The organism is Nonlabens sp. Hel1_33_55, assembly GCF_900101765.1.
In the GTDB taxonomy this organism is placed as follows: Bacteria; Bacteroidota; Bacteroidia; order Flavobacteriales; family Flavobacteriaceae; genus Nonlabens.
Map to the genome: position 1 here is coordinate 1 of NZ_LT627735.1, position 230686 is coordinate 230686.

General features: G+C 40.3%; 200 protein-coding genes, 1 tRNA gene and 2 other RNA genes (1 of these 203 cut by a window edge). 103 read left to right on the plus strand and 100 right to left on the minus strand.

Annotated elements, in window-relative coordinates:
- The first annotated feature begins 113 nt into the window (after positions 1-113).
- The 6 genes from BLO34_RS00005 to BLO34_RS00030 all read left to right on the plus strand — a co-directional run bounded on the left by BLO34_RS00005 (position 114) and on the right by BLO34_RS00030 (position 22138).
- On the plus strand, positions 114-428 hold the full coding sequence (locus BLO34_RS00005; protein WP_090751446.1) for a hypothetical protein: 315 nt from the start codon (positions 114-116) through the stop codon (positions 426-428).
- On the plus strand, positions 403-852 hold the full coding sequence (locus BLO34_RS00010) for a hypothetical protein (RefSeq protein ID WP_090751448.1): 450 nt from the start codon (positions 403-405) through the stop codon (positions 850-852). The genes BLO34_RS00005 and BLO34_RS00010 overlap by 26 nt, the downstream gene beginning before the upstream one ends.
- 200 nt (positions 853-1052) lie before the next feature.
- Complete coding sequence (locus BLO34_RS00015) at positions 1053-1301, plus strand: hypothetical protein (RefSeq protein ID WP_157686560.1); 249 nt, start codon at positions 1053-1055, stop codon at positions 1299-1301.
- A gap of 108 nt (positions 1302-1409) precedes the next feature.
- Positions 1410-19145 (plus strand): gliding motility-associated C-terminal domain-containing protein, encoded by a 17736-nt coding sequence (locus tag BLO34_RS00020; protein WP_090751452.1) that lies wholly within the window; start codon positions 1410-1412, stop codon positions 19143-19145.
- 50 nt (positions 19146-19195) lie between these two features.
- Positions 19196-20128, plus strand: coding sequence for a type IX secretion system membrane protein PorP/SprF (locus BLO34_RS00025; protein WP_090751454.1), 933 nt, complete (start codon positions 19196-19198; stop codon positions 20126-20128).
- Between the two features lie 18 nt (positions 20129-20146).
- Positions 20147-22138: an OmpA family protein gene (locus BLO34_RS00030; protein WP_090751456.1), complete on the plus strand. Its 1992-nt coding sequence runs from the start codon at positions 20147-20149 to the stop codon at positions 22136-22138.
- A 71-nt stretch (positions 22139-22209) separates the two neighbouring features.
- Here the strand turns inward: BLO34_RS00030 and BLO34_RS00035 are convergent, their stop codons facing one another.
- The gene (locus BLO34_RS00035; protein WP_090751458.1) at positions 22210-23811 is read right to left on the minus strand and encodes a peptide chain release factor 3; all 1602 of its coding nucleotides are present in this window, start codon (positions 23809-23811) and stop codon (positions 22210-22212) included.
- Positions 23812-23947: 136 nt separating this feature from the next.
- Between BLO34_RS00035 and idi the strand changes: the two genes are divergently transcribed.
- From idi to BLO34_RS00055, 4 genes are read left to right on the plus strand one after another with little or no spacing between them, the layout of a single operon-like run.
- Positions 23948-24460, plus strand: coding sequence for an isopentenyl-diphosphate Delta-isomerase (gene idi / locus BLO34_RS00040; RefSeq protein WP_090751459.1), 513 nt, complete (start codon positions 23948-23950; stop codon positions 24458-24460).
- The gene (locus BLO34_RS00045; RefSeq protein WP_090751461.1) at positions 24457-24867 is read left to right on the plus strand and encodes a 6-pyruvoyl trahydropterin synthase family protein; all 411 of its coding nucleotides are present in this window, start codon (positions 24457-24459) and stop codon (positions 24865-24867) included. The genes idi and BLO34_RS00045 overlap by 4 nt, the downstream gene beginning before the upstream one ends.
- Positions 24867-25838 carry a type I phosphomannose isomerase catalytic subunit gene (locus BLO34_RS00050; protein WP_090751463.1) on the plus strand — a complete coding sequence of 324 codons (972 nt, stop codon included), beginning with the start codon at positions 24867-24869 and terminating at the stop codon, positions 25836-25838. Before BLO34_RS00045 ends, BLO34_RS00050 begins: the two co-directional genes overlap by 1 nt.
- 39 nt (positions 25839-25877) lie before the next feature.
- Positions 25878-26144, plus strand: coding sequence for a hypothetical protein (locus BLO34_RS00055; RefSeq protein WP_090751465.1), 267 nt, complete (start codon positions 25878-25880; stop codon positions 26142-26144).
- Here BLO34_RS00055 and BLO34_RS00060 read toward each other — a convergent pair.
- From BLO34_RS00060 to BLO34_RS00080, 5 genes are all read right to left on the minus strand, one after another.
- Positions 26141-26851, minus strand: a complete 711-nt coding sequence (locus tag BLO34_RS00060) for a DUF4369 domain-containing protein (protein WP_090751467.1) — start codon at positions 26849-26851, stop codon at positions 26141-26143. The genes BLO34_RS00055 and BLO34_RS00060 overlap by 4 nt on opposite strands.
- Before the next feature lie 43 nt (positions 26852-26894).
- On the minus strand, positions 26895-28211 hold the full coding sequence (locus BLO34_RS00065; RefSeq protein ID WP_090751468.1) for a DUF819 domain-containing protein: 1317 nt from the start codon (positions 28209-28211) through the stop codon (positions 26895-26897).
- A gap of 120 nt (positions 28212-28331) precedes the next feature.
- Positions 28332-29279 (minus strand): alpha/beta hydrolase, encoded by a 948-nt coding sequence (locus BLO34_RS00070; protein WP_090751470.1) that lies wholly within the window; start codon positions 29277-29279, stop codon positions 28332-28334.
- Positions 29280-29434: 155 nt separating this feature from the next.
- The gene (locus tag BLO34_RS00075) at positions 29435-29731 is read right to left on the minus strand and encodes a TIGR03643 family protein (protein WP_090751472.1); all 297 of its coding nucleotides are present in this window, start codon (positions 29729-29731) and stop codon (positions 29435-29437) included.
- 43 nt (positions 29732-29774) lie between these two features.
- The gene (locus BLO34_RS00080; RefSeq protein WP_231959523.1) at positions 29775-30452 is read right to left on the minus strand and encodes an alpha-ketoglutarate-dependent dioxygenase AlkB family protein; all 678 of its coding nucleotides are present in this window, start codon (positions 30450-30452) and stop codon (positions 29775-29777) included.
- Positions 30453-30461: 9 nt separating this feature from the next.
- On the opposite strand from BLO34_RS00080, the gene BLO34_RS00085 reads away from it, so the two are divergent.
- Complete coding sequence (locus tag BLO34_RS00085) at positions 30462-31469, plus strand: 3-oxoacyl-ACP synthase III family protein (RefSeq protein ID WP_090751476.1); 1008 nt, start codon at positions 30462-30464, stop codon at positions 31467-31469.
- 58 nt (positions 31470-31527) lie between these two features.
- Here BLO34_RS00085 and BLO34_RS14805 read toward each other — a convergent pair whose 3' ends face one another.
- The gene (locus tag BLO34_RS14805; protein WP_410503932.1) at positions 31528-31728 is read right to left on the minus strand and encodes a transposase; all 201 of its coding nucleotides are present in this window, start codon (positions 31726-31728) and stop codon (positions 31528-31530) included.
- Positions 31729-32243: 515 nt separating this feature from the next.
- On the opposite strand from BLO34_RS14805, the gene BLO34_RS00100 reads away from it, so the two are divergent.
- Positions 32244-32606 (plus strand): CoA-binding protein, encoded by a 363-nt coding sequence (locus BLO34_RS00100; RefSeq protein WP_090751482.1) that lies wholly within the window; start codon positions 32244-32246, stop codon positions 32604-32606.
- A gap of 186 nt (positions 32607-32792) precedes the next feature.
- Here the strand turns inward: BLO34_RS00100 and BLO34_RS00105 are convergent, their stop codons facing one another.
- On the minus strand, positions 32793-34250 hold the full coding sequence (locus BLO34_RS00105; RefSeq protein WP_090751484.1) for a sodium:solute symporter: 1458 nt from the start codon (positions 34248-34250) through the stop codon (positions 32793-32795).
- Between the two features lie 94 nt (positions 34251-34344).
- On the opposite strand from BLO34_RS00105, the gene recR reads away from it, so the two are divergent.
- The 4 genes from recR (at position 34345) to BLO34_RS00125 (ending at position 37985) form a co-directional block, all read left to right on the plus strand.
- Complete coding sequence (gene recR / locus BLO34_RS00110; protein WP_090751486.1) at positions 34345-34962, plus strand: recombination mediator RecR; 618 nt, start codon at positions 34345-34347, stop codon at positions 34960-34962.
- Between the two features lie 3 nt (positions 34963-34965).
- Positions 34966-36102, plus strand: a complete 1137-nt coding sequence (locus BLO34_RS00115; protein ID WP_090751488.1) for a glycosyltransferase family 2 protein — start codon at positions 34966-34968, stop codon at positions 36100-36102.
- 130 nt (positions 36103-36232) lie between these two features.
- Complete coding sequence (locus BLO34_RS00120) at positions 36233-37603, plus strand: dihydrolipoamide acetyltransferase family protein (protein WP_090751490.1); 1371 nt, start codon at positions 36233-36235, stop codon at positions 37601-37603.
- Between the two features lie 97 nt (positions 37604-37700).
- Complete coding sequence (locus BLO34_RS00125) at positions 37701-37985, plus strand: hypothetical protein (RefSeq protein WP_090751492.1); 285 nt, start codon at positions 37701-37703, stop codon at positions 37983-37985.
- Between the two features lie 23 nt (positions 37986-38008).
- On the opposite strand, the gene BLO34_RS00130 is transcribed toward BLO34_RS00125, so the two are convergent.
- Positions 38009-39148, minus strand: coding sequence for a glycosyltransferase (locus tag BLO34_RS00130; protein ID WP_090751494.1), 1140 nt, complete (start codon positions 39146-39148; stop codon positions 38009-38011).
- Between the two features lie 30 nt (positions 39149-39178).
- On the opposite strand from BLO34_RS00130, the gene BLO34_RS00135 reads away from it, so the two are divergent.
- The gene (locus BLO34_RS00135) at positions 39179-39994 is read left to right on the plus strand and encodes a glycosyltransferase family 2 protein (RefSeq protein ID WP_157686567.1); all 816 of its coding nucleotides are present in this window, start codon (positions 39179-39181) and stop codon (positions 39992-39994) included.
- 43 nt (positions 39995-40037) lie between these two features.
- The gene (locus BLO34_RS00140; protein WP_090751497.1) at positions 40038-40433 is read left to right on the plus strand and encodes a sugar 3,4-ketoisomerase; all 396 of its coding nucleotides are present in this window, start codon (positions 40038-40040) and stop codon (positions 40431-40433) included.
- Here BLO34_RS00140 and BLO34_RS00145 read toward each other — a convergent pair.
- Genes BLO34_RS00145 through BLO34_RS00160 form a run of 4 tightly spaced genes read right to left on the minus strand, consistent with a single transcriptional unit; the run spans position 40416 to position 43706 of the window.
- On the minus strand, positions 40416-41354 hold the full coding sequence (locus BLO34_RS00145) for a glycosyltransferase family 2 protein (protein WP_157686569.1): 939 nt from the start codon (positions 41352-41354) through the stop codon (positions 40416-40418). The two genes, BLO34_RS00140 and BLO34_RS00145, sit on opposite strands and share 18 nt — an antisense overlap.
- Positions 41351-42226 carry a glycosyltransferase family 2 protein gene (locus BLO34_RS00150; protein ID WP_090751502.1) on the minus strand — a complete coding sequence of 292 codons (876 nt, stop codon included), beginning with the start codon at positions 42224-42226 and terminating at the stop codon, positions 41351-41353. The genes BLO34_RS00145 and BLO34_RS00150 overlap by 4 nt, the downstream gene beginning before the upstream one ends.
- Positions 42227-42262: 36 nt before the next feature.
- Positions 42263-43048, minus strand: coding sequence for a class I SAM-dependent methyltransferase (locus BLO34_RS14630; protein ID WP_172823937.1), 786 nt, complete (start codon positions 43046-43048; stop codon positions 42263-42265).
- Positions 43023-43706 (minus strand): cell division ATP-binding protein FtsE, encoded by a 684-nt coding sequence (locus BLO34_RS00160; RefSeq protein ID WP_090751506.1) that lies wholly within the window; start codon positions 43704-43706, stop codon positions 43023-43025. Before BLO34_RS00160 ends, BLO34_RS14630 begins: the two co-directional genes overlap by 26 nt.
- Positions 43707-43831: 125 nt before the next feature.
- Here BLO34_RS00160 and BLO34_RS00165 point away from each other — a divergent pair, with 125 nt between their 5' ends.
- The 3 genes from BLO34_RS00165 to BLO34_RS00175 all read left to right on the plus strand — a co-directional run bounded on the left by BLO34_RS00165 (position 43832) and on the right by BLO34_RS00175 (position 50385).
- Positions 43832-46867 (plus strand): tetratricopeptide repeat protein, encoded by a 3036-nt coding sequence (locus BLO34_RS00165; RefSeq protein ID WP_090751508.1) that lies wholly within the window; start codon positions 43832-43834, stop codon positions 46865-46867.
- Between the two features lies 1 nt (position 46868).
- Positions 46869-48605 (plus strand): hypothetical protein, encoded by a 1737-nt coding sequence (locus BLO34_RS00170; RefSeq protein ID WP_090751509.1) that lies wholly within the window; start codon positions 46869-46871, stop codon positions 48603-48605.
- Between the two features lie 145 nt (positions 48606-48750).
- A complete protein-coding gene (locus BLO34_RS00175; protein WP_090751511.1) occupies positions 48751-50385 on the plus strand; it encodes an amidohydrolase in 1635 nt (544 codons plus the stop codon).
- A 101-nt stretch (positions 50386-50486) separates the two neighbouring features.
- On the opposite strand, the gene BLO34_RS00180 is transcribed toward BLO34_RS00175, so the two are convergent.
- The 9 genes from BLO34_RS00180 to BLO34_RS00220 all read right to left on the minus strand — a co-directional run bounded on the left by BLO34_RS00180 (position 50487) and on the right by BLO34_RS00220 (position 57683).
- A complete protein-coding gene (locus BLO34_RS00180; RefSeq protein WP_090751513.1) occupies positions 50487-50924 on the minus strand; it encodes a YkvA family protein in 438 nt (145 codons plus the stop codon).
- The gene (locus BLO34_RS00185; protein ID WP_090751515.1) at positions 50921-51337 is read right to left on the minus strand and encodes a VOC family protein; all 417 of its coding nucleotides are present in this window, start codon (positions 51335-51337) and stop codon (positions 50921-50923) included. Before BLO34_RS00185 ends, BLO34_RS00180 begins: the two co-directional genes overlap by 4 nt.
- Positions 51338-51400: 63 nt before the next feature.
- Positions 51401-51943, minus strand: a complete 543-nt coding sequence (locus BLO34_RS00190; RefSeq protein WP_090751516.1) for a ClpP family protease — start codon at positions 51941-51943, stop codon at positions 51401-51403.
- A gap of 58 nt (positions 51944-52001) precedes the next feature.
- Positions 52002-53024 (minus strand): AI-2E family transporter, encoded by a 1023-nt coding sequence (locus tag BLO34_RS00195; protein WP_090751518.1) that lies wholly within the window; start codon positions 53022-53024, stop codon positions 52002-52004.
- A gap of 2 nt (positions 53025-53026) precedes the next feature.
- Positions 53027-53266, minus strand: a complete 240-nt coding sequence (locus BLO34_RS00200) for a Rho termination factor N-terminal domain-containing protein (RefSeq protein ID WP_090751520.1) — start codon at positions 53264-53266, stop codon at positions 53027-53029.
- A 41-nt stretch (positions 53267-53307) separates the two neighbouring features.
- Positions 53308-54132 (minus strand): alpha/beta fold hydrolase, encoded by an 825-nt coding sequence (locus tag BLO34_RS00205; RefSeq protein WP_231959524.1) that lies wholly within the window; start codon positions 54130-54132, stop codon positions 53308-53310.
- 16 nt (positions 54133-54148) lie between these two features.
- Positions 54149-54694, minus strand: a complete 546-nt coding sequence (locus tag BLO34_RS00210) for a hypothetical protein (RefSeq protein ID WP_090751522.1) — start codon at positions 54692-54694, stop codon at positions 54149-54151.
- 152 nt (positions 54695-54846) lie between these two features.
- Positions 54847-56091: an alpha/beta hydrolase-fold protein gene (locus BLO34_RS00215; protein ID WP_172823938.1), complete on the minus strand. Its 1245-nt coding sequence runs from the start codon at positions 56089-56091 to the stop codon at positions 54847-54849.
- A 71-nt stretch (positions 56092-56162) separates the two neighbouring features.
- Positions 56163-57683: a helicase HerA-like domain-containing protein gene (locus BLO34_RS00220; RefSeq protein WP_090751526.1), complete on the minus strand. Its 1521-nt coding sequence runs from the start codon at positions 57681-57683 to the stop codon at positions 56163-56165.
- 154 nt (positions 57684-57837) lie between these two features.
- On the opposite strand from BLO34_RS00220, the gene BLO34_RS00225 reads away from it, so the two are divergent.
- Positions 57838-58467, plus strand: coding sequence for a 7-carboxy-7-deazaguanine synthase QueE (locus tag BLO34_RS00225; RefSeq protein WP_090751528.1), 630 nt, complete (start codon positions 57838-57840; stop codon positions 58465-58467).
- Here the strand turns inward: BLO34_RS00225 and BLO34_RS00230 are convergent.
- A complete protein-coding gene (locus BLO34_RS00230) occupies positions 58464-59006 on the minus strand; it encodes a DUF2911 domain-containing protein (protein WP_090751530.1) in 543 nt (180 codons plus the stop codon). The genes BLO34_RS00225 and BLO34_RS00230 overlap by 4 nt on opposite strands.
- A gap of 164 nt (positions 59007-59170) precedes the next feature.
- On the opposite strand from BLO34_RS00230, the gene gyrB reads away from it, so the two are divergent.
- From gyrB to secDF, 4 genes are all read left to right on the plus strand, one after another.
- Positions 59171-61108, plus strand: coding sequence for a DNA topoisomerase (ATP-hydrolyzing) subunit B (gene gyrB, locus BLO34_RS00235; RefSeq protein ID WP_090751532.1), 1938 nt, complete (start codon positions 59171-59173; stop codon positions 61106-61108).
- A gap of 87 nt (positions 61109-61195) precedes the next feature.
- Positions 61196-62278 carry a DUF6588 family protein gene (locus tag BLO34_RS00240; protein WP_090751534.1) on the plus strand — a complete coding sequence of 361 codons (1083 nt, stop codon included), beginning with the start codon at positions 61196-61198 and terminating at the stop codon, positions 62276-62278.
- A gap of 150 nt (positions 62279-62428) precedes the next feature.
- Entirely contained in the window at positions 62429-63349 is a 921-nt protein-coding gene (gene mdh / locus BLO34_RS00245; RefSeq protein ID WP_090751536.1) for a malate dehydrogenase, read from the plus strand.
- 259 nt (positions 63350-63608) lie between these two features.
- Entirely contained in the window at positions 63609-66680 is a 3072-nt protein-coding gene (gene secDF, locus BLO34_RS00250; protein ID WP_090751538.1) for a protein translocase subunit SecDF, read from the plus strand.
- A 388-nt stretch (positions 66681-67068) separates the two neighbouring features.
- Here secDF and lgt read toward each other — a convergent pair whose 3' ends face one another.
- The 4 genes from lgt to folE form a co-directional block, all read right to left on the minus strand.
- Positions 67069-68004 carry a prolipoprotein diacylglyceryl transferase gene (gene lgt / locus BLO34_RS00255; RefSeq protein WP_090751540.1) on the minus strand — a complete coding sequence of 312 codons (936 nt, stop codon included), beginning with the start codon at positions 68002-68004 and terminating at the stop codon, positions 67069-67071.
- 67 nt (positions 68005-68071) lie between these two features.
- The gene (gene yidD / locus BLO34_RS00260; RefSeq protein ID WP_090751542.1) at positions 68072-68296 is read right to left on the minus strand and encodes a membrane protein insertion efficiency factor YidD; all 225 of its coding nucleotides are present in this window, start codon (positions 68294-68296) and stop codon (positions 68072-68074) included.
- Positions 68297-69784 carry a cysteine--tRNA ligase gene (gene cysS / locus BLO34_RS00265; protein WP_090751543.1) on the minus strand — a complete coding sequence of 496 codons (1488 nt, stop codon included), beginning with the start codon at positions 69782-69784 and terminating at the stop codon, positions 68297-68299.
- A 77-nt stretch (positions 69785-69861) separates the two neighbouring features.
- Positions 69862-70533 (minus strand): GTP cyclohydrolase I FolE, encoded by a 672-nt coding sequence (folE, locus tag BLO34_RS00270; protein ID WP_090756331.1) that lies wholly within the window; start codon positions 70531-70533, stop codon positions 69862-69864.
- Positions 70534-70700: 167 nt separating this feature from the next.
- Here folE and BLO34_RS00275 point away from each other — a divergent pair, with 167 nt between their 5' ends.
- Positions 70701-74732 carry a T9SS type B sorting domain-containing protein gene (locus BLO34_RS00275; RefSeq protein WP_090751545.1) on the plus strand — a complete coding sequence of 1344 codons (4032 nt, stop codon included), beginning with the start codon at positions 70701-70703 and terminating at the stop codon, positions 74730-74732.
- A gap of 83 nt (positions 74733-74815) precedes the next feature.
- On the opposite strand, the gene BLO34_RS00280 is transcribed toward BLO34_RS00275, so the two are convergent.
- A complete protein-coding gene (locus BLO34_RS00280) occupies positions 74816-76339 on the minus strand; it encodes an OmpP1/FadL family transporter (protein ID WP_090751547.1) in 1524 nt (507 codons plus the stop codon).
- A gap of 14 nt (positions 76340-76353) precedes the next feature.
- Complete coding sequence (locus BLO34_RS00285; protein WP_090751549.1) at positions 76354-77415, minus strand: hypothetical protein; 1062 nt, start codon at positions 77413-77415, stop codon at positions 76354-76356.
- A gap of 107 nt (positions 77416-77522) precedes the next feature.
- Here BLO34_RS00285 and proS point away from each other — a divergent pair, with 107 nt between their 5' ends.
- The 3 genes from proS (at position 77523) to rpsT (ending at position 79446) form a co-directional block, all read left to right on the plus strand.
- On the plus strand, positions 77523-79001 hold the full coding sequence (proS, locus tag BLO34_RS00290; RefSeq protein ID WP_090751551.1) for a proline--tRNA ligase: 1479 nt from the start codon (positions 77523-77525) through the stop codon (positions 78999-79001).
- Positions 79002-79079: 78 nt separating this feature from the next.
- Positions 79080-79151, plus strand: a tRNA-Glu gene (locus tag BLO34_RS00295).
- Positions 79152-79194: 43 nt separating this feature from the next.
- Entirely contained in the window at positions 79195-79446 is a 252-nt protein-coding gene (gene rpsT / locus BLO34_RS00300) for a 30S ribosomal protein S20 (RefSeq protein WP_055413545.1), read from the plus strand.
- Between the two features lie 121 nt (positions 79447-79567).
- Here rpsT and BLO34_RS00305 read toward each other — a convergent pair whose 3' ends face one another.
- Positions 79568-80155: a hypothetical protein gene (locus BLO34_RS00305; RefSeq protein ID WP_090751553.1), complete on the minus strand. Its 588-nt coding sequence runs from the start codon at positions 80153-80155 to the stop codon at positions 79568-79570.
- 251 nt (positions 80156-80406) lie between these two features.
- On the minus strand, positions 80407-82197 hold the full coding sequence (gene rho, locus BLO34_RS00310; RefSeq protein ID WP_090751555.1) for a transcription termination factor Rho: 1791 nt from the start codon (positions 82195-82197) through the stop codon (positions 80407-80409).
- 209 nt (positions 82198-82406) lie between these two features.
- Here rho and BLO34_RS00315 point away from each other — a divergent pair, with 209 nt between their 5' ends.
- The 3 genes from BLO34_RS00315 to BLO34_RS00325 all read left to right on the plus strand — a co-directional run bounded on the left by BLO34_RS00315 (position 82407) and on the right by BLO34_RS00325 (position 86679).
- Positions 82407-82817, plus strand: a complete 411-nt coding sequence (locus BLO34_RS00315) for a DUF4293 domain-containing protein (protein ID WP_090751557.1) — start codon at positions 82407-82409, stop codon at positions 82815-82817.
- 171 nt (positions 82818-82988) lie between these two features.
- Positions 82989-83741, plus strand: coding sequence for a LytR/AlgR family response regulator transcription factor (locus BLO34_RS00320; RefSeq protein WP_090751559.1), 753 nt, complete (start codon positions 82989-82991; stop codon positions 83739-83741).
- Positions 83728-86679, plus strand: coding sequence for a histidine kinase (locus tag BLO34_RS00325; protein WP_090751561.1), 2952 nt, complete (start codon positions 83728-83730; stop codon positions 86677-86679). Before BLO34_RS00320 ends, BLO34_RS00325 begins: the two co-directional genes overlap by 14 nt.
- 178 nt (positions 86680-86857) lie before the next feature.
- On the opposite strand, the gene BLO34_RS00330 is transcribed toward BLO34_RS00325, so the two are convergent.
- Positions 86858-87346 (minus strand): metallophosphoesterase family protein, encoded by a 489-nt coding sequence (locus BLO34_RS00330; protein WP_090751562.1) that lies wholly within the window; start codon positions 87344-87346, stop codon positions 86858-86860.
- Between the two features lie 361 nt (positions 87347-87707).
- Between BLO34_RS00330 and truA the strand changes: the two genes are divergently transcribed.
- The 3 genes from truA to BLO34_RS00345 are packed head-to-tail and all read left to right on the plus strand — an operon-like array spanning position 87708 to position 90725.
- On the plus strand, positions 87708-88466 hold the full coding sequence (truA, locus tag BLO34_RS00335; RefSeq protein WP_090751564.1) for a tRNA pseudouridine(38-40) synthase TruA: 759 nt from the start codon (positions 87708-87710) through the stop codon (positions 88464-88466).
- Positions 88459-88914: a hypothetical protein gene (locus tag BLO34_RS00340; RefSeq protein ID WP_090751566.1), complete on the plus strand. Its 456-nt coding sequence runs from the start codon at positions 88459-88461 to the stop codon at positions 88912-88914. The genes truA and BLO34_RS00340 overlap by 8 nt, the downstream gene beginning before the upstream one ends.
- A gap of 2 nt (positions 88915-88916) precedes the next feature.
- A complete protein-coding gene (locus tag BLO34_RS00345) occupies positions 88917-90725 on the plus strand; it encodes an ABC transporter ATP-binding protein (protein ID WP_090751568.1) in 1809 nt (602 codons plus the stop codon).
- Here BLO34_RS00345 and BLO34_RS00350 read toward each other — a convergent pair.
- The 3 genes from BLO34_RS00350 to folP are packed head-to-tail and all read right to left on the minus strand — an operon-like array spanning position 90722 to position 93188.
- Positions 90722-91534 carry a DUF3667 domain-containing protein gene (locus tag BLO34_RS00350; protein ID WP_231959525.1) on the minus strand — a complete coding sequence of 271 codons (813 nt, stop codon included), beginning with the start codon at positions 91532-91534 and terminating at the stop codon, positions 90722-90724. The two genes, BLO34_RS00345 and BLO34_RS00350, sit on opposite strands and share 4 nt — an antisense overlap.
- Positions 91535-91563: 29 nt before the next feature.
- Positions 91564-92340 (minus strand): diadenylate cyclase CdaA, encoded by a 777-nt coding sequence (gene cdaA, locus BLO34_RS00355; RefSeq protein WP_090751572.1) that lies wholly within the window; start codon positions 92338-92340, stop codon positions 91564-91566.
- A 17-nt stretch (positions 92341-92357) separates the two neighbouring features.
- The gene (gene folP, locus BLO34_RS00360) at positions 92358-93188 is read right to left on the minus strand and encodes a dihydropteroate synthase (protein ID WP_090751574.1); all 831 of its coding nucleotides are present in this window, start codon (positions 93186-93188) and stop codon (positions 92358-92360) included.
- A gap of 55 nt (positions 93189-93243) precedes the next feature.
- Between folP and BLO34_RS00365 the strand changes: the two genes are divergently transcribed.
- Positions 93244-93777, plus strand: a complete 534-nt coding sequence (locus tag BLO34_RS00365; protein ID WP_090751576.1) for a DUF1599 domain-containing protein — start codon at positions 93244-93246, stop codon at positions 93775-93777.
- Positions 93778-93942: 165 nt separating this feature from the next.
- On the opposite strand, the gene BLO34_RS00370 is transcribed toward BLO34_RS00365, so the two are convergent.
- Positions 93943-94497 (minus strand): thioredoxin family protein, encoded by a 555-nt coding sequence (locus BLO34_RS00370; protein WP_090751577.1) that lies wholly within the window; start codon positions 94495-94497, stop codon positions 93943-93945.
- Positions 94498-94626: 129 nt separating this feature from the next.
- Here BLO34_RS00370 and BLO34_RS00375 point away from each other — a divergent pair, with 129 nt between their 5' ends.
- Both BLO34_RS00375 and BLO34_RS00380 read left to right on the plus strand, forming a co-directional pair.
- Positions 94627-94947 carry a phosphoribosylpyrophosphate synthetase gene (locus BLO34_RS00375; protein WP_090751579.1) on the plus strand — a complete coding sequence of 107 codons (321 nt, stop codon included), beginning with the start codon at positions 94627-94629 and terminating at the stop codon, positions 94945-94947.
- Positions 94931-95272: a tRNA-binding protein gene (locus BLO34_RS00380; protein ID WP_090751581.1), complete on the plus strand. Its 342-nt coding sequence runs from the start codon at positions 94931-94933 to the stop codon at positions 95270-95272. Before BLO34_RS00375 ends, BLO34_RS00380 begins: the two co-directional genes overlap by 17 nt.
- A 2-nt stretch (positions 95273-95274) precedes the next feature.
- On the opposite strand, the gene BLO34_RS14510 is transcribed toward BLO34_RS00380, so the two are convergent.
- Positions 95275-95442 (minus strand): Lacal_2735 family protein, encoded by a 168-nt coding sequence (locus BLO34_RS14510; protein WP_157686573.1) that lies wholly within the window; start codon positions 95440-95442, stop codon positions 95275-95277.
- A gap of 21 nt (positions 95443-95463) precedes the next feature.
- Positions 95464-96306 carry a 23S rRNA (adenine(1618)-N(6))-methyltransferase RlmF gene (rlmF, locus tag BLO34_RS00385; RefSeq protein WP_090751583.1) on the minus strand — a complete coding sequence of 281 codons (843 nt, stop codon included), beginning with the start codon at positions 96304-96306 and terminating at the stop codon, positions 95464-95466.
- 273 nt (positions 96307-96579) lie between these two features.
- Here rlmF and BLO34_RS00390 point away from each other — a divergent pair, with 273 nt between their 5' ends.
- From BLO34_RS00390 to BLO34_RS00400, 3 genes are all read left to right on the plus strand, one after another.
- Complete coding sequence (locus BLO34_RS00390; RefSeq protein WP_090751585.1) at positions 96580-97929, plus strand: DEAD/DEAH box helicase; 1350 nt, start codon at positions 96580-96582, stop codon at positions 97927-97929.
- A 110-nt stretch (positions 97930-98039) separates the two neighbouring features.
- Positions 98040-98564 carry an OmpH family outer membrane protein gene (locus BLO34_RS00395; protein WP_157686575.1) on the plus strand — a complete coding sequence of 175 codons (525 nt, stop codon included), beginning with the start codon at positions 98040-98042 and terminating at the stop codon, positions 98562-98564.
- 94 nt (positions 98565-98658) lie between these two features.
- Positions 98659-99954 carry an APC family permease gene (locus BLO34_RS00400; RefSeq protein WP_090751589.1) on the plus strand — a complete coding sequence of 432 codons (1296 nt, stop codon included), beginning with the start codon at positions 98659-98661 and terminating at the stop codon, positions 99952-99954.
- Positions 99955-100025: 71 nt separating this feature from the next.
- On the opposite strand, the gene BLO34_RS00405 is transcribed toward BLO34_RS00400, so the two are convergent.
- The 6 genes from BLO34_RS00405 to BLO34_RS00430 all read right to left on the minus strand — a co-directional run bounded on the left by BLO34_RS00405 (position 100026) and on the right by BLO34_RS00430 (position 104777).
- Positions 100026-100754: a heavy metal translocating P-type ATPase gene (locus tag BLO34_RS00405; protein WP_090751591.1), complete on the minus strand. Its 729-nt coding sequence runs from the start codon at positions 100752-100754 to the stop codon at positions 100026-100028.
- A gap of 10 nt (positions 100755-100764) precedes the next feature.
- Positions 100765-101991 carry a permease gene (locus BLO34_RS00410; protein ID WP_090751593.1) on the minus strand — a complete coding sequence of 409 codons (1227 nt, stop codon included), beginning with the start codon at positions 101989-101991 and terminating at the stop codon, positions 100765-100767.
- A 2-nt stretch (positions 101992-101993) separates the two neighbouring features.
- Positions 101994-102878 carry an NHL repeat-containing protein gene (locus BLO34_RS00415; RefSeq protein WP_090751596.1) on the minus strand — a complete coding sequence of 295 codons (885 nt, stop codon included), beginning with the start codon at positions 102876-102878 and terminating at the stop codon, positions 101994-101996.
- Positions 102878-103510: a heavy-metal-associated domain-containing protein gene (locus BLO34_RS00420; RefSeq protein ID WP_090751597.1), complete on the minus strand. Its 633-nt coding sequence runs from the start codon at positions 103508-103510 to the stop codon at positions 102878-102880. Before BLO34_RS00420 ends, BLO34_RS00415 begins: the two co-directional genes overlap by 1 nt.
- Before the next feature lie 19 nt (positions 103511-103529).
- Positions 103530-104294: a hypothetical protein gene (locus BLO34_RS00425; RefSeq protein WP_090751599.1), complete on the minus strand. Its 765-nt coding sequence runs from the start codon at positions 104292-104294 to the stop codon at positions 103530-103532.
- Positions 104295-104363: 69 nt separating this feature from the next.
- Positions 104364-104777 carry an HYC_CC_PP family protein gene (locus tag BLO34_RS00430; RefSeq protein WP_090751601.1) on the minus strand — a complete coding sequence of 138 codons (414 nt, stop codon included), beginning with the start codon at positions 104775-104777 and terminating at the stop codon, positions 104364-104366.
- A 114-nt stretch (positions 104778-104891) separates the two neighbouring features.
- Here BLO34_RS00430 and BLO34_RS00435 point away from each other — a divergent pair, with 114 nt between their 5' ends.
- Positions 104892-106628, plus strand: coding sequence for a mechanosensitive ion channel family protein (locus BLO34_RS00435; protein ID WP_090751603.1), 1737 nt, complete (start codon positions 104892-104894; stop codon positions 106626-106628).
- Here the strand turns inward: BLO34_RS00435 and BLO34_RS00440 are convergent.
- Together BLO34_RS00440 and BLO34_RS00445 are read right to left on the minus strand one after the other, a co-directional pair.
- A complete protein-coding gene (locus tag BLO34_RS00440) occupies positions 106619-107035 on the minus strand; it encodes a response regulator (protein WP_090751605.1) in 417 nt (138 codons plus the stop codon). The two genes, BLO34_RS00435 and BLO34_RS00440, sit on opposite strands and share 10 nt — an antisense overlap.
- 3 nt (positions 107036-107038) lie before the next feature.
- Positions 107039-108340 (minus strand): sensor histidine kinase, encoded by a 1302-nt coding sequence (locus BLO34_RS00445; RefSeq protein WP_090751607.1) that lies wholly within the window; start codon positions 108338-108340, stop codon positions 107039-107041.
- A gap of 538 nt (positions 108341-108878) precedes the next feature.
- Between BLO34_RS00445 and BLO34_RS00450 the strand changes: the two genes are divergently transcribed.
- Entirely contained in the window at positions 108879-110261 is a 1383-nt protein-coding gene (locus tag BLO34_RS00450; RefSeq protein ID WP_090751609.1) for a CHRD domain-containing protein, read from the plus strand.
- Between the two features lie 277 nt (positions 110262-110538).
- On the opposite strand, the gene ssrA is transcribed toward BLO34_RS00450, so the two are convergent.
- Positions 110539-110936: a transfer-messenger RNA gene (gene ssrA, locus BLO34_RS00455) on the minus strand.
- 235 nt (positions 110937-111171) lie between these two features.
- Here ssrA and BLO34_RS00460 point away from each other — a divergent pair.
- Positions 111172-112404 (plus strand): NAD(P)-dependent oxidoreductase, encoded by a 1233-nt coding sequence (locus BLO34_RS00460; RefSeq protein ID WP_090751611.1) that lies wholly within the window; start codon positions 111172-111174, stop codon positions 112402-112404.
- A gap of 174 nt (positions 112405-112578) precedes the next feature.
- On the opposite strand, the gene BLO34_RS00465 is transcribed toward BLO34_RS00460, so the two are convergent.
- From BLO34_RS00465 to BLO34_RS00505, 8 genes are all read right to left on the minus strand, one after another.
- Positions 112579-112959 carry a DUF2809 domain-containing protein gene (locus BLO34_RS00465; RefSeq protein WP_090751613.1) on the minus strand — a complete coding sequence of 127 codons (381 nt, stop codon included), beginning with the start codon at positions 112957-112959 and terminating at the stop codon, positions 112579-112581.
- On the minus strand, positions 112956-113630 hold the full coding sequence (locus BLO34_RS14810) for a DUF1361 domain-containing protein (protein ID WP_090751615.1): 675 nt from the start codon (positions 113628-113630) through the stop codon (positions 112956-112958). The genes BLO34_RS00465 and BLO34_RS14810 overlap by 4 nt, the downstream gene beginning before the upstream one ends.
- 285 nt (positions 113631-113915) lie before the next feature.
- Positions 113916-115301 (minus strand): DUF4153 domain-containing protein, encoded by a 1386-nt coding sequence (locus BLO34_RS00480; RefSeq protein ID WP_090751618.1) that lies wholly within the window; start codon positions 115299-115301, stop codon positions 113916-113918.
- Between the two features lie 118 nt (positions 115302-115419).
- Complete coding sequence (locus BLO34_RS00485; RefSeq protein WP_090751620.1) at positions 115420-115707, minus strand: winged helix-turn-helix domain-containing protein; 288 nt, start codon at positions 115705-115707, stop codon at positions 115420-115422.
- A gap of 10 nt (positions 115708-115717) precedes the next feature.
- Positions 115718-116362, minus strand: coding sequence for a hypothetical protein (locus tag BLO34_RS00490; protein WP_090751622.1), 645 nt, complete (start codon positions 116360-116362; stop codon positions 115718-115720).
- Between the two features lie 236 nt (positions 116363-116598).
- Complete coding sequence (locus BLO34_RS00495) at positions 116599-117075, minus strand: GIN domain-containing protein (protein ID WP_157686577.1); 477 nt, start codon at positions 117073-117075, stop codon at positions 116599-116601.
- Between the two features lie 118 nt (positions 117076-117193).
- Complete coding sequence (locus tag BLO34_RS00500; RefSeq protein ID WP_090751626.1) at positions 117194-120469, minus strand: S41 family peptidase; 3276 nt, start codon at positions 120467-120469, stop codon at positions 117194-117196.
- A 219-nt stretch (positions 120470-120688) separates the two neighbouring features.
- Positions 120689-121381 carry a T9SS type A sorting domain-containing protein gene (locus BLO34_RS00505; RefSeq protein ID WP_157686579.1) on the minus strand — a complete coding sequence of 231 codons (693 nt, stop codon included), beginning with the start codon at positions 121379-121381 and terminating at the stop codon, positions 120689-120691.
- A gap of 609 nt (positions 121382-121990) precedes the next feature.
- Here BLO34_RS00505 and BLO34_RS00510 point away from each other — a divergent pair.
- On the plus strand, positions 121991-124048 hold the full coding sequence (locus BLO34_RS00510) for a response regulator (protein WP_157686581.1): 2058 nt from the start codon (positions 121991-121993) through the stop codon (positions 124046-124048).
- A 355-nt stretch (positions 124049-124403) separates the two neighbouring features.
- On the opposite strand, the gene BLO34_RS00515 is transcribed toward BLO34_RS00510, so the two are convergent.
- The 7 genes from BLO34_RS00515 to BLO34_RS00545 all read right to left on the minus strand — a co-directional run bounded on the left by BLO34_RS00515 (position 124404) and on the right by BLO34_RS00545 (position 129718).
- Complete coding sequence (locus BLO34_RS00515) at positions 124404-125066, minus strand: hypothetical protein (RefSeq protein WP_090751631.1); 663 nt, start codon at positions 125064-125066, stop codon at positions 124404-124406.
- 213 nt (positions 125067-125279) lie between these two features.
- Complete coding sequence (gene kdsA, locus BLO34_RS00520) at positions 125280-126101, minus strand: 3-deoxy-8-phosphooctulonate synthase (protein ID WP_090751633.1); 822 nt, start codon at positions 126099-126101, stop codon at positions 125280-125282.
- A gap of 38 nt (positions 126102-126139) precedes the next feature.
- Positions 126140-126457, minus strand: coding sequence for a rhodanese-like domain-containing protein (locus BLO34_RS00525; protein WP_090751635.1), 318 nt, complete (start codon positions 126455-126457; stop codon positions 126140-126142).
- Entirely contained in the window at positions 126454-127854 is a 1401-nt protein-coding gene (locus BLO34_RS00530; RefSeq protein WP_090751637.1) for an MBL fold metallo-hydrolase, read from the minus strand. The genes BLO34_RS00525 and BLO34_RS00530 overlap by 4 nt, the downstream gene beginning before the upstream one ends.
- 69 nt (positions 127855-127923) lie before the next feature.
- Positions 127924-128652 (minus strand): thioredoxin family protein, encoded by a 729-nt coding sequence (locus BLO34_RS00535; protein WP_090751639.1) that lies wholly within the window; start codon positions 128650-128652, stop codon positions 127924-127926.
- Positions 128649-129122, minus strand: a complete 474-nt coding sequence (locus BLO34_RS00540) for a TlpA disulfide reductase family protein (protein WP_090751641.1) — start codon at positions 129120-129122, stop codon at positions 128649-128651. The genes BLO34_RS00535 and BLO34_RS00540 overlap by 4 nt, the downstream gene beginning before the upstream one ends.
- A gap of 104 nt (positions 129123-129226) precedes the next feature.
- Entirely contained in the window at positions 129227-129718 is a 492-nt protein-coding gene (locus BLO34_RS00545) for a YkgJ family cysteine cluster protein (protein ID WP_090751642.1), read from the minus strand.
- Between the two features lie 98 nt (positions 129719-129816).
- Here BLO34_RS00545 and BLO34_RS00550 point away from each other — a divergent pair, with 98 nt between their 5' ends.
- On the plus strand, positions 129817-130587 hold the full coding sequence (locus BLO34_RS00550) for a hypothetical protein (protein WP_090751644.1): 771 nt from the start codon (positions 129817-129819) through the stop codon (positions 130585-130587).
- Between the two features lie 54 nt (positions 130588-130641).
- On the opposite strand, the gene BLO34_RS00555 is transcribed toward BLO34_RS00550, so the two are convergent.
- The 3 genes from BLO34_RS00555 to ffh form a co-directional block, all read right to left on the minus strand.
- The gene (locus BLO34_RS00555) at positions 130642-131532 is read right to left on the minus strand and encodes a bifunctional 5,10-methylenetetrahydrofolate dehydrogenase/5,10-methenyltetrahydrofolate cyclohydrolase (protein ID WP_090751646.1); all 891 of its coding nucleotides are present in this window, start codon (positions 131530-131532) and stop codon (positions 130642-130644) included.
- A gap of 77 nt (positions 131533-131609) precedes the next feature.
- Entirely contained in the window at positions 131610-131999 is a 390-nt protein-coding gene (locus tag BLO34_RS00560; protein ID WP_090751648.1) for a four helix bundle protein, read from the minus strand.
- Between the two features lie 113 nt (positions 132000-132112).
- On the minus strand, positions 132113-133441 hold the full coding sequence (ffh, locus tag BLO34_RS00565) for a signal recognition particle protein (RefSeq protein WP_090751650.1): 1329 nt from the start codon (positions 133439-133441) through the stop codon (positions 132113-132115).
- A 251-nt stretch (positions 133442-133692) separates the two neighbouring features.
- Here ffh and BLO34_RS00570 point away from each other — a divergent pair, with 251 nt between their 5' ends.
- A complete protein-coding gene (locus BLO34_RS00570) occupies positions 133693-134433 on the plus strand; it encodes a bacteriorhodopsin-like (protein ID WP_090751652.1) in 741 nt (246 codons plus the stop codon).
- A gap of 147 nt (positions 134434-134580) precedes the next feature.
- Entirely contained in the window at positions 134581-134958 is a 378-nt protein-coding gene (locus tag BLO34_RS00575) for a PH domain-containing protein (protein ID WP_090751654.1), read from the plus strand.
- 200 nt (positions 134959-135158) lie between these two features.
- Here the strand turns inward: BLO34_RS00575 and BLO34_RS00580 are convergent, their stop codons facing one another.
- The 4 genes from BLO34_RS00580 to BLO34_RS00595 all read right to left on the minus strand — a co-directional run bounded on the left by BLO34_RS00580 (position 135159) and on the right by BLO34_RS00595 (position 138283).
- Positions 135159-135590 carry a peptidylprolyl isomerase gene (locus tag BLO34_RS00580; RefSeq protein ID WP_090751656.1) on the minus strand — a complete coding sequence of 144 codons (432 nt, stop codon included), beginning with the start codon at positions 135588-135590 and terminating at the stop codon, positions 135159-135161.
- Between the two features lie 106 nt (positions 135591-135696).
- Positions 135697-136455: a hypothetical protein gene (locus BLO34_RS00585; protein ID WP_090751658.1), complete on the minus strand. Its 759-nt coding sequence runs from the start codon at positions 136453-136455 to the stop codon at positions 135697-135699.
- 149 nt (positions 136456-136604) lie between these two features.
- The gene (locus tag BLO34_RS00590; RefSeq protein WP_090751660.1) at positions 136605-137423 is read right to left on the minus strand and encodes an alpha/beta hydrolase; all 819 of its coding nucleotides are present in this window, start codon (positions 137421-137423) and stop codon (positions 136605-136607) included.
- Entirely contained in the window at positions 137423-138283 is an 861-nt protein-coding gene (locus BLO34_RS00595) for an alpha/beta hydrolase (protein ID WP_090751662.1), read from the minus strand. The genes BLO34_RS00590 and BLO34_RS00595 overlap by 1 nt, the downstream gene beginning before the upstream one ends.
- Positions 138284-138539: 256 nt before the next feature.
- Here BLO34_RS00595 and typA point away from each other — a divergent pair, with 256 nt between their 5' ends.
- A complete protein-coding gene (gene typA / locus BLO34_RS00600) occupies positions 138540-140345 on the plus strand; it encodes a translational GTPase TypA (RefSeq protein WP_090751664.1) in 1806 nt (601 codons plus the stop codon).
- 146 nt (positions 140346-140491) lie between these two features.
- Here the strand turns inward: typA and BLO34_RS00605 are convergent, their stop codons facing one another.
- The 3 genes from BLO34_RS00605 to BLO34_RS00615 all read right to left on the minus strand — a co-directional run bounded on the left by BLO34_RS00605 (position 140492) and on the right by BLO34_RS00615 (position 145308).
- Positions 140492-143032, minus strand: a complete 2541-nt coding sequence (locus tag BLO34_RS00605; RefSeq protein ID WP_090751666.1) for a M14 family zinc carboxypeptidase — start codon at positions 143030-143032, stop codon at positions 140492-140494.
- Between the two features lie 70 nt (positions 143033-143102).
- Positions 143103-143489, minus strand: coding sequence for a PUR family DNA/RNA-binding protein (locus BLO34_RS00610; RefSeq protein WP_090751668.1), 387 nt, complete (start codon positions 143487-143489; stop codon positions 143103-143105).
- Between the two features lie 70 nt (positions 143490-143559).
- Positions 143560-145308, minus strand: a complete 1749-nt coding sequence (locus tag BLO34_RS00615; protein ID WP_090751670.1) for an ABC transporter ATP-binding protein — start codon at positions 145306-145308, stop codon at positions 143560-143562.
- A 109-nt stretch (positions 145309-145417) separates the two neighbouring features.
- On the opposite strand from BLO34_RS00615, the gene BLO34_RS00620 reads away from it, so the two are divergent.
- The 4 genes from BLO34_RS00620 to yajC all read left to right on the plus strand — a co-directional run bounded on the left by BLO34_RS00620 (position 145418) and on the right by yajC (position 148430).
- Positions 145418-146533, plus strand: coding sequence for a Glu/Leu/Phe/Val family dehydrogenase (locus tag BLO34_RS00620; protein ID WP_231959526.1), 1116 nt, complete (start codon positions 145418-145420; stop codon positions 146531-146533).
- Between the two features lie 122 nt (positions 146534-146655).
- Positions 146656-147594: a transcription antitermination protein NusB gene (locus BLO34_RS00625; protein ID WP_090751671.1), complete on the plus strand. Its 939-nt coding sequence runs from the start codon at positions 146656-146658 to the stop codon at positions 147592-147594.
- A gap of 69 nt (positions 147595-147663) precedes the next feature.
- Positions 147664-148128, plus strand: a complete 465-nt coding sequence (locus tag BLO34_RS00630) for a DUF1573 domain-containing protein (protein WP_090751673.1) — start codon at positions 147664-147666, stop codon at positions 148126-148128.
- Positions 148129-148136: 8 nt separating this feature from the next.
- Positions 148137-148430 (plus strand): preprotein translocase subunit YajC, encoded by a 294-nt coding sequence (yajC, locus tag BLO34_RS00635; protein WP_090751675.1) that lies wholly within the window; start codon positions 148137-148139, stop codon positions 148428-148430.
- Positions 148431-148487: 57 nt separating this feature from the next.
- Here yajC and BLO34_RS00640 read toward each other — a convergent pair whose 3' ends face one another.
- Positions 148488-148979, minus strand: a complete 492-nt coding sequence (locus tag BLO34_RS00640; protein ID WP_090751677.1) for an SRPBCC family protein — start codon at positions 148977-148979, stop codon at positions 148488-148490.
- A gap of 112 nt (positions 148980-149091) precedes the next feature.
- Here BLO34_RS00640 and BLO34_RS00645 point away from each other — a divergent pair, with 112 nt between their 5' ends.
- The 5 genes from BLO34_RS00645 (at position 149092) to BLO34_RS00665 (ending at position 155530) form a co-directional block, all read left to right on the plus strand.
- The gene (locus BLO34_RS00645) at positions 149092-151026 is read left to right on the plus strand and encodes an alpha-1,4-glucan--maltose-1-phosphate maltosyltransferase (protein ID WP_090751679.1); all 1935 of its coding nucleotides are present in this window, start codon (positions 149092-149094) and stop codon (positions 151024-151026) included.
- A 104-nt stretch (positions 151027-151130) separates the two neighbouring features.
- Entirely contained in the window at positions 151131-152753 is a 1623-nt protein-coding gene (locus BLO34_RS00650) for a maltokinase N-terminal cap-like domain-containing protein (protein ID WP_090751681.1), read from the plus strand.
- A complete protein-coding gene (gene glgB, locus BLO34_RS00655; protein WP_090751683.1) occupies positions 152750-154648 on the plus strand; it encodes a 1,4-alpha-glucan branching protein GlgB in 1899 nt (632 codons plus the stop codon). Before BLO34_RS00650 ends, glgB begins: the two co-directional genes overlap by 4 nt.
- Positions 154649-154784: 136 nt before the next feature.
- The gene (locus BLO34_RS00660; protein WP_090751685.1) at positions 154785-155078 is read left to right on the plus strand and encodes a putative quinol monooxygenase; all 294 of its coding nucleotides are present in this window, start codon (positions 154785-154787) and stop codon (positions 155076-155078) included.
- Between the two features lie 53 nt (positions 155079-155131).
- Positions 155132-155530 (plus strand): GlcG/HbpS family heme-binding protein, encoded by a 399-nt coding sequence (locus tag BLO34_RS00665; RefSeq protein WP_090751687.1) that lies wholly within the window; start codon positions 155132-155134, stop codon positions 155528-155530.
- 105 nt (positions 155531-155635) lie between these two features.
- On the opposite strand, the gene BLO34_RS00670 is transcribed toward BLO34_RS00665, so the two are convergent.
- On the minus strand, positions 155636-156424 hold the full coding sequence (locus BLO34_RS00670; protein WP_090751689.1) for a DUF4382 domain-containing protein: 789 nt from the start codon (positions 156422-156424) through the stop codon (positions 155636-155638).
- A gap of 245 nt (positions 156425-156669) precedes the next feature.
- Here BLO34_RS00670 and BLO34_RS00675 point away from each other — a divergent pair, with 245 nt between their 5' ends.
- The 3 genes from BLO34_RS00675 to BLO34_RS00685 all read left to right on the plus strand — a co-directional run bounded on the left by BLO34_RS00675 (position 156670) and on the right by BLO34_RS00685 (position 161527).
- Positions 156670-157260: a DUF4136 domain-containing protein gene (locus BLO34_RS00675; RefSeq protein ID WP_090751691.1), complete on the plus strand. Its 591-nt coding sequence runs from the start codon at positions 156670-156672 to the stop codon at positions 157258-157260.
- Positions 157261-157614: 354 nt separating this feature from the next.
- A complete protein-coding gene (locus tag BLO34_RS00680; RefSeq protein ID WP_090751693.1) occupies positions 157615-160017 on the plus strand; it encodes a glycoside hydrolase family 31 protein in 2403 nt (800 codons plus the stop codon).
- 427 nt (positions 160018-160444) lie between these two features.
- Positions 160445-161527, plus strand: coding sequence for a mechanosensitive ion channel family protein (locus BLO34_RS00685; RefSeq protein ID WP_090751695.1), 1083 nt, complete (start codon positions 160445-160447; stop codon positions 161525-161527).
- Positions 161528-161591: 64 nt separating this feature from the next.
- Here BLO34_RS00685 and BLO34_RS00690 read toward each other — a convergent pair whose 3' ends face one another.
- From BLO34_RS00690 to BLO34_RS00710, 5 genes are all read right to left on the minus strand, one after another.
- Positions 161592-162806 carry an amidohydrolase family protein gene (locus tag BLO34_RS00690; protein WP_090751697.1) on the minus strand — a complete coding sequence of 405 codons (1215 nt, stop codon included), beginning with the start codon at positions 162804-162806 and terminating at the stop codon, positions 161592-161594.
- A 109-nt stretch (positions 162807-162915) separates the two neighbouring features.
- Positions 162916-164151 (minus strand): peptidase T, encoded by a 1236-nt coding sequence (gene pepT, locus BLO34_RS00695; RefSeq protein ID WP_090751699.1) that lies wholly within the window; start codon positions 164149-164151, stop codon positions 162916-162918.
- A gap of 154 nt (positions 164152-164305) precedes the next feature.
- Positions 164306-164725: a hypothetical protein gene (locus BLO34_RS00700; RefSeq protein ID WP_157686583.1), complete on the minus strand. Its 420-nt coding sequence runs from the start codon at positions 164723-164725 to the stop codon at positions 164306-164308.
- A gap of 19 nt (positions 164726-164744) precedes the next feature.
- Positions 164745-166178 carry a CCA tRNA nucleotidyltransferase gene (locus tag BLO34_RS00705; protein WP_090751702.1) on the minus strand — a complete coding sequence of 478 codons (1434 nt, stop codon included), beginning with the start codon at positions 166176-166178 and terminating at the stop codon, positions 164745-164747.
- 4 nt (positions 166179-166182) lie between these two features.
- Positions 166183-166830, minus strand: a complete 648-nt coding sequence (locus tag BLO34_RS00710; protein ID WP_090751704.1) for an L-threonylcarbamoyladenylate synthase — start codon at positions 166828-166830, stop codon at positions 166183-166185.
- 112 nt (positions 166831-166942) lie between these two features.
- On the opposite strand from BLO34_RS00710, the gene BLO34_RS00715 reads away from it, so the two are divergent.
- Positions 166943-167719, plus strand: coding sequence for a lipopolysaccharide kinase InaA family protein (locus BLO34_RS00715; RefSeq protein WP_231959527.1), 777 nt, complete (start codon positions 166943-166945; stop codon positions 167717-167719).
- 1 nt (position 167720) lies between these two features.
- Positions 167721-168560 (plus strand): glycosyl transferase, encoded by an 840-nt coding sequence (locus BLO34_RS00720; protein ID WP_231959528.1) that lies wholly within the window; start codon positions 167721-167723, stop codon positions 168558-168560.
- On the opposite strand, the gene BLO34_RS00725 is transcribed toward BLO34_RS00720, so the two are convergent.
- Positions 168540-169304, minus strand: a complete 765-nt coding sequence (locus BLO34_RS00725) for a glycosyltransferase family 2 protein (protein WP_090751708.1) — start codon at positions 169302-169304, stop codon at positions 168540-168542. The genes BLO34_RS00720 and BLO34_RS00725 overlap by 21 nt on opposite strands.
- A gap of 88 nt (positions 169305-169392) precedes the next feature.
- On the opposite strand from BLO34_RS00725, the gene BLO34_RS00730 reads away from it, so the two are divergent.
- Positions 169393-170247, plus strand: a complete 855-nt coding sequence (locus BLO34_RS00730) for a glycosyltransferase (protein WP_090751710.1) — start codon at positions 169393-169395, stop codon at positions 170245-170247.
- 84 nt (positions 170248-170331) lie between these two features.
- Here BLO34_RS00730 and BLO34_RS00735 read toward each other — a convergent pair whose 3' ends face one another.
- From BLO34_RS00735 to BLO34_RS00745, 3 genes are all read right to left on the minus strand, one after another.
- Positions 170332-171267, minus strand: coding sequence for a Stealth CR1 domain-containing protein (locus BLO34_RS00735; protein ID WP_090751712.1), 936 nt, complete (start codon positions 171265-171267; stop codon positions 170332-170334).
- 49 nt (positions 171268-171316) lie between these two features.
- Positions 171317-172222: an ATP-grasp fold amidoligase family protein gene (locus tag BLO34_RS00740; protein ID WP_231959529.1), complete on the minus strand. Its 906-nt coding sequence runs from the start codon at positions 172220-172222 to the stop codon at positions 171317-171319.
- Between the two features lie 63 nt (positions 172223-172285).
- The gene (locus BLO34_RS00745) at positions 172286-173101 is read right to left on the minus strand and encodes a 2,3,4,5-tetrahydropyridine-2,6-dicarboxylate N-succinyltransferase (RefSeq protein WP_090751715.1); all 816 of its coding nucleotides are present in this window, start codon (positions 173099-173101) and stop codon (positions 172286-172288) included.
- Between the two features lie 91 nt (positions 173102-173192).
- On the opposite strand from BLO34_RS00745, the gene ruvX reads away from it, so the two are divergent.
- Genes ruvX through BLO34_RS00760 form a run of 3 tightly spaced genes read left to right on the plus strand, consistent with a single transcriptional unit; the run spans position 173193 to position 174666 of the window.
- Positions 173193-173606: a Holliday junction resolvase RuvX gene (ruvX, locus tag BLO34_RS00750; protein ID WP_090751717.1), complete on the plus strand. Its 414-nt coding sequence runs from the start codon at positions 173193-173195 to the stop codon at positions 173604-173606.
- A gap of 18 nt (positions 173607-173624) precedes the next feature.
- Entirely contained in the window at positions 173625-174215 is a 591-nt protein-coding gene (gene def / locus BLO34_RS00755) for a peptide deformylase (RefSeq protein ID WP_090751719.1), read from the plus strand.
- A gap of 43 nt (positions 174216-174258) precedes the next feature.
- Positions 174259-174666, plus strand: a complete 408-nt coding sequence (locus BLO34_RS00760; RefSeq protein WP_090751721.1) for a DUF5606 domain-containing protein — start codon at positions 174259-174261, stop codon at positions 174664-174666.
- A gap of 388 nt (positions 174667-175054) precedes the next feature.
- Here BLO34_RS00760 and BLO34_RS00765 read toward each other — a convergent pair whose 3' ends face one another.
- The 4 genes from BLO34_RS00765 to rlmD are packed head-to-tail and all read right to left on the minus strand — an operon-like array spanning position 175055 to position 179144.
- Positions 175055-175768 (minus strand): DUF6048 family protein, encoded by a 714-nt coding sequence (locus BLO34_RS00765; protein WP_090751723.1) that lies wholly within the window; start codon positions 175766-175768, stop codon positions 175055-175057.
- Entirely contained in the window at positions 175749-176261 is a 513-nt protein-coding gene (locus tag BLO34_RS00770; protein WP_090751725.1) for a DUF6452 family protein, read from the minus strand. The genes BLO34_RS00765 and BLO34_RS00770 overlap by 20 nt, the downstream gene beginning before the upstream one ends.
- Positions 176254-177717 carry a TlpA family protein disulfide reductase gene (locus BLO34_RS00775; protein WP_157686585.1) on the minus strand — a complete coding sequence of 488 codons (1464 nt, stop codon included), beginning with the start codon at positions 177715-177717 and terminating at the stop codon, positions 176254-176256. The genes BLO34_RS00770 and BLO34_RS00775 overlap by 8 nt, the downstream gene beginning before the upstream one ends.
- A 2-nt stretch (positions 177718-177719) precedes the next feature.
- Positions 177720-179144 carry a 23S rRNA (uracil(1939)-C(5))-methyltransferase RlmD gene (gene rlmD / locus BLO34_RS00780; protein ID WP_090751728.1) on the minus strand — a complete coding sequence of 475 codons (1425 nt, stop codon included), beginning with the start codon at positions 179142-179144 and terminating at the stop codon, positions 177720-177722.
- A 146-nt stretch (positions 179145-179290) separates the two neighbouring features.
- Between rlmD and rocD the strand changes: the two genes are divergently transcribed.
- The gene (gene rocD / locus BLO34_RS00785) at positions 179291-180562 is read left to right on the plus strand and encodes an ornithine--oxo-acid transaminase (protein WP_090751730.1); all 1272 of its coding nucleotides are present in this window, start codon (positions 179291-179293) and stop codon (positions 180560-180562) included.
- A gap of 90 nt (positions 180563-180652) precedes the next feature.
- On the opposite strand, the gene BLO34_RS00790 is transcribed toward rocD, so the two are convergent.
- The 3 genes from BLO34_RS00790 to BLO34_RS00800 are packed head-to-tail and all read right to left on the minus strand — an operon-like array spanning position 180653 to position 183372.
- Positions 180653-181015, minus strand: a complete 363-nt coding sequence (locus BLO34_RS00790) for a CCC motif membrane protein (protein WP_090751732.1) — start codon at positions 181013-181015, stop codon at positions 180653-180655.
- A gap of 13 nt (positions 181016-181028) precedes the next feature.
- Positions 181029-181322, minus strand: coding sequence for a DUF2752 domain-containing protein (locus BLO34_RS00795; protein WP_090751734.1), 294 nt, complete (start codon positions 181320-181322; stop codon positions 181029-181031).
- Positions 181323-181329: 7 nt separating this feature from the next.
- Complete coding sequence (locus BLO34_RS00800) at positions 181330-183372, minus strand: T9SS type A sorting domain-containing protein (RefSeq protein WP_090751736.1); 2043 nt, start codon at positions 183370-183372, stop codon at positions 181330-181332.
- A gap of 296 nt (positions 183373-183668) precedes the next feature.
- Here BLO34_RS00800 and BLO34_RS00810 point away from each other — a divergent pair, with 296 nt between their 5' ends.
- Positions 183669-184205 (plus strand): Smr/MutS family protein, encoded by a 537-nt coding sequence (locus tag BLO34_RS00810; RefSeq protein WP_090751740.1) that lies wholly within the window; start codon positions 183669-183671, stop codon positions 184203-184205.
- Positions 184206-184208: 3 nt separating this feature from the next.
- Here the strand turns inward: BLO34_RS00810 and BLO34_RS00815 are convergent, their stop codons facing one another.
- Entirely contained in the window at positions 184209-185186 is a 978-nt protein-coding gene (locus tag BLO34_RS00815) for a hypothetical protein (RefSeq protein WP_090751741.1), read from the minus strand.
- A 71-nt stretch (positions 185187-185257) separates the two neighbouring features.
- On the opposite strand from BLO34_RS00815, the gene BLO34_RS00820 reads away from it, so the two are divergent.
- Positions 185258-186415, plus strand: coding sequence for a cysteine desulfurase family protein (locus tag BLO34_RS00820; RefSeq protein ID WP_090751743.1), 1158 nt, complete (start codon positions 185258-185260; stop codon positions 186413-186415).
- On the opposite strand, the gene BLO34_RS00825 is transcribed toward BLO34_RS00820, so the two are convergent.
- The gene (locus BLO34_RS00825; RefSeq protein ID WP_090751744.1) at positions 186412-188886 is read right to left on the minus strand and encodes a carboxypeptidase-like regulatory domain-containing protein; all 2475 of its coding nucleotides are present in this window, start codon (positions 188884-188886) and stop codon (positions 186412-186414) included. The two genes, BLO34_RS00820 and BLO34_RS00825, sit on opposite strands and share 4 nt — an antisense overlap.
- A 9-nt stretch (positions 188887-188895) precedes the next feature.
- Positions 188896-190608, minus strand: a complete 1713-nt coding sequence (locus BLO34_RS00830) for a M23 family metallopeptidase (RefSeq protein ID WP_090751746.1) — start codon at positions 190606-190608, stop codon at positions 188896-188898.
- 115 nt (positions 190609-190723) lie between these two features.
- Between BLO34_RS00830 and BLO34_RS00835 the strand changes: the two genes are divergently transcribed.
- The 4 genes from BLO34_RS00835 (at position 190724) to rny (ending at position 193086) form a co-directional block, all read left to right on the plus strand.
- Complete coding sequence (locus BLO34_RS00835; RefSeq protein ID WP_090751748.1) at positions 190724-191011, plus strand: hypothetical protein; 288 nt, start codon at positions 190724-190726, stop codon at positions 191009-191011.
- A 1-nt stretch (position 191012) separates the two neighbouring features.
- Positions 191013-191303, plus strand: coding sequence for a cell division protein ZapA (locus BLO34_RS00840; protein ID WP_090751750.1), 291 nt, complete (start codon positions 191013-191015; stop codon positions 191301-191303).
- A gap of 51 nt (positions 191304-191354) precedes the next feature.
- A non-coding RNA gene (ssrS, locus tag BLO34_RS00845) (6S RNA) lies at positions 191355-191464 on the plus strand.
- A 44-nt stretch (positions 191465-191508) separates the two neighbouring features.
- Positions 191509-193086, plus strand: coding sequence for a ribonuclease Y (rny, locus tag BLO34_RS00850; protein WP_090751752.1), 1578 nt, complete (start codon positions 191509-191511; stop codon positions 193084-193086).
- Between the two features lie 229 nt (positions 193087-193315).
- On the opposite strand, the gene BLO34_RS00855 is transcribed toward rny, so the two are convergent.
- A complete protein-coding gene (locus BLO34_RS00855; RefSeq protein WP_090751753.1) occupies positions 193316-194266 on the minus strand; it encodes an aldo/keto reductase in 951 nt (316 codons plus the stop codon).
- A 70-nt stretch (positions 194267-194336) separates the two neighbouring features.
- On the minus strand, positions 194337-195239 hold the full coding sequence (xerD, locus tag BLO34_RS00860) for a site-specific tyrosine recombinase XerD (protein WP_090751755.1): 903 nt from the start codon (positions 195237-195239) through the stop codon (positions 194337-194339).
- Between the two features lie 199 nt (positions 195240-195438).
- Between xerD and BLO34_RS00865 the strand changes: the two genes are divergently transcribed.
- The 3 genes from BLO34_RS00865 to aroQ all read left to right on the plus strand — a co-directional run bounded on the left by BLO34_RS00865 (position 195439) and on the right by aroQ (position 197277).
- Positions 195439-196032, plus strand: a complete 594-nt coding sequence (locus BLO34_RS00865) for a porin family protein (protein ID WP_157686587.1) — start codon at positions 195439-195441, stop codon at positions 196030-196032.
- Between the two features lie 114 nt (positions 196033-196146).
- The gene (locus BLO34_RS00870) at positions 196147-196752 is read left to right on the plus strand and encodes a porin family protein (protein ID WP_090751759.1); all 606 of its coding nucleotides are present in this window, start codon (positions 196147-196149) and stop codon (positions 196750-196752) included.
- Positions 196753-196845: 93 nt separating this feature from the next.
- On the plus strand, positions 196846-197277 hold the full coding sequence (aroQ, locus tag BLO34_RS00875; protein WP_090751761.1) for a type II 3-dehydroquinate dehydratase: 432 nt from the start codon (positions 196846-196848) through the stop codon (positions 197275-197277).
- Positions 197278-197350: 73 nt separating this feature from the next.
- On the opposite strand, the gene BLO34_RS00880 is transcribed toward aroQ, so the two are convergent.
- Positions 197351-197704, minus strand: a complete 354-nt coding sequence (locus BLO34_RS00880; RefSeq protein WP_090751763.1) for an NINE protein — start codon at positions 197702-197704, stop codon at positions 197351-197353.
- Positions 197705-197749: 45 nt separating this feature from the next.
- Between BLO34_RS00880 and BLO34_RS00885 the strand changes: the two genes are divergently transcribed.
- The gene (locus BLO34_RS00885; RefSeq protein ID WP_090751765.1) at positions 197750-198631 is read left to right on the plus strand and encodes a hypothetical protein; all 882 of its coding nucleotides are present in this window, start codon (positions 197750-197752) and stop codon (positions 198629-198631) included.
- A gap of 233 nt (positions 198632-198864) precedes the next feature.
- Here the strand turns inward: BLO34_RS00885 and lpdA are convergent, their stop codons facing one another.
- Positions 198865-200256 (minus strand): dihydrolipoyl dehydrogenase, encoded by a 1392-nt coding sequence (gene lpdA, locus BLO34_RS00890; protein WP_090751767.1) that lies wholly within the window; start codon positions 200254-200256, stop codon positions 198865-198867.
- Between the two features lie 75 nt (positions 200257-200331).
- On the opposite strand from lpdA, the gene BLO34_RS00895 reads away from it, so the two are divergent.
- Positions 200332-201414: a quinone-dependent dihydroorotate dehydrogenase gene (locus BLO34_RS00895; protein WP_090751769.1), complete on the plus strand. Its 1083-nt coding sequence runs from the start codon at positions 200332-200334 to the stop codon at positions 201412-201414.
- A 213-nt stretch (positions 201415-201627) separates the two neighbouring features.
- Positions 201628-202245 carry a LysE family translocator gene (locus tag BLO34_RS00900; protein ID WP_090751771.1) on the plus strand — a complete coding sequence of 206 codons (618 nt, stop codon included), beginning with the start codon at positions 201628-201630 and terminating at the stop codon, positions 202243-202245.
- Here BLO34_RS00900 and BLO34_RS00905 read toward each other — a convergent pair.
- Together BLO34_RS00905 and BLO34_RS00910 are read right to left on the minus strand one after the other, a co-directional pair.
- Positions 202242-205211, minus strand: a complete 2970-nt coding sequence (locus tag BLO34_RS00905) for a T9SS type A sorting domain-containing protein (RefSeq protein WP_090751773.1) — start codon at positions 205209-205211, stop codon at positions 202242-202244. The two genes, BLO34_RS00900 and BLO34_RS00905, sit on opposite strands and share 4 nt — an antisense overlap.
- Positions 205212-205348: 137 nt before the next feature.
- A complete protein-coding gene (locus BLO34_RS00910; RefSeq protein WP_090751775.1) occupies positions 205349-207136 on the minus strand; it encodes a glycoside hydrolase family 15 protein in 1788 nt (595 codons plus the stop codon).
- A gap of 97 nt (positions 207137-207233) precedes the next feature.
- Between BLO34_RS00910 and BLO34_RS00915 the strand changes: the two genes are divergently transcribed.
- The 16 genes from BLO34_RS00915 (at position 207234) to BLO34_RS00990 (ending at position 221626) form a co-directional block, all read left to right on the plus strand.
- A complete protein-coding gene (locus BLO34_RS00915) occupies positions 207234-209441 on the plus strand; it encodes a bifunctional alpha,alpha-trehalose-phosphate synthase (UDP-forming)/trehalose-phosphatase (protein ID WP_090751776.1) in 2208 nt (735 codons plus the stop codon).
- Between the two features lie 75 nt (positions 209442-209516).
- On the plus strand, positions 209517-210341 hold the full coding sequence (locus tag BLO34_RS00920; protein ID WP_157686589.1) for a M23 family metallopeptidase: 825 nt from the start codon (positions 209517-209519) through the stop codon (positions 210339-210341).
- A gap of 22 nt (positions 210342-210363) precedes the next feature.
- Positions 210364-211227, plus strand: a complete 864-nt coding sequence (locus BLO34_RS00925; RefSeq protein ID WP_090751780.1) for a hydroxymethylglutaryl-CoA lyase — start codon at positions 210364-210366, stop codon at positions 211225-211227.
- A 375-nt stretch (positions 211228-211602) separates the two neighbouring features.
- Positions 211603-212679: a 1,2-phenylacetyl-CoA epoxidase subunit PaaE gene (gene paaE, locus BLO34_RS00930; protein ID WP_090751782.1), complete on the plus strand. Its 1077-nt coding sequence runs from the start codon at positions 211603-211605 to the stop codon at positions 212677-212679.
- 201 nt (positions 212680-212880) lie between these two features.
- On the plus strand, positions 212881-213843 hold the full coding sequence (paaA, locus tag BLO34_RS00935) for a 1,2-phenylacetyl-CoA epoxidase subunit PaaA (protein WP_090751783.1): 963 nt from the start codon (positions 212881-212883) through the stop codon (positions 213841-213843).
- A 58-nt stretch (positions 213844-213901) separates the two neighbouring features.
- Entirely contained in the window at positions 213902-214192 is a 291-nt protein-coding gene (gene paaB, locus BLO34_RS00940) for a 1,2-phenylacetyl-CoA epoxidase subunit PaaB (protein WP_090751785.1), read from the plus strand.
- 42 nt (positions 214193-214234) lie between these two features.
- On the plus strand, positions 214235-214582 hold the full coding sequence (locus BLO34_RS00945) for a four helix bundle protein (RefSeq protein WP_090751787.1): 348 nt from the start codon (positions 214235-214237) through the stop codon (positions 214580-214582).
- Between the two features lie 51 nt (positions 214583-214633).
- Positions 214634-215437 carry a 1,2-phenylacetyl-CoA epoxidase subunit PaaC gene (gene paaC / locus BLO34_RS00950; RefSeq protein WP_090751789.1) on the plus strand — a complete coding sequence of 268 codons (804 nt, stop codon included), beginning with the start codon at positions 214634-214636 and terminating at the stop codon, positions 215435-215437.
- A 60-nt stretch (positions 215438-215497) separates the two neighbouring features.
- Positions 215498-215995, plus strand: a complete 498-nt coding sequence (gene paaD / locus BLO34_RS00955; RefSeq protein ID WP_090751790.1) for a 1,2-phenylacetyl-CoA epoxidase subunit PaaD — start codon at positions 215498-215500, stop codon at positions 215993-215995.
- An 87-nt stretch (positions 215996-216082) separates the two neighbouring features.
- Entirely contained in the window at positions 216083-216862 is a 780-nt protein-coding gene (locus BLO34_RS00960) for an enoyl-CoA hydratase-related protein (RefSeq protein ID WP_090751792.1), read from the plus strand.
- Between the two features lie 36 nt (positions 216863-216898).
- Positions 216899-217909, plus strand: a complete 1011-nt coding sequence (locus BLO34_RS00965) for a metal-dependent hydrolase (RefSeq protein WP_090751794.1) — start codon at positions 216899-216901, stop codon at positions 217907-217909.
- Positions 217910-217960: 51 nt separating this feature from the next.
- Positions 217961-218314 (plus strand): four helix bundle protein, encoded by a 354-nt coding sequence (locus BLO34_RS00970; RefSeq protein ID WP_090751796.1) that lies wholly within the window; start codon positions 217961-217963, stop codon positions 218312-218314.
- A 1-nt stretch (position 218315) separates the two neighbouring features.
- Positions 218316-219530, plus strand: coding sequence for a 3-hydroxyacyl-CoA dehydrogenase NAD-binding domain-containing protein (locus BLO34_RS00975; protein ID WP_090751798.1), 1215 nt, complete (start codon positions 218316-218318; stop codon positions 219528-219530).
- Complete coding sequence (locus tag BLO34_RS00980) at positions 219527-219934, plus strand: PaaI family thioesterase (protein ID WP_172823939.1); 408 nt, start codon at positions 219527-219529, stop codon at positions 219932-219934. The genes BLO34_RS00975 and BLO34_RS00980 overlap by 4 nt, the downstream gene beginning before the upstream one ends.
- A 65-nt stretch (positions 219935-219999) precedes the next feature.
- On the plus strand, positions 220000-220380 hold the full coding sequence (locus BLO34_RS00985; protein WP_090751800.1) for a four helix bundle protein: 381 nt from the start codon (positions 220000-220002) through the stop codon (positions 220378-220380).
- A 31-nt stretch (positions 220381-220411) separates the two neighbouring features.
- The gene (locus tag BLO34_RS00990; RefSeq protein WP_090751801.1) at positions 220412-221626 is read left to right on the plus strand and encodes an acetyl-CoA C-acyltransferase; all 1215 of its coding nucleotides are present in this window, start codon (positions 220412-220414) and stop codon (positions 221624-221626) included.
- Positions 221627-221698: 72 nt separating this feature from the next.
- Here the strand turns inward: BLO34_RS00990 and BLO34_RS00995 are convergent, their stop codons facing one another.
- Positions 221699-222604, minus strand: a complete 906-nt coding sequence (locus BLO34_RS00995) for a T9SS type A sorting domain-containing protein (protein WP_090751803.1) — start codon at positions 222602-222604, stop codon at positions 221699-221701.
- A gap of 269 nt (positions 222605-222873) precedes the next feature.
- On the opposite strand from BLO34_RS00995, the gene paaZ reads away from it, so the two are divergent.
- The 6 genes from paaZ to BLO34_RS01025 form a co-directional block, all read left to right on the plus strand.
- Positions 222874-225417 carry a phenylacetic acid degradation bifunctional protein PaaZ gene (paaZ, locus tag BLO34_RS01000; protein ID WP_090751805.1) on the plus strand — a complete coding sequence of 848 codons (2544 nt, stop codon included), beginning with the start codon at positions 222874-222876 and terminating at the stop codon, positions 225415-225417.
- Between the two features lie 199 nt (positions 225418-225616).
- The gene (locus BLO34_RS01005; RefSeq protein ID WP_231959530.1) at positions 225617-225940 is read left to right on the plus strand and encodes a GIY-YIG nuclease family protein; all 324 of its coding nucleotides are present in this window, start codon (positions 225617-225619) and stop codon (positions 225938-225940) included.
- Positions 225941-226056: 116 nt separating this feature from the next.
- Positions 226057-226809 carry an enoyl-CoA hydratase/isomerase family protein gene (locus BLO34_RS01010; RefSeq protein WP_090756337.1) on the plus strand — a complete coding sequence of 251 codons (753 nt, stop codon included), beginning with the start codon at positions 226057-226059 and terminating at the stop codon, positions 226807-226809.
- A gap of 49 nt (positions 226810-226858) precedes the next feature.
- The gene (locus BLO34_RS01015) at positions 226859-227458 is read left to right on the plus strand and encodes a transferase hexapeptide repeat family protein (protein WP_090751809.1); all 600 of its coding nucleotides are present in this window, start codon (positions 226859-226861) and stop codon (positions 227456-227458) included.
- Between the two features lie 250 nt (positions 227459-227708).
- Positions 227709-229070: a dihydrolipoamide acetyltransferase family protein gene (locus BLO34_RS01020; protein WP_090751810.1), complete on the plus strand. Its 1362-nt coding sequence runs from the start codon at positions 227709-227711 to the stop codon at positions 229068-229070.
- Positions 229071-229165: 95 nt separating this feature from the next.
- Positions 229166-230686 carry the 5' portion of a thiamine pyrophosphate-dependent enzyme gene (locus tag BLO34_RS01025; protein WP_090756338.1) on the plus strand. It continues 504 nt past the right edge of the window, so the window shows 1521 of its 2025 coding nt (coding positions 1-1521); its start codon is at positions 229166-229168; its stop codon lies off the right edge, out of view.

Genomic DNA, 230686 nt, shown 5'->3' on the forward strand with positions numbered 1-230686 from the left:
ACTGGACGACAACTATGAGAACACACCGGGATCCGGTGAGGGCATCAGCCCGGAGAACACGGACGGCGCGGACCAGCCAGACTACCTGGACCTAGACAGCGACAACGACGGGCGTGGCAGATGCGACGGAAGGCTTCGATACCAACAGTGACGGTATCGCGGACACGGTACCTGCGAACAGCGACCTGGATGGTGATGGAATCGATGACAACTTCGATACGGACCCGAACACGGCCTACACGGACCCAAGCGGTAACGTAGTGGACACGGATCCCGCCACGGACCTGAACAACACGGATACCACCGACGAGCCGGACTATAGGGATACGGACGATGACAACGATGGCGTACTTACTGATGATGAAGTAATAGATAATAATAACCCAGAAGATTTGGATCTTGATGGATACCGACTATTTGGATGTTGATGATCTGGATGGTGATGGAATTCCAGACTCCGTTGACCTTGATGACGACAACGACGGAATCATAGATACCGTTGAGGATGCCAATAATGATGGAGACAACAACCCGTTTACAGATCCTACAGATACAGATAATGATGGCATTCCAGATTTCCAAGACCAAGACTCAGATAACGATAGCATACCTGATAATGTCGAAAGCCAACCTAGTGTAGGCTACACCACTCCTAGCGGACTAGACGACAACAACGATGGTTTGGATGATGCTTATGCACCTAATGGGATTACTCCCGTAAATACTGATGGAGTAGACGTGCCTGACTACTTGGACGGTGATAGTGATAACGATGGTATTTCAGATATATTGAAGCTTCTGACTTCAACAATGATGGTCTACCAGATGTCGCTTTCGCGAATGTTGATATAGACAACGATGGTTTAGACGACAATTTTGATGGTGATACTACTGGCTATGGAGACCCCAATGGTACTCCAACTACAGGTGATCCGTCCAACGAACTGAACAACACAGATACCACCGATGAGCCGGACTATAGAGATACGGACGATGACAACGATGGCGTACTTACTGATGATGAAGTAATAGATAATAATAATCCAGAAGATTTGGATCTTGATGGGATACCCGACTATTTGGATGTTGATGATCTGGATGGTGATGGGATTCCAGACTCCGTGGACCTTGATGACGACAACGACGGAATCATAGATACGGTTGAGGATGCCAATAATGATGGAGACAACAATCCATTTACAGATCTACAGATACAGATAATGATGGTATTCCAGATTTCCAGGACCAAGACTCAGATAACGATAGCATACCTGATAATGTCGAAAGCCAACCTAGTGTAGGCTACACCACTCCTAGCGGACTAGACGACAACAACGATGGTTTGGATGATGCTTATGCACCTAATGGGATTACTCCATAAATACTGATGGAGTAGACGTGCTGACTACTTGGACGGTGATAGTGATAACGATGGTATTTCAGATATAATTGAAGCTTCTGACTTCAACAATGATGGTCTGCCAGATGTCGCTTTCGCGAATGTCGATAGCGACCAGGATGGACTGGACGACAACTTTGATGGGGATACAACTGGTTATGGCGACCCCAACGGCACACCCACAACAACAGATCCAGCAAACGAGCTCAACAACACAGATACCACCGATGAGCCGGACTATAGAGATACAGACGATGATAACGACACCGTACTTACTGATGACGAAGTAATAGACAACAACAACCCAGAAGATTCTGATCTTGATGGCATACCTAACTATTTGGATAATGATGATAATGATGGTGATGGTGTCCCAGATACGGTAGATGAAGATGATGATAATGATGGTGTTTCTGATGTAATCGAAACAAATGGAGACGACCCTTTCGCGGACAGCGATAACAATGGAATCCCTGATTTTCAAGATGTCAATGCAGCAAATGACTCCAATAACGACGGTATTGTTGATCGATTTGATGCTGATAAAGATGGAGTGATCAATCAATTCGATATTGATGCAGATGGAGATGGTTTGACAGATGTTTTTGAATCAGGAAATAATGCTTTAGATACCAATGCTGATGGTGTGATCGATGATCAGGATACTGGATTCGCAGACGTTGATGGCAATGGTCAATCTGATAATACAGAGGGATCAGTACCTACTGATTCAGATGGTGATACAGCTGCTGATTATTTAGATATTGATTCTGACAATGATGGAATATTGGACAATATCGAAATTCAAGATTTCAACAACCCAAATCCAAGAACAAGAAACGATACCGATGGTGACGGTCTTGATGATGCATATGATTCTGACAATGGAGGAACTCCGATTTTAGTTCCTCAAAATTCGGATACTGATCCTTTCCCTAATTATTTGGATCTAGATTCTGATGATGATGGGATTATCGACAATATAGAATGGCAAACCACTGCTGACTACTTATTACCTACTTCAGATACTGATGGTAATGGTTTAGCAGATAATTATGAGACTTTTTCTGGCAGCGGGATACCAACAAACAGTCCTAATAATGCAGATAGCACAGATCTACCAGACTACCTTGATATAGACTCTGACAATGATGGTCTAACTGACAATGATGAAGTTTACAATTTACCTCCAGCAAATTTTGATGCTGACAACGATGGTTTAGATGATGCGTATGATAGTGATGATGTGAATGGATTAAGCGGTCCTCAAGCAGCATCTAATATGAATATGAACGGTCCAGCTTTGAGCGGAGTTCAGGATTTTCCTAACGTTCAAAATCCTCTAACAGCCGAAGTAGATTTTCGTGATAGTACGGACCCTAATAATCCTGTTGATACAGACTTAGATGGAATTAACGATAACGTTGATATTGATGACGATAATGACGGCATCTTGGATTCTGTTGAATCTTTAGGATTTGTTCCTACTAATAATGCTGCAGATGATTGTGGAAGACCTTCTTCTTCATTTACTTCACCAGTGTATGCGGGTGGTGCTGCTAATGGTACCGTAGGAGCACTTTATAGATTTGATAATGTTGCCACTTATCCTGAAATAGGAGTGGTAGATGCCATTATTGAAATTACTGACATCGTCGGTGGAGCAACCCTTATTACTATTGATAATGATGGCACTGGAGATATAAACGCTTGGCAGCCTGAATTTAATGTTCCTGGTCCTACAGGCAGTTCATCTCAAATGGCCTTCGAGGTAAGGTTCGTATTAGATGGAACTAATACCCAATTTAATGTTGGTAGATTTGGTGGTACGATTTACGACATCGATGGGGCAAATGCGCGCGAGTCAGTCATTTTAAGTCAGCCAGGACTGTACGCAGTCGATAACGAGACGCTACTTACAGTTAATTCAGACGCTTCTTCTGGAGAGGTAACATTTACAGGTCCAGACGACACTTATGTTGGTGTCGACCTTTCTCCTAGACTGGCGACATACTTTAATTATTACGATGCTTCTGAGTTTTCCATTAGATTCTCTGCACAGCTTTTGAGTGCAACTGCAAATACTAATTTGGGCTCAGTTTTATTTGATGTTTGTTCAATTAATGGATTATTTGAGGGTAATACAACTTCTAACAATCCAACTCAAACGGGTCCAGATGGTGTAAGTGAACCATCCGGCCCAGGAACTTTTGCAGTTTACACAGTAAACGATGGAATTGATACTGATGGAGATAACATACCTGATGAATTGGATATCGATTCAGATAATGACGGTATTCCAGACAATCTTGAATCTCAGCCTACTATTGGTTACGTTGCACCAGGAATTGCAGACTCTGACTCAGATGGGTTATTAGACGCTTATGAAGGAGTTAATAACGATGGTACTATGCCAATTGATACTGATGGTGACGGCATATCAGACTATCTGGATCTCGATACTGACGATGATGGTTTCAACGACGATTTGGAATCAGGAAACCCTTTAGCTACTAACAATAATGATTCAGATGGTGATGGCTTGTTGGACGAATATGATTCGATCGATAATACGGGTATCGCATATGCCTCTAATGATAGATATAGTGCTGGTAGCGCAGATTTGAGTAATCAAGATAACCCGGCAACACCTGAAGTTGATTATCGTGAAGCAAGAGACCAAGACCTAGACGGCATCACGGACAGTGTGGATGTTGACGATGATAACGACGGTATATTGGATACGGTGGAGAACGGCGGTGTGGATCCTTTTGGAGACGCAGACGGTGATGGCATCCCTAATTCCAGAGACGTTAATGGAGTCAACGATGCCAATGGCGACGGTGTCGTGGACAGCTTCGATACCGATGGTGACGGGATTATCAATCAGTTTGACCAGGACAGCGACAATGACGGCATTCCTGACAATGTCGAGGGACAGCCTACCGTTGGATACATTACTCCAAGTGGGATAGACAACAACAATGATGGTCTCGACGATGCCTATCCGGTAGGCGGTATCATCCCAGAGAATACCGATGGTACGGATGATCCCGACTATCTGGATACCGACTCCGACAATGACGGCATCCCAGATGTCACGGAAGCGTCAGACTTCAACAATGACGGCGTTGCAGATACCGCTTTCGCGAATGTGGATAGCGACCAGGACGGACTGGACGACAACTTCGATGGCGATACGACCGGCTACGGCGATCCCAACGGTACCCCAACAACAACAGATCCGGCCAACGAGCTCAACAATACCGATGGTACCGATGAGCCGGACTATAGAGATACGGATGACGACAACGATGGCGTAGGTACAGACGTTGAAGTAGTGGACAACAACAACCCGGCAGATCTTGACGGCGACGGCACACCGGACTACCTAGACGTAGACGATGTGGATGGCGATGGCGTACCGGACAGTGCGGACCTAGATGATGACAACGACGGTATCTTGGACAGCGTAGAGGATGCGAACCTTGACGGTGACGACAACCCGTTCACGGACCCTACGGACAGTGACGGTGACGGTATCCCGAACTTTTTGGACCAGGACGCTGATGGTGATGGTATCCCAGACAACGTAGAGGGACAGACCACTGCGGGCTACACGCCACCGAGTGGTGTTGACGCAGACGGCAACGGACTGGACGACAACTATGAGAACACACCGGGATCCGGTGAGGGCATCAGCCCGGAGAACACGGACGGCGCGGACCAGCCAGACTACCTGGATCTGGACAGCGACAACGACGGCGTGGCAGATGCGACGGAAGGCTTCGATACCAACAGTGACGGTATCGCGGACACGGTACCTGCGAACAGCGACCTGGATGGTGATGGAATCGATGACAACTTCGATACGGACCCGAATGGCGCTTACACAGACCCTAGCGGTAACGTAGTGGACACGGATCCCGCCACGGACCTGAACAACACGGATGCCACCGATGAGCCGGACTATAGAGATACGGACGATGACAACGATGGCGTGCCTACCCTTACAGAGGATGTGGACGCAGACGGTGACCCTACCAATGATGACACGGACGGCGACGGTACACCAGACTACCTGGACACGGACGATGACGGTGACGGCGTGGATACGGCTCTGGAGGACTACGATGGGGACAACGATCCGACCAACCAGGACACGGACGCAGATGGTACACCAGACTACCTGGACAGCGATGATGACGGTGATGGCGTGGATACCCAGTATGAGAACCCGAACCCGGATGGCGATGGTAACCCCAATACAGGCGCTACCCAAGACACCGATACCGATACCGTTCCGGACTACCTGGACAGTGATGATGACGGCGATGGGATCAATACGGTCTTCGAGAACCCGAACCCAGACGGAGACGGCAACCCTAACACGGGAGCTACCCAAGACACGGATGGAACAGAAGGACCGGACTACCTGGACACGGACGATGATGGTGATGGACTGGATACGATGGATGAGAACCCAGACCCTAATGGAGACAACGATCCTGCAGATGCATTGGACAGCGACCTTGACGGCACACCGGACTACCTGGACGTGGACGATGTGGATGGTGATGGCGTACCAGACAGTGCAGACCTGGACGATGACAACGATGGTATACTGGACAGCGTAGAGGACGCGAACCTTGACGGAGACGACAACCCGTTCACGGACCCGACGGACACTGACGGCGATGGCATCCCGAACTTTTTGGACCAGGACGCTGATGGTGATGGTATCCCAGACAACGTAGAGGGACAGACCACTGCGGGCTACACGCCACCGAGTGGTGTTGACGCAGACGGCAACGGACTGGACGACAACTATGAGAACACACCGGGATCCGGTGAGGGCATCAGCCCGGAGAACACGGACGGCGCGGACCAGCCAGACTACCTGGATCTGGACAGCGACAACGACGGCGTGGCAGATGCGACGGAAGGCTTCGATACCAACAGTGACGGTATCGCGGACACGGTACCTGCGAACAGCGACCTGGATGGTGATGGAATCGATGACAACTTCGATACGGACCCGAATGGCGCTTACACAGACCCTAGCGGTAACGTAGTGGACACGGATCCCGCCACGGACCTGAACAACACGGATACCACCGATGAGCCGGACTATAGAGATACGGACGATGACAACGATGGCGTTCCTACCCTTACAGAGGATGTGGACGCAGACGGTGATCCGACCAACGACGACACGGACGGTGACGGTACACCAGACTACCTGGATAGTGACGATGACGGTGACGGCGTGGACACGGCCCTAGAGAATTACGATGGGGACAACGATCCCACCAACCAGGACACGGACGGCGACGGTACACCAGACTACCTAGACACTGATGATGACGGTGATGGCGTGGATACCCAGTACGAGAACCCGAACCCGGATGGTGACGGCAACCCTAACACGGGCGCTACCCAAGACACCGATACCGATACCGTTCCGGACTACCTGGACAGTGATGATGACGGTGATGGGATCAATACGGTCTTCGAGAACCCGAACCCAGATGGAGACGGCGACCCTAACACGGGCGCTACCCAAGACACGGATGGAACAGAAGGACCCGACTACCTGGACACGGACGATGATGGTGATGGACTGGATACGATGGATGAGAACGCGGACCCTAATGGAGACAACGATCCTGCAGATGCATTGGACAGCGACCTTGACGGCACACCGGACTACCTGGACGTGGACGATGTGGATGGTGATGGCGTACCAGACAGTGCAGACCTGGACGATGACAACGACGGTATCTTGGACAGCGTAGAGGACGCGAACCTTGACGGAGACGACAACCCGTTCACGGACCCGACGGACACTGACGGCGATGGCATCCCGAACTTTTTGGACCAGGACGCTGATGGTGATGGTATCCCAGACAACGTAGAGGGACAGACCACTGCGGGCTACACGCCACCGAGTGGTGTTGACGCAGACGGCAACGGACTGGACGACAACTATGAGAACACACCGGGATCCGGTGAGGGCATCAGCCCGGAGAACACGGACGGCGCGGACCAGCCAGACTACCTGGATCTGGACAGCGACAACGACGGCGTGGCAGATGCGACGGAAGGCTTCGATACCAACAGTGACGGTATCGCGGACACGGTACCTGCGAACAGCGACCTGGATGGTGATGGAATCGATGACAACTTCGATACGGACCCGAATGGCGCTTACACAGACCCTAGCGGTAACGTAGTGGACACGGATCCCGCCACGGACCTGAACAACACGGATACCACCGATGAGCCGGACTATAGAGATACGGACGATGACAACGATGGCGTTCCTACCCTTACAGAGGATGTGGACGCAGACGGTGATCCGACCAACGACGACACGGACGGTGACGGTACACCAGACTACCTGGATAGTGACGATGACGGTGACGGCGTGGACACGGCCCTAGAGAATTACGATGGGGACAACGATCCCACCAACCAGGACACGGACGGCGACGGTACACCAGACTACCTAGACACTGATGATGACGGTGATGGCGTGGATACCCAGTACGAGAACCCGAACCCGGATGGTGACGGCAACCCTAACACGGGCGCTACCCAAGACACCGATACCGATACCGTTCCGGACTACCTGGACAGTGATGATGACGGTGATGGGATCAATACGGTCTTCGAGAACCCGAACCCAGATGGAGACGGCGACCCTAACACGGGCGCTACCCAAGACACGGATGGAACAGAAGGACCCGACTACCTGGACACGGACGATGATGGTGATGGACTGGATACGATGGATGAGAACGCGGACCCTAATGGAGACAACGATCCTGCAGATGCATTGGACAGCGACCTTGACGGCACACCGGACTACCTGGACGTGGACGATGTGGATGGTGATGGCGTACCGGACTCGGCAGACCTTGACGATGACAACGATGGTATACTGGACAGCGTAGAGGACGCGAACCTTGACGGAGACGACAACCCGTTCACGGACCCGACGGACACTGACGGCGATGGCATCCCGAACTTTTTGGACCAGGACGCTGATGGTGATGGTATCCCAGACAACGTAGAGGGACAGACCACTGCGGGCTACACGCCACCGAGTGGTGTTGACGCAGACGGCAACGGACTGGACGACAACTATGAGAACACACCGGGATCCGGTGAGGGCATCAGCCCGGAGAACACGGACGGCGCGGACCAGCCAGACTACCTGGATCTGGACAGCGACAACGACGGCGTGGCAGATGCGACGGAAGGCTTCGATACCAACAGTGACGGTATCGCGGACACGGTACCTGCGAACAGCGACCTGGATGGTGATGGAATCGATGACAACTTCGATACGGACCCGAATGGCGCTTACACAGACCCTAGCGGTAACGTAGTGGACACGGATCCCGCCACGGACCTGAACAACACGGATACCACCGATGAGCCGGACTATAGAGATACGGACGATGACAACGATGGCGTTCCTACCCTTACAGAGGATGTGGACGCAGACGGTGATCCGACCAACGACGACACGGACGGTGACGGTACACCAGACTACCTGGATAGTGACGATGACGGTGACGGCGTGGACACGGCCCTAGAGAATTACGATGGGGACAACGATCCGACCAACCAGGACACGGACGCAGATGGTACACCAGACTACCTGGACACCGATGATGACGGTGATGGCGTGGATACCCAGTATGAGAACCCGAACCCGGATGGTGACGGCAACCCTAACACGGGCGCTACCCAAGACACCGATACCGATACCGTTCCGGACTACCTGGACAGTGATGATGACGGTGATGGGATCAATACGGTCTTCGAGAACCCGAACCCAGATGGAGACGGCGACCCTAACACGGGCGCTACCCAAGACACGGATGGAACAGAAGGACCGGACTACCTGGACACGGACGATGATGGTGATGGACTGGATACGATGGATGAGAACGCGGACCCTAATGGAGACAACGATCCTGCAGATGCATTGGACAGCGACCTTGACGGCACACCGGACTACCTGGACGTGGACGATGTGGATGGTGATGGCGTACCGGACTCGGCAGACCTTGACGATGACAACGACGGTATACTGGACAGCGTGGAGGACGCGAACCTTGATGGAGACGACAACCCGTTCACGGACCCGACGGACACTGACGGCGATGGCATCCCGAACTTTTTGGACCAGGACGCTGATGGTGATGGTATCCCAGACAACGTAGAGGGACAGACCACTGCGGGCTACACGCCACCGAGTGGTGTTGACGCAGACGGCAACGGACTGGACGACAACTATGAGAACACACCGGGATCCGGTGAGGGCATCAGCCCGGAGAACACGGACGGCGCGGACCAGCCAGACTACCTGGATCTGGACAGCGACAACGACGGCGTGGCAGATGCGACGGAAGGCTTCGATACCAACAGTGACGGTATCGCGGACACGGTACCTGCGAACAGCGACCTGGATGGTGACGGAATCGATGACAACTTCGATACGGACCCGAACACGGCCTACACGGACCCAAGCGGTAACGTAGTGGACACGGATCCCGCCACGGACCTGAACAACACGGATGCCACCGATGAGCCGGACTATAGAGATACGGACGATGACAACGATGGCGTGCCTACCCTTACAGAGGATGTGGACGCAGACGGTGACCCTACCAATGATGACACGGACGGCGACGGTACACCAGACTACCTGGACACGGACGATGACGGTGACGGCGTGGATACGGCTCTGGAGGACTACGATGGGGACAACGATCCGACCAACCAGGACACGGACGCAGATGGTACACCAGACTACCTGGACAGCGATGATGACGGTGATGGCGTGGATACCCAGTATGAGAACCCGAACCCGGATGGCGATGGTAACCCCAATACAGGCGCTACCCAAGACACCGATACCGATACCGTTCCGGACTACCTGGACAGTGATGATGACGGCGATGGGATCAATACGGTCTTCGAGAACCCGAACCCAGACGGAGACGGCAACCCTAACACGGGAGCTACCCAAGACACGGATGGAACAGAAGGACCGGACTACCTGGACACGGACGATGATGGTGATGGACTGGATACGATGGATGAGAACGCGGACCCTAATGGAGACAACGATCCTGCAGATGCATTGGACAGCGACCTTGACGGCACACCGGACTACCTGGACGTGGACGATGTGGATGGTGATGGCGTACCGGACTCGGCAGACCTTGACGATGACAACGACGGTATACTGGACAGCGTGGAGGACGCGAACCTTGATGGAGACGACAACCCGTTCACGGACCCGACGGACACTGACGGCGATGGCATCCCGAACTTTTTGGACCAGGACGCCGATGGTGATGGTATCCCAGACAACGTAGAGGGACAGACCACTGCGGGCTACACGCCACCGAGTGGTGTTGACGCAGACGGCAACGGACTGGACGACAACTATGAGAACACACCGGGATCCGGTGAGGGCATCAGCCCGGAGAACACGGACGGCGCGGACCAGCCAGACTACCTGGACCTAGACAGTGACAACGACGGCGTGGCAGATGCGACGGAAGGCTTCGATGTGAACAATGACGGTATCGCGGACACGGTACCTGCGAACAGCGACCTGGATGGTGACGGAATCGATGACAACTTCGATACGGACCCGAACACGGCCTACACGGACCCAAGCGGTAACGTAGTGGACACGGATCCTGCCACGGACCTGAACAACACGGATACCACCGATGAGCCGGACTATAGAGATACGGACGATGACAACGATGGCGTTCCTACCCTTACAGAGGACGTGGACGCAGACGGTGACCCGACCAACGACGACACGGACGGTGACGGTACACCAGACTACCTGGATAGTGACGATGACGGTGACGGCGTGGACACGGCCCTAGAGAATTACGATGGGGACAACGATCCGACCAACCAGGACACGGACGCAGATGGTACACCAGACTACCTAGACGAAGACGATGATGATGATGGTTTCCTTACAATTAATGAAGGAGCAGACCCTAATGGTGATGGAAATCCAAATGATGCGATCGATACTGATTCTAATGGTATCCCGGATTATCTAGATCCAGATATACTGGATACGGATGGAGATGGTGTCATTAACAGTATTGACATTGACGACGATAATGATGGAATTCTAGACACTGTTGAAGGAACCAATGATAGTGATCTTGATGGGATCATTGACTCATTAGATCAGGATGCAGATGGAGATGGAGTTCCAGATAATGTAGAGGGACAACCTACGGTAGGTTACATATTACCATCTGGAATTGATAGTGATAATAATGGTCTTGATGATGCTTATGAAGTAAGCCCAGGATCTGGAGAAGGAGTAACTGTAGAGGATACAGACCTTGACGCTGTTCCTGATTACCTTGATCTTGATAGTGATGATGATGGTATTGTAGATGGAACAGAGGCATTTGATTTTGATAGTAATGGACTTCCAGATATTCTTCCTTCTAATAATGATGTAGATCAAGATGGTATTGATGACTCTTATGATGGAGATACTAACGGCTATGCTGACCCTAATGGTGCTCAAGTAGATACTGATCCTCTTGCCGATCTAACAAATACAGATGGTGCTGATGATTTAGATTATAGAGATACTGATGATGATAATGATGGAATTTTATCCCAAGATGAATCTAATGATCCTAATAATGATGGATTAGCAGACGATGCTAATGATTCTGATGGTGACGATACCCCAGATTATTTGGATCCTGATAATGCAGATAATGATGGTGACGGTATACCTAACAACATTGATATTGATGATGACAATGATGGTATCATTGATACTGTTGAAGGTAATGGAGATTTTGATGGTGACGGTATTATCGATTCATTAGATCAAGATTCTGATGGTGATGGGATTCCTGATAATGTGGAGGCCCAAACGACAGCAGGATATGTATTCCCAATTGGAGTTGATTCTGATGACAACGGTCTGGATGATGTTTACGAAAGCTCTCCTGGAGCAGGGGAAGGAATAACACCAGAAAATACTGATGGTGACGGTAATCCAGATTATTTGGATATCGATTCAGACAACGATAATGTTGATGATTTCATAGAAGCCTTTGATTTTAACAACGATGGTTTTCCTGATATCGCTTTCGCGGAAGCGGACATAGATCAAGATGGTTTGGATGACGCATTTGATGGTAATACTACTGGATATTCTGACCGTAACGGTGGTGTTGTAGAGAATGATCCAGCGACTGATCTCAATAATACAGATGGTACAGATGAATTGGATTATCGTGATACTGATGATGACAATGATGGTTTACTCACTTTTAATGAGAATCCTGATGTTGATGGAGATGCTAATACCATTGATCCAAATGATGCAGATGGAGATACGATTCCAGACTACCTAGATTTTGATGATAATGATCAAGATGGAATAGGTGATGGTAACGACATTGACGACGACAATGACGGTATTCTTGATACTGTTGAAGGAACAGCAGATTTTGACAACGACGGTATTATAGACTCTCTCGATCAAGACTCTGATGGAGATGGCATTCCAGACAATGTTGAGGCTCAATCTACATCAGGTTACTTAACTCCTAGTGGAAATGATACAGACGGCAATGGTCTTGATGATAGCTATGAATCGACCCCTGGAAATGGTGAAGGAATCACACCAAACAATGAGGATGGTGATGGCAATCCAGATTATCTAGATGTCGACTCAGACAATGATGGTGTATTTGACGCGATCGAGGGTTACGATTATAATAATGACGGTATAAGTGATATCGCTTTCGCGAATGTTGACTCAGATCAAGATGGTTTGGATGATGCATTTGATGGCGATACAACTGGATACGGTGATCCTAATGGACTACAGGTTGTAAATGACCCAGCGTCAGATCTTAATGATACAGATGGCGATGCAGTCAGCGGCAACCCATTGAATAACTTGGATTTTAGAGATGTCGACGACGATAATGATGGTATACCTACCCTAGATGAAGATCTAAACGGTAATAACGATTATACAGATGACGATTCTGATAACGACGGTATTCCTAATTATCTGGATCTTCCTGATAATGATCAAGATGGCATTCCAGACGTTACAGATTTAGACGATGATAATGATGGTATTGTAGATACTATAGAAGGCAATTTGGACACCGATGGTGATGGCATACCGGACAGTCTTGATATCGACAGTGATGGCGATGGTATCCCTGACAACGTGGAAGCACAGCCTACGGATGAATATGTAGCTCCAAGTGGTGTTGATGCAGACAACAATGGTCTGGATGACGTATATCAGCCAGCTCTTGGAGGTAGAACTGGTATTACACCAATAGACACTGACAACGACGGAACACCGGATGCATCAGACCTAGATTCTGACGATGATGGTATATCGGACAACGAGGAAGCCTATGACACACCACCAAGTGGCGTGGACAGCGATGGCAACGGACTGGACGATCAGTACGAGACTCCAAACCCGGCAGACCCTTATTCAGATGTAAACGGAGACCTGGACAATGGAGCATCGGACACGAACAATGACGATGACCCAACGACAGGTGAAGTGGACTACCGTGAGAACCCAACCGATACGGATGGCGATGGTGTAGCTGACAACGTGGACCTTGATGATGACAACGATGGTATCCTTGATACCGATGAGCCAATGGGCGACACTGATGGTGATGGTATCCCGGACAGTCTGGACATCGACAGTGATGGTGATGGTATCCCAGATAATGTAGAAGCACAGCCTACGGATGACTATGTAGCTCCAAGTGGCGTTGATGCTGATGGTAATGGAGTGGATGATGCCTATGATGCGGCACCACTAGGGCCAGGAGTAGACACGGACAATGACGGAACACCGGATGCATCAGACCTAGATTCTGACGACGATGGTCTATCGGACAACGAGGAAGCGTATGACACACCACCAAGTGGCGTGGATAGCGACGGCAATGGATTGGATGATCAGTACGAGACTCCGAACCCGTCAGATCCTTATGCAGATGTAAACGGAGACCTTGACAATGGAGCATCTGACACGAACAATGACGATGACCCAACGACAGGTGAAGTGGACTACCGTGAGAACCCAACCGATACGGATGGCGATGGCGTAGCTGACAACGTGGACCTTGATGATGACAACGATGGTATACTAGATACGGACGAGCCAATGGGCGACAACGATGGTGACGGCATACCGGACAGTCTGGACATCGACAGTGACGGTGATGGAATCCCGGATAATGTGGAGGCACAGCCTACGGATGACTATGTAGCTCCAAGCGGCGTTGATGCCGATGGCAATGGAGTGGATGATGCCTATGATGCGGCACCACTAGGACCAGGAGTAGACACGGACAATGATGGAACACCGGACGCATCAGACCTTGACTCTGACGATGATGGTATATCGGACAACGTGGAAGCCTATGATACACCACCAAGTGGCGTGGATAGCGATGGCAACGGACTGGATGATCAGTATGAGACTCCGAACCCGGCTGATCCTTATGCGGACGTAAACGGAGACCTTGACAATGGAGCATCTGACACGAACAATGACGATGACCCAACGACAGGTGAAGTGGACTACCGTGAGAACCCAATTGATACGGATGGCGATGGCGTTGCTGACAACGTGGACCTTGATGATGACAACGATGGTATCCTTGATGCTGATGAACCAATGGGCGACACCGATGGTGACGGCATACCAGACAGTCTTGACATTGACAGTGACGGCGACGGAATTCCGGACAACGTAGAAGCACAGCCTACGGATGACTATGTAGCTCCAAGTGGCGTGGACGCTGATGGCAATGGAGTGGATGATGCCTATGATACGTCACCACTAGGGCCAGGAGTAGACACCGACAATGACGGTACACCGGACGCATCAGACCTAGACTCTGACGACGATGGTATATCGGACAACGAGGAAGCGTATGACACACCACCAAGTGGCGTGGATAGTGATGGCAACGGACTGGATGATCAGTATGAGACTCCTAACCCTGCTGATCCCTATGCGGATGTAAACGGAGACTTGGACAACGGAGCATCGGACACGAACAATGACGATGACCCAACAACAGGTGAAGTGGACTACCGTGAGAACCCAATTGATACGGATGGCGATGGCGTTGCTGACAACGTGGACCTTGATGATGACAACGACGGTATACTTGATATCGATGAGCCAATGGGAGACACCGATGGTGACGGTATCCCAGACAGTCTGGACATCGACAGTGACGGTGACGGAATACCGGACAACGTGGAGGCACAGCCTACGGATGACTATGTAGCTCCAAGTGGCGTTGATGCCGATGGTAATGGAGTGGATGATGCCTATGACGCAGCACCATTAGGGCCAGGAGAAGACACCGACAACGACGGTACACCAGACGCATCAGACCTAGACTCTGACGACGATGGTATATCTGACAACGTGGAAGCCTATGATACACCACCAAGTGGCGTGGACAGCGATGGCAACGGACTGGACGATCAGTACGAGACTCCAAACCCGGCAGACCCTTATTCAGATGTAAACGGAGACCTGGACAATGGAGCATCGGACACGAACAATGACGATGACCCAACGACAGGTGAAGTGGACTACCGTGAGAACCCAATTGATACGGATGGCGATGGCGTTGTTGACAACGTGGACCTTGATGATGACAACGATGGTATCCTTGATATCGATGAGCCAATGGGCGACACCGATGGTGATGGCATCCCGGACAGTCTGGACATCGACAGTGACGGTGATGGAATCCCAGATAATGTGGAGGCACAGCCAACGAATGACTATGTAGCTCCAAGTGGCGTTGATGCCGATGGTAATGGAGTGGATGATGCCTATGATGCGGCACCACTAGGGCCAGGAGTAGACACGGACAATGACGGTACACCAGACGCATCAGACCTAGACTCTGACGATGATGGTATATCTGACAACGAGGAAGCGTATGACACACCACCAAGTGGCGTGGACAGCGATGGCAACGGACTGGACGATCAGTACGAGACTCCGAACCCGGCAGACCCTTATTCAGATGTAAACGGAGACCTGGACAATGGAGCATCGGACACGAACAATGACGATGACCCAACGACAGGTGAAGTGGACTACCGTGAGAACCCAACCGATACGGATGGCGATGGTGTAGCTGACAACGTGGACCTTGATGATGACAACGATGGTATCCTTGATACCGATGAGCCAATGGGCGACACTGATGGTGATGGTATCCCGGACAGTCTGGACATCGACAGTGATGGTGATGGTATCCCAGATAATGTAGAAGCACAGCCTACGGATGACTATGTAGCCCCAAGTGGCGTTGATGCCGATGGCAATGGAGTGGATGATGCCTATGATGCGGCACCACTAGGGCCAGGAGTAGACACGGACAATGACGGTACACCGGACGCATCAGACCTAGACTCTGACGACGATGGTATATCGGACAACGAGGAAGCCTATGACACACCACCAAGTGGCGTGGACAGTGATGGCAACGGACTGGACGATCAGTATGAGACTCCTAACCCGGCAGACCCTTATGCGGATGTAAACGGAGATCTGGACAACGGAGCATCGGACACGAACAATAACGATGACCCAACGACAGGAGAAGTGGACTACCGTGAGAACCCAATTGATACGGATGGCGATGGCGTTGCTGACAACGTGGACCTTGATGATGACAACGATGGTATCCTTGATGCTGATGAACCAATGGGCGACACCGATGGTGACGGTATCCCAGACAGTCTAGACATCGACAGTGATGGTGACGGAATCCCAGATAATGTGGAGGCACAGCCTACGGACGACTATGTAGCTCCAAGTGGCGTTGATGCCGATGGCAATGGAGTGGATGATGCCTATGATGCAGCACCACTAGGGCCAGGAGTAGACACGGACAATGACGGTACACCAGACGCATCAGACCTAGACTCTGACGATGATGGTATATCTGACAACGAGGAAGCGTATGACACACCACCAAGTGGCGTGGACAGCGACGGCAATGGACTGGACGATCAGTACGAGACTCCTAACCCGGCAGATCCCTATGCGGATGTAAACGGAGACCTGGACAATGGAGCATCGGACACGAACAATGACGATGACCCAACGACAGGTGAAGTGGACTACCGTGAGAACCCAACCGATACGGATGGCGATGGCGTAGCTGACAACGTGGACCTTGATGATGACAACGATGGTATCCTTGATACCGACGAGCCAATGGGCGACACCGATGGTGACGGCATACCGGACAGTCTGGACATCGACAGTGATGGTGATGGCATCCCGGATAATGTGGAGGCACAGCCTACGGATGACTATGTAGCTCCAAGTGGCGTTGATGCCGATGGCAATGGAGTGGATGATGCCTATGATGCGGTACCACTAGGGCCAGGAGTAGACACGGACAATGACGGTACACCAGACGCATCAGACCTAGACTCTGACGACGATGGTATATCGGACAACGATGAAGCCTATGACACGCCACCAAGTGGCGTGGACATTGATGGCAACGGACTGGATGATCAGTACGAGACTCCTAACCCGGCAGATCCTTATGCGGATGTAAACGGAGACTTGAACAATGGAGCATCGGACACGAACAATGACGATGACCCAACGACAGGTGAAGTGGACTACCGTGAGGTAGAAGTTTTATTAGATACTGACGGTGATGGTATTCCAGATGAAGTTGATTTAGATGACGATAACGATGGTATTCTTGACTCACTAGAAGGTGATGGAGATTCTGATGGCGATGGAGTCATTGATTCTTTAGACCAAGACAGTGATAACGATGGTATTCCAGATAATGTTGAAGGACAAACTATGGATGACTACATACTACCTTCAGGGATTGATAGTGATGGTAACGGACTTGACGATGCTTATGAGGATAGCCCAGGTAGTGGTGAAGGAATCGATCCTATTGACTTTGATGATGATGGATTGCCAGATTATCTAGATGAAGATTCTGACGATGATGGGGTACCTGATTCTATTGAAGGCTTTGACTTTGATCGTGATGGCGTTGCAGATATTGTTCCTTCTGGAGATGATGTTGATGGCGATGGGTTAGATGATGCGTTTGATGGAGATACCAGCGGTTATGGTGATCCTAATGGTATTGTTGTGATTGATTCTCCAGCAGATGATCTCAATAATACAGATGGTGATGACCAACCTGATTATCGAGATATTGATGATGACGGTGACGGCTTACTTACAAATATCGAAGATGGCAACGGCAATGGAAACTTTGCTGATGATGACAGCGATGGAGATGGTACACCAGATTACCTTGACTCAGACCTTAGAGATATTGAGATATTCAATGTTCTGACACCTAATGATGATGGTGACAATGATTTCTTGCTAATAAGAGGTATAGAAAACTTTGAGAACAACGTTCAGATTTTCAATCGTTGGGGTGTCGAGGTGTTTAACGTAGATAACTATGACAACCAGGCAAACGTATTCAGAGGTATCTCTGAAGGTAGAGCTAACGTTGCTCAAGGTGAATTGCTCCCAGTTGGAACATATTATTATGTGATCAACTATGTGAACGATAACAACCAGACGGTCAACCTTGCAGGTTATTTATACATAAATCGATAGATGAATTGGGCGTGCTTGCGTGCACGCCCATTTATTTTAAAAATTACAAGATGAAGAAATTGTTAATAGGTTTGATTGTTTTCGCTTTCGCGAAAGCGGTAACAGCACAACAAGATCCACAGTATAGTCAATATATGTATAACCCATTAGTGGTTAACCCTGCTTATGCGGGTAGTCGTGGTGTGACAAGTATTGTAGGCTTGCACCGTAGTCAATGGGTTGGTCTGGATGGAGCGCCTAGAACGCAAACATTATCTATTCATTCTCCTATTCAAAACAGTCGTATTGGATTAGGTCTGAGCGTTGTAAATGATGCTTTGGGACCTACTGACGAGACTTATTTTGCAGCTGACTTTAGTTATACCATCCCGGTAAGTTATGATGGTAATTTGAGTTTGGGATTAAAAGGTGGTGCTCATGTTCTCAATGTTGACTTTCAACAATTAAATGCTTTGGACCCAGATATTTTGTTACAAAACAACATTGATAACAAGGTATCGCCCACGGTTGGAGTAGGAGCATATTACCATACGGATAAGTTTTATGTAGGATTAAGTACACCAAATTTGCTTAAAACCGAACATTTTGACCCTTCTAACAATAATAATAGCTCAACAGCCATAGCATCCGAACGAATTCACTATTTTGCGACCGCTGGATACGTCTTTGATCTTAATGATAATATTAAGTTCAAACCTACTACACTTGTCAAAGCTGTAGCTGGTTCACCCCTACAAGTTGACGTCACGGCAAATTTTTTAATCAATGAGAAATTAACTTTGGGAGCTGCCTATAGATGGAGTGCTGCTGTTACAGGACTTGTTGGATTTCAAGTAAGTGATCAAATGATGATAGGCTTTGCCTATGATAGGGAAACGACTGAATTGGGAAATTCAACTTATAACGATGGTAGTTACGAACTCTTTCTTAGATTTGAACTGTTCAATAGTTATGACAAGTTGATCACACCACGATTCTTCTAATAATAGTATGTAGAAACTATGATGAAAAAATTATTTATTGTTTTAATAGCGTTAATGGCGACCAATGGTGTGGCTCAAGAACGTAAAGTTAATAAAGCAGGAAAGGAATATACCAATCTCGCTTTTATTGATGCTCAAGAACTGTACTTGAGAATTGTGAAGAACGGCTATTCTAGTCCTGAAATATTGGCTAAGTTGGGTGACACTTATTACTTTAATGACGACTTGCAAGAAAGTTACAATTGGTATAGTCAACTATTTGAAAAATACAGTGATAACATCAAGCCAGAATATTATTTTAGATATGCACAATCGCTAAAATCGGTAAGAAGATATGATGAAGCAGATGTGTTGATGGCAAAATTCAATACGTTTAAAGGTTATGATAGTCGTGCAGATAATTATTCCAAACAACCTGATTACCTTCAAATCATTGATTTCCAGTCTGGTCGTTTTGAGGTAGAAAACGCAAGAGAGATCAATTCATTTACAGCAGATTTTGGACCATCTTTTTATGATGATCAAAACCAAGTTGTATTTGCCACTGCGAGAGATACAGGTTCTTTTATTAAGAGAGTTCATGAATGGAACGAACAGGCATTTTTGCAATTGTACACATCAGATGCAGATAGTGACGGTAAATTAGATAACGCTCGCAATTTAAGTTCTGCACTCAACACAAAATGGCATGAAAGCACACCAGGTTTTACAACTGATGGTGAGACCGTTTATTTTACCAGAAACAACTCTGAGAAAGGAAGATTGAGACAAGATGTTGATGGATTGACTAAACTTAAGATTTTCAAATCCACTCGTAAAGGAAACAGTTGGACCAATGCAGTTGAAGTAAGTTTCAATAGCGATGAATACAGTACGGCACATCCAGCATTGACTCCAGATGGTAAAAAGTTATTCTTTGTAAGTGACATGCCAGGCAGTATAGGTTATGATCCAGAAGAAGAATTTACTAGATCAGATATATGGGTTGCAGATGTTGCTTTAGATGGTACACTTAGTGAACCTCGCAATGTGGAGAGCATCAATACTAATGGACGTGAATCATTTCCTTTTGTTAGTAAAAATAACGTACTCTATTTTGCAAGTACAGGTCATCAAGGACTTGGTGGCTTGGATGTCTTTGCGAGCACCATCAATGCAGATGGAAGTATGAGTGAGGTGATTAATATAGGTAAGCCCGTTAATACTCCTTACGATGATTTTAGTTTTATCGTTGATGATGATACTAATCTTGGATACTTTAGCTCCAATCGTCCAGGTGGTAAAGGTGATGATGATATCTATAGATTCAAGCAGATGGAGCAGCTGCGCAATATGTGTGAGATTCTACTCACTGGAACAGTAACTGATGCTCAAACTGATGAGCCATTAGAAGGTGCTCTAGTTAGCATTATGGATTCCAATAATAATCAAATTGACCAAATCACAACCCGTGCGAACGGTAAGTATGTTTTCAAGCTTGAATGTGATAAGCAATATTTTGTAAGAGCTGCTAAGGAAGATTATACTCCAGATGAAGAATTGTTCACTACACCAGCTACAAGTGACTTTATTGATATTCCATTAGAGCTTTCGAATTCTAAGATTCCAGTATTGGAATGTGATGACTTGGCAAAAATTCTTGATATCGAGCAGATCTATTTTGATTTTGATAAATCAAATATTAGAAGCGACGCGGCTGCAGAGCTGGCTAAAATTCAGGCATTCTTAGAATTGTATCCTCAAACAAAAATTGAGATTCGATCCCACACAGATAGCCGTGCAAACGATGCCTATAATGATGCATTATCAGAGCGCAGAGCTCAAAGCACTAGAAGCTGGCTTATCGATAAAGGTATCGATGCCAACCGCATCACTGCCAAAGGTTATGGAGAGCGTCAGCTAGTGAACAGATGTTCTAACGGCGTGAGCTGTACACCAGCAGAACACCAACTTAACCGTAGATCTGAATTTATCGTTTCAGGACTAGAGAATTATACGGACTGTGAATAAAAACTAATGGTTGTGATAAATACAAAAAGGCTTCCCACGGGAAGCCTTTTTTAGTTTCGCTACTTTTTTAATTACTGTGCAATGCTATCAAATTCTGACACGAAATGAAATTTGATGCTAGGATATTTTTGTTGGGTCATTTGCAATGAGAATGCAGAATCTGCAAAGAAGACTAATTGACCTCTTTTGTCATGAGCAAGGAATTTGGCTTTAACCCGTTTGAAGTCTTTAAATTCATCAGAGTTTTGGTCGGCCGTATCTACCCAACAAGCCTTATGTACATTTAGATTTTCATAAGAACAGGTAGCTCCATACTCGTGTTCCAATCGGTATTGAATCACCTCAAACTGAAGAGCACCTACCGTACCTATAACTTTACGACCATTTAGTTCTAAGGTGAATAATTGAGCAACACCTTCATCCATGAGCTGATCAACACCTTTTGCAAGTTGCTTTGATTTCATGGGATCAGCATTGTTGATGTATCTAAAATGCTCCGGAGAAAAAGAAGGAATTCCTTTATAGTGCAGATCTTCGCCAGCGGTAAGTGTATCACCTATTTTAAAGTTCCCAGTATCATGGAGACCTACTATATCTCCTGGGAATGACTCATCAACGATTTCTTTCTTTTCTGCAAAGAATGCATTAGGGCTTGAGAATTTCAGATTTTTATCGAGTCTCACGTGTTTGTAAGCTGTGTTACGCTCAAAGACACCACTAACTACTTTGACAAATGCCAACCGATCTCTATGTCTAGGATCCATGTTTGCATGGATTTTAAATACAAAGCCGCTGAATTCTTTTTCGTCTGGCTCTACTAAACGTTCTTCTGCTTTTTTTGGTCTAGGTGCTGGCGCTATATCAATAAATCCATCCAATAACTCTTTTACCCCAAAGTTGTGAAGTGCGCTCCCAAAAAAGATGGGTTGCAATTTACCATCAAGATATTCCTGACGATTGTACTCAGGATAAATTCCTGTCACTAATTCAATTTCTTCTCTTAATGTTTCTGCTGCTTTGGAACCTACTAATTCGTCTAGCTTTGGGTCGGCAAGGTCATTTATTGAGATTAGATTTTTACGTTGTTTAACGGAATCTCCTGTGAAGAGATTCACATTTTTCTTAGCAATGTTGTAGATCCCTTTCAAATCATATCCCATTCCTATGGGGAAACTTAAAGGAGTAACTCTCAAGTGCAATTTTTGCTCAATTTCATCCATCAGGTCAAAGGCATCCTTTCCCTCGCGATCCATCTTATTGATAAAAACGATGATAGGAATGTTGCGCATGCGACACACTTCAACAAGCTTTTCAGTTTGCTCTTCAACACCTTTTGCAACGTCAATCACAACGATAACACTATCTACAGCGGTCAAGGTTCTAAAAGTATCTTCTGCAAAGTCTTTGTGACCTGGAGTGTCAAGAATATTTATTTTCTTGTTGTCATATTCAAAGGCAAGAACAGACGTGGCTACAGATATCCCGCGCTGTCTTTCAATTTCCATGAAATCACTAGCTGCACCTTTCTTGATTTTATTCGACTTGACAGCACCAGCCTCCTGAATAGCACCACCATACAATAGTAGTTTTTCGGTAAGCGTGGTCTTACCTGCATCTGGGTGCGAGATGATACCAAAGGTTCTTCTGCGGGCTATTTGATCTTTAAATTTCATAGATGTTTTAATCGAGTGCAAAAATACGTTTAATGCATGATCTTGTAAAGAGCAATCAAAATTTCGACAACATGGATGTAAGGCGATACGCATTGGTAGTTGATCCTTTCGTATTTTTGAGACTGAAAGCAACACATTGGAAGAAAAAGTAATACTAGTCAACGAGAAGGACGAGCAAATAGGTACCATGGAAAAGATTGAGGCTCATGAAAAGGCCTTGCTTCATAGGGCTTTTTCCGTTTTTGTACTCAATGACCAGAATGAAATCATGCTCCAGCAGCGAGCACTTGAAAAATACCACTCACCAGGATTATGGACCAACACCTGTTGTAGCCATCAACGTGAGGGCGAGTCAAACATTGCAGCTGGCAAACGACGCTTGATGGAGGAAATGGGATTCACCACAGATCTTAAAGAGCTTTTCAAGTTTATCTATATCGCACCTTTTGATAATGGTTTGACAGAACATGAGCTGGATCATGTCATGGTAGGAACATTCAATGAAGAACCTAACTTAAACCCTCATGAAGTGGCAGATTGGAAATGGATGACCGCTAGCGACGTGCGTGCAGATATTGACAAACAACCAGAAATTTATACAGAGTGGTTCAAGATCATCTTTGATCAATACTACAATCATATCTCATGAGAATCACCGCCTACAGGAAAGCGCATTTCAATGCAGCACATAGATTATATCGTCAAGATTGGGATGACCAAAAGAATCTAGAGGTGTTCGGTAAATGCAGTAATCCTCACTATCACGGGCATAATTATGATCTTGAAGTAGGCGTTACTGGAACGGTAGATCCTGAAACTGGTTTTTTGATTGATCTCAAAATCTTAAAAGAAATCATTAAAGAACATGTTGAGGATGCACTAGATCACAAAAACCTTAATGAAGAAGTTGAAGAATTCAAAAACCTAAATCCTACGGCTGAGAATATCGCATTTGTCATCTATAATAAAATTAAAAAACAACTGGATTCTAAATACGACCTAGAAATCAAGTTGTATGAAACGCCGCGCAATTTTGTCGTATACACAGGAGATTGATGAAATGGTATCCAATCATTTTCAAACCCATCTATAAAGAGAAAATCTGGGGTGGCTCAAAGTTGAACGATCTAAAATCGCTGGATTCGCCTATATCAAAATTGGGTGAGAGTTGGGAAATTAGCGATGTAGGCGATACCATATCTGTCGTGAGTAATGGAGAGTTAGCAGGTATTTCATTAAATGAATTGCTGGAAAAACATAGCCTTGAGGTACTGGGTAAGCGCGTTAAGGATCGATTTGGGAAGCGCTTTCCTCTTCTTATCAAATACATTGATACGGCGCGCGATCTATCCGTTCAGTTGCATCCAGATGATGAGACAGCACAGAAAAAGCACGGTAGCTTCGGTAAGACAGAGATGTGGTATGTGATGGACGCACAAGAAGATGCACGATTGACTCTGGGATTTGAGGAGGCTTCCAGTAAGTCCGCTTTCGCGAAAGCGATATCATCCAACAACGTCCCTGCATTATTAAATTATGAGAACGTAAAACCAGGTGAGTCCTTTCTTATCCAACCAGGATTTATTCATGCCATAGGTGCAGGCGTCACGCTTGCAGAAATTCAACAAAGCAGCGATATCACCTACCGAATCTATGATTATGAACGCACTGATGACGACGGTAACCAGCGCGAATTACACATAGAGGACTCTATCGCCATGGCAGATTATAGCAAGGCAGAAAGTTATCGTTTGAACTATGACCATGATACATTAGGAGTTCAAGAACTTGCTAAAACTTCTTATTTTGAAACCTTTGTTCTTCAATTCACTGGAAGATTTAATTTAGAATTAAAATCAGGCTCAAGCTTCACAATACTAATGAATGTAGGTGAAGCGTGTGAACTTATTCATGATGGTCAAAGCTATGGATTTGGATATGCACAGACTTATTTGATACCCGCAGCTTTAAAAGATCTTCAGGCAAACTGCTTAGGACAAGGCAAGTTATTGACCGTATCAATATAGACGTAGAATTACGTATTTTTGCATCAAATTTGAAAACCCATGGCAAGTATTAGAGACCTCAAACAGGACATCAATTATGTTCTAGGAGATATCATTGAAGCAGCGCTTATTTCACAGGCGGTAAATCCTGAGAAAAATGAAGCAGAAGCTGAAAAAATCGTAGATGATAGCATCGAGACTTTTGATGAATTGATCGCAAGAGTTAACGATAAAAAAGTAGATAACAGAGCTGCTCACTTAAAACAAGTGCGCGCAGATCTAGAAACTGAAGGCAAGAAGTTAATTGAAAGAGTTAATAAACTCTAATTAAGCTTTGCTTTCTTAATCATTTCAGACAGGTTTTTTCCATAAAGACTTGTCTGAATTTTTTTTGGCATCATATTGTAGATGCTGTCAACCAGTTTAGGGTTGGCATCAAATCCTTCTTGTAGTAGTATAAACGGTGCCACTTCATTATCCTTATGGACACTGGCATAATTCAAGGCATAAAGAATGCGCTTTCTCAAATACTTATCATAGTCTGCATTAAGAGACTCAATTTCAATTGCAGATGGATTTTCTTCTGTGCTCAATTCCATACTGCGTTTCATCAAATCAGTGTAAACAGCATCCAGTTTAGAAGTATTTTCCTTGAAAGTGGCCAGTAGCAATTGGTTTTTTGATCCTAACACTTCAGCATCTTCTTCAAAACTTTGGAGATTTGAATTGATCGTCATAATTGTATCCTCTGCAAAAAATCCTATGCGATCATCATATTTAGATCCGTCCTTTACATCGAGGTAGAGATATAAAAACTCTGGTTCAGTTAGATCATATGTGAGTTTGAAATCACTCGAGCCATCAAGTGCAACACTATCCAATGTTATCAAGGTGGAATCCTGAACTTTCTGCAACAAGACGCTACCAACCTTCAAACCTTTTATGGTGCCTTGTACAGCAAATCGGTTTTGGGTTTCTTGCTCACAAGAGCTAAGAATTAATAGGGATAGGAAAAGAATTAGGGTTGCTCTCATGCTATTGATTTTGGGCTGCAAATATGCAGCAAACTTTTAGAATTTATGCAGGTGCTGCGATCTGCATTAAAATGGTACATAATATTGCACCTACAGTTCCCACAACGTAGCCAAAAACAGCTAACAAAACACCAACCGTGGTGAGTGATGGATGAAATTCTGCCGCTACAACTGGTGCGCTAGCAGCACCACCAACATTTGCCTGACTACCTACCGCCATAAAGAAATAAGGAGATTTGGTCAATTTTGCTATTAGAATAAGTAATCCAGCATGAATAGAAATCCAGATCAAGCCCACTAGAATCAACCACGGATTTTCCAGTATCTGCCTCAAGTCCATTTTTACACCTATAGTTGCCACCAAAATGTAAATAAATATGCTCCCAATTCTGGAGGCACCAGTTCCTTCATATTTTTTGACTGGAGTATAGGATAGTAGAATTCCTATAATCGTAGCGATAGAGATAAGCCAGAAAAACTGACTCGTCAAAAAGCTCAAATAAATATTCTCCCGAATGGACTCAATACTTTCCATCCATCCCGATAAGTAATCGCCACTAAAATGAGCAATACTTACTGCTCCAAGTCCTAGTCCAAGCATCACCATAATATCAGTAAGAGTGGCCTCGCGTTTCACGCTCAAGGTGTAATCAGTAATCTTTTTCTTGAGTTTTTCTATTGACCCAACATCTGCGCCGGTCCATTTATCAAATCTAGCGGAATATCCTATCCCAAGCAGAAGCACAGCCATCCAAATATTAGCCACAACAATATCTACCAGCACCATGCCGCCGTATAAATCGTCGTTGAATTGGTAAACTTCCAGCATGGCAGCCTGATTAGCGCCACCACCTATCCAGCTACCAGCAATGGTACTCAGTCCACGCCATACCGCATCTGGTCCTGCACCGCCAACAGTTTCTGGACTAAATGTGGATACGATCAATATAGCTATAGGACCACCTATGACAATACCAACGGTTCCAGTAAGGAACATAATCAGGGCTTTGGGACCTAAATTAAAAACTGCTTTGAGGTCAATGCTTAAGGTCATTAACACTAGTGCTGCTGGTAACAGATAACGCGACGCCATAAAATATAGGGAAGAGCTATTTTCTACGATCTGGCCATCTTCCACTGTTTTCCATTCTGAGCCTATCAATCCAAAAGAACTCATAATTGACGGAATTAAATAACACATTAATAGAGCTGGAACGAACTTATAAAACTTCTGCCAGAAGCCTTTAGTTCTTGATGAAGTGTAGAATACAAAACCTAGAGCTGCCATCAATAGCCCAAAAACGATGGTGTCTTGAGTTATCAGTGGCGAGGTATCGATAAGAGTTTCTTGTATGGTCATATGGTTGCTTAAATTGGAAAAATACAATTTTAGCAAACTATAACCAGTTCAAATGAAAACTGCAAATGGTTACTAATTGGGATTAATGCAGAAGTTGGGAAAGCCTATAGATGTTGAACTCTATTGCTTGACAAAATTAATTAGAGTACTAACGAACTCTGGATGTAATGGGAAGCTAGGATCTGTATAGCTTTTTGCAGCTTCAATATCATCGTCACCTACTTTCTTAAAGATGTGATCCATACCTTCAATAATGAATAACTGTGACGCTGGCAATGCTTCATGAAGTATTTTGGCTTGACTTGGATCGACCTGTCGATCTCTATTTCCATTTATAATCAAGACTGGGATATTCAAATCGCTAATCAAAACTTTAGGATTATATACCATCCATGATTTCATGAAAGGCTGAATTCCAGGACCAACGATAGATGTTAGATATGGATTCACCTTGGTTACTACACTATCTTGGGTTTTCATTTGTGCAAACACCGCTGCAGCTTCTTTATCAAGACCAGGAGCTTGAGCTGCTATTTGTTGCACTATAATTTCATCAATGGGATCTGCAGGGCCAGCGATTGAAACAAAGCCATCTACATTTTCATCAATCGCAAGCATGGCGACTAGTGATCCTTGACTGTGGCCTGCAAGAATAATCTTAGAAAATCTTTGATCGTCTGTAAAGTTTGCGACTACCGTTTGAGCATCAGTAACAAAATCATCAAAGCTGATGTCGTCAGTAGGCTTTCTCTCCTTAACTAAAGTAAAACTGCGCTTATCATATCGATAAGAAGCAATATTATTTTCTAACAAAACGTTGGCCAGTTGCTTGTGTGAATCGTTGCGAGTCATCATACTATTTCCGTTGCGATCGTTAGGTCCGCTACCGGTAAACAGCAACACCAATGGTACAGGCTCTGTAGTTTCAGGGATCAAAAGTGTTCCCTTTATAAATTCATTGAGGTCTAAGGTTGTAGGATTGACCTCAGCATCTCTTTTTTCCATTTTAAAAGCATCTTGAGCCATCACAAAACATGGAACTAAAAATAGGAGAAGGAATTTTTTCATGGTCAAAGCTTTTTAGTGCGATTTCTTTCAATCACTGAGATAAATAGTATGACAATGGCTGTGCCATTTATTCTATAAACGAAATAGAACTATAATAAAGATAAGGATTTACCAGATGTGCAAACTCTCTAAAAATTAGTGAAGGAAAGCAATTCCTATCTCTTAGAGATCTTATTGTGCGTGATGTTCTTTTGGCGACTAGATTTGAAGGTGTCCATTTCTGGATCTCTTAGAGCGCGGTGTTTGGTAGCACGGCCTTGAACACGTTCTCTCCACATTCTAAAACTACTGGCTTTCATTTGATCACGCATGATGGTGATCACTTCCTGTTCACTGACTCCAAACTGGAACTCAATCGCGCCAAACGGTGTGCGGTCTTCCCATGCCATCTCTATAATGCGATCTATGGAGCGTTCGTCTAAATCTTCTATAAGTTCTTTTGCTTTCGCCATAATTCAGTAGTCGTGGTGGTTGCCGTAGGATTACATCACAAATTTAAGTATTGCGACCTATAACTTTTCTAAAGGTCAGGTTAATCCGAGGCTGGATTTCCCGTTTTGTTTTTGCTATTTGATGTTTGTAGGTATGTTGGGTCTCGCCTGCCATGAGCAATAGACTCCCATGTTTTAAGGGAAATTTGTAGCGCCATTCTTTATTCTCGTTGTGGCGCAAATGAAAAAAGCGTTCCTGTCCCAAACTAATTGATGCAATCACTGGATTACGGCCCAATTCTGCCTCATTATCTGCATGCCAGCCGTTGGAATCTGCACCGGTTCTGTAGAGGTTGACCAGGCAAATATTGAACTCGTGACCTGTTGCGGCTTCAATATCTTTCTTGATGGATGTTAAGACGGGCGACCATTCCAGCGCTTTGAAGGTGATCCCGCTATAGCTGTATTCCATTTGATTGTCGCCATAGAGTTGCGTCAATCGCGGTTCATCATAGGTTTTCCCGAATACCGTGATCTTGTTTTGTCGCCATGGCGTTTGTTCTCGCAATGCGGTTTGAAGTTGTTCCGCTTTCGCGAAAGCGTAAAAGTCACCATCATAGTGCACCTGGGCATCTGGAATATTAAGGTTAGTAAGAGAATTGAAATTATTATGCATGCATACTAAAACAAAGTGCTTTTCTAGGGCAATGATGGGTCGCGGCGTATCTTGCCAGACACTCAAAAATACAATATGTATACTTCAAGAATTGCCGGAATGGGAAAGTATGTTCCCGATAATGTTGTGACAAACGACGATCTCGCTGATATGATGGATACCAACGATGCGTGGATCCAGGAGCGCACCGGTATCAAAGAACGTCGCCACATTCAAAAAGGTGATGATAACAGTACGGCAAGTATGGGCGTGAAGGCCGCCAAAGTCGCGCTGGAACGTGCAGGAATTTCTAAGGATGATGTGGAACTTATTGTTTTTGCGACCTTGTCACCAGACTATTATTTTCCAGGCTGTGGAGTACAAGTACAGGAAATGCTGGATATAAAAACCTGCCCGGCGCTGGACGTGCGTAACCAGTGTAGTGGTTTCATCTATGGACTCTCTGTGGCAGATCAGTTTATAAAAACTGGAATGTATAAGAACGTATTGGTTATAGGGTCTGAGAACCACAGTGGTGGACTGGACTTTACGACCCGTGGTAGGAGCGTGAGTGTGATCTTCGGCGATGGTGCCGGTGCAGCCATCTTGACCAGATCAGATAAGGAAGGACATGGAATTCTCTCAACGCATCTGCATAGTGAAGGTAAACACGCGCTGGAGCTTTCCTTAAAAGGCCCGTCAACAGAATATTGGGTACCGCAAATTATAGAGGAAGATCCACAGGAAGATATTCCTTATTATCCTTACATGAATGGTCAGTTTGTATTCAAAAATGCTGTGGTTCGTTTTAGCGAGGTGATTATGGAAGGATTGAAAACCAATAATCTACAAGTGAGCGATATTGATATGCTGATACCACACCAAGCTAACCTGCGTATCTCTCAGTTCATACAGAAGAAATTCCAGCTAGGTGACGATCAGGTGTACAACAATATCCAGAAATATGGGAACACAACAGCAGCCTCAATTCCTATCGCTTTGACTGAAGCCTGGGAAGAAGGAAAAATCAAGGAAGGTGATACGGTAGTATTAGCAGCTTTCGGTAGTGGGTTTACTTGGGGTAGTGCGGTGATAAAGTGGTAGCTTCAATTCATATTCGTACTACAAAAGGGTAGCCTTGAAGGCTACCCTTTTGTAGTAACTAACTTTCGTTTTCCCACGAGGGTTCAAGAGATCCATTGCTGTGATGTTCCTTTTGTTTCTTGATATAATTGATGATTATATTGAGGTCTTTGGGGCTAACTGTAAACAAACCGTACCCACGTTGCCACCTAAAAGGTTCCAAAGGTTCCATAGTAGCGTTGAGCCAGCGAGAACTCACACCTTTAATTCCATTTACAATTCATGCTAAGGTAGTTGTAGTGTTTGATTTTAAAAGAATATGAATATGATTTTGAGTACCGTTGATAGCAATAGGAATTATGCTTAGATCCTCACATTTTTTCCAGATACAGCCATAAAGCTTAGAATGAATCGGTTCAGGAATAGAATTCTCTCTGCTTTGTTCCAAAAATGAGGTGGTAATACAACTGTGTGTTATTACGAGACATGGTTCGAAGATAATGCATATCCATAAGGGCGATCCTTTAGGTTGCCCTTATGAGAATACGGCAAATTCCGCACCTTATGATAATTAAACATGTGCATCAAAAACAAAATCCCGAGCCTGCAAGCTCGGGATTTCTAGTAACCAAATAATAACACTAACCATTAATTACGAGTTATTTGGCTATTGAATTTAGCGGCGTCAATCAAACGCTTGCCTGCTGTTATCAAATAAATCAATAAAGGTTTATCACTTCCTTCATTATATAGACGAACGAATTTTCGTATTGTTACAGTAAGAGTTTTAAAATTATGTCAAAGAAAACATTAGTGTTGGGAGCATCCCTGAAAGCAGAAAGGTATTCAAACATTGTGATCCATAGATTGCGAAAGTATAACGTTGAAACAGTAGCCATAGGATTGCGGCCAGGAACTATCGATGATGTCGCAATTGATACAGATCTGGTACCTTATGAAGATGTAGATACTGTTACGCTATATCTAAATCCACAACGCCAAGAGCCTTACTATGAATACATTTTGAGTTTGAATCCCAACCGAGTTATTTTCAACCCAGGAACTGAAAACCCGACTTTTTATAAAAAGTTGCAAAATGATGGAGTCGAAGTTGAGGTAGCTTGTACGTTGGTGATGCTTGGAACGAAGCAGTATTAACGATTGTATGTAAGGGTTAAGGTTTTGAAAATTAGCTTTTCCAAGTTCCAAGTTCCAAGTTCCAAGTTCGAAGTTCCAAAAATTGCCAATTATTGTTTTGCTGCGCAAAACATAACTGCTGATTGCCAATTTTTGAAATTTTCCTCATTCCTCATTCCTCATTCCTCATTCCTCATTCCTCATTCCTCATTCCTCATTCCTGAAAAACAAACTCACCAGCCACAACCCTAAAAAGGTTACTGCACCGTTGAGTAGAAGAATAAAGAATCCAAATTCGAATCCGCCATAGGTTGATGACAGGTGGCTTATTGCATAGGTGATGAATGGTGATGCGACCGCGATAAATGGGATGGCTTTGTGATTGACTTTAAGCTTGGTCAAAATCCCAAACCCAAACAGTCCCAACAATGGGCCATAGGTGTAGCCCGCAAAAACAAAGAGTTTGTTGATGACGCTGGCATCCTTGATCACGTATTCAAAACTGACGATTACCAGAATCAAGATTACTGAAAACCCTATGTGAAATAATTTGCGCAACCATTCTTGTCTCTTTTCGGTAAATCGGGTTTCTATTTTTACGATGTCTACAGAAAAGGATGTCGTTAAGGAGGTAAGTGCACTATCTGCACTAGAATAGGCTGCTGCGATCAATCCCAGCAAGAATACTAGCCCAATTCCAATTCCCAAGCCGCCGTTAATAGCGATCGCAGGGAACAAATCGTCCTTTGAGGCTGTTATGGATTCCGCTTTCGCGAAAGCGGTAAGAAGTACACCTAATGCCAAAAACACAAAATTCACGATAGTCAAAACGATCGTAAACCAGAAGATGTTCTTCTGCGCATCCTTCAAACTGCGACAAGTCAGGTTTTTTTGCATCATATCCTGATCCAGACCCGTCATCACAATCGCGATAAACGCACCTGCCAGAAATTGTTTGACAAAGTATTTGTCACTTTTCCAGTCATCCCAGAAGAATACTTGAGACAAATCGCTATCGGCGACAAAATTTACGATGCTACCAATACCGTTGAGTTCAAGACTATCTGAAATAAAGTAAATCGCGACGCCCACGGCGACGAGCATGAATAAAGTCTGCAGTGTATCTGTCCATACGATGGTTTTGATACCAGATCTGAATGTGTACAGCCATATCAACAGAACAGTAAAGGTCACAGTTTGCCAGAAGTCGATGCCCATTTCATCAAAAACAAATGTCTGCAACACTCCAGCGACCAAGTATAATCTAAAACTGGCACCAACAATGCGGGACAATAAGAAAAAGCTACTACCCGTATATTGTGCTGCACTACCATATCGATCACCTAAATAACTGTAGATCGAGGTCAGATTCATGCGGTAATATAGTGGCATCAACACCAGACCTATGACCGCATAACCAACGATGTAACCCAGGACCACCTGAAAATAATTCATCGCGCCAGCCTCCACAGCACCAGGAACTGAAATAAAGGTCACACCACTTAATGATGCTCCTATCATTCCAAAAGCAACGATGTACCATGGCGAGCTGCGATTGCCTCTAAAGAAGGTGGCGCTGTCACCCTTGCGGCCTACTATAAATGAGATTCCAACTAGAACCGCAAAATACAGGGCGATGGTAATTAAGATTTGGGTAGAACTCAAGGTTTGGGTTTTGGCGCTAAATTAATATTATTCTATCGTCTATTGGTAACCGCTGGTCATGAGAAACATTAGTGAGTGTGTATATTTGTGAGACATGAATTTTTCCTCAAAAATCTTAGAAGAAGCTGTTAATCAGGTTTCGCAATTACCTGGAATTGGTAAACGCACGGCGTTACGACTGGTTTTGCATCTTATGCGCCAGCCAGAACAGAATACAGATTTGCTGACAGATGCATTATTGAAAATGCGTCATGATCTCCAATTCTGTAAAAAATGCCATAATGTTAGTGATACAGAACTTTGTGAGATATGTGCAAGCCACAGTCGTGATGAATCCATCGTTTGCGTCGTTGAGGACATTCGGGATGTGATGGCGATAGAAAATACCAGCCAGTACCGCGGTTTATATCATGTTTTAGGTGGTAAAATAAGCCCGATGGATGGAGTAGGACCGCAAGATTTGAAAGTCGCGTCACTGGTAAGGCGAGTCAAAGAAGATGGAGTTAAAGAAATAATTTTTGCGTTGAGTCCAACTATAGAAGGTGATACCACTAACTTTTATATTTTCAAACAATTGGATGGGCTTGAGATCAATACTTCCACTATTGCTCGTGGTATATCTGTTGGTGATGAATTGGAGTTTGCAGATGAGGTTACATTAGGTCGCAGTATTCTTCATCGTGTTCCCTACGAGAATTCTATGAAGAATTAAAAAATGAAACTCTCTGTCATCATTTTAAATTACAATGCACGAGTCTTTCTGGAATTGTGTGTTGAAAGTGTGCTGCGCGCAACGCAACATTTGGATGCAGAGGTGATTGTAGCAGACAACGATTCTACAGATGATAGCATTGAGAGACTTCTGCGCATATTTCCTCAAGTCAAAGTAATAAGGCTAGATGACAATTATGGCTTCTCAAAAGGCAACAATGTCGCGGTTGAGCAGGCTAGAGGTGAATACATCTGCCTCGTGAATCCTGATGTGATTGTTGGAGAACAAGTATTTGAAAATTGCCTAGCTTTCTTTAATAAAAAGGATCAAGAAGTTAACGCTGAACCAAATCTAAATATAAAAGCGGAAGCAAAATCAGGCTTCTTAGGCATCAAACTCATAGATGGTAGCGGAAAGTATCTACCAGAAAGCAAACGACGTATTCCAACTAGAAAAGGAATTTTGAAAAAGATGCTGGGCTTCTCTGATAGCTATTATGACCAGCGCATTCAAGAAGATGAAAACGGTCCAACCGAAATATTAGTCGGTGCTTTTCTCATGACGAGAAAGTCTGTTTACTTAGAACTGGGCGGTCTTGATGAACGCTATTTTATGTACGGCGAGGATATTGACCTCACATACACAGCGACTAAATACGGATTCCATAACTATTATCTAGGTAGTGAAACTGCTATTCATTTTAAGGGAGAAAGTACCGTTAAAGATGCCAAATATCTAGAGCGATTTTATGGTGCGATGTACCTCTTCTATGAAAAGCATTATCCTAACGGGAAATGGTTGAGCAAGTTTTTGAAGTTTGCAGCTCCTAAACTTTTAGGCAATAAGAAACCGGAAGCACCTCAAGAGGTTGATCAACTACCATTAGTATGCGTTACAAATGATGATGAATATCAGCCGGAATGGGCAGAACGATCCATGTCTTTTAATGATTTTACATCTGAGAAGGATAAGAGCTGTAAGTATGTTTTTGATTTGGATAGTTTGGATAATTCTAATCTGATTCAAAATATGAATCGCACTAGCGGAATTACTTGCAAATACAGATTTCTAAACCCAAATAGAACAGCATACGCAGGCAGTGATTCTAGTTCTTATCGCGGTGAGGTAAGGATCCTTTAAAGAATAAGGAAGGTTTTTGAGGTATTACCATTGAAATCTTAAATATTTCCTATCACAATGCGATATTCATAATCGGTTAGGTATTATTAGTACTTTTGCAAAATATTAAAACAAACTAGGTTTTTAAGATATGGCTCGATTTGAATTGAAGTTGCCCAAAATGGGAGAATCTGTAGCAGAAGCTACCATTACCTCATGGCTTAAGAATGTAGGTGATGCCATTGAAATGGATGAGCCTGTACTAGAAATCGCCACTGATAAGGTCGATAGTGAAGTGCCTAGTGAAGTAGACGGCAAGCTTGTTGAAATTCTTTTTGAAGTTGATGATGTTGTCAAAGTAGGGCAAACCATAGCCATCATAGAAACCGACGGTGATGATGAAGGAGATTCAGAGAATTCAAGTGATGATTCAAATGAAGTAGAAGAAACCATAGTTGAAATTGGAGCACCAGCTGGCTATGCAGAGCAAGCTACTAAAACTGCTGAAGAACAAGTCGAAAAAGGATTAGACACTGCTGGGAAGAATGATTACGCTTCAACCGACTCATTCTACTCACCGTTAGTAAAGAATATAGCCAAGGAAGAAAATATCTCCATGGAAGAACTGGAGTCCATATCTGGCACCGGTAAGGATGCAAGAGTAACTAAAAACGATATTCTAAAGTTCGTAGAAAATCGCAAAAGTGGTAAGGTTGCTCAAACTTCAAAAGCTCCTGAAAGTAAAGCAGCTCCAGCCAGTCATACTGCAGCTCCTAAACAGGCGCCTAAGGCTACACCGGTTTCAGTGAACGGCGATGATGAGATCATAGAAATGACACGCATGGGTAAAATGATTGCTCACCACATGGTGGCATCTGTACAAACCAGCGCGCACGTTCAAAGCTTTATAGAATGTGACGTGACAAACATCTGGAACTGGAGAAAGAAAAATAAAGAAACCTTCCTAAAGCGTGAAGGTGAGAATCTAACATTCACACCTATTTTCATGGAAGCCGTGGCACAAGCCATCAAGGAGTTCCCGATGATTAATATTTCCTTGGATGGTGACAGAGTCATCAAGAGGAAGAACATCAACCTAGGTATGGCAGCAGCCTTGCCAGACGGTAACTTAATTGTTCCTGTAATCAAAAATGCAGACCAGCTCAATCTCGTTGGAATGGCCAAAGCGGTAAATGATCTCGCAGGAAGAGCACGTGATGGTAAATTAAAGCCAGACGATACACAAGGCGGTACGTACACCGTAACTAATGTTGGAACCTTTGGGTCAGTAATGGGAACACCTATTATTAATCAGCCTCAGGTAGCGATTCTTGCATTGGGTGCCATTAGAAAAGTTCCTGCCGTCGTTGAAACGCCAGATGGTGATTTCATTGGTATACGCATGAAAATGTTCTTGTCACATAGTTATGATCACCGCGTGGTCAATGGTGCGCTGGGCGGGCAATTTGTGCAGCGAGTTGCTCAATTATTAGAAGGATTTGATCCTGATAGAAGTATTTAATAGCTCGCTTTCGCGAAAGCGAAATAAGAAACAAGCTAAGCCAGTCCTCATTGACTGGCTTTATTTTTAATCGCAATCTAAAACCTATTTTTGCATTATGGCAGATCCACTTTACCTAGAAGATTTTGATTATTTCAATGGTGCCAAAGTGTTGCATTATTTTGAATTCCTAGAACCCCAAAAAGTCAAGGATGAATACTTTGTAGAACATGAGGTACATGCATTAACCATCTGTGATTATGATGGTGAGGAAACCATGCTATATTATTTTGACGATGATCTTGAAATAGTTTTAGAATTTGAATTCATGATCCCAAAACAGGCAAAGGATAAGGCTGCAGAAGATTTTCAGGGTATCGACATCCAGTGGAAAAACAAGTAATGACTTAGAATCCAGCTAGTATTTTATTTCTTGTAATATTTCAAATACCGTTCTGCAATCATGACGCTCTCATGATGTTGCAATACGTGATTCCGAGCAGCACGACCTATTTCTAGGATGGACGATGGATTCTCAATAAGCTCAGAAAGTTTTTCAACTAAATAATCCACATCAGGTTGAGCATCAATCACAGGAACAGATTCTAAATTGTGAGCCTTAAGGTAAATTTCGCTTCCACCACTAAACACCACTTTTCCCTGTAGCATTGCTTCTAGTGCATTATAGCCTTGGTCATAGCACAGCACCTGGTCTAATAGGATATGTGCTGCTTTGTATTTTGTAATGTACTCTTGATAGGCAAGGTTTTCTGCGATGATGATCTCCACTTTAGAGCCATATTTCTTTTTAATAATCTCGAGCGCCTCTTCAAAATAGTTGATTCCTTTTTTCCAGTAATTGGATCGATTGATGCCCATGAAAATCTTTATCACAGATAGATCGGCATTTTGATCCAGCTGTAACGCACCACAATTGATCGCTGCTGGAATTATAGATGTTGCCTTATTTTGATTCTTCAAAGCCATAGCATAATCGATATTACTAGGAATGATTTTAGTAGCTGCATCTAGAATGCGATAGTAATTTTCCCGATATGCTGGCTGTAAATATTTATACGTGAACAAAAAATCACTTTGCTTCAGTTCTCCTCGTTTGACAGGATCGAGAATGCTGTAACCTTCATGTATTTCGGTCAAATATTTGACGTATTCATGATCATCGCCGCAGGCTGCCAGAAAAATCGTGTGATTGTGAGCAAGGATAAAATCAATCATCTTCCGTTCTATGCTAGCATTGCAGTTAAACGGATTTGAATTGATGAACTGGACGATATCAAAATGTTTGAGTAGGTGTTCGCTTTCGCGAAAGCGAGATAACTTCAAAAAATCTGCAAGATTATAGCCGGTAACCTTCCAAAATCCGACTTTAAGTTTACGGGTGAGCCAAGTGCGTTCAAAAAAATCATTGCCGATGTTGATATCAACCGGAAATCTCTTAAAACCGTCACCATCACCTATAATAGTGACTTCATGACCTAAAAATTCCAGCCCATATTTGAGTGAGTTGTGGAAATTACTGTACTCGCCTACCAGCAAGATGCGCATAAAAAGTACCTTTGGGTTAAAGATAAGCCCTTGGCGAGATACACCACAGACGATCTTGAAATTCTCATCGCGACCATAGCTCGCGAGGATCTATCTTTTCTGGAAGCTATTTTTTCCCAGCCGCTGGAATCAATAGTCCATAATATATTGATTGTCAATCAAAGTAAAACGTCCCAACTTAAAAGTGACTTCCATAACATCAGGGTTATCAATGATGTAAATCCCGGACTTAGCCGTAGTAGAAATATTGCCATTGAGAATTCTATCGGTAAAATTTTGTGGATCATGGATGATGACTGCCTAATTGCTGATGATGCGGTTAACAAAATTGTAGATGCACATTCCTCTTACAAACATGAGGTCATCGTATTCCAAACAACCACTTTTGACAATGAACTTATCAGGACTTATAGTCGCAGTGCACAGTCTCTCTCACATAGTGAAATAAAAAAAATTCTTTCTCCAGAGATTACGCTCAAGAAAGCGTCTATTATAGCCTCTGGGCTATCGTTTGATGTGAAGTTTGGTTTGGGTGCTCAATTTCAGGATAGTGAAAATTATGTTTTCTTTCTAGATTTAATACGAAAGGGAATACCAATGTTTTTTGTGCCAGAAATTATAGTTTCTCACACTGCATTGACTAGTAGTAATGAAGTTGAAAGCAATAGATTGATATATGCTCGAGGAGCTCTAGCGGCAAAAATACATCCATCTACAGCCCGATTTTATCAATGGAAGTATGTGTTCTTTTTATGGCGCAAGGGTTACGTGACCAGCTTTACCAAGTTGGTCGATAAATTCAGAATCTTCGGTCAAGGAATTGAAGATTACAATTCGGGTCGATAATCACATCGTGATGGCCATCTAGATCTATAGTATATTTGAAATTATGGAATATCAAATTATAGACATCCCTAAAATCACAGATCCACGAGGTAACCTTGCTGTAGTGGAAGGTGACACTATTCCGTTTGAAATTAAACGTATCTATTATCTCTTTGATGTGCCGAGTGATAGTCATCGTGGTGGTCACGCGCACAAATCATGTCGATCCTTACTGATTCCCTTAAGCGGTAGTTTTACAGTGAAGCTTTATGACGGTAAAGAATGGAAAAGTATTTTATTAAATAAGCCAGATAAAGGTTTACTGATCCCAACCATGTTATGGAGAGAGCTGGAAGATTTTTCTAGTGGTGCCGTTTGCTTATCTGTGGCATCCCACGATTTTGATGAATCTGACTATATCAGAGAAATAGAAGCCTTTGAACTAGCGTCCCGATCGTAATCTAAACCCAAGATTTCCTAATATCTTTTGAGTTCTTTTAAGAGCCTTAAGCTGTCGCCTACTCATATCTAGTAGGTTTTTTTGCTTTTTAGTCAAATTGTTGGTGTCAATTTTATGTTGATACATCGCCGCATTCTTAATGTCATTTTCAAGACGATAACCTATGGCAATGGAATAGCGATTGATATCCAGGAATTTTTTCAGGCCCTTATGTTGCTCGATCTTTTCTTCGTATTTATCAAAGTCCATAACAACACGATTGTTGAGGTCAATTCTAGCAGATCGATTGGCAGCTGTCTGATCAATAACAACAGTAACGTTGGAATTGAATACCACCTTTTTAGATAGGCCTGCGCGAATCAAAAAATCGGTGTCCTCTGTGTGAGTTAAGCTCTCATCATAAAATACGGGCTCGCTTCCTTTTGTTTTCATGCAGAAGCTTGAAGAAGTCAGGATAGAATTGAGGAAGTTCTTTTTAAAGAATGGCTTTACCATCTCTGGTTGATCGTGTTTCCAGTTTGAGAATTTCGTTTTGGAATATTTCTTTTCGCTAAATTTCTGACGGTAATTGTTAGCAAAAATATCTGCCTTTGGAAATAACTCTATCGATTTCTGGAATTCGCTCAAATGATCCGGCATCCAATAATCGTCTGCGTCTAGAAAGGCAACATAATCATATTCATTCTCAACTGCATGATGAATACCTACATTGCGTGTATACCCAACTCCATGATTGGATTGGCTTAGGACCTCAACTCTTTTATCCTTGATGCTCGACAATTTAGAATGGCTGGAATCTGTAGACCCATCGTCTATGATTAAAATATTACAGTCAACCGTTTGGCCTAAGGCAGATTCAACAGCTCTTGTTATTGTTTCTTCTTTATTGAATAAAGGAATTACCGTAAGTATTTTTTTCAAATCGATTTTTTGAGTGAAGTATAAAAATACAATTTATTGAGGTCTAATAATATCATGTTTGGTCTGGAAGAAAGAAGGTTATTTTCAATAGGCTTTTTAAATAATCTCATTACCGAAAGGAAAATAGTCTTTAAATAAAACTTTTCTAAAATTAGTACCGCTCGCTGCACTGGTCTAAAATCTTCTGGGATCAATTTCTTGCTTTCCAATAACCATGTGAATTTCAAGCTTTCATAAATTTTATTCAAATATTTGCAATTGTCTTCCAGCCCCAAATGAATCACAGGATTATCTATGTGTGTAATTCGATAATTACCTTTTTGAATTAGATAGGAGATGTAAATATCCTGACCATAATAATTGAAATTATTATCAATTCTGAGGTTGATAAAAACTTCTTTTTTCACCATAAATCCCATGGATATCAAGCTCTGGTAAAAATCTTTCCTTCTGTTTGCTACACTTCTTGATTCATGCTGGCGACCATATTTCCAGCGGAGTATTTTATTATCCTCAGGTGGGTTTTTCTGGTAGAGCACTCCGCCGTAGATAAAATCATAGTTGCTAGCACAATGATTTAAGTATGTTTTAATGAAGCTTCCCGAAGCAGGAAAAACATCGGCATCCAGAAAAAGTATGTTTTCAAAAGCAGCTTTTGATGCAAGAATTATTCTGGACTTGTGCCTACCTTGATTTTGTTCGTTTTTCAGCAACCTCAATTCTGGAAAAGATTCTAATTTAACGGTAATCGTTGAGGCATCATCCAGAATCAATATTTCAAAAACCGCAAATGAAGCCGATAGTTGTTTTTTTAATTCAACGACTAGATTGGTGATATCTGTATTATAAACGGGAATGCAAATACTAATCAATGCAGAATCTTTTACTGAATATAGTCAACATATTTTTTATGTGGACGCGTTAACTGCTGGAAGCGGTTTAATTGCTTGGATAAAAATATCTTCATGCATGCCGTTTTCAAGTTTTGGCTCAAGTTGTTGAATTTCAATCTTGGCATCTTGATTAACCTGTCTAAATCTCTTTACTAGACCTTCCAGACTATAAATTCTCACATGATCTTTTTGGCCAAATTCCCTTTCACGTTCTTCTTCTGTTCTTATGTTTTTGTTTTCATAAATGTCACCATCCTTGAATGGTGTTTGAATAAGAATCGTTCCATTGGGTTTCAGCGCACGATAAACCTCTGACATGGCCTCTTTGTCTTCTACGATATGTTCCAAAATATGAAAACAAATGATCAGATCAAATCGATCATTTTCTACCGGCAAATTGGTTATGTCATAGTTTTCGGAAGCCTGAAACTCATTTTCAAAATCGGTTGAGGTGTAGTTTACAGATTCAAGCGATGCAATGGCTTTATTCAAACTGCTCGAAGGAGAAAAGTGTAGAATAGATCCCTGTAATAGATTATTTGAGTTCAGATAATCCCACAATTGTCTTGTGCGACTGCGGCTCCCGCAGGCTGGACATAACAGGTCATTATTTAAAGTTATGAATCTGTTGAGTTTGACCCGGCAAATATTGCATTCGTATTTATTTCCCAAATAAGGTAACGCAGCAACTTTGCGGAAAAAGAATTCATTTCGTGATAAAAACTCTTTTGGAAATACCTTCTTTACAAGTTTTTTAATCGCGGTGTACATTTGGTCACACTGTTTTTTGCACCACTTCAAACACCTCACCATCGTCACATTTCAGTGTTTTGGATGGGTATTTCAATATCAATGCATAGTCGTGTGTTGCCATAAGAATGGTATTTCCGTTCTTGTTGATGGTTTGCAAAACCTCCATGATTTCTACACTTGTTTGTGGATCAAGATTACCTGTGGGTTCATCTGCAATAATCAGTTCAGGATCGTTGAGCAGTGCTCTAGCAATCGCAACGCGTTGTTGCTCACCACCTGAAAGTTCATGAGGGTATTTGAAACCTTTAGTTTTCATTCCTACCTTATCCAGTACTTCATCAATCTTATCCTGCATTTCGGTTTTGTTCTTCCAGCCGGTGGCCTTGAGAACAAATTTTAGATTTTCTTGAATCGTTCTATCAGTAAGCAATTTGAAATCCTGAAAGACGACTCCTAGTTTGCGACGCAGGAAGGGAATTTCGCTTTCGCGTAAGCGAGATAAATCAAAATCTACAATACTTCCTTTACCTTTTTTGAGTGGAATATCACCGTACAAGGTTTTCATCAAAGAACTTTTTCCACTACCCGTTTTACCGATGAGGTACACAAATTCACCTCTATCAATATTGAGGTTCACATCTTTAAGAATCAAGTTGTCCCGTTGGAAGATATCCACCTCTGATAGTGAAAGCACGTGGTTTGACATAGTAATAATTTGATGGGTAAAGTTACACAAAGCTGTGGATAACCTCGCGTATAATTAAATCGTAAAAGCGGCGTTAACATTGTGTAGGATTTTAATTTTACCAACTTAGACTAACGACATCTCACATGAGGAAATTTGCACTCGCAACCCTAGCCATAGGATTCTTTACTACTGGATTTGCCCAGCAATCAAAGATATTTACTGATCAATTGCGCAACTACAATACTGCAGTAGATCTTTACCAAGAAGATCAGTATGTAGCTGCACAGCGTCTTTTTGAACAAGTCATTGACAAGTCTGCAGATGAGACCATCAAGGGTAACGCAGCCTATTATGCTGCAAATTGCGCCGTACGTCTCAACCAGCGCAATGCAGATGATATGGTAGAAGCTTTTGTGGAACAATACCCAACTTCTACTAAGCGTAACAGTGCTTTTATCGATGTAGCAGACTATTATTTTGAGAATGGTGATTACCGCAAGTCTGCACAATGGTATGATAAAGTAGATGAGAGAAATCTTTCTCAAAATCAAAAAACCAAATTTTATTTCAATAACGGCTACACGCTTGTCCAAAGCAAAAAATTTGATGAAGCAAAACCTTTTTTGAATCGGGTAAGTGATGATCCTGAATATGGTTCACAAGCCAAATACTACTTAGGATACATTGCCTATGAAGGCGATGATCTAGAAACGGCAGATGAACTTTTTCGTGAGGTAGAAGAGACTCCAGAATCTGATGATAAACTCTCGTATTATCAGGCAGATCTTAATTATAAGTTGGGTCGGTTTGATGAAGCCATTTCTCTGGCAGAAAAACAAATGGCAAATTCCAACCGTCAAGAACAATCAGAGCTCAATCGTATAATAGGCCAGTCATTATTTAATCAAGGCAACTATGCAGAGGCCTTGCCGTATTTACAAGCTTATCAAGGAACACGCGGCAAGTGGAACAATAATGATTATTATCAGCTGGGATATACCTATTATAAATTGAATGATTTTGAAAACGCCGTAGCAACCTTCAATAAAATCATCGATGGAGAGAATAAAACCGCCCAGAATGCCTATTACCACTTAGGACAAAGTTACATTAAGCTTAATCGTAGCGAGGACGCTTTGAATGCTTTTAAAAAAGCCAGCGAGATCGCTCTGGATGATGAAATCACAAAGGATGCGCTCTACAACTATGCAAAGTTGAGTTATGAAAATGGGAACCCGTATGAAAGTGTTCCAGCCGTGATTCTAAGTTACATGGAAGCTTATCCAGATGCTGCTAATATTGACGAGATGAATACCTATCTCATCGATTCTTATTTTACCTCAAAAAATTATGCTGAGGCTCTAGAGCTTCTTGAAGATGGACGTATAAGAGGTAATGAAAATGTTTATGGAAAGGTGGCATTATATCACGGTCTCAATCTATTCACCGCTGGCGATTATAAGGATGCACAGTCCAGTCTAGACAAGGCTATCAAGTATCTAGAAGAAAACGATCTCAAGAAAAAAGCAAGATTCTGGAGAGCAGAAACTCTTTATCAACTCAATGACTACAAAGCAGCCATAGCCGAGTTCAATCAGGTGAAGGGCAGCAACGCCAGCATTGAAGAAGATAACTTGTTGGATTATGATATGGGTTACACCTATTTCAAGCTTCAGGATTATGGCGCGAGTATTGGTGCGATGCAGCGATATGTCGCCAGAGCTGATGATCCCGTAAGAAAGAATGATGCTTACATGAGAATAGGCGATGCCAACTTTGTGTCCAAACAATACTGGCCAGCCATCGAGTCCTATAATGAAGCCATTAAAACTGGTGGTCCTAGCGCAGATTATGCCAGCTTCCAGAAGGGAATGTCCTATGGTTTTATCCAGCGTGTAGATAGTAAGGTTGAGGAGCTCAATAAGTTTTTGACCAACTACAAAACCTCTCAATATCGCGACGATGTTATGTATGAATTGGGAAATACCTATATCAACAACAATCAAGTAAATAGCGGTATCCAGACTTACGATCGTTTGATTTCTGAATTTCCTAACAGTCGTTACACGGCACCGGCGATGATGCGTAAAGGGCTTCAATTTTATAATGACAACCGTCTTGATGAAGCATTAAGTGTTTTCAAACAAGTGGCTTCAAAATATGCAGGAACACCACAAGCCGTAGAAGCGGTGAGTAGTGCAAGACTGGTTTACATCGATCAAGGAAAAACTGCAGAATATGCTAGCTGGGTGCGCGGTCTGGATTTTATAGACGTGAGCGATAGCGAGCTGGATGACACCGCTTATGAAAGTGCAGAGCGTCCATTTTTGCAGGGTAATATGAGCAGTGCGATACGTGAACTCAATAAATATTTGGAACAGTTCCCTAATGGAAAATATGCACTACAAGCGCATTTCAATCTGGCGCAGGCCTATTTTTCTGAAGGTAATAAAGCAGCCAGCATTCCGCATTATGAATATGTGGCAAACCGTGAGCGCAGTGAATATCTGGAGCAGGCACTTGCACGATTGAGTGAGATATACCTCAATGATGCGGTGAGTAGTGGTGTGGATAGAAAGTCCGCTTTCGCGAAAGCGGTACCCATTTTAATCAAATTGGAAGCCACAGCAGATTTTCCTCAAAACAAGGCTTATGCACAATCCAACTTGATGAAAGCCTATTACGAAACAGAGCAATACGACAAGGCAGAAAGCTATGCCAATAAAGTATTGCGCGACGGTACGACAGACAGTGCGGTGCGAGGAGATGCTGAGGTCATTATCGCAAGATCTGCATTCAAAAATGGTAACATGAGCGCTGCAAAAAGCGGTTATGCCCAGGTGATGAAAAACGCCAGCGGCGCCATAGCTGCAGAAGCTACGTACTACAAAGCTTACTTTGAAAACCAAGAAGGCAAACATGAGCAAGCGATCAACACTGTACAGGGATTGTCTAAAAATTATGGCAGCTACAAATTATGGAGCGCAAAAGGACTGGTTGTAATGGCCAAAAGCTATGATGCTACCAATCAAACACTTAATGCCGTGACTTTACTACAAGGTGTGATCGACAACTTTTCTCAGTATCCCGATGTTGTCGCTACCGCTCAAACCGAATTGAATCGCATTAAAGCGGTACAAGCCAAAACTAATTCTTCCATAGCTCCATCAAATAACTAATATGTTCCAGAACCTGAAATATATAACTGCAGCGGTCGCTGCGGTACTGATTACAAACATTGCAAGTGCACAAACTACTGAAGAAGATAAACTCAATGGTGGAACTATCACGGTCGTCAAGGCCTATGATCCATCAGTCGCAGATGCTTTTAAAGTAAAGAGCACGCCGCAGTTGAACGACACGACAAGAATCCAGAAGAAAGCAGTCACTTACAGCATTTTCTCGGTTCCAGTTGCTTCTACTTTTACACCTGCAAAAGGAAAGTTGTCTAGACTAAAACCTAGAAAACGACCTACCTATTATGATAACTATGCCAGATTAGGATTTGGGAACTATGGAAATATTGTAGCAGAATTTGCTGGCAATATCGAGGTAGATAAGGACAGTGATTTTGGAATATTCCTGAATCACAACTCATCTTTAGGAGGTATCAATGAGGCTGTTTTAGATGATTCGTATTTAGATACGGCGCTAGATTTATCTTACGGTCACCGTTCGCGAGATGCTAGTTTTGGAATTACAGCTGGAGCAAGATACCAGGGCGCTAACCTTTATGGTGTGCGTGAACCGTTTAGACAACAGATCATCGATCAGGATCTGGATGATAAAGATGTAGGAGTCAATTATCTCTCGTACGGATTGGGCGGTAATCTGGACTTTTTTGATTCACCTTTCAAAAATATTCAGGCAAAGTTTACGGGAATTACCAGCGATATGGACGGTAGTGAAATACGAGCCATGATTAATCCTAACCTTGCTTTTGACATCGAGGACACTGAATTTGAATTAGGAGTTTCTCTGGATTATTTGTCTGGTAGTTTTGACGAGCAAGGTCGCGTACCAGCACAAACAGATTATTCCTATGTCAGTACTGGAATCAACCCAAGCATCAATCTATATGGTGACTTATATAAGGTGGAGCTAGGTGCGACGCTCAACTATTTATCAGATATAGAGAATAGCGACGGGCAGTTTAATGTCTATCCAGATATTCTAGCAACTTATAAATTACTGGACGATCAGATCATTGCCTACACTCAGATTTATGGAGGTCTTGATATGAATAGCCTACAACAGTTTGCAGATGAAAACGTGTTCCTTGCACCAGCTATTGATGTCATACCAACTGATCGAGTGATCGATGCACAATTAGGATTGAAAGGAAAGGTCACAAATAATTTAGGTTACAAAATCTATGGTGGTTACAAGAAGGAAAATAACCGTTCTTTCTATACTAAGGACACTGGTCTTATTCTTGCCGCTGGTGCTCCTAAAGATGAACTGGGTAATGTTTTCTTTACAGAATACGCAGATCTTGCCACCACATTTATAGGCGCATCTTTAAGTGTTGATGTAAGCTCAAAATTCAATATGACACTTAGTGGCCGCAGTATGAATTATGATGTGACCAACGGTGATGATATTGAAAATACCGCTTCGCAATTGCCACAATTCACTGCAGATGTTGTGGGAACTTTGCAAATCACTGACAAGTTAGATATAGGAACGACCGTTTACTTTGTGGGCGAGCGTGATGTTTACAGAACCGGTTTTGGAACTGAATCGCTGGATAGTTTTGTGGATCTAAATCTAGATGCCAATTATAAAATTAATTCAAGGTTGACCGTTTTCCTTCGTGGGAATAATTTGACTGGTGGTAACTATCAATATTTCTTGGATTATCCGGTTCAGGATCTGCAGGTATTGGGTGGTGCTGTGTATAAATTTGATTTTTAATGTAGAGTTCGCTTTCCTGCCTGCCGCAGGCAGGCGCGAAAGCGGACACATAAAAACCTAAAAACACTAAAAAGAAGTCACTCATAAAAGTGGCTTCTTTTTGTTTTAGGCTAGGTCTAAGATCTTTGTGCCTTATTTTTATGCCATGAAAAAATTCTTCTTCCTCGCAGCGGCGTTCGTACTATTATCTTGTCAAAATAAAGATGCAGATAATTACGTCGATGCCATATACACGAATGGTAACATCTATACCGTTGACAATGATTTCTCTACGGCAACCGCTATGGCCGTTAAAGACGGGAAAGTTTTTGCTATAGGAACTCAAGAAGAAATTGATGCGCTCAATTTGAAGTCTGATGATATGATCGATCTTGAAGGTCAATTCGTTTATCCAGGATTAATTGATGCACATTGTCACTTTTACAGATTTGGCGAGCAGTTGCAGCAGGTAGATTTAGTTGGAACCACTAGTTATCAAGAGGTATTGGATCGAGTGAGCGCCTTTCAAGAAAAGAATAATAAATCATACATCATAGGTCGCGGTTGGGATCAAAACGATTGGGAAGAAAAAGAATATCCTACTAAAAAAGAACTAAGCGAACTTTTTCCAGATACTCCGGTAGCTTTAACACGTATTGATGGACACGCGATGATCGTGAATCAAGCAGCTCTTGATCTCGCAGCAGTCAACGAAGAAACAATGTTTTCAGGTGGTGACATTGAGCAAATCGATGGTCAACTCACAGGAATATTAGTAGACAATCCTATGGAATTGATTGAAAAAACATTTCCAGCCGCGAGCCGTCAGGCAGATATTGAGGCGCTGATTGATGCGCAGGAAATCAACTTCAGTTATGGGTTGACTACGGTTGACGATGCTGGCTTGAATCGTGAAACCATAGAATTGATTGACAGCTTACAGCAGGCAGGAACTTTGAAAATGAAGATCTACGCGATGGTGAGTAATACACCAGAGAATTTGGATTACTATTTAGATAAAGGCATTGTCAAGACAGACCGTTTAAATGTTAGATCCATTAAGTTTTATGCAGATGGTGCTTTGGGATCTCGTGGTGCTGCGATGAAAGAATCGTATTCTGATCGAGAAAATCACTTCGGTGCGCTATTGAGTAGTGTCGAGGACTTCAAGAAAACGGCTGAACGTATTGCAGGTACAGATTACCAAATGAATACACATGCTATAGGAGATAGCGCCAACGTGGTGGTTCTCAAAACCTACCGAGAATTATTGAACGACATGCCAAACAGAAGATGGCGTGTGGAACATGCCCAAATCATAAGCCCAGCCGATTTTGAATATTTTGACACCGATAGAATCTTGCCGTCTGTACAACCAACTCATGCTACCAGCGATATGTACTGGGCAGAAGATCGAGTAGGAGAAGAGCGTATCAAAGGCGCTTATGCTTATCAAAAATTATTGGATCAATCTGGTATGCTGGCTTTAGGGACAGATTATCCTGTAGAGCAAGTAAATCCGTTCTTAACATTTTATGCCGCTGTGGCAAGACAGGACACTAGCGGTTTTCCTGAAGGTGGTTTCAATCCGCAGGATGCTATTTCTAGGGAAGATGCCTTGAGAGGAATGACGATTTGGGCGGCTTACTCTAATTTTGAAGAAGATGAAAAAGGAAGTCTGGAAAAAGGAAAAGCTGCGGACTTTATGATTCTTCAAGAAGACCTCATCAACATGGCTATTCAGGATGTACCAAATCTAAAAGTAAAAGCTACCTACGTTAATGGAGAGAAAGTTTACTGAGACCTTTTCTTAAATTACAGAAAGAAAAAACGGCTGATCCATTATTATGAGATCAGCCGTTTTCAATTATAAAAAGTCGGTAGTAAGTAAAACTGTATGTTTTACTTAGCCTGCTCCAATGTTTCTATCTCGTCAGGTGTTGTTAGATTGTGCGAGAGTTTCCAGTCTAGGTATTTGTGTAGATCAGAATCTATCCAGCCTACAACTATCGTCATTACGGTCATGTCGTCTAGATATCCCAATCCTGGAATGAAATCTGGAATAAGGTCAAAAGGACTTAAAACATAAAGTAGCGCACCACCTATCGCTGCAATTGTAAACCATGGCACTGCAGTGTAAATCCCCTTGCGATAGTCTTTGATCATCATCATCATGACATCAAATAGCTTGTAGTATTTTTTAAGGACTTTGACGGTGGACATTATAAAGGAAATCTTTCCTTCTCTTTTGATCACCTTATCCACATCATCTGTTGTGGTGTTTTCGGTTTGATCTCTAACGTATTCCTCGTCAGGAGTAAATGTATCTTTTAAACTCATGTTGCAAATATTTGGTTGAAATCCTTGAACGATTTGAATTCTAAGGCGTTTCCGCTAGGATCCTTGAAGAACATGGTGGCCTGCTCGCCTGGTTGTCCTTCAAATCGTATGTAGGGTTCGATTATAAATTGAATGTTTTTGTTTCGTAACGCTTTCGCGAAAGCGTGGAAATTCTCCCATTCCAGCACAACACCAAAATGCGGAACTGGTACCGCCTTTCCATCGACAGCATTTGTTACTTCTGGAGTGATATTATCACTAATATGAATCACTAGTTGGTGACCAAAGAAATCAAAGTCAACCCATTGATCGCTACTGCGACCTTCTTTCATGCCTAGCGTATCGCGATAAAACTCCCTAGTAGTAGTGATTTCACGTACGGGAATGGCAAGATGGAATGGTGTTAAACTCATGTTCTAAATGTATAAAAAAAGCCGTTCTTGTAAGAAACGGCTTAGGTTAATGTATTCTCAATTTTACACGATACCGTCCACGATACCGTATTCCATAGCTTCATCTGCACCCATCCAGTAATCACGGTTAAAATCTTTCATGACTTTTTCAAAAGTCTGGCCGCAATTATCTGCTAATATTTGTGCACTCAATTCTTTGGTTTTCAAAATCTCTGCAGCAGTGATTTCAAGATCTGCACCAGTACCACGCGCACCACCACTAGGTTGGTGAATCATGACACGGCCGTGTTTCTGTATCATTCGCTTGCCTTTTTTACCACCACTCAACAATATACTTCCCATGGAAGCTGCAAGACCGCTGCAAACCGTACTCACAGGGCTACTCAATTGCTGCATCGTATCATATATAGAAAAACCTGCAGTTACATAGCCACCTGGGCTATTGATTACAAATGTTATTTCTTCATTACTTAATGAATCTAAGAATAGAAGTCTGTCCACACAGTGTCTTGCTGTACGGTCGTCTACCATTCCCCAAATGAACAACTTGCGCTGTTCAATGAACTTTTCATCTATTTTATCTTGAAGTTTTATCGCTTTACTCATTCAATTTTTGTTTGGTATAAAAATAAGAAAATCTATGTTGGTAGCTGTTGTATTGATCTTAAATGGCTTCCTTTTGATCGCCGTATTCTTTTTTATAGATTTTAATTAGAAGTAAAAATAAACTGATCAAAAGTGGCCCAAAAATTAGACCTATAAAACCGAATAGCGGCACACCTACCACAACTCCTATAAGTGTTATTAATGGGTGTATATCTGCCAGCTTTTTTTGAACAATTAATCTGAAGAGGTTATCTGTAGATCCTACTACCACGGCTCCATAGATTAAAATTCCAATGGCAGACTCTGTCTCGCCTTGAGCTAATAATAATATTACCACAGGAGCAATACCTAAAGCTGTTCCCACAAAAGGGATCATACTACCTATAACGGTAACACCAAACCAAAAGAATGGATTGTCAACCCCAAATATGTAATAACCTATAAGCGCCACAATACCTTGCATGATGGCTACTAGAGGAATGGCAAGTGCATTTGACTTTACAAGATCTATACTTTCCTTGCCTATGGCTTTAATGTTTTTCTTTTTTAAAGGCAGATATCTCAATGTCGCATTTTGCCATGTTTTTCTCTCGATCAGCATATAATACAAAAGGAAAAACATCACACCAACTGCTATAAAAACGGTAAGGCTAGAATCGGCAAAATTGCTAAATACGTAGGATAGCGTGCTTTTCACTTGTTCGCCGTCAATTGCTGGGACTACATCAAAACCTACGTAATCTTCAATTTGCCTGATTTGTGTTCTTATTTGTTCCGTGATTTGATCGCTATTAGCAACTGCATCTTTGATTTGCGAGGTGAAAAGAAGTCCTAGACCTGCTACAGGTAATAAGATGACAATGACACTTACAACCAAAAGAAGCGTTGCCGCAACCCAGGGTTTCCAGCCTTTTTCTTCAAAAAACCGTTGGGCTGGAACTAGTAATACATAAAGAGTAACGGCAGCGAGAACACCACCTAAATAGGGAAGCATTTCATAGATGATGAGCACTGCTGCCACCATGAGAATGAGAACGACAAAAATCTGTCTTATAATACTGGCTGGAATTTTTTGTTGCATAATTAGTTGTTGCGTAGAGCATTAATAAGTTCCTGCTTATTCATTTTTGAGCGGCCGTCAATTCCTACTTTCTTAGCTTGTTCGTAGAGCTCATCTTTGGTGCGCTCCTCATATTTTTCTGCATTACCACCTTTTTTTCCACTGTCTGGAGTATTAGCAATGCGCGCTGCTTTTTCTTGAGAATATCCTTTGTCCCTCAACGCATCATATTGCTCCTCATTTTTTATGCTAGGTCTGCCCATCTTTTTTATTTAAAGATAGATAGAAGCTTTACAGACTTTTCCTATAAAAAGGCTAAGATTTGATCAACGACTTCTGGAGTGTGAAGACTATGGCCACCTGTTTTTGAAGTATAGGTTGTGGCGTTTTTTAATCCTGCTGCAATAGACGCCATGCTTTTGTAGCTTACAATAGCATCCTGCTCGCTATGAACCAGTAGAACTTCTGCATCAATGTCTTTGACAAAATCTGCAGTATTGAAATCAGAAATATGAAACCCGTAGTATTTGTAAAGTAGGTCGTCCATTCCATGATAGACCTTATCGTTGAATCCAGTGAGGCGTTGATAGCCTCTCATGATTTTATCAAAGCGATCTGGACCACCCAATAGGACTAATTTTTCCAGATACGTATGCGGATTTTTAGATTCCTGATAAACCGTCGCCATGGCTCCAACGCTATGGGCAATAACAATTTCTGGATGAAATAAATCCATTACCTTTTTTATTTCTCTAGAATATTTAACAGCATTAAAATCTGTGCCAGTAGAAGCACCATGAGCAGGTGCGTCAATTGAGATGATATTATAATCTAGTTTCTGTAAAGGTTCAATCAAATATTTCCATCGCCACGAATTGGATTCCCAGCCATGAATCAATAAAATCGTTTTACCATTTCCTTTCCAATGATATAGCTGAATAAAACCTTCTTCTGTGATCAGCTTTTGTTTGCGGGCTGTATCTAAAAATTCATTTTGAAAAGGTTGAATTTTTCCTGCTCGTGGATAGCTAAATACACCTAATGCGAGTTTGCCTGCTTTCTCTTTTGAAAAAACAGAAACTGTGTTAAAATAAAAGCCGTACAATTTAGGTACGGCTTTGTTTATCAAACTTTTTAGCATCGTATTACCAGCTTATGAATACAAATTCTGGTGTTGCCGTATCAGGAATCATGGTGTTTTCTATAGTTGCACTCATGTCAAATTTCACTTCGGCAGGTAATTCTTCCTTGTCTATGGTGAAGTAAAAATTCTGATCATTGACCCAAACTACAGCGCTATTAATCATGTTGTCGATACTGCTCACTTTATAAGTCTCGCTGATCGTTTTGAAATCACTGTCAACACTAATACCTTCTGCAGTGACATATCTCTCGTCATGCACTCTAATATTTTCAATGGTTGAGGTGCTGTCTGCATCATAAGGAGTTAGAGACAATAAGTGTTTACCACCTTTTTCATAGATCTCAATGGTATTGGGGCCGTTTGCAAATTCATCTCCTTTTACAGGATTTACAATGCTGTCCATTGCAAAAAGGCTATCCACTTGATACACCATGGCATCTTTAGTCAACATTCCTATGCGATCCTTGTTCCACTCAAACGGATTTTGCTCCTCTGCACAGCTGGCAAGAAAGGTTATAGTAACTAGTATAAAAAGTAACTTTTTCATATAAAAATTTAAGGTTGTAAAATTACGTTGACTGTTGGGACTAGCCAATTAATAAATGGTTTGTTTCTAGTAGATGTTTGTGGCTTTTTCGCTTTCGCGAAAGCGAACTTATCATCGTCTTTTCACATCCTAACAAACAACTTAAAAACTACCTATTGACGTTTCAAGGATTCCATTCTGCTTTTGTAAGTATCATCGGGATTGAGCTCATAAGCTTTTGTGGCAAACTCCAATGCTTTTTCAAAATCACCCGTGCTTTCATAATACTTTGACATAAAATGATATGGGCTGGAGCTTTCAGGATAATATTCCAGCGAGAAGTCAAGGAACATTTTTGATTTCTCAAATTGCTCCATGTCTAGACTCATGTCACCTAGAATAGTAAGCAACTCTTCAGGATAGGGCGCCACTTGATAACCAAAACGATCTTCCAGCTTCTGAGCGCGATATTTTACGATCTCAAAAAGCTCTTCGTTAGAAGTTTCCGGAGAATTAAATTTATCAGTGTTTTCCATTTGATACCAATCAAAAGTGGCTATCATTCCATCCATGATCGATGGAAATGCAATCGTGCCATGTAAATCTCGAGGATAAAACTTCCAATCAAAATCCAACTCGTTTGCAGAGTGCTCTCTAACCATGTCTGCAAAGGCGATGTTTGATCTAGGAAATACGGTGAAGTCAGTCGAATCTTTTACCACATTTTCTAGCGTCATTTCAGGATCAAGCATACTTAACTGACCGTTGAGAGACATAAAGAGGCTTTTTCCTTTATAATCTTGGGTAGCTAATTTTGTATTGGATTCCTCTAATAATTTTTGATCATCCCAGTCTAAACTAGGATCAATGGCGAGGTAATTTGAAAATAATTCTGGATGATGGATCAAGGAGTAAATGGTAAACAAACCACCATAGGAATGACCAATGAGTGTCCTGAACTGGGTCACTGGATATTTGTTCTCTATAAAAGGAATCAGCTCTTTCTCCATGAACTGAAGAAATGCTTCAGCTTTTCCATTTTCCTCATTGAAGGGCATCCCGTATTTTTCATTTATAGTTGATGTGGTGAGGTCTCGAACTCTATTTTCTGCATTAGAGATTCCAACTAGAATCATCTCTGGTGTAAAACCACCGCTATAAAAGCTCTGTACATTTTTTACGGTTGGTAAAAGAACCTCTCCATCTAAAATGTAAACCACAGGATATTGTTGTGATCCATTGTTTTGAAAACCGTCGGGTAATTCTATATAAATCTCCCTGTTTTCATTAAGGATTTCCGAATAAAGGATATCCACAACACCTGTTTTTTCCAAATAACTTTTGCCTGGATCCTTTTGAGAAGCACAGGTAAGACTGACTAAAATTAATAAGCTGGCAGTCAATATATATCTAATCATTTTTGAGATTTAATGTTTGAACTCGGCTCGTTAGGTTGCATGGATTAAGAGCGCGAGAATAATAGTTATGGCTACTTCATCGCCTTACCCAGAATTCCTAATACACCTCTAATAAAAGTAGCACTGGTCAAAACTTTGATAATTGGGTTTTGTCTTGTGCTTCTCCTTCCAGAAGAACTGGAGCTTGAAGTTTTGGCTCGCTCTTTCTTTGCTTTTTCTTTAATCTCATCCTCATGTGCTTTATCCATTTTCTCCTGCAGCATTTCCTCAGCACTCTCACGATTGATGGACTCGTTGTACTTGTCCGTTAGTTCAGAGTCTGCGATGAGGTCATCCAGTTCGCGGTCTGTCAATACATCCATGCGGCTTTCTGGTGCGCGCAATAATGTTGCTGCAAGTGGACTAGGTCTACCTTTTTCATCCAATGCCGATATAAAGGCTTCACCTATTCCTAGCGAAGTCAAAACTTCTGCGGTATCATAGAATTCTGTGATCGGATAATTTTGTGCCGTCAGTTTGATCGCTTTACGGTCTTTTGCTGTGAAGGCACGTAAGGCATGCTGCACCTTCAAACCTAGCTGACTCAAAACGCCTTCTGGTATATCGGTTGGGTTTTGAGTGACGAAATAAAGGCCAATTCCTTTAGACCGAATCAGTTTTACGATGCTCTCGATTTGATCAAGCAAAGCTTTACTAGCATTATCAAAAATCAAATGCGCTTCATCAATAAAGAGTACTAATTCCGGTCTATCACTATCACCTTGTTCTGGGAATGTACTGTAGATTTCTGCCAGTAGGCTCAACATAAAAGTTGAGAACAATTTGGGCCTATCCTGAATATCTGTAAGCCGAATCACATTTACATATCCAAGTCCGTTTTTATCTTTTCGTACTAGATCTTTCACCTCAAAACTACGCTCACCAAAAAACAGTTCAGCGCCTTGCTGTTCCAACTCCACCAACTTACGCATGATAGCGCCGGTAGATGAAGTTGATATACGACCATATTCTGCTTGAAACTCTTCTTTTCCAGCACCGGTGGCAAATTGTAATACCTTTTTAAGATCACGTAGATCCAGCAATGGCAATTTATTATCGTCACAGTATTTGAAAACGACGCTAATAATTCCCGCTTGAGTTTCAGTGACGTCAAGTATACGGGAAAGTAGGACTGGTCCAAATTCGCTAACCGTGGCACGCATGCGTACACCTTCCTGCTCTGATATGGTTAGAATTTCTGTTGGGCTGGATCGCTTTTTAAAATCGAGACCTATCATCTCATGACGTTCATCAATCTTTACATGTCCTTCACTTGCGGCAGCAATACCAGATAGGTCACCTTTAATGTCCATCAATAAGGAAGGCACACCATGTTGTGATAACTGCTCGGCAATAATTTGTAGTGTTTTGGTTTTACCAGTTCCAGTGGCTCCAGCTATTAAACCATGACGGTTCATGGTTTTTAAAGGGATTTTGACGTGAGAGCCAGTAATGGCTTGGCCGTCAAGCATCGCTGCACCCATGATAATGGATGCTCCTTTGGGATTGTAACCTTCTTGAATGCTTTTTACAAAATCTTCTTTTCTGGACATGGATTATGATTTGAAGCAAAAGTAAAAGAAAATCAAGTGGTTGAAAAGAAGAGTGTTCTCGGCTATAGAAAACAAAATCAACATCCAAATGCTATTGCCTTTAAACCACTCAAACTTTTCCTAGTAGACCATAATTAATTATTTTTGCAGCCGCATGAAAGAGACGATTGAAAATAAGGTGAACGCAGGGCTAATGTTGCCACTCATGGAAGAATTTTACACCATTCAAGGTGAAGGATTTCACACGGGAACAGCGGCCTATTTTATAAGAATAGGTGGTTGTGATGTAGGGTGCCACTGGTGCGATGTAAAAGAAAGCTGGAATGCAGAAACTCATCCACCTACATCCATTGAGCAAATTGTTGACCATGCAGATAAGTGGAGTAAAACGATTGTGATAACCGGTGGTGAGCCATTGACGTGGAACATGCAACCGTTGACCAGGGCGCTCAAGGATCGCGATATGACGGTCCATATAGAGACGAGCGGCGCTTATCCTTTGACTGGGATTTGGGACTGGATTTGCCTATCTCCCAAAAAGATTAAGATGCCCGTTCCAGAAATCTATAAAAAAGCAAACGAGCTTAAGGTTATCGTTTATAATAAAAATGATTTCGCTTTCGCGAAAGCGGAATCCCAAAAAGTCTCTGCAAACTGTCAGTTATTCTTGCAACCAGAATGGTCTGTGCGGGAAAAAATGATACCGTTAATCACGGAGTTTGTAATGGAAAACCCAGAATGGCGGGTTTCCCTACAAACACATAAATACTTGAATATTCCCTAGTCCTCGCTAGCTACATCAAAATGTAGGCTTGCAATGCGGTCGTCCCAACCCATAAAAATGGTACCGCCATCAATCTCCTCGATAATTCTGATAGAAAAATTCTCGATCGTTTCAGGAGCTGATGATACATTCATTTCTGTTGTGAAAACATCATATTGATTATCATATCTCGTTCCCCATTGCGTGGTCTGTCCATTCAGGATAAACTTCCATTGATCTTCATCTGGTACGGTAAATATGCTATAGGTACCAGCTTCAATAGTCTCGTCATTAATTATCACATCTTTGTAGAAGGTAACTTCAGTAGCTTCGTTAGCTCCAGTTCTCCAGACTTGACCATAAGGAACTAACTTACCAAAAACAACACGATCTTTCTTTGCAGGCCTGCTATAAATGATACGTGCTATTGCGGCCTGATCGTCGCCACGGTACATCACTACATCTAGCGGACTCTTATCCAAGCCAGTGAAAGCAAGGTCTTGTGCTGTGGTCAATTGGCTAATAAACAACAGGCTGAAAAAAGGAATTAAAATTTTCATGTTTTGGATTTTTTAGTACAACAAATATTCTTCAATAATATTGCCGTTCATTATTAATAATTTGTTAATAACTTAACAAGGCTAATAACGTCAAACAACCTATAAACACTAATGGTTCACTATATTTGTTTATTACGCAGTATAGCAAAATTTACAAGGATTTTATGAGCGAGGATAACAAGAAAAATTACGGTGCTGACCAGATTCAGGCATTGGAAGGAATGGAGCATGTGCGCATGCGTCCGTCCATGTATATTGGTGATGTGGGAACACGTGGATTGCACCACTTAGTTTATGAAGTAGTCGATAACTCCATTGACGAGGCACTAGCTGGTCATTGTGATAATATCGAGGTTATTATTAATGAGAATAACAGTGTAACCGTGACTGATGATGGTCGTGGTATACCTGTAGATATTCACAAGAAAGAAGGCGTGTCTGCACTACAAGTTGTAATGACTAAAATAGGTGCAGGTGGAAAATTTGATAAGGATTCCTATAAGGTTTCCGGTGGACTTCACGGTGTAGGTGTGAGTTGTGTAAATGCTCTTTCTGATCATTTGAAAGCAACCGTTTATCGTGATGGTAAGATTTACGAGCAAGAGTATGAACGTGGTAAAGCCATGTATCCTGTAAGAGAGGCAGGAACTACTGATAAACGCGGTACGGTCATTACTTTTTTACCAGACAGATCGATTTTCCAACAAACAGTAGAGTACAATTATGTAACGCTAGCCAATCGCCTGCGTGAACTTTCTTTTTTAAATAAAGGAATACGCATTGTACTAATAGATCGCCGCGTCAAAGACGAGAACGGTAATATCATTGAAGAGGTGTTCCAATCAGAAGAAGGATTAAAAGAATTTATCCGTTTCCTAGACGACACACGTCACCCAATCATTGCAGATGTTATCTCGATGGAAGGTGAGAAAAATGATATACCTGTTGAGGTCGCAATGATCTACAACGATAGTTATTCAGAGAATTTGCATTCCTATGTAAATAATATCAATACGCATGAAGGTGGTACGCATTTAAGTGGATTCCGTCGTGGATTGACAACTACATTAAAGAAGTATGCAGATGCTTCTGGACTATTGGATAAGTTGAAGTTTGATGTCTCTGGAGATGACTTTAGAGAAGGTTTGACGGCTATCATATCGGTAAAGGTTCAAGAGCCGCAATTTGAAGGACAGACGAAGACCAAGTTGGGTAACCGTGAGGTGACCAGCGCCGTTTCTCAGGCAGTTTCTCAAATGTTGGAAGATTACCTTGAAGAGAATCCAGCAGATGCTAAAACGATTGTTCAAAAAGTAATTCTTGCTGCAACTGCTAGACACGCAGCTCGCAAAGCTCGCGAGATGGTGCAACGCAAAACCGTAATGAGCGGTGGTGGATTGCCAGGTAAACTTTCTGACTGCTCAGAAACAGATCCAGAAATCTGTGAAGTATTCCTTGTTGAGGGAGATTCTGCGGGTGGAACGGCAAAAATGGGACGTGACCGTAATTTCCAAGCGATCATGCCATTGCGTGGTAAGATTCTCAACGTTGAGAAAGCCATGCAACACAAAGTTTTTGAAAATGAAGAAATCCGTAATATATATACCGCTTTAGGAGTAACTATTGGTACTGAAGAAGATTCAAAAGCTTTGAATCTTGATAAACTACGTTATCACAAGGTAGTCATCATGTGTGACGCGGACATTGATGGTTCCCACATTGCAACTTTGATCTTGACTTTCTTCTTTAGATACATGAGAGAGTTGGTGGAGAAAGGTTACATATATATCGCAACACCACCATTGTACCTACTTAAAAAAGGTTCTAAAAAACGTTATGCTTGGTCCAATAAAGAGCGTGATGAAATCAATGAAGAATTTGGTGGATCAGCCGCTATCCAACGTTATAAAGGTTTGGGAGAAATGAATGCAGATCAATTGTGGGACACTACCATGAATCCTGAATTCAGAACCTTGAGACAAATTACGATCGAGAGTCTTCCTGAAGCAGATCGTGTATTCTCTATGCTTATGGGTGATGAAGTTCCGCCTCGTCGGGAATTCATTGAGAAAAACGCCATTTACGCAAATATCGACGCATAACCGTTTGTCGATTGAACTAAAAGAATCCTGCATCTTGAACTAGATGCAGGATTTTTTCGTTTATTGATCAACCCTAAATCATTAAACATGAAAAAATATATTGTCACCCTAGCAATATTGATATCATTTAATTTATCAAAAGCCCAAGATGGAATTTCTGACGTATTAGCTGCAGGAGTTGAAGCTGCGGCATTATTCACAAATTCCTACACAGAACCAGCCGCAGAAGCTTTTTCATATAATCTATCTGCTGGTTGGTATGACGATGCTCGTGTACTTCCTAAAGGAAAGTTTAATTTCATTGTGAGAGCACAAGCTACATTCTCAAAAGATGAAGACAAGTCCTTTCTATTGGATCCTTTAGTATATCAGGATATTATTCAGAATTCCTATGACAATACCAATAATCCGCCGGCAGATGTTACCGTGACCTTTGGAGATGATTCTACAACTCCACGATTAATTGCTACCGCATTGGGTCAAAATGATCCATCACAATCACTTGTCATAATAACCAGAGACCGCACTACCGGCATTCAAACAGATCGCTCTGTGATTGAATTGCCTCAAGGTCTGGGCGATGCAGGTGTCGATGTTGTTCCATCTGCTTTCATTCAGGCAGGATTTGGGCTAGGTGCTGGACTCGAGCTCAAGGCAAGATTTGTTCCCAGAACCCAAATTGATGAAGCAGAAATCGCCATTTATGGTGGTGCCATCCAGTGGCAGGTATCAGATGTACTGGATAAAAACGATGTGTTGCCGGTTGAGGTTTCGGTTTTGGCAGGTTATAGTGTGCTTGACGCCATGTATGATTTTGAGGATGGTGCCGTGGTAGATGGCGAGGATCAGCGGCTGGAAACTAAATCTGGTAGTTTGACACTTTCATTAATCGCGGGAACAGACTTTAAAGTGCTCAACTTTTACGGTGGTGTGAATTTCAACGCCGGTACGACAGAAACCGATTTGTTGGGAACCTATACCGTGCGCAGCTCTGGCAGTATTTTCCCGATTGGTCAAACCTTTGAAGACCCTATATCTGTTAAGACAGACGTTAGCTCCATGTTAGGAACTGTTGGGACAAAACTGACTCTCGGCTTTTTCCAGATCAATGCGGGTTACACCTTTGGAGAATTTGATACCCTTAACGGTGCGATAGCCTTCAAATTTTAGAACATTTTTTCAAAACCTTGAAACTGATCGGCTTTGCCAACCTTTGAGATAGATTTAATTATAAATAAATCCTATTTCAATATCTTTATGGATTGTAAAGAGTTCGCTTCCGCGAAAGCGAAATTATTAATCAACATTTAAACACATTTTATGAAAGTTACCGTAGTAGGAGCAGGCGCTGTAGGCGCAAGTTGTGCAGAATATATCGCTATAAAGAATTTTGCTAGCGAAGTCGTCTTGCTGGATATCAAGGAAGGATTTGCAGAAGGTAAGGCCATGGATTTGATGCAGACCGCATCCCTTAATGGTTTTGACACTAAAATAACTGGTGTGACCAACGATTATTCAAAAACTGCTGGTAGCCATATCGCTGTAATTACATCAGGAATACCACGTAAACCTGGTATGACTCGTGAAGAATTGATAGGAATTAATGCTGGGATCGTGAAATCGGTTTCAGAGAGTATTGTAAAAGAATCACCAGACGTGATTTTGATCGTGGTTTCCAACCCAATGGATACGATGACATACCTAGCTCACCAATCAACTGGACTTCCTAAACACAGAATTATAGGAATGGGTGGCGCTCTAGATAGTGCACGTTTCAAATACAGACTTGCGGAGGCTCTTGAAGCTCCAATATCTGATGTAGACGGCATGGTGATAGGTGGTCACAGTGATACCGGTATGGTGCCATTAACAAGACTAGCAACCCGCAATAGTGTTCCTGCAAGCGAATTTTTAAGTGAAGATCGCTTGAATCAAGTGATGGAAGATACTAAAGTTGGTGGAGCTACATTAACTAAATTATTGGGTACAAGTGCATGGTACGCTCCAGGTGCTGCGGTTTCTGGACTGGTACAAGCTATTGCCTGCGACCAGAAGAAAATCTTCCCATGTAGTACACTTCTTGACGGTGAGTATGGTTTATCTGATCTTTGTATAGGTGTTCCGGTAGTATTAGGAGCAAATGGAATAGAGAAGATCGTAGAGATCGAACTTTCTGATGCAGAAAAAGAGCATCTACATAAGAGCGCAGAAGGCGTTAAGGCGACTAACGACCTATTGTAAAAAACTAAATTTATATACAAAACCGCTCTTCAGGAGCGGTTTTTTTATGGAATGAATTTGCCACTTTCTCAATGATCGTTGCTAGGTAAGGACATTGTGGAATGTACGTTTTCGCTAAAGCGAACACCGCACAAGCCTAGAAATAAATTTTAACTCATTGTATTTCAGTAGGGTTGCGATTTAAATTTTAATTGCTAAAAGATACTCGAAAGCCTATATTTGCTCGTTCAAATTTTAACAACAATTAAAGATTTAAAGAATGCAAAATAAAGGACTGATCAGATTCTTTGCGATCATTTTTGCAATTGTGTGTATCTACCAGCTTACGTACACTTTCATTACCAATAAGGTTGAAAATGATGCAGAAGCTTATGCCGAAAGAGTTGTTGATGCAGACGCTCCCAATTCTTCAACGCTTATCGAGGAAGCTAGAAAAAGATATCTAGATTCTGTCGCGAGCAAGGACGTTTGGGGTGGCTACACGACTTATGCAGGTGCTAAGGATAATGAGCTTAAAAAAGGTCTGGACCTTAAAGGTGGTATCAATGTAATTCTTCAGATTTCTGTTCGTGACCTATTAATAGGAATGGCAGACGGTTCTACTGATGGAGATTTCCGCAATGCACTGGACCGCGCAGATGAGCGCGTCAAGGATGGACAGCAAAGCTACTATGACTACTTCATTGAAGAGTTCAATTCTATTGATGGTGCGCAGTTAGCCTCACCGGATATTTTTGCTAACCAGGAAATGGAAGGCCGTATTGACTTTGACATGTCTAATGGTGATGTTGAGCCAGTTCTAAGAGAAGAGTTACAATCCTATATGGTTAGTGCTTTTGATGTATTGAGAAAGCGTATCGACAAATTTGGTACAACACAGCCTAATATCCAGCAATTGGGTAATACAGGTAGAATCCTGATTGAAATGCCTGGTGAAAGAGATATCAAGCGTGTTGAATCCTTACTTGTTGGGACTGCATTACTAGAGTTCTGGCATGTTTATAAAGCTGGAGAAATTGCTCCTTATTTAGTAGCTGCAGATAGTTACTGGGCAGATAAAATTGCCAGTGAGAAAGGTGATGTAGTTACAGACTCTACTGCGGTAGAAGAAAATGTAGATTCTACTGAAATTCAAACACCTCAAAACGACACTTCTCTTGAAGATCTTTTGAGCGATAATGAAATTGACAGTGAGGATTCTATTTATGAAATTGACGATGCTCAGTATGATGCTAATCCAATACTATCAAGAGTACTAGCTCCTGGAAATGGATCTGGTCCTATCATTGCGACTTTTAGAGCTTCTGATAGACAACTGATTCAAGGGTATCTAAACGATCCACAAGCGAAAGCAAAACTAGATCCTTCCCAGCGTTACGCTATGTTCATCTGGGGACGACCTGAATTGAATGACGAGTTGGGTTATGAGTTGATCGACCTTTATGCAGTTCGTTCTAATGCACAAGGTGAAGCGCCACTTTCTGGTGGAGTAATTACCAACGCAAAACAAGATTATGACATCAACGGTAAAGTTATCGTAAGCATGTCTATGAATAGTGAAGGTGCTAAGATCTGGGAAGAAATGACCACTGAAGCTTTTCAAAATCAAACCCAAGTCGCAGTTGTTTTAGATAGCACTGTTTATAGTGCACCTGGAATCAACGATGGCCCTATTGCTGGAGGTAACAGTCAGATCTCGGGAGATTTTAGTGTTGCAGAGGCAGAAGATCTTGCCACCGTTCTTAAAGCTGGTAAACTTCCTGCAAGAGCAGAAATTATTCAAAAAGAAATCATAGGCCCATCATTGGGTCAGGAAGCTATTAACTCTGGTTTATGGTCATTTGCCATTGCCTTATTATTGGTACTGGTATGGATGTTCTTCTACTATGGTAGAGCTGGACTGTATGCAGACGTTGCCTTGTTGGTGAACATTCTGTTCATATTTGGAGCGCTGGCTTCGTTTGGAGCCGTACTGACATTGCCTGGTATTGCTGGTATCGTACTTACCATTGGTATATCGGTGGATGCGAACGTACTGATCTTTGAAAGGATACGTGAGGAACTTGCCAAAGGAAAATCTCAAGCAGATTCGATAAAGGATGGTTTCAATAACGCATTAAGTTCTATTCTGGATGCAAACATCACGACATTCTTGACTGCTGCGATTCTTTACATATTTGGAACAGGCCCTATTCAAGGATTTGCAACAACCTTGATGATTGGTATTTTGACCTCTCTGTTTACTGCGATCTTTATTACAAGACTATTCATAGATGGTTATGGTAAAAACGGTAAGTCATTGGCATTTACGACCAGTTTCACTAAAACTTGGTTTACTAATATCAATATTGACTTCCTTAAGAAGAGAAAGACAGCTTATACCATTTCAGGAGTTTTACTTCTAGCGAGTGTTATTTCACTAGCGACATTGCAGTTGAACTTTGGAATTGACTTTACTGGTGGACGTAAATACACCATACGTTTTGACCAAGACATGAATGCTACTGAAGTTACTAGTATACTAAGTGACCCTAGCGTGTTTGGTAGTGCTGAGGCAAAAACTTATGGTGCTGAAAATCAATTAGCAATTAGTACTAAATACGGTATTGATGGTGAGGACAGTGAAGTGAGCGCAGATATTGAAAGCAAGCTTTACAATTCATTGAGAGAATTCTTACCAGCTGACTTGACTCAGGAGCAATTTGCAGATGTTAGTGTGGAAGATAAAGATTATGGAATTATGTCCAACTTCCAAGTAGGACCAACCATTGCAGATGATATCCTGACAGGATCTTTGTATGCGATCTTCGGCTCACTGATTGTCGTATTCCTCTACATCCTTATCCGATTTAGAAGATGGCAATTCTCACTGGGTGCAGTGGCTGCTGTATTCCACGATGTGATTATTGTACTGGGAATATTCTCTGCAACCTATAAGATCTTACCTTTCAACATGGAGATTGACCAAGCATTTATCGCAGCGATCCTAACGGTAATTGGTTACTCGCTGAATGATACCGTGGTTGTGTTTGATAGAATCAGAGAATTTATTGCAGAGAAGACCAACTGGGACTTCGGTAGAACCGTTAATGGAGCGATAAGCAGTACGATTTCTCGTACGTTGAACACCTCGTTAACGACTTTGATTGTATTGCTTGCGATATTCATCTTTGGTGGAGAATCCATTCGAGGCTTTATGTTTGCCTTGATTATTGGTGTGGTTGTAGGTACCTATTCATCGGTATTCATTGCAACTCCTATCATGTATGATTCATTGAGAAAGACTAAGGATAGACCTAGAAAAGCGATTCCAGAAAAAGAAGTAGAATAATAATCTATTTAGTGAATAAACAAAGCCCGAACGATACGTTCGGGCTTTTTTGTTTTATGATCTAGCATTGTGATTTTGTGCTATTCGCTTTCGCGAAAGCGAACTCAAATTCAAACTTAGCTGCTAGATACAGCAGATCATACCTAAAGAATCAATTACTTATCAGGTAAGTCATAATAATCATTATAGTTCTTCTACATCACCTTCAGAGCATTGAGGCTTTAGACTAATTACGCATTTCTAAAGGCGTTTTAGGTTTATAACAAGGTGCTAATAGATAGCTGACAGAAATCCATAAGAATCTCCTTATTCAGTTTTCATGCGATGATTCAATAAAAAATGCCTCTAGAGTTCTAGAGGCATTTTACTAATGATAATTTCGTTAGGCTTATACCTCACGCTTCAACCAACTCTCTGGTCTAAACATTAATAACAATCCAAGCAGAATAAAAGGAATACTCAACATCTGCCCAGTATTAAGGCCAAAAATAAAGTTCTCGCCACCTTCTACCTGTTTGATTTTGACAAACTCGATAAAGAAACGGGCAACGAACAATCCCACAAAAAACAATCCTAGTATATAACCTACTTTTTGTTTTTTATCGGTTTTCCAATAAACAAAGTAGAGTAAAACAAACAGCGCTACATAGCACAAGGCCTCATAGATCTGGGATGGATGTCTAAAAGGAATTGAATCTAACAATCCAGCATATTGTGGATCATTAACCACGGCTTCAATCGCTTTATCAGTGTCTTTAATTCCAGTAGAATAGAGCGCATCACGTACTGCCGGGTCAGATGTATCTCTTACAAATTTAAAGGCCCAAGATACGTCAGTTACTTTTCCAACAATCTCGCTATTCAATAAATTCCCCATACGTACAAAGGCTCCACCTATGGCGGTAGGAATCACAATACGGTCTAAGATCCAGAACATATGCTTTTTCAAATGCTTACGGCTGTAGAAGTACATCGCAATCATGATCCCAATAGCTGCACCATGACTCGCCATTCCTGCAAAACCAGTCCATTCAAACGGACTAAGTTTAAAAGGCAAAAAGACATGCAAAGGATCAGTAAAAAGAACCTCAGTCTCATAAAAAAGGTAATGACCTATGCGAGCTCCAGCAAGACAACCTATGACCGTATACATAAATAACGGATCCAATTTATCAAGGCTGATTTTGTCCTTTATAAATATAGGTTTGATAATGTACCATCCCAAAACAAATGCGACAACATAGGAAAGACTATAGAAATGTATGGTAAAAAATCCTAGGTCAAGACCTTCCAACGGATTCCAAATAACTTTAAGTGGCAGCATAATTTGTTTTAAAAAGAGCTAAAATACTATTATTAATTAGCTATTGGTAGTCCTACAATAGCAATCGTTACGGTACAGGATCATAACCTTTGCCACCCCAAGGATGGCAACTAGCAATACGCTTGATTCCCAACCAGCCACCTTTGAAAAGGCCGTGCTTCTTTAGGGCTTCAATCATATAATGGGAACAGGTAGGTTGATATCTACAAGTGGCAGGCAAAAAAGGAGATATACCGGTTTGATAGAATCGTACCAGCCATATCAAAGGCTTTTCTGCTCTTGAATTTTTCATTTATTTAGCAGTAAAGGTAGTGCCGTCAGCACCATCTTTTAATTGAATACCAGCCGCTGCCAGTTCATCCCTGATTTTGTCACTGGTTTCAAAATCTTTTCTTGCCCTTGCAGTGGCGCGTAAATCAATGATAAGTTTCATAGCGGCATCCATGTGTTTGCCACTGTTGATATCATCGGTTTCATCCGCGCGTTTGATTCCTAGAACGTCATATAAAAAGGAATGAATCGTATCTTGAAAAAGCTCTAAATCTGATGCTGAAATTGTCTCATTTTCTTCATTAATGGCATGAATCATCTTTGCACCTTCAAATAATTCTGCAATAAGAATAGGTGTATTGAAATCATCGTTCATGGCATCATAGCAACTTTGAACCCAGGATTCTATATCCACGCTGGAGGATTTTGAAACCTTTAAATGATCCATCAAACTAATGGCTTCCTGGAGTCTGTGTAGGCCTTTTTCGGCAGCTAGAATAGCATCGTTACTAAAATCCAAAACCGATCTATAATGCGCCTGCATCATAAAGAAGCGTACGACTGCTGGAGAAAACGCCTTTTCCATGAAGTCATTGTCGCCCGTAAATAACTCTTCTGGTAAAATGGAATTGCCGGTGGATTTAGACATTTTTTTACCTTCTAGCGTAAGCATATTGGCATGCATCCAGTAATTGACGGGACTATGCCCATGAGCAGCTTCACCTTGTGCTATTTCACATTCATGATGTGGAAATTTAAGATCCATTCCACCACCATGTAAATCAAAAGTCTCACCTAAATATTTGGAACTCATGACCGTACACTCAAGATGCCATCCAGGGAAACCGTCGCCCCATGGACTAGGCCATCTCATGATATGAGCCGGCGATGCTTGTTTCCATAAAGCAAAATCCTGCGGATTTTCCTTCTCGCTTTGCGCAGCAAGCTCACGTGTATTCGCAATCATATCTTCAAGATTGCGGCCGCTAAGCTTTCCATATTGATGATCTTCATTGAATTTCAGAACATCAAAGTAAATAGAACCGTTGCGTTCATAGGCATATCCCTTATCCATGATCGTCTTAATAATCTCAATTTGTTCCACGATATGACCGGTTGCTGTAGGCTCAATACTAGGTGGCAAGCTGTTGAAGCGCTTCATCACGTTATGAAAGTCCAGTGTGTATTGCTGTACAACTTCCATGGGTTCCAACTTCTCCAGTCTCGCTTTTTTGGAGATTTTGTCCTCACCCTGATCGGCATCGTCAGTAAGGTGACCGGCGTCGGTAATATTTCGCACGTAGCGTACCTTATAACCCAGATGAGTCAGATACCTATAAATCATGTCAAAACTGATGAACGTACGGCAGTTACCTAAGTGTACATTGCTGTAAACCGTAGGTCCACAAACGTACATCCCAATACGACCCTCATGAATAGGTTCAAAGACCTGTTTCTCGCTGGCGATGGAGTTGTAGAGTCGCAGTTTTTGCTGGTTGTAAAGTGCCATGATCTTATGATGTGTGAATGATTGTTGATGTGTTTCGCTTTCGCGAAAGCGAACTATTCAAAAACCTATTGCTTCTATTAAAATTTAGTTTCAAGTTTTATGTAATCCAGAAATTCACTCTTCACCTGCGGGTCCTTAAATTTCCCGCCGAACTCGCCAGTAACCGTGCTGCTATCAATATCGCGTATCCCGCGGCTATTCACGCACAAATGCTTAGCATCAATGACACAAGCAACATCTTCTGTATTTAAAACTTGCTGTAACTCTCGTACGATCTGGATATTTAATCGCTCTTGAACTTGAGGACGTTTTGCATAGTAGTCAACAATACGATTCATTTTAGAAAGGCCTACAACATTACCGTTGGATATGTAAGCGACGTGAGCGCGACCTACTATAGGTAATAAGTGATGTTCACAAGTGGAGTAGAGGACGATGTTCTTTTCCACGAGCATTTCGTTGTATTTGTACTTGTTCTCAAAAGTAGATGCGCTGGGCTTCATTTGAGGTCGCAAGCCACCAAATATCTCATTCACAAACATTTTTGCCACGCGGTTGGGAGTGCCCTTCAAGCTATCGTCAGTCATGTCCATTCCTAATGTGACTAGGATTTCATGGACGTTTTTCTTTATGGATTCTATTTTTTCGGCATCAGATAATTTGAAGGCATCTTCCCTTAACGGAGTTTGCTCGTTAGAGGATAAGTGATCCTGGTCTTCCATATTATCTAAAAAATCTTCTACTTTCATACAAATCATGCAGGTTTCCTGCGGTAAAAATTATCCTGCAAATTTACAAATTAACAAGAGAAGAAGGCTTGTAAATGAGATTAGACTAAAACAGCGATTCCTACGTTTTTTAAGGACAATCATAATCACGATATTTACCGTAAGAAAAATTCTACCACTAGATTTTTATGAAGCACTATTTACTATTAATATTCTCGCTTTTCTTTTCTTGTCTAATAATGGGACAAGAGGTGATAGAAATGCCTAGAGGCACTGGTGGGAACTTCAGATTTGTAGGTTGTGGGTCTGATATTTTTACAGACAGTGGCGGCCAGTCTAGTTCTTATAGTTCGAGTGAGAATGGTCAAATCACATTTTGTCCAGTTATTGAAACGGATAGGATGGTTTTTGATTTCACTTCCATACAGCTTGGTCCCAATGATTTGTTAAGAGCATATGACGGAGACTCTACTTCTTCTCCCTTGATAACTACATTTTCAAACGCTTCAATACCTTCGGCAGTAGTCTCAGCAAGCTCAGGTAATCCTACAGGATGTTTGACTTTTACTTTTACAAGTAATGCAACCGATAATAGAGCTGGATGGCTAGCGAGACGTTCTTGTTTTAACCCATGTCAAACTATTACAACTTCCATATCAACAGTTCCTCCAATTGATGCTGATGGTATCTTGAGGATATGTCAAGGTGATACGGTTCAATTCGATGGGCAAGCTACCTTTAGTGATGATGGTACTGGTGCTACCTATCAATGGGATTTTGACAACGGTCGTGGATTGAATCCTGGTCAATCGCAAAATGAGACTTTTAGTGATGCAGGTTCCTATCAAGCTAGGTTTATAGCGACTGATAATACAGGTTGTACCGATAGGGAGTTAATAGATCTTGTAATTCAAGTTTCAAATGATCCCGATTTTACTGGGACGGCTTCGCAAGATCAAGAAATATGTTTAGGGGAAACTACCACCTTGACTGGAGCGGTTGAAACGGTTGAGTTTTTAGTAACTCCTGCACCACCAATTTCTGGGACAACCTTTTTACCAGATGGAGATGGTGTGAGTTATCAAACGTGTATTGACGTAGAAGGATTTAGTCCAGGTACTACGTTTACTAATGCTTCCAATCTTATATCTATGTTCATTAATATTGAGCATACATGGACAAATGATCTGGATATTATTTTAACTGCTCCTAACGGGACTTCCGTAGAAATATTACGCGCAGGTATGACCGGTAGTGATCGTCGATTGGGAAATTCAAATAGAAACGATTCATCTACTCAACCTAATAATCCCGCTGCAAACCCTCCTGGAGTAGGTTTTGAATATATAATTAGAGAAGATGCTCCAGCTACAGGAATTTTTCAAAATGAGATCGCGGCCCTTCAACAAGGATCTTCATTACCAGCAGGAAGCTATATGCCATCAGATCCTTTTTCAAATTTTATAGGTTCTAGTTTGAATGGTAGGTGGTGTTTGAGTGTAACTGATAATGTTTTATTGGACAACGGCTACATATTTGAATGGGGATTGAACTTTGATCCAGCTCTTTTGCCTAGTGATTTATCTTTTGAGCCTGACTCTGTACGTGAAGGATGGCAGCCAGATCCAACCATAACAGCGACCAATGGTAATGAAATTACGGTCCAACCGGATGTAGCGGGAACTAAATGCTATACCTATGAGTTCGAGGATAGCTTTGGGTGTGTTTACACACAAGAAGTTTGCATAGAAGTGAATCCTTTGCCCACACCAATTGAACCTAGTGATTTGATGGTTTGCGATAACTTTGGAAATACTACAACTATTGATTTAACTCAAAATACGTCAATCATGCTAGCAGGTCAAAATGCAGCAGATTTTCAAGTGGCCTACTATCGTCAACTCATTGACGCACAAAGTCTAACCAATCCTATTTCAAATCCCAATCAATTTCCAGCTCAAAATGTAGCTGAAACGATATTCACATCTATAACTAATGCAGCAACAGGCTGTTCTACTGTGAGAGATTTTTTGGTCTCTATTAATCAAGCTATTTATACAGATCCAGCAGATCTTGCCACCTGCGACGATGCATCAAATGATGGGATTGAGCTCTTTGATTTATCGGCTCAAACTGCTGTGATCTTGGGTACGCAATCTTCTGCAGAAGTTACCGTAACGTATCATCGAACTCAGGCAGATGCTCAAAATGATACTAATGCCATCACAAATGAGGCAAATTACATGAACGAGAACTCTCCGATTCAAGCTATTTACGTTCGTGTAGAGAATAACATTGACAACACATGTTTTGACACTGGTGAATTTACGTTGACCGTTGGTGGAAACCCTGTTGCGAATCCAGTGGACACGTACCGCGTTTGTGACGACGCTTCAAATGATGGCCTAGCGACCTTTCAATTACAGACTCGAGATTCAGAAATACTGCTGAATCAAGATACTGCCGATTTTGAAGTCACATATTATCGCTCGTCTAACGATGCCATTCAAAGACAAAATCCTATCAATAAAGCGAGTTTTCAAAATACGGGCAACCCGCAAACAATCACTGCACGTATTGATAGCCGGTTCAATAACGAGTGTTTTGAAACAACGACCTTTGACTTAATAGTGGATCCATTACCGCAACTTCAACAAGCTAATGCTTTGATTGCTTGCGACGATCCATCTGGTGATGGAGTTGAAGTTTTTGATTTGACTTCAAATGATACTACCATTTTGAACGGTTTGAGTCCAGCAGACTTTGAGATAACCTATTACTTATCCCAAGCAGATGCTAACTCATCAATCAACCCAATCACTTCACCTTATACCAGCAATGTAGCCTCTGATATTATTTATGTGCGAGTAAGAGATCTAACGACCAGTTGTTTTTCCACAACAACTTTTGAAATCAGGATCAACCCGGTTCCAAATATTACTTCAGTACCCATACTACAGGCCTGTGATGTCAATACCGATGGGACGGAAGTTTTTAGGCTTAATGACAGGCTGGATCAAATACGTAATGGTCAGTCTGGTGTTAGTGTAGCTTATTATAATTCCCAAGCAAATGCCCTATCTGGAACTATGCCTTTAGATGGCGAAGCTTATAGCAGCAGTGGTTTAGAGAATATTTTTTACAGGTCAGAATTTACAGCGACAGGTTGTTTTACCACATCTAGTTTTAACATTGAAACCGTTTTGCCGCCAGTGGCTGCGATACCTATGACTGTTGAGCTGTGTGATTCTGGCGATGGGACTGCTACCTATAATCTCGCAAATAGTGATGCAGAGATCCAAGATGGACAATCCAATACCAGCGTCACATACTATGAAACTCAAGCAAACGCTTCTAGCGGAAATGCAGCTATCAACAAAAACTTCACATTTACTGGTGACATAACCTTGTTTGCTAGATTGGAGAATACCAATACGGGTTGCTTTGATACTACTAGCATAGATTTGAGATTTGGTGAATTACCGGTACCACAATTGGTAGAAGAAATAGTGCTGTGTCGCGATCCACAAGGCGATCTTGTGGATGGACCCGCAGTCCTAGATACTGGTTTGAGCAATGCAGATTTTGATTTTGAATGGCGTTTTGAGGGTCAAATAATACCTACAGAAAATGATGCGACCCTTATCACTGAGCAACAAGGAAACTATGAAGTGACCGCCATTAACAGTACCACGGGATGTTCGGTTACAGATAGTACGCTTGTCAGACTAGCAGGTGCGCCTGATACCTTTGCCATAGATATCACGAGTGAACCTTTTGCTTTGAATCAGCAAGTAGTTGTGCAGGCTGATGGTCCAGATGATTATTGGTTTCAGTTGGATGACGGTCTTTATCAGGATAGCAATACTTTTGACAATATATCGCCAGGCGTTCACATTATCACCATTGCAGAGCGCAACGGTTGTGGTAGCGTGTCGACCCAAATATTTGTTTACGGTTATCCTAAATTTTTCACACCCAACTTTGATGGCTTTAATGACACCTGGAATGTTGCTGCCGGCGATAGGCTGCCTATATTGAATATCTATATTTTTGACCGCTTTGGTAAACTGCTCAAAGAGCTAAATCCAACAGGATCTGGTTGGGATGGAACCTATCAAGGCGAACTTTTACCTAGTTCTGATTATTGGTTCAAGTTAGAGTATGAATATGATGGAACAACTGGAACAGCTAACGGGCATTTTTCCCTAAAAAGATAAAGGCACCATAGAGATGCCTTTTGTGTTCATGAGATGTATAATTATTTCGCTTTCGCGAAAGCGATAATATCATCAACCTCTATTTAAAAATTAAAGCCTAAACTCAATATGACATTGTTAGTTTCATTACTGATTAGACCTCGGTTAGTGAGACCAGTTTCAAACAATTGCTGACTGTAGCTTCTCTCTGAATAATCATAGGATAGATCGAGTGTAGTATTACCCCAATTATAACCCAATCCTAAACTAAAACCTGTAAGATCATCTGCAATGGATTTATCCTCATAAGGCGATTCTACCATACGATATCCACCACGTAGCGTTAATCGATCAACACGATATTCACCACCTAACCTTATGGTATTAGCACGTTGAAGATTTTCGTTTATGAAAGCATTGTTATTGTCAAAATTTTGGTCAACATTGGGTTCAAATTCTAGCTGGGAATAGTCTTTAGTGGAATAATCAAAGCTTATTAATCCGGAGGTGCCAAATATATAAGCAATGCTACCAGTCAGACTGCCCGGTGATCTTAGATCGTAGGTTGGATAAATATTGATCACGTTAGGTCTAACATTAGCAGGTTCAAATGTCCCGTTTTCGATCCTTGTGGTAAATATTTCCTGAGTTAAGGTTTCATCAATATTATACCAGGTAGGTGATTCATAAGTTGCACCAATCCTCAAGGACTCAGTTAGATTTCCTATGGCTCCTAACTGGAAAGAAAATCCAGTTCCTTCAACGTCTAAGCGGTTGTCTAACTGGACATCTGTAGTAATAGCGTCTGCATTGCTGTTAACTTCTCTAAAACTTGTAAAACGGCTATAATCAATAAAATGGCCATTAAGATTAAGTCCAATACTCCACTTATCTGCAAACTGACCTGCAATATTGAATGATGTCTTTCCTTGCGTTCCTGAGCTTTGGATTTGATTAGATTGAGTAAATGTTCCCGTACCAGTATTTGAAATATATTGAACGTTATTGGGATCATTATTGTCTACCGCGTCAATTACAAAAGATTCATATCCTAAAAACCCTTGCTGTGCATCAAAACCTACTTGCTCACCTAAAAATTGATACAGTCCAGAAATTGTTTCACCATTCATGACTGTAAAGTTATCTAACGTGAAACCGTTAGCGTTATTTAAAAAATATTGGGATACAGATGTATCAGAGGTTCCTGCAAATATGGTGTTATCATCATATAGCCTGGTGGTATCATAGTTGAGGCCTACAGCAAACTTTGATAACAAATTATCTTGAGTGCTTTTGAACACAAGAACACCACCAAACTGATTAAAATTAAAATCGCTATCGTCTGAATCAATACCACTACCAAAATAGTTTCCAGTATTATTCTCTTTTGTGTATCCAAGTGAAAATGAAGCGTAATGATTACTAAAGATCGCAGAACCAGCTGGATTTTGCCCCATTGCGGTCAGATCACCACCTAGCGCACCGAAGGCTCCACTCAATGCTCTATATCTAGCGGTTCCATATAAGTCATCTTGTTGACCATATAGAAGTCCATCATTTACAGTTTGTGCTTCGCAAAAAAGCGCACCCGTTAAAAGTGCGCTTAATATGATAATATAATTTTTCATAGTATTATTAAAATTTATCCTCTACCACCTGATCTGCCTCCACTTGATCTTCCTCCTGAAGATCTGCTTCCTGATGATCTACTTCCTGATGATCTACTGCTACTACCAGTTGATCTAGAACTAGAACTACTTCTAGTGGGCATAGATGATCTTGTCGTAGTCGTTGGACGAGAAGATCTTGTAGGAGTGCTGCGAGTTGAAGAAGATGATCTGGTAGGGTAACTAGATCTCGTTGTAGAAGTTGATCTTCTTGTAGTCGTAGGGTAACTACTGCGAGTCGTACTACTTCTTCTAGTGGTGCCGTTGGTAGGCACTGAAGACCTACGTGAAGTTACTGTTCTAGAATTATTAATTCTTGAGGCCGGACGACTTACACTTCTACTATTTGTGCTTCTATATCTATTGCCGTAGGCATAATTATTTCTGTTACCATAGTAAGCACCACTTCCATAGTAATAACCATTTAAATCTCCACCGAAGTTATACCTACTGAAAAAAGGAGTATAGTATCCACCATATCCCCAATTACCAGCAAAGCCATAAGGATAACCGAATCCAAATCTGTTACCAAAACCGAATCCAAATCTATTGCCAAACCCATAACCAAAATTATTGTATCCGTAAAAGCCACCATATCCAAAATTATTGAAACCATATCCAAATCCAAATGGGTATCCAAACCCATAACCGAATCCAGGATTTCCGTAATAATTTATAATAGTTTCTGATGGGTTAGTTCCCCAAGCAGGTTGCGTGTTATAGTTGATTGCATATTGACCTCCATCTTGATCATAATTCTCACCGTTATAATTTTCTACATCTGTAAAAATTTCGCTTTCTGAATTTTCACCATAAGGCGCAGCTTCTATCGCAAATAATTGCTCGTAATAATTAGAAGAATTTTCTTGATAGTAATCAGCTGGAACTTCTTCTCGCTGATTAACTACAGTTTCATCATAAATACCATCATTATATGAAGATTCCACATAGGAACCACATGAGGTCAAAAATGCGACCATCAGACCCAGACCAAATAGCTTGGGTATTGAATTTCTTAAGTTAGTATATGTTTTCATGGTGTAAATTTTAAAGAGCATTTGATAAAAATAAGTAGTTTTGCAGCCAGCTAAAAGCTTTTAACAGAACACTAATCAAGGTACAAGTTTTGTGCCAAATCCCTTATATGAGTAAAAACCTAACAAGTAGATCAGAGGACTATTCCAAGTGGTATAACGAGTTGGTTGTGAAAGCTGACCTTGCACAAAATAGTGCTGTTCGTGGATGTATGGTGATTAAGCCTTACGGATATGCTATTTGGGAAAAAATGCAGGCAGAACTTGATCGCATGTTCAAAGAAACAGGTCATCAAAATGCTTATTTCCCTCTATTTGTACCTAAAAGTCTCTTTGAAGCCGAAGAGAAAAATGCAGAAGGTTTTGCAAAGGAATGTGCTGTTGTTACTCATTATAGATTGCAAAATGATCCAGATAATCCAGGCAAATTAAGAGTAGATCCAGAAGCCAAACTTGAAGAAGAGTTGGTCGTAAGGCCTACAAGCGAAGCCATTATCTGGAGTACTTATAAAGGATGGATTCAATCCTATAGGGATTTACCATTGTTAATCAATCAATGGGCAAATGTCGTGCGATGGGAAATGAGGACTAGATTGTTCCTAAGAACTGCAGAATTTCTCTGGCAGGAAGGACATACGGCTCATGCCACTAAAGCTGAAGCACTAACGGAAGCAGAATTGATGAATGATGTCTATGCAGAATTCGTAGAGAACTTCATGGCGATTCCAGTTATCAAAGGAACTAAAACAGAAAGCGAGCGATTTGCTGGTGCAGATGAAACCTACTGTATTGAAGCCTTGATGCAAGATGGCAAAGCTTTGCAGGCAGGAACAAGTCACTTTTTAGGGCAGAATTTTGCTAAGGCGTTTGATGTAAAATTTGCTAACAGTGAAGGCACTCAAGAATATGTATGGGCTACTTCTTGGGGCGTTTCTACGAGATTGATGGGTGCGCTTATCATGACGCATAGTGATGATCAAGGATTAGTATTGCCTCCTAATCTAGCTCCTAATCAAGTTGTAATAGTTCCTATTTATAAAGGCACTGAACAGCTGGAAGAACTTTCAGAAACGGTACAAGGAATCATGAAGCGCTTGAGAGTTCTAGGAGTTACTGTTAAGTATGATGATAGAGATACCTTCAGGCCAGGTGCTAAATTTGCTCAGCATGAGTTACAAGGTGTTCCTTTGCGTATTGCTATAGGAGCAAGGGACCTTGCAAATGGTACCGTAGAACTGGCTAGACGTGATACCCTCACTAAAGAGTCTGTGTCGCTAGAAGGTTTGGAGAATCATATCAAAGAGTTGTTGGAAGTTATACAGCAAGAGTTATTTAATAAGGCTCATTCTTATCGTGAGGATCACATCACTGAGGTAGAGACTTTTCCAGAGTTCAAAAAAATACTTAAAAACAAAGGCGGATTTATATCAGCACACTGGGACGGTACCGCAGAAACTGAAGACAGAATCAAGGAATACACAAAGGCCACCATACGTTGTATTCCAATGGATGCTAAACAGGAAGAAGGCAAGTGTGTTCTAACTGGAAACCCATCAACCCAGCGCGTTCTTTTTGCAAAGGCATATTAATCGAAGAAAATTTTCCCAGAGGTTTGCAGGATTAAAAAAAGTGTTTATTTTTGCATCCGCTTAACGAGCAAAATTAATGGCCCGTTCGTCTATCGGCTAGGACGCATGGTTTTCATCCATGTAAGAGGGGTTCGATTCCCCTACGGGCTACAATAACATAATCGGTTTCTTGAGAAACCTAGTTTAAAAAGATATGGCAAATCACAAAAGTGCTTTAAAGAGAATTCGTAGAAATGAGGCTGCACGTGTACGTAACAAGTACCAGCACAAGACTACTCGTAATGCTATCAAGAAATTGAAAGAAACTGAAGACAAGTCTGCAGCTGAAAAGTTGTTTGTTGAGGTAACTTCAATGATCGATAAATTAGCAAAGAAGAACGTTATTCACTGGAATAAGGCAAGTAACTTGAAATCAAAGTTAGCTAAGCATGTTGCTTCTATCTAGATTATAGTTTTAAGACATTTAAAGAAGCTTCTCATCACGAGAAGCTTTTTTATTTTATAATGTAAAAAGTTCCAATTGATTATATCAATTGGAACTTTTCAAGTTTTAAGTAGTAGCTATTCTAATTAGCTGTTCTCAACCGGGAAAGTTTATTGCGTTCATCCTGTAGCTGTCTCCCTAGACGTTGCTTTTCTTCAATTGATTTGCGTCGCAGTTCTTCCAGTTCCTTTTCGGCGGTATCGAGCTCGGCTCTTGCTTGCTGGGTCACAGCATTGCTTTTACGATATTGTAATATGACCGAAATAAGTGCAATTGCTAGCAGACCAACTATTGACCACACAATGATGCTATACACATTCTTGTCTAGTGCCAGTCCCAGAACGGCTATAGAATCTTTTTGAGCATCGAGCTCTGCAACATTCGCATTTGCCGCTGTGAGTTCGTCCTGCAATGGTTTTTGCGCTTGCTTTTCTGCAGCCACACTTGCTTCAAGACTAGCTATTTGATTGTCTAACTGCAATATATAGGTGGCTGTATTTTCTTTTAATTTGTCAAGATCAGTTTCCTTGACAACTTTGTATTCCTGAAAATTATTGGAATTTGAGATCAGATTTTCAAACTGATCATCGATGGGATTTGGTGAAGATTCTTGTTCTTGAGCAAATCCTATGGCGCAAAAACATAGCGCTGGAATAATGAGATTTTTCATGATGGTTACTTTAGGGTTTAGTAGGGTCGTTGAAGCAACAACGCAGAAACTTTTGCCAGATTATGTAGATACCTAGGTAAATTTTGAAATAAGTTGCACGAAGCACGATTCACACAAAACTGGCAGTTTGGACTTTTATCCTTAATTATGAATTATACAAATAAACCTATTAGAGAGTGCGCTTTCGCGAAAGCGAGAACGTAAAAAAGCCCCACAAAAAAGTGAGGCTTAGTTTATAGATTAAAAATATTTTAGTCGTTCATCGTTGCAAGAAACTCTTCATTATTACGAGTTTGCTTGATGCGCTGTGACATGAATTCCATGGCTTCTACAGGATTCATATCTGCTAGATATTTTCTCATGATCCACATGCGTTGTACCGTGTCTTTGTCAAGTAGCAAGTCATCGCGACGTGTAGAAGATGAGGTAAGGTCGATAGCTGGGAAGATGCGACGGTTCGAAATATTACGATCCAGTTGCAGCTCCATGTTACCAGTTCCCTTAAATTCTTCAAAGATGACCTCGTCCATTTTAGAACCAGTCTCAGTCAATGCCGTTGCAATGATGGAAAGTGATCCACCACCTTCAATATTACGTGCTGCTCCAAAGAATCTTTTCGGTTTATGTAACGCATTTGCATCCACACCACCAGAAAGTACTTTACCACTTGCAGGTTGTACCGTGTTATAAGCTCTCGCAAGTCTTGTTATGGAATCAAGTAGGATCACGACATCGTGACCACATTCTACCATTCGTTTTGCTTTCTCTAAAACGATATTTGCCACACGTACGTGATCATGAGCCTCTTTATCAAATGTGGAAGCGATCACTTCACCATCAACGTGACGTTGCATATCAGTCACCTCTTCTGGACGTTCATCAATCAATAAAATTAGTTGATAAACCTCTGGATGGTTGGCAGCAATGGCATTTGCGATGTCTTTCAATAACATCGTTTTACCAGTTTTGGGCTGTGCTACGATCATACCACGTTGTCCTTTACCGATTGGAGCAAAAAGATCCATCACCCTGGTAGAGACGCTCGCACGTCTGTCTGCAAGGTTGAATTTTTCATCTGGGAACAATGGTGTCAAGTGCTCAAATGATACACGATCACGAACCACACTTGGGTCAAGACCGTTGATTTGTGAGATCTTGATCAGTGGGAAATATTTTTCACCTTCTTTAGGTGGACGTACCATTCCTAAAACAGTATCACCTGTTTTCAACCCAAATAATCTTACTTGAGATTGAGATACATAAATATCATCTGGAGATGCGAGGTAATTGTAGTCACTACTGCGTAGGAACCCATAACCGTCAGGCATCATATCTAGAACGCCTTCGCTCTCGATAATCCCGTCAAATTCAAATTCAGGATCGCGGTAGCGGTTGCGGGTATCTTTATTCCCTTTAGGAACGTTGTTTTGATTATTGCTGCGTTGATTCTTCTGGCGTGGATTGCGATTATCATTACCATCCTTATCATTAGAATCATTACGACGGTTGTCGTTGCGGTTATCATTACCGTCTTTATCGTTCTTATTGTCGCGACGATTATCATTACGGTTGTCATTACCGTTTTTATCATTCTTATTATCAGAACTTTTGTTGTCGCGTTGATTTTTTTGTCTAGGATTCGGCTTGTTGGTAGAGTCCTTACTTTTTACCTGACGTGTGTTAGGCTTATTGTTTGACTTGTCATCGTTAGAATCGGTATCCTTTTGATCAGATGATTTGTCATTAGTGTCCTTGTCATCTTTTTGATTTCTAGGATTGGGCTTTTTTGCTCTAGGCTCACGCTTTTTAGGTGCTGGCTTAGGCTTGCGATCTTGCGGCGCATCCTGCTTTTGAGAATCTGCAGATGAGTTATCGTCAGCATCTAATTTTTTTACCACATCTGGATTAGCGGCTTGTAGGTCTAGGATTTTATAGACTAGGTCCAATTTGCGCATCGTGCGGAATTTTGGGACGTTCAATCCTTGAGCAATTTCCTGTAGTTCAGGAAGTTTCTTTGATTTTAAATCAGCTATTTGAAACATGTAATTATGGAAAAGTGTATGTAAATTTTCTTGAGGAATAAATGAGATTGAAATTTATCAGAAAAATTTTCAACCTCTAGTTAACCTATTAAGAGATGGTTAACCGTATTGTCTTACAATGATAAGCTAAAAAAAGTTTACCAACCCTTGTTTTTTGCTCGTAAACTGTATTTTTGTCCAGCTTTAAAGAAAATTTAAGCTTTTACAGAATGATCCAAAGAATACAAACCATCTGGTTGATACTAGCCGCTGCCTGTAGTGGTGGACTGGTGTGGCTTGTTAGTCTATGGGTTGACGGTGATGGAAATGAGGTTGTGGCGATGGATGAAAATGCTTATTTTGGAGCCTTTGCCCTTAGCACACTGCTATCGATCATTGCCATATTTTTATACAGGAATAGAAAATTACAGACGGTGATCAACCGTTTGAACATATTATTAAACCTCATTCTACTAGGAGTTTTCGTATATCGAGCCCTAACGATGTCTGGAGCGACGGCGGTTGCAGAGAAAGGCATTGGGATGTTCATTCCTATCCTATCTATCGTTTTACTGGTCCTTGCAAATAGGGCTATAAGAAAGGATGAACAACTCGTAAAATCTGTGGATCGACTACGATAAACACGAGAATCTTAGTACTATTAGTGTGAAAACCTGCAGGGCGCCACCCTGCGGGTTTTTTGTTTTATAGTGTGTTATGTTCTCGCTTTCGCGAAAGCGAACTCCAGTAAAATCTATATCCACTTCAATAGATCTCTTACACCTACCAAATGTTTTTCCTACATTTAGTGCATGATAAATGTGGTAATCATTGATGATGAGTTGAACGCGCGACTATTTCTTGCAAATCTTCTGGCTAAAGAATTAGGTGAGCAGCTTGCGGTAATTGACAGCTGTGGCTCAGTTAAGGAAGGCGTTCAATCAATAAAGAACAATAAGGTAGATCTTGTTTTTCTTGATATTCAGATGCCTGAAGAAGATGGTTTTATGCTTTTCAAATACTTCAATGAGATCAATTTTGAAGTCATTTTTGTAACCGCATATGATCGATTTGCCATTAAAGCTTTTGAATGCAGCGCGTTGCATTACCTGCTTAAACCTCTCAATCAAAACAAAGTGGAACAGGCTATCAAACGATTCAAAAATACTCGTGAAAACAAACATGCGGTTCTTGAAAAGTTTGATGTGTTGACAGATTATCTGGACAGCAAGAGCGAGAAGGAACGTGTGGTCTTCAATACGTCATCTGGCTTTGATGTGGTGGTTTTCAAGAACATATTATATATCGAGGCCGCTGGGAATTATTGCAAAATCTACATGAAGGACCAATCCTTTAAAGTGGTAACCAGCTCCATGAAATTCATTGAGGATTGTCTTCCAGAAAAATCGTTTTGTAGAATTCATAATTCCTTTATCGTCAACCTCAATGAGGTGAGCTCTTTTGTCAATGCAGACAAGGAGTTGGTAATGACAAACGGTACTGAACTAAAAGTCGCGGAGCGTAAACTTACATTTTTCAAAAGCCGCATTAGTGAGATGGCATAACCTGTTATTTTGGTTGCTGTTAGGTTTTCTAAGCACTGCACAGCAATTTCCTTCTACCCATTATACAGATCGGGATATTTTGCCCAACAATACCGTTAGAACTTTGTTCAAAGCTAGCGATGGTGCTCTATGGATAGGCACAGATAATGGTCTTGTGCGCAAATTCAATGATCAAATTACTACCTATTTCAAAGAGGATGGACTTTCCCAAAATAATGTATGGGCCATTATAGAAGATTCTACTGGTCAAATCTGGATAGGTAGTTACGGAAATGGGCTATCTATTTTCAAGGAGAATCAATTGCAGGTATTTCCTAAAAACTTAGATCTACCAAACCTTGAAATCACAAAACTAAGTATACACACAAACACCTTGTTCGTAGGGACAAACGATGGCATATCTACGATTGATCTTGAAAACACCAATAAGGTCAACACCTTAAACTCAAGTCTTAGCGTAGGCTCCCAATTTCTTGTAAAGGATTTTATCGAGATCGACGGCACTTTATATGTGATTAGTTACGCTAGCGGTATTTATAAAATAGTGTCGTCTGGTAAAGAGATGAAGTTGGAAAAAATTTGGGCAGAGAAATACTTGTATGCAGCACATGTGGTTGAGGATTCAGTTTATTTAAGTGGTAAGGAATATTTTAAAACCGTCCCTAAGGAAAGCTTTGAGAATCTAGCGGTACTGCGCAACAGCAAGCCTAAAGGAAAATCTATACTGTGGGATTATCAAATCGTAGGTGACGATCTATTTACAGCAGCTTGGGGAATATATTCCAATGATGGTGGTATCTACCAATTAACAGCAGATGGAATGGAGCTGCGTAATAGCGATTTTGGCATTGAGAGCACACAGGTAACCAGTCTTGAATATGATAGTGACTTTGATCTATTATACGGTGGGACGCTTGATAATGGGTTTTACGAGATCAGGTTAGATCAAAATGCACAATTTTATCCATCTACTCACTATGCAGTGCTCGATTTCTCAAGTAGTGGTGATATCATGGCTACTTTATTTAATGATGGCGTTGAAATAAACAAGAGGCAAATCAACGCCACAAAATTCAAGCAATGGCAAGTAAATTATCTGAACTCAAATTCCAATAATTTACCTAAATACGAGGATGATTTTTACGAGCTGGACTATCAAACAACGGCCGATAACATAGTTTTTTACAGTGTCAAAAGCAGAAACGAAACATTCTGGTTAAACACCTCTATTGGGATCTACCATTTTGATCAAAATGGCGAGCTGATTGAATATATTCCTGTACATGCTTTAGAATTTAATTTTACCGCAAATGATAAGTTGCTAGAGCCCAATTTTTACCACGGCACTCGGGTCTATCAGTCATTTAACCCACTAACGTATACCTATTATGATGAAACTCAGGACGAGCAGAATCCGCGTTTTGTGGTGGGTAGTTTGCAACAAGGTGATAAGACATATCTAACTTCCATTTTCAATGGATTATACGTTTTGGAAGGTGGAACTTTCAAGTCTTTTTTAGAAAATGATATATGGACTGAAAAGCGTTTGCGATTCATAACGTCATTGGGCAACAATCAGCTGGCGATTTCTAACGAAGATGGTGACGTCTTCATCATTGACGATGCAGATAATTTTAAAGTACAACCTCTAGCACGTACTGTAGATCATGGTAGTACAATTACGTTTTTAACGTCCTATAATGACCTTCTGATTATCGGAACTCCTAAAGGGATTATTCTCAATAGGGATGGTCGCGAAATATTTTTAGATTCAGAACAAGGCATCGATAATAAAATTAATAATGGCTATGTAAGCGATGACATTCTTTTCCTGGCTAGTGAAGGAGGTAGTTATCAAATACAACTGGCTGATATTTTGCAGCAATCAAATAGGATTAAAACTATTGAAGTCCAATCCATCGATGTCAATGGAGTTGAAAGAGTCTTTGAGGGTTCTAAAGATTTGAATCTAGCATATGATGAGAACTCTCTAACCATCAAGGTAAAGACTAACAGGCATCCATATCCTCAAAAACTCAATTACAGCTATCGTATCGATCCAACTAATGAATGGACATCCATGGAAGGCGCCAGTTTGAATTTACCTTTTTTGGATTCTGGCAGCTATCAGCTGGATATTCAAGTGACAGATTTTTCCACCGGGTTTAAGTTTGACCAACAGGTACTTCATTTTCATATCGCGACACCTTTCTACAAGAGCTTTTGGTTTTTAGCATTGATGTTTTTAGGAGCAATGGGATTATTGATAGTTTATTTTCGCTTAAAGCGAAAACGTGCTCAATCAAAATCACTAGAACAAGAAGCGATCACTAAGCGCATTGAAGAAGTCAAGTTGGAAGCCTTGCTGTCGCAAATGAATCCACATTTTATTTTTAATTCTTTAAACTCGGTGCAGTATTTTATTAGTAACGACGAGAATGATAAAGCCATGGAATACTTAGGCACATTTTCTGACCTGATGCGAGCCAATCTTAATAACGCAGAGCAACAATTCTTGACTCTTGAGGAAGAAATTGATTATTTAAAAAAATACATCGCGCTGGAGAACGCGCGTTTTGGAGATCGTGTCCAGGTAGAATTTAGCATTGACCCAGAGCTTTCTCAAATACAAACCAGAATACCTACCATGATCCTGCAACCATTCGTAGAGAATGCGTTTATCCACGCTTTTCCTTCACGAATAACCAATCCAAAACTTGAAATTTCATTCTTCAAAGTTGATGACAGTATTTACCGCTGCACGATAAGTGATAATGGCATAGGCAGCGCAAGTCTGGACAAAAAGAAGCGCCATATCTCAAAAGGCACGCACCTCATCGAGGAACGATTATCGTTTTTAGGTTACGACCCATCAAAAGCGCTACAGGTCAATTATACAGCTACAGGAACTACAGTAATACTTCATCTGGAGCAATGACAGTTATCCAAAATCAGGGTACGCATATGTAATGGCTTTCAAAGATTTATGAGTTTGAGTTAGGTTTAAAGAACCAACGCGATTCAAGAATCTTTGGGGGAATTTTCTTGATCAGGTTGGTGGTAAAAAGCTGGAAGCTCAATTCCAGCTTTTTTATGCTTTAATCTCAAATATCATCTTACCGATCTTTCTCCACAACCTCAAGATTTGAAATCTTCCCGTGGTTGATCTCAAAGCGCAGCATGGTTCGTTTTTTATGAAATCCATGAATACCTATGGCTCCTGGATTCATGTGCAGGCAATTGATCTTTTTATCATTCATCACTTTTAAAATGTGGCTGTGGCCACAGATAAAAACATCTGGCGGGTTGGAATAGATTTCGGCTCTAATATTAGGATTATAACGTCCAGGATAACCGCCTATGTGTGTGATCCAGATATCCATTCCCTCACAATCAAACCGATTGTTCAATGGATACTGAAGTCTAGCCTTATCATCATCGATATTACCGTATACAGCTCTTAAGGGTTTGAGGGCTGCTATCTTATCTGTCACTTCTAGGTTGCCTATATCACCAGCATGCCAGACCTCATCTGCCTGTAGGATATACTTTTCCATGAATGCATCATAATGACTGTGCGTGTCTGATAGGAGTAAAATCTTCATGGTTCAAAGTTAGGATGGCGATTTGATTAAACATGAACTTTAAGTTCCAAGTTCCAAGTTCCAATCTGAAAAGCGAGGTTTTCAAAAATTTGATTTGTAGAAAACAACCATATCTCGACTGCCGCTCGATACTGGTTTGCATGGTCAGGTCGAAAAAGCTTTGGTCTTTAATTTCTTAGAGCAATGCCTCAAATGAATAACTGTATCTCGACTGCAGTTCGATACTGCTTTGTTTAGTAAGGTTCAAAAGCTCTAGTATCTACTTTCGGTTCTCTGAAAGTCCGAATTTATACGTTTACTTTAAGTTTCTAATCCAAAGTTCGAATTCTAGTTCAGGTTCATAACCACTACCTTTGCGGCCATGCAAAAACAGCGCTATTTTATCGAATTAGCTTATGATGGTACGGTCTACCATGGCTGGCAACGGCAGCCGCAAAGTATTAGCGTTCAAGAAGTTTTGGAAGATGGTTTGTCTAAAATGTTGCATACTAAAATGTATGTGACCGGCGCAGGCAGGACTGATGCTGGAGTGCATGCCGCCCAAATGTTTGCTCATTTCGATTATGAAGATGAAATTGATACCATTCAACTGGCGTATCGATTGAATCGCTGGATAGCAAAGGATATTAGCATATTTGAGATTAAAAAAGTAACTGATAAGGCGCATGCTAGATTTAGTGCGACGCATCGATCCTATGAGTACAGATTCAATCTGCGACCAGATGCCTTTAAAAATCGGTCGACGTATGTTTTATATAGAATTCCAGATATAGAACATATGCAGCAGGCTGCAGATATCCTATTAGAGTATACAGATTTCGAATGTTTCTCCAGAACAAACACAGACGTTAAGACCTATCTTTGTGACGTTAGCGAGGCCCGTTTTGAACACAAAGATTTTGAGTTGATTTTTCACATCACTGCTAATCGTTTTCTTCGAAATATGGTCAGAGCAGTGGTCGGTACTTTATTGCAAGTCGGCTATGGGAAATTAGAAGTTGAAGATATGCATCGCATCATCGCTTCAAAGGACCGAGGTGAAGCTGGCGCTAGCGCACCGGCTCAAGGATTGTATCTAACACGAGTAAGATATCCCGACGAAATTTGGATCAATGAATAAAATACTTTTTCAGGAAGAACAGCGATTCAATCAATGGTGGTTGTGGTTGATTTTGGGAATTGTTTTTATTTCGGTTGCTGTGGCGATTATATCCCTTCGAGAAAAACTCACCATAACTGATATGATTTTGAGTATCGCTGTAACGGCGGCAATATTTGGATCACTCGCATTATTTAAGCTGACTACCACGATTACCGAGGAAAATATAAAGATCCATTTCTTCCCTTTTATAAAAAGAGAATGGAAATGGACCGAGCTCCAAATAGCAGAGGTTATTGATTATGGATTTGTAGGTGGTTGGGGCATTAGAATATGGACCGGTTATGGAACTGTCTATAATGTAAGAGGCTCCAAAGGTTTACACATTAAAACCGACTCAAAGGAATACGTAATAGGAACACAAAAGGAACAAGAATTGCGGGATTGTATCGCACATTTGCTTAAATAATTATGGCATCATCTACAGGTAACGCATTTGACCTTTCGCTTTTTAAGCGACTTCTTTCCTATACTAAACCCTATAAAGGCACTTATTACTTTGTAGCTCTAAGTGCTATATTGATTGCTATTGTGGCTATTGGTATGCCATACCTGATAAAGCTTGCTATCGATAATCATATCATTCCGCAGGACTTTAATGGGAATAATACGATTCTTGGGTTTGAATACGGTGGCTTTACAGGTATTATCGTTATGATGATTGGAGTGTTGGTGGCAGATGTTCTGCTACAGCTCAGTTTTATTTACTATGCCAACTGGTTGGGACAACAGGTGATCAGAGATTTGAGGACCAAACTCTTTGACCATATGATGGGTTTCAAAATGAAATATTTTGATACCAGTGCGGTTGGTAAATTGGTTACCAGAGCGGTAAGTGATATAGAAACTATCGCTAGTATTTTTTCGGAAGGGTTGTTTGTAATCATTTCTGACTTGCTTAAAATGATTGTAGTGTTAGGTTTTATGGCCTATCAAAGCTGGCAACTGACACTCATAGCACTCATCGTTATGCCGTTTATTTTATATGCTACCAGAGTCTTCCAAAAGGCGATGAAAGTAGCCTTTGAAGAAGTGCGTAATCAAGTGAGCAACCTCAATTCTTTTGTACAGGAACGAGTGACAGGCATGAAGATCGTTCAGATTTTTAATCGCGAGAAAGTAGAATACCAACAGTTTAAAGAGATCAACGACAAACACCGTGTCGCCTGGGTCAAGACAGTATGGTACAATAGTATCTTTTTCCCAATTGCAGAGATGTCCTCCAGTATCGTGATAGGACTAATTGTCTATATAGGCGTGATTATGAATTTGGGGACTGATTCGGTTAGCGCGGTGCAGATAGGTACCATTGTGATGTTTATCGATCTTTCCCAAAAACTATTTAGACCTCTACGACAGATTGCTGATAAATTCAACACGCTACAAATGGGTATGGTAGCCGCAAATCGCGTGTTTAAGATTTTGGATACAGATTCACGAATTGAAGACAGCGGTACTGAAATCGCTTCAAACCTGAAAGGCGATATCGAGTTCAAGAATGTGGACTTCGGTTATGTGGAGAACGAACTGGTGCTCAAAAATCTTAGTTTCAAGGTAGATGCCGGTCAAACAGTTGCCATCGTTGGTGCTACCGGTGCAGGAAAATCTACGATTATCAATTTACTTTCCCGATTCTATGAGATAGATGCAGGAGAGATTATTGTGGATTCCGCTTCCGCGAAAGCGTACCAATTAGAATCATTGCGATCCCAAATTGCTGTGGTGCTGCAAGACGTATTCTTGTTTGCAGATACTATTCTCAATAACATCACGCTTAAAGATGAAAGCATCACCGAAGAAGATGTGATTACTGCGGCCAAGAAAATAGGCGTTCATGAATTTATCGATTCCTTGCCTGGAGGTTACCATTACAACGTCAAGGAACGCGGTGTGATGCTTAGTTCTGGACAGCGCCAGTTAATCGCATTCTTGAGAGCTTACGTCTCCAATCCTAGTATTCTGGTGCTGGATGAAGCAACTAGTAGCGTTGATGCCTACAGTGAGCAGTTGATTCAGGACGCTACAGATATTATTACTAAGGATCGCACATCCATTGTGATCGCACACAGACTTGCCACCATCAAAAAAGCCGATAAGATTATCGTTATGGATGCTGGTGAAATTGTCGAGATGGGAACGCATAACGAGTTGCTTCAAAAAGAAGGTGGTTACTACAAGAAACTATACGAGGTGCAGTTTTTACAGCAAGAAGTGGCTTAAGCAGGCTGCGCAGGTAAAAAATTGGAGATATCGTATCCCGATTTTTCCGCTATAACAAGGAATGTTATAAATAAAATAATTCCGATGATTATAGTTAGCACAATCAATGCACCCATAACAATGATGCTGATCATCGACTTCAATATTATAGTGCCAGTATCCAATTGGAAGCACCTTTTATAGCAATAAGCAGTGTGTAGAAACATAAACAGATACCCTATAAATGACCAGTAGTAAAATACCGGTGGTGATATATAAATTAATAGGATACTTATAGGTGTTGTTACTATTACCATATGGCCATAGGTGTATAGGAAAAACACAACATGCTCAGTAAAATTGAAGTGCTTTTTTCCCCAGAAAGTGATGCGACCAGCGATGGCGAGTAAAGGAATTGTCAATAAAAGAATAATTCCTTGATAATCCATAAAAGCAGAACTAAACGCCATTTGCTGTTCAATCTGTTCTGGACTCATGTTAGAAAATGCTATGGAGTCTTGAATACCTGAAACTTTCATGTATTCATCCATGACATTGGTTTGCTTTATGACAAATACATAAATACCAGTTATGAATAGAGCAAGTAATAGATACCTAACGGCATCCATATAATAAACTCGCCTACCGTTTAAATAACCATTGATTACCGCTTCTGGCTTTTTAAATAGATCGTAATAGGTGTGCACAAATTTTGTGTCAAAGCCTAAATACATATCGCTGAAATCTGCTGCTACCTGACGCATTGTGATTCTATTTTCTAGCCATTTTGCGCCACAGCTTGCACAATGCGTATGACCAGCATAGAGCATGTGACCGCAATTTTTACATTGACGCTCCATTAGTCTAGATGCGTTTTGATTTTATCTGCTAGATCATCCATGTCTTCATAGCTTTCAAATGCGCCGTCCATCACGAGAGACACTTGACCAGTTTCTTCACTAACAATGATCGCCATGGCGTTGCTGCGCTCTGTCAATCCCAGCGCCGCTCTATGTCTAAGCCCAAAACGCTGAGGTATTTTTCTGTTATCTGAAACAGGTAATATCACTCGGGTAGCAGTGATCTTGTTCCCTTCAATAATCATGGCGCCATCGTGAAGCGTACTGTTTTTATAAAAGATGCTTTGGATGATAGGAGCGTTGACAACAATATCCATCGTGTCTCCAGAGTTTTTAAGAAAATCAAGGGAGCCATCGCGTTTTATGGCGATAAGCGCACCTGTTTTTGTCGCACTCATACGTTTACAAGCGGTCACCACTTCTTCAACAACACCACTATTAGTATCAATATCTTCTTTAAAAAAGCGTAGTTGCCTTAAAAACCGCCGTTTGGAGGTGAATTGTGTAGAACCCAGCATCAATAGAAAACGCCGCAACTCTTGCTGAAAAACGACAATTAATGCAAAAACTCCAGCACCAGTAAAAGCTCCCAATGCTCTAGACAACATTTCCATTTTAAGAAAGAGCGTGATCTCATAAATGAGATAAATAATCACGATCCCTATAAAGATATTGATCGCCGCGGTTCCTTTGACCAGCCTATATAAATAGAAAATTAATGCGGCAAATAGCACGATATCTACAAGGTCGATAATTCTAAAAGCTGGTAACTCCATACCTCGTAAAAATAGGATTAATTATTTTGAATGGCTTGATACAATTGTATCACTTGCATTGCTTCTTTTACATCATGAACGCGCAGGATTTTGGCGCCTTTCTCCAGACAGGTCATGTGTAAGGCGCTGGTTCCATTGAGGGATTCTGCCGCGGTGATGTCTAGTGTTTTATAGATCATTGATTTACGCGATATACCTGCAAGAATTGGTACGTCTAGCATTTGAAGTAGCTCCATTTTTTTTAGAAGTTCAAAATTCTGCTCGGTCGTTTTAGCAAAGCCAAAACCTGGATCGATGATCACATCCTTGATTCCGGCGGCCCTAGCAGCATGCAGGCGCTCTGCAAAATAGGTGTTGATTTCAGTAATTAAGTTTCCGTAATCCGTTTGCGACTTCATTGTTTGAGGCGTGCCTCGCATGTGCATCATGATATAGGGAACACCAGCGTTCCCAACCGTTTCTAGCATCTTGGCATCCAGTTTTCCAGCGCTTATGTCATTGACGATGTGTATTCCATGTTTTAAAGCTTGACTTATCACGCTTTCGCGAAAGCTGTCACAACTAATCATCGCATCAGGAAAATTCTTTTTTACCAAATCAATAACCGGAAGTACACGCTGGATCTCTTCTTCTGCCGAAATATCGGTGCCATCAGGCCGGCTGCTGTAACCACCTATATCAATAATGGTCGCGCCGTCGTTCAACATTTTTTCCACTTGATTCAGAACATCCTTATCAGATTCCAACGCACCACCATCGTAAAAGGAATCTGGCGTGGCGTTGACGATGCCCATCACGTGAGGTTTTGAAAGATCAACCAATTTACCGGCGCAATTTATCGTGGACATAAGTGTAGGTTATCGTATTTTGTGGGCTCAATTTACATCAAATTACAGAGTCTTTATGAGTGCCACCAGCCAGCAATATGATCTAGTCATCGCCACCTGCCGCGATCTTTTCACAAAGAAAATGGCCGACTATGGCAGCGCCTGGCGCATCTTGCGATTGCCATCGCTTACAGATCAGATCTTTATAAAAGCACAACGCATTCGCGGCCTACAAACCCTAGCCGAATCCAAAGTGGATGAAGGTCAAGAAAGCGAATTCATAGGCATCATCAATTACTCCATCATGGCGCTGATCCAATTGGAAAATGGAGTAGTAGAGCAACCAGATTTGGATCTAGAACAAGCCACAGAACTCTATGATAAACACGTCTCGATCACTAAGCAATTAATGATGGACAAGAACCACGACTACGGCGAGGCATGGCGCGACATGCGCGTCAGCTCACTAACCGATTTAATTCTACAAAAACTTCTACGTGTTAAACAGATTGAAGACAATGCTGGTAAGACGCTTGTGAGTGAAGGTCTGGATGCGAATTATCAAGACATGGTCAACTATGCGGTGTTTGCGATGATACATTTATCTTAAAGTTCCAAGTTCCAAGTTCCAAGTTCCAAGTTCCAAGTTCCAATTCATGCTTTCTCGAGTGGACTAATACTTCAATAATTTAACTCAACGAGATGCTGAAATAAATTCAGCCTGACAGAATCTTGATTATAAAACTGAAAACTGCCACTGTAACTAAGTACTATTTCATTTCCACTTAATCCCACAACCCATACTAGGTTTTTGGTTTTTGGGAACCTCTTTATTACCTAATAATGCATCGAGAGCTTCTCGAATGGATCTTCCGGTTAGTGGGATCCCATTCTTAGGTCTGGAATCGTCCAGCTGGCCGCGATAGACTAATTCGTCTTCGCTGTCAAATACATAGAAATCTGGAGTACAGGCAGCGTCATAAGCTTTGGCGATTTCTTGAGTTTCATCATATAAATAAGGGAACGGATAATCGTTACGGTCTGCCACTCTGGACATGTATCTAGGTCCATCTTGATTGTAGGCGCCTACATCATTGCTGGAAATAGCCACAAAACCAAAACCTGTCACTCGGTAATCATTGGCCAGTCGGACCAATTCTTCATTTACATGGATCACAAACGGACAGTGGTTACAGATGAACATCACCACAGTACCTTTCTCGCCTTTGATATCTTGAAAATTAAAACGGTTACCAGATACGGTGTCCAGTAAATCAAATTCAGGTGCTTTGGTGCCTAGCGGCAACATCGTGGATGGAGTCAATGCCATTGATAAATAGTTTATTTCTAAATATAGGTCGTATAGAAGCACCATTCGTTATCATTTGGACTATTAAAATTTTGATAAGCGTTCCAGACATCGCGTTAGCAATCCTTAGCTTTATAAAAAAGAACCACCATGAGCGAATTCAAAAACGGATACGATACTTTATCAAAAGCGATAGAGGATTTACAGTCAATGGGATATAATGTAGATTATGACCTTGTAGAAGATGGACTGAAATCAAAGGACTTAAAGAAAAAATGGAAAGCAGAAGAACTGGAAGTAAAAAAATTCTACCGTTTTGAAGGTGTTTCTGATCCTGGTGACAATACCATTTTATACGTGATTGAATGTAACGACGGTAATAAAGGTTTGCTAGTTGATGCTTATGGAGCAGATGTTTACATCTCGCCAGAGATGATTGAAAAACTAAGAATGAATGAAGAAAAACCTTAATTGGGAAGAATTTTCTAAAATAGATATGCGCGTCGGCACTATTGTCGGCGCGCAGTTGTTTCCAGAAGCTCGCAAACCTGCCTATAAATTGGAGATCGATTTTGGTAAGGAAATAGGGATTAAGAAAACCAGCGCTCAAATAACAGATCATTACAAACTTGAGGATCTTGTAGATAAACAGATCATCGCTGTGGTTAACTTTCCACCTAAACAGATAGCCAACTTTATGAGCGAGTGTCTTGTTCTGGGATCTGTAGATCCAGATAACAAAGTGATTTTGTTGCAGCCAGAACGCCATGCTCAAAACGGCGACAGAGTTAGTTAAATCTATTTATTAAGCGCATCCAGCTTTTTAGCAACTTCATCTGCCTTGGCATAAGCCGCATCGCTGGCCGTACGGTCAGTATTGGATAGTCGATGATAGTCTGCCATCAACTTTTTATATTGTTCTTGCAGCTTTTCAGCTTCCGTTTTCTTTTTGAATAATCCGAACATGTTTTTTCTTTAAGTCGCCTTTTATTTACCTTCTTTACTGAATCTCCATGCCAGTATGCGCGATTCCTTATTTCCCGTTTGCATGGTTATCACCTGGACTTCTGCCTTTAGTTTTTTTGCTAGTTTTTCAAGTTTTGGCACATTGCGCTTTCGCGAAAGCAGACTCGTAAACCATCCTACCTGCTCCTTAAAATCTGCTGATTCCTTGATGAGCCTTTTTACAAATAAGGCCTCACCACCGTTGCACCAAAGCTCGTGCGACATACCGGCAAAATTGCGGCTTTCTTCACTTGTACCTAGTTTGCGCTGTTTTTTGAGATTCTCCTTTTCGGCTTCTTCAGCACTCGCATAAAATGGAGGATTACACATCACGAAATCAAATTTTTCGCCATCCTTAATAATGCCTTGCAGGATGTTGGATCGATTCACCTGATGCCTGATTTCAATTTCTGGATTCTTGAGTGTGTTATCTTTCGCATGAGCGATACTCGTCTCGTCCACATCGCAGCCTACCATTTTGTAGTTATAAATAGCGTTACCTAGAATAGGATAAATCGCACTCGCACCGCAGCCTATGTCCAGACCCGTTTTCTCACCTTTTCCTATAAGGTCTGAGATATGATGAATGTAATCTGCACGTCCGGGAATAGGTGGATACAGGCTACCAGCCGGCAATTTCCAGTACTTGATATTGTAGTGATGCTTGAGCAGCGCCGTGTTGAACTCGAGAATGGATTCTGGCTTACTGAAGTCGATCGTGGTGGCTCCATCTAGAGTTTTGGTAAAATGAGGCTCCAGCGCTGGATGGGATTCGGCCAGTTTGACAAAGTCATAACCGTACCTGTGGACGTTTCTTAAATGCATGCGGCAAAGGTAAACTTACTGAGAATCTAAATCGAAATTTAAACTTAAACCCAAATGAATATTTAATACAAGAACAAGTTATATAATAAACAGAAAAGCTTTTGAGAATTCATATCAAAGCCAGCAACCGTGACCTTTAATTGCAGTAGACCCAATTGATGACTTGTTTGATTGCAGATGAGTTCGCTTTCGCGAAAGCGAGATCGCCACAAACCATTGTATTTTAATTAAAGTTCAAATTCTCAAAGAAGTACCTTTGCAAAAATTACCACGATGAAGAAATTTGAGGAATTAGGACTGAAAACGCCTTTACAAAACGGATTGGACGATCTGGGTTTTGAAACCATGACGCCTATTCAGGATGAAGCTTTTCCAGCCATTCTTTCTGGTCGTGACATGATTGGGATTGCACAGACAGGTACTGGTAAAACCTTGGGTTACATGTTGCCGTTGCTGCATGAACTCAAGTATAGCGAGAGTCTGGATCCACGATATTTGGTTCTTGTTCCTACGCGGGAACTGGTTGTTCAAGTGGTAGAGCAGATTGAGGCTTACGCAAAATACATAAACGTGCGAGTGATAGGCGTTTATGGAGGTACTAATATCAATACTCAGAAAAAGGCACTAGGTGACGGGTGCGACATCGTTGTGGCAACACCAGGTAGATTGTATGATTTGATCGTGGCACAATCTGTCAAGTTCAAATTTTGCAAAAAAGTAGTGATTGATGAGGTAGATGTGATGCTGGATCTAGGATTCAGATTCCAGCTGAATAATATTTTTGATCACTTGCCTACCAAGAGACAAAATATCATGTTTTCTGCAACGATGACTGATGATATTGAAGAGTTTATCAGGTCGTTTTTTTCCAATCCACTTAAGATAAGCATTGCTGTATCTGGAACACCGCTTGAAAATATCGAGCAAACGAGTTATCCAGTTCCTAACTTCTATACCAAAGCCAATCTATTGATGCATCTATTATCAGATGCTTCGGTTTTTTCAAAAGTGTTGGTCTTTGTTCCCAACAAGAAAAGCGCTGATCGTTTACAGGAAGTAATGTCTCCTCATTATGGTAGCGAGATTGCAGTGATACATTCCAACAAAACCCAAAATTACCGTTTGCGAAGTATTGAATTATTTGATTCTGGCACTTCTCGTATCCTAATAGCCACTGATGTTATGGCTCGTGGACTTGACCTCTCTAAAGTCTCTCACGTTATAAATCTGGATGTACCGCGATTTCCTGAAAACTATATGCACCGCATAGGAAGAACCGGCCGTGCCGAAGAAAAAGGTAAATCTATATTGTTTTTTACCGAAGATGAAGAGCAGAATAAGGAAGCTATTGAATCGTTGATGAATCAACCCATCGAGGTTCTTGATTTTCCTGAAGAAGTTGAAATCTCAAAACAAAAAACTCCAGAAGAAAGTCCCGTGTTGAGAGAAACTCACAACCCGCATAAAATCATTGAAGAGGAACGAGGCGATTCTTTTCATGAGAAAAAGGATAAGAATAAAAAAGAGAATCAAGGTGGCAGCTACCGCAGGGAAATTGCCAAAAAATATAAGAAGCCAAAAACCCGTGGAGATAAGAACGCCAACAGGCGCAGAAAAAAATAATTTTTATAATTAAACGATCTGGACAAAAAGTGGTCTAGTATTTGAAATACCCATGAAAATTAGTCTCAAAATAAGTGAATGCTTATCTTGCGGCCTTTAAAATCCTTAAAATGAAAAAAGTACTTTTATTATTATTCTTAGTAGCAGGAACAGCAATGGCACAAACAGGATTTGTGCAGTATGAAGCCATTCTTGCAAGCATGCCAGAAGTTGAACCTATACGTAAAGAACTAGGTGATTTAACCACAAAATTACGTGGAGAACTTGAAAGCGCAGAAGCAAAATCTGCAGAAAAACTTCAAGATCTACAATATCAAGCGCAAAAGCCTGGTGTAACTGTAGAGCAAAAGCAAAGTCTTGCTCAACAAGCTCAAGCATTGCAATCTGAATTTGCAAATGCCTCTAAGGCAGCAGAGCTTCAATTGGGAGCTAAAGAGAATGACTTAATGAAGCCAATTCTTACTAAATTGAATGAAGCTATTCAAGCCGTTTCCAAGGAGAAAGGTTTGAAACTAGTAGTAAATGCTTCTCAGGTAGTTTATTCTGAACCTGGAGCAAATATCTCTATTGATGTTGCAAAACGTTTAGGCATCCAGATTGATGCTGACGGTACTGCCGCAGCAGCAGGTAACTAAATTCAAATTACCATATTTTAAAAGTCCAGCTTGTTAGCTGGACTTTTTTTATGATCTATTTTAAATTAGATTTATTGTCCTAATTGACAAAGGCATGAGTAAAGAAAGGATTTCTTTGAGAGGAGCTATTTCCATAGGCGTTGGCGGCATGGTAGGTGGCGGTATTTTTGCCGTATTAGGATTAGCTATTTCTTTATCAAAAGGAGCCACTCCAGTAGCATTTCTTATAGCAGGAATCATTGCTTTATTTACAGCATATAGTTACTCCAAACTATCTATCGCTTTTCCAGATAGCGGTGGTACAGTAAAGTTCATTAATGAAGGATTTGGTAAAAATACTTTTAGTGGTGGATTAAATAATCTGTTATGGATCAGTTACATCATTATGCTTGCGTTGTATGCAAGTGCTTTTGGATCCTATGCGCCTAATTTGTATTCTATAACAGGAGAGAACGCTACAGATTCTCATATCTATATTACAGCAATCGTTTTGGTGGGAACCATCATCAACTATTTCAGTGCCAAGCTGGTCAGCAACATCGAGAGCTATGCGGTCATCGTGAAGGTTTTTATTTTGCTGGGATTTATAGGTATAGGCGCATACGGTTTAATCGGTAGCGATCATGTGTCTCAATTAAACCCTTCAAATTGGGAAGGAGCCTTCCAGATTATCACTGGCGGTATGGTGATTTTCGTCGCCTACGAGGGTTTTGAACTGATTGCCAATTCCGTTTCAGGTTTGAGCGATCCAGAGAAAAATATACCAAAGGCTTATTTCTATTCCGTTGGGTTCGTGGTGCTGTTATATATTGCTATAGCCATCATTGCTGTAGGTTCGTTATCATTTGGTGAGATTAGTAAGGCAAAAGATTATGTGTTGTCTGAAGTGGCCCGACCATCCTTAGGTCAGGCAGGCTTTACCATTATGACCATAGCTGCTTTGATATCTACATTTTCAGCTATCAATGCAACGCTATACGGTGGTTCGAGAGTTAATTTTAAAGTTGCAAAAGAGGATGAACTACCACATGAATTCACGGCTAAATTATGGAATCATCCAGTAGGACTCGCGATAATTTCTATCGCAACCTTACTTCTGGCAAATCTGGCTCAGCTGGAAAGTATTTCAACCTCTGGTAGTGCAGGTTTCTTACTGCTCTTTGCCGTTGTGAATTACACGGCATATAAAAAGAGATCTGACATCAAGGCCAGTAGCATCTTGACGATCATTGGGACGATTTTGTGTGCCGTGGCATTTGTTGTGCTTATTGTACAGCAAACGCAGAGCAATTTGACCGGAGTCTTAATTATCGCTGGCATAATTGCCGCCTGCTTCTTGATGGAATACATCTATAAGAGATCAGAAAAAAACAATAAGGCTGCTGATTAGATCGCTTTCGTACTTCGGCTGCGCTCAGAATGAACTTCTGCATCGCCCTGCTCCTTGAAAGCGAAATTCATCTAGCTTATCAACATCAAAATTGCCATAACTATCATGATGGCGTTTTCGATAAATGTAGCTTCTGTCATAGGGAGTTTTAGTGCAGTTCCAAGACAAGCGCATTGTATGGACTTTTTGTCCAGCAACGTTTTAGATACGCCTATAGTGGTAATACCTAGCACGATTAATGTGACAATAAGCGCGATGTTGACTTCAAAACGCATCAAGAACATTAATCCCAGCGCCGTCTCAATAAACGGATAGATCCAGCCATAAGCGGGAATGACCTTCGCTAACGGATCGTACATTCTAAAACTATCTGGGAAACCTTTCAGGTCCAATATTTTAAAGAAACTAAAGACAATAAAAAACAGTCCCATAAAATCGAGCATGGCCTCATTCCAGTTCGCTCTTGAATAATTGAGAAGTACGGTAGCTACGGCAATGTATCCCAATATAATCAGTAGTGGCTGTAGTTGCTTCAGCTTTGATTTTTCTGGTTTCGATTCTAGGTTGCTTGAGCTGCTCTTAAAAATATTGGTCTCCTGTTTTTGCTGGATGGTGTATTTATCAGGCAATGCATTTTGGAACGTTTGTACATTGATATGATGATTCATCTTGATAGTCGCTGTCTTGCTATCCAAATCTACTGATGCATTTTCCACACCATCCATATTATTGAGAACCTCTTCAACATGAGAGCGACAGCCATTGCAGGTCATACCAGTTACTGAATAGGAATGTTTCATAATGTAAGAGCTAAAGAATAAAAAACTTAGTTAGTAGGCCACCAGCCAGCCATAAATAACAACCTAATGCTGCATATTTCATGATATTTTCTAGCAAGGTACTTTTGGGCGCCATCTCGCTCATCGAGTGATCGACATCCTTTTTTTTGAAAAATCCTAGATAAACCAAATATCCTGAAACTATCAAGAAGGCAAGATTGAGAAAGAAGGTATAATCTATCTTGAAATATTCACTGTCTTGAATTTTTACTTGACTGGGATCTGGAAGAACACTCAGTAAATCAAAGCTGTAATGAAGCGCCAGTGAAGTACCGATTAATGCTGTAAACAATAAAAACAAAATGAATAATGACATCTTCCAACCGTAATAACGTGCGTTGATTCTTAATACGGGAAATACCACCAGATCGCTAAATATAAATGCCATCACACCGGCAAAACTCACACCTTTACCCAGCAGCAATGCCGCTAACGGAATGTTTCCCATAGAGCCAATGAATGTGATAAAAGCGACCACAGGTCCAACAATAATATGTTCGAGAATTTCAAAAAAGGTAAAATCAGTATTTCCTTGACCCGTGTTTATAAATAGTGTCTCAAAGAAAGAATCAGGAATGAACACGGCCACAATACCAGCGATGGTAAAACCAACGGTAACATCTTTCCAGACCATTTGCCATTCCATCTTGTACTTTTTGGAAACTAGTGCCCAGCTTTTTTCATCAACGATCTGCTTTTTCCAATCTCTGGAATCATCGTCAGATTCGCTATCACTATCGTTCAAGTTTTCGCGAGCCTTTTCGATCAGTTTTTTAGGATTGATAATTCTGATGAGCATCCAACTTATCAGAATTAAAAGAACTCCACCTACATATTCACCTACTACAAATTGCCATCCCAAGAATATCGATATAATAATTCCCAATTCGATCACCAGATTTGTTGAAGCCAGCAAAAAAGCGATGCTCGATATAAAACTCGCTCCCTTTTTGAAAATAGATTTAGTTGATGCTAGCGCTGCAAAGCTGCAGGAACTACTTATAAATCCGAAGAAAGTTCCTAGCAGCACTCCTTTACCTTCAGCGCCGCCCATGGTTTCCTGCATGCGCTTTTCTGTTACAAAAATCTGAATCATACTGCTGATTATATAACCCAAGGCAAATGCCCATAGCGCCATCCAGAAAAATCCAACAGATGTATAGGCTGCTTCTCCCCAATTTTTCAAGAAATTACTCATTCTTATTTCTCTTCAGATGCGATAGGTTGTAATGTGTATCTCACCATTTCACCATTACGGTAATTCGTGATGAGAAGCATGTTATCAATAACAATAAGATCTGTAGGCTTATCGATACTTGTTTCCAATACTTGTTTCACTTGATAATCCATCCCAAAAACAATCACACGATCGTTCTCAAAATCGGTTAGGAAAATCTCGTTCTCACTGACGTAAATTCCAGTGGCTGCGTTGAGGTTTTCATCTTGACCAAATTGAGCCAGCACCTTGCCGGTTTTGTCAAACACCTGTCCGCGATTGTTGTAGGCATCTGCTACATAAATTTTATCTTCTGTGATTTGAACATCTGTAGGATAATAAAAATCACCCATCGCATTTCCTTCTTTGCCAAAACTCATCCACTCGCTACCGTTATAATAGAGAATTCTATTGGTATAGAAATCTGCAATTGCGATCTCATCGTCATAAACACTAATTCCAGCTGGTGCATCGAGAGAATCATTTAAAATTAAATAATCCATTTTATTATCTCGCATCACAGCGATGGAATCGCGACCGTATTCTGGTACAAACAGGGCTCTTTCCTTAAGCATGGAGGTTTTCATCTTATCCGTAATCTGCATATCTGCTTTTCCAAAATCGATATGCATGGGACGATCAAAACCGTCCATTTCAAACATGATATCTCCATCACTATTGACCTTAAGAACCCGATTGTGATCACCGTCGCTCAAGAAAATATCGTTACCATCTGCAGCTATACCTATGGGATTAATACCATCCAAAGCCACCACTTTTTCAAAAAGCCATTCTTTAGGTTGGTCGTCATTCTCATTACAAGAAACCATCCCGAAGAAAATCGGGATGATGTATATCCATTTGTTCATTATATCGCTCTTTTGTAGTGACAACAAGCAGGTAACGCATCATAAGTGGCGTCGCTTGACTTTGCGATTTTGGTATCGTGACCCACTTTTGCCATGTTACTGGCAACGGCTTCCTTATTTGTTTTTGAAGGATTGTGAGAAATGGTGAGCATTTTGGTTTTTTCATCCCATTCTGCTGTAGAAACTCCAGCGAGACTTGTCGCTGCTTTCTCGATACGCGCCTTGCACATACCGCATTTACCGTTGACGTACATTTTGGTCATCGTTACATCTGTGCTTGCGATTGCCGCGCTGTTTGAAGCATTTGTTTCCACCTTACCGTTTGCTCTCGTGATTGTAGCCAGCTTTGGCGTGTATCCTGCTTTTTCTACTTGAGATACCACTGCGTCCATAGTTAATGCTTTATCTGATGGATAGGAAAAAGAGAAATCTCCAGTCTCGATATCGATTTTGACATCTTTAATTCCCTTGAATTCCTTGAACTTTTTCTCAAGTCCATAGGCGCAGAATGGGCAACCTAGACCATCGACCTGTACTTTATATTGGTCTCTTTGATTTGATTTTTGAGCGTCCGCTTTCGCGAAAGCGAACAAGCTAAAAGCTATACTTAGAATAATTGCTATATGTTTCATGATGTTGTTTTTATATTGTTTAAAAGGTGTAGCGTGTTCCTAAAAACACAGAATAATTTAGGGCTCTATTATCTGGAATATCTTGAACCAAAGGTAATTGCACGGCAAGGTCAAAAGTGATATTCTTGCGGGCATACTGGATACCTTGAGCGTACAATAGCTGGTACCAGTCGCGTTCATGCAACCAGGCGCTCGTGTATTCAAAATAGAGATTTACTTGTTTATTTGGGTATTGCGGTTGAAGCAATGGCAATCCAAAACCTAGCTTAGTACGGAATTCATCCATAGTTCCATTAGGCATGGAATTGTAACCTATTTCTGAAGAAATCCCATACTTAAGCGTTTCCAGTCCAGCAACCACGCCGTAGTAACCAGCGTACTTTCCAGTGCTCAAATCCATGAGATCCAATTCCTCACCGGTAGGCAAGGTCTGTAAGGTTTTTGCAACCATACGAAAGGTTCTTCCAGTTCCATCCTTGCGGTAGAATTGATATTTCCCCAATAACTTGATATCTGCCAGGGAACTACCACTGGCGTCATCAAGATCGTAATTTATGTAAGGTAAATGCACAGCAACCAAACTGTTTGATGTAGGCAAGTAGTGCAACATCAATGGTACGTAAATGGAAGTTCCACGTTCTGTATTCCTAATTTCGGTTAGGGTCTTTGTTGTAAAACTGCCGCCACCTAGCATGATGGGCTTGTCGGCTGTAATTGGAGGTCCTTGTGAGTACGCTTTCGCGAAAGCGAAAAACATACAAGCCACCAGAATATATTGTTTCATTGAATATTAGATTGAATTTGACTTTAATAAAAGAACGAGATCAATCGTCCTGCAAAAGGCAAAAGCAATCTAAATAAGAAAAGAATCGTGTAGTAGAAATAAATCGCGACCTAATAAAGGCGGCGATTCTTTGATCCAATGTATGCTATTAGAATTAGCTTCCAGATCAAATAAGGTAGTGTAAGAATGAGTGAATGCGGTAATGAACACAAGCTGATCAAAAGAGAATTCAAAAGCTGTTTTTTGAAGATCATCGTCGCTGTCAGATACGATGTGTTTATCGTCGCAACAACCCATGTCTCTCATAAGGTCGTGCATTTCTGGATCTGCATCCTGCATGGCGCAACTTTGAGCATCACTATTGAGAGCTATATTCACAATATCATCTCCACAAAAATGCGCTGCTATGCTAAACGATGTAGTCGTAAGCAACAGCAGTAGCGCCATATTTATAGAAACGAATTTGTGGATCAAACTTTTCATTAGTGCAAAATTACAAAATCAATACCATAGTGCTTATTATGAGTTCTTAAATTAAGGCAAATTGATTTTTTGAGGGTTATGATATCTATATATTTATAAAAACCTTCCAGTTCTATGTTCTCCATGCGATTTTTCTATTGTCTTTTAATTCTATCTACATATATAGGTACAGCTCAGCAGGACAGTACTCAGCAAAAAAATAGACCACCTAGCAAGGAATCCGTAATTGATGAAAATGCAACTTATGGTAGCAATCCAATTCTAGAATACAACGAGTCCTATTATATACTTTCCAGAATAAATGAAAATATAGGATTACCACCTACTAAATTTAACTATAGGACTCCACAGGCGACGCTGGAAGAATTTGTTTATGCTTGCCGTGAAGAGCGTTTTAAAGATGCGGCGTACGCACTTAACCTAAATAGGATGCCTAGCAACCTTACCATTGAGCAAGCAGCTGTGCTAGCAGAGAAACTTTACTTTGTGATGGATCAACGGGTAAGCGTGCCATGGGGCGATATATCTGACCGTCCAGATGGACAGATCGATATACAGACCGCTACGAACAAAGCTATTGCTGGAAGCCCTAGACGTAGTGTGTATTTTGGCCAGATCGATCTTGATGGTCGTGATGTGAGTTTGCGACTACAGCGAGTTAAATATAAAGATTATGGCGCGTTCTGGTTGATAGGTGCAGACACGGTGGAAAATATTGAGGAATTGTATGAAGTATACGGTCCCAGAAAGCTAGAGCTCATGATGCCGCAATGGGCGAGGTTTAGTCTTGCCGGTTTACCTGTCTGGAAAATTTTGGGGACTTTTATTTTATTAGGTTTCTCGTTTTTAATTGGTAAACTAGGATCTTTCCTCGTTCGCAGATTATGTCGCAATAGCAAATTTGCCTGGCTACAGGTAGTCAGTAAAAACCTTGCAACACCAGCTGGATTTGCCATAGCTGTTCTCTTCTTTTACATTACTCTCAATTCTCTAATTAGCTACAGCGGCACCTATTCCAGTTGGTTGTATTCTATTTTATTGATTATAGTTATTTGCTCGATTACCTGGTTGATCATGAAATTGATAGACAGTTTTATGATCTATATCGCTGAAAATAGGATAGGCGATACTAATCCCGAAGAAAATAGTGAGGCGCGACAAATGTTGACTTATGTGAGTGTTGCCAGACGTGTAGTGACGTTTGTTGTGATTATAATAGGTGTCGTAGTGATCATATCACAGTTTAGATCATTGGAAAAACTGGGTATATCCTTATTAGCATCTGCCGGTGTATTAACTGTAGTGTTAGGCGTTGCCGCTCAAAGTACGTTAGGGAATATTGTTGCAGGCATCCAGATTGCACTTACTAGTCCAGCAAAAATTGGTGATACCGTTATTATAAAAGATGATTGGGGTTATGTGGAAGATATAAGGTTCACCTATATGGTTGTGAGAACATGGGATCAACGCAGGCTAGTAGTGCCATTGAAATATGTAATCAGCAATATTTTTGAAAACTGGTCCATGACTAATGCGCATCAGGTGCGACCTATCATCGTACATGCAGATTATAGAATTAACGTGCAGAAAGTGCGTGAAAAATATGAGGAATTATTAAAAAATAACGATCTATGGGATGGAGAACATGAACCTGTCCTCCAAGTTGTTGAAGCCGGTGAGGATACTATTCAAATGCGAGCTTTATGTTCTGGTAAAGATGCTAGTACCACTTGGGCTCTACATTGTGAGTTAAGAGAGCAATTAGCATCTTATATAGCAGATCTTGAAGACGGACTTTATCTTAATAGAACTCGTGTGGAGTTGGAAAAGGGACCAAAGGATCAATCATAGTTTCCTTCCAGACCTTCTATGATTTCTCTCAACATGCTTTCTTCAACAGGTTTGATAATATAATCTGTCAATTCACTTATTGATTTTGCACGTTCAATGTCTGCTGGGTCAATTGAAGACGACACCATATAAATGGTGATTTGTTTACCAACTTTAGGTTTTAATTTGACATATTCTTCCATGAATTCAAAGCCGTTCATAATAGGCATATTGATGTCTAGGAAAATTACATCTGGAAGCTCCTGTGCATTAGCAATATTGTCAATCATAAAATTGATGGCTTGTTCACCATCAGAGAAGACCAATACTTTCTTAGCAAATTTTGACTTTTCTACGGTTCTTTTGAAACCATACTGGTAGATCTCGTCATCGTCAATAAGACTTAGTATAAACGGTTTTGGACTCATGTTTTATTTTTTGAAGGTTACTATAAAGGTAGACCCTTTATCTGGAATACTATGCACATCTATGGAGCCGCCCATGGATTGAATTTGGTTTTTTGTCATAAATAAACCAATTCCTTTTGAGTTTTTATTTCGATGGAAAGTTTGATGTAAACCAAATATCTTTTTGCCCTGTCGCTCTAGATCGATTCCCAATCCATTATCCTCAACATATAATTTAATGAAATTCTTAGTGTTTTCGGTTTTAATATGAATTTGTGGCGATCTGTTATCATCACTGTACTTGAGTGCGTTACCTACCAGATTCAACATAATACTATCCATGTAAATCTTGTTGTAATTAATGAAAGGCGCACTTGAGAAATCAGATGTGATGACGGCATTTGTCTCTATTATTTCTCCTACTAATAAATCTTTGGTGTGACTTAATATGTCGTTGAAATTTAATTTTTGAGTATGAATTTCATTTTTGGTTTTGATTTTAAGTCCGTCAAGTAACACGTTAATTGTCTCGTCAAGGTGTTTGATAACGGTATTAAACTTTACAAACAGTTCATTTCTCTCTTCGTCAGATTCCGCATCCCTATAAAAATTCGATAGAAATATAAGATTACCAATAGGTGCACGTAGATTATGTGCGGTTATCTGGGCAAAATCAGACAATTGTTTGTTTGCGATAACTAAGTTTTTATTCTTTTCTCTAAGATCTTTTTGTGATGGTAGTATAACCAGAAAAAATTCAATCAATATTATAATCAGTGCAATCGCGGTAAGTATGTAGCAGATATTAACAGCGAGCCTATTTTTTCTTTCAGATTCTTCTTGTAACCAGTTGGTGATTTTCTCCATATTCAAGAGAAAATCATTTTCAAGCTTAGTTATGTTACCTACGTATAATCTTATTTGATTATCATCAGGTTCACTTATAAGCGATCGTACATTATCACTTATCTCATTAATTTGATTACCTGTTATCTTCAGAACCGAATCTACTTGTACTAGGTTATTTTCTTGTTTGTTTTTCAGCTCAAGGAAAATTTGTGCTTCTTTCCATTCCGTTACGCTTTCTGTAAGCTTCTGATCTGAATAGCTTTTTAAATTGTTCTGATTATCAAGAAGTTTGAACAAAGCCTGTTTGGTAATACGCTGGCTAAGCATACGCTGACGGCCTGATTTATTAATCATGATTGCATCTTCCTTTTGTAAGGAGATGAAATAGGCAACCGTAAACGAGATCAGTACAATCATCATCGTTATGGTGATTGTGAATATCGTATAGGACGTCTTAAGATGCTTAGTAAAATTCATAATTGTTAAAAGAGTCCGCTGTATAAATATTTAAAAAATGGATTAAATACAAATATATACGTCAAAATACTAATCATAGTTTTATTTAACGATAGGAATGGTTGATCAGCGATGTTAAATGATTCTAACTGTGTTATTTATAATCATGGTATAATCTTCAGATTACTCCTGTTTAGCGTTCAACATCGCTAATATATTCTATAAAGTCAAAAGGTCATAGCGATATCATCTGCTAATTACCGTTTATAATCACCTTTCAATTTGTTGAATTACTGTGGTAGTATTGGGTTTGAACTAGCTCAATTGATCAATTTTTAACGTCACAATTAGTGGCGATTATAGATTTCTAACAATACTGTGATCTAGACTCTAAACTTATGTTTTCTTAAACACCAACACATACAAGTCAACGAGTTTTTGGACGATAAATTTTGTTTTTGCAAGAGGTTAGCGCACCAATCGATTTTATCTCCCTTATATAGAAATGTAAATTTTCCAGTTGATAACGATAGTACCTTTATTTTCTAAACAAAGAACTATGAAAAACTTTACTAAAATTATCAGCTTAGGCTTACTTGCAATGATTCTTGCATGTAGTCCTGAACCACTTGATGAGTTTGAGGAAATCTCTCAGCCTCAGGAAAATAATCTTGAATTTGGTGCAAAAAACGCCAAGCAAAGCAAAATAGAAGGCATCAGGGTAACTTATAAGCTAAGAGAGGCTGATGTGCCTGGAGTATCTGGTTTTATAACCATTAGAGATGCTGGAGTTAAAGGTGTGGAAGCTTTTATCAAGCTTAAAAACACTACGCCAGGATTAATGCATCCAGTACATATTCATGAAGGTGTTTTTGGCTCAGAAGGGCCACGTGCAAAAACTCTAAATCCTGTAAATGGAAGTTCGGGTATTAGCAAAACTTATTTCACTCACATGGATAACGGTGATGTAGCTGATTTTGATGAATTGGTAAATCAGCGTGAATACTATGTGGGTCCGCACTTTAGTATGGAAGACATGGAAACACTTCTAGCAGTTGGTAACATAGGTGTATTAGATCCACCAGTAGAGTGTTCTGACTGTGATGGTGGCTTGGATCGATTAGCCTTTCAATATAATGGCGATAAAACCGCACGAGTATCTGTGAAGCAATCTAATGGGCAAGTGATTTTTCAACAAGACCTTGATCCAGAAGAGCAATTTACCATAACTGGAACTGGACATGATAATACATTTGGAGATAAAATTTATATCTACGTCAATCATCATAAGGTGGCTAAAATCCATACAGACTGTGAGGAATCAGTTTTAGTTGGTGACACGTTCGATGATTTTGAAGTTGTGGATGGTAACAGTGTTTTAGGTGGACCAATATGTGATGCACCAGAAGAAGAACCAGAGCCAGAATGCAGCGATTGTGACGGTAAGGTGAACTATCTTTCTTTGAAATATACAGGTAAGCATGGAGCCAAGGTAACTATCAAACAGTCTCAAGACCATAAATATGTATATCACGGTTATGTGAAGCCAGGTGAGGTTATCAAAATAAACGGTAGAGCTCATGATGGATCTTTTGGAAAGGAACTCAAGACCTATATCAACTTTATTTGTAAAGATGATATTGATACTAGTTGTGATGAAGCGATAGGTCCTGGAAGTAAATTTGGTTATCTCACAGTTGTAGAAGGTACCAGTACAGAAGGTGGAGAATTGTGTGAAGTAACTGAGGATGATGAAGATGATGAGAATGAGTGTGATATCAAAGAATGGTGGCACAAACACTCTTCAAAATGTAAAAAAGATAAGAAAACGTACTGTGGTAATTACGGCTGGTGGCACAAGCACAGCTCTAAATGCTACAAGAAGGCAAAGAAATGTAAGATTAAAAGCAGATGGCATAAGCACAGTTATCGCTGTAAATAATACTTGTAGGTAAAATTAATTTTACTCCATCTAGATCAACCCAGTCAAAATTATTGACTGGGTTTTTTATTTTAAAACTTGATTGAAGGTGAGTTTAGCGGTAGAAGTTATACCATGATTCGTATTGATTTATTATAACAAATTGGTGGCGGACAAGCATTGGGAATTTAATTATTGAGCAATTATGTATTGATACTCAACGAAAAATGCTGTTATAAAATGTTAGTATTTTTTGAGAAAACATCAATAAAAAACCACGCGAACGCGTGGTTTTTACCTGTGGAGTCGGGCGGATTCGAACCGCCGTCCAAACGAGCGACTTCATCGCTTTCTACATGTTTAGTCATCATTTAATTTCAGTCGATGCACCGGTCGATAACTACCAAAGCACCGCTTGTCTTCACTTGAGTGTCTCCTCACCATCAAAGCCCTGATGAGGATAGGTCTATTTTTACGAATTCTCTATATCAAGTGCCATAAACCAAGGCCTTTGAGAGAATTCCTGCATGCTCGTCTTACGAGCCGAGGCACATCTTACTATAATTCAGATTATGCTGCTAGGGCGTAGTTATTCTCGCCGTTTAAAAAAGATGAATCATGAGATTTAAGAGCTGTGGCCCAGCGCTCTACATGCTTACAATCAACTCGGTCTCGCTGTCAAAACCAGTCGACCCCATTAGCTGCTTTCGCAGTAAATCCTAATCCAAATGGCTATAAATAGAAACCTTATAGCATCTTTAGATAAGGGTGGACAAAAGTAATCCAATGCCGTGGATATTGTGTAAAAACCATGCCAAAACCTCAGTATTTTTCTCTAAGATAAGTGAAGTTCAAGTCGCCATTTTAAACTAATCTTTTAAGAGCAGCAGGACATCATTACGTATCTTTCGGTAACTAAAAATTGAACATTATGAAGTTTGCATTGATCAAGGAACGCAAGAGCCCGCCAGATAGGCGAGTCGTTTTGTCGCCTGTTCAAGCGGCTGGTTTTAAGCACGCTTTCGCGAAAGCGGAACTAGTAGCAGAGTCCTCAAACATCAGAATTTTTAGCGATGAATCGTACACTGCTCAAGGAATTAACGTTGTCAACGATACGAGTGATGCAGATGTATTATTGGGAGTCAAGGAAGTTCCAGTAGATTCATTGATCGCCGGCAAAAAGTATTTTTTCTTCTCGCACACCATTAAAAAACAGCCCTACAATCGCGATTTGTTACGCGCGATATTAGATAAGAAAATCGAGTTGTATGACCATGAGACGATTACAGATGAGAATAATAATCGATTAATTGGATTTGGTAGATATGCGGGTTTAGTAGGTGCTTACAACGCATTTAGAGCATTGGGTTTGCGTGATGATCTTTTTGAGTTGCCTAAAGTTGATGACCTGGCAGATTTTGAAGCAGTGAAGGAAGAACTTAGAAAAGTCAAGAATGAATTACCACCCATCAATATCATCACGACAGGTAGCGGTAAGGTCGCTGGTGGAATTATTGAGATTTTAGAGATACTCGGGATCAAGAGATTGTTGCCTAAGGAATTTTTGCAATTGGGCCAATTTGAGAACAATCAAACCGTCTTTACCCAATTGGATGTAGATGATTATTACATCAGGAAAGATGGATACGTTCCAACCAGAACAGAATGTTATAATAATCCAGAATTGCTGGAGTCTGATTTCATGAAATTTGCCGCTGTAGGTGATATGTTCATCACTGGTCATTTTTATGGTGAAGGTGCGCCTTACTTTTTTACCAGAGAAGACATGAAATCTGCAGATTTTAATATCTCACTAGTGGCAGATGTTAGCTGTGATATTGATGGGCCTATCGCTTGTACGTTGAGGGCATCTACTATTGAGAACCCGCTTTATGGATACGATCCACGAACGGAAAAAGAAGTGCCTTTCAAAACGGACGAATCGATCACCGTCATGGCAGTAGATAATTTGCCTTGCGAGTTGCCTAAGAATGCCAGTGAAGGATTTGGTGAGATGTTTATTGAGCGTGTATTACCAGCATTTTTTAACAACGATGCTGATGGTATACTTGACCGCGCCAGAATGACTACGCACGATGGTAAATTGACTCCGCGATTTGAATACCTGCAGGATTACGTGGATGGAGAAAAGACTAAGTTTTAGCCTTAAGACCCAAGACCCAAGACCCAAGACCCAAGACCCAAGACCCAAGACCCAAGACCCAAAACCCGAAAATTATTGTTCCAGAGTAAGGTTATGATAATTAGATGCTTTTTCCGAGTCCATATTATAAAGATGTACGGATAAATTAAGTATTGATTTAGTACGGAGATCAAATTATTTATCATGATTCAAGGTGCGTTCCAAGATGTATATAATTGCTGCACCCAGAGTATACATCAATAGATCCATCCAGGAAAAAGAGGTTCCTATCACGATCCTAGCAATACGATTATTTGTCAAGCCTAGAACATCAACTATTTGTAACAATTGCATTAATTCAATAGCAAAGCTTATAAACAAGGCAAAATACATTCCTTGCCGCACACTGGAATTGGTTATTGACATAACAATGCCATACACCACGATTGTCGCCAGTAAGTCGCCTAGATAAGGTCTTACAAAACCATCATTGATGAATAATGCAATAATCAGTTCAATACCTAGCAGTAATAATGTGGTGATGATATAAAAATATCGTGGCTTTCTTAATATCATTTGTTGGTAAACTTTTGAAAGACCATATAGCCAAAACTAAGAATTAAGGCCAGTGACAAAATCTGCATCCATATGAAATAATAATCGAATGGGTTTATGAATAGCTTCAGGGAATCGGTAATTATACTCGTGGGATCGCTCAAAATATCCCACGAATTATAACGTAAACTCCTTCCTAAATAAACTCCTATAGCGCTCAGGAAAAATAGGGTACATGTTGCGAGGCGCTTCTTTGATTTCCTTAAACGTATTTGGAAAATACTTTTCCAGTGTTCTATGCTCAAATACATAAAATAAATCCCAGCAATAGAATAACAACAGAATACCAAAAAATCCAGCCACCATAATTCAGCTTCTAATTCTAGGTGAATGAAATCTGTTATCATGTACGGAGCGTTGGGTAAAAACAGTAACCATAAACAGAAACTTCCGATTAGAAAGAGCCTCTTCCAGAATCTGGGTAGATGGCTCAATAGCGATGCATTTTGTTTTACAAACCATGTTAATGCATATGGTAATAATGCCAAGAACAGATTCCATCCCATAAATATTAAATAGAACTCGTGTGATAACTTCACTCGGATAGCAAGAATCACTAAGCAGAAAGCGGTGATTCCAGAAACGCATACAGCCTCTTGATTAAGATGATTCTTGATGGTTATAGAATTCATGATGATAAAATGTATATGTATCCAACGACAATTGGAATATTGATGAGCAAGCAATAAATACTGAAAAGGTTTTCTTTGAAAGTTGGAGTAATTAGTAATCGGGTTACCATAACTAGAAGTATGATAACGTTTGCTAAAAATGCCAGTACAATAAATGTTGCACCTATTCCATAAACGAGATCGATCGGAAATAGAATTGATGACAGGAATATTAAGCCGCCCAGTATCAAAGTAAAGATGGCAACCCACAAAGCTATTTTGCTATATGTATGAAAAGATGAGATTCTATTTCTCATAGCTCTCAGTTTTATAAAATATATAATTGAACTCTTGCCAGTTTCTATCCTCAATCTGATTGATCTTGTTTTCAATTTTGTAATCATATCTATCCACGCTAAGAACCTTATTGTATAAAGAACTCTTTTTAAGAACTAGTGCGTTTTGTGGTAAATGATTAAACAGTTGGTCCATGTCGATATGGTCATTTTGAATATTATAATTAGAAATTATCGCAGACCAGTTTATCCAACCTAGTAATGCAAGTACAGCAATGCTCCAGCTCAAATTCTTTCTAATTAGAAATACAAAATTGTAAGCATAATGCACCTTCATAAATACGGTCACTATTCCTATTAGACAAAGAATTAAATAGACAAGTACTCCTATACGTTTGTCTGTGAGTCCATAAGATGAAATGTATATCCAGGTCTTTACGGCAATCGTGAATAATAACAATGTGTTGAGAATCATCCAGCCCGTTGCGAGAAGCTTAATGGTTTTATTAGATTTTAACCAATTTATAGCTCCTCTAAACACAAATGCAATCAGGCTTATCGCAATCACCACACTAACTATGGAAGAATTGACGCCTTGGTGAACCGCCTTTGAAAGGTCTGCCGCCGCAAAGTCTGAAAGATTTGCAAGAAACATGAACTCTGAAATGAGCACGAAAACCAATAGGATGTTTAGTACTATCATTGAAATGCTCCCAATCCTTAATTCTGTGTTAGCATATTGATGTTCTGCTTCGTTGGAAGGAATCAGAAAATTACCTTGACTTGCATCTGCTTGCATCAGTTCTTTTATGGGTTGAGGTTGTATGATATTAAGCATTAAGAATGTTGCAACGCTAGCGGTAAAGAACCATAGGAAATCAATCATTTCAAATTCTTTGAAAAGAGACGTAACCCATGAATCAAAAACAGGATTAGCGTCGCGGTAAAATGAGATAAAAACAAAAATCAGAGTCAGCGGGATGCCAACGGCTAAAGCCCATTCCCAATATTTGGTTTTGGATGGGTTTTGAATGTTTTCCTTTTTTGAGGGATACAGAAAGTCATGAAATATCCCCAAAAGGATATTGTATAGACCATTTGCAAGACTGATATATACACTGGCTCTAGAATAGGCCAAATAACCCAACAACATAAATAGACATGCGAAATAACTCCAGACGGCTGTCGTTGCGCCATGCCAGGTTATGGCTACGGCGCTAATCACAAGTCCACAAGCACTTACAACGAGTGGTAAACTCCATTGAATCTTACGGTTGATGAGAAGTAAAACCAACAGAAGGAATGCAGAAAATAGCAACACATTGATTCCTAAAAGTTGGTTGTGAAATAGAAGAGCAAACAGAAGGCCGCCGGCAATGGATAGGATGTTTTTCATTGTTAATGTTTTTAAAGTTTTGATTTTAGATGATGAAGTAGATTGGATAAAACAATTTGGAAATAATATAGAGTACTTTGAAATACAAAGTAAAAAAATAAAAAAATTTCTTTTCTAGTCATTTCAGTAATTTTTCAAGAGCAGTAAGATGTTGTTTGAAGGCAGCACGTCCTAAGTCTGTAATGCTATATCTGGTATTTGGTTTGCGGTCTATGAATGATTTCTTCACATTGATATAATCCTCTTTTTCTAATGCTTTACAGTGACTGGCGAGATTCCCGTCAGTGACCTCAAGGAGGTCCCTTAATTCTTTAAAATCTGCATCATCATTCACCATAAGCACAGACATGATGCCCAGCCTGATGCGGTTTTCAAATGCTTTATTAAGATTTGTGATGATACTCACTTGTCAAATATTATTTATTAAGATCGTACTTGTTATACATGATGATGCCGTAGATAATGTGCGTCACACCAAATCCAGCCGCCCAAAAATACAATCCGTATCCTATGAATTGCGTATTGATCAGGCCAAGAATCGCACAGGTCAACCCCAAATATTTGACCGTTCCCAATGTGTATTTTGAAGCACTCATACATGCTAAGCCGTAAAAGATAAGCATCGCTGGAGCAATGAGACCTATCACTCCATATTGTAAAAGAACCAGCGTGAACAATCCACCAATAGATAGCGGTGTTAGGAAGCTTGCAATGAGTCGCATGGTTTGAGCTCCCCATAATTTTTGCTTGGTTTTTTCAGCTTTTTTACGGGTAAGAATAAATGCTGTGAGAATGGCCAGTAGAAGTACGATGCCAGCTATCAATAATAATAACAATACGGTATTTTCATTCCAAGCTTTGAAAACTTCATAGGCATTGGCGTTAGTAAGACCATCTGTTTGCTTTGCCTGCTCGATCACAAAATGTGCTGCCACAGCACCTATAATCGCATAGATTCCCGCCATCACACCGCTCATTCCCGACAATGAGATAAACCTGGTCGATCGATCCATCATCGATCTGATCTGTTTGAGATCCTCGCTATATTTTTCTAATTGCATAGTAAAGCACTTTGAAACACAAAGTAAAAGTAAAATTTTGAATTGTGCAATAGGGTAGATGATAATCTCGCTTTCGCGAAAGCGGAACTTTTCAACTTAAATTATTTACGCTTTATCATTTGATTGATAATCTGATATTTCGATATTCAGGTAATTCAAACAAATGATTCACAAGAGTTTAGAGCAAAAAAAAACACCCTGAATTTCAGAGTGTTATTTGTAAAACCTTTGCTATCCTAATTCATGGTGACCATATTACCATCTTTGATAAGCATGGTTGTCGCAGCACCTGTTGAATTAACGCTGCTGTTTCCATTTTGATTTATAGATAGGTCATTAATTTTAGTAGAACCTAAATCAAGCTTAGCATTCTCATCAGTCATTACGGTTAATTTGTCTATACTGCTGAAACCCTCTACGGTTACATTAGCATTTCCTGAAACTTTTATCGCATTCAAACTTCTAGTGTAGATTCTCATTTTTGAATTTGAGTCACCACCTTTCAAATTCAACCGGTTCGCTGAGGTGCTTACCATCGATTTGAGATCATCCATACTACCACTAGACTGAATCTTAGCGCTAGGCGAATAACGTATTTCTATTGTAGCATCACTATCGATGTCGATCGTTGTGAAACTACTTGTTTCCATGGAGGCCTGTGCAAAGCATACACTGGAAACAATTAATGCGAACAATACAATTAGATTTTTCATAATGTCATATTTGAAGGTTATACTAATAAGACATTAAATTAGGGATATTGTTACATATTATGATTTAAATTATCAAATATATTTATTTGCAACATGTTAATTACAAATACGATAAGCATTAATTCTCTTCATCATAACCATCTGGTCGTTTCCATCTGACTGGTGCCGCAGGTTCTGGTTTCATTTTGAATTCTTGTGCTGGTAATAGTTTCAAGGCTTCTTCAACGGCTCTTTCGAGTTGTGGGTCTCTTCCATCTGTTGTTGATTTTGGATTTTGAATTACCTCTATGTCTGGAGCGACGCCTTCACCTTCAACAGCCCATTCTCCATTAAGATCGTAGAAGCCACCACGCGGTGCCACCATTCTACCACCATCAACAAATGGAGGTGTGTCCCAAGTTCCTACTAATCCACCCCAAGTTCTGGTTCCAACCAGCGGGCCTAAATTTTGTTGCTTGAACATATAGGGTAATAAATCACCACCAGAGCCCGCGCGCTCATTGATGATCATCACTTTTGGCCCAAAAATTCCAGCCATAGGCGTGGTCCATGGTCGGTTGTCATTTGCCTTACTATTAAAATAACCGAAAGGCTCTCTCTTCAAAATATCGATCATATAATCTGCAGCACTACCACCACCATTATTGCGCTCATCCAGCACGACACCTTTTTTATCTTGTTGGCTAAATAAATATCTATTGAACGAAGTAAAGCCGCCAGGGCTTGTGTTGGGAATATAAACGTAGGCCAGTTTCCCATCTGATAGTTCATCGACTTTTCTACGATTTCCTTCCACCCAATCAATATATCTCAAACTGCGTTCGCTGGATATTGGTTTTACCAATGCCTGTCTCTTGGAACTACCATTTGCTTTTGAGCTTACCTCAATCATAATCTCCCGATTGGCGGTTTGCTCTAATAATTTATAAGGATTTTGATCTGTCTTCAATTCTTTACCATTGATGGAAATCAAGTAGTCTCCTACATTAACATCGATTCCAGCCATTCCTAATGGGCTTGTGGTATCAGGATTCCAGCGCTCGCCGTTGTAGATTTTAGAAATCTTGTACCTGTCATTTTCTACCTCTAAATCTACACCTAGCAAACCAACAGGAATTCTACCTGGATCAGGAAGGTCACCGCCAGAAACATAGGAATGGCCAATAGCCACTTCACCACTCATAATGTCTACTACATAATTCAAATCTGTGCGGTGTCTCACGTTCTTGATCCATGGCGAGTACCATTCATAGATTTTGTCCCAAGGTGCACCATGTACATTATCCACATATAGGAAATCTCTCATGTAACGCCATCCTTCCTTGAATATCTGCACGTATTCCGCTTGAGGGTCGACTTTGACGCTTAGGTTTGTGTCAATTTTTCCATCACCAGATTTTATTGGTGATTTTGTGGGGTTTATAGAATAGCTATTACCATGGTTGAGCAATATATGTGTACCATCAAAACTCGTTTCAAGGTCTTGAATACCATCGGCAAAATCTGTGGCTTCTTGTTTCTTAGTATCGTATAAATGAAGCTTGAAGCCATCTTCATTTTCAATTTGTTGCAGGACAAAGACGTTACCTTTTTCTGCTTTCGCAAGAGCGATATAATTTCTTTCTGGTAAGTTCATGGTCACTATGCGATCGTATATACCTTCTTCATTGATGACGACATTGACTTTTTTTGCTTCATCGTCTGCAGCATCAAACCCTTTTTTCTCTCGTTCCTTTTTCTGCTCTTTTTTATCCTCAACAATATCTGCCGTAGTTTCTTCATCTGATTCTGGTAGGTTGGGAGCTTTACCATTTTTAGAAAGCACTACGGCATACAGAGATCTTGTGGTCGATGGATCATAAGAACTCATATCCAGCCATCCAGAGGTCAGGCCGTAATTGGTACTTGCAAGCGTGTACAAATATTCTCCAGACTCATCCCAAATAGGAGTGATGGCATCTGCTAGAGGATCTGTAATCTGGATAATTTTTTTGGAGGCAATGTTATAGGCATAGATTGCTTTGAAATGACTTTGCTGCTGTTTTGCATAAGCGATCCACTGACTATCTGGTGACCACACAGGATTCATGGAGCGATCTGGATGTGCATAGCTATCTGTATCTGCTTTTGTAGAGGTGCCACTATCTATGTTTGTGATCCAGATGTTGTAATGCGTATCTGTATAAGCAATGTTTTTACCATCAGGCGACCACTGTGGCTGAAAATAAAAGGTAGGATCATCAAAGGATATGGTTTTGATGATAGAGCCGTATTGATCTGCAATCACAAGGGCGTACTCACCGCTGGCGTCAGAGAACCAAGCCACCTTATCACCTAACGGTGACCAGACAGGACTACGTTGTGCAGATCCTGGAGCATTGGAAAGATTGCGCCACGAACCTTTTTCTTTAGGGACACTAAATATCTCGCCACGGTATTCAAAAAGGGCTCGCATACCGTTGGGTGATAGCGAGGCGTTAGTTAAGTCACGTGCTGTAGCATCTTCCCATCGCTCACGGGACGTGTTCAGGTCTGCACTAACCGTTATGGGAATCACTCTTGTGGCACCTGTGGACGGGTTGAGCAAATTTATTTGACCGCCATGTTCATAAACGATCTGATTCTCATCTGCATCCAGACTTTTGACATCAAACTTTTTATGGAAGGTGATTTGGTTTTCCTGCTTTGTGTTGGGGTCATAGGACCAGATGTTGCTGGTGTAATCACGCTCTGATAAAAAGTAGACCTTGCCATCATGCCAAACTGGATCCAGGTGACGTTCTTTAGTAGGTTGTGAAGTAGTCTGCAATTCCATTGTTTCTAGATTCACGACCCAGATAGGCATCGCCTGGCCGCCACGATAGTTGCGCCATTCAGGATCCCAAGATGTAATAGGAGTATAAGCAATATGATTCCCATCTGGTGAGATCTCGCCATAGGCTGCTCTGGTTAGCTTCATGGATTCTGGAAATGCATCTTCCAATCCTATGGTAAAGAACTTGGTGGTTTCAGTAGGTTTTCCCTCACGATCAGACCGGAATAAAACTTTGTTGTCTGGAGTCCAGCCAGTCACAAAATCACCGCCAGGATGGTAGGTCAGTCGTTGCGGTGTCCCGCCATTTGAAGGGATCACAAAGACATCTATATTCCCATCATATTCACCAGTAAAGGCAATCATAGTGCCGTCAGGTGAGAAATGGGGCACACTCTCATATCCTATATCGCTGGTTAATCGCTGTGCCATACCACCGTTTGTTGTGGCAGTCCATAGGTCATTACCGTAAACAAAAACGATCTGGTTACTGTGAATGGTAGGTTGTCGTAATAATTTGGTTCCTTGAGAAAAACCAAGGGATGACAGTAACCCAAAAAGTATTAGGATAGTAGATTTCATGAGGTCTCATTTTATAAGAACTCTAAAATAATCAATACTTTGGGACTGTTGAAATATCGCTTTCGCGAAAGCGTAATAATTATAGACCTCTATAAATCTAAATAACTTTAGAGCCTACAGCTTACTATTTGTAATTTATGAGATGGGTGTTAGAGAATAACAGCTGTAGTTGTAGCAATTGCAGATTTTAAAGTCTGATTTTTGGACAGTAAAAATTAATTATCTTTTTAAAATCTTTCTATATATAGCATTACTAGTTTCTACATCAGTAATCTTGATCAGGTAAGTACCACTGCTCAAATTGGACAAATCAACAACTTTATTCGTGGTATAAAATAAGGTATTACCAAGCAGATTGTAGACTTCGACATTAATTTCATTACCATAATTGATTGTTATGGTTGATGTCGTTGGATTAGGGAAAATCTGGATCCCAGCATCTTGTATAGAGCTAGTTCCAAGAGTTTGTTTCCGCGTAGCAGTTATTGCTGTAATATGGGTAGGATCAGCGAAGTCAAAACCTACTCTTTTGCTTTCTACATCAAGATTACTATCCATAATAATCCATTCAGATTGAAGATCCTTTATAGAAAGTCCCAAGTCAGCTTCCTCCAATTCATTAAGGTCCACATTTTCATATTTGAAATACACCATACCCATGTAGCTTTCTACTGGATTACTCCATTCCATAACCTTAGATACACTCTTAGGGTTATTTACAGGTGTAACAGTCGATGTCACTTCATTAGGTCCTTCAAAAGCATAATTGATGGAAGGTTGTAATTCAACTCCATTGATGTACAATTGCGCACCAGTTTCCATAGAAATACTACCGCCAGACATTATTGTAAGGTCTTGTGCACAAACAACCGTGGAGAATAATAAAATGAAGAAGTAAGTAATTTTTATCATAGATGCTTTATAAAATGATGACGATAAATCGTAGTCACCAACTACAATTATAAGTTTTATTATGCTCATATATCGGAATAATCGATTAACGGTAAGGTATTTAAGCAAGTTTAACCTGTTTTTTTAAAGGAAGGTTCATTCATCGAATAAGTATTGAAAACTAAATTTAAAAAGAAGTAGCATTTGAACTTTTCTATCAAAACTCAATTATCCATTTAAATGCAACTCTTAAGTTTTGATGTAGATCAAGTTGCCTAAGTCTATAGACATACATCACTACTGATATCAGGAGACTTTTAAGAAAAATTTATTGCGCTTCTTTCATAGATTTTGAAGTTTGAAGTCCCAAAAATGTAGGAAAGTTGTATTTTCATTTTTTGGCAATAATTCAAAACCAATCAATTCTTGCTTCTCACGTCAATAAAAAGTATCGAAAATTTTAGAATAGTATTTGTGATCCTCACGCTGTTGTGGAGCTCATCTATCATAGCTCAAAATAGTGAAAGCGAATATTCTCCAGAGGAACTTGAAAAGGAGCAGGAACTTAGAGAGATTCTTGGGCAAATACGTGACAATTATGATAGTCAGGATTTTGTAAAAACTATCAGCTTGAGTCAACAAGGTAGAGAGCTGAGTAATTCTTTGCGATTTTACAATTATTATACGGCAATCTCCAGTAATCTAGGAATGGCGCTTATACAAATAGAAGATACCATACAAGCTAAGGAAGTTTATAGGGAATCTCTAGAAAAGGCAAAGAATTTTCAACAAACAGAATTTCCAGAAGGCAGAAAATCAGGAACACTTATAACTGCTAATGTTGACTATGCGAATGTGTTAGCGTTGACGGGAAACTACTCTGAAGCTATTTCAAATTATATTGCTGCTTTAGAGCTAACTGCATCAGATGACATTGATGGCTTATTTATAATTAACTATAATATATCTGAATCTTTTTTGGAGCTTGAGGAACCTCAGTTAGCCTCTAAATACTTAAATGAGTCTGCAAGACTCTCTAATCAACTTCAATATGACCCGTTTAATGCTGGGATTGAGCTATTGTACGGTAAATATTATGTACAACTGGAAAAATATGAAAAAGCAAAATCCAGCTTAGAAAAAAGTATAGAAATTGCTAATGAATCGGATTATTCAGAAGTGCTGATTGAAGCATATTTAAGTGTTTCAGATGTGTACTTTGAGCTAAATGATTACAAAAAAGCTTTTGAATCTTCCAAAAAACTAAGTGTACTACAACGAGATAAATATAAAGATGAGAGTGTAAAAGCAATTCAGAACGCTAGAGCCAAGTTTAATGCGGACGAAGTTCAAAGAAGGATGCAAGCACAAATCGAAGCTGAGCAATTAAAAGCTGAAAATAAACGTCAAGAAGTTACTGTTTTATGGTCATCAATAGCATTGTTTATTGCTTCTATCCTAATCGTAGTTTTATACATAAGTTTTTATAGACGAAAAAAACTGAACAAACAGTTAGTTGAAAAAAACACTATTTACTTACAAGAAAAAGAAAAGAGTGATCAACTGCTAACCGCGCGTAACGCGTTGTTCTCAAGAATTAGTCACGAACTTAGAACACCTATGTATGGTATAGTGGGTATTTCTAATATGCTGATAGACGACAAGAAAATCGTAGGTGAAAACAAGAAGAATGTCCAGTCGCTTAAGTATAGTGCAGATTACCTTCTATCTCTGATCAACAATGTTTTGGAGATGAATAAACTCAATAGATCTTCTAATTTGACGCTTGCTCAAGAAAATTTTGATATCAGGGAATTATGTCATCACGCTGTTGAGTCTGCTAAATTTATCGTCCCACATCATACCAATACATTTCATATAAATATCTCAGACGATGTAGCAAAAATCTATAATGGCGATGCCGTCAAACTGATGCAGGTATTGATCAATGTTTTGGGTAATTCTAATAAGTTCACTAAAAACGGAGATATCAGCCTTAATATAACTAAGACAGAAAATTTAGACAATTACCATTCTCTAGATTTTTTGATTAAAGACACTGGGAAGGGAATCGATAAAAGGAAGTTGAATGACCTTTTTGATGAAAGTAAGTTTATCAATCATAATGAGGAAAATGAAGGTACGGGATTAGGGTTGCCAATCTCTAATAAGATTCTTGAATTACAAGATTCAGAACTTACTGTTGAAAGTGAAAAGGGTAACGGAACTACGGTAAAGTTTAATTTAAAGTTGGAAGCAGTCGAAGTTCCATTTGAAGAACTTCATCGTGAAGCCTCGATCCCTGAACAAACATTGAAAGGGATTAAACTGCTCATTGTTGAGGATAACAAAATCAATCAATTGGTCACCAAAAAAATCATTGAAGGTTTTGACGGTACGTATGATCTTGCGGACTCTGGAAAAGCCGCCATACAAATGGTCAAGGAAAATACCTACGATATAATATTAATGGATATCAACATGCCACCTGGAATGGATGGGTTCGAGGCTACGTCTAGAATTAGAGAATTTCAGCCAACGATACCTATCATTGCTCTAACTGCAGTTGAACAGTTAGAGATTGAGGAGCGCATGAAAGACTCTTCCATGGATGATTATATTATCAAACCTTTTAAGAGTAAAGAGTTCGTAGATAAAATCTTCAAGAATCTTCCGGCAAGGGATTGAAAATTAGATTTGTCGATAGAACTTTACATCTCTCAACTCTGTCTCCAATAAGCTCGCAACTTCTGACTTCACTCAACGAATAGAGATCATCAATTCCATTCTACATTAAGCCTGTAGTATCCAGTTAAGCTAAATTCAATTTATAAGAAGTCCTCAACAAAATTGAATGGTTTGGCATAGATTGAATGAGGTTTAAATTGAGTTTTTTAGCAAATATTAAATCAACACTAGAGTTAGAATACCAAATTTATTTGATCTGATTGAGTGATTCAAGATGTCCTTTTTTACAGATCACAGTACAAAAAAACCTTGACGGTTAAGTCAAGGTTTAAATATTATAAGTTACGAGTAGGATCTAGTGCTTAGACACTACCACCCATTTTTTGATATTTCCATCGTACATAAGAAGCATCAGATCATTCTTTTTGATATTATGATCATTTTCACCGGCAATTCTATTGTTAGGCTGGGATTCATCGCTTCCCTTTTTAAGTTGAATGTCTCCAGATGTTGGATATAGATACACCATCGTACCGTCAGGAGCCTCTTTGAATCCTGTTATATCTACTTTGCTTTCATTATCACCATTAGGCAACCTCACAATTGGCCAGGTTGTGCGTCTGTCTCCAGGCAAGATTACTATTCCAAGGTCAAGGTCATTAATAATACCATCAGAGCCAGGTGCATAGTTGTCTTCTAAGGTACCTCCATTAGGCAATTCTGCTACCGAAGTATCTGTCTCTGGTAACTGTACCACTAGCTTATTACTTTCAAGAACGATATTTTCCCCTATTTCAATCGGGACAACGTTTCCGTTTTCATCAACACCCATGATGTAAACAACATTTCCTGTTGCTCCAAATTCTCCATTAGCCTTTTTAAGACTTCTTATTCTTAGGGTTCCATTGACATCAAGGTTTGCCGTGGGTGAGTTAGTGTTGACTCCTATATTTTGAGCCATAGCAGCTGTACTCAATAGAAGAGTAGTAACAAAATTTAGAGTAGAGATCTTTATCATGTAGGGTTTATTCTGACACAAAAATATCGGACTTATTTTAATATATACGGATTTGAATGACTTATCGACGTATGACCCTTAAATTTTACTTTAATCGATTTAATCTATCGCTTAAGTGTTCTAACAGAAGCAACTACAAACATATGTGTAAAAATCATTTTAAGTAAATCACTAGATCTTCCAAAACTCTTTATCAAAAATAATTTGATCTAACTAAGCGAAAGAATTGATGGTTTTTCTAATACTCACTAATCTGGTGAGTAACCCTTCTAAGTATTTGAGATCTAGCATATTTGCGCCATCGCTTTTTGCATTTGCAGGATCAAAATGTGTTTCTATAAATAATCCATCTACGTGATTGACGATTCCAGCTCGCGCTATGGTTTCTATCATATCGGGACGTCCACCAGTAACACCGCTGGATTGATTGGGTTGCTGCAAGCTATGAGTGACATCGAGAACAGTAGGCGCATATTGTCTCATGGTAGGAATACCTCTAAAATCAACAATCATATCTTGATAACCGAACATGGTCCCACGATCTGTAATTATGACTTGCTCATTACCAGAATCGGTTACCTTCATGGCTGCATGCTTCATGCTTTCTGGAGACATGAATTGTCCTTTTTTCAAGTTCACAACTTTGCCGGTTTCTGCAGCGGCTACAACTAGATCAGTCTGACGTACTAGAAATGCAGGTATCTGTAGAATATCCACATATTCAGCAGCCATTGATGCATCACTTACTTCATGAATATCAGTTATGGTCGGAATCTGAAAAGTTTCACTCACTTTACGCAAAATCTTCAAAGCTTTCTCATCACCTATGCCTGTAAAGCTATCGATACGACTGCGATTGGCCTTTTTGAAACTACCTTTGAATACATATGGAATGGATAACTTATCTGTGATGTTTACCACCTTTTCTGCTATTCGCAACGCCATTTCTTCGCTCTCAATGGCGCACGGTCCAGAAAGCAAGAAAAAGTTATTTGAATCAATATATTTTAGTTGTGGTACTTTGGATAAGTCCATAATGTAATAGGTAAGCTTAAATATTAAATGTATTCAGATTATTCAGGAATAGTTGTATCACCATCCCAATTGCTGTAACCGCCAATTAAATTATAGAGGTTATCAATACCTGATTGTTTCATAATTTGACAAGCTTGGACGCTACGACTTCCAGCTCTACAATAAACGTAATAATTTTTTGAAGCATCCATTTTCTGGACTCCTTCCATAAATTCCTGTGGCTGATAGATGTCTAATTGTTCTGCTCCAGGAATAATTCCATCTGCAAATTCTTCATCAGTACGTACGTCCAGGATGACTTTATTATCATCGTTGGCAGTCATTTCCTGCCATTCTTGATTGCTTAAATTTTTCATAGTGTGTGAGTTTCTACGGGTGCACCCGCAACATTTTTAATGGCTCCATAACCACCTTCAATATTAATCATGTTTTTGATTCCGCGAGATTGTGCGATGCTGGCATAAATGACAGATCTGTAACCTCCTGCGCAGTGAATATGGTATTTATTTTCAGCATCTAGTTCTTTTAGATTTTCATGAACTTTATCTAAAGTAAACAAAGGAACATTAGCTAGGTGTGACTTTTGGAATTCTGCAGGTTTTCTTACATCGATGATGTTCTCAACAGCACCTCTATTGAAATCTGAAATAAATTTTTCAGCAGATTTATTTTCAATGGACGCCGTGTCAAATCCAGCTTCCTGCCAAGCTTCAAAACCACCTTTTAGGTATCCATTGACATTATCGTATCCTACTCGCGCTAGTCGTGTAACCGCTTCTTCCTCGCGACCTATAGGTGCTACCAAAACGATTTTTTGATCAATATCTTTAATTAAAGAACCAACCCAAGGCGCAAACTGCCCATCCAGTCCAATAAACCAAGATCCTGGAACGTGAGCAGCGGTAAACTCTTGCGGACTCCTTACATCAAGAACCAAAAATTCTTGATCTTCAGATAAGCTTTTGAATGATTTTGGATTTATAGCTGTCAGACCTCGTTGGAGAACCTCATCGATGCTAGAATTTACACCGCGGTTCATCTGTACATTTTTAGGGAAATAAGCTGGTGGTGCAGAGATCCCATTAGTTACCTGCTTTATAAAATCTTCTCTAGACAAATCACTCGCAAGGGCATAGTTCGTAGCTTTTTGATTTCCCAAGCTGTCGCTGGTCTCACTACTCATATTTTTCCCACAAGCGCTACCAGCGCCATGGGCTGGATAAACTATGATGTCATCTGGTAATTTCATGATCACATCACGTAGGGAATCAAACAACATTCCAGCAAGCTTATCCTTAGAAATGTTTGATTTTACGGCAAGATCCGGTCGACCTACATCACCTATAAATAGGGTGTCACCGGTAAACAAAGCTTTTGGTTTTTCGTTTTCATCTTTAAGCAAATAGCAGGATGACTCCAGCGTGTGACCAGGCGTGTGAAGCAAGGTCAATGTTATATTTCCTATTGAAAATGATTGTTGGTGGTTCGCTTTCGCGAAAGCGTAACTCGTCTCAGCATTGGGACCTATTACAATAGTCGCACCTGTTTTTTGAGCTAGATCTACATGACCGCTAACAAAATCTGCATGAAAATGAGTAAGAAAAATATATTTGATGTTGGCCTTGTCTTGATCTGCACGATCAATGTATTGCTGGACTTCCCGTAATGGGTCTATTACCGCAGCATCACCTGCAGAGGAAATATAATACGTTCCCTGCGCAAGACATTTTGTGTAATACTGTTCGAGCACCATGACAAATCTTTATGCAAAAATACGCAATATCTACAGCTTGCTAGAATCCTGTGTGGTTACTTGATTCCACTATTTTTTAATGGAACAACCTATCGCGACGGTTGTTTTAGGATCAATTTCTCTACCACTAATTAGGGCATCAAGGGCATCCTTCAAAAAATGATTTTTAACCGCTTTGACATCTTTATGATTATCGTCAATAGCACCTATATATCTTACAATGTTTTTAGAATTTTCCTTTTCTAAAAGAAAGACATGTGGCGTTTTTGTGGCTCCATATTGTGGGTAAATGTCCTGTTTAGAGTCAAATAAATAAGGGAAAGTAAATCCTTTTTCTCTAGCCCGAATCTTCATATTTTCAAAGCTATCGTCTGGATATAATTCTGGATTGTTAGGGTTTATCGCAATTACAGGATATCCTTTTTTCTTGTATTCTTTGTCAATAGCGATAATTCGATCTTCATAAGCTTTACTATAAGGACAATGGTTGCAGGTAAAAATTACTATGAAACCTTTTGCGTCTGGATAATCTTCCAATGACTTAAAACTGCCGTCTATATCTTTCAAATTGAAATCTGTAGCTTCATCGCCTATGGAATATCCTACCAGTTCATCATCTTCATTTTCTGAATAGGCATTATCAAAGAACTGTTCGTCCTCTTCGGTTTGGTTGTAGTTTTCATTTGGATTAACGGCATATAATTCTCCAGATCTAGAAGAATATTCCATAGCACCAAAAACTACAGCGCCTGATAGAGCAATCAAGCAAACAACGGTTAATATCTTGAGCGTTTTCATAAAAATTTATTTATTTCTGACTTCAATTCACTAGCGGTGAATGAAGTATTGTAAAACATCTTTTTTGAGCCTTTTTGAATCAGTGTGGCTGGTATTGCACCATCCCAATGCTGATCAACCATTGGAATCCATTCTGCAGCATAAGGATCGTCCAACAACTTTACCGTTGGCGTGATATTATTCTTTACCAAAAACGGATTTACCAATTCATCTACATTTTCTACATCGTCAAGACTAATCAATATTACTTCAATATTGTCCTTATCATCTATTTCTACAAAAGCTGGTAATTCTTCCACGCAAGGTATGCACCATGTCGCCCAGAAGTTAATTACTTGGACACGATCTGTTGCTGGCTTATTGATCAAATTAGTTAAATAATCTCTACCAACAATTTCGGTTTTACTTGGCTCTTGTTTGCTACAAGATGTCAATATTACCAAACTTAATAAAAGTAGTATTTTGCGCACGCGGGAAATATATGTGAACTATTGAGTACTATAATGTGATTTAACTAACCTTAATAATAACGGTGAATTTATTGTAGGAATTTAATAAGTAAAGGACTACAAAATTAGCTTTTAATCGATTCCTTCATTCTCTCTACAATATGAAATGCAGCTGGACAGATAAATGTGTTGGCAATGGTGATCGAGGCAATCTGAGTCAATTTTCTACGATCAGTATGCGGGTATTCTCTACAAGCTTTAGGCCGTACTTCATAAATACTACAATAATTATCTGCACCTAGAAAGGTACAAGGCACTGTTTGAAGTACATAATCCTTATCCTCATCAATACGTAAATAGGTATCAATAAATGAAGCGGGTTTCATTTTAAAGTGTTTCGCAATCCGGTTGATGTCATTTTGCGTAAATAAAGGACCAGTTGTTTTACAGCAGTTGGCACACTTAAGACAATCAATCTCTTCAAAAGCCTCATCGTGTAACTCTTGTGTTATAGAGTCTATGTTTTTAGGAGATTTACGTTTTAGCTTTTTGAAAAATGCAACATTCTCCTTTTTACGTTGGGCAGCAATCGACGGTAAATCCTCTGGCGAAATCATGATAAGTTGGGAACTAATTATAAAAGATCGTGCAATTTAAAAGAAGCTTTTGGGTTTTAAGTATCTAAGCTCTATTTTGTGTAACATAAAAATCTAGAATGAAAAAAATACTGATGTTTTTGTTTATCGTTGGCCTTATAGGTTGTTCCAGCGATGACAATGGTAATGATGACAATGGAAATCCTGGCAATAACGGCAATGCAAATTTGCGTTCTACAGGCGATAGTGCTGAAGAGTTATTGAGATCGAACACTTTTGATCAATTAGAGATTGAGATAATTTATATCAACGGCATACGTCCAGAAACTGAAACGCTCGTCAACTTGCAGAACTTTCTGCAGCAGCGACTCAATAAGCCTGAAGGTATTTCAATTACACAGCGCAATATTACCGATAGTACTGGCGAGAATTATACTATTGAAGAAATTGACGACTTAGAACAGGACAATCGAACCAGCTTTACCAGAGACAACACCATAGCCGTGTCTATTATTGTGGCAGATAAGCCCAATGAAAATGATGAAGGAAATTCCGTAGTGCTGGGAACGGCGTATCGCAATACATCATTAGTGATTTATCAAAGCACGGTTGAGCGATTTAGCGGCGGATTGAATCAGCCGTCGAGAGTTAATCTGGAAACGACGGTTTACAATCACGAGTTTGCCCACCTTATGGGACTGGTCAACTTAGGTACACCATTGCAAAGTCAGCATGAAGATCCAGATAACGAGCGCCATTGTGATGTGGAAGGTTGCCTGATGTTTTTTGAAATCAACGGTGGCAATGTCCTTAATATGATGAACATGACCAGTATCCCACAATTAGATGCACAATGCATCGCAGATCTTCAGGCAAATGGTGGTAAATAATAAGTTGAAGTTTTATTTTTAGTTCGCTTTCGCGAAAGCGGACTTCTCAAACAACTATTTGCTACTGGCTTCTCTGTGACGTTCTCTAGCTAAAAGTGTGTTCTTAAGCAGCATCGCGATGGTCATAGGACCTACACCGCCTGGAACTGGTGTGATATGACTAGCCTTTTTTGAAACGTTTTCATAATCTACATCACCGGTAATGTAATAACCACGCTCGCGTGATTCATCTGGAACGCGTGTGATTCCAACGTCAATAATTACAGCACCATCTTTAACCATTTCGGCTTTCAAGAAGCCTGGAACGCCCAGCGCGGTGATGATAATATCTGCTTGAGATGTGATTTGGGTAATATTTTTAGTACGACTGTGAGTCAAGGTAACCGTAGAATTTCCCGGAAATCCCTTTCTACCCATCAAGATACTCATAGGTCGACCCACAATGTGTGACCTACCAATGACAACAGTATGCTTACCAGAGGTTTGTACCTCATACCGATCTAGTAATTCCAGAATACCAAATGGAGTCGCAGGAATAAACGTACTCATGTCCAGCGCCATACGACCAAAATTCGTTGGGTGAAAACCATCTACATCCTTATCTGGATCCACTGCCATCAATACCTTTTGGGTATCAATTTGTTTAGGCAACGGTAGCTGAACGATAAAACCATCGATATCTGGATTATTATTAAGCTTCTTGATTTCCTTCAATAGTTCCGTTTCACTGGTAGTAGCTGGCATGCGCACCATCGTACTTTCAAAACCTACACGCTCACAGGCACGAACTTTTGATCCTACATAAGTCAAACTTGCACCATCATTACCAACAATCACAGCTGCCAGATGTGGTACTTTCTCGCCATTGGATTTCATCTCATCGACAATATCCTTAATCTCATTTTTTATATCGTTGCTGGTCTTTTTGCCGTCTAGTATGGTCATGGTGTGGTGGTTTTAATTTTCTATTGCCAATTTTGAAATGGCTCTGCAATTTGTAATTGCCGATTATATTTTAATAATCAATCGTATTTATTTCCTTTACGGTCACTATTTTTCAAGTACTTCATGAATCCTGCAATTTGGGCTTGGCATTCATTCATTTGTTTGGCGATGCTGCCAAATTTTTCTGGCTCTAAATATTTTCTATCTAAGCATCTATATAATTGAGATTTTGATTCCCCACAACTTGCTTTTGCTATACTAAGAAACTGAATAAATTCTCGATTACCATCTCTTTCAAATCCCTCTGCGATATTATCCATAATTGAACCTGAGGACTTATTGATCTGGTTCCAAAGACCATAATCTTTTTGCAAATCACTTGATAAATACAAATCGTATATCTCATTACAGATAATTCTGGCACGTTGCCAAATTTCCAAGTCTTCAAAAGATTTGTAATGAGCCATATTTATATTTTTGCAAACATTGAAAGAGGTGACTTTTAGTTTCTAAATTAATTAGGAATCGGTAATCGAGAATTGCGACAGCAATTCAAAAATTGGCAATTATACGTAGTGCCCTATCTCATTTTACTCATGGCCTGCATCATCGCTTTCCCTTTTCCTCCTTGCATCATCTTCATCATCTTGCTCATTTGGTCAAATTGTTTCAAAAGTTGGTTGACTTCCGTTACTGTAGTACCGCTACCTTTTGCGATTCTTTTTTTACGAGATCCATTGATAACTTGTGGTTGCGTTCTTTCTTGAACCGTCATGGAATGGATGATGGCCTCAATTCCTTTGAAGGCGTCATCATCAATATCCACATCTTTCAACATTTTACCGGCACCTGGAATCATTCCCATGAGATCCTTCATGTTACCCATTTTCTTGATCTGCTGGATCTGAGAAAGGAAATCATCAAAACCGAATTGATTCTTGGCAATTTTCTTACTCAGTTTACGGGCTTCCTCTTCGTCAAATTGTTCCTGAGCACGTTCCACAAGAGACACGACATCACCCATTCCCAAAATACGATCTGCCATACGTTCTGGGTAGAACACATCGATCGCCTCCATTTTCTCACCAGTACCGATAAATTTGATAGGCTTATCAACTACTGACTTAATTGATAAAGCGGCACCACCGCGAGTATCACCATCTAGTTTTGTTAGAACAACACCATCAAAATTAAGGCGCTTATTAAAAGCCTTTGCAGTATTCACGGCATCCTGACCCGTCATGGAATCCACAACAAATAACGTCTCGTGAGGTTTGACCGCAGCATGAACATCTGCAATCTCTTTCATCATTTGCTCATCAATCGCAAGACGACCGGCAGTATCTATAATTACAGCATTGAAGCCGTTTTGTTTTGCATAGGCAATCGCAGCTTCTGAGATCTTTACAGGATCTTTTTCATCGCGATTTGAAAATACCTCGACACCTATTTGCTCACCTACTACATGCAGCTGGTCAATCGCTGCTGGACGATAGATATCACAAGCTACGAGAAGCGGTTTTTTGTTCTTTTTGGTCTTAAGATAGTTGGCCAGTTTTCCAGAAAAGGTTGTTTTACCAGATCCCTGCAGACCAGACATAAGAATAACCGTAGGGTTACCAGATAAGTTGATTCCTTCAACAGATCCACCCATGAGTTCCGTCAGTTCATCCTTGACGATTTTTGTCAAGAGCTGACCTGGCTTTAATGTGGTAAGTACGCCTTGCCCCAGCGCCTTTTCTTTTGCCGTTGAGGTAAACTCTTTGGCAATTTTATAGTTCACATCTGCATCGACAAGTGCGCGACGTATTTCCTTAAGTGTATCTGCTACGTTAACCTCAGTGATGCTGCCGTGTCCCTTGAGGACGTGCATCGCTTTGTCCAGCTTATCCGTTAAATTATCAAACATATCCTATACTCATTTTTGAAGAATGCAAAGATAGAATTTCGTTGCGTGGCGTTCAAGGTTTTAGAATGTTAATCTATGCACGATGATGAGGTTTAGTTCGCTTTCGCGAAAGCGAACTAAAACAGAAATCTTTTACTACATATCAAGCTATTTGAATTATCAATTAAATAATATTTTATAAAATTTATTAAGGATTTGTAAATAATAAAGTTTTAAACGACTTAAATAGTTAATAACCATAAACTTTATATATGAATAATTTATTATTAAATGTCGAGGTAGTCAGACTGGCTGCTGACGATTACGTAGGTTTTACATTCTTTGTAGGATGTATGGCAATGATGGCTGCAAGTGCCTTCTTCTTCTTATCCATGAGTAGTTTTGATAGGAAGTGGCGCACTTCAATTTTGGTCTCTGGACTCATTACATTTATTGCTGCTGTGCATTACTGGTACATGCGAGATTATTGGTCTGGATTTGGTGAATCGCCTGTTTTCTTTAGGTATGTTGACTGGGTGCTTACCGTACCTCTTATGTGTGTAGAGTTCTATCTCATCCTTAGAGTAGCAGGAGCTAAAAAATCACTTATGTGGAGATTGATTTTCTTTTCGGTAGTTATGCTTGTTACTGGATATGCTGGTGAAGCTGTTGATCGCGATAATGCATGGTTATGGGGTCTTATTTCAGGTATCGCCTACGTTGTTATTGTTTATGAAATTTGGTTTGGTACGGCAAAAAAACTAGCAAAGTCTGCTGGTGGCGCCGTGTTATCTGCTCACAAAACGTTATGTTGGTTTGTCCTTGTGGGATGGGCGATTTACCCTATAGGTTATATGGCGGGAACCCCAGGATGGTATGAAGGTATTTTTGGAGGATGGGACCTAAACGTGATCTATAACATAGGAGACGCGATAAATAAGATAGGCTTTGGCCTTGTGGTCTATAATCTTGCAGTTATAGCTATGAATAAAAAGGAAGGTATAGAATCCTAAAATAAATTATCAGTTTTATATTAAGCCGTTTTCATTTAGAAAGCGGTTTTTTTTATGCTTTCGCGAAAGCTTAAAAATCATCAAACCCTTTAACAAGATTCTAGAACTATGGACTAGACTAAGGCTTTATATTTATCAAAAAGAACGATGAGTTTTATAGATAAAATGCTGGGAAATGCCGGCGAGGTTTCCAATGAAGAGTTGTTGAATGAGTACGGTCATCTTCTAATTGAAAATGAAGCCGTTGAGATGGGTTTTGTTCTGTTTAGGGATGTATTCTTGTTTACCACAAAGCGTTTGATTCTTATAGACAAACAAGGCTTGACAGGTAAGAAAATGGATATGAAATCTATGCCTTATAAAAGCATTTCCAGATTTTCATTGGAGACCGCAGGAACCTTTGATCGTGATGCCGAACTCAAGATCTGGATTTCCAGCGAGAACCTACCCAGCGTAAGTAAGAAGTTCTCCAAAGCCGTGGACGTCTACAAGGTACAGCGATTGCTGGCAAGCAAGACTTGTTGATAAAAACGTTGTGGTGTGAGTTGTGTCAGAATTCTATTATATAATCTGAAATTCAATCCCAATTTAGTAAATTAAAAATGCCCTTTTGATAATCTCAAAAGGGCATTTTATTTAATATAAATAGCCGATTCTTTTTGCGACCGTATTGCTGTCCTCAAATGACATGGGTCTCAAATAATTCTCAGCTTTATTCCAACTTGCTAGTTGATCCCAACAACCTCAAGATCAAAAACGAGATCCTGTCCAGCTAGTGGATGGTTTGCATCAACGATGATGAACTCATCCTTAACGTCTGCAACGCGCAACTGGCGCTCAGTTCCGTCAGGATTTTTTGCCATCAATCCCATACCTACTTCTGGTTTGATATCTTCTGGCAATTGATTGCGTTCTACTTTTTGAAATAATTCTTTCTGCACATCACCGTAGGCTTCTTCCATAGGAATCTCTATGGTTTTTTTTTCGTTGACTTTCATACCAGTCAATCCTTTCTCAAATCCCGGAATCAATTGGTTCTGGCCTAATTTTGCTTCTAATGGCTCTCTATTTTCTGATGTATCAAAGACACGACCATCGTTTTTTAGTTTACCTGTGTAATGAACTTTAACTGTATCGTTTGCTTGCACTTGACTCATAATATTTCACTTTTTTGTATGATGTGCAAAGGTGAAAAACATGAATCCCAAACCCAAACCTATCTAAAGGTAATCGGCTGGATTAAGAAAGACTTAACTGTTGGTGCTATTTCAAAGCTTCCATACTGTCTTGTTTTACTTCAATAATTCCGCGTCTGGGACGATCAAGATCGATGATGACAAATATCATAAGCGAGATCAAAAAGCCCATAATAATTGTAGGCACTCGCGGATTATTTTTACCCAAACCACTTACATAACCAGTGAACAGACTGGCAAAAATGAATATGACAAACATCAAATAATAAATCAGTTCTGGTAAGGAGCGTTGTAAAACATCGTTGCGTTTTCCCTGTGCATCTATCATATCGTTAATAGAGGTTACGAAATAACCTGTAGTCACAGGATTCGGAGTTTTTTCTGCGGCGGTAATCGCTACCTGCCATATCTGTTGCTGCAAATCTTTAGTTCTTTCAAGAAGCTCCATTCGTTGGTTCTCTTGGGTCACATCAATTTTTACAGAAACAATTCTGTGATCAACATAAAGTTTCATTAAGGAGTCTGCAGTAAAGCCTTCTGGATCTGGTAACAATTGAGTTCTTAGCATTGCTGTTCCTATAGCATTAGCTTCTGCGACTTCTTCTATGGCGCGATTATCATATCTCGAAACCGACATGCTGAAACTAAAACCAATAATTAGAGCGAGCATCCCCAAAATACCGCCTTGAATCGAGGACGATTGAGATTTTGCGTCATCATCTGCCTTGCGCTCAAATTTCTCACCAAAATAGATTCCTACTTCATTTGCGGCAATAATGGCTACAAATAATAACAAGGCAATTACAATACTATTAATGTTGTACATGGAATAATAGGATAAAGTGCCAAGTTAGAAGCACTCGTTATTTTATCGTATCAAGTATATGTTAATTGAATGAGTAGCTTTAAGCTTGTAGTCTGAAGCATTTAATTCTAAAACACGAAGCAAAGTGGTATTTAGAATGGCATATACCACTAAAGCGTTTTCGATGGAGTATTTCCCATTATCTTTTTGATAGCATTTCTATACTCATCAAATTCAATCAAATTTTTGTGTTTACCATCAGGAACAGTAATAAACTCCAGTCGTTCCTGCGGTACCAAATCACCTAGCGCACGACCACTTTCATAAGGAACCACACCATCTGCAGTGCCGTGAAAGATCACAATTGGACAAGTAGTTTCGGTAATAAATTCATCACTTGGGAATTTATATTTGAGTAACCTATCCATGGGAAGAATGGGAAAACGTCTGCTGGCAATGTCAGTAAGATTGAGGTAAGGAGTCTCCAGCAATAACATTGCTGGATTATTATTGGCAGCTACATAAGTTGCAATTCCGGTACCCAGCGATCTGCCGTACACAAAGATTTGATCCTCTTGAAATTGATTTTTCGCGTAATCGTAAAATAGCTGCGCGTCTTCGTAGAGCGCTTTTTCAGATAATTCTCCTGTGCTTTTACCATAACCGCGATAATCCATGATAATCACATCATAATTATATTGTGTGAAATAGGAGGCCACATCGCCCCATCGATCCAGCGTTCCAGCATTGCCATGGTAATAAACGATGACACCTTTAGGTTTTTCTGCCTTTAGGTGAATGGCGTTGAGTACGGCACCGTCTTGATTTTTTAGGTTGAATTCCTCAAAGTCCTCGTCAAACTGGAAAGTATAGTCAGCCGGTAGCGTGCTTTGTAAAAAGATCAATTTTTCCTGAAAGGCGTAGAGCATGGTTACAGATAGAATGAGGATCACTGCAATCGCAGCAAGAATTTTGAGAAAAAGTTTCATTAAGATTTATGGTGATTGGAACCTTTACTGGTTGTGGAAAGGTCAATTTTTTTCCGCTTTCGCGTCAGCAATATTTCATCCATCGCATGATGGTAACTTTCAAACTCCTGCATGTTCTTGTGCCCAGCGCCAATAATGGGATGCAAGGTCGTCGATTCAGGCTTTACCTGTGCTAATTTTAAGCTACTTTTAAAGGTGATGAGTTTGTCCTTGGTCCCATGAATAATGTGAATGGGGCACTCTACATATTTGAGCCATTTATAGGTAGGCATGGGATAACGCATGATCAAAGATAGCGGCATAAAAGGCATATATCTGCCTGTTACTTTGGTAAGGCTGTAGTAAGGCGCATCCAGAATTAGCATTTTGGGATTATTCATCGACGCTAGCTTTGCTGCAAATCCAGATCCTAACGATCTACCATAAAGTACGATGTATTTTTCGGCCACTTTTTCATTGATCTTGTCATAGATCTGTTGAAGGTCGCGCTTGATGGCTTTTTGGGATCGCTTGCCGGTACTCTTGCCAAAACCACGGTAATCCACCATAATCACATCATAATTATGACGGGTAAAGTCCACCGCAAACTTTCCCCAACCTTTGATGCTTTTGCTGTTTCCCTTGAGATACAAAACCAGTCCAACTGGTTTTTCTACTTTGAAGTGAAGCCCGTTGAGTACTGCACCATCTCGCGTGGTCATGTTGTATTCCTCAACGGTTTGATTCTCGTATAAAAACTGAAAATCTGCAGGCAGTTTCTCAGGTCTGAATAAAAAGTATTCCTGTAAATAATACAACAGCACGCTTATGACTGCATATGCAGCCACAACGATCAATGTAATATAGAGCCAGTAGGGCATCAGAGAATTTTGTTCAAAATACGAAAAAGTAGGGTATGGAAATACATATTCTATCCAGCGTTATCGCTTGTTGTCCAGCAATAACTTCGATGTTTAAGACTATGTTGGTAGGAGTTCCGCTTTCGCGAAAGCGAACTAAACCTCATACTTCACAGCTGACTATCAACTCATTGCAATTACAACCACTTTAACGCTCTACTATGCTATAAACCAATAAATAAGAGTACTTTTGCAGCCGCTAAGAAGTACTATTTTTATGAAAGACATTAGAAACATTGCGATCATTGCTCACGTTGACCACGGTAAGACGACGCTCGTAGACAAGATTTTGCACCACTGTGAAATCTTTAGAGAGAACGAGACAACAGGAGAATTGATCCTTGATAATAACGATATCGAGCGTGAACGCGGGATTACCATCCTTGCAAAAAACGTATCGGTAATGTACAAGGGAACTAAGATTAACATCATCGACACACCTGGTCACGCAGATTTTGGTGGTGAGGTAGAACGTGTTTTGAACATGGCAGATGGTGTATTGTTGCTGGTAGATGCCTTTGAAGGTCCTATGCCTCAAACACGATTTGTACTACAAAAAGCAATCGATCTTGGGTTGAAGCCTTGTGTGGTTGTGAATAAAGTAGATAAAGAAAACTGTACTCCAGACGAGGTACACGAGTCTGTTTTTGACTTGATGTTTGAATTGGGTGCAGAAGAATGGCAATTGGATTTCCCTACCGTATACGGTAGTGCGAAAAACAACTGGATGTCAGAGGACTGGAAGGATGAAACAAAAAACATCGAGCCACTTCTTGATATGGTAATCGAGCACGTTCCTGCTCCTAAAATAGAAGAAGGAACGACACAGCTGTTGATTACTTCGCTAGACTTTTCTAATTACACCGGTCGTATCGCGATAGGTCGTATCAAAAGAGGTTCTATTAAAGAAGGACAAAACGTTTCTTTATGCAAGCGTGACGGTTCTATCACTAAAACCAAAGTGAAAGAGGTCTATGTCTTTGACGGGATGGGAAAAGCCAAAGCAGAAGAAGTAATGGCTGGTGATATTTGTGCTATTGTAGGTTTAGAAGGTTTTGAAATAGGCGACAGCGTTGCAGATTTTGAGAATCCAGAAGCAATGGAAACCATCGCTATCGATGAGCCTACCATGAGTATGTTATTCACCATTAACGATTCACCATTCTTTGGTAAGGACGGTAAGTTTGTGACCTCACGTCACATCAAGGATCGTTTGACTAAAGAATTAGAGAAAAACCTAGCGTTGCAGGTTCACGATACAGGAGCAGCAGATAAGTTCATGGTTTTTGGCCGTGGCGTTTTGCACCTTTCCGTATTGATTGAAACCATGCGTCGCGAAGGTTATGAATTACAGATAGGGCAACCACAAGTAATCATCAAAGAAGTTGATGGTGTCCAGTGTGAGCCTATTGAAGAGTTGACTATTGACCTACCAGAGAATGTTAGCGGTAAAGCTGTTGACATGGTAACATTAAGAAAAGGTGAAATGACCAGTATGGCGCCTAAAGGTGAACGTATGATCATTGAATTTAAAATACCATCACGTGGTATCATAGGTTTGAGAAATCAGTTGATCACCGCAACTGCTGGTGAGGCGATCATGAACCACCGTTTTATAGGTTTTGAGCCTTACAAAGGTGAGATCGCTGGACGTATCAATGGTTCTATGATCTCCATGGAAAAAGGAACTTCTATTCCTTATTCTATGGATAAACTACAGGATCGTGGTAAATTCTTTATTCATCCAGGTGAAGAGATTTATGGAGGTCAGGTAGTAGGAGAGAACTCCAGACCGGACGATCTTGCGATCAACTTGACGAAGACTAAGAAACTTTCCAACGTACGTAGTGCAGGAAATGATGATAAGGTGAAGATCGCTCCACCGGTGAAGTTTACACTGGAAGAAGCTCTTGAATATATCCAGAAGGATGAATATGTAGAGGTAACGCCTAATCACTTGAGATTGCGTAAGATCTATCTTGATGAAAATGAGCGCAAACGTAGAGGTAAAGAATTGAGCTAGACTACAGCTAATATTGAATATTAAAAAAGCAGATCTGTGAGGATCTGCTTTTTTTGTTGTTTAAAATTTCGTGGTTTGGATGATATCGCTTTCGCGAAAGCGTAATAAGAACCTATCTTAATTACTATTTAAGACTGTTGATCTATCTACATCGCATCTGCAAAGAAGATGGCGTTCATCATCAATTTGTTGGTACCATACCAGAAGGCTCTAAAATTGGTATTGTCTGTGAACCCAATCACATTACCACGACCGTAGCTGTTGTGTACAAAAGGTCTAGTGTTTTTGAGCGCCTCAAGATTCGGTTTTGAAATGTAACCTGCCATTAAAGGCTCGTTCGTGTATTTGATAGGATTGCGGTGAGAAGTACTGTCTGCCTCAACAAACATTGTCGTATTTCTAAATATAGGTAGCTGACTATCCTTATACCCAAAAGCGATAGGATGCGAGCGGTCCAGTTGGGTTTCAAAAATAGCACCGCCAATAACCTGGGCGCCGTTAAAGTCGCCTCGCTGTTCAAAAGTTACATTTTTGGCAGGATTCTCAGTGGATTTGAAAGTCATGGGTAGCATTTTGGAACTAGACATCCATCGTAGCGAATTTCCAAAACCAATAAATGTACCGCCAGCGCGTACCCAAGATTGTAGATTTTCCATCGTGCTTTTGTCAGGAGACCCGTAAGAATTAGGAAAGATGATCGTGTTGTACTTGCTCAAATCTGCACGGCTTAGACGATCACGTTCAATTTTGGTAATCGCGATATCATAACGCTGGTCCAACAGGTGCCAAATCTCTCCTGCATCATAAGAGTCAGTACCGTCACCTATTACCAATGCAATTTTAGGATCATTCAATGGCACAAAAGAGTTGGATCCCAGATCAATTCCTGTGGTCAATCCGGTAGAAACGGCATCGATCACGACAGCAGTCTCGGTTTGATAGTTAGAAAGTCGTTGATGCAATTCATTCGTAGCAATAGGTTGTCTGGAAACCGGAATCATGATGGTCCCGTAATCATAGGACTTGCCGTTTAAAGTGAATGGTTGCATGGCGACTTTGGCGATGATGTCATTATTAAGAAGGTCATTCAGCACCTTTGGAGCCATATATTCATTCCATTCCATCAGGTAGGCATAATCAGAAACGGCTAAAGCTTTTTTAGAATCTCTTGACTTGTTGATCTCAAATGAACTCTGATTCATAGTCGCGGTAACATCATCACCAGAGCCAATGTTTCCAGCATTCATGTTGTAGTCCAGGTCAAAAGCTAAAGGAAATGTCCAGGCACTAATATCATAGAAGAGGCTATCGGTAAATTGGGTGTCCTTTTGAAAAATGGCATTGATCAAGCGACTTTTCTTTTGCGATTTAGGAATGACGTAAGCATATCCTTTTTTGTATTCCTTTCCATCAACTTTGACGTCTTGATCAAGTTCTTTCAATCTTATTTCATGACGTAGCAGAACCTCTGCAAAAGCATCTGTTTTTCCAGAATCTTTGGAATCGCCGAAAATGATGTTTCCGCTTTTTGCCTCATTGGCTGCATCTTTATAGAATTTGGCTTGATAGTCTAAAATCTTATTTTTCATTCCGTTTGCTGCTGCGAGAGTACTCAAGGCTGCTGTAAACTGGTTGCGTATCGTAAACGGAAATGTCAATACTCCATTAACCGATTCCTGCGCATGCCCGCGAGAGCTGGCCTGCTCAAACAAAATACCAATACCACCATTCACATCAGGAAAAGTAGATCCTTTACCATAATAGAAGTCGTCAAAACTTTCTTCGGTATAATAAAACGATCCAATTTTATCCAATGCTGCCGCGTGATAGTTACCTATTTCTTTAGTAAGATCCTGATTCATCTGCGGCGTCAACGGATTCGTTCTAGATGGAATTCCTGGCTGGAAAAAGAAGCTGGAATTGGTTCCCATCTCATGATGGTCCGTCAAGATATTAGGCATCCATTTATTGAAACTCGCGATGCGTGCTCTGGATTCTGGGAGTTGTATTGGTAACCAGTCTCGGTTCATGTCAAACCAATAATGGTTCGTTCGCCCACCAGGCCATGCCTCGTCATATTCACGATCATTACCGTCAATGGTGATGTTTTCATTTTTGTGTTGATTCACCCAACCTGCAAAACGTTGCAATCCATCTGGATTAAAGCTAGGATCCAGTAAAACCACTGTATTGTCCAGCATTTCTTCAACATTGGTTCCTTGAGCAGCTGCTAGATAGTAAGCATAAAGTAAGGATGCGTTAGAACCACTAGGCTCATTACCATGTATGGAGAACCCTTGATAGATAACGATAGGACCATTATTGCTGGAGTTACCGTCAATCCGATCTTGATGCGCCTGACGTAAGTTCTCAATATTGCTTTGGTTGTTCTCAGAAGTTACCGTTAGTAATATTAACGGTCGATCCTCAAAAGTTTTCCCACGATTCTCAATAGTAATCCGATCACTGGCGTCTGCAAGAGCCATCATATATTGGACTAATTTGTCGTGTGTAACGTGCCACTTTCCTGGAACGTATCCTATTACTTCTTCTGGAGTTGGAATATCAGGGTTGTAGGTAACGTCAGTTGGTAAGTAGTAATCCATTTGTGGATCGACGGTGGTTTGTGCGGTTACCGCTTTCGCGAAAGCGAACAACACAGCAGTCAAAAGAACTATATTCTTCATATAATAGTATTATGGCTTTAAAGTAAAAAGCCTTTCACGAGGAAAGGCTTGTATTTGTGATCGTTACGATTTAAATATCGTCAAAGTCAACGTTGGTAAAACTTGCAGGATGATTAGGCTCTGTGGCGTCATCTGCGGCTGGAGTTGCTGGCTCTTCTTTTTTGAAGTCCGTTTTGTGTCTCTCTGAAATGACTTCATCACCTTTTTCATTGATGATGTAATCTGTCACATCTTTCAAGGTCTCGCCGAATTCTGCAAAGTCCTCTTTGTACAAATAGATTTTGTGTTTCTTGAAGTGAAAGCTACCGTCATCGTTTGTGAATTTCTTGCTTTCAGTAATGGTAAGGTAGTAATCGTCTGCCTTTGTAGATCGTACGTCAAAGAAATAGGTGCGTCTTCCTGCACGAACCACTTTTGAGTAAATTTCTTCCTGCTCCTGATAATCTCTGTCGCTCATGTCGGTTTTTTGGGTGTTAAGCACTCAAAAATAGGAAAAAACTTGAAAAGCTGGCTTATAATTTTACGGCTTACTGCTCTAGCATTTGATTTGCGTACAATTCGGCATAATAACCGTCTTTATTCATGAGCGATTGGTGATTGCCTTCTTCTATGATTTTACCATCTTCAAGAACGATGATGAGATCAGCATTTTTAGCAGAGCTTACTCTGTGACTCACAATAATTGTGGTCGTGTCTTGCGTGACTTTTTTGAGGTTGTTGAGAATTTGTTCTTCGGTTTCTGTGTCTACGGCGCTTAAGCAGTCGTCGAACAATAATATGTTAGGATCTTTTATGATGGCTCTCGCTATGGAAACCCGTTGTTTTTGACCGCCACTTAATGTGATGCCGCGCTCGCCCAAAACCGTATCATAACCGTTTGTAAAGTTCTTGATGTTTTTGTGTACCACCGCGTTCTTGGCAGCAGTTATGATTTCTTCATCGCTAGCATCTTTTTTTCCAAAGGCTATGTTATTCCCAATGGTGTCAGAAAATAAGAACGCATCTTGAGGTACATACCCTATGGATTGACGTAAGTCATCAAGATTTAAATCCCTAACTGATTTACCATCAATTTTGATAACCCCATCAGTCACATCATATAACCTGCCTATCAGTTCCAGTACTGTTGACTTACCACTACCAGTCTTACCTAAAATTGCTAATGTGCCACCGCTACGTATTTTGAAGGAAAGATTTTTGAGGGCATGAATATTAGTATCCTCATAAATAAAGTTCACATTCTCAAATTCAATGCTGCCCTGAACCGGAGTTGATTCTTCTACCAGATTTTGAATTTGAGGTTCAATGTCCAGGAATTGGTTGATACGTTTTTGAGAAGCTTCTGCCTGCTGGATCATGTTAGTCACCCAACCCAAAACCGCGACCGGCCAAGTCAACATATTAACGTAGATCAAAAATTCTGGAATGGCGCCTACTTCAATCTCTCCAGCAATCACTTGTCTACCGCCTATGTAAATCACAAGAATATTACTCAGTCCTATCAACAGTACCATCATAGGAAAAAATAGTGCCTGCACTCTCGCTAGATCGATGTTTTTATCCTTGCTATCATTGGAAACCTGAACGAACTGAGCGCTCATTTGAGGCGCGAGATTATAGGCTTTAATAACTGAAATACCACTAAATGCCTCTTGAGAAATAGTGTTGAGGTTCGATAAATATTGCTGAACGAGCGTAGATCTTTTATGAATCTCACGGCTTACCACGTAAATAGCGACTGATAGAAAAGGCAAAGGGAGCAGCGTATACAAAGCTAGAGTAGGAGCAGTGTCGATCATGGCTGGTATCACCACTGCAAATAATGTTGCCATATTGATACTATACATAATCGCAGGACCCATGTACATGCGTACTTTAGAAACATCCTCACTTATGCGGTTCATCAAATCACCAGTACGGTTTTGTTTATAAAAGCTAAGTGATAATCTCTGGTACTGCTGGTAGATGATGTTTTTTAAATCGTATTCCAAGTGTCTGGACACGACAATGATTAATTGCCTCATCACAAAAGTCAAAATCGCTGCAAGTAATGTGGTACCTAAAATAATACCTATATAAAGTAGAAGGTCACTTTTGACCTGTTCCAGATCAGTACGCTCGCCATTCCCATACGCATTGAGAAGGTTGATGATCTTCCCAACGTATTTAGGTAAGTAAAGTGATAGATATCTAGAGGCAATAGTGACTATAATACCAAAAATGAGCTGCCATTTATATTTGACAAATAGCCTGTTGAGCTTCTTTAATTCCTTCATAGGTACTTGGTCGTACTATTTACTTATTAACGATTGAAAATTGGCTTTCTCCCATTGTAGTTTGGATTAAAATCAGATTACTTTTGCATCGCAAAATCATATACCCTTAATGGGTGATACCATGTCTGAAGACTACACTACATTAGAAAAAATCATCAATCAAGATCCTGTTTTTGGACAGTTGTCCTTCAACGATCATGAGCAAGTTGTTTTTTGCAACGACAAAGATACAGGTTTAAAGGCCATCATAAGTATCCATAATACGGTATTGGGACCTGCTTTGGGCGGTACCAGAATGTGGAATTACGATAATGAATGGTCTGCTCTCAATGATGCGTTGCGACTTTCTCGTGGGATGACCTACAAGAGCGCGATCACAGGCCTTAATCTAGGTGGTGGCAAGGCTGTTATAATAGGTGATTCCAAGACACAGAAAACACCAGAGATGATGCGCAAGTTTGGTGAATTTGTACATAGTCTTAGTGGTAAATATATCACTGCAGAAGATGTAGGTATGGACACTGTAGACATGGATCTAGTGCGTGAAGTCACACCTTACGTTACAGGAATCTCAGAAAATAAAGGTGGTTCTGGTAATCCTTCTCCCATCACAGCCTATGGAGTTTTCATGGGAATGAAAGCTGCTGCACAGTTTAAGTATGGTAGTGATGTGTTAGAAGATAAAGTAGTTTTTGTTGAAGGTGTAGGTCATGTGGGTGAAACACTTGTGGAGTACCTCACTCAAGAAGGTGCAAAAGTCACAATTGCAGATATCAATCGGGAACGCCTGGAAGAAGTAAGTTCAAAATATGGAGCAACGATTTATCAGGGAGCAGACCTGCATGCAGAACCTATGGATATCTATGCACCTTGCGCGCTGGGAGCTACAATTAATGACAATTCTATCACCAAGTTACAGGCTAAAATTATTGCTGGAGCAGCGAATAATCAGCTGGCAGATGAGGCAAAGCACGGCATGTTATTACAACAACGTGGTATTGTGTATGCACCAGATTTTCTAATAAACGCCGGTGGTATTATCAATGTCTATGCAGAGTTGGAAGGCTATGACCGTTCAGAAATTATGCGCAAGACAGAAAATATCTATACCACGACCTTGGAAATTCTCAAAAAAGCTACCGCAAACAGCACCACCACGCATACTGCCGCCTTGCAAATTGCCCAGGCGCGCATCGATGCAAGACGTGCAGAACACAACGCCTAATCCCATTATTAGTATTATTTTTGCTCTCCTCAATCAGTAATTTGTATTGAGGATAATGATAATTACGCTTTCGCGAAAGCTGACTAACCACCAGCCGCGTTGCACTTATAAAATTCGTTCTTATGCTTACCCGTAGACATTTGCGCATCAAGGTCATGCAGGCCGTTTTTGTCTTTCAGAGACAACGTCCCGATGATCTCAAGGAACTCGAGAAATTCCTTAATGGTAGTATGACGCAAACCTTTGTTTTGTTTCTGTACATGTTGCAGCTACTGGTAAAAATCCACGAACTGGCAGAGCAGCGTTTCAAACTTGCCCAAGAGCGATTTACAGGATCTGAAGCGGTCAAAAACCCGAGCCGTGCGCTTATCGAGAACAAAGTGCTCATCGAACTATCCAAAAGTCCAGCACTTAAAGAAGCCCTTAAAAAACGCAAACTCAACCCATGGCATCTTGATTCCAAATACGTGGAGCGACTTTATGAGCAAATTGTTGGAGACAAGATTTTTGTCATGTATGCCAGTGAGGAAAGTGACAGCATTAAAAAGGATCAGAATTTTGTCAACGCGATTTTTTCTGAAATCATTGCGCCAGATGATGAGTTGATGAGCTATCTAGAAGACGCTAATATTACCTGGATGGATGATTATCCACTTGTGAATACAGAAATCATCAAGTTTGTTAGAAAGATTAAGGTCAATAAAGAAATCAAGCTACCAGAATTAATTAAGGATAGCGAGGACATCAAGTTTGCAATGGATCTTTTTAGAAGAACCGTGTTGAATCATGACCAACTCTGGAATAGGTTAGAAGGCAAGACACCTAATTGGGATTCTGAACGTATCGCACAGATTGATGGTGTCATGATCATGATGGCACAGTGTGAGTTTTTATATTTCCCAAGCATTCCCGTAAAGGCATCGTTGAACGAATATCTTGAAATTTCAAAAGATTACAGTTCGCCAAAAAGCCGCATATTCATCAATGGTATTCTGGACAACTTGTTAAAACAGTTCCAAAAAGACGATATGATCAACAAAGTAGGTCGCGGCACCATGTAACGGAACGATTTTTGTCGTTGTTGATCCACAAGCATTTATTATCTTTGAACGCTTTTAAAAATTAAAAAAATGAAGAAAATAGTTTTATTATTCGCAGCTGTTGCTGCCGTTTCACTTACTAGCTGTAATGAGTCTGCATCTGCAAAGATCGATGAGGCTAATCTTACTGCCGCTGCAAACCGCGAGTCAGTTGAAGCTAATTATCCGGTCATGTCTTTTGACGAGTCAGAATATGATTTTGGAACCGTAAATGAAGGTACCGTTGTTGAGAAAGAATACAAATTTAAAAATACAGGAACTTCTCCATTGATCATTGTCAATGCAAAGGGAAGCTGTGGTTGTACTGTTCCTACATGGACTAAAGAACCAGTAGCTCCAGGAGAAGAAGGATCTTTATTGGTAAAATTCAATACTAGTGGTAAGCCTAACGCGCAGAGCAAGTCGGTAACTATTACTACCAACACTGAAGCTGGTACTGAGGTTATCGTTATCAAAGGTTTCGTTACTGGAAAGTCCAGCGCACCTAACGCTTAATTCCCTTTATGGATCAGTTTATAGCATTTGCACCTTACGTAGGTATCGCCCTGATATTTTATTTTCTAATAATCAGACCGCAATCCAAGCGTCGCAAAGAAGAAAAACAATTTGCAGAATCTCTTAAAGTAGGTGATCGAGTTATTACGACCAGTGGTATCCACGGTAAAGTAAACCAGATCAACGGCGACAAGGGAACTGTAATGATTGAAACTGGAGCTGGAAAAATGCTTTTTGAAAGAACAGCCATTTCGGTAGAATTGACTAAAAAGCTTAACACTCCAACGGAAGTCAAGAAATAAATTACAATTTAAAATACTATAAAGCCCTTGAGAGATCAAGGGTTTTTTTGTGGCCTCTTAAGAATGCACAAGCATTCCCGGCAACTCCTTCCAACTACCATCTTCCGCGGTATTTTTCAAAGCAACGTTGCGTTGTTCCAACAATCGTGTCATATACCTTTTCAGGAAAAGGATATCGGCGAGATGGCCTAGAAATCCTAGTGGTGAGTCGTAATCAAAAATATCTTTCATTGTGGTGATGCCATATCCATCTTCAGAAAAATGATGTTCGTGTCGGAATCGTTTGAAGGCACCACTAACCATTTCATCAGCAAAAAAATGATGTGGTTGAACGTCCGTAATTAAACTGGTGAGTTTCTGTTTGATCCCAAAGTGTACCGCTTGCCAGGTAACAGTTTCACCTTCTTCTACAAGTCCACTAGTTCTACCTGCAATCGCTTTTTCGCTGGTGTGCTGCAAGGAACTTTGATGGAGATCGATACTGCGGGAAAGATCAAATACCACCTGAATAGGAGCTTTAATCTTAGTAGTTAGAACTATAACTGGCATGAAAGCTTTTTGTAAAGATAGACTTCAAAATCTGAGAAGGTCGCAATCGGTTTCGTAAAAAATCAAGGAGCAGTTGTGCGCATTTATTACATTTGGATAAACCTTTCCATCCATGAATCAAGAACGTGTAGTTATAGAAAATGTCCAGCCTGTTGTAAATGCTGGCCGTCATCCCATCAAAAGAATCACCGGTGAAACAGTCCATGTGAGCGCGACGGTTCTGGTAGATGGCCACGACGTCATTCAAAGTGCAGTTCTATATAAGCAGGAGAAAGCTAGAAAATGGCAGGAAGTGCGCATGGAATCAGCTGGTAATGATGAGTATGGAGCACATTTTCAGGTAGAGAAAACTGGGAAATTTCAATATAAGGTTCAGGGTTGGGTAGATTATGCACTCAATTGGAGACACGGGATTTCCAGAAAGTTAGCAGATGGTCAACACGTCAAAAGTGAGTTGCTTGATGGAGTGATTCATTTGGAACACGCTTACGCGAAAGCGAACAAAACCGAACAAGCATTGCTACAATTCGGGATTGAATCTTTCCAGACTGATTCTAGATATGATGAAGCTGTGGAAACCGCAATGTCTGAAAAACTAAAAGAGATTTTTATAAAATATCCAGCAAAACAGTTTGCTGCAGAAAGCGACTTGTTCATTTGTAGTGTGGATCGCCAGAAGGCAAGATTTTCCACCTGGTATGAGTTTTTTCCTCGCAGCGCTGGTGAAAACTACGAGCACGGTACCTTCAAGGATTGTGTGAAATTATTGCCCTACGTTGAAGAAATGGGATTTGATACTTTGTATTTCCCACCAGTCCACCCAATAGGTGAGGTCAACCGTAAAGGAAAAAACAATACAACAACATCTCACGGCGATGATGTAGGTTCTTGTTGGGGAATTGGTTCAAAAAATGGCGGACACATGTCGCTGCATCCCGATCTAGGTACAGAAGATGATTTCAAAAAACTAGTGGAAGAAGCAAAATCTCGAGGTATTGAAATCGCGATGGATTATGCGCTTCAGGCTGCACCAGACCATCCTTGGGTAAAAGAACATAAGGAATGGTTCAGGTGGCGACCAGATGGTACGGTCCAATACGCAGAGAATCCGCCGAAAAAATATCAAGACATTCTACCTATCTACTTTGAGACCACTGACTGGAAGAATCTTTGGAAAGAGCTTTTAAGGGTTGCTTTGTATTGGGTTGAGGAATTTGACATTAAAGTTTTCAGAGTTGACAATCCTCATACAAAACCTTTCCACTTCTGGGAATATTTGATAGGTGAGGTAAAGAAAAAGCATGATGATGTTATTTTCCTTGCAGAAGCTTTTACAGCTCCCAAGGTGATGAATCAGCTAGCCAAAGTAGGCTTTCAACAATCTTACACCTATTTCACATGGCGTAATAACAAGCACGAGCTGCAGGAGTATGTCCATGAATTGACCACCAGCAATCAGCGTGAATATATGCAGCCTAATTTCTGGCCCAATACGCCAGATATCAATCCATTTCATTTACAATCTGGAAACGAAAGCATTCACTTGCATCGCTATGCACTAGCGGCAACATTAAGCTCTAGCTTAGGAATCTACGGTCCTGTATTTGAGCAAATGATTTCAAGCGCGTTACCCGGCAAGGAAGAATATTTAGATTCAGAAAAATTTCAGATTGCAAATCACGATTGGGAAAAGAGAACCAAGCTTACCTTAATCATCACAAAGATCAATCAAGCACGTAAAAACCTTGCAGCTCTACAACAAACCAATAACATCAAGTTCTTACATCAAGACAATGATCAGTTAATCACGTTCTATAAGTGGAGTGATGATAAAAGTAGCGAGGTGATCGTGGCGATAAATCTTGATCCACATTATGAACAAGAAACATGGGTTCCTATGCCATTGCATGAAATGGGAATTGATGAACATCATGGTTTTACTGTAAGAGATGTGGTTACTGATAGCAGTTATCACTGGAGCGGCACTCATAATTTTGTGAAAATTAATCCAGTATTGCCTTTCCATATTTTTGAAGTGAAGCGATAATTTTAATATAGATCACTTATCTTTTTATATTTATCTTATAACCACACGATATCCTCAAGAAGAATCTTATATTTTTGAGATATTATCAACTCTGCTAAAAACCTGTGTCCAAAACAAAGCTCAAAAACCCCAAAACCTGGGAACAACTTCTAGATGATAATTCATTCAAGCAACAATTGACTGAAGATATTCTGGAGAGCTATGTGGTACAGCAACGCTGGTATGGTGGTAAGAGCAGCACGCTCAAATATCTAGAAATCAGTGAGTTTTTTACTATTGCTCATAGAGGAGATCATTTCTACGGCTTATTGCTGGAAGTCAATTTCAAGGAAGCTTTTTATCAGCATTACTTTTTGCCTTTGGGTTTTGTGGTCGATAAGTCTGCAGCGGCAGAAGGTTTGATATCGCCCATAACTCTTGGCGATCAAGATGGCTATTTAGTGGATGCTTTATATCTGGATAGCTTTAGAAAAGTTCTTTTTGAGAAAATCATTGAGTCAGAACCAGTCGAAGGATTAGGCACGATTACCTTCCATGCAGGTGAAGATCTGGATGAAACTAAATACATTTCTAGCCGATTTTTGGGCGCAGAACAGTCCAATACGAGCATCATTTTCAACGATAAACACATCATTAAATTCTTTCGAAGGATTTATAGCAGTACCAATCCAGATTACCAGATTTGCCGTTATTTGACTGAGGAAACCTCATTTGATCGTTCGCCTACCTACACCGGTTCCATCAATTTGAATATTGTCAAAAGGCACGATGTCACGCTGGCTTTAATGCAGCGACTGGTCGAGAATGATGGTGATGGATGGGAATGGATGCTGGATGAATTGAAGATTGTTTTTAGTACGCTTTCGCGAAAGCGAATTGATATCAAATCGTTACCAGACGTCAAATTGTTCGCAAGGTTGAAACTTCATGAAGTCCCACATGAAATCGTGGACTGGACTGGATTGGATCTTTTGAAAAGAATTAGAACATTGGCGTTGAGAACAGCTCAATTCCATGTCGCCATGGGCGGTGAGCGGAACGATTTGAAGTTTACGGCAGATAAATATAATGGAGATTATAACGTTTGGCTTAAAAATAGACTGCTTTACATGTTCCAGAACAGACTCAACACCGTAGAGAATAATCTACATAAATTGAGCGGTGAGGCGCTGGATCTAGCACAGGAATTACTGGAGCGCAAAAACGAGATACGTAACCGTTTTATACAGTTTGACTGGCACCACATGAAAGGTGAGCGCATACGTATTCATGGAGATTATCACTTGGGTCAGGTATTAGTGGACGGCGAGGATTTTTATCTTTTGGATTTTGAAGGTGAACCAGAAAGTACCATTCGTGATAGGAAGGTGAAACAAATGCCGCAGAAGGATCTTGCAGGGATGTTCCGTAGTTTTCATTATGCCATTTATTCTACAATTTTTGATCAAGGAGAAGCTACAGGTATATCTAGGGAAGATCTAAATCACGCTGGTGAACTGCTTTATAAGTACTTGATTTCCATATTTATGGATACTTACCTGCATCATATTCATAATAATAATTTGAATATAGGCTACCGTAAGGAAGTCAACTTCTTGCTACAGTTTTGCCTACTGGAAAAGGCTATTTATGAATTGGGCTATGAGTTCAATTCAAGACCTAGCTGGGCGATCATTCCATTGCGAGGTATACAAAGTATCATGAACCACAAACAACAAAAAGTATGAGCCAGGTAATCACGCACTCGCTGTTTACAGATTTTGACATTGACCTTTTCAAATCTGGAAAGCATTACCGGCTTTATGAAAAATTCGGCTCGCACATTATTGAGAAAGATGGCGTGAAGGGAACTTACTTTGCCGTCTGGGCACCTAGCGCCAAAGCTGTAAGTGTCATAGGAGACTTTAATTTTTGGGTAGAAGGTGAGCATCAATTACAGGTGCGATGGGACAGCAGCGGTATCTGGGAAGGATTTATTCCTGGTGTCGAGCAAGGCGCTACCTATAAATATAAAATCCATTCCTCACACAACGATATAAAAACAGAAAAGGCAGATCCATATGCACGTCGCTGCGAGCATCCGCCTAAAACAGCCAGCGTGGTATGGCAATATGATCCCAAATGGAGCGATAGCAAATGGATGCAAACCAGAGCAAAACACAATGCGCTTGACGCACCATATTCTGTCTATGAAGTTCATCTAGGAAGCTGGAAACGCAAGATTGAGGAAGATCGTAGTTTGAGTTACCTAGAGCTGGCAGATGAATTGGTCGCTTACGCGAAAGCGTTACAATTTACACACGTTGAATTTATGCCTATCATGGAGTATCCCTACGATCCTTCTTGGGGATATCAATTGACCGGTTACTTTGCGCCTACATCGCGATTCGGTTATCCAGAAGAGTTTGCGCAGCTGGTAGACGCTATGCACAAAGCGGGAATAGGAGTGATCCTAGATTGGGTACCATCCCATTTTCCTGAAGATGCCCATGGATTGGGATTCTTTGACGGCACAGCACTTTATGAGCATCCAGATAGAAAACGAGGTTATCATCCAGACTGGAAATCCTTGATTTTCAATTATGGTCGCAATGAAGTCAAAAGTTTCTTGATTTCCAATGCGCTATTCTGGATGGATCAATATCACATTGACGGCTTGCGAGTAGATGCGGTGGCGAGTATGCTGTTCCTAGATTATTCCAGAGAAGATGGCGAGTGGGAACCTAATGTTTTTGGAGGTCGTGAAAACCTCGAGGCCATGGCGTTTTTACGCGAAATGAACGAAGCGGTTTATCTCAACTATCCAGATACACAAACCATCGCCGAGGAAAGCACCAGCTTCCCAATGGTAAGCAAACCGACTTCTATAGGCGGCTTAGGTTTTGGAATGAAATGGATGATGGGCTGGATGCATGACACGCTGGAATATTTCAAAAAAGAACCAATCTACAGACGCCACCATCAGAATGATTTGACCTTCTCGATGACTTATGCTTTTACAGAGAATTTTATGTTGCCATTATCTCATGATGAGGTAGTCTATGGAAAGAGTTCCATCATAGGTAGAATGCCAGGTGATGAGTGGCAGAAGTTTGCTAACCTAAGACTGCTTTACAGTTATATGTTCACGCATCCTGGAGGAAATTTATTGATGATGGGATCAGAATTTGGTCAGCATGATGAATGGAAGTTCAACGGCAGTCTAGACTGGCACCTAACCGAGTTTGCAGATCATAAAGGCATTTTAGCTACCATAACCGATTTGAACAAGCTTTACAAAAAACAACCAGCACTACACGAGAAGCAATTTGATGCTGATGGATTTGAATGGATCTCCCATGAAGATGCCGATAATAGCGTGATCAGTTACGTTAGAATCGGTAATGATTCAAAAGTTATTGTGGTTTGTAACATGACGCCAGTTCCTAGAGAAAACTATCGTGTAGGATTACCTGAAACTGGAAAGTACAAACTATTGTTCAATAGCGATGACTCAAAATATGGCGGATCTGATTACAAGGTCAAAAAATCATTCACTGCCCAAAAGGAAAACTGGCAATACAGAGATCAAAGCGTGGAGCTGAACTTGCCGCCGTTGGGAGTTGTGGTTTATAGTATTTGATTTGAAACCTGACAAGGTGTGGATTTTATTCCGCACCTAAACTGTTTTGCATACCTAGATTGAACTGCGTTAAACTTCCCACAATCAATCGTATACATGGCTTTCATTTTTTATTTTAAAGCAAAATATAAAGACCATGAAAAATTTAGGATTACTGGCAACATTACATGCCAAACCAGAACAAGCAGATACCGTAGCTAACTTTATCAAAGGAGCGATCGATCTAGCAAAGAAAGAAGAGAAAACACTGACTTGGTATAGCTTTAAAATTGATAAAACGACATTTGGAATCTTTGATACTTTTGAAGATGAATCTGGACGTGAGGCGCACTTGAATGGCGAGATTGCAAAAGCTCTTATGGGTAAAGCAGATGAGTTATTGTCCCAAGCTCCAGATATTAAGAAGATCGATATTTTATCTGCAAAGTAGATTTCACTGAGGAATCAAAGAAATAGAATTAAGAATCAAGACAAAAACTCATTATGAATATTACATTAAAACAAGCCGAGGCTGTCATAGAAAAGGCCAAGGCAAAGTCAAAAGAAATAGATACTAAAATGAATATCTGCGTTGTGGACTCTGGTGCCAACCAGGTTGCATTTGCCCGTATGGATGGAGCATGGTTAGGTAGTGCAGATATTGCGCTCAAAAAGGCCAAGACAGCTCGATTTTTTGATATGCCATCTGGTGAAATAGGGAAGTTATCTCAACCAGGAGAATCACTGTTTAACATTGAGAATTCAAATGGTGGATTGATAAGTTTCCCAGGAGGATTACCCATCAAAAACAAAGATGGAGAGATCATAGGAGCTATAGGCGTTAGCGGTAGTTCTGTTGAGAATGATCATATTGTTGCAGAAGCTGGAACTAAGGCGATCTAGTATACTATTTCATCGTAAAACATAAAGTCCGCTATCATAGCGGACTTTATTTTTAATAGATTTTTATCTCTAGATATTACCTACGCCTAAAGAGATTTCATGAGGTTAGTTAAGATTCGTTTCTCCCAATTGAGTTACTTCACCGTTGATAACAACAACGCCTTCAATAACCACGGTTTGTAAATTAGCATCAGCATCAGGCGTTAGTGTGATGTCATATGTTCCATTAGGTACAGCGCTTAATCTAAAAAAACCATTTACATCAGTAAATGTGTTTATTTCATCAAGTCCGTTTGAAGCTGTAACTAATACTTGAGCATTGATTGGTGTAACTTTCCCTGAAATTGCACCAGTAGCTGCTACAAGTTCGACTCTGATTACCGGTTTTAGAGAATAACCGCCATTACCTTGACGTACAATAGATTTGTCAGCATCAAAATCCAAGATATATTCATATAAGATACCACCTTCAAGCTCTTGATTAACGTTGAGTTTCAAGCCAGATTGTTGTGCGCTTGGTGTTGATAGAGGAAATGTCTGACCATCTATTACAACTGTATTGTCATCGCCAAGAATCAGTCTAATTTGGTTGATTCTACCTGATGGAATTTCATCATCAGCGAGGACAATATTATTACCACCAGTCAATTCAAGGATGTCGTAAACACCAGTATTATCCATATCAAGGATAATTTCTTGATCATCTGTATCGCCATTAAATTTTATAACGACACTTTCTATATCGATAAACACATTGTCAAAATCTCCAGGCTCATCTACAAGTTTAATATTGATCCTTGCTGGCTGGCTGCTGTCATTATTATTATCATCGCTACAAGAAAATAACGTTGAGGTAGCGATTACCAATCCAAGTACACAAATTAATTTTTTCATAATAAAGGGTTTTCAATTTTAGGGTTGCACAAACGTAGGTGACTTGAAAATCGAACAATCATATGAATTTGTTAATTCCTGCGGGTTTACCTATCCGTAAATATTAGCAATACAAATCACAAGAGCTGTGATCACGAAGTTGCTAATGCGATCTGTTGAATTGAAATGTTGTTAATGTTACAACAATTAGAGTTTTTGTAGGAAAATAATGCAGCTTCTCTGTGTAAATTGAAATAAAAACAATCATGAAATTATTTAAAACAACTCTACTTGCTATAGCGGTAACCGCAATTTATAGCTGTGGACCAGGAGTGACCACGGTTAAGCCAACTAACGATAATCTAAACAAGTATCAAAGTTTTTCTTATTTACCTAATTCGGCTATTGAGATGCCAGATATGGCTATGAACGATGATGTGAACACTTTAGTGATTCAACAAATCAACGATAGAATGATGGATGCTGGATATGAGCTTGATAGAGCAAAACCAGACCTTCTTGTATTAGTGAGCACTAAAATTGATGAGACAACAGGAACTACGACTGATCCTGTATATGCTAGTTATGGGAGTTACAATCGACCAGGATTGCGTGTAAATTCTTATTATAACAACTTCTATTATAATGCTTATAACTCAGTTCCTACAGTTGTGGGATATGATACTGACACTTATAATTATAAGGATGGTACTTTGATTATTCAATTGGTAGATCGTAAATCCAATGAAACCGTATGGAAAGGTGTGAGTAGCGAGAGCATTTATAACAGCGGCGACACGGCAACAATGACTAGTTTGGTAAACACGATATTTGAGGAATATCCGTTAATGAAATAATTGAATAACATCACTTATCAAAAATGCCCGTTTTTAGAAACGGGCATTTTTTATGGCGAAAAATTTCTCTTTAGATTGGAGTGAATCAAATTAGAAATAATGATGTTTTGGCGTGTTGATGTTAATGATTCCGTAATCGAACAAAGTATATATTTCCAAATTCTTACAAAAACATTATTTTACACTAGGCTGTTGGGGAGTACGCTTTCGCGAAAGCGAAATATTCTAAAATCATATGAAAACGGTTGCGTAACTAAACGGTTTTTAGGACACAATTCCAGCGGTTTTTTTATACTTTCCCGAGTTTTAAACGGTACTTTCTAGTACTTTAAGATTATCGAATAACATCATTTTATGATTACTAATACAGAATTACACAAATCCGGCAACGTTTTTCCCGGTATGCTTACCAGTTTTACGCATGTGGTTGACACTTTAATCTTCAACTCAGATAACGGCGTTATTTTACAAGTTCAGGTTTTAAGAGATAGTGTGCTTAGGTTCAAATATGGAACTGGCGGCAAGATGGAAGATGACTTTTCCTATGCGATCGATGAAGGCGGAAATAGAGGATATAACAAATTAAAGGTTACAGAAGAAGAGGCTTATTATGAGATTACGACTTCTAAGATTGTGTGTCAAATTGCCAAAATCGATTTACGCAGTCGCATTTTTGACATCAATGGTAAAATAATCTGCGAGGATGAATTAGGCTTTCATTATGAAGAAAGCTATGAGTATGGTGGTGAGGTTGTAAAAATGTCTAAAAAAGCCCAGCCAGCAGAGAGTTATTACGGACTAGGCGATAAGCCGGCAGATAACAACATGCGCGGCAAGCGATTTGAACTTTGGGGTACGGATCAGTACGCCTTTGGCAAACAAACAGATCCTTTATATAAAAATGTACCTTTCTATTTAGGCCTACAGAATAAGATGTCCTACGGGATCTTTTTTGATAACACCTTTAGATCCTATTTCGATTTTGCACAGGAGCGTCACCACGTGACCAGTTTCTGGGCGCAAGGTGGTACGATGGACTATTATTTCATTTACGGTCCTGATGCTAATAGCGTTGTAAGTGGTTATACAGATTTAACTGGTAAGCCAGAATTACCACCATTGTGGGCTTTAGGGTTCCATCAATGTAAGTGGAGTTATTATCCAGAAAGTAACGTTCGTGAGGTGGCGCAGAAATTTCGCGATCTAAAGATTCCATGTGATGCGATCTATCTAGATATAGATTATATGGATGGATTCCGTTGTTTTACTTGGGATGACGAGAAGTTTCCTAATCCTACAAAAATGATTAGCGACCTGCGTGAGGATGGTTTCAAGACCATCGCGATCATAGATCCAGGTATTAAAGTAGATCCAGATTATTATGTCTATCAAGAAGCTATGGATAACGATTACTTCTGTAAAAGAGCTGATGGTCCTTACATGAAAGGTAAAGTCTGGCCTGGTGAATGTTATTTCCCAGACTACACTAATCCAGAAGTAAGAGAATGGTGGGCTGGATTGTTTAAAGGACTCATTGCAGACAATGGTCTTGCCGGTGTATGGAATGATATGAATGAACCTGCAGTAATGGAGGTTCCCAATAAAACCTTCCCAGACGATGTACGTCATGATTTTGATGGTCATCCTTGTTCTCATAGAAAGGCACACAATATTTATGGTGCTCAAATGGCAAAGGCTACTTATGAAGGTGTGAAGAAATTCATTTATCCTAAGAGACCTTTTGTAATCACTAGGTCTGCTTATTCTGGAACACAGCGCTACACGTCAAGTTGGTTTGGTGATAATGTGGCTACTTGGGAGCACTTGAGCATAGCAAATATACAGGCACAGCGCATGGCGTTATCAGGAATGTCTTTTGCGGGATCTGACATTGGTGGTTTTGCAGAGCAGCCTACTGGAGAGTTGTTTGCTCGCTGGATAGCTCTTGGGATATTCCACCCATTCTGTCGCGTACACTCTAGTGGTGATCATGGAGACCAAGAACCATGGACGTTTGATGATAACATTACTGATATCACACGTAAGTTTATTGAGCTTAGATACAAACTGTTGCCTTATCTATACACCACGTTCTGGCAGTATGCAGAAGAAGGTACACCTATGCTCAAGTCATTGGTACTTTACGATCAGGAAGATCCACAGACACATTATAGAAATGACGAATTTATTTTTGGTGACAAAATGCTGGTTTGTCCAGTGTTGGAACCTAACTCTAAAGGCCGTCGCATGTATGTGCCTAAAGGTGAATGGTACAACTTCTGGACTCGCGAGACTATAACTGGTGGCAAGGAAGAATGGGTAGATGCAGACATTGACCAGATTCCGTTGTTTGTCAAGGCTGGATCCATTATACCGCGTTATCCTGTGATGCAATATGTAGGTGAGAGCAAGATTGAATTCTTGACTCTTGATGTTTATTATACCTTGGGATCAGATAAATCTGTAGTTTATGAAGATGCGTCAGACGGTTATGACTACAAGAAAGGACGTTTCAGTTTACGTAACCTTAGATTTAAGGGAACTAAAAATCAGATGACCATATCGCAGTTCAAGGATGGTAAGTATATTACAGAATATGAAACACTGCGTTTTAATTTCATAGGCCTACCATTTGAGATCGATTACGTAGAGGTGGACAATGTGCGCATATCATTGGAAGACCTTCAATATGATGCCAAAACTCAAACCATGCTAGTCAACAAGGAGTTCAGTGAATTCCATGTGGTTGGTAAATAAACTGTTGTAGCAGCGTTAGTTAGCCTGCACGATATGTTTTTATAAGATAAGAATGTTGGGGATATCGCTTTCGCGAAAGCGAACTTTCCTCAACATTTTTGTTTTTAATAAGGTTTGCATTAATACAAATGATAATAACAGACCCTAGCTTACTTCATGTTTAAACAAAATGGTAAGATGGTTGTTGAATGCCACAAAGTGGAATTGGACTTATGTCTTTACCGTTGAACTAGGCTCGAATCTTAGGTTGTTTTCCTGTATGTGAAAATTGCCTTTGAGTAATAAATAATATTGAAAGCTAGATGTGGGTCTAAATCTTACGGTAGAGGTCCTGCTAAAACACTTACCTGATAAAATATGATTAATTGTTAAGCGCATATTTAGTTCTCATTTCAAAATGTTTTACTTTGTTAGAAATTACCCATAGATGATAACATTACTACAAGGCGTTCTGGAACCTAAGCCAGACGTTAAGGGCGAGATAGATGTAAACCCTACCAGTTTTATAGAGAAGATCGATACCTGGCTGGATGGCTTCGTGAAGATTCTTCCCAACGTTCTTATCGCCATAGGCTTATTCATTGCTATGTTTTACATAGCTCGATGGATAGGTAAAACGGTACGTGAACAACTTAAAAAGCGCAATAGATCCAATTTTGGAGAAGTATTAGGAAGCTTTACAAAGTGGATTCTGATTATATTCAGTTTTGCTGTTTGTGTCACCATTATCGCTCCTAGTCTAAGCTTCGGTGATTTGATTGGTGGTTTGGGAGTTAGTAGTGTGGCTATAGGTTTTGCCTTTCAAGATATTCTACAGAACTGGCTAGCGGGAATTCTAATTCTTACTAGACAGCCTTTTAGAATAGGAGATGAGATCGAGGTTAACGGTATGAAGGGTCGCGTGGATCGTATTGAGACTAGAGCAACCGTTATCACCACATATGACGGTATTGATATCGTGGTTCCCAACAATACTATTTATACGAATGCCGTGAAAGTAATCACAGCTCACGATTATATCAGATCTCAATATGATCTGGGATTAGGATATGATCAACCCTATGATGAAGCGGTGAAGATTTTGAGAGAGACCTTGCAAAGTATTGACGGGATAGCTCAGGATAAACCCATTGATATTTTGAACTGGGACCAGGCAGATAGCTGGCTTACCATTAGAATGAGATGGTGGACAGATTCAAAACGCGGTAACGTGGTAAAAACATTTAGTGAGGTAATTGCCAAAACACAGCACGCCATGGATGATGCTGGTATCGATTTACCGTTCCCAACAATGGTAGAAGTGAAAGATGCACACGATCTCAAAGAGGCTCAGTCTCGTGCAGACCGTAAGAATGCAGACATCATTAAGGACGATGAAAAAAGGCAAGGTCAGAACTCAAAGAAAAAAGAGCAAGAAGATTACACAGATAAAAAGGCTGATAAAGTAACTACAGAACAAGCTCTAGACAAAGAGGATCGTGAAGGTGATTCCAAGTATACTACAGAATAATTTTTTATCCATTATAATAGAAAACGAGCCGAAAGGCTCGTTTTTCATTTCTCTGAATCTTATCTCAAAAGATCGTAGGTGCAGAATTTTCAAAAGTTTGTTTTCCAGCTTTCCATCCTGCCAGCGCTTGCGGAATCGTGCGCACCGCACTCGCAATAGAATCTGTATTCCACAAGACAAGATCTGCAGGTTGACCAACTTCGATTTTTCTGGAACTCCCTAAGATCTTGTAAGCATTTGTGGTGATCATTTCAAAGCATTGATCCATCTCAGCATCTGTAGAAAGTTGGCTTACGTTTGCATATAAGTTAGCCATACGCAGCAAATTCCCATCACCATATGGTGTAAAAGCATTCAATATATTATTGCTGCTAATAGCAGCATTTAGATCCAGATCCTCAAACTCGGTAGCTCTCAAAACCCCACGCGGAATCATTTTGTCGCTATCACGACCGTTAAGAAAAAGATCAGTCGCAGGCAAAACACAAACCGATACGTTATGATCTGCCAGCAGCTTTTCCAATCTCTTGCGTTTTTCAGTTTTAAAAGCCATGAGCTTTGTCACATGTCCTATGGAAACTCGATTTTTAAATTGTGTTTTGTCAATGACACTACATAAATATGGAATGGAACTATCGCTGTCTTCCAGATCAAAATCCATATGAAAATCTACATGTAAATCGTATTCTAGAGCAAGTTCAAAAACGAGATCGATGTGTGCTTCGGGATTTTCATCCTTATAAGGACAGCCACCAATTGTTTGAACACCAGAATCAAAGGCTTTTTTCAATAATTCAATAGTTTTGGGTGCGGTTGTCAGGCCGTTTTGCGCAAATGCCACAATGTCTAGGTCTACTTGATGGGCGACATCATTCTTTAGTTTCTGTATCGCTTTCAAACTATGCAACTCAGTTTTTGAATCGGTTTCTACATAGGTTCTAACGCTAGTGGTGCCGTTAGGGATAATCATTTGAATGACCTTAAGGGCTCTTTGGTAAACATCAGCTTCCGTAAATTTATCTTTTGCTTTTCCCGTTTCTTCCACAGCTTCATCTAGGGTTCCTTCCTCAATGTCAGATCTCTCGAGAATGCAAGCTTTATCTAGATGCAAGTGACTTTCTGCAAGTCCAACGGTGATTAATTTTCCGTTGTAGTTTGTCTGACCTTTAGGAGTGCTGACATGATCTGCGATTTTAGAAATCTTCTGATCATTGATATGAATATCAACTGCCGTTTTGCGGTTTTCCAGCTTGCAATTATATAGAATCGTATTACTCATGAATTTATTTCGAAGTTGGTTAAAGATTCACGCTTTCGCGAAAGCGAACTCTACCAAAATAAAAAAGACGCTCCAGAGAAGCGTCTTTATATTCCAAATTGTGATTTCTTTATTTTTTCTTCTTTGCAACAAGCTCTGCAATACGTACAATCACTTTACTTGCAGCGATCATACTTTCAACAGGAACGTATTCATAAGGGCCGTGAAAGTTATGGCCACCAGCAAATATGTTGGGACAAGGTAATCCCATGTAACTTAGCTGCGATCCATCCGTGCCGCCACGTATAGGTTTGATAATGGGTTCAATATCTAGGTCCTTCATCGCTTGTTCTGCAACATCAACGATATGCATAACGGGCTCGACCTTCTCACGCATATTGAAGTATTGATCCTTGATTTCTATGCTCACAGCCTCACGTTCATACTGGGCGTTCATGTCATCAACTAATTTGTGCATCACATTTTTACGCGCTTCAAAATGAGCTTTGTCATGATCGCGAATGATATATTGCAATTCGGTTTTTTCTACGGCACCTTTCATGTTATGCAAGTGGAAAAAGCCTTGATAATCTTCTGTATGTTCTGGAGTTTCCATTCTAGGTAAGGAATCAATGAACTCTGTAGCGATGTACATGGAATTAATCATCTTGCCTTTAGCATATCCTGGATGAACTATTTTTCCGTGAAAGGTTACCACAGCTCCAGCTGCGTTGAAATTCTCATATTCCAACTCACCTATCTGGCTACCATCCATGGTATAGGCCCAATCTGCACCAAATTTATCTACATCAAACTTATGCGCTCCACGACCTATTTCTTCATCAGGAGTGAACCCTACTTTGATCGTTCCGTGCTTGATTTCAGGATGATCCAGCAAATATTTCATCGCAGTCATGATCTCTGTAATTCCAGCTTTATCATCTGCAGCAAGTAGGGTAGTACCGTCTGTTGTTATTAAGGTCTGTCCCTTATATTGTTTCAGGTCTTCAAAATAATCTGGAGACAACACAAGATCACTACCTTTTAGTGGAATATCGCCACCATCATATTTTTCAATGATTTGTGGCTTTATATTTTTACCCGTAAAATCTGGAGTGCTGTCAAAGTGCGAAATAAAACCTATGGTAGGTACTTGATGATCAACATTGCTGGGAAGCGTCGCCATCACATAGGAATTATCATCAATCGTGACATCCTGCATTCCCATGTCCAGTAATTCTTGGTGTAATTTACGAGCTAGATCCCATTGCTTTTCTGTACTGGGCGTGGTCTCGCTAGCTGGATCAGACTCTGTATCGATAGTAATATAACTTACAAACCGTTCAATAATGGCTTGTTTTTCCATAACCTAATTTTAATGGCTAAAGATATGTTTTGGCCTATGGAAAGACATTAACTATTTACTAAAAAGCTAATTTTATAGGTTAAAGAAAGAGGATTAAAAAGGGATTGATGATGGGTTCGCTTTCGCGAAAGCGTAACAATTCAAAGTCACCTATCTAGAATTGACTATTTGCGGAAAACGGATTTTCTACCTGCGAAAAAATCGTATTCCTTCCAGCCTCGTAAAGTGCTGGGTTTTGGAGTTTGAATTTAAGAGCGTACTCATCAAGCTCTGTATAGTTGATGACCACGTTTTCATATAATCTCGAGAGTCTATCGTCAACGTCAGCTAGCAAAACCATAGGTTGAGTGCCGTTCAAAGAAATGTTTTGTGAAAGCTGAAGACCTTTAGCTATCAATTTAAAATTGGCAGGATTTTGATTCTTGAGTAAAGGAGTTCTAATAGGTTGCGGTTGATACGCCGCATTAGATTTCATGGACGGTTGAGTTGCTGATTGATTGGATTGAGCAACCGCAAAACCGCTGACCATCAGGCCTAGTACAAATGAAAATCTTAACTGCTGAAACAACTTCATCTATCTAATTTAGATAAAATTACTGAACGATATTAGGTTTTAATCCCAATTTTTGACCCTTTTCAATCATCAATTGAAAGGCTGCATCATGTTCATTGGGAATATCACCATCAAGAATAGCTTCCTTTATAGCTGATTTAATCAACCCTATTTCCCGACAGGGTTTCAATTGAAACGTCTCCATAATTTCCTCACCAGTGACTGGTGGTTGAAAATTGCGAACGTGGTCACGTTCTTCTACCTCAACGATTTTGTCACGTACCTTCTGGAAGTTATTGTGGTATTTCTTAAAACGCTTAGGATTTTTAGTTGTGATATCTGCCTCGCACAGAGTCATTAGATCCTCAATATGGTCGCCTGCATCATGTACCAAACGGCGCACGGCGCTGTCAGTTGCGGCCTCGTCAATAACGGCAATAGGTCGCGAAGACATGCGCACCATTTGCTGTACAAATTTCATCTTATCATTGAGCGGCATACGCAATCGCTTGAAAAGATGATAGACCATTTTTGATCCCTTGAATTCATGGCCATGAAACGTCCAGCCTACTTTTTTGCTAAAACGCTTTGTTGGTGCCTTTCCTATATCATGAAGCATGGCTGCCCATCTCAACCAGAGGTCATCTGTATTTCGGGAAATGTTGTCCACTACTTCCAACGTGTGATAGAAATTGTCCTTGTGTGTTTGACCTTCAACTTCTTCAATTCCTTTTAATGCCGTGAGTTCTGGTAAAATCAACTCTAAAAGACCTGATTTTTCCAACAATAGAAAACCATGTGATGGTTCAATACACATCATGATTTTATTAAGCTCGGTAACGATACGTTCATTGGAAATGATGCCGATTCTGTAGGCATTTTTCTTTATGCTCTTGAATGATTCTGGCTCGATGGTAAAATCCAGTTGGCTCGCAAACCTTATCGCTCGTAACATGCGTAATGGATCATCACTGTAGGTGATATCTGGATCAAGAGGCGTTTTTATTACTTTCTTTTTCAAATCTTCCAGACCGTTGAAAGGATCTAGCAAATCACCGTAGTTATCAGGTTGCAAAGAAAAGGCCATGGCATTAATCGTGAAATCACGACGGTTTTGATCATCTTCTAGAGTACCATCCTCAACGACTGGGTTACGGCTACCACGATCATAACTTTCCTTTCTGGCGCCAACAAACTCAAGTTCAAGATCATTAGTCTTGATCATTGCAGTTCCATAATTCTTGAAGACACTGATTTTAGTACTTTGAGGTAAGAGTTCTTTTGTCTTTTTAGCCAATTCAATACCACTACCAATCGCAACAACATCAATATCTTGCTTATTGCCTCTTTGTAAAATATAGTCGCGTACAAAACCACCTATCACATAGGCATCAACGCCCAATTCTTGAGCGGCCTGACTTAAAGTTTCAAATACACTGGATTGTATGGCTTCCTTAAAATTATGCTCGGGCATATTCTTACTTTCTAATGACCTTGATCACGCCGTTGTTGGAGATTTTCATGATGGCGCTAGGTTTGATGTTTTTGGCAGGCAATGGCAAGTCAACAATGTGATCTACACGTTGCTTTAAATCTTCAGAAATATCTTCAAAATGAACTGGAGCAGGTTGACCACTTATATTAGCACTTGTGGAAACAATGGGCTTACGCAGTCCTCTAATGATCGCACGACACAGTGGATCGTTAGTTACTCTTATCGCTAGGGAATTATCGCTTGCGATGAGGTTTTCTGCGACACTTTTAGGCCGGTCATAGATTATGGTCAAAGGATCTTTATTTACCTTGAGAACTTCCCACGCCATATCAGGAACCTCTTCAATATATTGATCCAGCATAGGGAAACTGTCCACTAATATAAGCAGCGATTTAGATGGATCACGCTCCTTAATTTCATAGATCTTTTCCACAGCTTCATAATTAGTAGCGTCGCATCCTATTCCATAGATCGTGTCTGTAGGATAGAGGATCGTGTTACCTCTTTTGAGTTGATTGACCGCTTCCTGCACGATGGCTTTGGGAACTTCTATTTCTGGTCCTTTAGTCTTTTTGTTTTCACGACCTCGAACTTGATCTCTTCTTTTGCTATGTCTATCGCTTTTGCTCATTGCTGCAAAATTACGGATTCTGTAGGCATCGTAATAAATATTGGACTGCTATTGTACAATAAGCAGACTAGTTTAAAACTCTTTGAATTAGTAATGATCTAAAATTGTTACTTTGCAATTTAAACCTGAAGGGACCATGCGCAGTGAGATATTTGTGAGTAGTACGCTTTCGCGAAAGCAGTTTCAAACAATCCTTGAATTATTTCACGAATCTGATCACAAGTTAGGCGACGACCGCAATGAAATTAAAATTATTGAATTTGAAGGTAAGCGATTGGTTGTTAAGTCCTTCAAAGTTCCCAATATAGTTAATCGCATCGCTTACCGTTTTTTTAGAAAATCCAAAGCAGAGCGATCCTATCTAAATGCTAATTATTTAAAAGAACACGGTATTGGCACTCCAGATCCTGTAGCTTTTTTAGAATATAGGAGTGCGCTGGGATTTTATGAAAGTTACTATGTAAGTGAGTATACCGATCATGATTTTACCTTCCGGGAATTAATTCATGATAGTTCTATTGAGAATAAACAGGGAATACTTGAAGCCTTTACCCAGTTTGTCTTTAAAATGCATGAGTCACAAATCTACTTTTTAGATAATTCACCAGGAAACACCTTGATATCAATCAAAGAAGGTAGCTATGAATTTGAACTGGTAGATTTGAACCGAATGAAATTTTATGAAATCCCTGTAACTGATAGGCTTAAAAATTTTGAAAGACTGTCACCTCAAAAATGGATGTACGATATTATGGGCGCTACTTATGCAAAATTAGCTGGTCTGGAAAAGGACGATACGATTGAAACCATGTGGCATCATGCCAAAAAATTCAGACAGTATTTTCAGAACAAGAAGCGTTTGAAAAAGAAATTTAAAAAATTCATCTAATATGAAGCTCAAAGAATGGCCATCGTCCCTTTACCAAAGTTACCGGTTGAAGAGGACCCACATTTCAAAACTTATTGATAGAGATGTACCAGAAATTGACGCTATCGTTTCCTTGACGTCCATACCATCACGATTGGAAACAATTCATATTACCTTGAAAAGCGTCATGTTGCAAGATTGCAAACCAAAGAAAATCGTTCTCTGGCTTCATGAAGACTTAAAAAATGATTTACCTAAATCATTGACTGACTTAACTCAAGGCTTTCTAGAAATAAGGTATTCAAAATATACATTCTCGCACAGAAAGTTGATTCATAGCGTCCTTGCATTTCCAGATGATATGATCATAACGGTAGATGACGATATCATATACCATCCAACTACCTTGCGCAAACTATATGAAGCAGCGGTAAAAAATCCAAATAAGGTAACATCGCATCGAGGTCGTAATATATCTTTTGATAGCGCAGGAAAAGTGTTGCCCTATTCGAAATGGAACTACGCCAATAAGGAAACTGCAGATAAAAATTGGTTCATGCCTATAGGAGCCTTTACGGTGGCTTACCCAGCTGGAGTTTTGAGTAAACAAGTGAACGATGTTGATACCTTCATGAGAATCACACCCAAAAACGATGATCCATGGTTCAAGGTTATGGCTCTCTTGAATGGGAATAACAGTGTGATTTCTGGATACGACCTTCCAGAACCGACGCCTATTTCAGGAACTCAGAAGATTTCTCTTAAAAAAGTAAATGTTGATAGGGATTTCAATAGACAGCAAATGGAAAATATATTGTCAGAGTTTCCAGAGCTGCGAAAACTAATCAATACCGCGTCGTAATAACCATAATTTTACGTAGCGCATAAAAACCATATAGCCGCGTAAATAGGCGATTGTTAACCCTACAAAACCATCAAGAAAACCTAATTGGATAAAGTAGTGCTTTGTAAAAGACCATAAAGGCTTGATGATAATGTGGAAACCAGTAATCTTACCGGTTTTTTCATCGTAGTCCTTTGCTTGATGGGAAGCGTATCGTTGGAGCTTTTTTATATGTGCATCCATACCAACATATTTATAGTGGGTCAGCTTATTTTTTAAAAAACCAACCGTACCATCTGCAACGATTTCTGAATGTACATGTTTGTCTGCGTAGCGACACTTTGATTTTTTAAAGAATCTGATGACCTTATCATTTCTCCAACCGCTATAACGCACCTGTTTACCCATGAAAAAATTGAGTCGACCTATCCAGTATCCTACATGAGGCTGGTTATCAATGTTTTCAAAAAGCGTTATGATTTCCTCCTTTAAGGCAGGAGTTACTCGTTCATCTGAATCTACTAGTAAAATCCATTCATTTTTAGCTTGAGGAATAGCCCAATTTTTTTGACTTGCACTATGGATGTATTCTCTTACCAATAGCTTATCAATATATGGTTGGGCTAATTCAACCGTATTGTCTGTACTGTTGCTATCTACTAAAATTACCTCGTCACAAAATTCAACCGTTTTAAGTACCTCGACTATATTGTGAGCCTCGTTAAAACAGGGAACTATGGCTGATATCTTGTATTTGAGCATGAAAAGAAATTCTCTTTGCGAACAAAAATAAACTTGTTACTGACTTCTCCTACATGTATTGCGTATTTTTCCCGAAATTTGTTAGCCAATGGTTGAAGACCCTATCATATCTGTAATTATTAGTACTTATAACTCCCTGGAATGGCTAAAGAAAACGCTGTGGAGTTATGAGCAGCAAATTTTTAGAAATTTTGAGCTGGTTATAGCCGATGATGGTTCTAATGAGGAGACTGCTAATTTTTTAAAAAACTATACCTCTGAGACCGATAGAAATGTGATTCATGTATGGCATGAGGATAATGGTTTTCAGAAAAGTGCTATTCTCAACAAAGCACTACTTGCTTGTAATGCAGAATACATCGTAATGAGTGATGGCGACTGCCTTGCTCGTGAAGATTTTCTTCAAGTGCATTATGAAAGGCGCAAACCAGAATATTTTCTTTCTGGTGGATATTATAAGCTTCCACTAGAACTATCAAAGAAGATCTCCAAAGATGATATTCTAACTCAAAAATGTTTTGATTTAGCCTGGCTCAAAAGAAATGGATTACCAGAAAGCTATAAGTCACAAAAACTCACCGCAGGTTTTGTTCAGGCGAATATCATGGAAAAACTTACACCGACAAATGCTAGCTGGAATGGTCATAATTCTAGTGGATGGAAAACCGACCTTCTTGCTGTAAACGGCTTTGATGAGCGCATGCAATATGGTGGTCAGGATCGTGAGTTAGGAGAACGCCTCTTTAATCACGGTATAAAATCTATTCAAATAAGATACAGTGCGATTTGTCTGCATCTAGATCATGAACGCGGCTACAAGAACACCGAATCTATTGAAAAAAATAAGGCGATACGTAAGAATACAAAGACCACAAAATCAGACTTTACAGATTACGGTGTGGTGAAAAATTCAGTTGAAGAATCTTCAACAAGCAGTAGTTAGAGTGTAGCAATCAGTAACTTATTTATGATTTTATCTTTTGAAAAAAAGAAAGGAATCAGTGGACGACTCGAATTAAATCAGGCTTTAGCTTGTTCTTTTTCTTAGCCAATTAATAAAGAAATCTAAGGTTTTTTCAGGACACTGATCTAGACTTTGTAAACCCATAAATAGCTTCTCTGCAGTTTTATTTTCCAATTTGTATTTATACCACCACAACGGTTTTTTATAAGATCTGAAATAGACCAACCTTAGGTCACTTTCCAGATAACAGGTTTCGTTTTTAATTTCAAGATGATTGGATAGGCCTTGTGGTAAAAACTGAGTTTTCTTTCTAAACCTATGCTTGATATTTTCTAAAAACTCATTCTTGTTTTCTGAAAAGTAATTTGCCAACGTAGATTTTCTCAAAGGATGCGGCGTGTGTCTAAAGTTATAATACTTAGACATTCCGGCTCGTTTTGCAGAACTTTGTTGAGCGTACTTATGACCAAACCTTTGTTTGGAGAACTTCTTATAGAAAATATTTTCATCAAAATTCAACCATTTTCCGCGTAAGACTGGAAGTCCGTTTCTGAAAAAATCTGTAGGTTTCGTTTCATTGATGATAAAGAAATCATCATTCATATAGATGAAATGCTCCGCAAGATTTGGTATCCTGTGTATGCAGCTCTCTATAGATCTATTGTTGAAAGTAGGAAGGAACTCTTCGTATCCTTGAAAAATTTCCTTGTGGTCTACGATCACCACCTTATCGTAATTGTTTCGGGAAGTTTTGTTTTTATAGAAGTTCGGGATTTGATCATCGGTTACTATGAAAATGTTTCTAATGAATGGTGCAAACTTCAATATGGAATTGACCGTAAAATCAATTTCATTGACTTGATCGAACCTAGTTCTAAAACCTTCTTCATTTATTTTAGAAGTCACCTCTAGATAGGGAAGCATTTTTTGTCGGTGCTTCTCATCATTACCATCTACCCATAAAATGACAGCATCTATAATGGTATCTGTATCAGTCATAGATATGGAATAATCAATTTTATATTGAAGTGAGTATATTCAAGTTTTACTACGGGAATTTAGTAATAGGCTCCTTTTTATTATTGAGCTCTGGTAAGACAAAATAATCACCTACGATCTTATTATATTTTTCTGGAAGCCATTTAAGTCTCGCGTCTGCTGGGTATAGAGTAAGTTCTCCAAAAATTGTTTTCCCATCAATAGAATAAAAATCAACTCTTACAAAAGGTAGGTTTTCAGATAGTTTGGTAGCTAGCCTTATCATTTCTGCAAGATTACTTGGCTTTTCAATCGCTTCAGCTTCATTGTCATGAAGTGTTTCATGACCGAATGGTAGTAGATTAAAATTTACATCATAAGTGGTGTGATTGTGACCTGTAAATCGATCTAAGTGAGCCGTGAAGAACTTGATTTCTCCGTTAAAACAATAAAACTTGTAATCGACTAAAAATGACCTTCCTTCTTCTTCAAGAAATTTCTCTACGACAATTCTAGGTTCAATATCCTTATAGGCCCATTCTTGACCCTTGCGGTAATACTGATTTATTCCCAGCCACTTGTTGAGTTTCTTTATGGTTTTTTCTCTATCCAGATTTGATTTATCGCTTACTATAATATTAAAGCCACTAGCGTGTGTCGCTTTAATGACAAACCTGTCAGGCAATTCATCAAACGGAATTTCCTCACCTTTTTTATAAACTCCGTAAAGCTCATTGAGATATTCTGAACCGATTTTTTCCTCAACGTAGGCTCTAACGGCATATTTGTCTGCTAGTTGGTTTAAAATTTTTGGATGATAAAAAACCTTGTACCATTCTAATTTTTCATTGAATTCGACTGGATTTTCAAGATCCATTTTCTTTCTTGAAAAATACTCATAATGACATTTTACGTAAAATTTTGGTGGTAGCCAGCGCATCTTTCTTAAGGTACGCATTGCAAAATGTCTAAGCATGTTTGGCATTTTCTGTCTTAATCAAGATTAAGTTTTAATTCGAAATAGTATTTACTGAATGGTTTACACCGCTACATTATACTCGCGCAATGCATCATTGAGTGAGGTTTTTTTATTGGTGCTTTCCTTACGGGTTCCTATAATCAATGCACAAGGAACATTGAATGTACCAGCAGGAAATTCTTTAGCATAGCTTCCTGGAATTACTACAGATCTTGCAGGAACGACACCTTTCATTTCTTTGGGCTCATCACCGGTTACATCAATAATCTTTGTGCTTGCGGTAAGTACAACGTTTGCACCTAGAACAGCTTCTTTCTCTACTCGTACACCTTCCACAACAATACATCTGGATCCTATAAAAGCATTGTCTTCTATAATTACTGGAGCAGCTTGTAATGGTTCCAAAACACCACCAATACCAACACCACCGCTAAGGTGAACGTTTGCACCTATCTGGGCACAACTTCCTACAGTTGCCCAAGTGTCCACCATTGTACCTTCATCAATATGAGCACCTATGTTGACGTAACTAGGCATTAAAATAACACCTTTGGAAATGTAGGCTCCATGTCTTGCTACAGCATGAGGTACCACTCTAATTCCCTTGTCTTTATAGCCTGTTTTCAATGGTATTTTATCATGAAATTCTAGTGGGCCACATTCTATGGTTTCCATTTTTTGAATTGGGAAATAAAGCACCACGGCTTTTTTTACCCATTCATTTACCTGCCATCCATCGTCATTTGGTTGGGCTACTCGCAGCTCGCCACTATCCAATAGGTCAACTACATTGCGTATCGCGTCCTGAGTTACTTTGTTTTCTAAAAGCGTGCGGTCTTCCCACGCGTTCTCGATGATATTTTTTATCTGTTCCAAAAAATTGTGCTTTAAAATTCAAAGATAAACCCTTAAACCGAATTAGAAACCCCATTCAAGAACTGCGCTATAATGCCTATTTTTGCAAAATATGGGACGCATCATGGCGATTGATTACGGGAAAAAGCGCACGGGAATAGCCGTCACTGATCCCTTGCAGATCATCGCATCAGGTCTGTGTACCGTACCCACTTGGGAGCTTAACAAATGGTTGGAAGACTATATGTTGCAGGAAGATATAGATACGATTGTCATAGGTGAGCCCAAGCAAATGGATTATACAGATAGTGAGTTGGGTGGCGTGATTAACGCTTTCGCGAAAGCGTTACAAATTAAAAACCCTGCTATCAAGATAGAACGCATGGATGAGCGTTTTACCTCAAAGATGGCTTTCCAAACCATGATTGATAGTGGTCTCAACAAGAAACAGCGTCGTAATAAGGCGCTCGTCGATGAGATTGCTGCGACCATCATCCTTCAATCCTATATGGACAGAATTAGATAAGAACTGAAAAAGACAACAATGATTTTACCTATAGTTGCTTATGGTGATCCAGTATTGCGCAAGGAAGCGCAAGAGATTACTCCAGAATATCCCGATTTGAAAGAAACTATCGATAATATGTGGGAAACTATGTATAATGCTGCCGGTGTAGGACTTGCAGCGCCACAAGTTGGTTTACCCATAAGAATGTTTATGGTGGACACAGAGCCGTTTAGCGATGATCCTGACCTCACTGAAGCCGAACAAAAAGAACTAGCTGGTTTCAAGAAAGCATTTATCAATGCTCAAATTATTGAAGAAACCGGTGACGAGTGGTCCTTCAATGAAGGTTGCTTAAGTATTCCTAATGTGCGTGAGGACGTTTTTAGACCAGAGAAAGTTACCATTGAATATCAAGATGAAAATTTTGATACGCATACTGATACCTATGACGGTCTAATAGCTAGGGTCATTCAGCATGAATATGATCATATTGAGGGAATATTGTTTACAGACAAAATTTCTAGCCTTAAGAAGCGTTTGATCAAGAACAAACTGAATAATATTTCAAAAGGGAAGACCAGTGTGGATTATCGCATGCGTTTTCCAGACGCAAAAGGCCGTAGATAACCTTGGTTTTATATATTTGCGACCGCTTTAAAAGAAAAAGAATATGAGTTTAGACAGCATTTTATCCATTACTGGAAAGCAAGGATTATATAAATTGAAGACAAAAGCGCGCAGCGGCTTTGTAGTTGAGTCTTTGATTGACAATAAGACTTCCATTATAGGGATGAGTCATAACGTGAGTGTATTGAAGGATATCTCTATCTATACCTATGAAGCTGAAGTTCCTCTAAAGGAAGTTTTCAATAAGATTGCCGATAAGGAAAACAAAGGTGCCGCTATAAGTCACAAGGCTTCTAAAGATGAACTAAGCAACTATTTTAATGAGGTTTTACCAGAATACGATGAAGATCGTGTCTATGCCAGTGACATAAAAAAAGTAGTACAGTGGTATAATATTCTCCAAGAAAATGATTTACTCGCTGGACTTTCAGAAAAAGACGAGGAAGAATAGAGAAGTACTCAATGATATTTGAAATGCCTTTTCATTTTATGGAGAGGCATTTTTGTTTGTGTCAAGCTTAGACTTTGATGATTAATAAACCAAGTTCCAAGTTCCAAGAATCGTTTAAAAGCTCCAAACTATTCGATTTATAATCAAACCATAATTCATAGGATGCTCTATAAATATTAAGGCTAGCATTAATTACTGATCAATGAAAATTTGAAATCAATCAAGGATCAAATGCCTTTAAAAAAGATCTATTTCAATACGAATCATCTGCAAAGAAAAAAACCACGGCTTCGGGTTTTCACCTTGAACTGAGAACTGCGATTGAAAACTAAGAATTCAGTACTGAGAACTGCGAGTGTCAAACGGAATTGCAAACTAACCTTAAAGCTTACCTTTTATAAAACGGAATGCGATAAGAAATGCCATAAGAATAACCAACGCCTATCTCACTGGTATCATAAGTTCTACCAAATCCAGGGACGTATAGGTTATCAAAATTATCCGGCTGATCCTCTGCAACTAATCGTTTCAATTGAACATTGATAGACAGATATAGATTGTTTAATACTTCTACTTTAACTCCTGCTTGAACTTCTGCCCAGAAAGATGTCAAGCCAGAAAATTCTTCATTAGGAAATCTGCTTTGAGTAGGGAAAGCGCCTATATCTTCATAAAAGTCAAACCTCTTCAAAGTTTGAGAATAGCTAGCCGCACCAGCTCTAAAACCTACATAAATCATATTATCCAGATCCAGCCAATTCCCATAAAAATTGTAGTCGGCACCTGCTTTTAAAAAGGAACCATTGGTTTCAAAGTCAATTTGATTTGTTTCTCTATCTAGGATTTCGGTTCCTATTTCTCCTGCGATGTACCAGTCTTTGGTAAGGCGATAATCTGCCATGATCTGGAATCCAGTGTATTCATCGTCGATTGCCGTTCTTATGAGACTAGCGATATCTACTCCTGCACGCAAACCATAATCTGCCTTGTAAACGATACTATCGTTTGCTGCAGGTCGTTGGTTAGATTGTGGCTCAGTTTGCTGTGCGTTCATCATGTAAAACGACAGTAAGCAGAATAGGCTAGTGGCGTATTTCAACATGAATGTCATTTTTTGAGGTTACGTCTCGATCTCTAACGGTTACATTGGTAATCCATGGATTTGCTGGATCTTCATCAGGTCTGATAGCGGTTAGATCCAAAAATGTTGCGCCATAACCACAGGCACGGTTCAAGTAAATTTCTTCTTGTACGTATTCAAACCTAATAGGGTCGCCATTTACAGCTCCATTTAGAGTTCTTGTAAATTCAAAATCAGTAAAATTTTGATCAATTCTTAAAGGTATAGCGATGGAATCTACTTGAGTAAGAGTCAAAGCTCCAGTTCCATCAAGTGCTACAGCAACACCTGCCTCTTCATTGATCACTTGGAGACTTTCTACCGGTTTACGCAGCAGTGAGTTTCTCGCATCAACAAAAACAATTACCAGTCGTGGTATGTCCAGCTCTTCTGGAATACACAAATCGTCTTTCTCGCAAGATGAAAAACAACATGCGATTACCAGTAAAATAGCTATGATTTGATTTCTATTCATTGATAAGCTTTGTCAGCAATTCTGTTGTTGCTGGGTAACTAGGTCTGTGAATATAATCAGATAGAACGATCTCACCAGATTTATTGATCACTGTATAGGTTGGAAAGCCTTCCAATTCAATCTGCTGGCTAATTATTTTTGATTCCTCATCAGATAGGAAGTAATGTTTCCCTTTGATTTTAAATTCTGCAATAGAAGGAAGATAGGCACGTCGCTCGCTATTATGACACAAGTAAACAAACTCTACGTCATCGTTAAATTTGTCATGAAGTTTGGGCGAGGCCTCTTTAAATTCTGACTTGCAAGGCCCGCACCAGGTGGCCCAGTTGTCAATATAAACGACCTTACCGTTCGCATTATCTACAATCTCGTCAAGATATGTCGCTGCGTTAGCAGATTCAAATTCCAGTAACTCTGCCTCTTCAGGTAGCTCTGGACTTTCCAATAATTTTTTCTCGGCCTCGTATCTGGAGGTAATGCTATTTTTTATTTCTTCATCTTCAATCTTTGACAAGAACTGCTCGTTTGTTGATTCATATATCTCAACATTATGATCCTGTAACTGGTTAAGGTAAAATTCATGAGTCACCAGATCGTGAAGTAGGGAACCGTCAGATCTTGCAGCTGCCAGTTCGAGTGCTTTCTTATCAATACTATCGCCATCATCGACTAACAATCTCGCCTTACTTTGGTAATGATGTTTCAGGGTGTAGACTAAACGCTGTATCAGCGTCGTGTTTACCAGATCAGACTTTTCGATTTCTGGAATTTCATCAATAAAATTGAAGTATTCACCATCTGCGGCAGGAGTTTCCAGTCCATAATAATCTCTATACATTGCATAGTCGATCTTTGAATTTGGGAAGAAAAATTTCTCTCGTGCATTGATGTAATCTTGCAATATTGGATCCTCGATAGACGACAAAAAAGTTTTGTTGTAGTCTATGATTGATTGTTGTTCCGCTTTCGCGAAAGCGGTAAACTCTTCAACAGCCTGGTCAGCCTCATTGTTATACTGCGCCTGCACATCTACTGGAAATCCACGCAGATAACGCTGCAATTCATTGTTAGTTGCTGCTCGATCTCCCGTAAAATAGGGCTCGATCAACTGGGTAGAGTCTGCAGCTTTTGAAATCGCCACATAAATGCTATCACCTGGCGCGGCAAGCACGCTAAAAGGCCTGGAGGCAAATACGGTCACTTCTCTAGGGTCACTCAGTTCCATCTCCAACTGGAAAGAGCCATCTGCATTAAGATCTGCATTATATTCATCATAATCACTCTTTAAGTAATCATAAGCATAGACCTGGATTTGGGAAATGTCCAGCGAGTCTGCAGGCTCAACGATACCAGATATTTTGACAATTCCTGTGGTACTACCAACTTGTTCCATTGTTTTTTCCTTGCAACCAAACATTACGGCGACTGCCAAAAACAATAAAATTACTTTCTTCATTCTCATGACTTCAATTCTAATAAAACGACATTTTCAACATGATGCGTTTGAGGGAACATATCGACTGGACGCACTCTAACAATATCATATTTAGTATTTAATAACGCAAGATCACGCGCCTGTGTTGCACTATTACAACTTACATATACAATTCTGGGAGCTTCAAGATTAAGCAATTGGGCCACAACATCTTTGTGCATACCATCACGTGGTGGATCTGTAATGACCACATCTGGTGTGCCGTGAGTGTCGATGAAATCTGATGTAAATACATCTTTCATGTCGCCCACGTAGAATTCTGCATTTGTCACATTGTTTAATTCTGCATTTGCTTGGGCGTCCTCAATGGCTTGCTGTACAGACTCGATTCCTATTACCTTGGCAGCTTTTCCAGCAACAAATTGGGCAATGGTTCCTGTTCCCGTATACAAGTCATAGACCGTCTGTGAACCGTCCAATCCAGCAAATTCACGGGTTACTTTATATAATTCGTAGGCTTGTGCAGAGTTGGTCTGGTAGAAAGATTTTGCACTGATCTTGAACTGCAATCCTTCCATTTCTTCCATTATAAAATCGTCACCATGATATAATATCACATCCTGATCATAGATGGTGTCGTTTGCCTTCTCATTAATGATGTATTGCAATGATTTGATGGCTGGGAATGAGCTTTTCAAATGCTCCAAAAGCGCGATTCTTTGGTCTTCCTGTTCCTGAAAAAATTGGATCACGACCATCACGTCGCCAGTACTGGACATTCTCAACATCAAGGTGCGCAAGGTTCCCGATTTTTCTCGTGGAGCGTAGTAGGAGATGTTTTCCGCTTTCGCGAAAGCGTGGACACTCAACCTAATCTGCTCACCAATAGCTGGGTGCAAGTGGCATTCATCCAGGTGCAAGATCTTGTCCCACATACCCGGAATGTGAAAGCCCAGCGCTTTTTTATCATCATCTGCCAACTGAACATCTGACTGAATCTCTTCCAGCGTCAACCAGCGATTTGCTGAGAAGCTGAATTCCATTTTGTTGCGGTAATAATATTGCTGCTCACTGGCCAGGATAGGTTCCACCTCTGGTAGATCCAGATGACCTATGCGTGTCAGGTTCTCGACAACTTCTTTTTGTTTGAAATAGAGTTGGCTTTCATAAGCCATTTCCTGCCATTTGCAACCACCACAGGTATCAAAATGTTTACATAATGGTTGCGTGCGACGGCTAGATCGTTCATGAAAATGGGTAACCTTTCCTTCATAAAAAGATTTCCTCTTTTTAAAAGTTGTGATGTCGACTACATCGCCAGGTATGGCGTCAGTTAGGAAAATCACCTCGCCTTCAGCTGTTTTGGCAACGCTTTTTCCTCTAGCGCCTGCATCAACTACAGGTACATTTTCAAAAGTTTTTTGCGCTCTTCTTCTTCTTTTTGACATGGGTTCAAAATTAAGGCAAATGCCACGACTAGAAGTGTGTCTCACTCATAATTTGAATGTGCCACAATCAAGCCGAATTAACGTCACCTAAACGGATTGCCCGTGGGCTTTTTTGTAATTTGCAGCTTAGAAATTAAAATAAGCCAATGAATATTACAGCGTCAAAATCAAAGGAATTAATAGAAATAGAAGAGAAGCATGGGGCTCACAACTATCACCCTTTACCAGTTGTACTGGAACGTGGTGAAGGAGTTTATGTTTGGGATGTAGAAGGGAAGAAGTATTTTGACTTTTTGAGTGCTTATAGCGCTGTGAATCAAGGCCACTGTCATCCTGCCATTATTGATGCCATGTCAGAGCAGGCAAGAACGTTGACACTTACCTCCAGAGCTTTTCACAATAATAAGCTAGGAAAGTTCAATAGCTACATTACTGACTATTTCAATTTTGATAAAGTCCTTCCCATGAATACTGGTGCGGAAGCTGTAGAAACTGCGATTAAAATTGCACGTAAATGGGCTTATGAGAAAAAGGGAGTTGAAGAAAAGGATGCGCAGATTATTGTTTGTGAGAATAATTTTCATGGCCGTACCACCACGATTATTTCGTTTTCCAATGATGAGAACGCCAGAAAGAACTTTGGACCCTACACACCAGGATTTATAAAGATTCCATACGATGAAGTAGAGGCTTTAGAAAAAGCATTGCAACAGGATAATGTAGCAGGTTTTTTAATAGAACCTATCCAAGGTGAAGCTGGAGTCTATACACCAGCAGATGATTATATGCGCCGCTGTAAAGAATTATGTGAAAAACACAATGCACTTTTTATAGCAGATGAGATTCAAACTGGAATTGCCAGAACTGGAGCGCTATTAGCTGTTTGTGGAAAATGTAATTGTCAAGGTTCTTGTGAGCGACAGGAAACGTATTCACGTCCAGATATTTTGATTTTAGGAAAAGCACTTTCTGGTGGCGCCTTCCCAGTAAGCGCCGTTTTAGCTGATGATCATATTATGAATGTCATCAAACCTGGTCAACATGGAAGCACTTTTGGAGGTAATCCTGTAGCTGCTGTGGTGGCAATTGCTGCACTTGAAGTGGTAAAGGATGAATCACTTGCTCAAAACGCCAGGGCTTTAGGTAATTACTTTAGAGAAAAGATCAATGAGTATATAGAAACCACTGACACCGTAAAACTCGTTAGAGGTAGAGGTTTATTAAACGCCATTGTTATCAACGATTCAGAAGACAGCGACACCGCTTGGAATATCTGTTTAAAATTACGTGACAATGGATTGCTCGCAAAACCAACCCACGGGAATATCATCAGGTTTGCGCCACCGCTCGTTATGACTAAAGAGCAGCTCGATGAATGTATTGAAATCATTATTCAAACTCTTAAGGAGTTTGAATAATTAGTAAGCTTTGGTCGAGTTACGATCTAAAAAATAAAAAAGGGGAAAACGTTAGTTTTCCCCTTTTTTGGTTATAATGATATTGTACGATTACATACAACCAGCTTCTTCCATGGCTTCGTAAAGCGGTGCAAGTTGTTCTTCTGTTACATTAGGATTATCTGCAAAAGCATCTATATAGCCTTGGTAAAAAGCACATTGATTGAAATAGAAGGCTACTAATAATCCGAGACCAATTAGAGAAAGAATCAAGGAAATAATAGCAACGGTTTTTGCCGTTTTCATGGCCTTACCATTAGAGTAAGCCTCTGGATTCTCGTTGTATTTTTTCAATTCTTTGGAAGCGATTACTAACGCTATAATAGCGGCTACAGTTCCAAGTCCGTAAACGCAGCAACATAAAAATCCTACAATTGATAGGATATAGACTGCCGTGGTATTGAGTTTTTGCATGATGGTTGGTTTTTTAGATAAATGAAATTTTGATGATGTAACTGGTGATGATCGTTCCTATGGCAATGATGGTTGCCCATAATTTGATCTTCTCACCATATTTTACATTGACAAACATATCAAAAATTAAGAAACCTAAAAGAAAAATGATGGGTAATAATGCTGGGTACATTAAAAAGGATTCTTTGATATCGCCATGTAAAAAAAGAGAAATGGACCGCTGGATACCACATCCAGGACAGTCCATTCCTATCATTTGTTTAGTGAAACAGGGCAGCATCCAGCTGTCGTCCACAATTGTAATCATAAACTCATTAATTAGAAATAATTACTTTTTGAGCCATCTCTTCATCATTTCTAGTAGCAACCTTCACTATGTAGATTCCAGTAGAGTATGATGTTGTATTAAAAGTAAATTCTTGATTTGCTTCCTTAGGTGATTGTTGAGCCACCAATCTTCCAGCAAGATCAAAAACGCTAATGTTAGAAACCTCTTTGCTTGCAGGATTAAGGATTGTCAATAAGCTACGCTCATTATTCTGGAAAATATTAAATGCATTGCTAGTAAGTATTTCATCTCCATTACTCAAAGTAGACTTTTCTTCAAAGACAATTTCATAGCGATCATCCACTAATCCTTTTTCAGTAGTTATTGTATAGGAATCGTTTAGAATATCGTGGTATGTGTTGGTTTGTTTGTCGTGAATAAGAACTTTTTCAGTATCAAAATTTATAGCAGTAGCAACGCGAATTTGAAAGGTCGCTGAATTATTGGCTGTTTTAAAAGCGACAGGTACTGCTGTTTCATTTTTAGAAAAAGGTACCGATTGAATTACGTATTCATTGTTCTCGAGTGGCATATAGATGTCGGTATTTACCCGATTTGCGTTATTACTTCCTTCAAGACCCCAATCATAACCTAAGGTAGCTCCTTCACCAAAGGAGAGTATCATTTGCCTGTTATAGCTTTTATTTATGAACGTATTAATGATAATTTTTGGCCTAACAAATGTGGTATTGGCATTTGTTGATTGATCACTTCCAGATCCTGGCGCAGCCTTAAAAAATGAATTGCTATTATTCTCTTTAACAAGATCCCTTTGTGAATTACTAAAAGTCGCCGTTCCTTTGGATCCTACAGCGAAAGGATTACCTGTAACATCATTGTCTCGTACGATCATGAATCCCTGACCTACTGGAGCGTACCTTCTAGTCGTTCCAGCTCCAACAGGAAAAGATGGCCCGCCCGTGACATCATCTTCAGATCCACTAATTGGTACACCATTTTCATCATACTTAATAAAGGTAGCAGGTACAAACTCACCGTCATCTCCCTCAATTCCCATTGCACCTGGAGTATAAACGCCGTAGCCACCTTCATATTCTATCAAAAGATGTGTTGTGGACTGCGAATCCCAAAAATAGATTTCAGGCGTAATTTCTGGATTGTCAAATAAAAAGTCTTTCAAATCCAATGCCGAAGGGTATGGGTTACCAATTAATGAGAAGTCACCTTGTGCCACTCCCACTTCAATATCTCCATTATTTGGAATTCCTCTAAAGTCATATCTCTGTCCTTGTCCAAGAGAAGAAGTTTCAAGATTAACCCCAGAATCTAAAATGACCCCTTTCATAGTAAAACCATACCCAGGAAGCACAGTTGCGGCAGAAGGCGCAAAACTTTGCCATCCGAAATATCCTTGAGTACCGCCATTCCCAGCACCATCTCCAACGCTATTATAACTATATAACCATCGAGAAGCAATTCTTAGTGGTTGATTTACTATCGTAGGCCCTGTTTGAGTGGTATTATTTGTATATTCTTGATTATCTGTTCGTCCATCTCTAACTGAGGTGTCAAATATAAATGCAGGTTCAGCATCTATCACAAAATCTGTTTCAAATGGAAAATTTTCCATAAGTAAAGGAAAATACATTTGAGTATTTTTAAAACCAGCATTGGATCCGGCTCCAGATTCACTTACTGGGGACGACCAATAATTATAAGTAAAATTATTTGCAACACCTTCTTGAAAAACAGATAGCGTTCCATTACCACCATTATTTCCTATAGGGTCAGATATATCAATTAGGGCAGGGTCTCCTTGAATAAGATGGGCTATATTCCCATTTCCCTTACCTGCATTTACACCTGTTTGTATTGCACCTTCTCTCAAATAAAATGCAGATCCATCACTGGCTCCTGGAGCACTGGGTGCATCTCTCAAGACCAGACCTTTAGTTATAAAAATATCAGTCCCTTTGGAATAGATAAATGCATCATTGTTAACCTGAACCTGAGCTATCGAACTACCAGCAACAAAAAGAGTTGCGATAAATAATGTAAAGTTTTTCATATTGTATAACTTTTACCAAGACAAAAATATACTCTTTAAAATAGTAATTTCGCTATTTTGAAATCTAAATATTCTTGGCATACTAACTATCGGCAAAATACATAAATATTCGATGAACGATAACAAAAAACAGCTATTTAACGGTATTTTAATCATAATCGGCGTCATCTTACTTGCTTATTCCCTTACAGTTACAGGCGTTAGCGTCTATTTGCAGATCGTCGGATTATTTATATTGATGATAGGTGCTTACCGCGCTAGTAAACATTGGGCAAAACATAAAAACGACCACCTTGATGAGTAGTAAGTTTACAAAAGGAGATAAAGTACTGGTCCTGGACGACGATATGAGTGGTGTGGTCGCTTTCGCGAAAGCGGAACAAATAACAATCACGACAGAAGATGACATCGACCTGATCTTTCATGAAAATGAATTAATTCTGGATCAGCGATTCAAGGTGAGTCATGTGGAAAAAACTGAGCCATCTGCTAAAAAGCCGAAACGACGCATTCAATCACGCAAAAAGGCAGCGTTCATTCCTGCTATGGAAGTGGATCTTCACATCCATCATTTGACCGATAGTGAGCGCGGTATGGATAATTATGATATGATCAACCTACAAATCGACACGGCACGCAATAAAATTGAATGGGCACATCGCAATAATATTCCCAAACTGGTATTTATTCATGGAGTAGGCGCTGGAGTTCTTAAGCAGGAGCTGGATTATTTATTTGCGCGCTATGACTACCTCAAACACTATGATGCCGATTTCCAGAAATATGGAAAAGGAGCTACAGAGGTATATCTGTTTCAGAACCCAAAAAATTAGAATCTACTGTGGCTCCGCAAAAACAGGTGTCAAAGTAACCTGGTAAGCAGGCCGTACGTACGTTCCGAAATTTTCAATCTGTTCGAAATTCTCAAACACAACCGTTTCTTCACCTCTTACTAATGTAAGTACCGGGATAGAGATCTCAATAACAGCTATGCGTCTATAACTGTGCTCTATAAAATTATCAATGGCAGGTGAAACAGCATTTGACACCAAATCGTTACGATAATCTGGTAAGGGATTAATAGTTTCATTAGCAATGTCGTTTGTAGGATCTAGATCGCTATCAGCATCTTCCTGTATCGTCAATATCCCATCATTATCATCATCATTATCTAAATAATCAGGAATGCCATCCTCATCACTATCTCTAGAAAGTGGAGAGATTGTACCATCATCATCGATAGTAACACCTTCCTCACTTGTTGGAACGTTATCACCATCATCATCTGCATCTATTTTGTCTGGTAGGCCATCGCCATCAGTGTCTTGACCAGACGGTTCAAGATAATTAGGAATGCCATCGTCATCACTGTCAAGACCTTCTTCCTCTTCATTATTGAGTGCGGCAGTAGAGGTTAGTACTTGATTCGATACAGTTAAGTTTACTTGCCCTGAACTAGAAATTAGCGCATCGATGACATTAGGACTAGTTGGTGGCAGCAGACTGCAGAAATAATCATCTCCTGTCGCTCCATCATATTTTCTATATTCTACACTGTTGTTGGAACCTATAGTAAAACTTGGGTTGGATCCATCTGTATCAAAGAAATTTGTGGTAGATGTTAATTCAATGCTTAAGCTTTCAAAGGTTGAATCATCAGACTTGTAGAATAAATAAGTTCCTGATTCAGAGGTATCATCAGGTAAACATGCTTCAACATCAATATCTTGAAAAGAAAGATCTTCCACAATAATGTCACCGTCATCACAAGCAAAGAGCGTTATACAAAAAAAGAGGCCAAATATTTTCTTCATATTTCAAAGGTAGCATATCATTATAATATGATCATGCGGTTTATTGTTTCCTAAAATTTTATTTTTGCCAGATGAAGCAAGTATATCTAGATAATGCAGCCACGACGCAATTGCGACCAGAAGTGGTGTCTCGTATGGTTGAGGTACTCTCAACGGTGCATGGCAATCCCAGTTCAACTCATAGCTATGGACGTAGTGCAAAATCGTTGATTGAAACAGCTCGTAAGAACATTGCAAAACAATTAAACGTTACTGCAGCCGAAATTATTTTCACCTCTGGCGGTACTGAAGCTGATAATCTGGCCATTCATAGTTGTGTTCGAGATCTAGGTATCCAGCGCATCATCACCACAGGAATAGAACACCATGCGGTGGTTTATATTGTAGATTATTGCAAGGAAAAGTACGGCACTGAGGTAGTACATGTAAACCTAAAAGAATGCGGTACGCCTGACTATTTTCATCTTGAAAAGTTGCTCAAAGAATCAGATAAAAAAACACTCGTATCCTTAATGCACATCAATAACGAGATAGGCAATAGGCTAGATATTGATAGAGTAGGTAAGTTATGCCGTGAGAATAATGCTTTGTTTCATAGTGATTGTGTTCAATCCATTGGGCATTACGAAATGGACTTGACCGCTACACCAGTTGATTTTACAGCAGTAAGTGCACACAAATTTCATGGTCCCAAAGGAGTTGGATTTGCATTTATAAGAAAGGGAACCGGACTCAAACCATTGATTCTAGGTGGTTCTCAAGAACGTGGTATAAGAGCTGGAACTGAAAGTGTTCATAATATCGTAGGCATGGATCTAGCCATGCAAATGGCGTATGAGCATCTAGAAAAGGATCGTGCTTACATTAAGGAACTCAAAGAATATTTTAAAAGTTCGCTCGAGGCGAAAGTCGACGGCGTCAAGTTCAACGGTAAATGTGGCGATAGTGATAACTCAACCTACACTTTATTAAATGTGTGTTTGCCGTGTCCAGCAGAAAAAGCCGCTATGTTACTCTTTACTATGGATCTTAAAGGTATTGCTTGTTCAAAAGGTAGCGCTTGCCAGAGCGGTAGTCAAAAAGGTTCTCACGTCTTATCTCAAATTCTTAATGACGAGGATCTCAATAAGCCGAGTCTAAGATTCAGCTTCTCAATTTATAACACCAAAGAGGAATTGGATTATGTGGTAGATGTATTGAAGGAATATCTGGAGAGCATCAAGAATTAAAACCTTGCTACAACCCTAAAATTCAAAACTCTTGGAGTTAAGAAATTCGGGATGGCAATTTGTCTGCTACTAGCAATGTCTCTTACCCAAATGTTTGTGATGCTATTCTGATTATCAAAGATGTTATAGATCTCTGCACCTATATAGAACTCATCAAAGTTGGCAAAGGTTCTGCTGTCGTTTTTCTCGTCTTTGAAAACGTAATTGATTCCTAAATCTGCACGTCTATAATCTCTCAATCTAAATTGAAAATCGTAAGGATCTGCATAATTAGGGGAGCCACCAGGTAATCCAGTATTGTATACCAAATTCAAGTACATGCGCAACTGAGGTAAGTTGGGAACGTAATCTTGAAACAACATTGCAAATTTTAAGCGTTGGTCTGTAGGTCTGGAGATGAATCCGCGGTCGTTTAGGTTTTCTTCGGTTTTAAGATAACCAGCACTGATCCAGCTTTCGGTCCCTTTGATGAACTCTCCATTAAGTCTCAAGTCTAGTCCGTAGGCGTATGCTTTTGCCTCGTTATTTGCTCGATATCTAATTCTGACATTTTCTAATGTATAGGTATTGACATCACTTAAGTTTTTGTAATAAGCTTCGCTAGTCAATTTGAAAGGTCTATCGTTCCAATTAAAACTCCAGTCATTTCCAACCACAAAATGAACGGATTGTTGGGCTTTGACATCAGGGACCACAGATCCATTTTCATCACGCAATTCCCTATAAAAAGGTGGTTGATGATACACTCCAGTGGAAATCCTGAAAAGCATGTCAGTATTTTGCCAGTACGGTTTAATAGCAAACTGACCACGCGGTGAGAAAACGGTCTGATTAGAATCTTCAAAAGCATCACCGCTCACAGTCCAGTTATGAAAACGCGCACCTAGATTCCAAAAGATCTCACTATTTCCCAAGTAACCACGACTGCTGTATTGTGCAAAACCTTGAACTCGCGAAATTTGAACTTCGTTATCTGCATTTATAGAAGTGAATGGAACCAATGGCGCCGTAAATGGCGTGTAGGGTTCATCATTTCTAAGGTTGCCGCCAGGTGGTCTAACATTAAAGCCAGCGCTGTCTACGACGGTATATTCTCTAACTCGATCTCTTATATCTTCAATATTGGCCTTAATTCCCCAATCCAGCTGATCATTAGAATTTCCTTCTTTCTTGAATACAAAAGTCCCGCGATGTTCTAGGGTTGCGATGAGTGCATCTAGATCGTTACGGCCGTGCTCCAATTCTGAACCTATACCGGTAACAAAATCAACCTGGCCAAAATCCCTGCTTCCTATATCTGTATTGGGACTACCTAATCCATATTGGGCAAGAATGTCAAAGTGCTCTTGCTCTTGAGTGTGATATACACTTGAAATCAAACGTAAATTGAGCTGATCATTGACATCATAACTTGCCTTCAACGCACCAAAATAAGTTTCATACTGATCCTCTTCTTGGCCCTGATAATCAATGACTACTGCAATAGGTTCTTGAATGGTTCCAAAATTGGTTTGTCTATCTCGCGGCTCAAAATCATAGCTGTTCACCGCAATGTTTCCCAAAAAGCCTAACTCAAACTTTGGATTTACTCGATAAGTGATGTAGGTCTGAGCATCAAAAAATCTCGGGACGGCATTGGACACCGTTTCCCTAGAGTTGATGAAAAGACTGTTGTCTCTATAACGTATTCCTGCTGTTGCTGTTAACGCTTTCGCGAAAGCGGTACCCTCAACAAACGCATTTGCACCCAACAAACTTGCATCTATACCAGCCGAAAAATCAGTAGGTCTGCGGTATTCCAGATCCAAAACCGAGCTGAGTTTATCACCATACTTGGCCTGAAAACCACCTGCAGAAAAATCTACGCTGCGCACCAAATCTGTATTAACCACACTCAAGCCTTCCTGCTGACCGCTGCGTATTAAGAAAGGTCTATATACCTCAATCTCATTAATGTAGATGAGGTTCTCGTCATAATTACCACCGCGCACGGCATATTGTGTACTTAACTCGTTGTTATTATTAACTCCTGGTAATGATAAAAGGATGTTTTCAACGCCAGGTTGTGCACCTGGAATTCTCCTAATGATTTGTGGATCGATAGTAGTAATACCGCTAAATTGACGGTCAGTAGTAGCGCTGACGATCACGGTTGCTATCTGCTGGACGTCAACTTTCATCACAGGATTTAATTCTAGGATTTCGCCAGCCTTAAGAATCAAATCATTTACAATAACCGAACTATAGGAAACACTAGAAAAGCGTAAATCTAAACTTGTGTTAGGATCGACCTTAAGTTCGTAATATCCATTGATATTACTAATGGTTCCAACGGTGCTGCCTTGAATACTCACATTGACATTTGCAATAGGCTGCTGTTGCTCGTTGAGAATAATACCTTGAATGGTTGCTTGCTGTGCATGAGCTGCAATGGAAACAATGACAAAAAATAGAAAGGATATATATTTCAATACGGTAGATTATTCCTTGCGACGGAAGGTAGCTTCAAATTTACTGCTATTTCCAACATTGTCTGTCACGATCACTACGAGATCATTATCGGTTTCAGTTACAACGCCATCGTCAAAGTTGTGGGTCAATAGGTCAGTCTTGTAATCGTACTCCATCAAAATAAATTTGCCATTTACCGTTGCGCGGTAAGCTTTAATGCCTGTATCTCTATCGTCAATTTTTAGTTTTAGAGTTTTGTTTTTGCTAATCCATTGACCATCCTTAAAATTGACTGGAGAGATGGTTGGATCTTTTGTGTCCTTACAAATCGCATAAGTTCCCAGCGTTCTGGTAAATGCACTTAAGGTATTTCCTTTCAATCTTGATGAGGTATAATAAGCCGCGCCCCATGACGTGGTGCGGGCAATATAATACTTGTCGCGATCCTCATCTGATTTACCAGCCATATTATAATTGATCACCATATTTTTATGAAGTGGTATCACATCATAATGGACTTTGAGCGTGTCAGATGATTGTTCAATATTCAAAAATGCATCTTCATAAAGAGCATCCTTAGGAATAGTAAGCGTAAAGGCACCTAGTGTTGTGCTGAAACTCTCGTTATGAGGTATACGAGTTAAATTTTTAGGCGTCTCGATACTCAAGTCCTCCACCTTTGCCTCATTTGTGATATCCATCAGGATCTCACTATCATTTCCTTTGAAGTCAGTAATATTCACTTTGTAGGCATGTGTAGAACCAGGATCATAAAGCTGCAGTTTCCCATTGTTATTCGTGTCTCTATATAGACTTAGTGGGCTCCCATCTGGAATGTAGAGTCTGGAAATTCTACTTTTACTTTTTTTGAAGTGTTCAAAATCAATCATCTGGTTGATATACCTAGATTCATCAAATGAGAATTTGTCAAAGGTCATTTCAAAATGAGGACTGCCGTTAAAATAGGTCTTGATCTCAAAAACACCATTCTGATTATTAGCGCCATCAAGTCGGTCACTTGTGTTGACGCCCATTCCTATGTTACCGTAAGCAGAGAAAGGCTCGACTTTGAATTTATTACCTTGTTGTGGTACGACTCGTAACAATTGCGCCTCGTTCTTCCCGTTAATGGTAGATTCTGCATCCAGTGGATATGCTTTGACTTGCTTCACGAGAGGACTTCTAGAATCTGGAACATCTATGCCAAAAAGCATAGGATTCATGGGGCGTGCTGCGCCATCACGTATCTCAAAATGTAGATGTGGTCCACCGCTACCGCCAGAATTACCGCTGTACGCCACGATTTCATCCTGATCGACCCGCAATTCTAGATCACCTGGATATAACTGTATCTCATAACTTTCATTGGCATATTGCTTTGCTTTCACATAATCCTCAATTCTTGGACTAAATTTCTCTAGGTGCGCATAAACGGTAGTGTAACCATTGGGATGTGTGATATATAAAGCCTTGCCGTAACCGTAGTGTTCAATTTTAATGCGGCTCACATAACCTGATGCAGCAGCATGAACGTTAGCGCCAGTTCGCTGATTGGTTTTTATATCTAGTCCACTATGAAAATGGTTGGAGCGTAACTCACCAAATGTCCCGCTTAGAATAAGCTTGATATCCAGAGGATGATGGAAATAATCCTGTGGAAGATTTTGTGAAGTTTGGCTTTCGCCAAAGCGAACTAATAACAACCCCAGTAACAGGAAAAAGACATATTTTCTTTGCATCATCTAAATATATGGTTAGGAAAGTGGATCGCAAAAAGGTTTTCAAACTTTGTTCCATAAATATTTGATTTGTCTGTGTGGAAAGTTAATTTTGTTGGAACCGCATTAATTTTGCCAGATGTCCAAGCTTTTGAACCGCATTGATCAGATTGAGCTTAAGGTGAAAGCCTTAATCCATGAAAATCAAAGGTTGAATAAAGAGTTAGGCTCAAAGCAGGAGTCTATTGAAGGATTCAAAAAGCAACTGGAAGAGGCGCAAGAGACCATTAAAAATGGTAGTGAGACGATTGTGATGCTTAAAACGGCAAATGCGATGCTAGGTAGTGATGATTACAAAACAAAAACAAAACTCAAGATCAATGCGCTGGTCCGTGAAATAGATCAATGTATTGCACAATTAGCATAAGTTGGAAGATAAACTCAAGATCAAGATATCAATTGCAGATAGAGTCTATCCTTTGACCATCGATCCTTCTCGTGAGGAAGGATTACGTAAGGCAGCAAAGAGCATCGAGGCGATGATCAAGCAACTAGAGCAAAGTTATGCCGTACGTGATAAGCAAGATGTCCTTGCCATGTGTGCACTGCAGTTTGCAGCGCGGTCTGAGCAACATACCATTGATAAGAGTGACGACAATGAAGAAGTACAGGACCGTTTACAGGTACTGGAACAATTATTGAGTCAACACTTATCATAAACGTTCTTTAAATAAACAGTTACTACCTGCACTTGTTTCATTTTTTGGTGAACTCAACACTTAATTCTTTAAAAAAAGTGAGTCGTGGTTGTAAAAGCAAGCCGTGCCTAGAGCCGGATCCTTGATCAGCCAGTTAGCTTTAAACTTTATTTTTGGAGTTCAGACAAAACCGAAACTCGTGCAGGTTTTTTATATATAACAACCAATGGATACTACAACAGTGATTATAGCGGCGATCGTCGCACTCATAATAGGACTAGCAATAGGTTACTTTATAGCCAAAGCCAAAGTCGAGAAAGGAAAAGCTTCACAACTCATAAGTGATGCTAAAAAAGAAGCTGAATCCATCGTTAAAGATGCAGAAACTAAGGGCGAAAAAATTAAATCTGAAAAGACCTATCGAGCCAAAGAGAAATTCATAGAGCTTAAATCCCAGCATGAAAAAGAAATCATGAACAGGGAAAAGAAAATGAGCGATGCAGAGAAACGTACCAAGGATAAGGAATCCAAGGTCTCCAACGAGCTGGCCCAAAATAAGCGATTGACCCAAAGTCTTGATAGTAAAATCAAAGACCTCGACGACAAAAGAGAAGCTTTTTCTAAAAAGCAAGATGAAGTTGAAAAGCTTCACGAGCAGCAGATCAAGCAGCTGGAAGTCATAAGCGGTATGTCTGGTGACGATGCTAAAAAACAATTGGTAGAATCACTAAAAGATAAAGCCAGAACAGAGGCGATGTCTATTATTCAGGATACTATTGAAGAAGCTAAACTTACCGCACAACAGGAAGCTCGTAAGGTGATCATCAATACAATACAAAGAATAGGTACGGAAGAAGCAGTTGAAAACTGTGTATCGGTTTTTAATCTGGAAAGCGATGACGTTAAAGGTAGAATCATTGGTCGAGAAGGTCGAAATATTAGAGCTATTGAGGCAGCTACTGGTGTCGAGATCATCGTTGATGATACACCAGACGCTATCATCTTAAGTTGTTTTGATAGTGTGCGCCGCGAGGTAGCAAGATTGTCCTTACACAAATTGGTTACAGACGGTAGAATTCACCCAGCCAGAATTGAAGAAGTGGTGAGCAAAACCAGAAAACAAATTGATCAAGAAATTGCAGAAGTTGGTAAGAGAACGGTAATCGATCTAGGAATTCACGGTTTGCATCCAGAATTGATTAAGATGGTAGGTAGAATGAAGTACAGATCTTCCTACGGTCAGAACCTTTTACAACACAGTAGAGAAGTAGCTAAACTTTGTGGAACCATGGCTGCAGAATTAGGCCTCAATGCAAAACTTGCCAAACGTGCTGGACTATTACATGATATAGGTAAAGTCCCAGAAACCGAAGATGAAACACCTCACGCTATCCTAGGTATGAAACTTGCTGAAAAGCACGGTGAAAAACCTGAGGTTTGTAATGCCATAGGAGCACACCACGACGAGATTGAAATGACTTCTTTGTTATCACCTATAGTTCAAGTATGTGATGCGATAAGCGGTGCACGACCAGGTGCTAGAAGACAAGTGTTAGATAGTTACATCCAGCGATTGAAAGACCTTGAGGATATAGCCTTTGGCTTTGGTGGTGTGGAAAAAGCCTATGCTATCCAGGCAGGACGTGAACTGAGAGTCATGGTAGAAAGCGAAAAAATATCTGATGAAAAAGCAGGTCAGTTGTCCTTTGAAATCTCACAGAAAATCCAGACAGACATGACTTATCCAGGTCAGGTAAAAGTGACTGTGATTAGGGAAACCAGAGCAGTGAATATTGCGAAGTAAGCAATTACAATTTATAAAATCAAAAAGCCGCTCAATGAGCGGCTTTTCTTGTTTCTAATGTCCCTAAGATCAGAAACTACAATTGACTATCAATCATACAACCTGACGGCTGCGTGAGCTGATCATGATCAACCTTGTCTACTTTATAATTACCCCTAATAACTTAAATAGACCTTCCAAAGATCAAGAGTAACTACTTAGGAATCAATACCCCATATAGGGTATTTTTCTAGTTTTCGTCATAAATATCCTTGTATCCTTTTTCAGGTACTTCAAAGAATTTTCCAGTCACATATCGATAATGTCTGTCTAAATCGGCTAGATCTTTTAAGTCTTGTTTATCAAAATTAACTGCTGCAGATGCGATGTTGGATTTGATATGTCCTTCACTGGTAGATTTAGGAATCACAGCGGTACCACGTTGGTGAGACCAGGCAATTAAAATCTGTCCAGGTTCTACTTTGTGTTTCTTGGCTAGAGCTTGTACCGTATCCAGCTCCATCATATTAGGTTCATTGTCTTGCTTCATTCCATCAGATCGATCTCCGCTACCTAGAGGTGAATAGGCCGTCATATGAATTCCTTTATTACTACAAAATTCAAACAACTTGTCCTGTTGTAGCAATGGATGTAGTTCTACCTGATTCATTTCAGGAACATCGTCTGTTTTGGCTAAAAGGTCATTAAGCTTTTCAACGGAGAAGTTAGATACACCTACGTGCTTTGTTAAACCGTCATTTTTCAATTTAGTCATAGCTTCCCAGGTATCGATGATGGGCGCTTCTTCTGGTGATAAAAAGTCTTCCGGTCCAGATGGATTACTTACATCTGGTTTGAAGGCAACGGGCCAGTGCATTAAGTATAGATCAAGGTAGTCTAATTGCAAGTCCTTAAGCGTCTTTTCTAAAGCTGGCTTAACGTCTTTAGGTAAATGCGCATTGTTCCACAATTTTGATGTGATCCATACGTCTTCTCTTTTAATTTTTCCTTCAGAGAATACTTCATTGAATGCTTCACCTATCGCGGCTTCATTTCCATATGTGGCTGCACAGTCGATATGTCTGTAGCCATTATTTAATGCCATTTTTATGGCGTCTTTTACTTTTTCATCAGATGATTTCCAGGTTCCCAGACCTATGGCATCCATTTGGTCGCCATTTGTAAATTTTAAAGTTTTCATGTATTGTTTTTGTGAAAGTTACGCTTTCGCGAAAGCGAACTCTACACAAACATCTCACTTTGACACAACTTTAATAACTGGCACGTGGATGGTATTTTTCCAATACTTCTTTAAGATAAGTGCGATTGACGTGGACATAAATCTCTGTGGTCGTGATACTTTCATGTCCCAACATGGCTTGAATAGATCTCAAGTCAGCACCGTTTTCCAAAAGGTGAGTTGCAAAAGAATGCCTAAAAGTATGCGGACTTATCTTCTTCTTAAGGCCTACAATTTCTTTCAAATCTTGAATGATAGTAAAGATCATAGCTCTTGTAAGACCACTGCCGCGCCGGTTTAGAAACAGAGTATCGGTATGCTTAGGTTTAACGGGAATATGGGTGCGAACTAATTTTATATAGTCATTAATAATAGAAACGGTAGAAGATCCAATGGGTACATACCTTTGTTTATCACCTTTACCAGTCACGAGAATGACTCCTTCTTCAAAATAAAGGTCGCTTATCTTGAGAGCGGTAAGCTCTGAAACGCGCAATCCACATGCATATAAGGTTTCTAAAATTGCACGGTTGCGCTCACCGTGTGGTGTCGATCTATTTATGGCGTTGATTAGTTTATCAATTTCATCGACGCTCAAAGTGTCAGGTAATTTTCTTCCAGTTCGCGGCGTATCAATAGTTTCGGTTGGGTTGTCAACACGGTATTCTTCCATTTGAAGATAATTGAAAAACCCTTTGAGACTGCTAATGATACGTGCTTGAGTGGTTGGTTTTATCTCACTAGCGATATGGTATATAAAATCTTTTATAATAGTCGTGGTTATGGTGACTGGATCTGCTTGAAGTTCTCGATCCTCAATCCAACTAGCAAGTTTTTTGAGATCTCTTATGTATGCTTTAATCGTATTGTCAGACAGACCTCGTTCTAGTCTTAGGTATAGTTTAAAGTCTGCGATATGTCTAATCCAATTCACAGGTTAAAGGTCGGTAATAATTTTAAGGACCATTGCTGAAATAACAGGTTTACCTAAAACTTTGAAAGAGATAAGTTTACAATCGTTAAACAATTCTATTGATAATACTTTAACTATATGAAGGTTTTTTTGATAATTTCTTATGATAATAAGATTGAGCAACAAAATAATATTGCAGTCTAAACTAAAATTAAATCAAATGAAAAAAGTATTAGCAATTGCAGTAGTAGCTTTAGGATCCATAGGATTTGCACAAGCACAGGAAATTGATTTCGGTGTACAAGTTGGATACAATATCGCAAACCTTCAAGGCGATGACGTAGAAGATGTAGATGCACGTAATGGTATCAACATTGGGCTTACAGGTGAGTATGAATTTGGTCCTAGTTTTGGACTTTTAGTGGGAGCTATATATTCTCAACAAGGTGCAGAAGGTAATGGTGTAACCTTAAAATTAGATTATATCAATGTACCAGTACTTGCTAAATTTTATTTGGGCGGTTCTGGATTTTCAATTGATGCTGGACCACAAATAGGATTCAATGTTAAGGATGAAGTTGAAGTGGATAGAGGTATTTTCGAAGGATCAACTTCTGATTTTGATGCAGAATCTATTGACCTAAGCATTGGTGGCGGATTGACATATAAATTTAGAGAAGGAAGTACTCTGGAAGGATTATCATTAGGTGGTAGATACATGGTAGGTGTCTCTAATATCTATGAAGATAATGATACATTTAGTGACGATGTTACTAACCAAGTATTTTCAATCAACTTGGGATATAAGTTCTAGGTAAAAACTTAGATTAAAATCAAGCAGCCTCAATATTGAGGCTGTTTTTTTGTTTTCATATGTGAGTATGTTCTTGTGCATAGTATATTCGACGTTTTAAAAACCAAACTATTCATGAAAACAATTATCTCAACCGCTGTTCTATTGATGGCAGCACTTTTTTCTCAAGCACAATTCTCTGGAGGAGATGTCACAGTAGCGCCTCATATAGGTCTAGCATTAGGAACTTACAGTACTGATGACAACGTAACCTATAATTACCGTGAAGCACTAGCTGTGGGCGCCTCGCTTGATTATTACTTTAGCGACAGATGGAGCTTAAGATCTGGATTGTTTTATGCACCTATTGGAGCTGAAGATGATTTTGATAACGTGGATAAATTGAATTATTTATCCATTCCAGTAAATGCTAATTGGCATTTTGGAAGTCGTCGTAACTGGTATTTGAATTTTGGTTTTTCTGCAAAATTCTTGTTGAGTGCAAAAGGAGAGCTTTCCACAGGTGAAGAGATAGATCTTGAAAACTTTATCAAATCAACTGATTTTGGCTTGGATTTAGGTATAGGATATAGATTTAACGTGAACGAAAACTTTATGCTCTTTGGAGAAGTACAAGGATATGGAGGATTCATTGATGTATTAGACATTAATGATGTCGTTACTCCAGAACTTAGAAACAGTTCATCAACCATCAATTTTGGCGCTATATTCAAGTTGTAAAGAACCAATTCTACCATTCAAGAGCCACAACAGGAGTTGTGGCTTTTTTTATTTTCGCTTTCGCGAAAGCGTAATTACCAATATCTTTCATAAATGAAATTACTTATAATAAATGGTCCCAACCTGAACTTGTTGGGAAAGCGCCAGCCAGAAATTTACGGGTCTACCACTTTTGAACAGTTTTTTGCAGATCTTCAATTTCATTTTCAAGAAATAGAGCTTGCAAGCTTCCAGTCGAATGTGGAAGGTGAGTTGATCAATAAACTGCACGAGGCACAAGAGGAAAACTTTGATGGTGTCATCATAAATCCTGGTGCGTACACACACACATCGCTAGCAATAGCAGACGCAGTTTCATCCATTGAAACCGCCGTGGTTGAGGTTCATATTTCTAATGTGATGGATCGCGAAGAAATCAGACATATATCAATGATTTCAAAGAATGCTGCTGGAACGATTGCCGGATTTGGCCTGGATGGCTACAAACTAGCTATCCAATCTTTTTTGAACATGAGAGATAAATAACCGAATTCAATTCCAAATAAAAAACCCGCCTCAGTAAAAACTGAGACGGGTTTTTATGTTTCTAAAATCTTATTTATAGACCAGGATATCTTCCAGTAATGATGTCTATACCATCAATGATCCAACCTACAAGGAAGAAACCACCAGTTAAGATAAATGCTAGATTCCAATACCATGGGCTACCGAGGAACCAACGGTGACCTGCCAAGAATCCTGTAATAGGAATAATCCACAGCACAAATGCGATGGTTTGATCTTCTGACCAGTCTACAGCAGCTGGTGAACTTAAAACAGTTTCGGTTTCTTCAATGTTAGTAGTAGCGTTAACTGTAGTTACAATATTACGTTCTACTGGAAACGATGCGTAGCTAAATGAGCCTGCAAGCATAAAGATGCTCATCAAGGCAAGAGTAAGTTTGAATTTCATAAGCGATAGTTTTGTTAGTTATCTTTACCAAATATAGTTTTTTGCATGCGCCTACTTTTCTTCTTTGTATTTTTTCTAACGTTTTTCCCAGTAATAGCCCAGCAACGTGTTGATTATGTAGGCCTACTAGCCTTGCAGGACAGCACCTTTATTTCCTATAAATTAGAGCTTGTAGAAACCGATGGGATTTTAAAAGGATTTTCTTATACAGATCTTAATGGACCCCATGAATCTAAGAATACTTTAGTAGGTAGGTACAATTCAAAGGATAATAAAATAGAATTCCGTGAGGTTGATATCGTTTACACTAAATCACCTATCAAGGAGCTTGATTTCTGCTTTGTTTATTTTACAGGCAGTTTGCGCAATTTAAGAGGGAAAGCAACATTAGAGGGAAACTTCAAGAGTTATTATGACGATTTACAGCCATGTATCGATGGTAAATTGATCATGCAGGGTGAAGAAAAATTTACTCGAAAAACAGAAAAGATCACTAGCCGAGTTGAAAAAATGGATAAGATTCCAGACAGTGTAAAGCAACGAATTGCTAATAGTAAGTTCTTAAATTCTAGTGAGCGACAAGGATTAAAAGGTGGTGAGACCTTGAACGTCTTTTGGGAATCAAAAACAGCTTATCTAGAAATCTGGGATCCAGGAAAAGTCGATGGTGACGCGATGTCTATTGTTTTGAACGGAAAAGTGGTGAAAGAAAATTATGCACCGCTCAAGGCGAAAACTAAAATACCACTCACTTTCAACAAAGAGATCAACACTTTAGTGCTCAAAGCACTCTCAGAAGGTACTGATCCACCCAATACCGCCCAGATAAGAATCACAGACGGCAACGGAAAGGAAATAAGCATGCTTTCCAGCTTTAAAGTAGGTGAGCAGGTTAAGGTAGTTTTCTACCAGAAGGATTTAAAATAATTAAAATCCCTTGTCATGCTGAACTCGTTCCAGCATCTCCTCAAATGGAGTCCAATAGCCTAAGATTAATTGCGTTTGAATTTAAAAAGTTCAAACTCAAATATTCATAAGACCCTGAAATAAATCCAGGGTGACAAAAGGAATTTCTCTTTAATAAAAAACGCCCAGAATCCGCAAGGATCTGGGCGTTTTTATTTTTATTACTTAAAGGTGAACAATCAGAAATCAAAAACCTATAAGTGAATCACTTCACCATAAGCATCTGCAACGGCTTCCATCACCGCTTCACTCATCGTTGGGTGTGGATGTACTGCTTTTAGTACTTCGTGACCTGTAGTTTCTAGTTTACGTCCTAAGACCGCTTCAGCGATCATGTCCGTTACACCAGCGCCTATCATGTGACAGCCTAACCACTCGCCATACTTGGCATCAAAGATTACTTTGACAAAACCATCTTTCGCTCCAGAAGCACTTGCCTTACCTGATGCGCTAAATGGAAACTTACCAACTTTAATATCATAACCAGCTTCTTTAGCTTGCGCTTCAGTTAGACCTACACTGGCAATTTCTGGAGTAGAATAGGTACATCCTGGGATGTTGCCGTAATCCAATTTCTCCACGTGCATATCTGCTATTTTCTCAACGCATAATATTCCTTCTGCACTGGCAACGTGAGCTAATGCTGGACCAGCAGTGATATCACCTATCGCGTAATAACCTGGAATGTTGGTTTGGTACCAGTCGTTGACTAATACTTTACCACGATCTGTAGAGATTCCTACTTCTTCCAGACCAATGTTTTTTATGTTGGTTTCAATACCAACGGCACTCAAAACAATATCTGCTTCGAGAGTTTCTTCTCCTTTTTTGGTTTTGACAGTAGCCTTCACGCCATCGCCGCTTGTATCAACTCCAGTGACCTCGCTAGAAGTCATGATATTGATTCCAGCTTTCTTAAAGCTACGTTCCATTTGTTTGGATACATCAACATCTTCCACGGGAACGATTCGATCTAGGTATTCCACGATGGTCACTTCAGTTCCCATAGAATTGTAGAAATAGGCAAACTCAACGCCTATAGCCCCAGAACCTACGATGATCATTTTCTTAGGTTGCTTGTCAAGCGTCATCGCCTCACGATAGCCTATTACTTTCTTACCATCTTGTGGTAGAGAAGGCAGCGCTCTGGATTTTGCACCAGTTGCAATTATAATATGATTTGCCTCAACGGTAGATGTAGAATCATCCTCAGTTTTTACTTCAATTTTCTTTCCTTTCTTCAATGTTCCGTAACCCATGATCACGTCAATTTTGTTCTTTTTCATCAAGAACTGGACACCTTTGCTCATTCCATCGGCTACATCTCTAGAGCGCTTTACAACAGCTCCAAAATCTTTATCAGCACCTTCCACCTTCAATCCATAATCCTCTGCATGGTTCAGGTAATTAAAAACATCGGCACTTTTAATAAGCGCTTTGGTAGGAATACAACCCCAATTCAAACACACACCACCTAGAGATTCCTTTTCCACGATCGCCACTTTCATTCCCAATTGGGAAGCGCGTATCGCAGTCACATAGCCACCAGGACCACTACCTAAAACGATCACATCATATTTACTCATATCTATCCATTTTTAAGAGACGTAAAAATATAGAATAAACGGGTAACGATTGTATTTTTGACCAACCCATTTGCCATGTACAAATCCATCATCCGTCCACTTTTATTCCGCTTTGATCCAGAAGGCGTGCACCATTTTTCCTTCAAAGCCATAAAGTTTTTCAGCAAGGTGCCTGGTTTTAGTTCGCTTTCGCGAAAGCGTTACAAACTCCAACATCCTGCATTAAAAAGACATTTATTTGGATTGGAATTCGATAATCCTGTGGGCATGGCCGCAGGATTCGACAAAGACGCCAAAGCATTTGCCGAATTCTCCAATTTAGGATTTGGCTTTATCGAAATAGGAACACTGACGCCAAAACCCCAAGAAGGCAACCCAAAAACACGACTTTTCAGGCTAAAAGAAGATGGTGCCATCGTTAACCGGATGGGCTTCAACAATGGTGGCGTAGATGCAGCAGTGGAGCGATTAAAGAAAAATCCACCGGTCACTGAGCGTAGCCGAAGTGAGCGCAGTCGAAGTGAGCGTAGCCGAAGTCACACGTTGATTGGAGGAAATATTGGAAAGAACAAAACCACGCCCAATGAAAATGCGGTCGATGACTATATCATCTGTTTCAAAAAACTGTTTGATCACGTGGATTACTTCACAGTAAATGTGAGTTCGCCTAACACGCCAGGTTTACGCGAGCTACAAGATCGCAAACCACTCACGCATATTTTGCAGATCTTGCAAGATTTGAACAACGCAAAACCGGTTCGCAAACCAATACTTCTCAAAATCGCTCCAGACCTGACAGATAATCAATTACTCGACATCATTGGAATCGTAGAGGATACAAAAATCGACGGCGTCATCGCCTCAAACACAACCATCGAGCGCAAGGATTTAAAAAGTGATATCACACTTCAAAAAGAAGCTGGTGGCCTAAGCGGCGCACCACTTACAAATCGGGCAACTGAGGTGATTTCTTTCCTACACCAAAAAAGCAACGGCGCTTTTCCCATCATAGGAGTCGGCGGAATCATGAGCGCCCAAGACGCGATTGATAAAATCAAAGCAGGAGCAAGTTTAGTACAACTCTACACTGGCTTTGTTTATGAAGGGCCAGCGTTGGTTCGTGATATTAATAGAGAGATTATCAAACAAGGATTGTAGGTCGTGACTTGTCATGCCGCATTTATTGCGGCATCGGCTAGAATCGTACTCTTATAGATATGTTTGCAAGTAATTTCCACGGATGTCATCTTATTAAAATGATCCTGCAAGAACTAAAGAGACGCTGAAATAAATTCAGCGTGGCAGGGAAAAAAATAACACATATAATTGTCATGCTGAATTTATTTCAGCATCTCCCAGAGATATACCCCAATGCTAGAATCCTGTATCGCATTCTCACTAGCTGCATTTCTCCTTGCATTATCACCTGGACCAGATAACGTATTTGTCCTCACACAATCGGTCGCACGCGGAGCGAGATATGGAATCGCCGTTGCTAGTGGACTCATCACAGGCTGTATTTTTCATACCTCAGTAGTTGCTCTGGGATTTGCCGTAATCCTGCGTGATAATGAGTGGTTGTTACTGCTTATTAAAATTGCTGGTGCGATCTATCTCCTGTTTTTGGCTTACAAAGTGTATCGTTCGAGCGATAAAATCAAATTGGATGAAAGCACTGTAAATCCAGACTCCTGGTGGAAGCTTTACAGAATCGGCATCACGATGAATCTGCTGAATCCAAAAGTGACCTTATTTTTTCTAGCCTTACTACCCCAATTTGTAGTTCCAGCAGCTATGGAAGAATGGATGCAGATATATATATTAGGCGGAATCTTTATGCTGGTATCCTTGATTACTTTTTATACGATAGCTTTCTTAGGCGGCGGCGCTGCTAGATTCATTAGAAGCTCTAAATGGTTTGCGCCAGCCATGAAATGGATTCAGATTATCGTTTTTGTTGGAATTGCGGTGGCGATATTTGTTATTTAGTTTTTAACTAATTTGATGGTTTGATTTTTATTATTTTCATCTTTAATTACAATTAAATAATAGCCTGAATTTAATTTAGAGGTGTCTAATTTAAAGGGGCTTGACGATAGATTATTTTTAGCAAAAAGTAATTTTCCAGTTATATCAAATAATTGAACAGATTGAAGGCCATATTTAGAGTCGATAGTGACTAAGTTGGAAGATGGATTAGGATACACTTTGATGACAGGCTGTTCACTAGAGCTGGGATTAACTATTGAAAGGGTGAAGTTTTCAATACTACCAGAGTATAATTCATATCCATTATTTTCGGTATTTCCCCATAAAAAAATATTTTCATTATTTACTCTCATATGCGTCCACTCGGGTGAACGACCATCTTCTAAATATTGTAAGTCGTCATTTAAAACATTAAAGTTGATGATCTGTTCCTGTTCAGTCTCATCATCGTGAACGACCACACTTCTTATACCTCCAGAAGTTATAATCGCGTACAATTTATTTTTGGAAGAAATAAGATCAAAAAACAATTTGAAGCCAGTAAAGTCAGAAAATATCTCTTGACTTACACCATTTACAAGCTTAAAGATTTTACGGGACACTCGAGAAAATCGTGCGTCAGAATGTTCAGTAACGTAAATGTTCTTTTCTGTCGAGATTATATTATTTATCAAATTCCCACTAGATCCAAGAAAATTCTCTGATATTCTTTCAGTTCCGTTGGTTGTTCCATCAGTTTTATAGAGAGAATATCTCCCAACGTTGAAATACATTGTTCCATCTAACAATGCAGCATGTCGAGAATCGATAAAATCACTTTCTGACTGAGAAAATTCTTTTAAAATAACAACTTCATTATTAACTAGTTTGCACACCTTATAGATGAAATTAAAGTCGTCATGTTTTAGAACAATCAAAGAATTTTCCAGAATAAATGTGTTTACTATATCTTCATCGAGGACTCTAACATTTGACACTTCATCTGTAAAGTCGAACTGCACTAATCTGGTTTCACCAGATAGTGCTAATAAATTAGCGTAGTAGGTATCAACTAAATAATAAATATTTTGAAGTGTGCTATTTTCAAACCCTGCACCAAAATTTAATTCTTTGGTATTTTCAACACTACCATCGGTAGTAAAGATTAAATTTTCATCATCTGTATTACCATTAAAAAAGAATTTATTATTGGCTACAAATGCATTTTTACGCCCAAAATCAAAGTTGCCCGAGACCATACCATCTCCATTTGGATTGATATCTTTTAATAAAAAAGTACCACTTTGTGTTCCATCGGTAATCCATGGTTCTACACCTTTATTCCTTGTTTCAGCTGCAAAGAAATATTTGCTATCATTAGATATATTTGGAGATGACTTTAAAATTCTATCAAACTTATCACCATTTCCTTTTAAAAATAGATTGTTTGGCGGCTGGCTATTTGCAAAAACTAAGCTAGAGCCTGATTGGGATCGTATCCCATTAAATCCTTGAAAGAGGACGCCATCTTTAAAGGTAGAGATTATATTTTCATCAAAACGAATTCCTGAGTCGCTATGGTTCAAATCTTGGACAAGTTCAACTGTACCAAATGTAGAATCATAACTAAAAAGCTCAAAACCAGTAGTTTCATCATTTGCCACAAGATAAGTTTTCCCATTTAATTCGAGATATTCATTATCCACAGCGGTAGTTTGTGATGAGCTGATGGCATTTAACATAGTAATATTGTCGGAGTTAGGGTCTGTTTTGAAAAAAAATCCAAATTCTCTATTAGGAGTAAACCGATTTGCAAAGATAATGGTGCCGTTTGTGCTCGCGTGAATATCATCAGTCAGAATATTATCGACTCCGGTTTGATTTGTCAGTTTTTTTGTTCCAGAAATTGTACCATCTGTTCTCCATATGTTACTAGTATCCCGACTATTCCCGTAGAGAAAATAAATGTCACTGTCAGTCGCTACAATTTGCTCTTCTACAAATATGCCGGAACTACCGTTATTTGAAGTTATGAACGTTATCAGTTCAGTGCCTGAAGAACTACCATTAGTTTTCCATATTTGGACATCAGTACCTTTTTCACTAAATATATAAAGCTGGCCATTTAATTGAGCGGCAGTAATTACTCCAGAATCGGAAACTATTCCACTATTGTTTGAAGTAATGGGTGATGTTCCCATTGCGCTTCCATCTGTTTTCCATAATGCAACTTCAGTTCCATTAGTCGATGGAGTATAACCTAAAAAAAGTAAATTGTTATTTATGGGGTCATTATAAATGCTATTTGCTCCATCGCCTGATGCATTGATGTCCAATAATAACGTTGTTCCATCTGTTGTTCCATCAGTTCTCCATATTTCTTGACCATAAATATTGTCATCAGCTATAAAAAAAACAAAATTATTTAATCCAACAAATGATTGAAAGGTGCTACTTCCATTAGTATTTATATCCTTTAAAAGAAATGTCCCTTCAACTGTTCCGTCTGAAACATAAGGTTCAAGACCATGATTTTCATTATCTAAACTAAAATATGCCTTACCATTGTAATCGTAGAAATTACTTAAAGTATTTGTAAACGTACTAGGTTCTAGTATAATAATTAATTGACTCGTATTAGATATCTTATCGTACACAAAAAGCCTTTCCACTCTACTACGCCTATTCCTTTCTAAATAAAAAAGTTTGTTATTTGACGTTCCAGCTAGAGTTAAATCAATAAAATTATTTTCAGCATTTGATATCCCAGTGAACACTGTTTTATTAAGTGCTTCATCAAAGTAAAAAACACCCGTTTTAACGTTTGGATTGTCTGCTAGAAAATAAAAGCCATCAAGATCTTTTGTTAGTGATCTTGGTTTTGAAGAGCCGTAGTCATTAATTTGATTCAAAGTTAAATTCAATTCTTGAGCATAGATTAAACTTTGACTCATCACTATTATTAATAATAAGTAAATTGCTTTCATATATTTATTGCTGATCAAAATCTCAAACCTTTATTGACTCAATTACTTAGCTAGATTATCTAGTCATGAGGAACATTTGATATTTTTTTTTAAATATTATCAATTATAGACAAAATAATCATCATTAAAACTTTCAGCTATTCCGCTTTCGCGAAAGCAAACTCCTTACTAAAATTAATAGCCGTTTCAATCAATGCTAAGTGTGAATAGGCCTGCGGGAAATTCCCTAGCAATCGCTTCGTCTTGAAATCAATATCCTCGCTAAATAATCCCAAGTGATTGCTGTAGGATAATAACTGATCAAAATAAGCGCGCGCTTTCTCGGTCTCGCCAATTTTATGCAGGCTATCAATCAGCCAAAATGTACAGATCGTAAATGATGAACTAGGCTCACCAAAATCATCATTATTCTTGTAACGATACATCAAACCATTATTACACAACTCTTTTTCAGTAGCCTGCACGGTGCTGATAAATCGGGCATCGTCAGCCTTGATGAATCCGTATTGCTGCATTAAAAGGGTTGACGCATCCAGATCTTTGGAGCCGTAAGATTGTGTGTATGCTTGGACTTCTTCATTCCATCCATTCGTATAAATATCATCGTGAATCTCACTGCGCAAAGCGCGCCATTCTTCTAAGTATTTAATTTTTCCTAATATTTCACTGATCTTGATGGCTCTATCTATCGCAACCCAACACAACAATTTGGAAAATACAAAGTGGCGATCTTCAGTTCGTAATTCCCAGATTCCTTTGTCGGGTTCTTGCCAGTGTAAATTCACAATGGAAGTAATGCTTTTAATGATGGTCCACAATTCTTCACTATTATCAAGACTGGTCTCAAATTGAACGAACTGTTGGTAGATAACTTCCATCAATATACCATAGATATCATTTTGTTTCTGGATGTATGCAGCGTTCCCAATTCGTACAGGGCTGGAATCCTTGTAACCAGAAAGGTGATCCAGAAATTCTTCAGTAAGGTCCTTCTCACCATTGATACCATACATAATTTGGATCTTCTCATCCTTTTCTGGAATGGTGTTTACTATAAACTGCAAGAACCTCCTTGCAGATTTCATATGACCCAATCCAGCAATTACACGTATCACCATTGATGCATCACGTATCCAGCAAAACCGATAATCCCAGTTTCGTACCTCACCTATGGTTTCTGGTAAGCTTGTCGTGGCGGCCGCAAGAACGGCTCCTGTTTTTTCGAATGTCAATGCTTTTAAGGTCAGCGCGCTTCGTACAATTTCTTCCTGATATAATGGATATCGAGTGGTGCGCTCACTCCAATTCATCCAGTAGGTTTTGGTACGTTGGAACTTTAGATAAGCTCTATCCAGCGTTTGTGCTGTCAGTTTCTCGTGATAGGATAACAACAAGAACGCATTGGTTTCTAGAGTAAATTGATTTCCAGCAATGATGTCCTCATTGTTGAGATCGCTGTAGAGAAATATAGACTCATATTCTCCTTCTGCAGTCATACTGTGGATATACTCGCCTTCATCAACTGTTGTGGTTTTTCCTGCAGCATATTTCAGTTTTGGATCATAGTTGATCTTAAACTGAGGCTTTCCTTTTAGTAAACGTATAAATCTCACGATATCTGGTGGCGCATAAAAACTACCATCATTATGTGGATAGCGCGGCATAAAATCGATAACCTGAAAGGCATCATTACCGTTGTCAAAATTTGTCGTCAATATGTTGGTCTGCCACAAATATTCCTGGCTTATCTCATAGGAATCGTCCAGTTCAAAACCTAGGCTTCCACCTATTTCATCGTCAAGAATCTTGGCAAAAACAGATGCACTGTCAAAGATGGGTAAGCAACACCAGTCGATTGATCCACGATCAGATACCAGGGCAGCACTTTTGCAATTTCCAATGATTCCGTAGTTCAGGTTTTCCATAAAAAAGATAAGGTTATCTATAATCCATTGCGGATTTTATTCTCAATTGTCGAAATTTAAGGATTAAACAACCATTCACATAAAAACACTCCATTTTATGAGTAAAACTATCATCGTTTCCAATCGCCTGCCGCTTCAACTCTCTATTGAGGATGGTAAAGTAAGTTCAGAACCCAGCGTTGGCGGCCTTGCCACGGGACTTAAATCTGTACATAGGGACAGCAATGGTATCTGGATAGGCTGGACAGGATTGACGCAGGAAGAGACGCCATCAGAACTAAAAGCAGACATTGACAATGCTGTTGAAAAAGAGCAATGTGCGGCTGTGGAACTTACCCAGAGCGATATGGACGGCTTCTACTACGGTTTTAGCAATCGCACCATCTGGCCCCTGTACCATTATTTTATGGAATATGCAGAATTTGATGATGAAAATTGGGAAATCTACAAATCGGTTAACCAGAAGTTTGCTGATGTTGTTTTGGAAAACATTGAAGATGGTGATACCGTATGGGTCCACGATTATCAGTTGATGTTGTTACCGCAAATGATCAAAGAAAAAAGGCCTGATGTTTCTATCGGTTTTTTCCTCCATATCCCATTTCCTTCCTATGAGGTTTTCAGGACGTTGCCCTGGCGTGACCAGATTTTGAAAGGGCTTTTGGGAGCTGATTTGCTCGGTTTTCACACCTATGACTACGAGCGTCATTTCCTGAGCTCGGTCAGTAGAATTTTGGGCTATGAGGTGAGTTTTAATGAAATCACCTTCAAGGACCGTCACATTACCGTGGATAGCTTTCCGATGGGAATTGATTATGAGAAGTTCCACGCTTTCGCGAAAGCGAACTACGAACAAACTGATAAAACACAGAGCGAGCTTCAACGTCGACTCGATCTACACGCAACGGCAACACCAGACGCCAAAATGATTTTATCCATCGATCGATTGGATTATACTAAGGGAATCGCCAGCAGGCTCAAGGCATTTGAACATTTTCTGGAGAAATATCCGGAATATACAGAGAAGGTTAGATTGGTGATGCTCGCTGTTCCCAGTCGTTCCAATGTTCCTCAATACCAGGTTTTGAAAAAAGAGATCGATGAGCTCGTGGGAAGCATCAACGGTAGGTTCTCTACCGTGAGTTGGACGCCAGTGTGGTATTTCTATAGATCGATGCCGTTCAATAATTTGATCGATTTATATACCTCGTGTGATGTGGCATTGATCACACCTATACGTGATGGAATGAACCTCGTGGCCAAAGAATATATCGCCACAAGAATCGATCGTACAGGAGTGTTGATCTTGTCAGAGATGGCTGGAGCAGCAAAGGAAATGAATGAGGCATTGTTGATTAATCCCAATGATATAGGCCTGATTGCAGATACCATTAAAGAAGCGCTGGAAATGCCAGAAGAAGAGCAGAAGAAGCGAAACAAATTTATGCAAAAACGCCTGGAACGTTACAACGTAGAAAAATGGGCAAAAGACTTTATGAATAAACTAGACTCTATTAAAGGAATACAATCACAAGCCAAAGCGCAGCACATTAACAACAGTAAGCAAGAAGAGATCTTGGCCAAATTTAAAAATGCTAATAAGCGCATTTTCTTCCTTGATTATGACGGCACCTTACGCGCTTTTGTCAATAACCCTGGTGACGCAAAACCAGACCAGAAATTATTGGATTTAGTTACAAAACTACAAGCCGAAGAGAAGAATGAAGTCGTCATTATTAGTGGTCGTGATTCTGGAACCCTAGGAGAATGGTTCAAAGATGTACCGGTGACACTTATTTCAGAACACGGTGTTCTTAAGAAAACTTATGGTGGAGAATGGGAATTGACTGAGTCAATGAACAGCGATTGGGTACCAACAGTACAACCCGTATTACAGACTTTTGTGGACCGCACACCGGGAACATTTATTGAAGAAAAGAAATATTCCATCGCCTGGCATTACCGCAAAGCAGATCCAGACCTGGGAGAACAACGTGCGAATGAACTTTCCAATGTAATTCGGGAATTGACCAGCAATCACGGTTTGAGCGTGCTTTCAGGAAACAAGGTATTGGAAATCAAGAGCAGCAACGTTCACAAAGGAAAGGCTGCAACCAATCATATCTTGAACCAAGAGTACGATTTCATCTTCTGCATAGGCGACGACTGGACAGATGAATTTATGTTCCAGGATCTACCAGAAGACGCCATCACAGTTAAAGTAGGCGTCGCAAATACCGCAGCGCGATTTTACGTGGACGATACAGATCACGTGAGAAAGATCTTAAACGCCTTTGCAGAATAATTCATTGGTTCCGTGAAATTCAAACTTGGTATAATTAACAAAATGAGTTGGTTTGGCTTCTTGTTCATCTTCGTCATGGCCTGCCAAACCACCAACCATCAGTTGCCATCGCAGCGTTACAAGCAATTGTCTTTGGACAGTGGTTATGAAATTTCTGGTGATACTTTGATCATCAACCTACAAAATCCCGTTCACGCGCCAATGCGTTATAAGATTTCAACAGATGACCCTAATCTTAAAAGACTAATTCCCACGAACTGGATACAATTGAAATCTTTAGAGGATAGTACTATTGTTTTGAGGGATTCCGCTTTCGCGAAAGCGAACACATCTCAAATACAGATGTCCATATTATTTGGTGATCCAAATGTAGAGGTACGTCCGCATCCAATCCACCTTCCAACCGCATTAAATAAACCGGTGGCGATGATGCAGGTCTATAATGGTAATTTCTCTCACTTCAAGACAAACTCAAGGTACGCATTGGATTTCACGATGGCAGAAGGTGATACCGTCTATGCCGCAGACGCTGGTCGTGTGATAGGCGTCATCAAGGATTATGAGCGCGGCGGCAATGATGTGAAATGGACAGATTTTGCCAATTTTATAACGATCTACAATAATAAAGCGAACTGGTTCACCCAGTATGTTCATTTGAAAAAGAATGGAGCTTTTGTGAAAATAGGCGATAGCATCGTGCCGGGTCAACCCATTGGACTTTCAGGAAAAACGGGCTACACCAGTAAGGAGCATTTGCATTTCAACGTTTTTAAAACGACAAATGAAGGTAACGGTATAATTTCAATGCCAGTAACCTTTTTTTATGTAGGCAAAGGCGCAGATTTGAAACAAGGTGAAATGGTGACGCGCAGTTCTGCTCAAAATTCTGCATCAAAGTAGAGCGTGTCTTATCTTTACAGGAATGGAGAAAGTCAAAATCATAGAATGTCCACGTGATGCGATGCAGGGAATCAAGGATATGATTCCAACTGCAGATAAGGTTCAATACATACAATCGCTGTTGCGGTGTGGTTTTGATACGCTGGATTTTGGCAGTTTTGTTTCTCCACGAGCGATTCCGCAAATGGTTGATACCGCAGAAGTTCTCGCGCAACTGGACCTCTCAAAAACCGATTCCAAACTTCTAGCTATCGTAGCAAACTTGCGAGGTGCGCAAGATGCCTGTGAGCATCCAGAAATTGATTACTTAGGTTATCCATTTTCTATTTCGGAGAATTTCCAAATGCGGAATACCCACAAAACCATTGCACAGTCGGTTGAATTGTTACAGGAAATTTTAGATCTCGCTTTCACGAAAGGGAAAAAAGTCGTCGTCTATATATCCATGGGATTTGGAAATCCTTACGGTGACCCTTGGAATGTAGATGTAGTAGGCGAGTGGACCGAAAAATTAAGCGCCATGGGCGTTGAGATCTTGTCATTATCAGACACCGTTGGAACCTCAGATCCAGAATCTATTGATTATCTATTTTCTAATTTGATTCCTAAATACCCAAAAATTGAATTTGGCGCACACTTACACACCACGCCAGACAAATGGCATGAGAAAATAGATGCTGCTTACAAAGCCGGTTGCCGCAGATTTGATGGAGCGATACAAGGATTCGGCGGTTGTCCGATGGCAAAGGACGAACTTACCGGCAATATGCCAACTGAGAAAATGGTAAGTTATTTCAACGCTGTAAAAGCAGATTGCAACGTCAACGCGATGCCTTTTGAGAGTAGCTATAATGAGGCTACCAAAATTTTTAGGCAGTATCATTAAGGTCTCAGGAGTAAATTTCAAATTCTAATTCCAAAATATTCAAGACTGGCTTTGTCATGCTGACGCAGGTCAGCATCTCCCATTATAGAGTTCAAGCGCATGTCGTCTTATACAAATTCATGAAAGTAATTGGTAAGAATCGAATAGTGGAAGTAGTAAGCAGACCCTGAAATAAATTCAGGGTGACAACTTGAATACTAGAGCCTGATCTGTATTCAAGTTCACGGTTATTGGACAAAAAAGTAAAGTCATTTAAAAGATTCCTGTTTCGAGCGTAAGTAGAGAAAACCAATGAGCAAGATTTCTGTGTGTTAATCCACTTGCACATCAAACTAACAAGTGTTAGTTTCGTAGGGAATTAACGACTTAATTAGAGTGAACAAATTCCACGACATACGATTATCAGAGGTTTACAAAGAAACCGAAGACACTACAGTACTTGCTTTTGATGTGCCTGAAGAGCTAAGATCTGACTTTGATTACCGTCAAGGACAGTTTTTGACCTTGAGGGCAACTATCAATGGCGAAGACGTGAGACGCAGCTATTCGTTGTGTAGCAGTCCGCTGGATCAAGAGTGGAAAGTGGCCGTCAAAGAAATATTTGAAGGGAAGTTTTCTACCTATGTCAATCGTGAACTTAAAACCGGAGACACATTGCAAGTTGCTGCTCCTAGCGGTGATTTCGGGATTGAATGCGTCGATGAAAAGCAGACTAAAAACTATATTGCTTTTGCTGCTGGTAGTGGTATCACGCCTATGTTGAGTATTATTAAGACGCATTTACAAAGCGAGCCAAATGCCAAATTCAAGTTATTCTACTTGAACCGCACGGCAAAATCCATTATCTTCAAAGAAGAGATTGAGGCTCTGAAAAACAAATACTTAAGTAGGTTTGAAGTCTTTTATTTTTTGAGCAGAGAGCATAGAGATATCCCTTTGTTCAATGGAAGATTTGACAAAGAGAAATTACAACAGCTGACTCAAACTTTGATAAATGCTCCGCATACAGATGAAGCTTTTATTTGCGGTCCAGAAGAGATGATTTTCTTGATTAGGGACGAATTGGTTGCCGCTGGAATGGAGAAAGAAAATGTTCATTTCGAACTGTTTGTGAGTGGTTTGAGTGATGCAGACAAAGCCAGAGCAGCCGCTGCACTAGAGAAAAAGGTTCAAGGTGTAGACGTGACCATTATTGATGGTAGTAAAGAGTTCCATTTTGTTTTGGCAGATGAATTTGACAACGTTCTCGATGGAGCGATAGCCGCTGGTGCAGATTTACCATACGCCTGCAAAGGTGGCGTTTGCAGCACATGTAAATGCAAGGTAGAAGAAGGAAGTGTTGAGATGAAAGTCAATTATGCATTGAGTGATGATGAGGTGGCAAAAGGCTACGTGTTAAGTTGTGTAAGCGTACCCACCAGTAAGAAATTAGTAGTGAATTATGATGTTTGATGTCATGCTGAACTCGTTTCAGCATCTCAATAATTAAATAACGATGTTGAAGTTTAGTTCGCTTTCGCGAAAGCGAGATCACGAGAAACACGTTAACAAGAAAGTAAGCAAAGCCGTCCTGTGATGGCTTGAAGATAAAAGAAATAGTAGGCATCGAATCAAAGAGATTCCTGCCTGCGCAGGAATTAAAAAATAGAAACCATGAGCGAAGCAGAAATCAAGAGTTTAGAAGAGCAATTTGATGCAAAAATTGCCCGTGACGAGAAAATCGAGCCCAAAGACTGGATGCCAGAAAAATATCGTAAAACGCACATACGCCAGATTTCCCAGCATGCGCATTCTGAAATTGTAGGGATGTTGCCAGAAGGGAATTGGATTACTCGTGCTCCATCTTTACGACGTAAAGTGGCTTTGCTTGCCAAGGTTCAAGATGAGGCTGGACATGGTTTGTATTTATACAGCGCTTGTGAGACTTTAGGCATCACGCGTGAGCAGATGTATGAAGATTTGCATTCAGGTAAAGCAAAATATTCCTCCATCTTTAATTACCCAACGGTTACTTGGGCCGATATGGGTGCTATAGGTTGGTTAGTTGATGGTGCAGCAATTATCAATCAAGTACCGTTATGTAATACGTCTTTCGGACCTTATGCTCGTGCGATGGTGCGTGTGTGCAAGGAAGAAAGTTTTCACCAGCGTCAAGGTTACGAAATCATGTTATCCTTATGTAATGGTAGTGAAGAGCAAAAAGCTATGGCTCAAGATGCATTGAATCGTTGGTGGTGGCCATCACTAATGATGCTAGGCCCAACAGATGCAGAAAGTACGCACACAGAACAATCCATGAAATGGAAGCTGAAACGTAAAACCAATGACGAATTACGTCAGCAGTTTATTGATCAAACTGTACCACAAGCAGATATTTTAGGCTTGACCATTCCAGACACCGATTTGAAATGGAATGAAGAGACAGGACATTATGATTTTGGCGAGATCAATTGGGATGAATTTTGGCAAGTAGTAAAAGGCCACGGACCAATGAACAAGTCAAGACTGGATGCAAGACGTAATGCTTGGGAAGGTGGATCTTGGGTGCGTGAAGCAGCTACGGCTTATGCAGACAAGCAACGAGCGAGAAAAGAACAAGCAGTGCAAGTATCATAAACTAAGTCAAGCCGTCGCAGGACGGCTTCGCTATTTATAACATATATAGATTTAGGAAATGTCAGATAAAAGAGAAATTCCACTTTGGGAAGTATTTATAAGATCTAAAAATGGTCTGGAGCACCGTCATTGCGGTAGCCTCCATGCCGAAGATGCAGAAATGGCCATGAACAATGCTCGCGATGTCTACACAAGACGTAATGAAGGCGTCAGCATTTGGGTAGTGGAATCTACCAACATCACCGCAAGCAGTCCTGAGGATAGCGGTTCTCTATTTGAACCAGCTAACGATAAGGTCTATAGACATCCTACTTTTTATGAGTTGCCTGATGAACTTAAACATATGTAGTTCGAAAAATAAAAATAAAAGGAAAAATAAAAGAAATTTAAAATGGGCGATAAACCTTACGATGTCGAAGAACGACTAATTGAGTTTGCAGCGCAGGTTACGATAGAATTTAAATTTCCTCTTAAAAATTATGCTTCAAAATATTATGCAGAGCAACTTATCAGATCATCGGGTAGTTCCGCTCTGAATTATGGCGAGTTTGCTGGAGCATCAACGATAAAGGACAGAGCGAATAAATTAAGAATCGCCTTCAAGGAAATGAAGGAATGTCATAACAACCTGCGCATTCAGCAACGAGCTAAGTTATTGAAAGAAAAACAAGTGGATTTGATAGATGAATCTTTACAGCTTTGTAAAATCCTATCCACAATTATTAAGAACCTAAAATAATATTGAAATCTAGCGAAGCTTATTTTTCATTTTATTTTTCATTTTATTTTTATGGCGAAACCAATAAAAGAATTAAACCCAACTTTCCTAGAATCAAAGGAAAACAAACAACTCCTAATAAATTACTTATTAGGAGTAGCTGATAATTACTTGATTCTTGGTCAGCGATTGGGCGAGCTTTGTGGTCATGGGCCTAATCTAGAACCAGACATTGCAATTACCAATATATCGCTGGATCTATTGGGACAGGTGCGCAGTTACTACCAATACATTGCACAGTTGAAAGGTGATAAAACGACTGAAGACGATATTGCCTTTTTGCGAACTGAACGCGAATACAAAAATGTATTATTGGTAGAGCAACCCAATACAGATTTCGCTTACGTGATCGTACGTCAATATTTCTTTGATGTTTACAATCAGCTTTTCCTAAACGCGCTACAGCAAAGTGCTGATGAAACTTTGAGAGCGCTAGCTTTTAAAGGAATAAAGGAAGCGAGTTATCACGAGCGTTTTTCTGGTGACTGGCTCAAGCGTTTGGGTGACGGAACCGAAGAGAGCAAGGCCAAAGCTCAAGAAGCGGTCAATAATCTTTGGATTTTCACAGATGAGCTTTTCCACAAAATGGAGGCTGATACCGCAATGGTAGAAGCTGGAGTTGCTCCAGATATGCTGCAGCTAAAGGAATATTATTACGAGAAAATAGAAGAACAACTGACGATAGCAACCTTAGGTATTCCAGAAGTAGAATACTTTCAGAAAGGCGGTAAGCAAGGCATTCACAGTGAGCATATGGGATATTTATTAAGTGAGATGCAATACATGCAGCGCACGTATCCTAATTCGCGCTGGTAATTTTAATATTTGTTCGAGCGTAGTCGAGAACTTTTTAATAACGTCAAATCTATATTTCAAATGATCCAGAACTTCAACATAACTCCAGAACTCCAAGAAATTCTTGAATCCGTTATGGATCCAGAGATTCCTGTATTGAATGTGGTTGACCTGGGAGTGATCCGAGAGGTTAAGGTTGATGGGAAGGAAATTACTATCAAGTTAACACCTACCTATAGCGGTTGTCCAGCGATGGATGTGATAGGTGATGATTTGGAACGCGCTTTCGCGAAAGCGGGCTACACCACAAACGTACAACTCATTATGAGTCCGCCGTGGACTACAGATTGGATTACAGAACGTGGTCGCAAGGCTCTGGAAAAGTACGGTATCGCTGCACCATTGGAAGAATCTGCAGACAAGGACGTATTATTAAACGATAAGAAATTAGTAAAATGTACCAATTGCGGTTCTAAAAACACCAAATTGGTCAGCCAATTCGGTTCCACAGCTTGCAAGGCAATGTTTCAATGTGAGGATTGCCAGGAGCCATTTGATTATTTTAAATGTTTGAAATAATCCTGCTTTCGCGAAAGCGGAACAATTTTCAACCTTAATTTCAAAGATTAAAAAATGCCGTACACTCACGGTTAGATCCCAAATTATATGTCAGATTCCATCCAACTAGAAATTAATAACGGCATTGCCGAAATTACATTCAACCGCCCTCAGGTCTTCAATTCCTTTAATAAGGAAATGGCCTTTGCGCTGCAAGACGCTCTAGATCGTTGTAAGAAAGATGATGTGAGAGCGGTAATGATTACAGGGAATGGCAAGGCATTTTGCGCAGGTCAAGACATTCAAGAAATTACAGATCCACAATTGAATCCAGGGTTTGAAGCTATTTTAGACGATCATTACAATCCAATTGTGGTAAAAATCCGCAATTTGGAAAAACCAGTTGTTGCGGCTGTAAATGGCGTTGCCGCTGGTGCTGGAGCCAACCTTGCATTGTGTTGTGATATTGTGATAGCGACTGAAAGTGCCGCTTTCATCCAGGCATTTTCCAAAATTGGTTTGATTCCAGATAGTGCTGGGACGTTCTTTTTGCCACGTCTTATCGGTTTTGGCAAAGCAAGTGCTGCCATGATGCTCGCCAATAAAATCACAGCAACTGAAGCTGATCAATTGGGAATGATATACAAAGTAGTAAAAGATGAAGAGTTTCTCGCTTTCGCGAAAGCGACCACAGAAAAGCTTGCGTTGCTACCCACAAAAGCTTTGGCTAACACGAAACAAGCCTTGAACGAATCCATGAACAACAATCTAGAGCAACAATTAGCGCTAGAATCCAAATTACAAATCCAGAGCGCCAATACGGCCGACTATGAAGAAGGTGTGGCAGCATTTATGGAGAAAAGAAAGCCGAATTTCAAAGGCAAATAGTATTTACAACAATCACTTTCTAAACCGTTAATTTAATTGGATAGCTTAACCCAAATCGTATTAGGAGCAGCAGTAGGCGAGGCTGTTTTGGGTCGCAAGATCGGCAATAAAGCGATGCTATATGGAGCGATTGCTGGCACCATTCCAGATCTGGATGTGCTAGCAAGAAATTTTGTTGATACGATTACTGCAACCGAAGCGCACCGCGGCTTCAGTCACTCCATCCTGTTTTGCGTTCTTGTCGCACCGATTTTTGGCTGGTTGGTCAATAAGATAGAGGTCAAGAAAAAATTGGGATGGAAACCTTGGGCGTGGTTGTTCTTCTGGGGATTCTTCACGCATCCGTTGCTTGATTGCTTTACAACTTGGGGAACGCAACTGTTCTGGCCATTTGACTGGAGAATTGCCTTCAACAGCATTTTTGTTATCGATCCGTTGTATACAATACCGTTTATGGTTTGTGTGATTTGGGCGATGTTTTTGAAGCGGACTTCCTCCAAACGCAGGAAAATTAATTGGGCAGGAATCATGATCAGTTCTACCTATCTGGCGCTGACGGTAGTTTTGAAATTGGTCGCTACTCAAAAATTTAAGGACAGATTAGATAGTCAAAACATAGAATACAAAGAGATATCCACCAGACCTGCTGCATTCAATACTATTCTTTGGAATTCAAATGTTGAAACTGCGAATTCCTACTTGCTGGGTGACTATTCGTTTTTTGACACGCAACCCATCAAGTTTGATGATTATCCTAAGAATAGACGGGCAGAGCCTGTTTATGAATCGGCACAGGCAAGAGAAGATCTAGAAAGGTTGAAGGACATTGCTCAAGGCTGGTATTTGATGGAAAATAAAGATGGGCAGTGGTACTTCTACGACCTGAGATTTGGATTGAGACCTGTTAATGAGGAGGAAGAAGCGTTTGTATTTGCCTATATTGTAGAAGAAGGTAAGGACGGCTTGATCGTAAATGAAACCGAAAAGAATCTAGAAGATGCTGGTTTGATTTTCAGTCAATTATGGCAGCGTACACAAGGCAATTAAATGATATCTGATTTAGGATATTTGATATTAGATTTTTGATTTATTACTTTTATGAAAGCACAAGATTTAGAGGATAGATTGATAGAATTTGCAGTTTCGGTGATCAGAGCTTGTAAATTTTTGGATCAAAGTTTCGCTTCTCAGCATCTCTCAAAGCAACTGATCCGATCAACAACATCTGTCGCATTGAATTATGGAGAGGCACGTGGTGGAGAATCTACCAGAGACTATTTGCACAAAATGAAAATTTGTCTCAAAGAATTAAGAGAGTCTTACATCAATTTAAAAATTCAAAAAGGTGCGGATCTAATAACTAATATTGAACTTATCGATTCCCTACTTGATGAAAACAATCAATTGATATCGATTTTTGTGGTCAGTATCAAAAACACGAAGACTATATAGAATGACAAATCAAAAATCAAAAATCAAAAATCAAGATTCTTCAATCAATAGGGTAGGAATAATAGGCGCTGGAACTATGGGAAGCGGTATTGCTCAAGTGGCAGCTACAGCAGGATGTCAGGTTAAACTATTTGACCTGAATGAAGAACAATTGAAGAATGCAGAATTCGCTCTAGAAAAAATCTTAAGCCGATTGGTTCAGAAATCTAGAATTGATGAAACCGAAAAAAGTCGGATTCAAAGTAATATTCAATATGTCAACACGCTAGAAGATTTATCAGACAGCGACCTGACCATTGAGGCGATTGTTGAAAACCTTGAGGTAAAGAAAAAAGTCTTTGGCGAACTTGAAACCTTAGTATCCGCCGATTGTATCATTGCATCCAACACCTCGAGTTTGAGTATTACCAGTATTGCCGCGTCGCTGGAAAATCCAGAACGCTGCTTAGGTATTCATTTTTTCAATCCAGCGCCATTGATGAAGCTCGTAGAGATCATTCCTGCAGTTCAAACTGATGAAAGTATCACTGACATGTGCGTCTCCACAATTAAAAATTGGGGTAAGACAACTGCAGTAGCAAAAGATACACCTGGGTTTATAGTCAATCGTGTAGCGAGACCTTTCTACAGTGAGGCTTTAAGAATGTATGAAGAAGGAATGGCAGAGGTTCCTATGCTGGATAAAATTGTGCGACAAATGGGTTTCCGTATGGGGCCTTTTGAACTCATGGATTTTATAGGTCACGACGTAAATTATGTGGTAACCGAATCGGTTTTTGCGGCATTCTACTTTGATCCTCGATACAAACCGTCATTGACCCAAAAACGATTGGTAGAAGCAGGCTGGCTGGGAAGAAAATCAGGAAGAGGTTTTTACAAGTTTGAAGACGGTAACAAAATCGAACCAGACCACGATCCAGAAATGCTCACTGGCGCTGATATCAAAGCGATCCAAGACCGACTCTTAGTCATGCTTATCAATGAGGCCGCAGATGCATTATACTTGAAAATTGCTATCGCAAAAGATCTAGACAATGCAATGACCAAAGGTGTGAACTACCCTAAAGGATTACTCGCCTGGGCCGATGAAAAAGGACTGCCCTGGTGTGTACAACAGCTAGATGCTTTGTATGATTTCTATAGAGAAGATCGCTACCGATGTTCACCTTTATTGCGCAGTAAGGCAAGTAAGAAAGAGAAGTTTTTTCCAGTATGATAGAAGGAACAAAAATCCCAGCCAAAATGCTTTCCTTAGATCCATTTTCTAAATGGCTAGGTATTGAAATCATTAGTGTTGAAGTAGGCAGAGTGAAATTAGGAATGACCATTAGACCAGAAATGCTCAATAGCATGGGCAAAGCACATGGAGGTATTACATACGCTTTGGCAGATTCTGCCTTTGGGTTCACTTCAAACACGCATGGCAAAAAAGCAGTTTCCATCGAGACCAGCATCAATCACATAGAAGCGCTGGAAGCAGGCGATTACATCACTGCAGAGTGCACGCTGGATAAAACCAAAACCAAAGTCGGTTTCAACATCGTTGAGGTGAAGAAAGGCGATGAGCTAGTAGCACTTTTTAAAGGTGTAGTTTATAGAACAAATAGAGACTGGGAATAAGTTCGCTTTCGCGAAAGCGTTATAGGTATTAGGCTTTTGGTATGAGGGATTAGTATCTTTGAGATATGAAAAGTGTCTATCATTTCAAGTTTGAAGATCTATTGGTTTATCAAAAAGCCATGGACTTTGCAGAAATGGTAGATGAAATCACCAAGACATTTCCACAAAGAGAATTATACGCTCTAAGCTCACAATATAGACGTGCCTCTGACTCGATAGGTTTAAACATCGCAGAAGGTTATCCTGGTAGTGACGGCCAGTTTGTGAAACACATCAATCACGCTATTCATTCTGCAAACGAATGTGTATCTGCATCGACGAAAGCTTACCGTAGAAAATATATTTCTTTTGATCAAAATGAAGAATGCCGCAGGCGATTGGTTGAAATAACTAAAATGCTATCTGGCCTAAGGAGAAAGATTCTGGAGCGCAGTAGTAAAAACTAATGCCTCATCCCTAACAACTAATTCCTAATAAATGAAAAATACATACATCATAGACGGCATAAGAACAGCTGTTGGTAATTATAAAGGAACTTTAAGTGCAGTGCGTGCAGACGATCTTGCGGCACTCGTGATCAAAACCATTGTTGAAAACCATCCAGAAATCCCGCGAGAGGATTATGCAGATGTCATCATGGGTTGTGCGAATCAAGCTGGTGAGGACAACCGCAATGTGGCACGTATGGCGGGATTGCTAGCCGGTTTACCATTCAGCGTTCCTGGCGAGACTGTCAATCGCTTGTGTAGTTCTGGTTTGAGTTCTATTGTGCATGCCCATCGTGCGATTCAAACAGGGGACGGTGATGTGTTTATATCTGGCGGAGTTGAAAATATGACGCGCGGGCCATTAGTTATTGCAAAGCCAAGCACGGGTTTTGGAACTGACGCTAAGATGTACGACTCGAGTTTTGGCTGGAGGTTTGTCAATCAGAAAATGGCCGATATGTACGGCGTTGACGGTATGGGAAACACAGCTGAGAATCTGGTAGAGAAATTCAATATCTCTCGGGAAGATCAGGATACCTTTGCCGCTTGGTCACAGCAAAAGGCCGCAGCGGCTCAAAAATCTGGAAGACTGGCTAAAGAAATTGTGCCTGTAGAAATTCCGCAACGCAAGAAAGACCCGATTATATTTAAAGACGACGAATTCATACGCGGTGGAACTACAAAGGAAATATTAGCTAAACTACGTCCAGCTTTCAAAAAAGAAGGAGGATCAGTCACCGCAGGAAACTCCAGCGGCTTGAACGATGGCGCTGCGGCTACTATCATCGCTAGTGAGGATGCGGTCAAAAAATACGGACTCAAGCCTATGGCAAGAATCCTGAGCAGCGCTGTGGTAGGCGTTGAACCTAGAATAATGGGAATAGGTCCTGTTGAAGCCAGTAATCGAGCTCTTGAAAAAGCAGGCTTAACCATGGCAGATATGGATGTGATTGAGCTAAACGAGGCTTTTGCATCACAAGCTTTGGCGTGTATCCGTGAATGGGGACTTGATGATGATGACCCTAGAATTAATCCTAATGGTGGTTCGATCGCTATAGGTCACCCACTTGGAATGACGGGAACCAGACTCGCTTATACAGCAGCTTTGGAATTATCTCTTTCGCACAAGCGATATGCACTTATCACAATGTGCATAGGAGTTGGGCAAGGTTATGCCATGGTGATTGAGAATGTGAGTAAATAATTTTAAACAACTTTGAATAAAAAAAAATGCCTTCTTGAAAAAGAAGGCATTTATCTTTTAAGGGTCTATAATTTATTTGACCACAATTTTCCTTGTAACGGTTGATGTAGGAGTTGAAACCTTGACGATGTACATATTTCCTCCTGATAATCTGGCTGGAATAATAGTAGAATTCATTAATTCTTTTGATCTAAGATCAAACACTCTTTGACCTAAGGTATTATAAACCTGGATAGAGGCGGTTCCTTGATAACCTCTAAAATTCAGACCATTAGAGTTGTAAAAGACTTTTAAATTCGTTTTTAAATCATCTGCTACACTTGCAGTAGACGCGTAGGTAAATGCATTTTCAAAACTAAAGTCATCACCTCCTATATTATCTGCAATTGCAGATGATAGGCCATATCCTTCGTTTGAGGTAAATGCATTCCCTGAGTTTCCGTAAACGCCCAGAAAATCAAAACTATCAGTAGCCTCTAACCCTAGATCAGAAAAATTAATTGTAAAATTCACGACAGTACCGTCATTATAGTCAAGATTAGCACTATTGACGAAAACCAATTCGTTCATACCAACTGTTCCAGTACTAGGGATCTGAAAAATTCCTGCAAAATCAGAATCCACGTGTACAGCATAGCTAGCCTCAAAACCAGTCGGGAAAGTTACAATGGAGCCGTTGCCTTGATCGTCTGCATTGGAAATAGCCCTGCGACCTGAATCACCGGTATCTTCAACATCAGTATCAATCACATTGCGACCGGCTGCACCAGTATCAAAGTAAAAAACAAACCCATCATTGAATCCGGTATTTTGACTTGTGAGGGAAAAACTTATTGTAGTACCATCATTGGTGACATTCAAAGAACTGTTCCCAAAAAAACCGCCAAAACCACTATTACCATTAGCTTGGTAATCTTGCTGAGCAACAGCTAAATAACCTAAGATTAAGAAAAGAATTGTTGTGTAATTTTTCATCATATATAAATTTTAAAGTTGGTATTAAATATATAAACCTGATAGCAAGTTTTGGAGTTTTGCCACTAAATTTCAACTATAACGTTTTCGTATCGTGGATTTTCAAGGCTAACATTTTTTGAAGATCAATAAATGAGCCGTTTTTAATCTCATTATACACTAACAAGTGTTAGTCAAATTTAATCGTTTTCGTATTTTAGCAATAGAGGTTGTTAGCTATCTCGCTTTCGCGAAAGCGAGTTCAACATCAACCACTTTACAAACAAATTTCTATGATCTTAAAAAGTTACATCAACGGTCAATGGCAAGCTGGTAAGCAGGACGGAAATGAGCGTCTCATGTGGGATGCGATTACTGGTGAGCAAATAGGCGCAACGTCTACAGCAAATCTAGATATCGCTGCCGTGTTACAATACGGCCGTGATCATGGTAAAGTGTTGCGTGACATGACGTTCCAGCAACGCGGGAACATGATCAAAAAGTTGGCACTGTATCTTGAAAAGCGCAAGGCCAAATTCTATGAAATTAGTTACCGTACTGGTGCTACACGAGCAGATAGTTGGGTAGATATTGAAGGTGGTTTTGGAAATCTATTTGCTAACGCAAGCTTGCGCAAGCTTTTCCCAGACCAGAGTTATGCAGTAGAAGGTGATCCCATCGATTTATCTCGCGGTGGTCGCTTCATGGCGCATCACATTCTTGTGCCTCGCAAGGGTGTCGCGGTACATATCAACGCATTTAATTTCCCAGTTTGGGGAATGTTAGAGAAATGTGCGGTCAACTGGATGGCTGGTATGCCAGCCGTAGTATTACCAGCACCACAAACAGCCTTCTTGACAGAAGCCGTCGTACGCGAGATTATCGCTAGCGGTATTTTACCGGAAGGTGCATTGCAGCTCTTAAGTGGTCTGACAACTAGTGTTCTTGACACCGTGAATTCCACAGACGTCGTCACATTTACAGGTAGTGCTGCGACAGGAAGAAAGCTTAAATCCCATCCTCGATTGTTAGAAGAATCGGTACCATTTACTATGGAAGCTGACTCTTTAAACTCTTCAGTATTAGGACCAGATGCGGTTCCTGGAACAGCGGAATTTGACATATTTATCAAGGAAGTCCGCAAAGAAATGACTTCCAAAGCTGGTCAAAAGTGTACGGCAATCCGCAGGATTATGGTGCCAGAAAACCTGATGGAAGATGTGCAAATTGCTTTGGGGAAACAATTATCCCAAACTGTGATAGGCGATCCATTATTGCGAGAGACTCGCATGGGCGCGATGATCAACAACAATCAGCGTGATACGTTGAAAGAACAAATTCAGAAAATATCCAAAACTGCTGAAATCGTTTACGGTAACCTTGATGAGGTTCAAATTAATGGCGATCGTGCGCAGAAAGGTGCTTTCATGTCGCCCATTTTGATGCGAGAGGACGAGCCATTTAAAAATAAGGCGGTTCATGAGGTGGAATGCTTTGGTCCAGTAAGCACTTTGATGCCTTATAAGGATCTGGACGAGGCGATTGAGCTGGCTCACATGGGTAAAGGCTCGCTGGTGAGCAGTGTGGTTACTGGAGATGACGCTTTCGCGAAAGCGTACACCATCAACGCCGCATCTTCCCACGGGAGAATTTTGACATTAAACAAAGAAAGTGCGCCACAATCCACAGGACACGGCTCGCCATTGCCACTATTGGTTCATGGTGGTCCAGGACGCGCTGGCGGCGGAGAAGAAATGGGAGGTTTGCGAGGTATTAAGCATTACATGCAACGCTGCGCAGTTCAAGGAAGTCCGACCTCACTGACCGCAATCACAGGAATATATCAGCCCAATGGCGCTTATCAGGAAACCGAAAAGCATCCGTTTGCGTACCATTATGAGGACATCCAGCCAGGAATGTCGCTAGAAACCCATAAGCGCACTCTAACCGATTCTGATATTCAGAGTTTTGCAAACCTCACTTGGGATCATTTTTATGCGCATACAGACATCACCAGTTTAGAAGGTAGCATTTTCAAGAAACGAACGGCTCACGGTTATTTCATTATAAGCGCTGCAGCAGGACTTTTTGTATATCCCAATAAAGGACCAGTATCGGCCAATTATGGCTTGGAAGACATCAGATTCCTACGCCCATTGTACCACAACGACACCATTTATGTGCGTTTGACTTGTAAAGAAAAACGCGAGCGCGATGTATCAGGTCGCGAGCATCCATCGGGAATCGTAAAATGGTATGTAGAAGTTTTTGATGCAGAACCAGTAGACTACGAAAACGGTAAAACCGATGAAGAAGCAGAGTCTTTAGTGGCAATTGCAACGATCTTGACCATGGTCGAGAAGAAGCAAGATGTTTTCAAAGAAATAACCGAGAATTATATCAAAACCGCTTTCGCGAAATTGCACTTCGACACAAAACCTCAATGGGGAACGATGACAGCGCAACACATGGTCGAGCACCTTGAAATGAGCTATCGTATCGCAAGCGGAGAAAAGCAGGATTTTGATGTGGCCACTCCAGAAGAACATTTAGAAAAAGTCGCGGCAAGTTTATGGGATTACAGAAAAATGCCTAAAAATCACAAAATGCCGCTCATGAAACAGGATGGTACGCTAGAAGATTTAAAGCATGAAGATCTAGAAACCGCCAAAGCTAAAATGTTAGAGGCAAGGAAAGAATATTTAGACTACTTCAAAAAGAATCCGAAAGAGACGACTAAAAATGCCGTTTTTGGAGAATTAAGTAAATATGAATGGACGCTGCTGGAAAGAAAGCATTTGAATCATCACTTTGAACAATTTAATCTGAAAGATTAAATTGTTCAAAGCATCCGCGCAGGCTCACGGAAACTAAAATGAATCTGAGATAAAAGCTACACCGATGCCGATCTACATCAGCAGAACAGCGAAATACCGGCTATTGCTGGAGCCTGTTGATCTGTCAAGCCGTCGCAGGACGGCTTCGCTGACTAACTGCCGGAATGACTAAAAAGAAGGATTATCCGCAATGAAAATTATGTTCACTTACATTATTGCTCATATCAAAAACAGATTATTATATGTAGGTGTTACAAACGATATCAAGCAGCGTGCATTCGATCATAAAAATGCGACCTTTGAAACTCATACCGGTCACTACAATATCAAACAATTGGTTTGGTACGAAAAGCATAATCATCCATTGGATGCAATCAGGCGTGAAAAGTTGATCAAAAAATGGAAACGAGAATATAAGATAAATTTGATTGAAAGCATAAATCCAGAATGGATAGATCTTTCAGCTGATTGGGATTTTACTGGATTTGTAACAAGTAAAAAGAGATTTGAAAATAACGATTGAACGAAGCCGCTCTGCAGCGGCTTGACTAAAACACTAGATAGATTAAAAAGATTTTTGCCTCCGCAGAGAATGATCAACCGAAGCCGTTTTGCAGCGGCTTGACAAAACAAGAAGAATTGAGCGATCCATATGTAAAAACAACAACAGAAAACGCAATTACAACCATAGAATTTTTCCACCCAGCGCACAACTCGCTGCCAGGAGATATTCTAGCAAAACTGGCTAGTGAAATAACTGCTGCTGGAAATGATGATGCTACTAAAGTAATCATCCTCAAATCTGGTGGTGAGCGTACGTTTTGTGCAGGCGCTAGTTTTAAAGAATTGATAGCGATTGACGATGAAAAAACTGGCGAGATCTTCTTCAGCGGATTTGCTAATGTGATCAATGCGATGCGCAAGTGTCCTAAGTTCATCATAGGTCGCGTGCAAGGAAAAACAGTCGGTGGTGGCGTTGGTGTAGCAAGTGCTACAGATTATTGTTTTGCTACCAAGTTTGCTAGCATCAAGTTGAGTGAACTCAATATTGGTATTGGGCCATTTGTAGTTGGGCCAGCTGTAGAGCGCAAACTTGGTCTAAGTGGTATGAGCCAGATTGCTATCAACGCTAACGAATTCTATTCCCCAGAATGGGCAAAAGAGAATGGCTTGTTTGCAGAGGTTTACGAGTCTACAGAAGCCATGGACACCGCCATTCAGTTATTTGTAGAGAATTTGTGTACTTACAATCCTGAAGCCATAAAGCATATGAAAGAAATGTTCTGGTCAGGTTGTGAAAACTGGGATGAGTTGCTTGCTGAAAGAGCAAAGATTTCTGGAAAACTTGTGTTGAGTGCTTTTACTAAAGAAACTTTGAAACGTTTTAAATAATCCTAACAACTCAGGCTGCAGCAGAGTGGCGTGACTTAATTCTAGCGCAATGGCTATTTACAGTTTTAAAGGACACATTCCAGTAATTCACGAGAGTTCGTTTGTACACCCACTGGCGGCGGTAATTGGCAATGTGATCATAGGGGAAAATTGTTATGTAGGTTCTAGTGCTGTGATACGCGGCGATTGGGGCGAGATCATTCTGGAAGACGGCGTTAATGTGCAAGAAAATTGTACGGTGCATATGTTTCCTGGTAAGAGTATTCGCTTTCGCGAAAGCGCACACATCGGTCATGGTGCTGTAATTCATGGAGCCAATCTTGGTCGCAATTGTTTGATAGGAATGAATAGCGTGATTATGGACGATGCCGTTATAGGCGATGAATGCATTGTAGGAGCGATGTCCTTTGTAAAGGCCGAAGCTGTTTTTGAATCCAGATCACTAATAGTCGGAAATCCAGCCAAAAAAATCAAAGAAGTAAGCGATGCCATGATCGCCTGGAAAACAGCTGGCACAAAACTATACCAACAACTTCCAACTGATTGCCAAGAAACCATGGAAGAAGTTGAACCGTTGAGAGAAATTCCAGCTAATCGACCAGTGCAAGAAGATTTTTATAAGACACTGCAGGAGATTAAGAAAAAGTAAACTTTAGGTTCAGAGTTCAGAGTTCAGAGTTCAGAGTTCAGAGTTCAGAGTTCAATTGTCAGGCTGAGCCTGTCGAAGCCGAGTTAAGTATTCAAAAACTTGGTCGAGCGTAGTCGAGACTTTTTTTTGATGTCGCATTGACCTTGTAAAGTTCTTAATGCAACAAAACCTTCATCATTCCGCTTTCGCTAAAGCGAAATCCAACATAATCTTCACGACTAACAACTGTTAGTTTTCGTAAATTTGAGTCATGGCAAAAATGACTGATTTTATACTGCCCAAAATGGGCGAATCGATAACCGAAGGAACCATTCTGAACTGGTTAGTACAAGAAGGCGAATCCTTTGCGGAAGGTGATATTCTAGTAGAAGTAGGGACAGACAAGGTAGATAACGAGGTGCCCGCACCATTTGACGGGATGATGATCAAGCATTTGTGCGAGAATGGCGATGTGGTGGAAATAGGAAAGCCGGTAGCGCAAATTGAGTCAGGTGCTGGCGATGCAAAAGAAGTTACTTCTTCAAAGCTAGATGCTAAAGACCTCAAAAAACCCAGCGGATTAGAAGATTTAGATGAGAAATCGATTCTTAGTTCTAATACTCAAAAGCAGACCCGTTCGAGCGACAGTCGAGAACGAGTCGGCTCAGGAACTCAAAAACCAGTATCAAGTTCGTACATCAACAAAGACTTATTCGTCAGTCCATTAATAGATAAAATCGCCCGAGAGAATCACATGTCTTACGAGGAACTTGCGCGAATTCCTGCAACAGGAGCTGAAGGCCGGTTGCGCAAGAGTGATGTAATACAGTATTTGAACGACGGCAGGCCTAATCAGTTTGCGCAAGCGGTAAGCAATGAGCCAGATCCTACAGCCTATCGCATACCTCAATTGAAATTTGATAAAGGCACTGGTAAGATTATCGAGATGGACCGCATGCGATCCATGATCGCAGATCATATGGTGTACTCCAAACATACGAGTCCGCACGTGACAGCTTATGTAGAAGCAGATCTAACGGATCTCGTAAACTGGCGAAATGCGAACAAAACAGCCTTTCAGGAAAAACATGAGGAGCGATTGACGTTCACACCTCTATTTGTGGATGCAGTAGCGAGAGCTATTAAGGAATTCCCGAATATCAATGCGAGCGTTGACGGGAAGAACATCATCATCAAAGAAAATATTAATGTGGGAATGGCAACCGCTTTACCTTCTGGAAACCTCATAGTTCCCGTAGTAAAAAATGCAGACCAGAAATCTTTGCCTGAAATAGCAGCGGACGTTAACCGAATGGCAAACTTGGCCAGAGAAAACAAATTAGGTGGCGACGATATCAAAGGTGGAACATTCACGATTTCAAACGTGGGAACCTTCGGCTCACTCATGGGAACACCGATTATCAATCAACCAGAGGTAGCGATACTTGCAACGGGAATCATTAAGAAAAGTGCAGAGGTCATGACTAGAAACGGCGTTGATAGTATTGAAGTGCGGAGTATGATGATGCTTTCATTATCGTTCGACCATAGAGTAGTGGATGGATTTCTAGGAGGAAGTTTCTTGAAGCAAGTAGCCTTAAACCTAGAGGAAGCTCCGCAAACTAATTATTAAGCGAAGCCGCCATACAGCGGCTTGACTATAAAAACAAAGATTTGGAAAAGTCAATATTAGAAAAAGGATTTCGCAATTTGGCAACCGCTAAAGCAATGACAGAACTCTATGAAGAGAACTTCAAAACGGTTTCTAAGTATGTTCATGCGACCAGTCGTGGTCATGAGGTTATTCAGACCGCCGTTGGAATGCAACTGTTACCGCAGGATTACATGTTTCCTTATTATCGGGATGATTCTATGTTATTAGCGATAGGCATGAAGCCTTACGACTTGATGTTGCAGTTACTCGCAAAAAAAGCCGACCCGTTTTCTGGTGGTCGCACGTATTATTCGCATCCATCTTTAAATGATATTGACAAGCCTAAAATCCCTCACCAATCAAGTGCTACGGGTATGCAGGCGATTCCTGCGACTGGGGTGGCTTTAGGATTTCATTACCGCGAGAGCTTGACGGAAGAGCAGCGAGCGGCCGTAGATGCTAGTTCAGAAACTAGCTTGAGCTCTGATTCTATAGTTGTCTGTTCTTTAGGCGATGCCTCAGTAACCGAAGGTGAAATCGCTGAAGCTTTTCAAATGGCAGCACTCAAGCAATTGCCTATTCTTTATTTAGTGCAGGACAACGGCTGGGACATCAGTGCCAATGCTGCCGAAACCAGAGCTCAAAACGCTGCGGAATATGCTGCAGGTTTTCACGGTATAGAAGCGATTTCTATTGATGGGACTGATTTTGAGGAAAGCTATAATACGATTCAAACGATCATAGAAAAGATCAGAACTGAACGCAGGCCCTTTTTGGTTCACGCGACCGTCCCCTTATTAAATCACCACACCAGCGGTGTGCGCATGGAGTTCTATCGCGATGATTTGGAGGAATCTCGGGAGCGCGATCCATATCCTAAAATGAGGCAATTATTACTGGACAATGGTTTTACAGTGCAGGATGTTGATGATTTTGACGCTTTCGCGAAAGCGGAAACTAAAAAAGCATTAGAGCAAGCGATGGCCATGCCAGACCCAGAACCTGCGGACTTGTTCACGCACGACTTTGCACCAACATCCATAACAGAAGAACGCGGCGAGCGATCGCCAGCGGGCGCAGAGAAAGTGGTGATGGTAGATTGTGCGCTATTTGCCATTGAAGAATTGATGCGCAAGCACCCAGAATGTTTGCTGTACGGGCAAGACGTAGGCGGCAGATTAGGCGGCGTTTTTAGAGAAGCAGCAACGCTGGCACAGAAATTTGGCGATAACCGAGTTTTCAATACACCTATACAAGAGGCATTCATCGTAGGAAGCACTGTAGGAATGAGCGCGGCAGGATTAAAACCCATCGTTGAGGTCCAGTTTGCAGATTATATCTGGCCTGGATTGAATCAGCTATTTACGGAGGTTTCTAGATCTAATTATTTAAGTAATGGTAAATGGCCGGTTTCCATGATATTGCGAGTACCGATAGGTGCTTACGGTAGTGGCGGACCTTATCATTCCAGCTCGATGGAAAGTGTGGTTTCTAATATTAGAGGTTTAAAAATCGCCTACCCATCTAACGGTGCCGATTTAAAAGGCTTGATGAAAGCTGCCTATTATGACCCAAATCCGGTAGTGATTTTTGAA

Bases quoted from the DNA above. Each gene is read 5' to 3' on its own strand.
- BLO34_RS00010 (WP_090751448.1), top strand. From the start codon at position 403: ATGGATACCGACTATTTGGATGTTGATGATCTGGATGGTGATGGAATT.
- BLO34_RS00025 (WP_090751454.1), top strand. From the start codon at position 19,196: ATGAAGAAATTGTTAATAGGTTTGATTGTTTTCGCTTTCGCGAAAGCG.
- BLO34_RS00030 (WP_090751456.1), top strand. From the start codon at position 20,147: ATGATGAAAAAATTATTTATTGTTTTAATAGCGTTAATGGCGACCAAT.
- BLO34_RS00035 (WP_090751458.1), bottom strand. From the start codon at position 23,811: ATGAAATTTAAAGATCAAATAGCCCGCAGAAGAACCTTTGGTATCATC.
- BLO34_RS00045 (WP_090751461.1), top strand. From the start codon at position 24,457: ATGAGAATCACCGCCTACAGGAAAGCGCATTTCAATGCAGCACATAGA.
- BLO34_RS00050 (WP_090751463.1), top strand. From the start codon at position 24,867: ATGAAATGGTATCCAATCATTTTCAAACCCATCTATAAAGAGAAAATC.
- BLO34_RS00055 (WP_090751465.1), top strand. From the start codon at position 25,878: ATGGCAAGTATTAGAGACCTCAAACAGGACATCAATTATGTTCTAGGA.
- BLO34_RS00060 (WP_090751467.1), bottom strand. From the start codon at position 26,851: ATGAGAGCAACCCTAATTCTTTTCCTATCCCTATTAATTCTTAGCTCT.
- BLO34_RS00065 (WP_090751468.1), bottom strand. From the start codon at position 28,211: ATGACCATACAAGAAACTCTTATCGATACCTCGCCACTGATAACTCAA.
- BLO34_RS00070 (WP_090751470.1), bottom strand. From the start codon at position 29,279: ATGAAAAAATTCCTTCTCCTATTTTTAGTTCCATGTTTTGTGATGGCT.
- BLO34_RS00075 (WP_090751472.1), bottom strand. From the start codon at position 29,731: ATGGCGAAAGCAAAAGAACTTATAGAAGATTTAGACGAACGCTCCATA.
- BLO34_RS00085 (WP_090751476.1), top strand. From the start codon at position 30,462: ATGTATACTTCAAGAATTGCCGGAATGGGAAAGTATGTTCCCGATAAT.
- BLO34_RS00100 (WP_090751482.1), top strand. From the start codon at position 32,244: ATGTCAAAGAAAACATTAGTGTTGGGAGCATCCCTGAAAGCAGAAAGG.
- recR (WP_090751486.1), top strand. From the start codon at position 34,345: ATGAATTTTTCCTCAAAAATCTTAGAAGAAGCTGTTAATCAGGTTTCG.
- BLO34_RS00115 (WP_090751488.1), top strand. From the start codon at position 34,966: ATGAAACTCTCTGTCATCATTTTAAATTACAATGCACGAGTCTTTCTG.
- BLO34_RS00120 (WP_090751490.1), top strand. From the start codon at position 36,233: ATGGCTCGATTTGAATTGAAGTTGCCCAAAATGGGAGAATCTGTAGCA.
- BLO34_RS00125 (WP_090751492.1), top strand. From the start codon at position 37,701: ATGGCAGATCCACTTTACCTAGAAGATTTTGATTATTTCAATGGTGCC.
- BLO34_RS00130 (WP_090751494.1), bottom strand. From the start codon at position 39,148: ATGCGCATCTTGCTGGTAGGCGAGTACAGTAATTTCCACAACTCACTC.
- BLO34_RS00140 (WP_090751497.1), top strand. From the start codon at position 40,038: ATGGAATATCAAATTATAGACATCCCTAAAATCACAGATCCACGAGGT.
- BLO34_RS00160 (WP_090751506.1), bottom strand. From the start codon at position 43,706: ATGTCAAACCACGTGCTTTCACTATCAGAGGTGGATATCTTCCAACGG.
- BLO34_RS00165 (WP_090751508.1), top strand. From the start codon at position 43,832: ATGAGGAAATTTGCACTCGCAACCCTAGCCATAGGATTCTTTACTACT.
- BLO34_RS00170 (WP_090751509.1), top strand. From the start codon at position 46,869: ATGTTCCAGAACCTGAAATATATAACTGCAGCGGTCGCTGCGGTACTG.
- BLO34_RS00175 (WP_090751511.1), top strand. From the start codon at position 48,751: ATGAAAAAATTCTTCTTCCTCGCAGCGGCGTTCGTACTATTATCTTGT.
- BLO34_RS00180 (WP_090751513.1), bottom strand. From the start codon at position 50,924: ATGAGTTTAAAAGATACATTTACTCCTGACGAGGAATACGTTAGAGAT.
- BLO34_RS00185 (WP_090751515.1), bottom strand. From the start codon at position 51,337: ATGAGTTTAACACCATTCCATCTTGCCATTCCCGTACGTGAAATCACT.
- BLO34_RS00190 (WP_090751516.1), bottom strand. From the start codon at position 51,943: ATGAGTAAAGCGATAAAACTTCAAGATAAAATAGATGAAAAGTTCATT.
- BLO34_RS00195 (WP_090751518.1), bottom strand. From the start codon at position 53,024: ATGCAACAAAAAATTCCAGCCAGTATTATAAGACAGATTTTTGTCGTT.
- BLO34_RS00200 (WP_090751520.1), bottom strand. From the start codon at position 53,266: ATGGGCAGACCTAGCATAAAAAATGAGGAGCAATATGATGCGTTGAGG.
- BLO34_RS00210 (WP_090751522.1), bottom strand. From the start codon at position 54,694: ATGAAAAAGTTACTTTTTATACTAGTTACTATAACCTTTCTTGCCAGC.
- BLO34_RS00215 (WP_172823938.1), bottom strand. From the start codon at position 56,091: ATGATTAGATATATATTGACTGCCAGCTTATTAATTTTAGTCAGTCTT.
- BLO34_RS00220 (WP_090751526.1), bottom strand. From the start codon at position 57,683: ATGTCCAGAAAAGAAGATTTTGTAAAAAGCATTCAAGAAGGTTACAAT.
- BLO34_RS00225 (WP_090751528.1), top strand. From the start codon at position 57,838: ATGAAAGAGACGATTGAAAATAAGGTGAACGCAGGGCTAATGTTGCCA.
- BLO34_RS00230 (WP_090751530.1), bottom strand. From the start codon at position 59,006: ATGAAAATTTTAATTCCTTTTTTCAGCCTGTTGTTTATTAGCCAATTG.
- gyrB (WP_090751532.1), top strand. From the start codon at position 59,171: ATGAGCGAGGATAACAAGAAAAATTACGGTGCTGACCAGATTCAGGCA.
- BLO34_RS00240 (WP_090751534.1), top strand. From the start codon at position 61,196: ATGAAAAAATATATTGTCACCCTAGCAATATTGATATCATTTAATTTA.
- mdh (WP_090751536.1), top strand. From the start codon at position 62,429: ATGAAAGTTACCGTAGTAGGAGCAGGCGCTGTAGGCGCAAGTTGTGCA.
- secDF (WP_090751538.1), top strand. From the start codon at position 63,609: ATGCAAAATAAAGGACTGATCAGATTCTTTGCGATCATTTTTGCAATT.
- lgt (WP_090751540.1), bottom strand. From the start codon at position 68,004: ATGCTGCCACTTAAAGTTATTTGGAATCCGTTGGAAGGTCTTGACCTA.
- yidD (WP_090751542.1), bottom strand. From the start codon at position 68,296: ATGAAAAATTCAAGAGCAGAAAAGCCTTTGATATGGCTGGTACGATTC.
- cysS (WP_090751543.1), bottom strand. From the start codon at position 69,784: ATGGCACTTTACAACCAGCAAAAACTGCGACTCTACAACTCCATCGCC.
- folE (WP_090756331.1), bottom strand. From the start codon at position 70,533: ATGAAAGTAGAAGATTTTTTAGATAATATGGAAGACCAGGATCACTTA.
- BLO34_RS00275 (WP_090751545.1), top strand. From the start codon at position 70,701: ATGAAGCACTATTTACTATTAATATTCTCGCTTTTCTTTTCTTGTCTA.
- BLO34_RS00280 (WP_090751547.1), bottom strand. From the start codon at position 76,339: ATGAAAAATTATATTATCATATTAAGCGCACTTTTAACGGGTGCGCTT.
- BLO34_RS00285 (WP_090751549.1), bottom strand. From the start codon at position 77,415: ATGAAAACATATACTAACTTAAGAAATTCAATACCCAAGCTATTTGGT.
- proS (WP_090751551.1), top strand. From the start codon at position 77,523: ATGAGTAAAAACCTAACAAGTAGATCAGAGGACTATTCCAAGTGGTAT.
- rpsT (WP_055413545.1), top strand. From the start codon at position 79,195: ATGGCAAATCACAAAAGTGCTTTAAAGAGAATTCGTAGAAATGAGGCT.
- BLO34_RS00305 (WP_090751553.1), bottom strand. From the start codon at position 80,155: ATGAAAAATCTCATTATTCCAGCGCTATGTTTTTGCGCCATAGGATTT.
- rho (WP_090751555.1), bottom strand. From the start codon at position 82,197: ATGTTTCAAATAGCTGATTTAAAATCAAAGAAACTTCCTGAACTACAG.
- BLO34_RS00315 (WP_090751557.1), top strand. From the start codon at position 82,407: ATGATCCAAAGAATACAAACCATCTGGTTGATACTAGCCGCTGCCTGT.
- BLO34_RS00320 (WP_090751559.1), top strand. From the start codon at position 82,989: ATGATAAATGTGGTAATCATTGATGATGAGTTGAACGCGCGACTATTT.
- BLO34_RS00330 (WP_090751562.1), bottom strand. From the start codon at position 87,346: ATGAAGATTTTACTCCTATCAGACACGCACAGTCATTATGATGCATTC.
- truA (WP_090751564.1), top strand. From the start codon at position 87,708: ATGCAAAAACAGCGCTATTTTATCGAATTAGCTTATGATGGTACGGTC.
- BLO34_RS00340 (WP_090751566.1), top strand. From the start codon at position 88,459: ATGAATAAAATACTTTTTCAGGAAGAACAGCGATTCAATCAATGGTGG.
- BLO34_RS00345 (WP_090751568.1), top strand. From the start codon at position 88,917: ATGGCATCATCTACAGGTAACGCATTTGACCTTTCGCTTTTTAAGCGA.
- BLO34_RS00350 (WP_231959525.1), bottom strand. From the start codon at position 91,534: ATGCTCTATGCTGGTCATACGCATTGTGCAAGCTGTGGCGCAAAATGG.
- cdaA (WP_090751572.1), bottom strand. From the start codon at position 92,340: ATGGAGTTACCAGCTTTTAGAATTATCGACCTTGTAGATATCGTGCTA.
- folP (WP_090751574.1), bottom strand. From the start codon at position 93,188: ATGTCCACGATAAATTGCGCCGGTAAATTGGTTGATCTTTCAAAACCT.
- BLO34_RS00365 (WP_090751576.1), top strand. From the start codon at position 93,244: ATGAGTGCCACCAGCCAGCAATATGATCTAGTCATCGCCACCTGCCGC.
- BLO34_RS00370 (WP_090751577.1), bottom strand. From the start codon at position 94,497: ATGGCATTGACTCCATCCACGATGTTGCCGCTAGGCACCAAAGCACCT.
- BLO34_RS00375 (WP_090751579.1), top strand. From the start codon at position 94,627: ATGAGCGAATTCAAAAACGGATACGATACTTTATCAAAAGCGATAGAG.
- BLO34_RS00380 (WP_090751581.1), top strand. From the start codon at position 94,931: ATGAAGAAAAACCTTAATTGGGAAGAATTTTCTAAAATAGATATGCGC.
- BLO34_RS14510 (WP_157686573.1), bottom strand. From the start codon at position 95,442: ATGTTCGGATTATTCAAAAAGAAAACGGAAGCTGAAAAGCTGCAAGAA.
- rlmF (WP_090751583.1), bottom strand. From the start codon at position 96,306: ATGCATTTAAGAAACGTCCACAGGTACGGTTATGACTTTGTCAAACTG.
- BLO34_RS00390 (WP_090751585.1), top strand. From the start codon at position 96,580: ATGAAGAAATTTGAGGAATTAGGACTGAAAACGCCTTTACAAAACGGA.
- BLO34_RS00395 (WP_157686575.1), top strand. From the start codon at position 98,040: ATGAAAAAAGTACTTTTATTATTATTCTTAGTAGCAGGAACAGCAATG.
- BLO34_RS00400 (WP_090751589.1), top strand. From the start codon at position 98,659: ATGAGTAAAGAAAGGATTTCTTTGAGAGGAGCTATTTCCATAGGCGTT.
- BLO34_RS00405 (WP_090751591.1), bottom strand. From the start codon at position 100,754: ATGAAACATTCCTATTCAGTAACTGGTATGACCTGCAATGGCTGTCGC.
- BLO34_RS00410 (WP_090751593.1), bottom strand. From the start codon at position 101,991: ATGAGTAATTTCTTGAAAAATTGGGGAGAAGCAGCCTATACATCTGTT.
- BLO34_RS00415 (WP_090751596.1), bottom strand. From the start codon at position 102,878: ATGAACAAATGGATATACATCATCCCGATTTTCTTCGGGATGGTTTCT.
- BLO34_RS00420 (WP_090751597.1), bottom strand. From the start codon at position 103,510: ATGAAACATATAGCAATTATTCTAAGTATAGCTTTTAGCTTGTTCGCT.
- BLO34_RS00425 (WP_090751599.1), bottom strand. From the start codon at position 104,294: ATGAAACAATATATTCTGGTGGCTTGTATGTTTTTCGCTTTCGCGAAA.
- BLO34_RS00430 (WP_090751601.1), bottom strand. From the start codon at position 104,777: ATGAAAAGTTTGATCCACAAATTCGTTTCTATAAATATGGCGCTACTG.
- BLO34_RS00435 (WP_090751603.1), top strand. From the start codon at position 104,892: ATGTTCTCCATGCGATTTTTCTATTGTCTTTTAATTCTATCTACATAT.
- BLO34_RS00440 (WP_090751605.1), bottom strand. From the start codon at position 107,035: ATGAGTCCAAAACCGTTTATACTAAGTCTTATTGACGATGACGAGATC.
- BLO34_RS00445 (WP_090751607.1), bottom strand. From the start codon at position 108,340: ATGAATTTTACTAAGCATCTTAAGACGTCCTATACGATATTCACAATC.
- BLO34_RS00450 (WP_090751609.1), top strand. From the start codon at position 108,879: ATGAAAAACTTTACTAAAATTATCAGCTTAGGCTTACTTGCAATGATT.
- BLO34_RS00460 (WP_090751611.1), top strand. From the start codon at position 111,172: ATGAAGTTTGCATTGATCAAGGAACGCAAGAGCCCGCCAGATAGGCGA.
- BLO34_RS00465 (WP_090751613.1), bottom strand. From the start codon at position 112,959: ATGATATTAAGAAAGCCACGATATTTTTATATCATCACCACATTATTA.
- BLO34_RS14810 (WP_090751615.1), bottom strand. From the start codon at position 113,630: ATGAATTCTATAACCATCAAGAATCATCTTAATCAAGAGGCTGTATGC.
- BLO34_RS00480 (WP_090751618.1), bottom strand. From the start codon at position 115,301: ATGAAAAACATCCTATCCATTGCCGGCGGCCTTCTGTTTGCTCTTCTA.
- BLO34_RS00490 (WP_090751622.1), bottom strand. From the start codon at position 116,362: ATGCAATTAGAAAAATATAGCGAGGATCTCAAACAGATCAGATCGATG.
- BLO34_RS00495 (WP_157686577.1), bottom strand. From the start codon at position 117,075: ATGAAAAATCTAATTGTATTGTTCGCATTAATTGTTTCCAGTGTATGC.
- BLO34_RS00500 (WP_090751626.1), bottom strand. From the start codon at position 120,469: ATGAAATCTACTATCCTAATACTTTTTGGGTTACTGTCATCCCTTGGT.
- BLO34_RS00505 (WP_157686579.1), bottom strand. From the start codon at position 121,381: ATGATAAAAATTACTTACTTCTTCATTTTATTATTCTCCACGGTTGTT.
- BLO34_RS00515 (WP_090751631.1), bottom strand. From the start codon at position 125,066: ATGATAAAGATCTCTACTCTAAATTTTGTTACTACTCTTCTATTGAGT.
- kdsA (WP_090751633.1), bottom strand. From the start codon at position 126,101: ATGGACTTATCCAAAGTACCACAACTAAAATATATTGATTCAAATAAC.
- BLO34_RS00525 (WP_090751635.1), bottom strand. From the start codon at position 126,457: ATGAAAAATTTAAGCAATCAAGAATGGCAGGAAATGACTGCCAACGAT.
- BLO34_RS00530 (WP_090751637.1), bottom strand. From the start codon at position 127,854: ATGGTGCTCGAACAGTATTACACAAAATGTCTTGCGCAGGGAACGTAT.
- BLO34_RS00535 (WP_090751639.1), bottom strand. From the start codon at position 128,652: ATGAAAACGCTCAAGATATTAACCGTTGTTTGCTTGATTGCTCTATCA.
- BLO34_RS00545 (WP_090751642.1), bottom strand. From the start codon at position 129,718: ATGATTTCGCCAGAGGATTTACCGTCGATTGCTGCCCAACGTAAAAAG.
- BLO34_RS00550 (WP_090751644.1), top strand. From the start codon at position 129,817: ATGAAAAAAATACTGATGTTTTTGTTTATCGTTGGCCTTATAGGTTGT.
- BLO34_RS00555 (WP_090751646.1), bottom strand. From the start codon at position 131,532: ATGACCATACTAGACGGCAAAAAGACCAGCAACGATATAAAAAATGAG.
- BLO34_RS00560 (WP_090751648.1), bottom strand. From the start codon at position 131,999: ATGGCTCATTACAAATCTTTTGAAGACTTGGAAATTTGGCAACGTGCC.
- ffh (WP_090751650.1), bottom strand. From the start codon at position 133,441: ATGTTTGATAATTTAACGGATAAGCTGGACAAAGCGATGCACGTCCTC.
- BLO34_RS00570 (WP_090751652.1), top strand. From the start codon at position 133,693: ATGAATAATTTATTATTAAATGTCGAGGTAGTCAGACTGGCTGCTGAC.
- BLO34_RS00575 (WP_090751654.1), top strand. From the start codon at position 134,581: ATGAGTTTTATAGATAAAATGCTGGGAAATGCCGGCGAGGTTTCCAAT.
- BLO34_RS00580 (WP_090751656.1), bottom strand. From the start codon at position 135,590: ATGAGTCAAGTGCAAGCAAACGATACAGTTAAAGTTCATTACACAGGT.
- BLO34_RS00585 (WP_090751658.1), bottom strand. From the start codon at position 136,455: ATGTACAACATTAATAGTATTGTAATTGCCTTGTTATTATTTGTAGCC.
- BLO34_RS00590 (WP_090751660.1), bottom strand. From the start codon at position 137,423: ATGAAACTTTTTCTCAAAATTCTTGCTGCGATTGCAGTGATCCTCATT.
- BLO34_RS00595 (WP_090751662.1), bottom strand. From the start codon at position 138,283: ATGCCCTACTGGCTCTATATTACATTGATCGTTGTGGCTGCATATGCA.
- typA (WP_090751664.1), top strand. From the start codon at position 138,540: ATGAAAGACATTAGAAACATTGCGATCATTGCTCACGTTGACCACGGT.
- BLO34_RS00605 (WP_090751666.1), bottom strand. From the start codon at position 143,032: ATGAAGAATATAGTTCTTTTGACTGCTGTGTTGTTCGCTTTCGCGAAA.
- BLO34_RS00610 (WP_090751668.1), bottom strand. From the start codon at position 143,489: ATGAGCGACAGAGATTATCAGGAGCAGGAAGAAATTTACTCAAAAGTG.
- BLO34_RS00615 (WP_090751670.1), bottom strand. From the start codon at position 145,308: ATGAAGGAATTAAAGAAGCTCAACAGGCTATTTGTCAAATATAAATGG.
- BLO34_RS00620 (WP_231959526.1), top strand. From the start codon at position 145,418: ATGGGTGATACCATGTCTGAAGACTACACTACATTAGAAAAAATCATC.
- BLO34_RS00625 (WP_090751671.1), top strand. From the start codon at position 146,656: ATGCTTACCCGTAGACATTTGCGCATCAAGGTCATGCAGGCCGTTTTT.
- BLO34_RS00630 (WP_090751673.1), top strand. From the start codon at position 147,664: ATGAAGAAAATAGTTTTATTATTCGCAGCTGTTGCTGCCGTTTCACTT.
- yajC (WP_090751675.1), top strand. From the start codon at position 148,137: ATGGATCAGTTTATAGCATTTGCACCTTACGTAGGTATCGCCCTGATA.
- BLO34_RS00640 (WP_090751677.1), bottom strand. From the start codon at position 148,979: ATGCCAGTTATAGTTCTAACTACTAAGATTAAAGCTCCTATTCAGGTG.
- BLO34_RS00645 (WP_090751679.1), top strand. From the start codon at position 149,092: ATGAATCAAGAACGTGTAGTTATAGAAAATGTCCAGCCTGTTGTAAAT.
- glgB (WP_090751683.1), top strand. From the start codon at position 152,750: ATGAGCCAGGTAATCACGCACTCGCTGTTTACAGATTTTGACATTGAC.
- BLO34_RS00660 (WP_090751685.1), top strand. From the start codon at position 154,785: ATGAAAAATTTAGGATTACTGGCAACATTACATGCCAAACCAGAACAA.
- BLO34_RS00665 (WP_090751687.1), top strand. From the start codon at position 155,132: ATGAATATTACATTAAAACAAGCCGAGGCTGTCATAGAAAAGGCCAAG.
- BLO34_RS00670 (WP_090751689.1), bottom strand. From the start codon at position 156,424: ATGAAAAAATTAATTTGTGTACTTGGATTGGTAATCGCTACCTCAACG.
- BLO34_RS00675 (WP_090751691.1), top strand. From the start codon at position 156,670: ATGAAATTATTTAAAACAACTCTACTTGCTATAGCGGTAACCGCAATT.
- BLO34_RS00680 (WP_090751693.1), top strand. From the start codon at position 157,615: ATGATTACTAATACAGAATTACACAAATCCGGCAACGTTTTTCCCGGT.
- BLO34_RS00685 (WP_090751695.1), top strand. From the start codon at position 160,445: ATGATAACATTACTACAAGGCGTTCTGGAACCTAAGCCAGACGTTAAG.
- BLO34_RS00690 (WP_090751697.1), bottom strand. From the start codon at position 162,806: ATGAGTAATACGATTCTATATAATTGCAAGCTGGAAAACCGCAAAACG.
- pepT (WP_090751699.1), bottom strand. From the start codon at position 164,151: ATGGAAAAACAAGCCATTATTGAACGGTTTGTAAGTTATATTACTATC.
- BLO34_RS00700 (WP_157686583.1), bottom strand. From the start codon at position 164,725: ATGAAGTTGTTTCAGCAGTTAAGATTTTCATTTGTACTAGGCCTGATG.
- BLO34_RS00705 (WP_090751702.1), bottom strand. From the start codon at position 166,178: ATGCCCGAGCATAATTTTAAGGAAGCCATACAATCCAGTGTATTTGAA.
- BLO34_RS00710 (WP_090751704.1), bottom strand. From the start codon at position 166,830: ATGAGCAAAAGCGATAGACATAGCAAAAGAAGAGATCAAGTTCGAGGT.
- BLO34_RS00720 (WP_231959528.1), top strand. From the start codon at position 167,721: ATGAAGCTCAAAGAATGGCCATCGTCCCTTTACCAAAGTTACCGGTTG.
- BLO34_RS00725 (WP_090751708.1), bottom strand. From the start codon at position 169,304: ATGCTCAAATACAAGATATCAGCCATAGTTCCCTGTTTTAACGAGGCT.
- BLO34_RS00730 (WP_090751710.1), top strand. From the start codon at position 169,393: ATGGTTGAAGACCCTATCATATCTGTAATTATTAGTACTTATAACTCC.
- BLO34_RS00735 (WP_090751712.1), bottom strand. From the start codon at position 171,267: ATGACTGATACAGATACCATTATAGATGCTGTCATTTTATGGGTAGAT.
- BLO34_RS00740 (WP_231959529.1), bottom strand. From the start codon at position 172,222: ATGCTTAGACATTTTGCAATGCGTACCTTAAGAAAGATGCGCTGGCTA.
- ruvX (WP_090751717.1), top strand. From the start codon at position 173,193: ATGGGACGCATCATGGCGATTGATTACGGGAAAAAGCGCACGGGAATA.
- def (WP_090751719.1), top strand. From the start codon at position 173,625: ATGATTTTACCTATAGTTGCTTATGGTGATCCAGTATTGCGCAAGGAA.
- BLO34_RS00760 (WP_090751721.1), top strand. From the start codon at position 174,259: ATGAGTTTAGACAGCATTTTATCCATTACTGGAAAGCAAGGATTATAT.
- BLO34_RS00765 (WP_090751723.1), bottom strand. From the start codon at position 175,768: ATGTTGAAATACGCCACTAGCCTATTCTGCTTACTGTCGTTTTACATG.
- BLO34_RS00770 (WP_090751725.1), bottom strand. From the start codon at position 176,261: ATGAATAGAAATCAAATCATAGCTATTTTACTGGTAATCGCATGTTGT.
- BLO34_RS00775 (WP_157686585.1), bottom strand. From the start codon at position 177,717: ATGAAGAAAGTAATTTTATTGTTTTTGGCAGTCGCCGTAATGTTTGGT.
- rlmD (WP_090751728.1), bottom strand. From the start codon at position 179,144: ATGTCAAAAAGAAGAAGAAGAGCGCAAAAAACTTTTGAAAATGTACCT.
- rocD (WP_090751730.1), top strand. From the start codon at position 179,291: ATGAATATTACAGCGTCAAAATCAAAGGAATTAATAGAAATAGAAGAG.
- BLO34_RS00790 (WP_090751732.1), bottom strand. From the start codon at position 181,015: ATGCAAAAACTCAATACCACGGCAGTCTATATCCTATCAATTGTAGGA.
- BLO34_RS00795 (WP_090751734.1), bottom strand. From the start codon at position 181,322: ATGATTACAATTGTGGACGACAGCTGGATGCTGCCCTGTTTCACTAAA.
- BLO34_RS00800 (WP_090751736.1), bottom strand. From the start codon at position 183,372: ATGAAAAACTTTACATTATTTATCGCAACTCTTTTTGTTGCTGGTAGT.
- BLO34_RS00810 (WP_090751740.1), top strand. From the start codon at position 183,669: ATGAGTAGTAAGTTTACAAAAGGAGATAAAGTACTGGTCCTGGACGAC.
- BLO34_RS00815 (WP_090751741.1), bottom strand. From the start codon at position 185,186: ATGAAGAAAATATTTGGCCTCTTTTTTTGTATAACGCTCTTTGCTTGT.
- BLO34_RS00820 (WP_090751743.1), top strand. From the start codon at position 185,258: ATGAAGCAAGTATATCTAGATAATGCAGCCACGACGCAATTGCGACCA.
- BLO34_RS00830 (WP_090751746.1), bottom strand. From the start codon at position 190,608: ATGATGCAAAGAAAATATGTCTTTTTCCTGTTACTGGGGTTGTTATTA.
- BLO34_RS00835 (WP_090751748.1), top strand. From the start codon at position 190,724: ATGTCCAAGCTTTTGAACCGCATTGATCAGATTGAGCTTAAGGTGAAA.
- rny (WP_090751752.1), top strand. From the start codon at position 191,509: ATGGATACTACAACAGTGATTATAGCGGCGATCGTCGCACTCATAATA.
- BLO34_RS00855 (WP_090751753.1), bottom strand. From the start codon at position 194,266: ATGAAAACTTTAAAATTTACAAATGGCGACCAAATGGATGCCATAGGT.
- BLO34_RS00865 (WP_157686587.1), top strand. From the start codon at position 195,439: ATGAAAAAAGTATTAGCAATTGCAGTAGTAGCTTTAGGATCCATAGGA.
- BLO34_RS00870 (WP_090751759.1), top strand. From the start codon at position 196,147: ATGAAAACAATTATCTCAACCGCTGTTCTATTGATGGCAGCACTTTTT.
- aroQ (WP_090751761.1), top strand. From the start codon at position 196,846: ATGAAATTACTTATAATAAATGGTCCCAACCTGAACTTGTTGGGAAAG.
- BLO34_RS00880 (WP_090751763.1), bottom strand. From the start codon at position 197,704: ATGAAATTCAAACTTACTCTTGCCTTGATGAGCATCTTTATGCTTGCA.
- BLO34_RS00885 (WP_090751765.1), top strand. From the start codon at position 197,750: ATGCGCCTACTTTTCTTCTTTGTATTTTTTCTAACGTTTTTCCCAGTA.
- lpdA (WP_090751767.1), bottom strand. From the start codon at position 200,256: ATGAGTAAATATGATGTGATCGTTTTAGGTAGTGGTCCTGGTGGCTAT.
- BLO34_RS00895 (WP_090751769.1), top strand. From the start codon at position 200,332: ATGTACAAATCCATCATCCGTCCACTTTTATTCCGCTTTGATCCAGAA.
- BLO34_RS00900 (WP_090751771.1), top strand. From the start codon at position 201,628: ATGCTAGAATCCTGTATCGCATTCTCACTAGCTGCATTTCTCCTTGCA.
- BLO34_RS00905 (WP_090751773.1), bottom strand. From the start codon at position 205,211: ATGAAAGCAATTTACTTATTATTAATAATAGTGATGAGTCAAAGTTTA.
- BLO34_RS00910 (WP_090751775.1), bottom strand. From the start codon at position 207,136: ATGGAAAACCTGAACTACGGAATCATTGGAAATTGCAAAAGTGCTGCC.
- BLO34_RS00915 (WP_090751776.1), top strand. From the start codon at position 207,234: ATGAGTAAAACTATCATCGTTTCCAATCGCCTGCCGCTTCAACTCTCT.
- BLO34_RS00920 (WP_157686589.1), top strand. From the start codon at position 209,517: ATGGCCTGCCAAACCACCAACCATCAGTTGCCATCGCAGCGTTACAAG.
- BLO34_RS00925 (WP_090751780.1), top strand. From the start codon at position 210,364: ATGGAGAAAGTCAAAATCATAGAATGTCCACGTGATGCGATGCAGGGA.
- paaA (WP_090751783.1), top strand. From the start codon at position 212,881: ATGAGCGAAGCAGAAATCAAGAGTTTAGAAGAGCAATTTGATGCAAAA.
- paaB (WP_090751785.1), top strand. From the start codon at position 213,902: ATGTCAGATAAAAGAGAAATTCCACTTTGGGAAGTATTTATAAGATCT.
- BLO34_RS00945 (WP_090751787.1), top strand. From the start codon at position 214,235: ATGGGCGATAAACCTTACGATGTCGAAGAACGACTAATTGAGTTTGCA.
- paaC (WP_090751789.1), top strand. From the start codon at position 214,634: ATGGCGAAACCAATAAAAGAATTAAACCCAACTTTCCTAGAATCAAAG.
- paaD (WP_090751790.1), top strand. From the start codon at position 215,498: ATGATCCAGAACTTCAACATAACTCCAGAACTCCAAGAAATTCTTGAA.
- BLO34_RS00960 (WP_090751792.1), top strand. From the start codon at position 216,083: ATGTCAGATTCCATCCAACTAGAAATTAATAACGGCATTGCCGAAATT.
- BLO34_RS00970 (WP_090751796.1), top strand. From the start codon at position 217,961: ATGAAAGCACAAGATTTAGAGGATAGATTGATAGAATTTGCAGTTTCG.
- BLO34_RS00975 (WP_090751798.1), top strand. From the start codon at position 218,316: ATGACAAATCAAAAATCAAAAATCAAAAATCAAGATTCTTCAATCAAT.
- BLO34_RS00980 (WP_172823939.1), top strand. From the start codon at position 219,527: ATGATAGAAGGAACAAAAATCCCAGCCAAAATGCTTTCCTTAGATCCA.
- BLO34_RS00985 (WP_090751800.1), top strand. From the start codon at position 220,000: ATGAAAAGTGTCTATCATTTCAAGTTTGAAGATCTATTGGTTTATCAA.
- BLO34_RS00990 (WP_090751801.1), top strand. From the start codon at position 220,412: ATGAAAAATACATACATCATAGACGGCATAAGAACAGCTGTTGGTAAT.
- BLO34_RS00995 (WP_090751803.1), bottom strand. From the start codon at position 222,604: ATGATGAAAAATTACACAACAATTCTTTTCTTAATCTTAGGTTATTTA.
- paaZ (WP_090751805.1), top strand. From the start codon at position 222,874: ATGATCTTAAAAAGTTACATCAACGGTCAATGGCAAGCTGGTAAGCAG.
- BLO34_RS01005 (WP_231959530.1), top strand. From the start codon at position 225,617: ATGTTCACTTACATTATTGCTCATATCAAAAACAGATTATTATATGTA.
- BLO34_RS01015 (WP_090751809.1), top strand. From the start codon at position 226,859: ATGGCTATTTACAGTTTTAAAGGACACATTCCAGTAATTCACGAGAGT.
- BLO34_RS01020 (WP_090751810.1), top strand. From the start codon at position 227,709: ATGGCAAAAATGACTGATTTTATACTGCCCAAAATGGGCGAATCGATA.